Raw genomic sequence first — 230,686 nt, forward strand, 5'->3', positions numbered from 1 at the left:
ATAAAGGCTTCATCATCCCCGGCTTCTCTTTGTTTTACTTGTTCTTCAAATCTTTCTCTTTGGTCAAATGGATCGTTGAGCTCAGTGAATGCATTTCCAATCTCACGTCCTGCCACATAAGGTTCAAATCGTTCTACATATTTTGGGTCATCTTCTCTGGACTTGGCAAGGGGAGAGAGTTCTTTTGGAAAATCAGTGATAAAGATTGGTTGGATGAGATGGGGTTCCACAAGCGAACTAAAAACATCATCACAAACTTTCCAAATCGAAACGGAATCAGAAGAGTCCACACCTTTGGCTTTTGCCTGTGCGATGGCATCTTTTACATCAGTGATTTGGCTAAAATCAATTCCAGAATAATCTTTTATGATATCAATGTATTTCACTCGTTTCCATGGAGGTGTAAGGTCGATTTGATCTTTTCCATAGGCAAATTTTAATCCTTTGCCAATGGACTCAGCAACAGAGACAACCATCCTCTCAGTGAGTGATAACATCGCTTCCATATCACCAAACGCCATATAGGCTTCCATCATTGTAAATTCCGGATTGTGTTTGGTGGAAATTCCTTCGTTTCGAAAGTTTCTGTTTAGCTCAAAAACTCGGTCAAGGCCACCTACAATCAGTCGTTTTAAGTAAAGTTCAGGAGCAATGCGAAGGAAAAGTTCCATATCCAAAGTATTGTGATGAGTGACAAAAGGACGTGCCGCTGCACCACCTGCAATGGGTTGCATCATCGGAGTTTCTACTTCTAAAAATCCTTCGTTGGTTAAAAATTTTCGAATTTCAGAAATGATGCGAGAACGCATTTTAAAGGTTTCTCTTACGTTTTCATTGACAACAAGGTCTACATAACGCATCCGGTACCGTTGTTCTACATCCGAAAAAGCATCATACACTACACCGTCTTTTTCTTTGACAACAGGAAGAGGGCGGATACACTTCGCAAGGAGTTGAACGCTTGTTAAGTGAAGTGTGGTTTCGCCTTTTTGGGTTTGAAAGAGCCATCCTTCAATACCAATCCAATCTCCCAAATCTAAAGATTTAAATAGAGAATAGTTTTCTTCGCCTAAATCATCTCTTGTGGCATAGAGTTGGATAAGACCTTCTGCGTCTCTTAGGTGAGCAAAACTTGCTTTTCCCATCACTCGTTTCCCTTGCAAACGGCCACCGAGTTTGAAGGATTTTTTCTCTGTTTGGCTAGGATCAAAACCTGCAATCAGTGATTTAGAATTTGCATTGGGAAAAAAACGAAGTGGGTAGGGGTTGATTCCTTTTGCTTTTAAATCGTTAATTTTTTGAATGCGTTGCTCTATCAGTTCGTTGGAATCTTTAATTTCATCCATTTATAGGACACCTCTAATATAAGAATACAGATAACGTACAAATTCGCCGGTGATTTCCCGAACCCCATCATCTGACAAAAACCAGTTGGAACCAGAGATGTCAGATGGAAATCCATAAGCTGTCACCTTGATGGGTAAACTGGCCAAGGTTTTGCGATAAGTTCCTAAAACACGTTTGGTTTCATATTCCCGACAAAGAAGTAAAATACTTCCTAAATTATCGGAAACAGCTATTTTTAATAGGTTTTTGGATGCCTCGTCTGTGTCACCCATTTTGGTCCCTATGATTACTAAAGAAGATACAAGTCCCGGTCCCATTCCTAAGGAACTTAAAACTTCCTTGATTTTTGTTTCTTTTTCTTGCGGTGAATAGAGAAGATTTTGAGACTTATCTTCCCGTATAACAAGGATCAGTTTTTTAAAATCAGAGCGCTGTGATAAATTAGCCACAGCTTTTAATAACTTTTTCGTTGGCAAAGTGTTTGAGACTTCTAACACTGCCAGGTCTGATTTCTGGTAAGTTTCAGAGGATTTTAACCAATAAGGAGCAGATAGGATGAGACCAATCAGAATCAATAAAGGAGAAAGGAAGCCAATCAATAGGAGTTTGAGTCGGAACGTAAGATCGGATACTTGCATACTTGACCCCTACAACCTACCTAATGGTGAGTGCAAGTGACAAGAGAAAATTCATCTCCTTGACGAAAGAACCCGTTTTCCTAACCTGACCTACATATACACCCGCTCGGATGGTGGAATTGGTAGACACGCTACTTTGAGGTGGTAGTGCCGCAAGGTGTGGGGGTTCGAGTCCCCCTTCGAGCAAAATCTAACTTATCAGAACCAAATCAATTTAAATACTTTTGAAAGAATCCAACGGCTCTTGCCTCTGCTTCTTTCGGATCAAAATTCCAAAGGCGTTCATGTCTTTTGCATTCTGGTGACCAAAGAGATTTGGGTTCTCCGGCTTTCGCAAACAAATCGAGTGCATGGTGGTAATCCACATAATCGTCCATTTTACAATGGAAAAGAGCAATGGGCCTTGGACTAATGGAGGCAATTTTATCAATGGGCCTAACGGAATCAATGTCCATCTCTCCGCGTAAGTTCAGGGCAAGTTTTACTACTGGTATCAGTGGGTAATAGGGAATTCCAAAATCACGTTTGGCAGACTCAACAAGAACATCAATGGCACTTCTATAACCGCTACTAAAAAGACCGGCTTGGATTTCTGGATGGTCAGCCATGGCGATGATACTGGTTGCAGAACCCATAGAAAATCCAAAGATACCAATTTTCTCGAAACCTTTTGCCTTTAAATAGGATATAGCAGCTGTTACATCTTTTTGTTCGTGATATCCCATGGAGGCAAAACCACCATGATTTCTGCGTAAACTAAGGAGAAGTAAGTTGTATCCAGCTTTGTTTAGGCTTTTTGCAAACCGAATTCCTTCATTCCTTTGACCGCCATGTCCATGCACCAGGATGATCGTACCTTTCGATTGTTTTGCGGGTATCCAGTAACTAACAAGGTTAAGTTTGTCCTCAGTTGTAATAGTTACTTCTTCAAATGTTAGTCCTACTTCGGATGGGCCATTACAATATACGTGGTGGTCCAAGTTACAATTGACTTTTGGATAAAGAACCAAACTTGAAAAATAATAAGCAGCTATTACGAGAAAGATGATAATGATAATCATTCCAGAAATTGTGTATTTTTTGATTTGTTTCATGAGCCAACAAAAGACGAGAAATTTTGAAATTCTGCAAGTAAAAAACAGAGACTTTTGGTTTTTAGGAGATATGGAAGCTGCATTAGGTGTTTTCTTTATCTGTTGTATGAGTGTCTTAAGTCCACTCTCTGGTGTGAGTGATGGAGAATTAAGAGGTTGTCCGCCGTCGCCTAACTGTGTTTCGAGTCAAAGTATGCAATATAACATTGTTCATAAAGTGGATCCGATTGTTTATGCCACTTCTCGTCAGGTTGCATACGAAAGGATTGCCAAATACTTCCATGAATCGGAAAATATCTGGATCAGTGAAGAAAAAGAGAATGAATACATCCGTGTGATTTTTTTCACAAAAGTATTTCGATTTCCTGATCGCGTAGAGATTTATTTTCCCCCTGATAAACAGGAAGCACAAGTTCGTTCTCAATCAATTCTCGGTTTGTGGGATATTTTTGCAAACCGAAGGCGTGTGAATCAGTTTAGAGAATTACTCGCAAAAGAATAAACTCATAATAAATCGTTGTGAGAAAGAAAATAAATTCCTCCAACGATCCTCTCAATCTTTGGACCAAATAGCCAATCCCCAAGAACGGTGATCCCAGTTTCTTTGCAAAGATGTTTCCACTCTTCAAAGGCTTCGGAGTCAAGATCTAATGGGCCCTCCCTACCAAGTAGTGGCATTTGTGCTTGGGCATACTTCCATCGATGGTTCCAGATTAAGTTAGGTTCTGGGGCATTGAATATTTCTTTTAAACTCTGGATTAAGTAACCTTTATCGTTTGGGTTTGGATTTTTTTTTTCATCCATCCAATTATCAAAATGCGTTTCTGAAAACAAGGCACCAAATTGGACAAGTAGGGCAGAACCAGAATGAAATTCCCTAGGATACTTTAGACTTTCCCAACTTTGGTATTCCCAATCGGTTCCAGGCTCCAAATTTGTTGTGATTGGAATTTTTGCCTCAGGGTCTAAATAAAGTGCCTTCCAATCAGGTTTCCATTGGTCCCAGTAAAAATAACTAACAAGAGTTTTTCGGTAATCATTGTAGTTTTCTAAAAATTCGCTCCAGAGTTTGAGGTAATGATTTTCTGTTGATCGTTGGAATATTTCCAAAATTTGAGGGATTGGAAGAGTTAGAATAACCGAATGAGTACAAATTGTATCTGTTTGTTTGGTGGCAGAGTTGTGAAATTCCAAATTCCAAGTATTTCCATCTGTTCTTTCCATTCTTTTTAAAGTATGGCTTTGGATTGGTTTTACATTTCCTAACATGGCGGATACTAAATTTGCCATACCTAAAGGCGGATAAAAATGGGATTCGCTGTAGATTGGTTTTGTCTGCAAAGAGACTGACTGAGATTTCCATATTTCTACGATGGAATATTTGATTTCCCTGCCGAGCCAACGCACTTCCATCGGATCACGAAACATTGTGGCACCAAAGTCAAAGGTGGCTTGGTTTGTTCCTTGTTTACTAGAAACTCTGCCGCCGTAAGATCTTCCTTTATCATAGACAACCACATTTGGAGTCAGCATAGCAATGGCTGCACCAGAAATACCGGCACCAATGACCACAGGGACTTGGTAACAAAAAATTGGATCCATAATTTGCATCGCTTTACCGAAGCGAATTCAAATTATAATTGTTTGATGAGAGCTTTCAAATCATTAATGAGGGAAAAAGGAACTGGTTTGATTTCTTCGGCAAGTTGGATGGTATCTTGGATGGTGCGCGTGAGCACTTGTTTTTCGGCAGTATAAGCCGCTTGTGGTAATTTGGACTTGTTTTTCTTAAAAATGGTAACTTTGTTATCAATGATTTCGATCATTTGGTTCAAATACTGAATCTTTTGGTCCATAAACAAAAGGTGTAACATAGCGGGAAAAAATGAGAAACCAATTTTTCAGTAAAGGAAAGAAATTCAGCGTAGGGGATCCAATGACAGATGCCTTATGGGATTCCTTCCTTCCCCAAAATTTCCAAACACTTTCTCCTTTTCAATGGACTCCTATTTCTGTCATCGAAAGAACTTGGAACTTTCTTTCTCATGATGGAGTGACATCACTTGTAGATTTAGGTTCAGGTGTGGGCAAGTTTTGTATTTATCTTTCTCTTCTTTCCCATCATTCGATTGATATTTTAGGTTTGGAAGATAGAGAAGAGTTAGTAAATGTTTCTGAATCTTTGAAAGAACATTGGGAGGTAACTAAGGTGCAGTTTAGAAAAGTGAATTTTTTAAACCAATTTCCGAAAGGACACTCACATTATTATTGTTTTAATCCTTTGTATGAAACTATGAAGGGAAGTCATTCTATCGATTCAAATAAAATAAAATCAGCAAGCCAATTTCTAAAAGATTTACAAATCCTAAAACAAAATCTATTATTAATGAAACCAAAATCAAAACTAATCACCTTTCATGGATTCGGTGGAAATTTTTTGCCAGGGTTTCGGATCATATTAAAAGAGGAAATTTCTGGTGGTGAGTATTTGATTTGGGAAAGGGAATAACCCTTTTCCCAAATAAAGAATCAGATTACTGATTTTTTGAACCTAATTTGTTTCTACTTAGTTTTTCTTTCTTTGTAAGTGAGGTTTTGCTACCAAAAGGTAGAGAATTCCAGAAGATATGACAACAAGAGTAGTAAAAATCATTCCATAATTGATATACCAAGGTTCTTCGGGAGTTCTTGGCCAAACCATATTTGCTACTGCAGTAATTCCATAGAATAATGCAATGGAATTGATCCAAACACCTAGTTTTCCTAAAGTAAAAGATCCTTTTGGAATCCATCCGTGGTAACGTGCATACAAGGCAGCTAGGATTACCATTTGAAAAGCGATATAAATTCCCGCTGATGCAAAACTAATGATGGTTGTGACTGCATCTTGTAACCAATGTCCGATGCTTGCGATTCCTATAGGAATGAGACCAGTAATGATTAGTGCATTTACAGGAACTTTCCCTGACTTAGAAAGATGGTTTAAGTATTTGCTACCAAAGATCATTCCGTCGCGTGCAAAAGAAAATAAAAGGCGACTTGCTGCTGCTTGTAAACTCAGTAAACAAGATAAAAATGAAACCATTACAACGACGATGACCATGCGGTATCCTACGATACCCATCGCGGAAACTAGAGTTGTTGTGACAGGATCACTGTCTTCTCCTGAAATGGCTTTGTCTACATTGGGAAGTGCAAGTAATAGCGCCAAACATACAAAGGTAGCAGCTCCTCCTCCAATATAAACTGTCATACGCATGGATTTTGGTATCGCTGAACTTGCATTTGGTGTTTCTTCCGCTACATCCCCGCAGGCTTCAAATCCATAGTAACAAAACATAGCTGCCACTGAAGAGGCTAAAAATGCTGGGAAATAACTTGTCCCTTCTCCCAATGAAAAGGTATTCCACAAGATTGAGATAGAATTTACTTTTGCAAAGATAAGTAGATATCCTCCTACCACCACTGCACCGATGAGCTCACATAAAAATCCAAAAAAGGCAACTTGTGCTAGGAGTCTTGTTCCACTTAAATTGAGAATGGTAGAGATAAGGATCATAACGATGGCTATCCAAATGAAACCGGTGTTTCCAAATTCGACACCAAAGAGTTGGCTAAGAAAAGGAGCACCTCCCACAGCAACGGCTGCGACCGTAGTAAAAAGTGCCCAAGCATAAACCCAAGCTGACATCCAAGCCCAACGTTCTCCTACCAAACGAAGAGCCCAGGGATAAATACCACCAGAGATGGGATATTGGGAGACGATTTCCCCAAATACCAAACAAACTAAAAATTGTCCAAAACCCACCAAGAGATAATTCCAAATCATGGGAGGACCACCGGCTTGGATGGCTAGGGCAAATACGGAATACACTCCTACCACTGGAGAGAGGTAAGTAAAACCAAGGGAAAAATTTTCCCAAAAACTCATACTGCGTTCAAATTCGGATTTGAGTCCGAGAGCTTCTAATTGTGCTGAATCCTGATCCATAGATTTTTGATTCATGAAACGTCCTTGTGTATTACTTTTTTCTTTTTTTAAATCCAGGATTGTTTTTAGAACTGGGCTTGTTTTCTACAAACGATTTTGTTTTTCCATTGACGAATCGATTTTGTGAACCTATGTTTTTTCTGTTACGGAAACTAGATATGAAACAAACAATAATATTAGCAATGTTGCTTTCACTTACGCTTAGCTGTGCCAGTTCAGAATCCCGAGAGGGAGGTTCCGAGGAACCAGGCATTATGGATAAAATCATAGAAAAGGCCAATTCTGAAGAAGGCCAAAAAGCAATCCAAATGGGAAAGGAAAAACTCCAAGACCCTGCGACTCAAGAAAAACTAAAAGGATTACTCTCCAAGGAGAAAAAGAAAAAAGAAATTCCTGGTGTTCCCGCACAGTAATTTCAAAAACTTTTTAATTCACCCTATCTTTTCTAGGTTTAGATAGATAGGGTTTCCTTTTTTTAGAACTTCAAAATCTTCCCAAATCTTCACTCCTTCCCGATTGTTTCCCAATTTCTTTTTGAATCCAATTTCGCACTGGAACAAAATCATTAGTTTCACAAAAGAATTGTAAGGGAAAAGTTTTTGTAGAATGATCATTCACGAGATAAAGTGTATTCTGTTTTAATAAAATTTCTTCCCATTCTACAAATGGATAAGCCTTTCCGTTCCAATACAAGGTATCACTTGAAATTTGAATTTCTTTCTTTTTGATTTGGTTCCACCAAACATAAGCTAATGGTATAAATCCCAGTCCAATAGAAATAACCAAAAAAATCAATTGGAATGTTGTGGGAGGAAATGTTTCCCAAGAGTCAATGGATAACTCAAATGCAGAACCTATAAAAAAATGAATCATTAATGTAAAAGCAAAACTCACACTTACTGCAATCAGAAGATAAAACTTAGGTTTATAATTGGATTTGAGTAAACTCTCCTTTCCTATTTTCTCGACAGAAAGTTGGGACCTTGGGCTAAACGTAATTTCTGAATCCCAGATTTCTTTTGGAATTTTTCTCTTATGGATGGGGAGGTCAAGGTCTGTGTAAGGGATTAAAATACCAGATTCCTCTTGGATGGATAATTTGATCAATTTTGCAATTCTTTCCCCGATCAAACGTAGTTCGGGATAGTTTGTCGATTCTGCAATGGAAAATTTTTCTTTCTCCTGATGAGCAAGGACAGTAAAAACCGTAATTGTTTTGGATCCATTTTTGGTCTTCACTGTATAACGATACTCTGAGTAAGTTAGAAATTGTAGAGAAGCCCAGGGAATAGACTGTAAGATTTTATTATTCTCCATAAACCGAATGGATTTTGTTATTGGATCCACCTCAGTCCATTTGGGTTTCTGCATCACCTTCAAGAAAATGTGAGGCATGAGAAAGAAAATAAATGCCATTCCCGCAATCACGATTAGAGTCACGGGATCTCCATCAAAAATATCCGAACTGTAAAAAGTAGGGATGAGAATACTTAGAACTAGTAAGTCAATTCCCAAAAGAATCCAATGGATGGTTCTATTGTTTTTTGAACGGTGGTCTCTAAATCGAAGGGTTGGTTCCATCTTCGCTCCTTTGTGGAAATTTCTGTTGTCCGTATGGACTCTAAATGAACTCTTGTCTCAAAATCAAAATATTTATATGAAAATGAAACCTATTCTAAAAATAACTTTATCTCTTTTATTTGTTCTTAACCTTTTCGGAGGTGCTGCGTATGCAGTGGAACCTGAGCCAAAGGCAAATCCCGAAGATAGTTTGCAGACAAATCCAACGGGGGACAGTACAAGTTCAGAAGAGAATCCCGAAGATCCGAAATGGAAGAAAGCAGAAATTCGTGTGATCGGAGATAAAAAGGACTTAAAACGCATTCCTGGTTCTGCTACCATCATTACAAAGAAATTTTTAGAAGAAACTCGACCGACTGATAATATGGAAGTGCTTCGTCGTGTACCAGGAGCTAACATCCGTTATCAGGATCCAGCAGGTCTCACTATGAATTTAGGATTTCGAGGTGTGAGTGGAGAAGTATCGAGAAAAGTTCTTATTTTAGAAGATGGTCTTTTTACCTCTTTGAACCCCTATGGGGAACCGGAGATGTACTACACCCCTTCGATTGAACGAATGGAACGCATCGAGGTGGTCAAAGGTTCTGGTTCTATTCTTTTTGGTCCGTCTACGATTGGCGGAGTTGTGAATTTTATTACGAGACGCCCTCCGAAAGATCCCACTTTAAGTATCCAAACTGTTGGTGGAGAAAACGCATATTTTAGCCAGATGGTAAACTATGGAGGGACTTTTGGAAATACTGGATTTGATGTGAATGTCCTTCGGAAACAAGGAGATGGATTTCGCGCCAATCAAGGTTACTTTGTAAACGAAGCCAATGTAAAAACGATCCACCAATTAAATGATAACCATAATATTACGACAAAGGTAGGTTTCCACCAACAAGAATCCCAGGCTACTTATGTAGGACTTACCACAGGGATGTTTCAAAATAATCCCAAAGACAATCCAGCACAGAATGACAAAAGAACGATCGAACGATATAGTTTTTCGATCGGTCATGAATGGACTATTTCTGAAAAAACAAAACTCATCACAAGAGTGTATTCGGCATATACAGAACGAAACTGGGCAAGACAAAACTACTCACGAAATTCAAGAGGTAGTACAATTCCCACAGATGCCATTGCCACTTACGATGGGGAACCTTACACATCCAGAAATAGTGATACCATTTGGATGAGAGGGACAAATGCACATAGAGATAGAACTTATAAATTTGCTGGTATAGAAACAAAACTACAAACTGAAATAGAAACAGGTCCCATCAAACATGAAATCGATTTGGGAACTCGGTATCATATTGATATGGCAAAAGTACAACTTCTGAATGGTCCTACGACGCCAGACTTTGTAGTATATCCGAATGGAATTGGTACGACACCAGCTGTTCTTTTACAATCTCAGACAAGTTTAGCCAACAGTGGAGAATTAAGGGATGACGAAAGGCGTTCTGCAAAAGCAGTTTCTGTTTATTTGCAGGATAGAATTCGATTAACTGAAAAATTTTCAATTATCCCTGGAGTTCGTTATGAATCTTTTACACAGACAAGGTCCATCAACCGGGCAAGACGAGATTTTGATCCCGCCACCTTTGATTATTTTTCTGGAACCAATCCAACTATTCAATTAGATAAAACAGCATCTACAAGAAACCAAATTGTTCTGCCAGGTTTCGGAACTACTTTGGATTTTTCTAAAAATATGACTTGGTTTACTGGAGTTCATAGAGGTTTTTCACCTCCAAGATATGAATCTGCCATTTCTCCTACCGCTGAAGATCTAGTATTAAAGCCGGAACGATCTTGGAACTATGAAACAGGTGTTAGGGGTGATATAACGGAATATCTAAGTGGGCAATTGGTAGGATATTTATTAAACTTTGAAGACCAAATTATCAATAGTTCGGCTGCTGGTGGAAACTTCGGTTCAAGACCAGTGAATGCGGGACGGTCCATCCATAGAGGGGTAGAGTCGAATATGACATTTGACTTTGGTCAATTTTGGAAATTAAACTATTCTATTCCTTTCGATATTATCTATACCAGGACGGAAGCAAAATCAAACCAATACACTTATAACTTGGGAGCTTGGTCAAGAGGGGATTCGAATCCACTTGCTCATATAGACACCAATGGAAACAGGTTGCCCTATGTATCAAGAGATATCCTCACTCTTTCCTTGGGAATTTCCAGCAGAAGTACTGGATTTTATGCTAGGATTGAGTGGCAGTATTTCTCGAAACAATATCATGATTTAGAAAATTCTAAAACGGTTAGCTGGTATGATACAGCAGGAACTACAGCTGATTACAGAACCATTCTTAGTTATGCAGGGATTAAATCTGATGTATCGGGACTGGATGGAGAAATTCCCGCATATGAACTTTTGAATGCAAATATCGGCTATAAAAAAGACAATTGGTCGGTGTTTCTTTCTGGTAAAAACTTACAAGATCGAAAGTATATATCTTCTAGATTGCCTGAAGGAATCCAGCCAGGTCCATTTCGTCAAATCAACTTTGGAGTCACCTTACAATTGTAAATTGGCTTCAGCAGGAAGAGCAGGGGACGGTTTCATAAATAAATAACCTTGAGAGTATTCAATTCCCAAGGTTTCAATCATATCTTGAATGGCTGGGCGATCGACAAACTCAGCCACTACTTTGGCACCAATTCCACGTGCAAGTTCTACAATCCCTTGTACAAGTAGGTAAGCAGTTTTATTTTCTGGTAGGTTTTTGATGAACTGGCCATCAATTTTCAAATAATCAGGATTAAATTCTAATAACCTAGCTAAGTTAGAGTATTGGACGCCAAAATCATCGATAGCAATTTCACATCCAATCGTTTTTAAGTCACGAATAGTGGATAAACTATTTTTGTTTTCAGAAAAACTAATATCTTCTAAAATTTCAAATGTAACTCGGCTAGGTTCTATTTTGTAATGCGATAACCTTGCTTCTACCCATTTGCTGAAACTTTTATATTCTAATTCTGCTTCGGTTAGGTTGATGGAAAAATCAAAAGATTTATCTGAAAAATAATTCATGGATTCATCAATCATTTGCAAACCAATCATTCTGATACTTCCCGTTACTTTCGCAAGTTTCAAAAAGACATCTGGAGTAAGGATGGCATCTCTATCTTTGATTCGTGCTAAACATTCAAACTTTCTAATTTGTTTTGTTTGGTTGTCTAAAATTCCTTGAAAGTAGGGAACTATTTGTTTGTTGGTTATGGCTGTTTGAATTTTTTGACTAAGTTGGAAATTCTGAAGATGGTGGTCTGTAGAAAGATCATCTATATAGGAAACAAAATCGGATGATCCAATTGCTTCTGCCTGGAAGAGAGCAAGTTTTGCTTTATAATAACAATCTTCTTGACCAGAGGCAGAGGAATACCGACAATCCAAATGGAATCCGACTCCATCTAAAATAAGGTCATCTGATTTTAAGATCATTCGAAAACTTCTTATTTTTTCAACTAATTCCTGTTCGGAGAGGTTGGAAAGGACTGCAATTTCATCGGAATATATATGAAATACTTTTTCCTCGTTTTGTAAGTGAACAGAAAGTAATTGTAATAGTTTTTTAAATAATTTTCTATAAACTTCGATTCCATAGGTTTTAATGATGATGGGAAAACTCACGATCTTAATCAGCAAAATGGATTGGTTTGTTTTTGGATTACCCTCGCCTTTTAGTTGTTTCACTAAGGATTCAAAATTAGGGTATTTGGAATCTCTATGAAAGTAGAGATTGTCAGCCAGTTCCTTGTTTTTTTCCTCTAAGGATTTTTCTTGGAAATAGGCATCAATGGCTTGTTTGATGGTTAGTTCCAAATCATGTGCGTCCCAAGGTTTGGAAAGATAACGATACAAACAACCATGATTGAGTGCATTCCCTATGGCTTGTGCAGGCGCTTGCCCAGTTAACATGATTTTTTTTGTACGAGGGTGGGTTTCCTGCATTTCGATGAGGAATTCATCTCCTTTTTGACCCGGCATCACATGGTCACAGATCACAACAGCCAAGTCTCCAGAGGAAGCGGCAATTTCTTTCATGATTTCTTTCGCTGTTTCCGCACTTTCTGCAGTTTCGATGGTAAAACTAGAACCAAAGACTTTTTTTAATTGTTCCTTAAGATTCCATAAAATGAAGAATTCATCATCGATGCATAAGATATAGGGTTTTTCGTTCAAAGGGATACCTGGAGAGCGATTCAAATAAATTGTCATCTTTCAGAATATGCAAGAAATATTTGATGTTGACATTTTCTTTCGATTGTGTCTAATCGACCCGGCTCCCAGGACATTGGGACATGCATTGTGTTTTACGAGGACAGGAATGGTTTCTAACAAAATATATGTGGGAAATTTGAAATTTTCCCTTAAGGAAGAAAATATACGCCAGATTTTCTCCGTTTACGGAGTAATTCAAGATCTGAAAATGATTCATGACCGGGAAACTGGAAATTTTAGAGGGTTTGCTTTCATTACCTATGCTAATCCAGAAGAGGCAGAAGAGGCAGTCACCCAGATGAATGGACAACCTGTCGATGGCCGGAATCTAAAGGTTACCTTTGCCGAGGATAAAAGAAAAGAGAAACAGAACTAAAATTCACTTTTCCGGGATAGCCTATCCCATAAAGAAGGAGGATGACTCCATCCTCCTCTTCTCCTGTCCACAGACTAGAAGACTACAGACCAAGCCCCTGGCTAACACCATCCTTAGATTTACGATTCGATCTAGATTTACACCTGACAGTTGTGAGAGCCGACTATGAAGTTGTTCTCCATGCAGAAAAACAGGAACCCCTATTTTTAAATGGAGAATCTTTAGAGTTTTTATCCCTTCGCATCGATGGAGCCATTGTGGATCCCGAGGACTACCAAGTTACTCCCACTGGAATTCTTATTTCCAATCCACCTAAAGAATCTTTCCGACTCACAGTAGAAAATCGAATTTGTCCTGCTGAGAATACTTCACTGGAAGGATTGTACAAATCAGGATCCATGTTGTGTACTCAAAACGAACCGGAAGGATTTCGTAAGATTGTCTATTCGATTGATCGGCCGGATAATATGATGCGCTTTCGTGTGACCATTTCAGGTGAAGAGTCACTGTTTCCCATTATGTTGTCCAATGGGAATTTGGTAGGTGAAAAACAAATGGAAGGTGGAAAACGAGAAGTGGTTTGGGAAGATCCTTTTCCAAAACCGTCTTATCTTTTTGCTCTTGTTGCTGGGGAACTTTTAGAAACCAAGGATACTTTCCACACCAAATCGGGAAGAGAAATCACTCTTAAGATTTTTGTCGAAAAAGGTAATGAAGAAAAGGTTAGTTTTGCATTTGATTCCTTAAAAAAAGCAATGAAATGGGATGAAGACACCTTTGGTTTAGAATATGATTTAGATCTATTTATGATAGTTGCTGTGGAAGACTTCAATATGGGGGCCATGGAAAATAAGGGACTCAATCTTTTTAACGCAAAACTTGTGCTTGCTGATAAAAAATCAGCAACCGACGAAAGTTTTGAATCCATCCTTGCCGTCATTGCTCATGAATACTTTCATAACTGGACTGGAAATCGAGTGACCCTTCGCAATTGGTTTAACCTTACTTTAAAAGAAGGCCTTACTGTCTTTCGTGACCAATGGTTTACGGAAGATATGACAGATCCGGCCGTGAAAAGAATCAAAGATGTTTTGTTTCTTAAGGAATTCCAATTTCCAGAAGACCAAGGTCCCATGTCTCATCCCATCCTTCCTAAATCATACAGGGAGATGAATAATTTTTACACAGTCACTGTTTATGAAAAAGGTGCGGAAGTCATTCGTTTGGTTTCTGAACTGATAGGAAGAGAAACTTTTAAACGCGGTCTAAATCTTTATCTTTCTAAATATGACGGACAAGGTGTGACCTTTGAAGAATTTGTTTCTTCTATGGAAGAGGCTGCCGGTCATTCCATTCCTTACCTTCGAAATTGGTACCACCGAGCAGGAACTCCTTTAATTTCTGTAAAAGAAAGTTATGTGAGTGAATCGAATGAATGGGTTTTGGATTTATTGGATGCTGGTGCGAACGAATATCCTTTAGTGTATTCGAATTCCATTGCAGTTTTTGACCAAGAAGGAAAACTACTTAAGGAAGATAAACGAATCATGTCTGGGACCCGTGACCAAATTCGTATCTCGGCATTAAATACAAAAGGGACAAAACCCATTGTCTCTTTATTTCGTTCACTCTCAAGCCCTGTTCGGTTGGATTACAACCAATCAGAAGAAGAAAGCAAAGTTTTAGCAAAAGTAGAAACTGACGGAGTTTCCCGATTTTTTGCCTTCCAGAATTTAATCTTTGATTGGTTTCGTAAGTCGATCTCATCAGGTAGTGAAGAAAACTTTTCTCATATTTTGGAAACGATTGCTGATTCCTTTGGAAGAGGATGGGATAAAACCTATCATAGTTTTTATCTCTCTTTTCCTGGTTTAACCCAAATCAGTGAAAACATCAATTGTTATGAATTTACTAAAATTCAAAAATTTAGAGTATGGGCCATCCAAACAATCTCCACTACCTTTACTAAGAACTTTCAAATTCTATTGGAAGAAAACAGAAAAACCATTCCCGTCCAAACAAAAGAAGAAATTGGGAAACGAAAACTAAAGAACATTGCACTCTATTATCTGTTATATGATCCTTCTAAAAAGTTTGAACGATTGGCTGTGATGGAACAAAGGGAAGCAAAACATATGAGCGAAGAGGTATCTGCATTGAAATTTCTATTGGAAGTAGATTCTAAAGAAAAAGAAAATGCTGTGAATCTCTTTTTTGAAAAATGGAAAAAGGATAGTTTGGTACTTGATGTTTGGTTTGCCGCTCAGGTAGGAACAGGGGAGGATCGCTGTAAAATTGCCGAATCATTAGAAAAACATCCTCAGTTTAACATACGCAATCCAAATAAAGTTAGATCATTGTACTTTAGTTTAGCAAGAAATCCATTGACCTTTCATAAAGAAGATGGAAGTGGATATGTATTTCTTGCAGAACGGATCAAACGTTTGAATGAAATCAATCCACAAATGGCAGCTGCCTTAACTAAGTTGTTTTCCCCTGTTTCGAAACAAAAGGGTGAACTTCCTAAAATTGCAAAAAGGGAACTTGAAACATTGTCCACTCTCCCAAATCTTTCTAAGGAATTGAGAGAGGTTTTGGGAAAGATTTTAAATTCTCTTTAATTATACATGGATTTAATCAGGTCTTTGTATTTATCATGAATGACATTTCGTTTCATTTTGAATAGATTTGTCAGTTCATCTCCTACTTCCATGGCTTTTGGTAAAAAACGAAAGTCAGAAAGTTTTTCAAATGATTTGAATCCGTTTTCCGAGGAAATTTGTTTTTTGATGATATTTTGAAAGTAAAGTCGAATCTCTTTGTTTTGGTTTAGGTCTTCACCTTCTTTAACAGTCAGTCCCGCTTCTTTCATTCTGTCTTTATCGGGCCAAACTAGTGCCGTGAGAGACTTTTGATCCTGTCCTACTACTATCACTTGGTTGATGAGAGAATTTTCCAAAAGTAAGTTTTCAATTGGGACTGGTTCTACGTTTTCTCCACCTAAAAGAACAATGGTATCTTTCACACGCCCACGAACTGACAATGTATCGTTAAAAGAAATAAATCCTAAGTCACCGGTATTCATCCATCCGTCATGAATGGCTTTAGAAGTAGCCTCTTCATTTTTATAGTATCCCTTCATGACTTGTGGGCCTTTGATATGAATGATTCCCATCTTCCCTTTGGGAACTGATTCTCCTAGTTCATTGACTATTTTGACTGCTGTTCCTTCTGGCCATTTTCCTACCGAACCTTGAACCACATTGCCTACTGATCGTACCGAAATGATCGGTGCACATTCTGTCATCCCATAACCTTCATATACAGGAATCCCTATGACATTAAAAAATTCATCCACATGGGCGGGAAGGGCCCCACCACCTGAAATAGTTCCAGTTAGGTGGCCTCCTAAAACATCCCGAATTTTAGAGAAAACAAGACCATCTAAAACCTTGGCAAGTAAAAACAAATTCAATACATAACCTAGAGATACCGCTGTGTTCTTTGCTCTTTCGAATGGTGATTCCTCTTTGGTAAGTAGTTTGTTTCCTGCTAAATAATCCTGTCCATCTTTGAATTTTTTACAGATATCATAAGCAAAATCAAAAAGTTTACGTTTGTTTTCTGGTGCTTTCTCTAACTTTTGTTTGATGCCGAGGTAAAGGTTTTCCCATAACCTTGGGGCTGAAGCCATAAAACTTGGTTTGATTTTTTGGAAATCGTCTCGCAAGTCACGGATATTTGTATAAGCAATGGATGCACCTTCCGCAATGATTGCATAGTCTATGGCTCTTTCAAAAATATGCCATACAGGAAGGATAGAAAGTGTGCGATCTGAACTTTTTAAACCCACTCGTGGTGGAACTTTTACCACATTGTAGACCATATTTTGGTGGGTGAGCATCACACCTTTGGGCATACCAGTGGTTCCTGAAGTATAAATAATGGTAAAAAGATCATCAGGTTTGACTTGTTTGGATCGGAGTTCGAGAGAAGGGAGGTTTTTTCTTTGGGCTTCTCCCTCATGAATTAAAGTTTCCAAAGGGATAGCGAATGAATCGTTGGAACGAAATCCAGGATCTAAGATAATGACTTTTTCTACTTTGGTATTGGAAAGAATCGGTTTTAAAGAATCATATAATTTTTCATGTTCGACAAAGCAGTATTTACTTCCCGAGTGAGTTAAGATGTATTCGATTTCCTGAGGAGTAGAATCAGAACCACGAGGGACATTGACCGCACCGTTTAACAAGGTGGCGATGTCAGCTATGGCCCATTCTGTTCTATTATCAGCCATAAGACCGATTCGATCTCCCGGTTGAATCCCCATTTGTAAGAGGGACAGTGCTAAGTTTTCTGCTTTATGAAAGATATCTGAAAATGTACGACCTATAAAGTTTTTTCCAGCATCCTTTCCAAAGAACATTTCTTTGGAGCCATAGGCTCGATTGGCATAATAAAAAACATCATTCAGCGTCGTAAAATTTTTCATTGATCGTGTTAGTCTCCGTAGGAGCTGACTATCATTGTTTTTTTTGTTTATTCAAGTAATATTTTCTTTTGTGTGATTTCCCATTCGGAGATTCAAAAAATCTTTCATAGAGAGGATCTGAGTCCATTTTTTCGATTAAATCAAAATCATAGAGCAGGGCTTGGTGAGTCCAAAGATTTCCTTCTTGTTCTCTGTTTGTTGCAAAGGAGGCTCTTCCTAATTTGTAATAGACTACAGGAAGAAATTCGCGTTCCCCACCTAAAATTTGAGCTCGTTTTAAATTGGTATAAGCATCATCCCATCGACCAAGGCTTAGTTCACAAGAACCTCGGTAATAAAAGAGAAAAAACCGGGGATATGCTGTGAGCCTACGACTATTGAGTTTGTCTAAACTAGCCAAACAGGAAACGGGATCTTTGTCCATAAATTGTGCATACGCCAAATTCAGTAAAATTTCGGGACTAATTTCACCATTTGTTTTCCGGTAAATTTCTGAGGTTTTTTGGTAACTGTCTTTGGCGGTTTTGTAATCACCAAGGACATATAAATAATAATACGATTTATAAATGAGTACATCCAAAGAATCTGATTCACAAGCTCGGTAGGAAAAAAATTCATCTAAGGTTTTAGTAAATGAAACAAAGTCTCTTTCGTTGTATTCAATGTTTGCAATTTTCCTTAATAAGGAACATGTTCTGGAAGTGCCATTGGAAACTTCCTTTTTGTATTCTTTTAATGACTTTCGATAGGATTTTAGGGCTTCTTGGAATTTTTGGTTGGACTCAAGTTGGATCGCTTCTCTCTCTTCTTTTTCACCAACCCCTTCGCAATAGGATTCTTTCCCATTTTCATAATGACAAATTCGTTCTCGAAATCCATTTTCATTGGAATCGTATTCAACACGAACTAGTTGGCAGTTTTTAAAATACCACCATTCATCCATAGCACCAAAGTCATTTTTGTCCTTTGTGATTTCTTTAGGACAACCACTTTGTGAATAATACGTGAAACTATCTTTTTTTCCATTTTTAGTTTCATCTTCTTCGGTTAAAAATAGTTGGCCTTTGGTATCATAGTAGTCCCAACGGTAAGGAAAAAATTCCTCATCATTTAAAAAGAAAGATAACTTTAGAAGAGAACTTCCTTCTTTCCAACCTGAAAAACAAGAAAAGGAAAGTTTTCCGCTTAAAAAATTTTGTGCTGGATCTCCATAAAGATCCGTTAGGTGGGATCTGATATCTTCTTTATATCTGGGGTATGGGTAGTTCGTATGGTATTTGTCTATATACTTTTGGCAAAACCAAAAGATTTCATGGTTTAGTGATTCTTTATGTAATACTACGGGAACTTCTCCACCCAAACGAAAACTAAACCTTTTTGGGCTATGGTCTGCGATTTCAAATTTTTCTTTTGTGTTTTGGACTGCCTTCCAATAATCCTCCAAGAGACTTGCCCTCAGAGGTAAAGATAAAAGGAATAGGGAAGATAGAGATAAAAATAGAAATCTCAAGATTTACTTTTCAAATACAAATCGTAAAGAATCGGATTTTCGTATGGATTTCCTACTTTTCGAATGGAAAACAATTGGAGTAGTGGAGGACCATTTTCTAAGTAAAAGGCACCATGTTCATTGTTATAACGTATGACACCTGTATGTTGCGTCAGGTTTCCACCTTTGGCAACTGTATGTTCTATGATATCTTCTTCGAATAAATCTTTGTCGTATTTGTCTTTGAGTCCCGTAAAACTATTAACAATATAATTGTCTTCGTTTGGGATGGGTTGTCCAAACTTTAAGAGTTTCCCATCGAGGGTTAAACTAAAGCCTTTCTGAGTGAATTCTTTTTCTTGTTTGTCCCAAACACGGAACCGGATTGTGAATGCCATAACTGGAACCAAATTAAGCAATGCGAAGTCCTTTCCAAGGAAAATTCAAAAAAAAATCAGTGGTCAAGAGGTGAATTCCGGCAATTCTTTGCCCCATGAAGGTGATCTCTGTTTCCAATATTAAAGGAGGAAGTGGAAAATCCACTACTGCTGCCCATTTGGCTTGTGCCCTCGCCAGGCGAGGAAAAACTCTGGTGGTCGATATGGACATGCAAGGTGACTTAACAGACTATTGTTTACCCGATTTAGATCTCAACCAATTGGATGAATCCAATGTAATGAGTGTGCTTCTTGGGATGAAACGGATGACAGATTGTATCAGGGTTACCAAACAATTTGATGTTCTGCCATCGACTCTTAGTTTGGCAAAACTCACCAAATACAATCCTGATTCAACAAGCCTTTGTTTACAATTCAAACGAGCTCTGGATGAAGTTCGTAACCAGTATAAATTTGTCATCATTGACACTCCGGGTTCTGCCAAACACGAACTCACTACTGCCATCTATAATTCTGAACTGATTCTAATTCCAGTGACTCCCAGTAAATGGACCATTCGTGCAGTCAATTTACTCTTGGATGAAATCTCTCAAACCGAAACCATCTTTAGCCAAAAGAAAAAAATTGCCTTTGTTCCTTCTTGGTTTGGACCTTCCAAAAAACATAGAGAACTACTTGAAAAACTAAGACAAATCGAAGAAATTCCCTGTTTGGCAGAAATTCCTAAATTGGAATCCATAAAAACCAAAACCGAAAAACAAGAACCTTTAAAAAAGGACACCAATGCTTGGCATGCCTTTGATTTGTTAGCGGATGAATCGATTGCTTTAGTAGATCCTGAAAATTCGATCCTTTCTATGAAGCCTTAGAGTCCAACAAATCAAATTTCATTTTTTTACTTAAATCTGAAATCATTCGGTTTTTGTGGTTTTTGATGTTTGGTTTTTCTTTCGTTCTTCTGCTATGATTTGAATATGTTGTGCAAACTTGGGATGGTGTTTTAGAATTTCTGCAAACCGATCCTTTCCTAAAGTATATACGTCACAATAAGAGCCGGCTTTGATTGTTGCCGTTCGTAAGGAATCGTCAATCAAACTCATTTCCCCAAAAAAAGATCCTGAGTTTAAAGTCGCAAGTAACTCACTTGTATTTTCTTTGATCACTTCAACATGACCTTTGGATAAAAAATACATATTGTGAGGAACGTCACCTTCTCTAAAAATAATGTCACCTTTCATATAAAAAGCTGGTTTTAATTCTAGAACTACTTCTCTTTTTAATTCTTCAGGAGCATTTTTAAAAAAGGGAACTACCGAAATCAGGTGGTTGTGTAAAAACATGGACACATCAATTTTGATCCCTGAAGGCAATTGGTTCCAAATTTCAGTTTCATCAATTCCGTGTTTGTTTTCCCAAAGATTTACATAGTAAGACCGAATTCGATTGGCAAGTTGTGGAGGTAACTTTTTGTATTTGATAAAACTATCTATGGTGTTTAACTTTTCTTGAAAATGGACGCGAGATACATCTAAGTTAGAAAGTAAAGTGGCAATATTACCAATGACATACCCGTAAATACCGACTCCTAAGATCATCACACCCATAGTATAGATGGTTTGTTTATTGGTTACGGGCGTGATGTCTCCGTAACCAATCGTAGTCAGTGTAGTAACAGACCAATACAGCGAACGGATATAACGCGTTGTAATATCTTTGTCTGCTAAAAATTCAGGTCCGAGATAGATCCAACCGCAAGCCACCCAGTGTGCAAAGAGAGAGGTCCAATAGACAAAAAAGATCAAACGAAAAGTCATTGGATTGATCACCTCGACAAGTTTGAACCTATCATCGGAATCGGCACCGAGGGCAAGAAGGCGTAAAGATTTGAACAGTTCAAATACCCGTACAGATCTTAGAAGACGTAAAATCTTTAGGCTGTCTGTAACACCAAAGTATTGGAAAAAAAATCCGCCAAAAAGATCAAAAGGAAATGCGGATAAAAAATCGATAAGAAACCAGGAACGTAAATAGGTTTTAGTCACTATCTTTCTATTATGTATGAGAAGGCGGTCTTTCAAGATGGCCGTATTAAAATTGAGAATGACATCCAGTCCAAATACAATTTGGATCGCCCGTTCCAACCATGTAACTCCGGCAGAAAGTTTATAGTGAAAGACTAACCGGACAGGTACTTCAATGGCGAAGTAAGTAATACAAATAAAAACAAAAAGATCCCAGATTCGTTTGTATGGAGAATTTGGATGGATCATAATTACAGTATCGACATTTCGAAGTTTTATATTTGCCTTCTTTTAAAGAAAAATAATCCTGAATGGAAAAGAGGTGCATATGTTCGGTGGAGCAGGCGGAAACAAGTTTGATATGCTCAAACAAATGAAGAAAATGCGGTCGCAAGTGAAAACCATGGAAAAAGAACTTTCCGGTCTTAATTTTGTAGGAATTTCGAAAAACAAACTATTATCAGTGACATTGGATGGAAAATTCCAAATGAAATCCATCCAGATCGAAGATGAATTGATTGATAAAAAAGATAAAAACCTTCTAGAAAAGTCCATCCAAGAAGCCTATACTAAGGCCTTACAGGATGCACAAGCAGGGGCTGCAAAACAAATGCAAGCCATGGGTGGATTCCCTGGATTAGGAATGTGATCTAAATACTATCCGATTTGAAGCAATAAAAAAGCCTACAAATGGTTGTAGGCTTTTGGATGGAAAAGGGACAACGTGTTGTCCCTTTTTTATGTCCTTTGGTTTTTAGCTCGCAGGAACGATTTCCACTTCCACTCGTCGGTTAGAACCATCTTTTGGATCCACTCCTTGGATTGGAGTTGAGGAACCAAGTCCTTGCACTGTTCCAATTCGTTTTCCTTCCACACCGTTTTCAATGATCGCATTTTTTGCAGTCACAGCGCGGTCTTGCGATAAACGGAGGTTTAAATCTTCGGCACCAGTTTTATTGGCATGTCCAGAGATATTGATTTTGGTTTCTGGGTAAGCTGCAAGGGCTTCTGCCAATTTGTCAATGTTCTCTTTTCCTTTTCCTTTGAGGTCAGCTTTTCCATCTTCAAAAGCAATTCCACCATCCATAGTCGCAGTGAGACCAACTGTTTCACCACCTCTTTGATTTTTCTCAAGAGTGATCCCTTGTTTTTTCATCTCTTCGGCCATGTTGTCATACATAGTGTTTAGATAAAAACCAGTTCCAAGTCCTGCCAAACAACCTGCACCAAGACCAACAATCTTACCTTTGTTTTGTGGTTTCTTTTTTTCTCTTGTTAAAGATTCTTTGATTTGTCTTTGAAAATCGTTTTGTTTGTTTTTGGTATCTTTCTTTCGTTGTGCTTCGTCATAAACTGCACCGAGTGCTAGACCAACACCGCATCCAATGGATGTACTGAGAATTAATCTTTTTGTGTTTTCGGATAGTCCACAAGAGATTGTGGAAAGTAATGATAGGGAAAGAATTCCGGAGATGATTTGTTTCAACGTTAATGTCCTCGCTTACACTCTCTATAAGTATAAGGACAAAGTTTGAAGAAATCCTCCCTGTTTGCAAGGAGGATTTCCGTTTCTTTTTCGATCGGATTAGTATCTGTCCGTGAGGAGTTTTACTACGGATTCCGGTCGGAGGTTCGCTTGTGCAAGCATTGCCACACCTGATTTGGTAAGGATTTGGTTTTTTGAATATTCCACCATTTCCGTTGCCATATCGGCATCCCTTACTTGCGACTCGGCTGAAACAATGTTCACATAGTTGTTACTCAGTGATTTCAACGTTAAATCCAATCGGTTGTAATAGGCTCCTAGGTCAGACCGTAAGCGGTTGACTTTGGTGATGGCATCGTCCAAAACTTGGAGTGATTCGGAAGCTTTGTTTGAAGTTGAGAGAGTCAACTTGTTTCCAGCTTGTTTCAGTTTGAGTGAAGAACTAGTCATCGTATTGATGTATAGTTCTATTTTCTCTGTTCCGTTTGCACCCACTTGCAAAGTCATTGGATTTTTGGAAGAACGAGAAAACCTTCCATCCAATGGTTTGACTTTATTAAACTCTGCAGAAGTTCCGATCCTTTCTACTTCTTCCACTAACTGAGATACTTCTAACTGAACAAGTTTTCTGTCTTCGTTAGAATAAATCCCGTTAGAGGATTGGACGGAAAGTTCACGTAACCTCTGTAAGATAGAGTTTACTTGGTCTAAAGATCCTTCAGTGACTTGTAGGAACGACATACCATCCTGGGTATTTCGTTCCGCTTGGCCAAGGCCCCGAATTTGTGATCTTAATTTTTCGGACACGGCGAATCCCAAGGAATCATCCCCTGGTCTATTGATTCGCATACCCGTTGCTAGGTGCTCCATGGATTTATCCATGTCACGCCCGGTGTTTGTGAGCGCCCGTTTCGCAACTAGCGCGCTGATGTTGTGATTGATAATCATTGTCACACCCTCCTGTGTGTCCATGACCCGCCTGTTTCCCTACATGCGGAGAAAAGCAAAATTCACTTTCCGGGAAATCCGTTCCCGTCGGGAAGAGAAGGGGTTGCCTGCCCTTGGTTCTTCCGTGAATTTTTCCTTTCCAGATGATTCTATACCAAAAAACTAATGTCTGTAAAGAAAATTTAAGCACTAAAGGAGTGGGAAATTGAAAATCTACACCAAATTTGGCGATGGTGGTCAAACCTACCTTGCATCGGGTATCAAGGTATCCAAAACAGATCGTAGGGTGGATCTCTACGGAAGTTGTGATGAACTGAATAGTACCATTGGCCTTGCTCTTTCTTATACAAGAGATTTGAGTATAGAGCCTGCTTTCCTAAATTACTTAAAAAGCATTCAAAGTTTTCTTTTTGAAATTGGCTCGGAATTGGCAGGTTATGTGCCTAAAGAGTCAAAAGAAGGAACAGTTGTTTTGCGCTCCGATGTAGAAAGTTTGGAAAAAGAAATTGACCGGCTTATGGAAGTCCTACCTGAAATTAAGTTTTTTATTTTGCCTGGAGGGAGTTCCGTTGCAAGCACTCTGCACATTGCTCGTACAATTTGTAGGCGTTTGGAACGAGACCTACTTGTTTACATTGAGTCTGGTGGAGAAATTCATTCCGATTTAAGAATTTATATCAACCGCCTTTCCGATTATCTTTTTGTTGCAGCACGGTTTGCCAATTTTTCTACTGGAAACGAGGAAACCATTTGGAAAAGCCGAACGAAATAGAATTGGGACAACACCCGAAAGGAATCGCACCTCTCTTTCTCACCGAGATGTGGGAACGTCTCAGTTATTATGGGATGCGAGCCCTTCTTGTATTGTATTTGGTAAAGGCCTTAGGTTTTTCTGATGCAGATGCAGGTGCCGTCTATGCGTTTTATACCAGCTTTGTATACTTAACTCCTGTTATCGGAGGGTATTTAACCGACAGATTTTTTAGTTATCAGTTTTCCATTTATTTAGGTAGTTTTCTCATGCTCTGTGGGCATATTTCCCTTGCCTTTTCCAATTTATCTTTTTTTTATTCAGGCCTTGTACTTTTAGCAATTGGGAATGGTTTTTTTAAACCCAATATCTCTACCATCTTTGGCAGGTTATACGAAAAGAAACCTGGCCTTCGGGATAGTGGATTTACCATATTTTATATGGGAATCAATTTGGGTGGACTGATTGGTCCGATTGTTTGTGGAAGTTTGGGTGAAAGAGTGGATTGGCATTTGGGTTTTTTATTTGCGGGATTTGGAATGGCAATTGGAATGATTGTTTTCTATTTTGGAAGTAAACGTTTGCCTCACTTTATTTGGGAGAAAAAAAGAAACCAGGAAACTTCTATGACAGCTCCTGAAAGTGACCACCAAACCAAACCAAAAATACTACTCATTGTTTTACTCTCTTTTTTCAGTATTTTCTTTTGGATGGCTTTCGAACAAATGGGTTCTTCTTTAAACCTCTTTGCCTTACGAAATACAGACAGATTTTTGTTTGGTTTTGAGATTCCTGCTTCGGTTTTGCAATCCATCAATCCCTTATTTATTCTTCTCTTTGGTCCACTAGTTTCTCTTGTTTGGACAGGTCTTGCCAAACGAAACAAGAATCCCAATCCCGTTTTGAAATTTGTGCTTAGTTTGGTTCTTTTAGGAATTGGATTTTTTGTGATGGTGATCGCTGCAAAATATGCAGAAACAGGTGTGGCGGTATCCATTTTGTTTTTGGTTTTTGTTTATTTTTGGAATACACTAAGTGAACTTTGCCTTTCTCCTGTAGGACTTTCTTTTGTGAGTCATATGGCACCTGCAAAATATGCTTCCGTACTTATGGGGATTTGGTTTTTGTCCAATGCTTTTGGGCACTATGCGGCAGGAATTTTATCAGGGTACCAAAACCAATGGGGAAGTATGATAAACTTCTATGGATTTTTTGTCCTTTGTTCCTTTTTTGGAGCTAGTCTTTTGTATGGAATCTATTTGTTTAAAAAGAAATCCATTCTTGTTTTATTCAAAGGAATCTAAGATTACCCTTTGGTTTCCAATACTAAAGATTCAATTTCGTCAAATTTTTCTTCTCCTGCAAGAGCTATCACCTGTTCTGCGAGTAGTTTTGCTTTCCAAGAAGAAATCTCTTGTACCTTTTCTCCTACCTCTCTCATCAGTGGGAGAGCAGAACTCAAATCCCGAAACCCAAGTCCAATCAGGACTGCAGTAAACATAGGATCACTTCCAATTTCTCCACAAATGCTAATGGGTTTTTTCTGAGAATTGGCAACATCGGCAATGTTTTTGAGTAAAAGTAAAAAGACTACTTGCCATGGATTGTAAAGATCTCCCACCAAATGGTTGTTACGTTCTACTGCCAGAAGGTATTGTAAAAGGTCGTTTGTCCCAACACTATAAAAATCTACATGGTTACCGAGAAAGGGTAGGTTTAGTGCACAGGCCGGAGTTTCTACCATAATTCCTAAGGGAATTTTTTTAGTGATGATTAGTCCTGTGGTCTTTAGTTCTTCCAAACATTCTGTAAATAAGGCTTTGGTTTGTAAAATCTCTGAGCGAGTGGTGATCATAGGAAGCATGATGCGCATGGTTCCAAATTCACTAGCGCGAAGGAGAGCTCTCAATTGTTCTTTAAAAAAGTGGGGGTGGCGGAGAAGGTAACGAATCCCACGGTTTCCGAGAAAGGGATTTGCTTCTTCGTATCCATTCTCCATTTTATCAGCCCCGATGTCCCAAACCCGAAAAGTGACAGGGCGTCCCACCATCTTTAGTAAAATTCGTTTGTAAACAGCAAATTGTTCTTCTTCTGTTGGTTTGAATTCTACATACCGGATAAATAAAATTTCGGTTCTAACAAGTCCAATCCCATCAGCTCCTTGTTCAAAGGCTAGGTCTACTTCCTCTTCCGAATCAATATTGGCACGAAGAGAAAACTTTTTTCCATCTTTGGTTTTGATTTCTCTTGGGCCATCACTGATTTCTCGAAGTGGTTGTACTTTGTGTATTTCGCTTCGGATTCCTGCGAGTTTGATTTCATCAATTCCTGGGGAGCGGTTTAAGATCCCCTTAGTAGCATCTAACAAAATGTAGTCGTCGTCTTCCACATGGGAGGTGATATTTTTTAAACCAACGATTGTGGGGATTCCATAATTTCTTGCAATGATGGCGGTATGTCCTGTTTTTCCGCCAAAGTCTGTTGCGATACCACGAAGACGGCATTTTCCCAGTTGGATCATTTCGGAAGGAGTGATCTCCTTGGCGATCAGGATCACATCTTCTGGGATTTTGGTATGATCGGCTAATTTATCAGGATAAAGGTTGGCTTCAATTCGTTTTCCAATATCTAAAATATGATCAGCTCTTTCTCGAAAGAATTCATCGGGGATGGATTGGAATTCGTCGTACAAGGAGCTAACGGCTGTTTCTAGAGCTAATCCCGCCGATTCGTTGTTTTGCGCTATTCTTTCAAAGACTCGGGCCCGAAACAGGGGGTCATTTAAAAATACAATTTGGGATTCTAGGATTTCGGAAAGTTCGCGGTTTGCTTTTGATTTTTGGACTAAGTCAGCGAGATCATCTTCTGTTTTGAGAAGTCCCTTTTTTAGGAGTTCCACTTCGTCTCTGATTTCGTCTGGGGAGAGGTCCGTGCGGTCTTCGCGTTTCCGTTTGGTTTGTTTCCAACGAAACACTTTGCCATAAACTGTGCCTGGATAGGCAGAAATGCCTTTAAATGTGGTTTTTTCTTCCATCCGTCCCTTTGCCAAAAATACTTTCGGCTAGGCTCCGTTTGGAAAGTAAAAAACGCCGGATTCTAACGAGCGGCTTGTTTTTTAGAGAAAAGTGGGACTCGTTTGCTCTTGAACTGAGTGAGTTCGTTTCCCGTCACTTGGCTCATAATGCATTTGGCAAGAGAGATGTCCAGGGCGTGTCCCGCTTTCGAAGCAATCAAATGTCCCCGGAAAGGACGCCCCATCACAGCTAAGTCTCCAATGAGGTCGAGAATCTTGTGACGGACACATTCATTATCGTAACGTAAAGTTTCGTTCAAATACCCGTCATCTGTGAGAACTACAGCGTTGTCGAGAGACCCGCCCATAGCAAGGCCTCGCGCTTGGAGGGCTTCCACATCTTTCAAAAACCCAAAAGTTCGGGCAGGAAGGATGTCCGTTCCTAAAATGGATTCGTCTAGAGTGGTGGTGTAAGATTGTCCTCTGAGGAGAGGGTGGTTGAAATCGATACTATAAGTCACTTTGAGTTCGTCGGATGGTAACATCACAAGGTATTTGTCCCCGTCTACCACCCAAATGGGGTTAGCGATGGTAATGGGTTCGATGGTTTCTTCCAAAACCCGAATACCTGCAGAACGGATTCCTTCCCAAAATGGGAGAGAGGATCCATCCATAATCGGAACCTCAACAGAATCAATTTCGAAGATACAATCGGTAATCCCTAAGGTATGGACAGCGGCGAGGAGGTGTTCTATGGTTTGCACCCGGTTGGAACTTCCGTCTCCAATGGTAGTGGCGTTACTCGTGTCGACAACGTGGTCGAGAGAAACGGGAATTCGAATTTTTTGGGTACCTTTGTAGAGGTAAAAGATAAGTCCTGTATTTGCTTCTGCGGGATGGAGCCGTAAAGTTACCATTTTCCCGGAATGTACGCCAATTCCCCGAAGAGTGATGGAGTTTTGGATCGTTTTTCTATGTATCGCCGTTACCATATTCAGTTCCTACTAACAATTTTGTAGGAAAGGGGGGAGGGACAATTCCAAAACCTGGGCCTAAAGTCAAAAAAATGTCTCCTTTTTACAACAGTGTGGTGGGAATGTGACGGCTCACGTTTGTGCACCAAACCAAAAGATTTTGCTACAAAATGGACCGTATTTTACGTGTTAGTGCTTAGAATGCACTGAGTGCAGAACGAATGAAACTAGTCACAGGCGCCTGTTCCCTTGTGTCCTCTAGTCCTTCCCTCAGTTCTTTTAATACTACTTGGGCATCCCCAAGAGTGGTATTTACCGATTTATGCACATCACTTTCGTTGATGAGTTTTCCGAGGGTTCCTTGGCCCTCGTTGATTTTACCGGTAATTCCTGCAATGTTTTGGACGGTTTTACGGATATCAGAGCGGTTTTCGGCAATGAGTTCAGATAAAGAAACCAGAGGATCTTGGGTGACCTTTCCTTGGATCGGCATCAGTTTCCCGGACTTGGGGGAGATCTCCACTTTGGTCAGCGCCGGCTCCGACATCATGTATTCTTTGGTTTTGGGATCCACCGGAAACTTGGAACCAGGATCGAGAGCGACTACTCGGCCTGAAAGTAGGCTTTCGTTTTTGATTGTAATTTCGTAATTGGAGAAAAGCTGCACCTTTCCTTTCAAAAGGAGAGTGAGTTCGACTTTGGTTCCAATTCCCATTTCTCCCTCAGGAAGTAAATTTCCATACTCATCAATTTGCACCAAACGGATTTTGGATACATAGCCAAAGGGAACACCGTGGATGGTTACCTTGTTTCCAATTTTGATCCCTTCGGCATCAGGAAAGTATACAGGGAGTTGGTATCCCGATTTCTGGAAGGGACCACCTTCTGTTACGATGGTAAAATATCCCACAGCCACAAGGGAAAAGATAAATAAAAGTCCAACAATGAGAGCGCGACCTATGGTAGGCATTCCCTAAAGTTCTCCTAATGTTTGAGTCAAAGTCAATTGGATTTTCCTTTTTTTAATTCCGAATGATCGAGGATCATTGGACCCACTGTATTTCCATGAATGAACTGTTGGATGACGGGATTGGTTGATTTTTGGATCTCTTCAGAGGTTCCGCAAAACTGTACTTTTCCTTCATAGAGAAAACTAATTCTGTCTGCAATGCGATAGGCTGAATTCATATCATGAGTGACCACTATAGAGGTTAGACCTAATTCCTTTTGCAATCGGATGACAAGATCATTGATGACATTGGACATCACAGGGTCAAGGCCTGAAGTTGGTTCGTCGTATAACACGATTTTAGGTTGGGAAGTGAGGGCCCTTGCAAGACCTACACGTTTTTTCATCCCACCAGAAATATTACTAGGTAACGTATCTTTGGCGGGAACAAGGTCGAGCCATCTTAGTTTTTCCATGACAATACGATCTAGTTCTGCACCACTCGCTATTTTATGTTCTCGTAAGGGAAGTGCTACATTTTCATAAACTGTCAGCCAGTTGATGAGAGCCCCCGATTGGAACAAAACTCCGAGTTTGGAGCGAAGTTCTTCTCTTTTTTTCTCCTTGGCATCTACTATGGATTCACCAAAAATTTGGCAGTCTCCTTCATCTGGATCGAGAAGACCGGTGATGTGTTTGAGACTTACCGATTTTCCAGTTCCTGAAGGCCCAAGGATGACCATAGTCTCTCCTTGTTTGACTTGTAGGTTCATACCTGTGAGTATCTTTCGTTTGCCGAAAGTTTTATGAACGTTTTTCATTTCAATGGCAAAGGTTTCCATAGAGTCCTTCATTTATAAAATAAAGCGGTAAGCACATAACCAGAAAAAATGACCATTAGGAAGGAAGTGACAACTGCCTTTCTTGTCGTTTGACCCACACCAATCGCACCACCTTCTGTCCTAAGTCCTTGGCTACAGGAAATGGTGGAGATGGAAAGACCAAATACATAACCTTTGAGAAGTCCTACATACAAATCTTTGAGGCCAGGAACTGAGGAAATACGATAATACACATCTTGGAAGTAACTAATCATATCAATTCCCAGTTGAAAATGTCCCACGATCCCACCACCTAAGATTCCTAAGGCGGCTGAATACACACAAAGGACAGGAACCATAAGCGAAAATCCCACTATCCTTGGCATCACAAGGTAACGAACAGGATTGATTGACATCACTTCCAAAGCATCGATTTCTTCAGAAACTTTCATGGTTCCAATTTCTGCGGCCATGGCTGAACCTACGGAGGCAGCAAGAATAAGAGAAGTCATAAAGGGAGACATCTCCCGGGTGAGAGTGATGGTAAGTAAAAGTCCAATTTGACCTTCGGCTCCAAAGTCACGTAGACCAAGGCCGGTGTTTAGTCCAAGGATCATTCCTGTGAAAATGGAAACAATAGAGACAACAAAAAGGGAACCGACACCTGCGATAAACATCTGTTCTAGAATTTCTTTTCGTTTGAAATAGAGATGGTGGGACTGTCCAATCGATCGAAAAAGGAGGAGGACAGTATACCCGATGGCGTAAAGTAAAGGTTCCAAAGTTTTGGAGTAGAGACGTTTCATATTTCCCACCAAAGAAGTTTATATTTGTTTGTTGGTTCTCTTGTATCGATTCCAAAAAGACCATAAGCCAATTCGTATCGAAACCCATTCGGCGATTTGGAATATTCTACGAGAAGAGGAATATGGATATGGGTTTCTTCTTCTGTCCACCGATGTGTATAGAGTCTTGTGATTAAGTGCAAACGTTTTTCCCCGTTGGAAGACCTTTTGTATTCGATGAGTGAAAAGATTGGTTCCCAAACATCTTCCATCACTTCAAATCGCACCGGAATGATCGCAAGGGTATTCCATCCAAAATTTCCATCTGCATCTTTATGGTAACGAAATAATGGCCACAGTTTCCAATAATAATCTTCTCTACCTGTTTGGACATATTCACTTTTCATATGAGAATAAAAAGGCAATAAAAAATGAGAAGTCGCTTTTAAGTGAGAAGTGTTTTGCGACAAACGGATGTAAAATGGGGTAATAAACTCAGCTTCTTTGTTAGCAAAATAAGAATATCCATAAAAGGGGAAAAACACAAGTTTCTGCGTATCTTTTTTTTCTGAACTTGTGTATTGGAAAAAGATAAAAAGTGCCGTGTAATTGGTCTGTCCTGTTTTTTTGTCATATCCGTAAGAGAATAAGGAATTCAAAATCGGAAACCAAAGGAAGGCGCGACTTTTCATATTCCCATCTTTAGAATCTTTGCTGTTGTAGAGGGGAAAAAATATTTTGTAGGTTGTGGGTTCTTTTTTATCCAGACGTTCTTCCCCCCATTGAAAAAAGGGCCAAAGGAAGGACTGGCGTTTGTATTTTCCTTCGTGTTCCTTTTTGGAATAAAGAGGAAAGATGCGAAAATCACTTCTTGTTTCAGATCCTCCCCACATGACAAAGGGCCAGAGTATGGATTTCGCTTCATAGGTTTTATACTTCCATTCGGAATAAATGGGAAAGAGCACATAACTCAATTCTTGGTATGAAAGTTTGTTCCGAATTTTTCCATAGATTGGAAAGACACTAAAATAGTTTTCTCTTTGGGATTCACCTTTCCCCCAAATAAAAAGAGGGGTGAAAAGGATATCTTCATCGGCATCCCCTTCCTCATGTTTGAATCCAGTTCCACTGAAGAAAAATAACGAAGACCAAGTATACCAGTAATTGGTTTCTTCTTTATAATAAAATGGGGAAAGATAACTTTTAAAACGAAAGGCATAGGTTTTGTCTTGAAAACCAATATAGAATGGACGAAAGGCTAAATAACTTTGGCGTCCTCTGGTTTCCGATTCATATAAAAACCAAAATTGGTGGTATTTGGATTTGATGTCTTCGGTAAAGGAGTTAGGGAGTTTGGCAAATAGGCTTGTGCTCTGAAAGACGAGACAAAAAACAATTCCGAATTGAATTTTAAAGCGGGAATCCACGTAATTTCAATATCGTCAAGTTTCTAGAAAAGGAATCAAGTGATTTCATGATCCAAACCAAAATCGCACTGCTTTTCGGAGGTATCTCCGGAGAACATATCATCTCCATTCGATCTTCTTATTTCATTTTCAATACAATCGATCGGGACAAATTCCAAATTTGTCCTGTTTACATTGACCAAACGGGAAAATTTTGGATCCCCAAAGGAAAAGATCCAGTTTACCCAGACCCTACAGGGAAAACAGAAGCTGAATTTCTAAAAGAATTTTCTTCCCAAAATCAAATCTCAGAACCGCAGTCTGCGGCTGCACTTTTAGATTTTGGATTTTCTGCCGCCTTTCTCGGATTACACGGAGGTGCAGGTGAAGATGGAAGAATCCAAGGATTTTTAGATGTATTAGAAATTCCTCATACAGGATCAGGAGTTTTGGCTTCTGCTCTTGCCATGGATAAATATAGAGCCAATCTTCTATTCCAAACAATTGGGATTCCCGTGGCTCCCTTTGTGGATCTTGAAAAAGGAAAAACGGATGCTAGAAAAACAGTTTTAAACTTACCGTTTTCCTTTCCCGTATTCATTAAACCAACATTAGGTGGTTCTAGTGTCAATACGGGGATGGCAAAAACACCAGAAGAAGCTATGGTTCTTGTGGATAAAATTTTTGTCTCAGAAGATAGGGTGCTCATCCAAAAGTTAATTTCGGGAACAGAGGTTTCCATTGGGGTTTTGGAAAAAAAGGAAGGGGAAAAAAGAACTCCTTTTGCTCTGGTACCAACAGAGATCCGACCCAAGTCTGAGTTTTTTGATTTCGAAGCAAAGTATACAAAAGGGGGAAGTGAAGAAATTACTCCTGCACCGGTTGGGGAAGAGGTCACCAAAAAATTACAAGAATATACTTTAAAATGTCATGAAGTGCTTGGTTGCAAAGGTTATTCGCGCACTGATTTTATCATTAGTGATGGCGTGCCTTATGTTTTAGAAACTAACACTTTACCTGGAATGACAGGAACAAGTCTTATTCCCCAACAAGCAAAAGCATTGGGGATAGAAATGAAAGATGTGTTTACTTGGCTTTTATCGATTGCCCTTTCTTAGGAAAAAAATACATTCCTATCAGGATGGCGATCAGACTGGCAATAGTTCCATAGAAATGGCTTGTCATATCGTCGCCATACACTTCCAGGATGAGCCAAGTTCCAATTCCTACAAATAAAGAAAATAGCGCTGCCCTTTCGTCTGCTTTTTGACTCATCAGTCCAAACACCATGGGGATAAATAGTGTAACGAGTGAAATTCCTCCTGAGTCTTCCACAAGAGCGTAGATAGAAGGTTTTCCTACCGCGAGTAAAAAAGATACGCTGGCAATGATAAGAACAGAAGTTCTAGAAAGTAGTAGTAACTTTTTATCATTCATATCTTTGAATGCGTATTTCAGAATATTCTCAGATAGAATGGAAGATGGTGCAAGGATTGCCCCAGATGCAGTGGAAAGAATTGCTGAGATTAGAGCCGAAAAAAATAAAACCTGTATCCAAGGACTAGAAAACTTAGAGATCATCGTTGGTATCAAAAGTTGGCCAGTTTCTCCATGTAAATCAAAGTCAGGAAGTAAACTTTTTGCGTGGAGTCCTAAAAAGAGAGGGATCAGGGCAAATAGTAAATACAAAATAGAAGAGAGATAAGAGGCAGCAACGGCCACTTTTTCTGATTTTGCCGACATCACTCTTTGAAAGATATCTTGTTGGGGGAGGGATCCAAATCCCACCACCATCCAAGCAGAGATATACAATGTCCAAGCATGGTAATTGGATTCTGGAAAAAACCGAAAGAACCCATCTGGTTTTTCTTGGATAGAGGTCCAAATTGGTTTTACCTCGTTTAACTCAAATAATACGATGACAAGACCTACAATAATGGAGATTGATTGAAAAAAAGTCAGTGAGCGACACCGACCACATCCCTCCAAGATAAGTATAAAATACAACAAGGCAGGCACCGATGACTATGGCAGTGAATTGATTGATACCAAAAAGAATCTGTACCATAATTCCGAGGGCTACAAATTGTGCAGCCACCCATCCAAAATAAGAAAAGATCAAACAGATCCCGGCAATAAATTCCATTTTTTTTCCATACCTGTTTCGATAAAAATCACCAAAGGTAAGGATTTGCATGCGGTAGAGATACTTAGCAAATACGAGGCCAAGTAAAAAAAGACATAGCGCGCCACCAAACGGATCTTGGATGACGGATAAAAATCCGCCTTTTGCAAATTCGACAGAAGAACCTAGGATGGTTTCACTACCAAACCAGGTTGCAAAAAGAGCAGCCGTGGAGATGGGGAGGGGAAGGCTTCTTCCTGCTAAAATAAAGTCACGTGAGTTTTTTACTTTTTTTGCCGCATACACTCCAATGGCAATCGTTATGAGTAGGTAACCAATAATGAAGACTGCTTGGAAACTCATTCTTTAAAATAAATCTTCTTCCACTGGTTTTGACGGCACGTCGTCTTTCTTTTTTTTGACCGCCGATTTTACGATTTCTCCACTTGGTGCTTTTGATAAAAATTCAATTTTTGCTTCTGCATCCACAAGCCTTTCCGAACAAACCTTTTTTAACTCCATGCCTCTTTCATAAGCTTTGATGGAATCTTCTAAGGAAAGTGTTCCTCTTTCTAATTTTTCAGCGATGTCTTCTAATTCACGAAGTGCTTCTTCAAAACTAATCGATTTTTTCTCTACCATTTTCGATTCCTATATTTTTTCTTTTACTTCTACGAGTATTTTTCCATCAGAAAGAAATACTTCTAAACTTTCATTTTTTTGGATATTATGAATGGAAGATATGACTTGTTTGTTTTTGTTTCGTACCACAGAATACCCACGTTTTAATGTTCCAAGAGGAGAAAAGTGTTCTAATCGTTGTTCGGCGAGGGTAAATTTGTTATGTATTCTTTCTATGTATGATTTCCAGTTTTGCGATAAATTATCAAACCTTTGGAATTCACTTTGTTTGCGAACCAAATAGTTTTTTCCAAGGAGTGAAATCTTTGTCATAAGTTCATCTAGAACCGTAGATCTAATTTCTAAAATGGTTTTTGGATTTTGAAATACAGGTCTTGAAATAACGCCTGTCCACTTTTCTTTTCCAATGCGTATTACACTAGTGAGTGCTGACTTAATCCTATCTTCCATTTCGTCCAGACGTATGAGGGTGTCTGAAACATTGGGGATGGCTAGTTTTGCTGCAGCAGTCGGTGTGGGAGTTGTGGCATCCGCCGCAAGGTCTGTTAGCACCCGATCAATTTCATGACCAACAGCAGAAATAATGGGAATTCTCGAATTGTAATAAGCCATTACCACCGCTTCTTGGTTGAAGGCCATTAGGTCTTCGAAAGAACCACCACCACGCCCTGCAATGATAACATCGACTTCCCATTTGGGATCATTCAATTCTTTGATTGCTTCAATGATGGAAACTTCAGCACCGTCTCCTTGTACAAGACAGGGAGAAACTAAAATTTGAATCGAAGGATTTAGGTCGGTAGCAATCCGTATAATGTCTTCCACCGCCGCACCTTTGGGCGAAGTAACAATACCTAGGCGTTTTGGAAATTTGGGAAGCGGGCGTTTGTGTGTGGCATCAAAAATTCCCTTATCAAGTAAGGCTTTTTTTAATTTCTCAATTTTAAGAAGGATATCTCCTTCTCCAATTTCTTCTATTTTTTGAACTGTTAAACTATAATACCCACCAGGTTCATAAACAGAAACAGAACCATAAACCAAAATCTCCATTCCATTCCGTAGAGGAGTTCCCCGATAGTTTTTGGCTTGGAAAGAAAAGAAGGCACATTTGATGACACTAGCTGTATCTTTTAAAGAAAAATACATATGTCCGGAACTATTGGTTTGCGAATAGTTGGAAATCTCTCCTCGCACCCAAATGTTTTTAAATTCAGATGTATCTTGGAGTTTGGCTTTGATGAGGCGGTTGACCTCACTGACACTAAGAGATGAGTCCACAAGTTCCATTTAGATATTCTGAAAACGGGTCTCTCTAAATATTTTCCAAAAATCCCAAAGGATGATGACAAGTGTTAATGCCATAGGCCCTATGATGATCCCTGCGACACCAAACTCTTGTAATCCGCCAATCAGGGATAAAAAGATTAAAAACGGATGTGTTTTTAGTTTTTTGTCCAGAATTTTAGGTTTTACTAAGTTCTCTAAAATCAAATAACTTGCACCACCAGCAATCATAAAGAGAATACTTCCTGTCCAGTTTTCTTGGACAAGCCCCATATACAAACCAATGGGTAACCAAACAACGGAGGTTCCCACAACAGGGATCAATGAGAAAATGGTAGCGATACTAGAAAGTAAAAACTTATTAGAAACAGATGTAAAGAGTAACAAAAAATATATAAGCGCACCTTGGAGTAAGGAGATAAATAAGTTCCCCATCATCACTGTGCGAATGGCTTCTTCAATCCGCCGACCAAGTCTTTCCTCAATTTCTGTGGGAAAGGGAAGTAGAACAAAAAGTGCATGTTCCATTCGACTTCCTTCTTTGTATAAAAAGAAAAGTAAAATGAATGTAAAAAATGCATTGAAGATAATTGCACCCGGTACTTCAAACGAACCAAGTAAAAACCCAGATGAATTTTTGAGTAAACTATAAATGGAATCTAAGTTCAAGATATCCATATGTTGGCCAACATATTCGCGGTACATCAAAGGAAGTTTGATCCAAAAAAATTCATTTTCCGTAAAGAAGTCAGTGAGCATGGGGCTATTTAAAAGCAAAGAAACGATCGATTCTTCTGTGAGTTGGTTTCTAATATAGCTGACTAAGTTTAATGATTCTCGAATTAAAGTGGAAACAATCAGGTAGGAAGGGATAAACACTCCCGCAAGCATTAGAATGACCATGATGTAGGGTGAAAGCCCATGGAACTTGACACCCAATAGGTTTTTTAGTTTTTTGTGAATCTTCCTTGTCGTGAGATAAAACAAAAGGGCAAGAAAACTGGCCCAAAGAAATGGTTTGAATACAAAAAATAAAGTGAGGCAAGTCCCAATGAATATAGCACTGAGGAGGAGATAGACTATAATTTCGTTTTTGTTTTTAATCCAATTCATCATTAATAACTGGAATGTTTTCTAAAATAAAAACGAAGGTAATGGGAAGGACTTCCAGTTTCAGAAACAACAATCGAAAGAGATTTTTTGATAAAGCCTTCTAGTAAATAAGTCACTTCACCATTTTTTTCTGTTTTATCAATGAGTTTCCAATCCCCTTGCATTGACCTAGTCTCAATTCGTTTTAAAATAGAAGCCAAACTTTCCTCGGATTCAAGAAGTAGGTAGGCTTCCTTTGTATGGATATGGCTTGTTTTGAATTCACTTGATTCAAGGAACCTCAGTTTTTCCGGAAAAAAGGATTGAGGAAAGGCCGGCGGTGGACTTGTCGGATTTTTGGTAACGACAATTTGATCAAAACGATAGATTTCCGTTTGTGTGGTGGGGGTACAGGCCCCAAAAAATAGCAATAAAATAGGCAAAAAACGAAGCATTACGGAAAGCAAATGAGTAACACCCGTTTCCTTCCATTCATTTTTTTAAATCTTTGTTGCCACCTGTGGGGAAAGCTTATCTTTTCCTTGTGTTAGATTTTCTTCAGTTTGATGCCTTTTTGACTCGAATCCTCGAGTTACCTCCGCTCCTGCTTTGGGGCTTCTTCTGTTTTTCTAACTTTTTGGAGAATGTATTCCCTCCTTGGCCGGGAGATACCATTACAGTGTTTTCCGGATTCCTTTCTTCAAGTCCCGATTCGCCCCTATCTTTTCTTTCTGTAGTGATAGCCACCTACTTGGGAAACCTACTTGGTGCCTTAGTGATGTATTTTTTTGGAGATAGGTTCCTCCAATTCTTAAAACGATCACAGTTCCCTTTTCTTTCGGCACTCTATCAGGAAGAGAATTTACATAAGACACTCAGTTGGTTTCGAAAGAATGAGCTCATTGTGGTATTATTGTCCCGGTTTTCCGCAGGAATTCGATTCTTTGTTTCTATCGTAGCGGGAATGAGTAAAATGAACGTCATTAAATTTGTTCTTTTGTATACGATTGCCATTTTCCTTTGGTGTGGTCTCCTCCTTACGGGTGGGTCCGTGATGGGAACCCATTGGAACCAAATCGTTGTTATGCTGTCATACTACAACCGGACCATCGGATTCATCCTTATTTGTTTATTCTTGTTCTTTCTCTATCAAATTATGAAGAAAAGAAATACAAAGTTGACATGATTTTATTTTCTGTTAGGGTTTTCACCCATGAACTCTTGGGGAAATATAGCGTTTGATTTTTACACATTCGGCTCTCTCGTCGGTGTGATTTTTACTTTTTACAATGCACAATTTTTTTTAACGGTTAAAGAAAAGTCGGAAGCGACCTACCAATTGGGAATGGGAACACTTTGGCTTGGGCTTTTCCATTTTGCCTATATGATTAATTTTTCCTTTATGGGACCTGCTTCTGCCTATTTGCGTTGGCTTGTAATCATTGGGGCTATGGCAGGTGCTTCCTACCTCACTAGTTTCTTCTTAAGTTACCCCGAAGTATATTTCCCCCGATTCAAAAAATATCTTTTTTGGATAATGAATACAATTGTTGTGATTGTAACTGGTTATTTTGTTTATATAAGTTTAACAGCTGGTAGGTTGTTTTTCTTTAGTGGGCATTATTGGGATTTTCCTGTACCAGTTTTTTATAAAGTATATGCTTTGATTGTTCTTGGTTTTTTTGTTACTTTTTCTTTGGTTGCTTTGGTTCAAATCTTTAAAATGCCTAAAGAATCAAGGTTTGCTTCCGCAAGTATCCTAATCGCATTTATCCTTGTGACTATTCTTCCAGGGATTATGAATGCACAGTCAAGAGACGGTGCGATTGGCCGAGGTCTTTACCAAACCATTACTGATCTTGTTTTGGTGGTGGGACTATTTGTTGCCAATGTAGTTTATATCAATAATACAAAAGATAAAACGACTATTATTTCCCGGATCATAGGAATTTCTCTCGCATCATTTTTGTTAGTTTTACAGCTTGTGGCTTATTCTGTGATTCAACAGTCAGAAGCTAATTATGATATGGTTCATACTGCACGTGCGAAAAACTTTATAGCAGGTTTAGAGACTGACCAAGTCCCTAGTTTTCATTATACCTACGATACAAACCAAAAAGAGTTTATTCTGAAGAAAGGAATGGAAGATTCGGCCGTTGACCCAAAATCTTACGAATCGGAATATTGGAATTATTGGGCATTAGAAACCATCCTTTCCTACAAACAAAGTAAGAACTGGAAAGAAAAAACAAAGAGTTTACTTACTTTGCTCCCAGAAACAAGCAAAGGTTATGCTGCCGAAATCAAAAGACTATTGGCTCTTGAAACGATAACAAACCCAGAAACGTTAATCCATGAATTAGAATCTGAAAAAAGAAAAATTCTCTACACAAGAAACAAATTAAGAGAAATCCCAACTAAGAATTTTTCTGACAATGCGGAATCTTTCGTTTCTAAAAAAGAGGGACCACTTTCCGGTTTTTATGGAGAGGCACGTTCTGTTTTGGAATCCTCACTTTCTGAGGAGAAAAAATCTGAAGTTCTTGATCAGATGTTTTCCCCTATGCCAAACCATGGAGACCGAAACTACAGGGGGCGTGTAAAATTTGCAGAAAATAATCCAGAGTATTCTTTTTACGTAAGTTATCTGATCGTTGACAAACCAAATGGATTAGTCCACGAAGTGGGATACCCTTATCTGGATTATAGGGAATTCCAAGAAGAAGTTACTCTTCCTTGGATCATTGGTGTATTATCGCTTGCGGTACTTGTAATCTTTGGCTACCGACTTTTCTTTTTGATAGCCCTCTTAAGACCGATCGAACAAATCATTGAAGGATTGACAGAAGTAAATTCTGGAAACTTAGAATACCGGCTCACAGTTCATGTGGAAGATGATATAGGTTTTATGGCACGTTCCTTCAACCGAATGGTTCGCTCCATCCAGGCTGCTCGTAAAAAATTACAACAGTATGCGGAACAATTAGAAGTCAAAGTCCAGGAACGAACTAAGGAATTAGAAAATACCTTAAAGGAAGTCCAATCTTTAAAACACCAACAGGACGGTGATTATTTTTTAACATCACTTCTTTTGCAGCCATTTAACGCAAATCATGCGAAGCATGACAATGTTCATATAGATTTTTTATTGGAACAAAAGAAAAAGTTTACCTTCCGCCAGTATGAAAAGGAAATCGGTGGAGATTTAAATATCGCAAACCAGATTTTTTTGAACAATCGCTCTTATACTGTTTTTTTAAATGCAGATGCTATGGGAAAATCTATGCAAGGGGCAGGTGGGGCACTTGTACTTGGTTCTGTATTTGAGTCCATCATTACAAGGACTCAACTTTTAGGAGAAGCAAGAAATACATACCCTGAACGTTGGATTAAAAACACCTTTTTGGAACTTCATAAAATTTTTGAAGGTTTTGATGGGTCAATGCTTGTCTCTCTTGTTCTTGGACTAATTGATAACGAAACAGGTTTACTCTACTTTATCAATGCAGAACATCCATGGATGGTCCTCTACCGTGATGGGATCGCAAGCTTTATAGAAAACGAACTTATGTTTCGTAAACTAGGAACTTCTGGAGTACAAGGAAATCTTTATATCAAAACTTTCCAACTGGAACCAGGAGACATTCTGATTGCAGGATCCGATGGTCGGGATGATTTGCTAATTTCGCATACAGCAGATGGGAAACGAGTGATTAACGAAGACGAAAGGTTATTCTTAAAAGTTGTAGAGTCGGGGAAAGGTGAGCTCGATAAAATTTATAATGAATTGGCTAAGTATGGAAGTTTAACGGACGACTTATCGTTGTTACGTGTTTCTTATATTGAAGAAAAAGAACGCTATAAAATTGAAAAGGAACGATTAAAAGAAATTCAGGCGCTCCTACTTAAAGCAAAAGAAGCCAGCGAATCCTCTGATTTACAAGAGGCAGTTTCCTATTTAGAAGAGGCAAATTCTCTAGAAGAAAATATACCTGAGATCAAAAAGAAATTCATCCAACTCTATTTGAAACTAAAAGACTATGGGAATGCTAAAAAGATGGCAAAAGACTATAGTTTGCTAAAACCGATGGATACGGAAATTATGTACATCACTGCATTTTGCGCTCGTAAAGTAGCCGATGTCAAAACAGCCATTGATTTTGGGGAGCGCGTCCGCCTTCGTGATCCTGGCCACGTCAAAAACCTAATTAACTTGGGACAAACGTATCTGGCAGATAAGAATTTGGACCGGGCAGAGAATATTCTCAGTTCCGCTTTGGAATTAGATCCGGAAAATCCGAGTTTACAAAGGCTTCTTGACCACATTCGGAAAAAACAAAACAAACAAGATGCAGTAAGTTAGAGTCTAAGATTTACATTGAGTGAATCATTTGAGATCAGAATTTCCCAGAAATTTGGGGACTTTAAAAAGGAAGAATGGAATCTCCTCGTTTCCCCAGATTCGGTATTTCAGGAATATGAATTCCTTTCTGGTTTAGAGAAGACTGGTTGTATTGGTCAATCGGATTGGTCTCCAGTCCTTATCTCTGCTAGGCGAAACGGTTTTCTATCGGGAGTCCTTCCGGCTTATGTCCGAAGTGATTCTTATGGCGAATATATTTTTGATTTCCAGTGGGCCAATGCCTTTCACAGAGCAGGGATTCCTTACTATCCAAAGCTTACAGTAGCAGTTCCTTTTACACCTGTTACGGGAGACAGGATTTTACTCCATCCGGATTTAACAAACGAAGAAAGGGAATCTTTAAGTTCCGAACTATTGCAAAAGCTCCTCGAGTTTGGGAAAAAACAGGAAACTTCTTCAGTTCACATTTTATTTTGTAAGGAAAACGAACAAAAGTTAGGCATCGCAAATTCTTTTGCTCCCAGGCTTTCTCACCAATACCACTGGTTTAACAAAGGTTTTGCGAATTTTGAAGAGTTTTTAGCAACATTAGTAAAGGACAGAAGAAAAACCATTCGCCAAGAACGGCGTAAAATTTCAGAAACAGGACTTGTTTTCCAGACACTAACGGGGGATGAAATTACAGAAAATCATGCCCATATATTTTATGAATTTTATAAAGATACACATTCAAAAAAATGGGGGCAACCCTATCTCAACCGCCAATTTTTTTTGGAAATGTATGAAACCTTTCGCCATAGACTTTTGTTAGTTTTGGCTTCGGATCCATCGGGAAGGCCAATCGGTGGGAGTTGGAATGTTTTTCGTGAGGGTTTTTTATTTGGAAGGTATTGGGGAGCTTTGGAACATGTTCCCAACTTACATTTTGAGTGTTGTTATTACCGATTGATCGATTATGCTATCGAACATAAAATGGAACGAGTGGAAGCGGGAGCCCAAGGGGAACATAAATTCCTCCGAGGTTATGAAGCGGTTCCAATGTACAGTTTGCATCATATTTATAATGAACAAGGCAGAGCCGCCATCGAATCCTATTTGGAACGAGAGATAGCTATGGAAAGGGAAAATATTTCCGCCTACAATGCGCAGTCTCCCATCAAGGCTCTGCGGGAGGGATAATGTCAGATCCAAAACGAAAGTCCTATACGGAAATGAACGTAGAACTTCTCGAAAGAGAAAAACAAAAACAGAAATTAAAGAAACCAGACCGATATAAGGTGATCCTTATCAATGATGATTACACACCACAGGAGTTTGTTGTTTTTGTTTTAGCCAATGTTTTTCGGAAATCTATGGAAGAATCTCGTCAAATTATGTGGAAGGCGCATACTTCGGGATCTGCTGTTTGTGGGGTGTATTCACTCGACATTGCTAGAACCAAAGTGGCAGAAGTCCACAAACTGGCTGAAGACGCAGGACATCCATTACAATGCCAATTGGCAAAAGAGGAGGACGAATGAACCTTTCCACTGATTTAGAAAAAAGTCTGGAGCTTGCAGGAAAAGAAGCATCCAAATACCATCATGAATTTATCACTTTAGAACATTTGTTATATGGACTAACTTATAATGAAAAAACTAAGGAAGTTTTGGTAAGTGTCGGTTGTGACATCGATCTTCTTAGGAAAGAACTGACCGAATACTTCGAAGAGGACTTGGCGACAATTGCTGTTCCCAATTTAAAAATCCAACCGCGTTATACTGTGGGAGTCCAATTCGTAATCCAGTTTGCTGCCTTTCATGTGCAAAATTCCGGTAAAGACGAAGTGGATGGAAATAATGTACTTGTGGCACTATTTCGAGAAGAAGATAGCCAAGCCTATTATCTTCTCGCCAAACAAGAAGTAAGCAGACTCGATGTAATCAAATACATCTCTCATGGAATTAAAAAAGAAAAGGATTCCGAAGAGCCCGAATTTGCAGAGGAAACAGAATCGGGGGAAACCGAAGCTGGCTCCCGAAAATCGGCTCTAGAAAAATTCTGCGTAAATCTTACCGAAAGAGCCAAACAAGGAAAATTAGATCCTTGTATTGGACGAGATATAGAAATCGAAAGAACCATTCATATTTTATCTCGGCGACGAAAAAACAATCCTATCTTTGTAGGAGAAGCTGGAGTTGGAAAAACTTCCATTGTGGAAGGGATTGCCGAAAGAGTGGTTAAGGGACTTGTGCCGAAAAGCCTTCTGGATATGGAAATTTATTCTTTGGATATGGGACTTGTGATGGCGGGAACCAAATTCCGTGGGGAATTTGAGGAACGACTGAAAGCCATCTTACAGGAAGTAGTCGGAAAACCAGAACGAATTATCTTTGTAGATGAAATTCATACCGTCGTAGGAGCGGGTGCAGTGTCTGGAGGAAGTTTGGATGCCTCCAACTTAATGAAACCTGCACTTGCCAATGGGGAACTCAAATGCATTGGAACCACAACGTATAAAGAATATAAATCTATTTTTGAAAAAGACCATGCTCTTTCACGAAGATTCCAAAAAATTGAAGTTTCGGAACCATCTAGGGAAGATGCGATTGAGATCCTAAAAGGCCTAAAACCAAAATACGAATCCTTTCATGGGGTCACTTACAGTGTAAAGGCCATTGAGGCTTGTGTGGATCTTTCCAGTTTACATCTTAGGGACAGATTTCTGCCTGACAAAGCCATCGACTTAATGGATGAATCCGGCGCCTTTGTTAAGTTACGTGATGAGAAAAAAGAGAAACCAAAAAAACAAGTTGGAATTTTAGAAATTGAATCCCTCGTCGCAAAGATTGCCAAAATTCCAGAAAAAACTGTCAAAGCCGATGATAAAAAGAAATTAGAACATTTGGATTCTGAAATTAAGTCAGTTGTTTTCGGTCAAGACCATGCAATCGAACAAGTAGTCGATGCCATCCACTATTCACGTTCTGGGCTTAGTGATGAAGGAAAACCCATTGGAAGTTTCTTATTTGTTGGCCCTACAGGTGTCGGAAAAACAGAAGTAGCAAAAACTTTGGCCGATAAAATGGGAGTAGAGTTCCTTCGTTTTGATATGAGTGAGTATATGGAAAAACATTCCGTCTCTCGCCTGATTGGAAGCCCTCCAGGTTATGTAGGGTATGACCAAGGGGGCCAACTTACCGATGCCATTGCCAAAAATCCCCACTGTGTATTGTTATTCGATGAAATCGAAAAAGCACATGAAGATATCTATAATATTTTACTCCAAGTGATGGATCATGCCACACTCACAGATAGCACAGGAAAAAAGGCAGACTTTCGTAATGTCATCCTTATCCTAACGACAAATACGGGAGCGCAGGAAAGTTCCAAACCTCTTCTCGGTTTTGATACGGATAGGTATGATGATCGCTCTTTAAAAGCCATTGAGAGGACATTCACACCTGAATTTCGAAATCGTTTGACTGCTGTTGTAGAATTCAATGCTTTATCGATTTCTGTAGTGGAGCTTGTGGTAAAAAGAATGTTCCGCACCTTACAGGCCAAAGCCGAAGAAAAGGGAATTCATTTGGAATTGTCAGAAAAAGCGGTACGTCATTTAGCAGAGACTGGTTATGACAAAGCGATGGGCGCAAGGCCTATCCAAAGGATTCTTAATTCTGAAATTGGAAAACCTCTTTCCAAAAAAATTCTATTCCACAAAGACAAAGTGAACCGTTACCTTGTGGATGTAATGGAAAAAGAAGGGAAAAAAGTTTTGGAAATTTCGGAAGTAAAGTCGTAAAACTTTCCTTAGTTACAAAAAAGAATGAGAATTCTGAACCATTACCAATGGTTCAGAAAACAATTTTCAATTATGTTTGAAGTCTACTTAGTACCTCATCTTCTTTTTGAAAGGTGAGGTATCCAAATACGAATGCACCGAGAACCGATCCTAAAAACAGATAGAAAGGTAAATGGAGACCGACTTCTTCTGGTTTTACGAAGTCATAAAAATAACGTTTCGGATCTAAATAACCCCAGATGACAAAAACGACTGAAACCATTTGAGCCCCAAAAAACCATATCCTTGTCCATTGGGATTTCCAAAATCCAAGGAAGAAAAAATTAAGAAGAGCAAGAAGTATAAACACTGAGTTTAACTTGGGCCCAAGGGAAATGGATTCATTTATTTCAAAAAAACGAATTTCATAGGAAAACCAAGGAAGAATCGCAAAGAGAAGTTGTAAAAACAAAAAGATAAAGAATACTTTATCAAAAAAAAGTTTTGATTCCCAATATCGGTAGAGAGAAAGAAATATTCTTTTTGTTAAGAACCACCAAGCAACGATTAGCTCAGGAACAAATAGAAGAGAATCTTTAGTAAATTGAAAAAAAGCAAAACATTTGCTAAGAATTGAATTTGTCATTCGACTTCTGCTACCACTTCCAATTCTACACTCGCATTTAAAGGAAGGGAACTCACACCTAAGGCAAACCTTGCATGTTTTCCTTTTTCTCCAAAAATCGAGGCTACAAGTTCTGAGGCTCCATTGGCTACTAAATGGTGCTCTGTAAAATCGGGACTGGATGAGACAAAGACACCTAACTTCACAATCGATTTAATTTGGTCTAAGGATTGAATCTGAAGTAAGATGGCAGCTAGGGCATTCAGTAAACATTGTTTGGCTTCTTCTTGTGCTTCTGCGAGAGTTACCTCTTTTCCGACCTTTCCCGTTTTCCTTAATTTTCCGGCAACCAAAGGCAATTGACCGGAGGTGAAAACCAGGTTTCCCACTCGTTTCGAAGGGATATAAGCAGCTAGGGCCGCAGGAACAGGAGGGATCTCGAGTCCCAATTGTTTTAAAGTTTCTTGGATAGGCATTGGATTCCAGCCTAGGTGGGCCTTAGGATAGAGACAAAATTTTTTTTTAAAAATCTATGAATTTAGAAAACATTCTTGACGTTTGGCAGTCATATATGTAGAGTGCTAATGAAAATAGCAATCAGCTATCATGAGTGCTAAAGAGGAGAATGAGCATGTTGTTCCGAATTCTAGACCCACAAACCAAAGCAAATCAGTTCTGGAGAGACTTTGACCGGTTGAACGATGAGTTGACGCGTTCCATTTTGGACAGCCAATTCGGTTCGGCTTCCAATTTCCCACCTGTAAACGTTTATACAAAGGAAGAAGAAGCCCTTGTCACTTGTTTACTCCCAGGGATAGAAGCTGACCAAATTGATATCAATGTGAAAGACAATCTTCTTTCCATTCATGGAAAGAAAAAAGCAGAAGAGCTTGCGGAAGGAACAGAAGTGCACCGTCGCGAAATCTTCAATGGAGAGTTTCATAGAACTTTGGAACTACCGTTTCGCGTCGATCAGGACCATGTCCTTGCGAAATTTACAAATGGCGTATTAAACATCCACCTTCCTCGCAGAGAAGAAGATAAACCTAAGAAAGTATCCATCATTGCTGGTTAAGGAGAGAATTATGAATACACTCACAAAAGAAAACAAAGAAGAAGTTTTAAAACAATCGGCGGAGAAAGACGTAAAAACACCTGCTCGGATTTATTCACCTAACGTAGATGTTTTTGAAACGGAAGCAGAACTTCTCTTCCGTGTGGAAATGCCAGGGGTTGACCAATCTTCCGTGGAAATTTCGATAGAAAAAGACCAACTCATTTTAGAAGGTAAGTTTGTTCCACCTGCCGAGTCTCGCGGTCAAGTTCGTCTTGCTGAGTATAGAGAAGGAAATTACTTCCGTAAATTTACAATCGGAAAGGCAATTCATTCTGACAAAGCAACGGCGAAAATGAAGAATGGGATTTTGGAACTAACCATTCCTAAAATGGAACCGAAAAAAACAAAAATCGAAATTCAAAAATAGTAATCCCTCGTTAGGTGTTTGGTAATCCCTAATGGAATTTTTTTCATAAACCCGATTTGCCCTTTGAGGTTTTTCGGGTTTTCTTTTTATAAAAGGGTTTGAATGGTTTCTAATAATTTTTGGTTTTCTTCCGGAGTTCCAATGGTGATTCGTATGAAATCTTTCGAAATTCCTGTAGAGAAATAACGAATGAGAATGTTTTTTTCTTTTAATTTAAGGTACAAACTTTCAGGAGAAATTCCTTGTTTTGGTTTACAAAATAAAAAATTAGTAGAGGAGTTAGGAATATAAAACCCCAGGGATTCCAATTCAATTTTCAATTTGTTCCTTTCCAAAATGACTAGAGAACGTTTTTCTAAAAAATACTCTTTGTCTGCATACGAAGCTTCCGCAACCACTTGTTCTAAAATTCCCACATTATAAGAATCTTTCAATTTACGAATCCAAGTGATTACTTCTAAAGAACCAACTAAGTAGCCAACCCGAAGACCTGCCAATGCATAGGATTTGGAAAAAGTTCTGGATACCACAAGATTAGGATAGTTTTTAATTTCGGAAAGTAAGCTTGTGTTAGGTTCTGTGAAATCAATGTAGGCTTCATCAGAAAGTACAAGACCGGGAAAATTTTTTACTAAGTTTAAAAGATCTTTTTTTTCTTCCTCAACTCCTGTTGGTGCATTGGGATGAGCAAAACAAAGTAATTTTCCTTTTTCCTTAAGTAAAGATTCAAAATCAAAATGTAAATTGGGAAGAACGGGAACCGCTTTGTATATGGCTCCTACCATCATTTGTTCTGTAAGCACAGGATAATAGGAATAAGTTGGATCTGGTGCGACCACCACGTCCCCAGGTCCCACAAGTGTATGGAATAACATTCGTAAGGCTTCATCAGAACCATTGGTTACTAAAATTTGGTTGGGATCCAAATCATAATCCTTAGCGATTAATTCCTGCAATTTTCTTGCATGGTAGTTTGGATACTTTCGTAAAACACCTGTTTGTAAAACTTTTTCTACGGCTTCTTTGATTTTGGGAGAAGGTGGGTAGGGGTTTTCATTGGTATTGAGTTTGATAGTAGAGGTGGTAAGACCTGGTTGTTCGCCTGGTGTATAGGGCTTAAAAGCGAGCAATTCCTTTCTTACCAAAGATTCCATAGAAAATTTTGAAGTGGGACTGGTCATGGTTTATAACCGATTTAGGGCATTGATATAGGCTTTTGCACAGGCTTCAATGATATCTGTGGAATCCCCTTTGCCCACCACTCGGCGTTCCCCGTCTTCTAACGTAACTGAAGCTTCCGCCATAGCATCGGTTCCTTCTGTTACAGGAGAAATCACAAGTCGAGAAAGGAGGGGAGAAAGTCCCGTCACTTGGTTTATGGCTTTAAAGATACTATCAACCGGTCCATCTCCGTGGGCTTCTCCCAGTTTGGTTTCCCCTTTGATCGACAAAGAGATTTTTGAATCTGGAGTTTTATTCGTTCCTGTATTTTGTTCAAAGGAAATGAGGCGGTAGGTTTCATCGACTTGGGCACGACTAATTTCCCCTTGGAAAAGAGCGGCAATGTCTTCATCAAAAACTTCCTTTTTTTTATCTGCAATTTCAAGGAATCGGTTATACGCATTGTCAATCTCTTCTGGTTTGGGATCAAAGCCCATACGGATGATTCGATCTTTGAATCCCGCTCTTCCGGAGTGGCGACCAAGAACCATACGATTGGATTTAAGACCCACAGATTCGGGAGTCATAATTTCATAGGTTTGTCTGTTTTTGATCACACCGTCTTGGTGGATTCCTGATTCGTGAGCGAAGGCATTGGCTCCCACAATGGCTTTGTTAGGTTGGACCACCATACCCGTTGTGGTTTTTACCAAATGAGAGCCGCGTGTGATGAGAGTGGAATCAATTTTTGTTTCCACACCAAAGGCATCTTTTCTTGTTTTTAAAGCCATCACCACTTCTTCCATAGCTGTGTTTCCAGCACGTTCTCCGATCCCGTTGATCGTACATTCAATTTGACGACCACCCGCAAGCACCGTTGCGAGAGAGTTTGCCACAGCAAGACCTAGATCATTATGGCAGTGCGCTGAAAAAATTACTTTGTCAGCACCTTTCACTTCTTTTTTTAGGTAACGAAACAAATCCATATATTCTTGTGGAGTTGTATAACCAACAGTATCCGGAATGTTTATGGTGGTAGCCCCTTCTTCGATTACCGCTTCGACTAACTCGCGTAAGAAGTTCCATTCGGAACGAGTGGCATCTTCTGGTGAAAATTCTACGTCGGTAACAAAGTCTCTTGCCATCTTTACAGCGGCCCTTGCCATTTCCAAAACTTCTGTTGGAGACTTACCCAATTTGTGTTTCATATGGATGGGAGAGGAGGCAATGAAGGTATGAATTCGTTTGAGTTTAGCAGGTTTGAGTGCGTCGCGTGCTGCTTCTAAGTCGGGACGGAGTGCGCGAGAAAGTCCGCAGATGATGGGTCCTTCAATTTCACGAGCGATCCTTTCTACTGCTTTGAATTGTACGGGAGAAGAAACAGGGAATCCTGCTTCGATGATATCCACTTTCATACGAGCGAGGTGTTGGGCAATTTCAACCTTTTCATCTTCGCTCATGGCAGCCCCAGGGCACTGCTCCCCGTCTCTTAAAGTAGTATCAAATATGCGTACGTAATCTTCCATCTCCTTCCAGATCATAGGTTCCCCTGACTCTGTCAAGGAGTATGGAATGCACCTGTGATCCAATGGTAGGGTTTCCCGTCTTTGCGAATGGGGATGGGGGTTTGTTTGCCTTGGCTCCAAAATCGGATAGGTTTTTCCAAATCATAGGAAACTCGCTTTTCTGTTACAGACGATAACCGGGAATGAACCTCCGATCTGGAAAAAGGAAAGGAAAAAATTAGGAAGAGGATTGTAAGTAAGGATCCGATTAAAAACCAGGGAGGAGTCCTTTGGCCTAAGGAAGAGATTACCCAAGTGATTCCAAACAAACAAAAGAACCAGAGGGGAAATAAATACCGAATGGGATAAGGATGGAGGTAGGTGAACCTCCCGACAATGAGAAGGAGCCCCAGAAGGACAGGAAAAAACACTAGAATCAAATGGCGGATTAGATTGGGGAACCGGTGGAAACAAAAACCAAGACAAACGAATAAGAAGAGAATTGATTTTCCTTGGTAGTAGATATGTTTTCCAAAGTCCCAGAAATAGGAAAGAGAAAGGGGAATCAAACTTTCTAATGTTTGGTTTGACAAGTAATTCCCAAAAATTTGGAAACTTCCTGGAATTTGAAAGATCTGTTTCAAATAGAAAAATACGAGTTCGTTTATGAAAAGGAAAAGCAGAGTCAAAATCCAAAATCGTTTCGTTTGAAAGTAAGAGATTCGCATCGAAAATGGTAGCCGCGAGTCCCAAATTCGAACTACAAAAAACGAGAGAGCCCCCACGGAAAAGGAAAATCGATCTGAAAGATACAGAAGGGAAAAACTAAAGAAAAACAATAAAGTATAGGGGAGCGGGAGGAATTGGAATGAATTGATTTTGTTCTGCTCCTTCTCACGTTCGTTTAACAAAGAATATAGGTATAGAGCAAGTAGGAGTGAGAAAAAAAATCCTGTGCTATGGTGTGCTTGAGAAAGAAAATAAACGAAAGGAAGAGGATCATCCCCTAACCAATGTCCACATAGAGATAATAAGATAAATAGAAGTTCAAAACAGTAGAGAAATGGAAGTGCCGCTTTTTTGGAAACATACTTAGTAATCAAAACACCTATTCCCAAAAGCACCAAAAACATTTGTAAGGTTCCATAGAGGGAAGGAAGGTATAAAAAAGGAACAAAAGGATAGAGGATCAAATTTAAAAATAGGTCTGGAAAAAAATAGGGAGAGGGAGGTAAATACCAGTGAAAGATCCCCTGTTTCGAAACTAAATCCTTTATTAGTAAAGGAAGGTAGAGGTTGTCTGCCGCATAAATGGGTTCAAAATAGATCGTTTCGCATAACAGGAAGTTAATGAATCCTGAGAGCAAAAAAAATAGAAAAAAAGAAAATCTCGTTGGGGATTGGATCGACATATGATTCTAAAGAAGGAACCTAAACATTACGAAGTAAGATTTTTGTATGAGAAACGAAAACAAAAACATGGATTCAACCTTTCTTCAGTTTTTCTCTGTCAATTTAGACGGTGGAGAGAATACTACGATCCCTCTACGATTTTACCTATCGTTTTTAGGGGGGACTGTCCTAAAAGAAAGTTTTGGTCATTCTGAATTGAAATTGGAATCCGGGGAATGTTTGGTTTTTTCGAAAGCTACGGAACATTGTCCGGTGCGTCCAGGAACTATAACCTTACTATGTGACCCTTCTATCAAAAATCACCCCCTATTTTCTTCTCTAAGGGTTAACCAGTCTCATCCAGAAAAACCTTATTCTCTCTATGAAGATCTTTGGGGAAATTGGATCTGGATTTATTTTCGTGATTCTAAATAAGAAGCCAAACGGTCGGGGTAGTCTGTGATCAGACCTGCCACTCCCACCTCGAGTAAAGAGTTCCATTCTTCTTCTGTATTGGTAGTATAGGGAATGACAAGTAAGGACTTTTCCTTAAGTCCTTGGACAAATTCCTTTGTACAAGCAGATAAGTGAGGAAGGATTAAATCTGGTTCAAAATCTGTATAACTTTTGTTTAGCGAATCTCCTTTTTCAATCAAGAGACCACGTAACACTTCGGGTTCTTCTTTTCGGATGAGATCCACAAGATCCCAATCAAAACTACTCACCCAAATCCGATTGGTAAGTTTGTATTTTCGAATCAGTTTGACAAGGGCCGAGGCAAGTGCTTGCCTCTCTTCTTTTTTGCCCTCACTTTTCATTTCGATATCAAAAACAGTATTCTCGGGAAGGGTTTGGATGACTTGAGCAAGTGTGGGAATTTGTTCTCCTTCAAAAGCTTCTTCAAAAAAACTTCCTGCATCTAATTCGGCAAGAGCACGGTATTTGTAATCTGCCACTTTTCCTTTTCCGTCTGTAGTGCGGTCCACAGTGAAATCATGGATGACCACAAGTTCCCCTGAGCCGCAAAGCATGGTGTCCAATTCAAAATAGTTTGTGGATTCAGAACCGACAAGAAAGGAGACAAGTGTGTTTTCAGGAGCGAGTCCTCTCGCGCCCCTATGTCCAATATTGGCAGGAGATTTTCCTAAAATGGATTTTAGTCTTTCGATTCTTGGCTGGTTCATCTCAATTTTACCCTGGTTGGATTGTTGATTCCAAACCTTCTTCTTCCATTGCCGAACGGAACATCTGTTGTTTTAAATTTTCTCCCAAATAACGATCTATGTAGATATGGATGGCATAGAGAAGTGGAGTGATGAGAATGGCCACTCCCATTTTATAAAGAAAGTTAGTGTTGGCAATGGCAATGAGTTTTGATACGGGATGGTATTTTCCGAGGGCAATGAAGATTACCACATACGAATCAATGAGTTGGGAGATGATGGTGGAACCTGTGGCCCGAAGCCAAATGTGTTTTCCCGCTGTTTTTTTCCTTAGGAAATGGAAGGTATGAAGGTCAATCATCTGGCCAATCATGTAGGCGATGATGGAACCTAATATCACAAGCCCCGAGTTGGCAAACACTCGTTCAAAGGAGACATCATCAATCGGAGATTCGGGACTTGCTGGAATTTGAATGTCGACTACTATGAGTAAATAGGCAAACCCTATCATGATCATACCGAGAAAGGTTGTGGCTCTGACAACTTTTCTTCCATAGTATTCGTTTAGTAGGTCTGTGATGATAAAAGTCACAGGAAATGGGATCACCCCCATGGTCATCGTAAATCCGAAGGCAAAAAATAATTTACTACCAGTCAGTTCCGCAAGCAAAAGAAAGGTGAGAAAAAAACTGAGAAGAACCGTATACAGAATGACCGGTTTTTGTTTGAGAACATGCATAGATTTCTTTTTCCTTTCCTTTTAATTTAGACTAGGAGAGAATCCCTCCTAAAAAATCATGGGATGAGAAATAGGTTCTTGCGTGGTTTTATTATTCTCTACTCTTTTTTACTTCCGCGTTCGATAATCATACTAGAAGAAATATATGTCCGAATCCCAAATCCCTTCCTCTCCGAAACATCCGCTGTCTAATGCAGCTAAATATTCCTTATTATTTGCCTCTTGGGTCTTTTTATCCGCCATCTCCTTTTATTTAGGAATGAATTTAATTCAAACAAGTGGCACTGCCCTTGTTTTGAAAGACAGTCCCAAAACAGGAAATGCCAACCCGAGTGTGGTGGAAGCTTCCACTCCCTCTCTTGGCACTCCATCTGAAATGGAAACAAAAGAAAACACCGAGTCCCAAACGACTCAAACTGTGGAAGAATCGGCAGAATTACCAAACTTTGTTCCTGATGAAAACGTTACCTTCCGTTCTTCTGCTTGGTCTACTGATTGGACTGCGATGAAAAAAACAGTCCATCTCTACAATGAAATCCATCCCTTCATTTATACAATGAAAGGGGGGCTTTCTAATAATGGAGAATTGATTTCTAGTTGGTCTAGCACTTCTAAGAAAGAACGAGTCCAAGAACTCCGTGCCTTAAACCCAAAAGTAAAAATCATTCCTACCATCTTTCGTTGGGAAAATCCAAAAGAAAAAATCCAAGAAAATATTGGGATGGGTGGCAGAAACGACATTCGTGACCACCATATCCAAGTCATCGTCAATGAAATTATGACTTATGGTTACGATGGAATTGATATTGATTATGAAGGAATGTCCTGCGACAAAAAAGAAAAGTTCGAAGAGTTTTTTGCACTTCTTGCTCGGGAAGTTCATAAAAAAGGAAAACTCATTTCTGTTGCGGTTCATCCAAAAACTCCTGCTGAAAAAAGTAAAAAGAAAGAACTCAATTGTCGTGGTCTATCCAAACCCATTGTCCTCGATTTTCGTGAAAACTGGAGAGGTCCGACTACACATGATTATGCTTTCCTTGCAAAACATGCAGACCGTGTGAAAATTATGGCTTATGAACTCCACCCGCGGAAGTACCATAACCCAGGCCCTGGTCCCCAAGCTCCCAATGTTTGGTTAAAAGAAATCATTACCTATGCCAAAAAAAGAGTGCCTACACAGAAACTCTATATGGCCATTCCTACTTATGGATACGACTGGGCACTCAATTGTAAGTCTTCTGCAAAAGCAATTTATCATTCTGATGCGCAAAGGATCAAAGCAGGCGCTCATAAAAATCGCCAGCCTACAGACATCAATCGTATCTTAAATGAAGAAAACAAAGTGGCTAGTTGGAGAAACTTATCTAAGTTTTCTGACATCCATAAAAATCGTGCTTATGAAGATCCTTCTCTTTGGTATACCAGTGGGGGTTGTGACCGAGTGGCTTTTTATATGAACCGGAAAGCCTTTGAAGAAAAAATGACCTTACTTCGTAAATATGATTTGGGTGGATTTTCTTTTTGGCAACTGGTCACAGACAATGATCCAGAAATTAACGTTTACTTAAGTAAACTTGTACAAGGCCAACTTCCTGCAGTGGAAAAAGCAAAAGAGGAAGAAGAACCTAAAGAAGAAACGACTCTACCTTTGAGTGATTCGAAAGAATCTTTGAAAGTATCAGATTCAAAATCCAAAATCAAAACAAAAAAGTTTTAAAATGGAAACCTTAATCTCTTCGGATGTACGTTTGCTTGCGAACCTCATCCAAGAGGGAAAGGTCGTTATTTTTCCCACAGAAACGGTGTATGGAATTGGTGCCTCCACCAAGTCAGAAAAAGCCTGCCTTAGGGTTTATGAAATCAAAGGCCGACCGAAAGACAATCCTCTCATCGCACATTTTGATTCCATTGATTCCATTGCCGCCGTTTGTGAGTTAGGGGATATGGGTAGGGTGTTATTGGAAAGGTTTTCGCCGGGACCCCTCACTTTGATCCTTCCTAAAAAAGACAAATCGCTCTTTCCAAAAGAACTAGATACTCTTGCCGTCAGAATCCCCAAAAGTCCCGTGGTTCGGGAATGGATCAAACTTTCAGGGGGCCCTATTTCTGCCCCTTCGGCAAATCTATCGGGAAGACCTTCTTTAACCAAACTAACGGATGTGAAGCGTTATTTTGAAGGCGTTGTGGATGGTATCCTTCTGGCGGAAGAGCCAAGTTTTGGAATTGAATCCACGGTAGTCTCCCTTGTTTCCAAAACTCCAGTCCTCCTTAGGCCCGGATCCATTGAGTCAAAGGAACTTCTCACCATTCTCCCTGACCTAGTAGTTCCCGATCCTTATACAAGAAATGAATTGTTATCCGTTCCATTAAGCCCCGGAACCAAATACAAACACTATGCACCGACTGCCCGTGTGATTTTAGCTTCTACGGATGAGTTTATTTTTAGTTTAAATACTATGAGTGAATCCAAAACCACCGCTTGGATTGGATTCTCTTTTGACGGGAAGGAAGGTGAAAAAAAGAAACAAAAGATCGGAAAACAACCATTAAGCGAATTTGATCATTTCTGCAAAGTTACCTCTAACGAGGAGTATGCGTCTAAGCTCTATGCGTTTTTTGAATCTTGTGATTTATCCGGCATCCAAACCATCTTTTGCGAACTTCCCAAAGAAGGAATAGGTTCTGAAGGACTTCGCAACCGACTGGAAAAGGCATCCAGCGTTTAAAGATTGGAATTTAAATTTACCTTCTATTTTTCCAATCCAAACGAATGGGAGAAAGTAGGGAAACTTCGTTTAAAGATTCTAAAACCTTTAGCTCTGCAATCAGTCCACCAAGAATGGGTATTTTGTTTTTTAAATTGTAAGCAGGAAGTTCTTCGGTAAGAACAATGGGTATCCCACCTAACCTTTCTTTTACTTCATGGATTGCATCTAATAGTCCACCCAGAGAATCCACAATTCGATTTTCCACAGTTGGTAAATACACTCTCCCCATCCCAATTTTAGGAAGATTTTCTAGAGGAATTTTTCTTCCCTCGGCCACACGTCTGTAAAACAAACCTTCAATTTTTTTGATTTGAGATTCGAGATACTGAACACTTTGTTTGGAAAGAGGCTGGAATTCTGAATGGATGTCTCGGAAAGGATAAAAACCAACAGCTTCCTTATTCAATTGAAACTTTTTGTATAATTTTTGCAAATTGGCCCGAATGCTAACCGCTCCAATGGATCCTGTGATACAAACGGGAGAGGCTGTGATATGATCCACCGCAGAACCTAGGTAATACCCACCGCTCGCAACAGTATCTTTAAAATAAGCTGTGACTATTTTAGTTTTTTTTAATTCTAAAATCTCTTGGTGGATTTGTTCTGAATAAAAGGCAGAACCACCGGGGGATGAGATTTCTAAAATCACTGCTTTAATCTTTTTGTCTTCCGAAAGGGCCTTTAAGTTAGGAATGAGAGAGAAAGCTTCGATCTTTCCATTTTCTCTATGTTTATGTAAAAAATCACCGCCAGAAATTCCTCCTTCTAAAGGGAGGACAACGACTTCTGCTTTTCTTTTGGGTATGATTTTAAATTCTTTGATCGCATGATGAAGAGATGGGTAATTGCCTGAAAAAACTTTTCTATCTGCGGAAAAAAATTCTGTTTCCGATTTGATTCCATGGATTATCCCAGCTGACAGAAGTTCATCTGCAGAAAGCATGGGCCTATAAAAAATTGGTTCTAAAGATTTATTTCCATTCGTGAGTGCGGTAAGGATAACTTTTCGTAAGTCTAAAACTAAAGTTTCGAGATTTTTTCTAGCTTCTTTGGAAAACTCACCCCGGGTAAAACTTTCGGCAAAGGATTTGTATGGCCCGGAAGCAAAAGCCTGGACTTCAATTCCCCAGGTTTTTAAAAATTTCCCAAAAAACATTGGTTCGGCGCTCGGTAATAAAACCATAAATTCGGATTCAGGTGCTAAGTAACACTCGCTCGCTGCTGTGAGTAAAAGGAGGGTTCCCACACCACCTTCTTTGGCAAAAATTCTCAATTTTTTACCGGAGTTTCTTATGGCAATGAGTTGGTTTCTCACTTCATAAAATTCCGAAAGGGTCCATTCGAGGGGAGGCAGTGAAATATCGAGAGTTTTTATCTTTCCATTCTTTTGGATGAGTTTGAGTAGACAAAGAAGTTCGAGTCTAGTGACTGTTTCTTCCTTCCCTTGTAATTTTTTCACTAAGTAAGACTTGTAAGAATCTTCAAAAACTGCCGGAAATTCCAGTTCATAGACCTCTCGGCCTGATTGAAAAACAAGGCTTAGACGTAGGTATAACTGATACAGAAGGCGAAAGGGCAAAAAAAGTATCAAAAAAAGAATGCGAAACACGGGCGAACCTCTTCCGTCATTTCTTAAAATTCTTTCCAGAATGAAAGAGGAAAACAAGCTATCCGATGTGGATTCCTTTATTCGTATTCGCGGCGCTCGAGAACATAACCTCAAAAACGTAAACCTTGATATCCCAAGAGACAAACTTGTGGTCATCACCGGACTTTCTGGATCGGGGAAGTCCTCCCTAGCTTTTGATACCATTTATGCTGAGGGACAAAGGAGGTATGTGGAATCACTTTCCAGTTATGCTCGCCAATTCCTCGGGCAAATGGAAAAACCAGAAGTGGACCAAATTGAGGGACTGAGTCCTGCCATCTCCATAGAACAAAAAACAACCCACAGAAACCCGCGTTCAACGGTGGGAACAGTCACTGAAATTTATGATTATTTACGGCTGTTATATGCCAGAGTGGGGAAACCCCATTGCCCCAAATGTGGAACTGCCATTTCTAGCCTTTCTGTAGACCAAATCACAGATAGAATCAATTTATTTCCGGAAGGAACCAAACTCCAAATTATGGCCCCCGTCATTCAAGGGAAAAAAGGAGAACACCGAGAGGTTTTGGAGCGGTATAAAAAGGAAGGATACAATCGGGTTCGAGTGAACGGAGAAGTTTATTCTTTAGAGGATGAAATTCCCTTAAAGAAAAACTTCAAAGCAGATATTGATATTGTAGTGGATCGGATTGTGATGAAACCGGGAATCCAATCCAGGTTGTCGGATTCTGTGGAAACAGCGCTAAAAACAGCGGATGGAATTGTGGTTGTGGAAGATGGAGAAAAAGACCACCTGTATTCACAAAAACTTTCCTGTCCTAAATGCGATGATGTGAGTATCCCTGAACTCACACCAAGACTATTTTCCTTCAATTCGCCTTTTGGTGCTTGTTCTAATTGTGATGGCCTAGGTGCCCTTCTTGAGTTTGATGAATCACTTCTTGTGACTGATAGAGAAGCATCCCTTGCCGAAGGTTGTATTGAAGCCTGGGGAGGTTCCAAATCCAATTCCTATTGGTACATGGCCACCATACAAGCGTTATCCAAAAAACTGAAATTTAACTTAAATACTGCCTGGAAAGATTTACCGGATAAAGTGAGAAACACCATTTTGCATGGAGATTCATCTATCCATATTGATTATGATTTTCGTGGTGCCAATTCTCATTATGAATTTTCCAAAAACTATGAAGGTGTGATTCCAAACCTCAAACGTCGTTATAAAGAAACCAAATCAGATTCTATGCGCCAGTGGTTTGAATCCTTTATGACAAACCATGATTGTGATGAATGCCATGGAAGGCGTCTACGACCGGAAGCATTAGCAGTGAAAGTCCAAGGAATCGGAATTGATGCTTATACTGGTTATTCCATTGAAAAAGCTTTAGAGTTTACGAAATCTTCAGAATACAAAGGCGCAGAAGATACTATTTCCAAACCGATTTTGAAAGAAATCCTCCAACGTTTGCACTTCCTAAACGATGTTGGTGTTGGGTATTTAAACCTTAGCCGATCTGCGGGAACTTTGTCTGGTGGTGAGATGCAGAGGATACGACTCGCCACACAAATTGGTTCTCGCCTAATGGGCGTTTTATACATTTTGGATGAACCATCGATCGGACTCCACCAAAGAGACAATACCAAACTAGTCCAAACCTTAAAAGGACTGCGTAACCTTGGCAATACTGTGCTTGTGGTGGAACATGATAAAGAAACTATGGAAGAGGCCGATTTCATTGTGGATATGGGTCCTGGTGCTGGGGTGCATGGGGGAGAGATTGTTGCCTTTGGAACACCAGACCAAATCAAAAAAGACAAACATTCTGTTACAGGAAAATTCCTTTCGGGAGAAAGAAGGATTCCCATGCCGAAAACAAGGCGGGTGGGGAATGGAAAATTCTTAAAAATTACGGGAGCTACCCATAACAATTTAAAGAATATCGAAGTTTCGATCCCTCTTGGAACGCTAACTGTTGTTACTGGTGTCTCTGGCTCTGGAAAATCCACTCTCATCAATGAAATTCTTTATAAGGAACTCGCAAGTTCTGTAATGGGTATGAAACTCATTCCTGGAAAACATAAAAAGATTCTAGGCAAAGATCAAATTGATAAGGTGATAAACATTGACCAGTCGGCCATTGGTCGGACTCCTCGATCCAATCCAGCAACTTACACTGGTTTGTTTACCTTTGTTAGGGACTTGTATAGTGGACTGGAAGAGGCAAAAGTGAGAGGATATGGCCCCGGCAGATTTAGTTTTAATGTGGCTGGGGGTCGTTGCGAAAAATGTGAGGGAGATGGAATCTTAAAAATTGAGATGCATTTTCTTCCTGACATTTATGTGGAATGTGAAGTCTGTAAAGGGAAACGTTACAACCGAGAAACTTTAGAAGTCAAATACAAGGGAAAAAATATCGCAGACATCTTGGATATGACCATTGAAGAAGCCGTTGTTTTTTTCGAAAAAATTCCAAACCTAAAACGTAAGTTAGACACTTTAATGGATGTGGGTCTTGGTTATATCAAACTTGGACAAGCGGCTACCACCTTCTCTGGTGGAGAAGCACAAAGAATTAAACTTTCTACCGAACTTTCTAAAAGACCAACGGGAAAAACACTTTATATTTTGGACGAACCGACAACGGGACTTCATTTTGAAGACATCGAGAGGTTGCTTTCTGTTTTGCAAGTCCTTGTGGACAAAGGCAATTCTATGGTCATCATCGAACACAACTTAGATGTGATTAAAGCGGCAGACCATATCATCGATATTGGTCCTGAGGGTGGGGACGGTGGTGGTGAGGTCATTGCTACAGGAACTCCCGAAGAAGTGGTAACCGTAAAACGCTCGTTTACTGGCCAGTATCTAAAAAAAGTTCTAGAAGAAGAGAAAGAACTCGATTTGAAATATTCAAAAAAGAAAATTAAGTAGTTTGTTGTGGCGGAAAGTCCAGAGAATTTGATTTTAAAATATAGTTCCCCAGGTTCTTCTTATCCGAAGGATACGGGTGGGGAGGAAACAGGTTTTTACCGGAGTTGGAAACCAATTCTCATTAAAGAAGGGTTTTACGATTTTCTTTTTGGACTTTCGTCTTATTTAGATTTTCAAAAGAAACTTTCCATTTTAGCAGAAGAACCGGTAGGGGTATCTCTTGCCCTTTCCTGTATGGTGGAAGTGAATGTGGCGGGAGGAATCCTACTCCAAAAAAATTGCCTACTGAATGAAAATTTAGATTTTGCTTCTGAATGCTCGGAGAATCAATTCCAAACTCCGGCTTCTCTCTGGGAAGGCTTTCGTAATCCTAAACACACAATCATTTATGCAGTCGGGGTGAGTGAACCAGGATGGGAAGGGAAACTTCGAAAGTTAAGTTCGAATTTAGAAAATGGATTCTTATCGGGAACCAAATCCTTTATCACTAATGGGGGAGAGGCGGATGTGATTTTCTGGGTCACCAAGCAGGGGCTTACAAATCCCGTGTACCAAGTGAAAAGAGAAAGGGAAATAGCCCGTAGGACAAATTCTGTATGGAAAGAAGAAACTTTTTTTACTGAGTTTACCAAAGAAGTAAGTCATCTAAAACTATCGTTATGCGAATATTCCATTACGGACAAGGACTTGGTTTTGGAAAATTATGGAAACTTGGGAATGGAACTAAGACTAAAAGAACTTTTGTCTTTGGTTTCTTTACTCATCGGTAAAACGAAAAAGATATCATTCGAATACCAAACAGTGGCAAAGGAACGAGAGAAACTAATGGAATGGAGGGAATCCTTTCTTTCGGATTGCCAAGGGAATCCCAGTGGGGATTTTTTACTTTCTGGATTTCCTTATCCTACGGATGCCTTACTTCTTGCACTCACATCAGTCTGGAATCTCTCCACTCCCAAAGAACTTTCGTCTATAGATCCCGACTACCAACTCTTTGTTTGGGAAGATTCTTTTACTAATTACTTAGTCCAAAAGAAAAATAGAAATCTCTAGTGATGGTGGTCGTGGGCATGCCCATGACTATGACCGTGATGGCCGAACTCTCGTTCTGTTTCACGCAAAGTAATTTCTTCGAGTTTTCCTTTCAAGGAGGAGGATAGAATCTCAACCGATACAAAGGGAACACCAAATTCTGACTTTAAGACTTTATGAATTTCTAATACGATTGTATCTCTGTCTGCATCGGTTTTCACAAAAATTTGTAGTTCTATCGAAAACACACCAGATGTAAGTTTTCTAACTGTAATTTGGGAAACTGATTCGATTCCCTTTAAGGCTTGGATGTGTTCTAATAAATGGGCTTTGTCGAATTCACTTGTGTCTGCTTCGATGAGAATTTCAATTGATTCTTTTACGATCCCATAAGAGGTTTTTAAAATAAAAATTCCAAGGATGATGCTGAGTAAACTGTCAACTTCCCTGTATCCAGTGAACCGAATGATGAGAGCCCCAATGACCACCGCTAAAGTTCCTAATAAGTCACTAAGAACATGGAGGTAAGCTGATTTTAAATTGAGACTGGTTTTACTAACACCAACTAATAGTCCTGCAGAAACTAAATTGATCCCAAATCCGATTAAGGAATAGGCCAACATTGAATCAGCTTCTACATGGGGAGATCCTGAAAACCTGATGTAACTTTCATACAGGATAAACACTGCCATTCCGATAAGCAGAAGACCATTAAACAGGGCCGCCAGTACCTCAAACCTGTGAAACCCAAAGGGATATTTTTCAGTGGCTTTTTTGGAAGCAATGAGAAGGGCAAAAAGAGAGATGATATGAGCAAATACATCGGTGATGATATGGCCTGCATCGGCAAAAAGTGCTAGGCTTCCGCTTTCCTTAGAACCAACCCATTCAATAAAAAAAATACATAAAGAAAGAATTCCAGATAGGCTTAAGAATAAAACCAAGCGCGAACGTTTCGGTCTTGGTTTACTCATGATTTGTGTTAAGTGTGCCAGTGGCTCTTGGAACAACCACAATGTCCACTCGGCGGTTGAGTGCTTTGTTTTCCTTGGATGTATTGGGAACAATGGGCTGGAACTCACCATAACCAGCACTGGAAAAGTTTTTTGGATTTAAATTTTTATTCACTAACATATAATCCAAAACAGATAATGCACGTTCGCTGGAGAGATGCCAGTTGTTTCTAAATTTTGTTTTGATTGGGACATTGTCAGTATGACCTTCTACCACAATGTAATTTTCTGGATAAGCAGCTAAGATATCCCGAATTTTTTCAATGGCGGGAAGGATGGCTGGTTTTAGTTCGGAGGAACCACTATCAAAGGAAATTTTATCATCGATATTGATGATAAGTTTGTTATGAAAACGTTTGAGACGAATTTGACCGGAAGTGATTTCTTTGGCTAACTTTTCTTCAAACTCTTTTGTTTGTTCGGCAAGCCGTTCTAACTCTCTTTTTTGTTCTTTGGTTAGTTTACGGAGATTTGCGAGTTCCTCTTCTAAATTGTGAATCCTTTCTTTTAATTCATCCATTTTGGATTCATAATTTTCGCGAAGTTTTTGTTCTTTCTGAAGGCATTCCCGTTCTCTGTCTTCTAGTTTTTTCTTGAGTGCCTCCAAATCTGCCCTGTCTTTTTCTTCTCGTTTGCGATTTTCATCCGCAAGCAGGCGTTCTTTGTCTGTGCCTTTTTTTTCTAAACTACGAAGACGCATATCGTTATCGCGCATCCTATCGGAATACTCGTCTTGTTCTTTGGCTCGGTTTCTTTTTTCAAGTTCCAAATCTTCCGTAAGATTGCGGTTTTGGGTTTGAAGTTCTTTTTTTTCTTCTTCTAAACGGTTCAGTTCGTTTTGGTGCTGTTTACGGATGTCTGCGAGTTCCAATTCCAAAGCATATTTTTCTTTGTAAATTTGGTTGTATTCATATGGAAAATAAACCCAGTCTGCAGAAAGTCCAGAAACAAAAACAAGGGTTAGAAGTAGAAAGCTAAGGCAACTTTGTTTACTTCGCATCATCAAAACTATCCTCTAAATTGACCTTGGGTAAACTGGGAGCTTCCGTTTTGACCCTTTCCCAGTCGGAAACACGGCGGCGAGCGTCAGATTTTTTTTCCGCATACTGTGTTTCATAAATTTCTTTTTTGATGTATTCTGGATCAGCGGGAGTTTTTCCTTGCGATTCTTGGAATTTAACGGCAATTTCAGAGCGAACTAATTCGAGTTCGGCGATGAGTTCTCCAAGGGCTGCTTCTTTCATTTCCAAATAGGCTTTGTCTTCTTTTTCTTTTTGGACCCAAGTTTTGTATCTGGTTTCTTCTTTGGCGCGCTCTAATTCATGACCTTGGCTTTCTTCTAGATACCGTTTGGAGGAGTTTGCATCTTCTTTCAGAACAAAGTAGGTTTCTTTGGCACGAGCTAAATCTCTTTGGGAATTATGTTTTGTCACTTTGGCTTGTGAGATTTTGATGGCTTGGCCAGTGAGAGTGTTCACCTTTCTTTGGGCCGAGACTTCGTTGTTGAGTTTGATGATTTTATCTGTTAGGACTCTTGTGGCGTTTTTCTGCTCTGCATTCATGACCTCATCACGGACATAGGCATCTGGAACCTTGCTGATTTTGGGTTCGAAGAGAACACATTGGGAAAAAACAAGTAGAAGAAAAAGATTCGTTTTCAAAATTCGAACTCGTGCCGACATAGGATATAGCCTATGCTCCACGTGACATAACCGTCAATTGCAAATTTCAGGAAATCCGCTGATTTATGGAAGAAGAAAGAAAGAAAGAGTCCGAATTCCGTATCAAAATCGATAGAGACAGCGATTCCTATGATGAGTTTGTCAGCCAGATCAAAAACCTCATTACACTTGAGGACTCCAAACAACTAAAAGAAATGCTCGATGGGGCTCACCCTGCCGACATCGTTACTTTATTTCGTGACCTAGAAAGAGAAGAAGAATTATACCTATTTCGCCTCCTTCCGAAAGAAGACCAAGCATATTCCCTAATCAAAATGGAAGAAGAGACTCTCGAGTCTTTTTTAGAAGAACTTTCAGTCGATGAGATCTCGAACACTTTAGATCATATCGAAACCGATGAAACTACTTATTTACTTTCTTATTTACCAAGCGCCAAACGAGAGTTAGTTTTAGCAAATTTAAGCAAAGCAGACAGTTTCGAAATTCGTTCTCAGTTGGGGTTTCGTGAATACTCCGCAGGAAGGCTCATGTCCAAGGACTTTGCCACCGTTTCCATTACGGACAATGTTCGTAAAGGGATCATCAACGTTCGTAAAAAAGCCAAAGAAATCGAAGATATCTACCAAGTTTATGTAACCGATGAAGACGGAGTTTTGGAAGGATTCATTCCTCTAAAAGATTTATTCCTTACACCGATCAATACGAAGGTCGCAAAAATTACGAACTTCTCAGTCTTTGCGTTTCATTATGATGTCGATCAGGAAGAGGTTGCCAATACTTTCAAAAAGTATGACTTAGTTAGTGCCGCTGTGACCGATGATTTGGGGCGGATCATTGGCCGCATTACAGTCGACGATGTTTTAGAAATCGTTGAGGAAGAGGCTTCTGAAGATATCCTTCTCATGGCCGGGGTATCAGAGGATGAAAGGTTATCCACGCCCATTTTACAATCGGTAAAACGCCGGATCATTTGGCTCAATGTGAATTTACTTACTGCCTTTGTCAGCTCCACTGTGGTTGCTTTTTTTGAAGATACCATTTCTCAAATTGTGGTTCTGGCAACACTGATGCCGATTGTTGCAGGTTTAGGTGGGAATGCAGGAACTCAGTCGGTAACAGTTGTTATCCGAAATATTGCAACGGGAGATCTTTCTTTTTCTAATTGGTGGGAAGCCGTTCGAAAAGAGTGTACGATAGGTGTTCTTAATGGGCTTGTCCTTGGAACCGTTACAGGCTGTATGATTTTTTTTGTGAAAGGAAACCTAGTTTTAGGTTTAGTCGTCGGAACCGCTATGTTTGTGAATATGATTGTGGCTTCCCTCACTGGATCTCTTGTTCCGATTGTTTTAAAGGCCATGCGAGTGGATCCTGCGATTGCTTCTTCCATTTTTGTGACAGCAACCACTGACGTTTGTGGGTTTTTCTTTTTCCTCGGACTTGCCACAGTCTTTGCAAAATATTTAATTTAGGGATTGCCCCTTCGATTTTAAATTCTTGCCACTAGAGAGAAATCACCAAATACTGATGTCGAAATGAAATTCTTGCATTTGTTTTTATCCGCTCTTTCCTTTTTCCTTCTGATCCATTGCCAATCGGCACAACAAACGAGCACAACTACCAATGCAGAAACCACTCAGGAAATCCTTCCCATAAAAGATTTACTTCCACCACCAGGGGGAGAAGGAGAAATCATTTTAAACGAAAGAGGGGAAGAAATACAAAACCATACGGGAGAAATTCCTTTCTTTCAAAAGAAAAGTGACCTTCCTACTGAAATTTTTCGTGTTTATATTGCCTCAGATTCCTACCAGGTGCGCCAAATACGCCATACCGATAAAATTCGTAGAAAACCAGATGCAGGTGGGGATGAACTTTCAAAAGAAGAAATGAAGAAGTTTGACCTCCTCAGTTTTGTGGATGATGGAATGATCACCATTGGACTCAATACGATTACAGGAAAATTAGAATCTATTGCTTTCGACCGCCGTGTCCCTAGAATCAACGACATAGCAAAGATCATCCAAAATGATGCTTCTCGTTTCAATTACGAACATTCGAGTAAGGATGGAACACCAATCGTCACTAAGTTTTTGATTAGTTACCAAATTCGCCTCTATCCTGGCAAGACAAGAGACGAAATCAAACAGATGTTACAAAAGAAAAAATAGAGCTACCAAGTTACCACTTAAAGTTTCCATGTTTTTCATATTGGAATGGAATGGTTTCTGCGACCGCAGGGACTTTCAGTCCAGAATCTCCCTTTAAATCAAATTGTGCCGATTTTGATTGGATGGTTTTGTAAAGTGAGGAACTAATTGATGTGATGGGAAATTTTGTCGCCACCTTTACTGTGGAAGTTTTTCCAGAGTTCAAAATTTCTTTTGGGGTTCCATTTAAAAACTTTTCGCCCGCTAAATCTAAATCATAAGTAAGTCCGGTTAAATTTAAATTAGAAGCTGCTTGGTTAGAAAATATAAAATCAAACTCGGTATTCAAATCCAATTTTAAACCAGCTAATCCCGCTTTGGCGGCAGATGTCGCAGGTTGTTTTGTTCCACCCAAAAGACCTTTTAAAAATCCAGTCGCTGTATCAGCCAGTGCGTCTGTATTGGATGCACTTAAGATGTCCGCTTCTGTTGGCATAAGAATTTTGAAATTTTGAATTTCTACATTGGGAAGGATAGCAGGTATTTCTCTTTTTTTTACAAAAGGGAAAGAAAGAGAATCTTTGCCGAGTAGTTGCCATTGTTTTGGAATGGGAACTTTCATATTTCCCTCTGCACTGACTTCTAACAATGGTTTGTTTGGAAATTTTTTATAAAGATTAAGTAAGTCCGTATACTTAAGTTTGACTTCCAGGGGAAGTTGTTTTGTTTTTTTCCCTTCGATGGCACCTAGATCCGTTTTAATTTGGGAAAGTTTTAATCCTTCAATTTTAATATCCATATCGAGTAAGGAACTGGGGATAGAAACTGGATAAGGATTTTCTACCGATGTCACAACATTCAAAGTGATGTCAGTAAAGGTGATACTTTTGATGGATAAAGAATCGAATTCAAAAGCGGGCAAAGGAATTTTATCCTGAATCACACCGAGTACAGAACACTGAAGAGATAGAAGAGCTGTTAAAAAAGGAAGTGCCAATTTCATCTAAAAAATTCTTTCCTGAATGAAATACTTTGTCAAGTGAATTGGATTTTCATCACTACAGGAGCATGGTCAGAAAGAACAGGTTCTTTTGCGATATAAACCGATTCGATTTTGTATTTGGTAGATTTTGTAATAAAAAAGTAATCTATCCTCCAACCCTTGTTATTTTTCCTTGCTTGGAAGCGGTAGGTCCACCAGGAGTATTCATCTCGAATCTCCGGTTGCAAAATCCGAAAGCAATCGACAAAACCTAAATCCAAAAACTTAGAAACCCAAGCTCTTTCTTCCGGCAGAAACCCAGAGCTTTTTTGGTTTCCTTTGGGGTTGTGGATATCCAAATCAGTATGAGCAATATTCACATCTCCACAAACAACCAGAGGTTTTTTCTTCTTAATATAGGGTTTTGCTAGTTCGAAAAAGGTATCTAAAAACTGATATTTTACTTTTTGGCGTTCCTCACCGCTTGTTCCGGAGGGAAAGTAGAGATTCCAAAGATAAAAATCATTATATTCGAGAAGAATGGATCTACCTTCCGAGGAATAGATCCCATCTCCAAAACCGATCGCTACTGATTTTGGTTTCTGTTTGGTAAGAATGGCAGTTCCACTGTAACCAGGTTTGTCTGCCAAACAAGTATGCACTTCGTATCCCAGATCTCGAAATTCTTTTTTGTCAATTTCTGTCACAGGGGCCTTTGTTTCTTGGAAACAAATAATGTCAGGATTTTCCTGACAGATAAAATCGAGCAAACCTTTGCTCAAACTGGAACGAATTCCGTTGCAATTTAACGTAATGATTTTCATCTAGAATTGAGATCGATTGTATGGCGTAATAAGTCGATATTAAAAAAGGTATGATTGAAATTTCCGCAGAAATTCCGTTCCTCCGAACGTCCAAACTCTCGTTTTTACTCTGGGATGAATCTCCCGGTAGTTTAGAAACTTGGGATTGGAACGAGGGGATCACTATATTCTTCCAGACTCGGCGTGCCGGGGAATTGGAGTTCCGTTTTGGGCCTCCTCTCTGGGGAATTCCGACAGACACCAATCGAATCGAATTTCCTTTTGTTTCCATTCATAATATACCAACAAACAAGTATTTGGCTTCCGAATTATCTAAGTTAGGGGAAGGCAAAACAATATATGTTTTGCTTCCGAAAGGAATGGAGTTGGAAGCCCGTTCTGTATTCGCTCGTTTAGAATACCTATGGGATGACAAAGTTTCACCCGATCGCATCACTCATAAATTTGGTCTAACAGGAAAAACAAGTTCTGTTGCAGACTCTACTGTTTCCAGCCTACCTATTTCGAAAAAAGCAACTTTGAGCCATCCCCCTTTAGAATTTGTGGGAAAATCTGGTCGAAAAAAAGAAAGAGAAGCCGTGTTAGTTTCTGCTAATGATTCAGAAGTTCATTTTGAGGAAGTGAATTCGGAATTGGTCTATGAAGAAAGAGAAGAAATTTCTCCTGAAGAAGAATCTCCGAATCATCCTTATGATTTAATTGAATCCTCTTTTTCAGAATCAGAAGATCCGGTGACTGAGTCAGTAAAAACAGATTTGGCACCAGAATCAAAACCGGCCGATCCAAAGGATATTCCCGAAATACACTCGTTAGATAATACGGCAAATACAAAGTTTTCCCTTCAATTAAAAATGATGGGAGTGATTAGTTTTCTTTTTGCTTTATCTGTTTCTGTAATTATTTTCTTTGCTTCTTTCTATTTCAAAAGGTCTATAGAACTTCAGTTACGCGACAATAACATAAGGATAGCCGAAATTATTGGTTCTAAGGTAAAGTCAGATATTTTAGGAGTCGTGGAAAAAGGTCGCCAAATTGCCATTACACTGACAACTCAAGGACTTCCTGAAGCAGAAAGAAGACTTCTTATCAAAACTTTTTTTCAAAACGATAAGGAGTTTATTTACTTAGGAATTTTCGAAAAAAAAGAAAATACCTTAATCATGAAGCGCGAAGTATTTAATGAGGAAGAACTGAAAAAAAGTTCGGTTACCGAAGAAGACTTTCATGCAGTGGTAAACAGAAATCGAGATGCTCTCGCGGAAGCATTTAACGGACAAGCAGTATTATTAAATTCTAGTCCCGGATTCCAAGAACCGTCTTTTGCAATTGCCATTCCTACTTCTGAAAATGGGGAGCTTGACAATGCCCTTGTGATGATTGTTAAGCTAAACAAAATCATAGGTGCCTTTTCCAAAAAGGGAATTGAAACAACTTTTATGGTGAATGGAAATGGAACGGCTCTTGCCCATCCTAAAGAAGATTTGGTTCTTGCTGCGACAGACCTTGCTTCCATGCCAATCGTTAAATCTATGTTAACCAGTGCTCCGAATACAGGACAGATGAGTTATGTAGATGAGGAACTGGGCGGGTCTTATTTAGGTTCTTTTCAAAAGATTGGATTTGCCGATGCAGGTGTAATCACCATTGTATCGGAAGAAAAAGCTTTTGCTGATGTTTATAAAAGTCAAAAAACAAACCTTTATATTGCCGGAATTGGATTGTGTTCGGCCCTTATTTTTGTATTTTTCTTTTCCAAAACAATAACAAAACCCGTTTTACAACTTCTGACTGCTACTTTAGAGATCGCAAAAGGGAATTTTAAAATTGGGATCAAACCAACTACCCAAGACGAAGTGGGACTTCTTACCAAATACTTCATTGATATGGGTGCAGGTTTGGAAGAAAGGGAAAAGGTTAAAAACATTCTTGGGAGTATGATTGATCCTGTTGTGGTACAAGAAGCCATGGTGGATCTAGCTGCCTTAAAACGAGGATCAGAAACTCTCATTACAGCATTTTTTTCCGATGTCGCTAGTTTTTCTACTATCTCGGAACAATTAAAATCAGCAGATTTAGCAGCCCTTTTGAATGAATACTTATCTGCTATGACCCTTCTTCTTAAAAAACACGAAGGTGTTTTGGATAAATACATTGGGGATGCTATTGTCGGAATCTTTAATGCACCAGTTCCTGTTTTAGACCATGAATTAAAAGCTGCACGTGCCAGTGTAGACATGGTCATGAAACTCGGTGAGTTACGTGAATATTGGACAAAAAATAATCTATATTCCAAAGAAGCACAAGTGATGGATGCAAGGATAGGACTCAACTCAGGACCAGCTAAGGTTGGCTTTATGGGAACAGATGCACTCGCTTCATACACCATGATGGGAGATACAGTCAACCTTGCAGCAAGGCTTGAAGCAGCAGGTAAGGACTACGGGGTAAATATCCTCATTACAGATCCCATTCGTGATCCTATCCAAGGAGAAATGGTAACTAGGTATTTGGATCTGGTAAGAGTGAAGGGAAAAACGGAACCCGTAAAAATTCACGAACTGGTTGGATACCGATCGATGGTAACTGCAAATCAAATCGAAGCTGCTGAAATTTATGAATCAGGATTTAAGGCTTATTTAGAGCAAAATTGGAGTTTGGCGATCAAACTTTTTACGGATTCAGAAAATGCCAAAGGAAGTAAAGACAAGTCTAGTCATATGTTGATTGAACGCTGCGAAGAATACAAAATAAACCCTCCTGGTAATCATTGGGATGGTGTGTTTACAAGGACACATAAGTAAAGTTTATGAGATGGTTAAACGATACAAGATTTGTAGTTTCAGCACTGTTGTTGCTCATTCTTGTATTCTCATTTCTTCTTCATAGAAATTTAAACTATCGTTTTAATGATGCTGCCGGTCCTACGATCGGAGTCATTACTTTCAAAAATAAAACTGTTCTTCGGAAATACAACGACGGTCTGTACTAGTTTCATCCCTTACAAATTGATCTCACAACATCCTTTACAAACAAGAATTTAATTCTTCGATTCAGAACACGATGTACACACCAGGAGTGTGTCATGGCTTGGAAGGAGACAAACGTGTTTGAAGAAAGAATGAAATTTGTTGTCGCTTGGAAACGTGGTGGGTGGTCTCTCACTGACCTTTGTCATGAATTCAATATCAGTCGAGTGACAGGGTATAAATACTTAGAACAATATGAGCTTTATGGGATCGATGGGTTAAAAGACAAAAGCCGAAGACCGAAACACCATCCACACCAAACTCGAAAGAAAATCATTGAACTGATCTTACAAGAGAGAAAAGACCATCCCAGGTGGGGAGCAAGAAAACTCCTAGCATCACTTTCGGCTCGGTTTCATATGATTCAAAAATGGCCACATCCAAGTACAGTAGGTCGTATTCTCAAACAAAATAACCTCATTAATCCACCAAAAAGAAGGATCCGTAAGCAATGCAGCGAACAACCATTCTCCAATGCACTCGGCCCCAATGATATTTGGTGCGCTGATTTTAAAGGTCATTTCACCGTTGGGGATGGAAAAAGATGCACTCCTTTTACTGTCACAGATGCCTATAGCCGGTTTTTACTCTGTTGTGAGATTGTTCCTAAGGCAGATACAACCAATGTAATCAATGAATTTATGAAGTTATTTAAACTCTATGGGATGCCACTTGCCATCCGCACTGATAATGGAACACCATTTGCTTCGAATGCACTTGCAGGACTTAGTAAACTTTCTGTTTGGTGGATCAAACTGGGAATCAAGTTGGAGAGGATTGAACCAGGCAAACCACAACAAAATGGTAGGCATGAAAGAATGCATAAAACCTTAAAGGAAGAAACGGCTTTGCCTCCAAGGTCTAGCTTAGAGACACAACAAAAAGCATTTCGAGATTTTCAGAAAGAATTCAATTACCTAAGACCACATGAAGGAATTCAAAATTCTTTTCCTGCTAACCATTACCAAAAGTCGAAAAGGAAATTCCCAAAACGGATTGTAAAAGCTTCTTATCCAACAAACATCATGATTGGAGAAATCAATGACATAGGGAATCTTCATATTGAAGGCCATCGGATCTTTCTATCTTCCGCGTTAGCAGATGAAGAAGTTGGTTTAGAGGAAATCTCGGACAGGCATGTAAAGATTCATTTTTATGGAGTTAGCCTTGGTGTGATCGATTTGTATACGGGAAAGTTGTTGCATTTTAAAAATCCAATGCAATCCTCATTACCGTCTGAATCAGGATTTTAATGCATCTTTATGTAAAGTATGTATTGAGACAAAACTGTAAAGGATGTACGAGTACACTCACGACGCCGTTGTTTGGGATTTAATTGAATCCAAAACAGAAGTGAAAAATAGAGACACCATCCGTACAGAAGGTTTATCCGACGCAATCCTTACGTTAAATGATGGAACAAAGATTAATATTTCCGAAAATTCCATGATCCTTTTGGATATATCTGATAAAAACATCAATATCAACTTTGCTTACGGATCTTTTGAGGCCGCTAGGGAAGGAACGGTTTCTGGGGATATAAAAATGAATATCACCGCCGGTGATAAAACAGTTCAGGTGGCTAACGGTGATGTTAAATTGGATAAAACCAAATCTGAATTAAATATCAAAGTTGACCAAGGGGAAGCAAAACTCACATCCAATGGCAAAGAAGAGACCATTGCCAAAGACCAAATTGCAAATGTAACCGAATCAGGGGTAAAAGTAGGAAAACCTGTTTACCGTTTGGCGACGCCAGATGATAGGAAAAATATACTCTCTGAATCGGGACAAGAACGTATTTCTTTTTCCATTGCTGGATGGAAACCTGATTCTGCAAAACAAACGAACCCTCTAATAGAGATTTCTTTATTTCCTGATTTTTCCAAATCTCTGATCAAAGAAAAATTAACATCACCTAACCTGACTAAGAAGCTAGACCCTGGTTCCTATTATTGGCGAGTGTCTTATGAAAATCCGAGTACTAAGTCAAAACAAACAACTGAAGTTTATCAATTTCGAATTCTGAGTGATCCTGGCCTTCGTATTTTGAGTCCAAAATCAGGCGAAGTGTTTGCTTTTTCACAAGAAACACCTGTTGTTCGGTTTGTCTGGAATCCTTTAGATCTATACTCCTCTTATACTGTTCAAATAGCAAAGGATGCCAATTTCACTGAGGGTTTGATTTCAAAACAAACCCAAAGCCAATCCTTAGCCTTTGATTCCTTAAAAGAAGGAAATTACTTTGCCAAGATCCAAGCAAGGTCAAATCTCCCAGGGATTTCTGAAAAGTCGTCGACAGTGATTAATTTTCAAGTATCCAAAAAGACAAACACTTCCCCTCCAGAATTATTAGAGCCGGCAAAGGGAAAAACTTTTGCGGAAGAACAGACAAAATCCCAACTTTTCTTTTCTTGGAAGGATGATAAGGATTTTAACCAATACGAATGGGAACTCAGTTCTGATTCTAACTTCCAATCCAAATTAAGATCGGAATCCACTAAAAACAATTTTTTGAAACTTAGTAATGGACTCGGAGTTGGGACTTACTTTTGGAGAGTCAAAGGGATTGGTTCCAATGGAGTTTCTTTAGATTCTAAATCAAACACATTTAACGTGATTGCCAAAGAGGAAATGGAATTAATTGCACCAGCAAACGGAGCTGAGGTGGAAGTGGATGAACGTTCTCTTGTTGTTTTGAAATGGAAAAAATTAACCGGTAAGTCAAACTACGAAGTAGAAATTGCAAAACAATCTGACTTTCAGCCCCTGGTTTTGAAAGAGACGGTATCTGGAAATTATTTTGAATTTAAATCAAAAGATCTAGGAAGATTTTATTGGCGAGTTCGTCCAGTTGAGGGTGACCAGGAAGCAAGTGGGATACGTAGTTTCCAGATGGTTTCTGGTATGGATCCACCTAGTCTGGTGACACCGGTGCGAAATGAAACAATTGATTTATTTTCTAAAAATTCAATCCTTTTCACTTGGAAACCAGTGGATAAAGCTTCGGGATACCGAATTCATTTAATTGATATTTCTGGAATTAGGGAAAAACAAATTATTAATGAAAGAGTTGGATCCACCAAACTTCAGTTTACTGATATTCAAAAATTCAATGTCGGTAGGTTTCGATGGGAAGTTGCTGCATTATACAAACAATCGGATGGATCCGAAAAAGAATCTGCTTACAATAAACAGGACTTTTTTGTTTCAGTTCCCGAACTGAAGGTTCCTAAAATCCTTAGCCCAGGAAAAATCTATGTGGAATAAGTTTCGGCCTTATCTATTTTTGTTTTTCATTTTTATTTCTTCACTTTCTGCGCAAACAAGTGGAGAGGAACCAACCCAATACCAATTGCGTTGGATGGAAGTGGATGGAGCTACGGGTTATGTCTTAGAAATTAAGAACTCTAGTGGTTACCTTGTACTTTCCGAAAGAGTGAATGGGACCAGTTACGATTTAGTAAATTATACTTCTGGAATTTATGAACATAGAGTGGCAGTCATCAATAAATTAGGAAAGGTTGGCAGTTATTCGGAATGGGTTAAATTTGAGGTGGTTGTTTCAAAAGTTCCCACACTCACGAAAGATTCTGTTTTCTCTGTATCCAAAGAAGAAAAGGAAAAAGTTTTTCTACTCGAAGGTAAGGATTTTATTTATCCTATGAAGGTTTATATGGTGACTGGTGGGAAAAGAATCCTAGCAAAAAAAGTTACCATCGAATCTGATTCTGTAGCCAAGGCTACTTTCGCTGTAGATGCAGATTCGGATACAGGGATCTATGATTTAGTTTTAGAAAATCCTAGGAATAAAGTTCTTACCGCCAAACAAAGAGTTGTTTTATCAGATTCAAAAGAAAAAGCATCGCAGTTTGCTGCAAGGCAAGAAAGGATCATTCGAAAAGAAATTCCAGAAGATTATTATGAAACTCCTTATTGGTCAACACTTTGGCGTTCGACTTTAATGCCTGGTTGGGGACAAAAATATATCGATGGAAAAAATTGGAAACTTTTCGTTTTCCCAGTCGTTGCTGTTTCTGCTGCCGCAGTATATGCCAATTCTTATAATAAATTCTTAAATGCAAGATCAGACTACCAATCAGCAGTTCTTCTGGGGGTAGTTCTCGTGGAACGTCAGGACACGCAACTTCTATGGTTAGTGAATAGAACCAATGCAGAAGCTAAATTTAATTCCGCTAAAACTGAGTTAGGTGTGATCCAAGCAGGTGCTGGGATTTTGGGAGTGTTTTTACTCTATAATATTGTTGATTCTTATTTTTCAGCAAAAAGGAATGTGGCAAACGTAGAGCCTGGATTTCCTTTAGGTGAAACAACCAAACGCGTTCATGCAACGGTTACTACAGATGTTGGTTGGAACCAATCGAGATTTACGTATGAATACGGGTCGCGGTACCAAATCGAATTCTCTTCTCGTTTCTGACAAAAAGCTTGTTTAGGGAAGGACTTCCCCTCATGCTGATTTTATGCCGATTCCTATCCTACGCTGTGACAGAAATTCACGGAATCAATTGGATCGTTTTCTTTTGGATGCCAAAGAGGACCTAAGTTCTGCGACAGAAAAAATACTTCCGATTTTGGAAGCTGTACGAACTAGAGGAGACCAAGCACTCATTGAATACACAGAAAAGTTTGATGGAATCAAACTGAGTTCGGTAACTATCGATCCTAGTTCTATCCAAACGAATTTAGACCCAAAAATCAAAGAAGCCTTTCTTAGAGCCAAAGCCAATATTGAAGAATTCCATAATGCGCAGAAAAGAGAATCTTGGTCCAAAATAGTTGATGGAAATCGGTTAGGCGTTAAGTACACAGCGATTCCATCCCTCTCCGTTTACGCTCCCGGAGGTAAGGCCTTGTATCCTTCTAGTGTACTTATGGGGGTCATTCCTGCAAAAATCGCTGGGGTAGGAAATATCCAACTGGTTACACCACCCCAAAAAGATGGATTGCCAGAGATTTTGATATGGCTTTGCCAAATTCTTGGAGTCAACCGTATTGTCACTGTCGGAGGGGCACAAGGAATTGCCGCATGTGCCTACGGTACAGAATCAATTCCGAAATCGGAATTTATAGTTGGACCAGGGAACGCCTATGTCGCTGCCGCCAAATCCTACTTAGCTGGAAAGGGATTGATTGGAATTGATAGCCCTGCAGGGCCAAGTGAAGTATCGATCATTGCAGATTCTTCCGCCAATCCCAAATGGATCGCCTGTGATATGTTATCGCAAGCAGAACATGGAGAAGATTCCTCTGCCATTTTACTGACTACGGAAGAAAGTTTTGCAGAAAAGGTAAGTGCAGAATTGGAAAAGGCATTTTTGGAACGACCAAAACGTTTGGAAATGAAACAACATTCCATTTATAAAAATTCAGCGATCATTGTGTTTCCGTCCATTGAGGATTGTATTTGGTTTTCCAATGAACTGGCACCAGAACATTTGGAAATCCAAACAAGAGACAATGAAGCAGTGTTTTCAAAAATTGAACATGCAGGCAGTGTTTTCCTTGGACCATATTCCCCCGTTGCCATGGGTGATTATATCAGTGGAACTAATCATATCCTACCTACAGCGAGAGGCAGTCGGATCTATTCTTCCTTAGGCGTGGACACTTTTTTAAAACGAGTGACCTTTCAAGAAGTTACAAAAGAATCTTTAAAAACACTTTACCCCTTTGTCAAATTGATGTCTGAATTGGAAGGTTTGGATGAAGAACATGGAACCAGTGTTAAAGTTCGTACTGAGGAATCCCCGTGAAAGTGGTTTCTAAAATATCGGAACTAAAAAACCAAATTGGTGAGTGGAAAGCAGCAAAGTATTCCATAGGATTTTGCCCTACAATGGGTAGTCTTCATGCAGGCCATATGGATCTTGTAGAAGCTTCGAAAAAAGAAACAGATAAAACTATTCTATCCATATTTGTTAATCCAACTCAGTTCAACGATCCGAAAGACTTTCATCAGTATCCAGTAAATACTGAAATTGATCTAATGTTATGTGAATCAAAAGGAGTTGATTTAGTGTTTTTGCCCGAAGTAACAACTATGTATCCGGAAACAAAAACTCCAATTCAATTGAGTATTCCTGCGTTACAAAAGAACCTTTGTGGGCGGACTAGGCCCGGACATTTTGAAGGGGTTCTACAAATTGTCTCAAAATTATTTCATTTAACAGAACCGAACAAAACTTTTTTTGGTTTAAAAGACTACCAACAGTTTCGAGTGATATCTGCTATGGTAGAGAATTTAAATTTTCCATTAGAAGTGATCGGAGTTCCGACTCGTCGTGAAGAAGATGGACTTGCCATGAGTTCACGTAACGTCCGTTTGTCTAACAAGGAAAGGGAAACTGCAAGTTTAATTCCTCGGATGTTTGCCCTTGCCAAAAAAACAATTCATTCAGGAGAAAGAGATATAAATCTTTGGAAAGAAATTTTGAGAGATTTTCTACTAACTGGAGATTCTCTTCGTATTGACTACTTAGAAGTTGTAGACCCAATAGGATTAGAACCCAAAGATAAATTAGAGGGCGAGGTATTGCTAGCAATTGCTGTATTTGTTGGGGATGTCCGCCTCATTGACAATCAAATCATACAAATTCCGAATTAATCATTCATGTCAAAAGAAATCGAAGATCGTAAATTTAATCCTAAACAAGTATTCGCAGAATCGAAAAATTCATTAATCAATTTAAGTGGAATTCCGGAGTCGGCACATTCGTTTGTTACAAGTTCTCTCTATGAAACACTCCAAAGTGATTCGACTTTTCTTGTTGTCCTTCCTACAAACCAAGACGCAGAAAGTTTTTCTCGTGAACTTTTAAGTTTTCTTCCCCAAGATGAAATTTTCTATTTTCCCGGGCCTGAGAATATTCCTTATGAATATACCAAGTGGCAGATGGAATGGAAGAGGGACCGAATTCTTACAATCAATCGAATCCTTTCAGGAAATCGATCTTTAGTGGTTACATCCGTATCTGCACTTTTACGTAAACTCCCTGTTAAAGAAAGTTTAAAAGGAAAATCAATTACCTTAAAATTAGGTAAAGATTTTCCTCTGGACCAATTACTTTCTGAACTAGTGAATTTAGGATACCATAGAGAAGAGGTTTGTGAACAGTTTGGCCACTTTAGTTTAAAGGGTGGAATTTTAGATATTTACACTCCCTATTTGTCAAATCCAGTCAGGATCGATTTTTTTGGTGATACTGTGGATGAAATCCGAACCTTTGATCCCAACACTCAAAAATCCATTGCTAAAATTGGCGAAATTATCATTACTGCAGCTAATGAAACTATAGTTAGCCGAGAGGAAAAAGAAAAGTATCAAGAAACATTAGAAATTCATAACGAAAAACGTCTACCCATTGACTCTGAACTGGAAATCATCGAAGAACATTTACCACTAGTCCGAATACACGAAGGTTTTTTGAAATTTTTTACTAAAAAACCAATTCTTATCTTTCCCCGATTTTATGATACGAAGGAACGTTCCTATGGAATGGAGAGAGAATACAATACGCTCTATGAGAAAAAAAAGGAAGAATCTTTGTGTTTAAAGCCAGAGGAATTACTTTCCTTTGGGGAAGAATGGAATACCCTCACTTCCGAAGAAACACCGGGAATACGCTTTTCTCTTTTGCCCGACAACCAAAGAAATTTCTCTTACGAACCAATTACAGAGGTTAGGGGGTTTCGGGGAAAAATCAGGGAAGCTAAGGAACATTTTTTAGAATTACTTAGCGAAGATCCCAAAAATAAAATTTTTATCACTTCGTCATTCTCTGCCCAAATGCTGCGACTGAAAGGTTTGTTTTCAGATGGTGAGCTAGAAACAGTTCATTCTGATTCCGAAGAACCAACACCACTCCCACTGAACAACGTGAAGCCGGGAATTCATCTAGTAATTTCAGATCTAAAAAAGGGATTTCATATACTTGATGACCATGTTTATATTTTCACTGATAATGATTTGTTTGGTCGTCAATACAAACGTAAAACCCGGTATAAAAAACAAGCATCACAAATGATTGAATCTTTCATTGATTTGAAAGAAGGCGATTATGTGGTTCATGTCAATCATGGAGTGGGTCGGTTTGTCAAAATTGAAAGAACCAAGGCCGATGGAAAAGAAAGGGATTTTTTAAAATTAGAATATGCGGGTGGGGACAGTTTATTTGTTCCTCTTGACCAAATTTCTTTAGTTCAAAAATACATAGGTGGAACGGATTCTCCAAAACTAGATACGCTAGGAAAAAATTCTTGGAAAAAGGCAAAAGATAGAGTTCAAGAATCAGTAGACAAACTTGCCGAAGAACTGGTGTTACTCTATTCGAATCGCCTAAAATTAAATGGATTTGCTTTCCCACCAGATACTATCTGGCAGGAGGAATTTGAAGCAGCTTTTGAATTTGAAGAAACCCCAGACCAAATTTCTGCTATCGAAGCTGTAAAACAGGATTTGGAATCAATAAGACCCATGGACCGTTTGGTTTGCGGTGACGTAGGTTATGGAAAAACGGAAGTGGCCATTCGTGCTGCATTTAAAGTAATTATGGCGGGAAAACAGGTGATGCTTCTCACTCCCACCACCATCTTATCGTTACAACATTTTAATACATTTAAATCGAGATACGAAAACTACCCAATCAAAATCGCCTTTGTATCTAGGTTCCGAACTCCAGCAGAAATTAGAGAAGATTTAAAGAATTTTTCCGAAGGAAAAATTGATATGCTCATCGGAACACATGCCATTTTGTCCTCGAAGGTAAAACCAAAAAATTTGGGACTACTGATTATTGATGAAGAACAGAAGTTTGGTGTTACTCATAAGGAAGCGATTAAAAAGTTTAAAACCTTGGTAGATGTATTAACACTCACGGCAACTCCGATTCCCCGAACCTTGCACATGGCACTTACGGGAATTCGAGAACTTTCGATCATTTCCACAGCACCAAAAAATAGACAAAGTGTCGAAACTTATGTTTTAGAGGAAGACGATACTCTCATCCAGGAAGCCATTCGAAAGGAAATTGAAAGAGGGGGACAGGTTTTTTATCTTTACAACCGTGTGGAATCTATTGAAGAAGAGGCGGCTTACATCCGTTCCTTGGTTCCTGAAATTTCTGTGGGAATCCTTCATGGGCAATTGACGGAAGATGAAATTGAAGAAACTCTTGTGGATTTTTACGAACGAAAGTATGATATTTTGGTCACAACCACCATCATTGAATCGGGTATTGATATGCCTAATGTCAATACTCTCATTGTCAAACGAGCCGATATGTTTGGTCTTTCTCAATTGTACCAGATTCGAGGTCGTGTGGGTAGGTCGGATAGAAAGGCTTATGCCTATATGTTTTATCCTTCGAAAAAATTAATGACTGAACTTGCTGAAAAAAGGTTAAATACGATATTCGAATACCAAGAGTTAGGTTCTGGTTTTAAAGTTGCCATGCGAGATTTAGAGATTCGTGGAGCAGGGAACCTTCTCGGAAAAGAACAATCGGGCGATATTATGGAAGTTGGTTTTGACCTTTATGTAAAAATGTTAGAAGAGGCAATTTCGCGGATTAAAGGGGAAGAAGTGCGTGTCGAAGTAAGGACAGCAGTCAATTTAAAAACAAACTTCTATCTACCTGATGATTATATTCCCGATACAAAACAGAAAATTGAATTTTACAAACGGTTTGAAGGTTCGGCAAACTTGGACGAAATTGAGGAACTATCTTTGGAAATGGAAGACCGATTTGGAGAATTACCACAAATTGCGAAAACATTTGTGGAATTAGAAAAAATCCGAACCCTTGCCTCCAACTTAGGTTTCGAATTTGTTACGGAAAAACCAGAGGAAATCCTCTTCAAATGTGGAACTTATTTCCGCGGAAATCCAGACCGAGTGATCCAAGCAATGGCAAAATTTAAAGGCCTAATGATTTCCCCGCAAGAGCCATCTGTATTACGTTATACGATTCCGGAGCGAGAAGATCTGCAAAAAATCAAAAAATTGCTTTCTCTATTGGAATTTTTGGCCGCCTAATAATTAGGCAATAGAATCAAGTCCTAGTGCGTAAAAAAAGATAGACATTGCGGGAATTCACGAAACCATCATCACAAATCCTTTCAGGCACTAAAATAATATGACTAAAATCCTTCCTTTATTTGTTTTTTTGGCATCCCTTTTCCTCGTTCAGTGTTCGGACTCATCCCCGGTCATCGAAACTTTGGATAACCATAAAATTACCGTAAAAGACTTTGAAGCGGCTTACGATACGGCACTTGATTCCATCAGCCGATTGCAAAATATCGAAAAAAAGACCCTTCTTGAGTTTATAGAAAAAGATATCAACGAAGTTCCACAAAATTTCCAAGATTTGAACTACCAACTCCAAAAGAAAAATTTCTACCAAACATACCGTCAGATGATTATGACTCGTCTTGTAGCTGAGAAAAATGGTTATATTTCTCGTCCAGATGTTGCTGAAGTGATCAAACAAGTAGAAATGCAAACGATCGCTCAGATGTACGTTTCAGAACAAGTCGAAAAGAAAATTCAAATCACTGATGAACAAGCAAAAGCTGAATGTGAAAGACTTCGTGGAATGGACAGAAATATTGCAAACCTAACCATTGATAAATGTCTTACTTTCGCAAAGGCACAAATCAAACAATTGCAAACCAGAGAACAGCTTCCTTTAGTTGTTGAGAGAATTAAAGAAGAAGTGACGATCAAACGTAACGATAAATTCGACTTGGATGCATACCTTGCTCCAAAGAAAAAAGTGGAAGAACCTGCCAACCAACAAAAATAAGTCGGAATGGACAATACTTTAAATGCGTTTCTCCGTGGCATCATCGAAGCTGCCACGGAATTCCTACCAGTTTCCTCAACGGGACATCTTTTCCTCTTTAGTTACTTTTTCCCTTTTGAAAACCTAAAAGTTGATCATGAATCCTTTGAGGATTTATTTGATATTTTTATTCAGACAGGTGCAATTCTATCCGTAGTCGTTTTATACTTTCAACTTTTATGGAAACATACAAAGTCGGCAGTTCTCTTTATCACCAAAAAAGCAGATGATCAATCTGGGTTTTCATTTTACCGCAATTTGTTAGTCGGTATCCTACCCATTCTAATTTTAGGATTTGTATTTAAAAATAGTTTAGACCAAATCAAAATGCGAACTGACTTACTTCTAATTCTTGGATCTTCCTGGTTAGTGGGTGGTCTTGTTATGGTTTTTGTTGAGATGAAACACTATGATGAAAGTGAAGGAAAGTTGATTGGAATGAAAGAGTCAATTTTTGTTGGATTTTTCCAATGTTTTGCTTTGATTCCCGGTGTTTCGCGTTCCGCTGCTACCATCATTACGGCAAGGATTCTTGGTGTTTCCAAAAAAGATTCTGCTGAGTTTTCTTTTTTTCTAGCAATTCCCGTTTTGACTTTGGCTGGAATTTATAAATTATACAAACACCGCTCCATATTAAATTCAGAAACCATCGGTTTGTTGCTTTTTGGAAGTATTGTATCTTTTGTGATCTGTTATTTTATCATTCGATTATTTATGGCTTTTATCCGTCGTAGGAGTTTTCTATCTTTTGGAATCTATAGAATTCTACTCGGTATTTTAGTTATCCTATACTTTGTTCGTGGTTAAAGAATTCTAAATAGAATTCCTTTTTGTCTATATTTTTCGTTTTATCAAGCAGAGTCATGAGTAACTTTGTGTTCTGCTTGTAGAGTTTATTTCGTAGAAATAAACGTTCACACCAAATCACAGCTTCCTGAATTTGCCCATTTTTATACAAAGCTCTAGCAGTCATATAGAGATAGTCTTCTTGCATTGGATTTTCTTTTGATGCAAGTTTTAGATGTTCAATCGCTTCATTCCAATTCTTTAATTGATAATTTAACTTACCTGCAAGAGCTAAAAAAGACGGATGGGAAAATTGATTGAGAAGAGGAATTAACTGGGTTAAGGCTTCCGTGTATTTCCCTTGTTTTGACTTGGTTTTAATTTCAATATATTCCTTTCTCACAAATTCAGGAAGTGACATCCGAGGTTCTTTGGGAATGTATTCAATTTTTAGAAAAGAAAGGTCATCGGTAATTTCACCACTGAATTCAATTTCCTTGACTATATTTTTTAGATTTGCTTCTGCACGTTCCACAAACCGTAAAATTAATGTTTCATCTTCATTGATGGAACGATTATTACTATCATCTTGTACAAGACCAATATCATCCCTTCCATCAGATCCAATGAGTAAACTGTCGCCTGCTTCTAAAGGAAATGTTTTAATCTGAAAGTAGTGATCATTTTTTGGAAAACCTAATTTCCGCATAGAAAGTTCAGTTTCAATGAATGAGGCCACTCCATCGCGATACAGAATGCTCCAAGGATGTTCTGCATTGATATAATAAACAAATCCATCTTTTGAAACCATTCCTAATACCACGCTGGATAACATATAGCCGTCGAAACTAACAAATACAGATTGAAGTTCTACATAGAGATCTTTTAACCAAAGTTCTGGCGGCCTTGACTTTGTGTAACTGGATTTTGCTCTTGAGAGTACTGCTTGGAAGACTACACCAAGAACAAGGGCACCACCGGCTCCTTGAATCGATTTTCCCATTGCATCGCCATTTGCAAAAACTGTATAAGAACCGGAGTCTAAATGAATGGTTCCCACAATACAAATATCTCCACCGATCTCTCCGTCTTTTCCTCTAAATTGGAATTTTTTCTTCTGATCAACAAAAGTATCAATTTTGATTTCAGGAATTTGATTTTCTATTCGTGCAAGTGGTTGAATCAGAAGAGATGTTAAAAAGTAATCACCATCTTGTTTTTCTTTTAAAATTTGTAATTGGAGTAAGGACTCATTTAAGGCGTCAGTTCTTTCTTCTACCTTTCTTTCTAAATTTTTGTTTAAATCTTCTACTTCTTCATTTAGTTTTACAAAGGAATTTGCGAGTATGATAGCTAGTGAAATATTAAATACGAGAAAAGTATAACCCATAATTCTAGGAAAAACCCAATAGTTTCGATTGGTAGCTGTATCAATGATTGCCGCTATAAGAACAATTGTTAATCCGATGGTAATATAAATGGCCCTTCTTTCTTTTTTCTTTAGGTTTCTATATAAAATAATAAATATTAATACTACATAGGCAATCCATGTTGGTTGCACAAAATTTGTGAGTAAAAAGCTAAAAGATTCAATATTATGAGTGAAAGCAAAATAAAGGAAAAAACTTAATTGTAACCCATCTAAAATTTTACCCCAAAAATTATATCGTTCTTCAAATAGTGTTCTGAGAAAGTGATACATGAATGGAATCAGGAGGAGAATGACCATATATTCCATTTTTTTCATTTCTAAAAAAGGGAATCCAAATTCGTATTTAAGTTGGTTTCTTAGAAAATTATAAATTACGAATGAGTAGGAAAAGAGGGCAAAAAAAAGATTTTCTCTATCTTTTCTTCTGCGTATAAACAAAAAAAGAAAATATCCTCCAACGGTAGAATATATTGTTAAAAACAGTAGTTTTATGAATTCATCTTTATAGAATCTGGAATATATTTTATCTGATGGACCAAGTATTGTTTCATCTTGTTCGATCCCGCCAGAGTTCCCAAAGTATGGTTTCACTTGGATGAGTAAGAGATTTTTTTTTCCAAAATGAATCAGATGGGAGGGAATATGGTAAATTCTTAGTTTGTCGTAAGCTTGGGGATCAGACGAGTTCCATTCTCCAGTACTTCCGATTTTTTCTCCATTGAGATAGGTCCGGTCGCGGTCATTGATCACACCGAGTCGAAAGCTGAATTGAATGTTCTTTTCTTCTGGAAACTCAATCCATTTGGCAAGGAAAACTGTTTTTTTCTTCGCATAATCTGCCTTATTTTTGTATAAACTCCCTGGAATGGGAACTCGTTTCCAAGTCCAATTCCAAAAGTTAGATTCGGAAAGGGTTTCGATTGTAGATTCATTTAAATCTTCCTCAGTCATAAACCAAAAGGAATTTGGATCATTCGAATTTGAATCCAGTGTAAGCAATGGATCCGAATCGGTTTTTGTAGTGGAAACTGAGACTGTCTGGGAATGGAGAAGGGAAAAAGAAAAGACAAGAAAGATGAGTATCGGTTTGATCATAAATAGACGAACCCTTACGTTCATAACTCTGATACTATTCCAAATGGATGCAAAATGGTCATTCGATTAAAAAAGAATAAAGAAAAAGCTGTATTAAATTTTCATCCTTGGATTTTCTCCGGAGCTGTTGCTTCTGAAGAAAAGGATTTATCCTCAGGAGATACCGTGCGAGTGGAAACTTCTACTGGTGAATTTCTTGCTTGGGGTCATTATGATCCAAAAAGTCAAATTAGAATTCGATTGTTCTCTTTTGATCAAAATGAAGAGGGATCCACTGAGTCCTATTGGATTTCAAAATGGACTGGTATTTTAGAATCCAAACTTAAACTACTGCCTAAAGACACAACGGGATTTCGACTCTTTCATTCCGAAGGAGATGGAGTTCCTGGTATCATTGTTGACTGTTATCACAAAACAGCTGTAATGCAACTCAAAACTCCAGGAGCTTTGAGATTGCGGAACTGGCTTATCTCTTTCTTATCCTCAAAGGGTTTTGAAATCATTTTAGAAAAAAATGAAAAGCCAAATGAAAAACAAGGAGGGGACGCCACCTTCCATAAAGGAAAGGATACTGAAGCCATTTTTACAGAACATGGAATCCAGTTTATTGCAGATATTACCAAAGGGCAAAAGACGGGATTTTTTTTAGACCAAAGAGACAACAGGGCTCTTGTTTCACGGTATGCGAAAGGACGGACGGTTTTGAATACTTTTGCCTACTCAGGTGCATTTTCCGTATATGCATTATTAGCTGGTGCAAAAATGGTGCATAGTTTGGATATTTCCAAACAAGCGATAGAACTATGTGAAAGAAACTTGGTTTTGAATGGTTTTTCTTTTGAAAAAGAACCAATTACACATAAAAGTTTAGTTTTAGATAGTTTTGATTATCTAAAAAACATGGAATCTAGTTTTTATGATCTGATTATTTTGGATCCACCTGCTTTTACTAAGAGCATTGCTACTGTCAATCAAGCAAGCCGTGGATACAAAGACATTAACATGAGGTCTATGTCTAAAATTAAACCTGGGGGGGTGATATTTACCTTCTCTTGTTCCCAACATATTTCTTTTGATTTGTTTAAAAAAATTGTTTTCGGGGCAGCAAAAGATGCCAAAAAAAGAGTTAGAATTTTGCACCATCTAACCCAGAGCCCTGACCATGGATATTCAGTCTTCCATCCAGAAGGAGAATACCTAAAAGGACTTGTGATTCAGGTTGATGGAGATACCTGATCTTATACTTTGGTGAAATCTTAGAATGAAATTTACATCCCTTAGTTTTCTATTGTTTTTTCTTGTCGTATATTGTTTGCACTGGGTGTTTCGCGGCAAATACCGATTAGGTTTTTTGTTTCTGGCATCTTTTGTTTTTTATGCCGCCTGGTCGATTCCCTTTGCCTTTCACTTCCTAACTATAGTAGGATTAAACCATTTATTCAATAGACAAATCCTTAAGAATAAATCCTCATTTTGGTATCCGGTTTCCCTTTTTGTAAATTTTGGTAACCTGTTCCTATTTAAGTATTTTTATTTTCTTTGGGCACTGCTTTTCCAATTCACAGGAAGCATTTTTTTTGCACCGGAATCAATTCAAAGTTTTTTAAACACACAATTCGGTGCTGATTCAATTACTCTTCCACTTGCCATCAGTTTCTATACTTTCCAAATGGTTGCATATACGATTGATATCAAACGTGGAAATGCAGAAGAGAATCCCAATTTTTTGCAATTTGCTCTTTTTATCTTTTTCTTTCCGCAGCTAGTGGCAGGGCCTATTGTTCGTCATGGAGAATTTTTTTATCAGTTAGAAGTTTGGAATGCAAAGAAAGAACAACTTTTCGAAGGTTATTACTTAGTATTTCTTGGACTTTTTAAAAAGGTAGTCATTGCGGACAACTTATCTCCTGTCATTGAACCTGTTTTTCAAAACCCAGACCAATATGATGGATTCACAAATTTCATTGTTTGGTTTGGCTATGCTGCTAGAGTTTATTGTGACTTTAGTGGGTATACAGATCTTGCACGTGGACTTGGCAAACTTCTTGGTATCAATTTGCCTGAAAACTTTCATGCTCCTTACCTTTCCAAATCAGTTCGTGAATTATGGACTAGGTGGCATATGACTCTTGCCACATGGATCAAAGATTATATCTATTTTCCATTAGGTGGATCTAGGGTTTCCGAATACAGAGGTTACTTAAATTTAATTGTAACCTTTACTTTGGCAGGCTTCTGGCATGGCGCCAATTTTACTTTTATCATTTGGGGTTTTTGGCATGGGGTTATGTTAAGTTTTGAGCGTAAACTTGAGCTCATTCGAAAACCAAATAAAAATGCGATAATCCCTTTTTGGAAAAAATGTCTCGGTGTATTGTATGCATTTAGTTTTTTTGTTCTTACAATTCCATTTTTTAATGCTCCTTCCGTTCACAATGCAATATCTATGTATTTCAGAGCCTTTACAGGTGCCAGTGGGGAAAGGACAAATAAATTAGAATTAATCGTTTATAGTTTATTCATTACTTTTTTACTAAACTACCTACAAACCAAACCAAGTTTTCCAAGAGAAGGTTGGTCTACAGTAAAATCATTTGGATTTCTTTTGGTTTTTTCGCTTATCGTTACTATTTTGTTAGGTTATCTTGCTCCGGGAGGAACGGAATTTATCTATTTCCAATTTTAATATGAATTCTAAACTGAAATTTCCTGTAGTTTTATATCCGATTTTACTTGCATTTGCACTCTTCTTATTGGATAAAATTTTCTTTTTACCTGTGATCGTAGAAAACACATACAGTTGGAAAAAAATTGAAAGAAAGTTTTATGAATTAAAGGAAGACCTTTTTGAAGTTATGTTGGAGGAAAGGAAAAAAAATCCTTCTAAACAAATTGGCCTAATTTTAGGAAGTTCTCGGTCCGGAGAATTTGATTCGCAAATGTTAGAATCTTTTTTTCCGAATACAAATACTTTTAATTTTGCAGCTCCTTTTGGACCTCCTAGTTTCCAATCCTATTGGTTGGAGCGAAGTTTAGATGCCGATCTTCCCATTCGTTATGTTTTAATAGAAGTAGATCCTCTTTTGTTTTCCCAAGCTGCAATTGATTATTCTTTGAATGGATCCTATGACAATGAATACGTATTAAAAAATATTGATATTTATCGATTAAAAACAAAGGATCCTTGGAAAACTAATGCAAAAGGTTTTTCCATGGATGAAGTGGAAATTTATTTCCTAAAAAAACTCTTTGCATTGTATAAATATCCTTTAGATCCAACTGCAATTAAAGCTAATAATAAGGACATTGAAGTTGGTTTTTTTCCTGGTATGTCTGTCGGTATTACCGGTAAAGACCACAAACGAAATTATATTGATAAAATCAAAATGGTTAACCGAATAAAATTCGGTGCACTTCCCAATGAAATTAAATTTGCTAATATGGATGTATTTTTAGAAAGAGATGCTGAGGCAATGTACAACCAGTATTTACGTGGAACTAGTTTAGCACCGACTCAGATTTACTTCTTTAAGAGAATGTTAGACAAACTCAAAGGAACGGGAATTCCTGTAATCGTTTATTTTCCTGCTGTATCGGATGCACTGAGAAGAAGAATGTCTACCGACGGACTTTTAGAAAAGTTTAATAAAGAAATTAAAGCCGCCGTGGCATCTGCTTCACAAGTGCCTAATTCTAAGTTTACTGTGGTGGATCCCAATATGGATCCTCATTGGGTTTGTAAAGATTTTGTAGATTCCTTACATTTGAGTGGAGCTTGTTTTCCGAATCTATTACCGATACTTTTTCCAAAAGAAGTTCGTTAAGATCTTTTCTGTTTCCGTTTTTCTAATTCTTTATTTAGAAACCGGAAACGAAAGAAAAGATATCCTAAAGCACTGATTCCAAGGAAAATTCCAGATCCCCAATCAGAGGCATTTTGTCCCCAAACTTTTTCATTTTCCGTATTTTCGATCCAAAGAGAATGAATGAGTACTAGTGCAGAATATAAGAGTAAGTTCAGCACCATATAAATTGTTGTTTTTTTTAGAATCCAGAGGGTGTCTCCCATTTCCTCCCGGAAACGAGTAAAATCACTGATGATTTCTTGGTAGGTTTTCTGGTGGCTTAGCCTGTAATGATCATAGGCTTCTTCCATATCTGGATCTTTTGTTTTTCCATCCAAGAGAACAAATTCGAAATCCAATTGGGAATCATACTCCTTTCTTTTTTTGGGTTCGCTAAGAGTCAGATAAGCCCTAGTCAATTCCAGAATTTTGTCCTTTGCCTCCCCAATTCCAGCTTCTTGTAAATGTTCCCAAAATTCTAATTCCTTTAGATAAATGGCCTCGATTGTTTCTGACGTAGATTCTTTGGTTACACCTAAAATTTCGTAAAAAGTTTCCCGTTTCGTCCGAGCCATATACTCCTTTTAGTTCCCTTCTTCTTTGCTTTACAAGGAGATTTTCTGGAAAAACATATCATTATGAACCTATCCTTGACCGAAATTCCCACTGCAGAGAGCCCCATCCAACTCGGAAAGGTCTATGTGGAGACCTACGGGTGCCAAATGAACGAATACGATACGGGAATCGTCAAGGAACTCTTTCGCAAAGAGAAATACGAAACCACGGATTCGGTTGAGGAAAGCGATATTATCTTCCTCAATACTTGTGCTGTCAGAGAAAATGCTCATGCTAAGATCTATGGTAGATTACAATCCCTGGGATATTTAAAGAAAAAGAACCCCAATCTTGTCATTGGGGTTCTTGGTTGTATGGCTCAAAACTTGGGAGAGGATTTATTCCACCAAGAACTTCCCTTGGATCTCATTGTCGGACCTGATAATTACAGAACATTACCCGAACTCATTCAAAAAATTAGGGAAGGAGAAAGAGATGTTCAACTAACACGACTTTCTCGGACAGAAACTTATGATGAATTAGAACCAAAAGTTGTAAATGGAATCCAAGCTTTTGTTACCATTATGCGAGGATGCAATAATTTTTGTACCTTCTGTGTAGTGCCCTATACGAGAGGTAGAGAACGAAGCCGGGAACCAGGTTCCATCGTCAGTGAAATTCTACAATTAGAAGAGATGGGTGTAAAACAAATTACATTACTTGGCCAAAACGTAAATAGTTATTCATTTGAAAATACAGACTTTTGTGCACTAGTAGAAAAGATTTTAAAAGAGACCACAATCGAACGTGTTCGGTTTACAAGTCCACACCCGAAAGACTTTCCAGATCATCTAATTTCTCTTATGGCAAAGGAAGAAAGATTTTCTTCACAAATACATATGCCATTACAAGCGGGAAGTTCTAAAGTCCTTAGGGATATGAAACGAAGTTATTCAAAAGAAGAATATCTTGATTTGGTAGCAAGCATCCAGAGTCGAATTCCGGATATTGGAATAACTTCCGATATCATCGTGGGTTTTCCTGGAGAAACAGAAGAAGAGTTTCAGGAAACTCTCGAGGTTGTCAAAAAAGTTAAGTTTGATATGTCCTATATGTTTAAATATTCTGAAAGAGAAGGCACTATCGCGAAACGAAAGTTTGTTGATGATGTTCCAGAAGAAGTAAAAAGTAAACGTCTAATTGAACTTGTTGAGTTACAAACTAAAATTTCTCACGAAAAGAACCAGTCAAAAATTGGGAATGAATTTTCTGTGTTGATTGAAAACACTTCTAAAAAATCCAAACTAGAGTTATGTGGTCGTTCGCATTGTGGAAGGATGATTGTGTTCCCAATTCCTGAAGATGCTTCTAAGGATCCAAAAGATTGGATTGGTAAAACTGTCAAAGTAAAGGTAGAATCGGCAACAAGTGCGACTTTAAAAGGAACCCTCGTTGGCTAAACCAGTCGATTTACGAACCGTAAGAGTTTTCTCTAAAGATGACTTACCACCAGGTTTTATGGTGGATACGGATCGATTAGGCAAATGGAAACGGTTTAAACCTTCCATCCTTAGAATTTATATTCTAAAAGAAATTCTAAGCCCTTTTTTAGTGGCTCTTTCCTTTTTCACTATGATCTATATGGCAGTTGCTATCCAGAAAATGATTGGATTATTTGTGGGTAAGGGTGTTGATTTTTTTCGCTTATTGGACTATATGGGTTATGTATTTGGAAATACTCTACCTATGACAATTCCTATGGCTTGTTTGATGTCTGGAATTATGGCAGCAGGTCGGTTGTCAGGTGATTCAGAAATTACTGCCATGCGTGCTTCCGGTGTTTCATTCCCTTATATCTATTCCAATTTTCTTGTATTTGGATTTTTAATGACTCTCATCGTCGGGTATTTAAATTTTTATTTAGGGCCAGAGAATACGCGTAAGATGAAGGATTTTGATAATTGGATTGCCACCTACAATCCTTTACTTGCCATCCAACCTGGTCAGTTTTCGGGAGATAAAACCCAGGATTTTTTCTCTGAAAAGGGAAGGACCATGTATTCGGGTGGGATTGATGCGGATGGTAATCTTAGTAATGTACAAATCCGAGAATGGGCAATCTCAGCCGATGGGACTGACTTTATTATGGTGAATAATTTGGCTGTACCTATGGGCGGATCCAAGATGTTACAAATCATCAATGCCAAGGAAGGCCTGTTAGTTGAGAAAAAAAACTTAGCAGGCGAATATGAAAAATCAGTTCGATTAAGAAAAGGATATGTAATCGAATGGGATCCTGAAACTAATGCCATAGGCATCACTAACTTTATGGATGGAGAGATGGATTACAACACTCCAGCCAAAAAAGATACCAAGACATTGAGTATCAACGTCAAACCTGATACTTTTTCTTTACCTATGCTTATTGAAATTCGAAATGCGATTGAGTCGGAAGGTTTAGAAAATATTCCAGGATTAGAAATTTTGAAAGAATACGGTTTATCCATTAAAGGGGTAGGCGGTTTAAAACAAATGGTAGAGCAGTTTAAGTATGAACTGATTATGGGAGCGAGTTCTGGAAACCAAGAAGATATGGCTCAGAAATTTGCACTCTTTACCCAGCTTTCCGAATTACTGAATGAATCTAAAAAAACTCTAACAGGTTTTAATGTAGAAATTCACAAAAGGTTTGCGACTCCTCTCTCTTGCCAAATATTTTTCTTTCTCTCCTTTCCACTTGGACTTGTGGTAAAAAGATCTGGAAAAGGAATGAGTTTCACGCTTGCAGTTATTTTTTTACTGATTTATTATACATTTTTTATCTTCGGATCTGGGATTTCATACAAAGAAAATGTTCCCGATTGGGTTGGACCTTGGTCGGCAAATATTGTGATTGCCACTCTTTCGATCTACATTATGATTTCACGGACGGATGCCAAGTTACCTGAGTCCATTCGCAGTCGCTTAGGATTTTACTTTCGGTTTCGAGACCGGTTGGACGAGCAAATGGAACTGATAAAAAATCGCTTCCGAAAACGTAAATGAAGCAAAATTTGCTAGAAAATTCCTCTGACTGCAGTCCTATAGAATTAGTATTTGTAGAACAGGAGACCTGATTTGAAAACTTCTTACATTTGGAATATATCTAAAGGACGCCCCTTTCCGGTTGAACTTTGGAAACATTCAAAGATCAAAGTTCAAGTCAACCAAATGCAATTGGATGAATTGGATCGAATCACAATCAGTCCAAACGATATTCATATTTTGTTCCTACAGGTAACCTTTGCAGAATGGAAACAAATCCAAGCCACCATTACCTCTGCATTTGAAGCTAACCCTTTTGTTTCTTTAATTCTGATTTCCTCCGAAGATGGAGTCGACCAAATTCAAGAAGTTGTACAAGGTCATGCTAAATATTTAGTTTTAGAGAACCCACTCCATGTACGAGAGCTTAGGATGATTTTGGATCGAACTATCCAGTCGGAATCTTATAAGGCAGCTGCTTTGGACATTGGAAATTCTTGTTTAGAAAATGTTGGATTCTTTGAAGGTGTATTTACTCTTGCTCACCAAGAATATGAAGAATCTAAAAAAGAAAATGAAGCCCTCCGTTCGATTTTAAAGTATGAGGAACTTGTCAAACGTTCTCAGGCTGGAATCAACACCGCGTTAGACAAAGTCAATGATATGAAAAACCAGGAGTTGATTGAACTTCACGAGCGTGTGAAAGCAAGCCAACAATTGGATGAACTCCGAGAAAAAGAACTAAAACAAGCTTTGGAATTACAGAAGGCTACTGAACAGGTCTTAAACTATTCTCGAATCGAAGAAATGAATTTGGATAAAATTTTAAGAGCACAAGATAGGCTTTTTGAATATACCGAACAAGAGATTAAGGAACTCGTAGAAGAAAACAGGTCCTTAAAGAAGAAACTAGGGCTAATTTAAAAGTCCTTTCCTACCTTTTCCTCTATGGTAGCGAATTCTTTGGAATCGCGCCCATAGTGAATTTCAGCAAATCGTAACAGGTGTTTCTTCTTTAATTCTTTGAATTCGTAATAAAGCTCCTGGTTTTTAGAGCGTATTGCTGTTTGTTCCATTTTTTCATAGGATAAAGCTAGGAGTCGATGAGGCTCTGCTTCTTTTTCATTTTTTGAAGAAAGATCAATGTACCGATGAGTAAAATCAATAACTTGGAGATAGTTTTTAAATGCCTCTTGGTGTTTGATGTATTCTCTGTAAATTCCTGATTTTAAATCTAAGTAAGGTGCACTATCTTTTACCTTGGGATTTTCAATTTTATCCAAAAGAGTCATACCCTTAACAAGGCGAGTTACAGTTTGAGTTCGTAAGTCAAAAAGTTGTTTTTGAAATTCTTTCTCTTTGTTTTCCTTTCTAATTTGTTTTTGCCATTCGTATCTATCTTCGTAGTAGATTTCTTTTTTAGAATCCTCTTTTCGTTTTTCGATATTCTTTTTACCGGATTCAAAGTGATCAATGGCAAATGAGTATTCTTTATTTGCATCCTGCCAACGTTTTTCAGAATTTTTTTCATCAACTAAATTCAGAACCTGGATTGTATCCAATCTTTCTGAACTATCTCCCCAGGGTGAACCGGATTCCGGTCTGGAGGGAAGAATGGATTCTACTCGATTTTCTTTAGATGATGCTTGATTCGTATCCTTTGCACTGACAGGCAAGGTAACTAGGAAAATCAAAAAAATCCATAAAAATAGGATGGGAAATTTCATTTACAGGGAAACTTTCCTTGAATCCTAGATATTGGCAAGAACTATCATTCTATGGTACTAATTCAAAGAAAAATGGAGATCACTAAAAAGATCGTTCTCATTGCACATGATAATAGGAAAGAAGATTTATTAGATTGGGTAAAATACAATAAAGGAACCCTAAGTAAACACCACCTATCTGCTACAGGGACCACCGGAAAATTGATCCATGAACAAATTGGACTCCCCGTGTTCCGGTTCATTTCTGGACCACTCGGAGGAGACCAACAGATAGGGTCTAAAATTGTTGAGGATGGAATTGATTTTATGGTGTTTTTTTGGGATCCACTTTCAGCTCAACCCCACGATCCAGATGTTAAGGCATTACTCAGAATTGCCGTATTGTATAATATTCCAATGGCTTGTAATCGCTCCAGTGCTGATTTTTTAATCTCTTCCCCTTTAATGCAAACTGAATACAACCGCCAACTCATAGATTACGGTTCAAGAATACCGGCAAAAAATTAACTTTGGTTTTACGCCAAAATGTTTTGCCGTAAGTGCATGGCGTTTTCGAAACATAAAATAAAGGATGGGAAATAGAAAGAAACGAGAAATGGGCCATAAAAAGTAGTCTATTTGAATTTCATCGGAAAGAATACTAGAAGTAACTCCCTCGGGACTATCTAAAAAACAATGTGTGTGTAGGAATTTCCGAAATGGACCCTGTTCTTGGTTATCTTGGAAGAAGTTATTTTTTTCATAAGCTATGTGTTTAGCAATCCAGGTTTGTTTCCAAAAAGGAAGGATGGTGACCTTCAAAATGACTTCTTCTCCAACTTGTAAGGACTTAGGTGCTTTTATAATTTCTACTCCTTTTGTTCCACCGACTAGAGTTTTAAAACCGATTGGGTCTTCATGAAAATGAAACAAACTTTCCTTTTTGATGGGAAAACTGGATCTGTAAATGAATGTATGCATACTGATTAGAAGGAAATGAATTCCAAATGATATGGTTTCCATTTAAAAAAAAGAGATACTTAACAATTTCTGAAGATGCTAAAGATAGAATCGCAGAGGAATCAAAGAAATTAGGGAAACCTCAAGTTTTGATCCTTACTTTGAAACACGACGATTTTGGAGTAGGTTCGGTTTTGGTAGGATTTAGTGATAGAATTGAGTCCGATTCAGGTATGATCCGTTGGACAAATCCAAGTGATGCGATCCTTCTATCGTTCGGTGAATTAAAATTTGATTCAGGGCATTTCTATTTTTATCCCAATATAGATTTGGAATGGAAAAAAACTCCAAAACCAGAAATCCATAAAATCATTTCAAATTATCCATTTTCAAAAAAACCAATATATCTAGAACGAAACGAATTCTTTCAATTACGTCCGATTTTATCAAATTGTTTTCAACGAGAAGGTGTAACTTCTGTTTATTTAGAAAATAATATTTGCCAATTAGAAATCCAAAATCTTACAGCGGAAAAAGAAAAAAGTATTTCAGAAAATATTCTTACTTATCTTTCTTCTCTATTTGAGAGTCCATTGGTAAAATAACATCATCGCCAGTGGCAAGTTCTTTTTCCCAACCTCGCGCATTTGGTTTTACTGAGGAAATAGATTTCCCTAGTTCTGTAATTTCACCTTGAAACAAAGGTTTCCCTTTTCTTTGGAATTCTAATTTTAAACTCTTTTGTAATCCATCATCTTTTCCTAGAGAAACAATCACTTCGTCTTTTTTGACTTTCAAAATTTTTCCTTCTTTAGGGAGTAGAACTTTGATTTGTTCCGCAATTCGATGGATGATAGTGGGTAGACTATCCCGTCCTCTTTGGTTGGTAGACCAAGTGGCAATATCTCGTAGGCTGTTTCTGTCATATACAGATACATCAAGACGGATATCCCCATCTTTCATCTTATATTTTCCATGTACTACGTAACGAATTTTAGAAGCATTATTTCTTTTTCCATCTAATAGATGTAAGTTGTCGATAGTAAAAGGAAGAGTTTGAGAAAATGGATGAAAACTTGTTTCCTTTAGTAATCCTCGGATGTATTGAAACTCATCACCTTCCACAACCCGAACTGATTGCATATGTTTAAGATTATAACGTAAGGCTTCTGATAACAATCTTCCTGCTTGTAAATGATAAGGAAAAGCTAAACTAGATTCCATATCAAAAACAAAAACTTCTGGACTATAGCGGACTACATTTTCTTGAATGGCATTTGGATCAATTTGGATATATCCTTCTCGAAACTCCAATGAATCTTTTATATTTTTAATCGAAAACTCAAGTTTGTTTTGAAGTTTGAAAGAATTCGGGTCTTCTTCCCTCAGACGCAGCAATAAATTGGTATATTTAACTGCTTCTCCCGTTTGATTATAAAATTCCAATAATTCCTTTCGTATTACGGGCGTTTGCGGGCTTAAGTCTTTTGCTCTTTTTAAATGAAAAACAGAGCTTTTATGGTATAATGAATGTTTTTCGGAATAAAAACGATCTCTTCGGTAATCTCCAAGTTCTCTTCTTAATTTGGACTCTTCCTTCTCTTGGCTAATTGTATACTGTTCTGCTTCAAAACGCAAAATTTCGTCTAAATCATCTAATTGCAACGCTCTTCTATAATGGTATGTTGCAAACTTGGTTTCCCCTAACTCCCAAGCCAAGTTAGCCTCCAAACTATGGTAAAGTTGGTTATCAGGAAATTCTCTGGCAAGTTCGTAAATGGTTCGAAAAGCTTTTTTCTTAATTTCTTTATTCGAATTTATATTTGCTAAAATAATATCATGGTAGACGGAAAAAAATCGAGCTTGTTCGCCTTTAGGATCTAGATTTAAAGAATTTTGGAGAGCATCTTCTACTGAAGTGAGGACTGCTTGGAGTTGGTCTGGATGAAAATAATGTTGGTATAATAGGACTTTTGCTTTAAAAGCAAATCCTTCAGGGTCATTTGGCTCTTTTTTTGAATAAGAATCAATTGCGTTATAGGAATCAGTATAATTTTGTTTTGTGAAATATAGTTCAGCTAACATTCGTAAAAGATCAGATGGTTCTTCTAATCGAGTAGCCAATGTTTTGATTTTGTAGATTGCTGAATCTAGTTTACCTTGTTTTTGTAGAGATTTTGCTTCCGTGATTCGGAGTGAAGTATTGTTCGGAAATTCTGCAAGTAATGGATCAATTAACTTTGTTATAGCCGCAAAATCCGAATTCAAAAGATAAATTTCAGATAAACCTGCAACGGCAGAAATATGTTTGGGTTCTCGGTCCAAAATTTCTAAATAGAATTTTTTACTCTCTCGAAATGCACCCAATCGAAAGCTACAATCCGCTACTCCTAATTTTGCGTCGATTGAGTTGCGATTTTTCTGAAGTGCGGACTGAAACAGTTGTATCGCTTTTCTGCAATTGTTTTCTGATTGTAGTTTTTTTGCTTCCGCAATGTCTTCTAGAGTGGTTTGCGCATTTAAAAAGGCAACTGAGAATAAAAGGCTACCGGTAAATAGTGATAAAAATATAAGTTTAACGAGGTTCTGGAACAAAATATCCTCCTTCATCTCGACCCTTCACTCCTCTGTGTTCCACTCCAATTGCCAATTTAATATAGCGATTGATTAGTTCTGGATTGGTATCAGTTTTATAAGAGAGAATGTAACGATAATCTGTATGAGATTTCAGTTTTTTATATAAATCCCGTTCTTCTCCTTCTCCATCAAGAACAATATAATGACCATTTGTTGGTCCAGTGATATCGGACCAGGATTCTTCTAAAGTATGATTTGGATTCACAGTCAAAATATAGATTGGAATGGAATGTGCTTTTGCAAACGCAACAATTCTCGATTTTTGGTATTGTAAAAAACTATCTTCTTTGCTTTCTCCAGAAACCAAATAAATAAGTGCTTTTGGGCCTGTTTCTATTGATAATTTTTGTAAGGCGGCAATGCTTGCCTTGCCAAAATTGTATTTTTCTTCTGGTACACTATCTCTGATTTTTGCTAGTATATCTCGTAAAGAAACCGTTTCCGATAGAATTAAATTACTATCTTTTCCTGCACGATACAATGCAATTTTATCTGTTTCTCTAAGAGAACGGAAGAATGGAAATAAACCATCTTCCAGTGCTAGTTTTCCCTTTTTCAACATTTCACTATTTTCATAGACCATGGCAACACTCAGCTTATCGTTTAGTTTGTTTTTATTTGCTAAGCTAAAGAGAGGTGTCATATTATCATTTTCAAAAATGCGAAAGCTTAATCGATCGATTCCCACAATTTCTTTACCGGCACGATTACGTACGCGGGTATAAATATGTATGTCAGGGAAACCCGAAGTATCAATCGATTCAATTTTTAAATCCAAGTTAGAGAGTAGGTGGTTTTTCTGAGAAAATATATCGATACGATGTTTTCCAAAATCAACAAAATACAAACTTCCCGTAGAGTCCATATTCGTTGCAAAGGGTCGAAATAAAACCCGATACACTCCCTTTTTATCTCGAAATTTACTGAGTTGTCTCCACTCGCCATGTAACAAAGAATAGGTCCAAATTCCTGTTAGTTCATCGGTGAGAAAAATTTGATTTTCCAGAATTCGAATGCTTCTTGGTTTTTTCCATTCTGGTTTTTCGATCGTGTTTAGAGTATTTCCATCGCCATCAAAAATAACCACACGAAGATTTTCTTTATCCACCACATAGATTTTGCCATCATGAATGGTGATTCCAGAAGGATTGCCCAATTTGGAATTACCCGAACCTTGAAATTCTAATACAAATTTTCCATTTGCATTGAATTTTTGAATCCTTGCATTTCCGGAATCAGCTACAAAAAGATTTCCACTGGGATCAATAAAAATCGAGGAGGGTCCTCGGAATTGCCCTTGTCCCTTTCCCGGACCACCAAACGAGGATAAAAAGCTGCCGGATAAATCAAAAAGTAAAACTTCGTCACGGGCAAAATCTGCAACATAGATTTTTTGATTATAATAGGCTAAAGATACAGGACGATCTAGTTTTCTTGTAATACCACCTCGCCAATTAGAAAGCGGTGTGCCTGCAGCATTGAATTTTATAATATTGGATGTATCAAAACCAGCAACGTAAAAATTGCCATCTTCATCAAAGGTAATATCCACAGGATTACGGAACCGGTAACCACGAATGGAATCCCCCTCAATGGTTTTGAAATAGATTTTTTCTTTATCTGTCACTCCGCCCGCAATAGCAAGCCTCAGTGTTTCAATTTTATTGATAATTAATAAGTCATTTTTGGCTTTCGAGGCAAGAATTTCCAATTCATCTAATGCCTCTTCCCATTCACCTAACAAATAGTAGTTGTTCGCAAGTTCTAACCTCGCCAAATGGAAGTCTTTTTTTAAATTTACGGCTTTTTGAAAACGTTCCTTCGCTGCCGAATATTCTCTTAAATTTTTATAGGTGAGTCCTCGTTTGAATTCTTCCTTGGCATTCTCTTCCCCCAAGGAAAAGTTGGGAAAGTCCAGAGGGAAAATTTGTGTGCTCACCAATAGAAAGAAAAACGATAATAACTTTCTCAAAGACACTCCCTCCAGCCCCAATCTAATGGGACATAATCTGTAAGTCAACCCCTTCCTTAGGATTCGGAAAGTGGTTTTCTCTTTATTCTCGACAGAATCTTAAATTTAGACAGCATGGAAATGAAGTTATGTCTCCTGAACTTATAGAACGAGAAGTACGCCGGCGAAAGACCTTTGCCATCATTGCTCACCCTGATGCGGGAAAAACTACACTCACAGAAAAGCTCCTCCTTTACGGTGGTGCGATTCAACTTGCGGGAGCGGTAAAAGCCAAAAAGGAAGGGAAGTCGGCAACCTCTGACTGGATGGCAATGGAAAAGGAGAGAGGGATTTCGATTACATCGGCTGCCCTTCAATTCGAATACAAGAATAGTATCCTAAACCTTTTGGACACTCCCGGTCACGAAGACTTCTCTGAGGACACATATCGTACTCTTATGGCAGCAGATACTGCTGTAATGGTTCTCGATGCCGGAAAAGGGGTCGAACCCCAAACCATCAAATTATTCCGTGTTTGTCGGGATCGTGGGATTCCCATCATCACCTTTATCAATAAAATGGATAGACCCACAAAGGATCTATATGCACTTCTCGATGAAATTGAAAAAGTTCTCGGGATCAAAGCAGTACCGGACGTATGGCCGCTCGGAACTGGTTTTGATTTTAAGGGGGTGTATGACCTTCGGGACCAACAATTGTATTTGTTTGATCGAACTCCTGGCGGAAAACAAAAAGCAGTCTTTCGTATGGCAGGTCCGAATGACCCAAGTCTTGACGAACAGTTTGATGCAGAAATTGTCACTGCGTTTCGGGAACAAATTGACCTCGTAGAAAATGGAATTGGAAAAGTAGATAAAAATATGTTTTTACTGGGAAAGGAAACACCAGTTTACTTTGGTTCGGCGGTCAATAACTTCGGGATCGAACTTTTTTTAAATAAATTTTTGGAATTGGCTCCTGGACCTGACCACATTCCGCTCCGTGATGGTAATTATTTAGATCCAATCAATTCTCCTTTTAGTGCTTTTGTATTTAAAGTCCAAGCGAACATGAACAAGGCGCATAGAGACCGAATCGCCTTTCTTCGGATTTGTTCGGGTGTGTTTGAGAGGGGCTTAAACGTTAACCACAACCGCTTAGACAAACCAGTAAAACTTTCTTCCAGTTTTGCTTTTTTTGGTCAGGACAGAAACACTGTAGATACTGCTTATCCTGGAGATATCATTGGTCTAGTAAATCCAGGAACATACAAAATTGGAGACGTGTTGTCTACGGGAAATACACCTCCTTTACGTCCTCTTCCTAGTTTTGCTCCTGAACTTTTTGCTACAATTTCTTGTAAGGACACTTTACAATTAAAATCTTTTAAAAAGGGTCTCGACCAATTGGCAGAAGAAGGAATTTTGCATCTTTTTACATCAAGAACCATAGGTGGAGGTGTGCCGATTATTGGTGCTATGGGAAAACTCCAGTTTGAAGTATTCCAACGTAGGCTAAAGGATGAATATGGAGCCGAAACTTCCATTCATATTCTTCCTTATGGAATTTCTCGTTGGGTGAAAAAAGAAGATCGATCAAAAATTCCATCAAACGCTAATTTGGTGGAGGATTTATTCGGAAATATGGCGCTTCTTTTTGATACTGAATGGGATATGAATTATTTCCATAAAAACAACGAAGGAATTGAACTATTAGACAATCCTCCTTTAGAAGATTAGTTTAGATTACTTCTATCCCAATCCAGGTGATATCATCTAGGATTGGGGTTCCTTCACTATAGGAACTAATTTTAAGTTCTAATTCTTGTTTGATGAGGGACATATGGATTGTGCTTCTGGAAGAAAAAAACTGAATCAATTCCTTTTCCCATAACTTTTCATTTTTTGAATTCTCAACATCTTTTAACCCATCGGTAAAAAGATAAAACCTGTCTCCTTTTTCAATTGGAAATTCTAAAATCTTTGGATCTCTATTATGAATCATTCCGAACATTGGATTGAATTTTTCCAAACAAACCATCCCTCCAGGAGCCTGAAACAACATTCCGGGATGGCCAGCATTTCCGTATTGAACAGTCATTTGGTTAAAATCAAATAACAAAAATATAAACGGTACAAAAGCATAGGGATCAGGAAAGTTTGTCGAGACACCTTCGTTCATTTTTTGCAGAATTTTCTTAGGATCAAACTCTGTTTTTATAATCTGGTGAAATAATACACGAAGGACAGTCATCATCATGGCAGCCTTCACACCATGACCAATGACATCACCCACAGCAAAAATGGAACGATTGTTTCCTAAATCAATGTAGTCATAATAGTCCCCACCGACTTGGATGAGTGGTTTGTACAAAACTTCATAGTCTAAATGAGGTAAAATGATGATTCGATTAGGAAGGTATTTCTTTTGTAAATCCTTTGCATAATCCATTTCCTTTTCAAATTCCTGACGTTTTTTAGTTACGTTTTGAACAAGGACAAGGGCTCCACTAGCAAATCTATATTTCTGTTCTAAATACCAAAGTTGGTAAGTAATTTCAATTAAATATACCGAACCATCTTCCGAATAAAATTCCGATTCCTCTCGCCTAAGCTTAGTTTGGTTGTTTTGGCTTTCTGTTACAGACTTTAAGAAAAAACTGACTTCTTTTCCGATCCATTCCTTTACCGAAAGTTGGTCACGAAAGAGTTCCGATACGTGAAGTTTAGGTTCAATTTCCGTATTTTCTAATAAAATTTTTCCTTTTGGATCAAATAGGATCGCTGCATGGGGGAATTCTTGTAAAAGGAGCCTTAGTTTTTGTTTTGATTCAATTTCTCTAAGAGCAATCGCTAATGAAAATAGAAAAGATATGATAAATAAAGAGATTAAGATAAGAACATTTCTTTTTAAGGAATCCTTTATTGGGACTAGGACAAGGTCTTTGGGACTTACAATGAATAGATGGAGGGGAAGTCCATACATGGGAAAACTAACAACAAAATAGTCCATTTCCTCTTTTTTGGTTTCATGAAGATTCGGTAAGTTGGAACGGATTTGCAGCGAAGATTGGACATCCGTTTTCCAAAATTCAGAGACAAAAAAATCATCCTCAATAAATCCGGAAATGCCAAATTCCCCATCATGGTTGAGTATAAATAGTCCTTCATTAGGATCACTAAATGGTGAGTCCAAAAGAGCATCTTCTAGAAATTTTGCGGAATGAATTGTGACGAATTTACCATCAAAAACTAAAAGATAGGATGTTTTTTCTGACTCTAATTGGCAACTTGCAAGCGTAAGTTCTTGTAAGGCCTCCGAGTCGACATTTAAGGAGATGCAGTTTTTACTAATCTTTTTGAATTCAGAATAGGAAAGGGTACCAATTGATTTTTTTTCCAGTATATCTGAGTTAATTTGTTCTCTAATTTGATTTTCTAAATCTATAGCAAGGAGCTGGATACGTATCAACTGAAATCTTTGGTTCCAATCCAATGCTTCCTTGTATTGGGAATGTATCATAGAAGCGACTAAAAGGATATAGGGAATAATTAGAAAGCTAACAATGGAAAGAAATAACTTAAGAAATGATTTTGTTTGGATTACAAATAAAAAATTTCCATACAATTCTCGAAGCCAGTTAGCATTATGCACGTGTTAGTTTCCTTGACGCGCTTGAGTGAATTGTATTTTTTTTGGAATTTCCTCATTTCCTAATCGATCGGTGGCTGATATTTCCAATTCCCAATCTTTATTTTTTGAACATGATTGTAATAACGTAGGCCAAGAATTTTTCGGATCCCAAAGAAACCAATCAGTCTTTTGACCACCTTCACAATTGCTGCGATAACGAATGGTATCCAGTCCTGATCCTAAGTCAATAGATTGGAGTTTAAGACTTGAATTGGCAGAGATATATTTTTGCCCTTTGTTTTGATAAGTTTGTGGTTCCCAAAGGAATTCTGTGTTTGGGGGAGTATTGTCTACACTGAATTCCGAAACTTGCATCGAATCTGAGATTCCGAGTTCATTGGTCACTTGGTATTCCAATTTATAATCTCCATCTTTGGAAAATGTAAATTCAGGAACTTGGGTAATTTTCCAGACTCCACCATTCAAACGATACCGCACTGATGTTCTCAAAGTTTCCTTCGTAATCGGTTTTACTTGGATTTTACTTTCTGTTAAAAAGAAATGATTTCTTCCTTCTTTTGTTGCAATGGGAATAATTACATCCGTTTTTGTTTGGTTTTTCGCAACAAACTTAGCACTTTCTTTTTGTTTGGTTTTTCCAAAGGAATTTACTTCGTATAAATCGGTCCAGAATCCGCGGACTTGTCGTTTGGCAACGGCTCGAATCCGAAAGTATTCATATCCATTGGGAATATAAAGTTGGATTTTTCCAGGGTTTGAGAGCACTCGAAAAGGAATTTCTAAATCAAAAGATCTTCCTTTCCATAATTCAAATTCATATTGAATGATGTCTTCTCTTTCTGGTTCTAAAGTAAAACGAATGGTTTTTGTATCTGAATAGATAGGTAAAGATAGGCCAAATAAAAGGAAAAGAAAAATGTAATATTCGAAAGGAGATCTCATTCGTCTTTCGGTTTCGGTGGGTCTGGCAATGCAAAGGGTTTCAGAGGAGGTTTTCCCTTTTCAACAAAAGTAGCAAATCCGGAACCCACATTCACTGTAACATTTTGGGCACTGACTGCTACTATTCCTTCATAACAACTGAGCGTTGTGTTCCCTGATCCGTCTACTTCTGTAATGAAATCTGTACCTTTTACTTCCGATACAGCTGCTTCGGTTCGTAATAGAAACATACGTTGGTTAGATGATGGCTTTCTCTGGATGATCGAGCGAATTCTTCCTCGTCGTAAGTAGAGTTCATCTGGATCCGTATCTGATTTCCCTTTTTCCATAATAATATGGCTGTTTTCTGTGATTTCAAATCGTGACCCGGAAAGTAAAAGAAATTGAGCTTCTGATTCTTTGAAAGTTCTCACTTCATCCTTGGCATAAAGACCTTCACCTACACTAGCACCGGACCAGTCTGTTTGTTTCTGAGAAATTTTTAGAACTTCTGTTTTGCCAGTATACCTTTGGATATCAGCCAAAGGTTTTTTTCCTAAACTTTTAGGAATCCACAATTTCATACCAGGTATGATGAGATTCGGATTGTCAATTTGGTTCGATTTGAGGAGTTCCTTCCATTTTCTAGGATCATCCAAATAAGTTTTGGAGATGATACTGAGAGTTTGTCCTTTTTCCACAAGGATGGTAATTCCATCCCCTTCGGGTGGTTGGATTTTCTGGTGTTTGGATTCGGATAAAATGGGAGAAAGATAAAAGAAAAAGAATAGAAATACGTATAGAATATTCTGAAAGATCAAATGTGGAGTTAAAAGAAAAAAGGTGGAAGTATCTTCCCACCTTTTTGTTGGACAGACCGAATTCAGTTTGAGGAAATTCTGAAACTTCATTTTTTCCTCAAACTTTGTCTTGTTAGTCGATATTCTCGGCTACAAGTTCCGCAATGTCTTTTACTTTTACGGAATCGATTTTTTCTGCCGCTTTGACACCATCTGTAATCATTGTGATACAGAATGGGCAGGCTGTTGCGATGGTAGTAGCACCCGTATCTAGGAGTTGGCCTGTACGTTTGCTATTGACACGCATACTTTCTGGATTGGATTCATCTACATGTTCTTCCATCCAATACTGTGCTCCACCGGCACCACAACAAAGTCCTTTGGAGTGATGGTCGACTGCTTCTTCGATTTTTCCACCGGATACTTTTTTCACAACATCACGTGGGTTATCATAGTTGTTATTATAACGACCAATGTAACACGAATCGTGGTAAGTATACTTTCCAGTGTTTGCATCATCTGCCACTTTCACATCAATTTTACCATCTTTGGAAAGTTGATTGATGTATTCCGAGTGGTGGATGACTTCGAAGTTTCCGCCAAACTGAGGATATTCGTTTTTGATTGTGTTGTAACAGTGTGGACAAGCAGTTACAATTTTTTTGATTCCGTAACCATTGATGGTATCCACGTTTGTTTGAGCTAAAGTTTGGTAGAGATATTCGTTACCACCTCGGCGTGCCGAGTCTCCCGAACATCCTTCTTCCGTTCCAAGAATACCAAAGTTTACATCTGCTTTTTGCATGATTTTGACAAAGTCACGCGAAATCTTTTTGTTTCTTTCATCAAAAGCTCCCGCACAACCTACCCAATAGAGTACGTCTACGTTTTTGTCTTCTGCTTCTGAAAGAACTTTTACGTTTAGTCCCTCTGCCCAATCGGCTCTTGTATGAGCTCCCACACCCCATGGATTGGAATTGTTTTCCATGTTAGTGAAGGCTTTTTGAAGTTCTGGGCTCATTTTGGATTCAGCAAGAACTAAGTGACGGCGCATTTCAATGATGGCATTGACTTGGTTGTTTCCAACTGGACATGCTTCTACGCATGCATAACAAGTAGTACATCCCCAAAGTGCTTCTTCGCTTAAACCTTCATGGGAATTGATCACACCAGTTTCTAATGCAGCAACAGCTTCTGCACCTTCTTCAGGAGTTTTTCCTGCACGGGCAGCTGCCACTTCCGGCATCTTCTCTAACATTTGGTGTTTGAGTTCTACAATGATGGCTTTAGGGTTTAACACTTTTCCTGTTCTGTTTGCTGGGCATTCCACTTGGCAACGTCCACATTCAATACAAGACATACCATCCAGTAGGTTTGGCCATGGGAAATCTTCCACTCGGTTCGATCCCCAAACAGCATTTTCATCATCTAAGTTGAGTTTTGAAAGTTGGCCTTTTGGTGTGTCTGTTGCGAGGAAGTAGTTAAAAGGAGCAAAAATTAAGTGAGCGTGTTTTGATGTAGGAACATACAACATAAACGAGAACACAGTAAGGATATGGCCCCACCACATGATTTGGAAGACAGTGTCCGCACTGGAGTTGGCAACACCGATGGATTCCCATATTTTTCCAATGGCTCCATCAATCAGACCCGCATGAGTGAAATATGTAGCGGCAACTGTCTTTGCACCATTTCCAAGTAAGGTGGTAACCATAAGCGTTGCAATCATACTGATTACGATTGCTGAGGCTGGTGAATGAACATCCAAACCTTTTGCTTTTTTGATCCATCGTCTCCATGCGAAAAACCCGAGACCAGTTAAAACGAGAATCGATACATAGTTAACGGCTTGTTCGTAAATATGGTTTGCGGCTTCCCCAAAAAGGAAATTGGGAAGGGCAAATTGATAAGGGTCGTCCATTACATAACCAAAAATACCAGCCACCATTTGGCTTGTTGTATGGATGGTATAGACTAGGAATCCGTAGAAAACAAATGCGTGCATGATCCCGCGCACTGGTTCCCGGAAGTTTTTCTTTTGGAGGACGACGTTTACAAGAAAGCTCTTTAAGCGGAATCCGATGTTTAGGTTCTTTTTTGCATCCTCGTTGAAGAATGCAGGACGACCATTAAAGATCAATCCGAGCCTGTAAAGGATGGCGCGGACAAACACTACGTTTGCCACGACGAAAAAAGCTGTGAATAATAGGTGAAAGATGATTCTTCCGATATCCATTTATGTTTATGCCCTTAAGGTGTTTGGTATTTCCTAGGATTTGTATAGAAAAATGAATGTCCAGGAAAATTCGGTTTTTACAGGGATCTGTAAGAAGATTTCCTGTCCAAGTAGGTAGAGACCATGAATTTATCCTCTTTTTCCCTCAGCCCGTCCGACCCTGCCGATTCCATCCTGTTGGAAGTGATCCAAGGCAAACGAATTTCCCCAGCGGATGCTCTTGTCCTCTACAAAGATGGTGACTTTTTAAAAATCCAAATGGTCGCCAGATACTTACGGGAAAAGGTAAGGCCCCATACACAAGCCAGTTATACCATGTTCCGGGTCGTGAATTATACGAACTATTGCAATGTGGAATGTAGTTTTTGTTCCTTTATGGATGAGATTGGGAATGGAAAAGGATATGTTCTCACTAAAGAAGATATCTTACAAAAAATGGATTACGCTGTAGAAGAAGGAGCAGACCAAATGTTCCTCCAAGGAGGAGTGTATCCTGAACTTCCGTTTGATTATTATTTAGATGTAATTCGTACAGTGAAGGCCAAATACCCGAAGATGCACATCCGTGCCTTTTCGCCCGTGGAAGTCATCAACTTAGAAACCATCACTGGAAAACCACTTCGAGAAGTGCTTTTGATTTTAAAGGAAGCGGGTCTTGATTCCGTTCCAGGAGCCGGTGCAGAAATTCTTACGGAAAGGATGCGCCAAATCATCTCTCCTAAAAAAGCCACTGTTTCCGAATGGGTACGGGCCATGGAAACTTGCCACGAAGTGGGACTTCTCGGATCCGCCAATGTTGTGTTTGGTTCTGAAGAAACGGAAGAAGAAGTCATAGAACACTTAAGTGTGGTGCGTGACCTCCAAGACCGCACCGGTGGATTTTTATCTTTTATTCCTTGGACCTTCCAACCACAAACTAAACGCTTTAAAGTAAGGCCTGTTCCCACTCATGAATACCTAAAGGTTCTTGGAATCTCTCGGATCTTTCTAGATAATATCAAACATATAGAAACATCCGTGATGGTGCTTGGCAAAGGAGTGGGGCAACTTGCTCTCTATTCTGGTGCCGATGATATTTCCTCTGTTGTGATCGAAGAGAATGTACTTCGTTCCTTTGGACTTAAAACAGAAAAGGAAGCTAGAAAATTTCTCGCAGAAGGTGGATTCCAACCTATCCGAAGGAATTTACTCTATGAGGAAGACTACGATTGCAACCAAGTAGGAGTGGATTGATTTTTCAAAGCCATCCATTCCATAGACAAAAAAAAAGACGGGGTGTTCCCCCCATCTTTTGAAATTTTACACCTTATCCGTAATGGACATAAACTGAGAATCAGTCTCAATATCAACACTAGAAAACTTCCTGAAACCTGTCGATCTTTTTTTAAGATTCGATGAGGGTAATTCGGTTTCTTCCTTCGTTTTTAGAAGTATAGAGAGCGGTATCAATTTTGTGGTACAGTTCGTCAAAACTGGGATCGTCTTCAGCACGAAAGAGTGTAGCCCCAATGGATACTGTTAAAGTAAGAGATTCCCCTGGTTGGTTGTGGATTGGAATTTGCAATCGCTCCAATTTCTCCCGGATGGATTCGGCAAGCACCTGCAATCCTTCTTTATCAATCGGAGAGACCAGAAGACAAAATTCATCCCCACCAATCCGAGCGGCAATGTCCGTTATCCTTGTTCTCGACTTGACCGTTTTGGCAAAGGCTTGGATGGCAAGGTCTCCTTGTTTGTGACCATACTTATCATTAATCGCCTTTAGGCGGTCCAAATCCAAAATGACAAGCCCAATGATAAATCCTTCGCGATTGGATCTTTTTTTATAGAGATCAAACTGTTCTAATAAATGACGCCTGTTAAATAGTTCTGTCATCGAGTCCACGCGGGACAAATCTTCTATTTTTTGGTTGATACGGAGTAACTTTCCGACCGTGATGCGAAGTCTTGCTTTGACACGATATTCTTCAAATCGCCAATAGTTGATGAGAAGGTTGGCTACAAATCCAAATGCAAGTAAAAACGAAACGATTAGCACATCTTGGTAAAAAACAAACCGATCAAATCCTTGGATCCGAGAAAAGTTCAAATGCAAAGGGATAAAAACGGAAATGTATAAAATTGACAGTAACAGAATCCGAAACGGCTCAATCCATAATAGAATGGAAGCACTGGCGATGACTATGGCAGAACCAAATAGATAATATGCATGGTTTGGTTTGTCATAAACCATCATCGGAATATAAAGAAGGATAAGCCCAATGAGAACAAGACTAGTCATTCCATAAATATGCTTTTGGTATAACTTGACCCTTTTTTTTCCAAAGAGATACACGAAGAAACAGATCGCAAGTGAGGAGATCCTAAAGAATGCGATCCAAAAACTTGCTTCTTTGGTTCTCACAAGGGAATCTACAAAAAGTAGAGAGATGATTGAAGTAAAAGCAGTCATCACACTAAAAATTTGTAAAGAGGAACCTATATCAGAAATATTCGTGGAGGTGAAACTTGGATGGTAGGTTCGCAAAAACATTTTACGAAATACAAAAAAATATCTTTTGGATGTATGCCTACGCATGTTTGAACCAAAAATCAGAATACAGTAAATCTACTATCTGTAAACCATTTACTGGATTAAAAAATAATCACCTTTCGTTGGGATTTAGCAAGGACTTCGGGAATGGTCAAACCATCGCTACCCAAAGTGCGAATTCTTTCTCCATTGGAATAGAGAACCACAGCTTTAATCCCAAAATTGTCTACCATTGTAAAAATGATCTGATCCAATCGATCTTTTAAGATTTCCATACTCCCACCGTAACTGATGTCTTCAGAAACAGAGAGATGTAAAATTCCATTTTCTAATCGGTAATTGGGTTCCATTCGCATTTTTTTGGATAAGGCAGAAAGAACACCTTTCCCCTTTTCTTCTGGGTTAGGGCCTTTTGTGAGTTCTTGGAATAAAAAGGCAATTGGATCTCCGCCTGGAAATTCACGAGTAAGTTTTACGAGCTGTGATTGGCTGTTTTTTCCTGTTCCATAAAATTTCAAAAAATATATGGGAAGGTAACCTGCATCCACTTGCAGCCGTTTGCCGGCACCAGGAAATCTATCTTCCGGAAGTGTGATCTCAGGAATTGTATCATCAACCAATTTTTGGTGTGGTTTTGACTTAGCTTCGGAATCAGGAAAGGTTTGCGTAAGGACTTCTTCTTCCCAATTTAGGTCGTCTTCCCAGTTCTCTTTGGTAAAGGGATCTGCTGGTTCAGCAAATTTAGATTTTTCTTGGACCTTACCGATGTTTCGAAATCCCTGTTTGGGGAAAAAATTTCCGCCAGTCTTTGGATCAAAACCCATAGACTTTTCAATAAGAACCAGTACAAGAAATATCCCGCCAAGCAAATAGCGTAAAGATTTCCATTTGTCTTCTTGGATTTGGGGAAGTACCGCCACACTATAAATGTCGGAGGAAGAACAAAAAGAGGGTTTAAAAAAACTCTTTTAGAGTTGGTAAATCGTCGAATTTCCATTCAAAATCGGGAATTTCGCCGGGAAGACCGTGACCATAAGTACAAAATCCAAAAGGGCAACCCGTTTGTCTTGCGGCTTCCCAATCGCTATGCCTATCGCCAATCATGGCAATGGAGTTTGGTTCTAAATTGTATTTACGCACATATTCTGCTAAGATTTCGCCTTTTGTATGGATTGTGTCTTGGTTGATGACAACAATTGGCTCGAAGTATTGTAAAACACCTGCCGTGTCTAAAACCGTTTCAATATAGGCCTTTCTTCCATTCGAAGCACAGGTGATAGTGTATCCCTTTTCTTTTAGATAATGGATGGTAGAACCGACACCTGCATAAAAATCCCCACCACCGCTTCGGATGGCATCACAGAGAAGGTCTAGAACTCTTCCGGAAATTATATCGCGTTCTGATTCGGGAAGGTTAGGCAAGAGGTTGGCAAAAATAGTTCGCACCGGCTTACCAATTTCATTCATAATCTGGTCATGACTAGGTAAGGATGTGATTTTTCCCGTCTTGCTTGCAAACTCTTCGATTGCCTGCACATACGTCTTAAAGATTATGGATTCTGAGGAAAATAAGGTCCCGTCGACATCGAAGGCGACCATGCGGATTTCCCCCAGGCGGTTTTCTTGCATTACCACCAGAAAAGAATTTGGCGGTGTATTGGCAAGTAAGGAATTGGAAGTTATGCTCGTGCAAAGCAGTTTATCAGAAGTTCTTAAGGCACGCAGTGAGTTGTTTTCCCGGACAAATTGGACGGATCCAACCTCGCAGTTGCAAAACAGAGTCAAAGGTGAAGACTTATCTAAATACTTTGTACTAACTGAGTCAGAGGAAATTGGCATCCGCGAAACAATTCGCCTGCATGTTTCGACAACACCATACTACTTGTCTCTTTCAGACCCCATTGACCCAAATTGCCCCATTCGAAGGATGATCGTTCCTCGGTCGGAAGAAGCTGTCTTTTCGTCAGAAGAAAGTCCTGATCCATTGGATGAAGAACGACTAAGTCCTGTTCGTGGGCTTACTCATATGTATCCGAATCGGGTTCTTCTATTTTCCAATCACTCTTGTAGTGTGTATTGTCGGCATTGTATGCGAGGACGTAAGGTATCTTCCAGTGACGAAAGAATGGAAAAAAGTGATTTAGAAAATGCATTTGCATACATTCGAACCCACGAAGAAATAGAGGATGTTGTGATTAGCGGGGGAGATCCGCTCAATTTATCAGATTCCCGATTGGAGTGGATTTTATCCGAACTCCATTCTATCCCCCATGTAAAAATATGTAGGCTTGGGACAAGAAATCCTGTTACTTTACCTTTTCGCATAACAGAAGCACTTTGTAAGATCATTGAAACATACAATGATGACAAGTTGTCCATTTTTTGTAATACACAGTTCAACCATCCAAAAGAATGTACCAAAGAATCAAAGGAAGCGATTCTACGTTTATTAAAGGTCGGTGTTTCTGTCGGAAACCAATCGGTTCTCTTAAAGGGAATTAATGACGAAGAAGAAGTGATGCTAACTCTTCATAAAAAATTATTAGAAATGAGAGTTCGCGCTTATTATCTTTATGATCCAGAACTTATCCCCGGATCCAGAGGTTTTCGCACTCCACTCGCACGAGGAATTGAAATTGTTGAATACATGCGAGGGAAAATTGGAGGGATGGGGATTCCCCAATTTGTAAATGATTTACCTGGTGGTGGGGGAAAGATCACTATTGCTCCCAATTGGTATTTGGGTTACTATCCTAAAACGCGCCAACATGCCTTTCGTTCTGCAGTGACAAAAAAAATTCACCTTTCCTTTGAACCCGTTGGTTCCAATAAAGAATCTTATTATCCCACCATTAGTGATTCTGAATGGGAGAAATTTGGATTATGAAACGTACCGTTATTTTGGCATGTGATCTTTATGATAACAAAACACCGGAGCTTTGCCAAGAATGGGAATCGGAAGAAACCATTCGGCATATGGAAGAGACCATTCAAAAACTTGGATATGATGTCACAATTTTATCGCATCCAACAGAAATTACATCAGTCCTTTCTAACATTCCACCGCAAACAAGAAAAGATTGGATAGTGTGGAATCTAGTGGAAGGATACCATTCTCCCAGTAGGGAAGCCTATATACCGGCGTTATGCGAATATTTGGCAATTCCTCATACGGGAAGTTCTGCCGCAGTACAAACATTCACTCTTGATAAATACAAAACAAAATTATTTCTGAAATCCTTGGGAATTCCTACAGCAGATTCACAGCTCATCCTAAACCCAATGGATCTTCCAAAGATCAATTTTCCTATCTTTATCAAACCCAATGGAGAAGGTTCAAGCCTTGGAATTGGAGAAAATAACCGCATTGATCGAATCGAAGATTGGTCGAGTGTGGCAATACCTCTCTCAGAAACCTTCCCCAGTTTACTGGTAGAACCTTTTTTATCGGGAAGGGAATTAACAATTGCGGTCCTTGGTAACCAAGGAAATTACCAAACCACTCCCCCCGCTTTTGTGGACTATCCTGGTTCTGTTTATAGTAACCTAGTCAAATCCAAAGAAAGTTTTGTAGAATCTTTGGATTTTCAGGTTCCACATGCTTTGTCAAATTTACTTCATTCTTATTCTTTAAAAGTGGCAGAGCTATTAGGAAGTGCAGGTTACATTCGTTTGGATTTTAAATTAGAAAAGGAAGAAGTTTATCTTCTCGAAGTCAATGCCACTCCAGGATTTTCCTCGATATATTCCACCTTGCCCTTGTTATGGGAAAAAACAGGGAAAAGTTATTCTGAACTGTTGAACTTTTGTTTGGAATTAGGGTTTGAAGAATTCAATCATCATTTTCGTTATCAATATGCAAAGGATCGAAACTTATGAACGTAATAGAAACTTTAAAAAAGGATGTGGAAACTCATCCTGTACTTAGGTCACAGTGGTTATTAGAACGTAATATTGCTATGAGTTTTGATGACTTAATTTTATGGCTTAGCCAAGAATACTTCGTATCCATTGGTTTTGTGGATTGGTTTTTACAAGTAGCGGCAAAAACAAGAGACCAAAATGCGAAGATTGTTCTAGTCGAAAATATTTGGGGGGAACTTGGAGAAGGAAAGATTGCAGACACTCATGTCTCGATTCTTATAGATTTTTTAAAGAAACTCAATTTTGATTTTTCAAACCATATCATACTTCCTGAAACCAAAACTTATCTAGACAAAATGGAAACTATCATTGGAAAAGGATTTTTTTATGGACTCGGAGCATTGGGACCTGCGAATGAATACCTATTGAAATTGGAATATTCGCAAATTTCAAATGCATATCAGAAATTAAAATCTGAAATGTCTCTACCAGAAGGAAAGTTCTTTCAGGTAAATCTAGATGCGGATGAGGGTCATAGCCAAAGAATGTTTGAACTCATTGCAGAAACGGCAACATCAGAGGAATCTAAAAACCAGGTGCTTACCGGAAATTTACTCGCTCTTGTTGCAAGAGAAGATTTTTATAAAGGACTGTCTCGTTTGGACAAAGAAAAACTTACTAAAGTTTAGTTCGAAATCTTTTTAAAATAAACATCATTGCCATTCCAAGAAAAGGAATTAAAGGCAAATACAAAAGAAAGGCTAAGTATTTGTATTTTTCCATCTTCCAAAGGATTTGTCTGACAGCAAAAAAACCTGGATACCGATTTCCTTCTTCTATAAACTGAACTTCGCCTGCACAGAGTTTGGTTGTCAGTTGTTTGTGGATCGAAGTTAGTTCCACCTCTGTTATTTTATGGTAGGAGACAATGGCAATTTGATCCTTTGTTTTTTCCCGGATTGATTTTGCAAGGCGCGTACAAAATCTGCAGTTTCCATCATAAACTAGAATAGATTTTTTTGTTTGCATCAGATGGTTATTTAGAAAAAAAATCTTCCGGCTGTTTTTTTAACGTTTGTATGGTGGCAGGAATCAGGGATCTATCGAGCCCAAGCCAATAGTAATACCAACTTTCGTCTTTTTCAATTCCTTGGGCTACAGACATATACCATTTATTGATATTGTTGTCTGGTTTACTTCGCCAAAATAGAGGACGGCAATGGGTAAGAATTTGATCCCAAATATCTCTTCCCACTCCTGCACCTCTTGCCACACCATTCACAGCAAACTTAGAAAGTAAATATCCATGTTCTGTTTTTTGCATCCAAGCGCAGGCTCTATAAGATTCTTCTAAAAATAAAACATCAAATTTTGTTTTGTAAAATTCTGGTTTTAAGGGTTTGCCAAAGGACTCTTCGATCAGTTGGAACACCCGATTCATATCCACCTCTTCTGTGGTATGACATACTTTGATTTTGTTTTTTCGTTTCACGAGAGTTCCACTTCCCTTAACAGTAAAAAGTTCTGTAAGAAGTGTGAAAGGGGAAGTAAGTACAATACTAAATTTGGGATCTTCGATTTTTGATAATAAATCTTCCGAAAGGTTTACGAACTCTTCTTGTGATCTAGAGAGAGTCATTCCTTCTGGTAAAGGAAAACTAGATTCTCTTTGTAAAATGGATTTTACTTTTCCAGTAATGGGGTCTTTGAGTGGACCATCGATAGAAACATAAATCACTTTAGAGGAATGTAGAATGGACCTGCATCGATCCAAAAGTGCAGAAAGTTTTTCCGAATCATCATCCCAGAGAAGAATGGGAATTTTTTTTTGACGTATGCTTTCGGTTACTGCTTCTTTTAACGGTTGGTTTCGGTCCACCACTTGGTAGGTAAAACCTAAACTTCTTTCTCCTTCTGCATTCATTTGTTCTAAAGGAAAAAAAACTTTTAGATATTGGAAACTATCCACTTCTAAAACAACAAAAGGAAATAAATCAAGTTGGTAGAGTAACTTTAAGTCGGAGAAAAGTGCTTCCGAACTTTCAAATATAGTTTCTGAGTCTGCATATAAAATAGCAAAGGATTCAGGGGAAAGAGATTGAAATTCCTTTAAGAAAAGAAGTCCATCTCTTGGATCCCTTGTGATTTCAAAGACTCGACTCAGTACGTCTTTTGAATTCATTTCCCTCCACGGATTTCGTAATCCACAATTTTTGCTTTCAAATTTGCATGTTTCAAACTTAGGTGAGAATTTTCTTTGAGACCAAATTTTCCAAGTAGAGAAAAATCAGCCGAAAGAACGGTAAACTTCCAACCACCAAACTCGTTTTTGATGACCTTACCGAATTGAAAGTACATCTCTCGTAAATCTTCCATGGGTTTTCCAATTCGGTCCCCATAAGGAGGGTTTGTTATAACATGACCTTTGTTTCCAAAACTGTTTTTTAGTTCTAAACAATTGCCTACTTCAAATGTTACAAAGTCTTCGACACCCGCCTCATAAGCATTTTCTTTTGCGATGCGTATGGCTTCTGGATCTACATCAAATCCAAATAGGTGAGGTGATTCTGGTTTTTCTTTTTTTTTCTCGGAAAAAACATAAGTAGGAAATAAAATTTGGAATACGGGTGATTCAGCAAATAAAAACCGATTGATTTCGCCATACAGGCGCTCTCTAAGAGCTGCTTCAATGAGAATGGTCCCTGATCCACACATTGGATCCACTAGAGTATTTCCTTCTTTCCAACCAGAGATCTCCAACATCGCTTGTGCAATGGGTTCCCGTACTGGTGCATTGCCGGCAAACAACCGATAGCCGCGCCGACCCACAGGATCTCCCGAAAAGGAAAGTTCAATACTAAACCTGTCGGTGTGGGAACGAACAACGATGGTGATATCAGCCATACGTTTTTCAATTTCTGGAAGTGGGATTTTTTTACTACGAAGTCTATCGAGAACTGCATCTTTCATTCGATGCATTGTAAATTCAGAGTTTCTTAATTTATCTTTGGTTTCTGCATCAATGCGGAAACTAACTTCAGGTCCAATGTATTTTTCCCAAGGAAGTTCACTTGCTTTGGCATAAAATTCATCATAATCATCTGCATTGTCATGTAAAAGTTGTAAGTTAATTCTTGAGGCAAACTTTGTATGAATGGCAAAATCAATGACATCTTCTTTTTTTCCGGAAAAGAAAACTCCACCGCGGTTGGAACTGTCAATTTTAAGGCGATGCGATTTTAACTCGGATTCCAAAAGCGGAGAAAGACCCTCTCCGCAAATGGCGTGGTAGGTAGGGTGTGTAGGTTTTATTCCGAGTCTCCTAATTTTTGAGCCAAGTAATTTTGGATGCTGATGGACTCAATAATGGATTTTTGAGTTTCGATCCAATCAATGTGTTCTTCTTCAGAAACTAAGATTTTTTCTAGCAGTTCTCTGGTTCCATTGTCTTTTGCAGCGACACAAATATCGATGCCTCGGTTGAGTCTTTCTACAGCTCCATATTCCAACTGTAAATCGTGATCCAACATTTCTGGAACAGATTGACCTACGTTGATTTTTGAGTATTTTTGCAAGTCTGGAATTCCATCAAAGTACAAAATCCTTTCTATGATTTCGTCTGCATGTTTCATTTCTTCGATGGATTCTTTTCTGAGGTAGTCCGCAAGTTCCAAATATCCCCAGTTTTTACAGAGTTTTGCATGAATAAAATACTGATTGATGGCTGTTAGTTCTGCGGTAAGAACTTCCGCTAAAATGTCGATTACTTCTTTCTTTCCCTTCATATGGGTGGCCTCATTTTCTCTGTTCAAATGGAAAGATAATTGGTTTTCATAGAATAGGCAAGCGTAAACTCTATTCGTATGAAGAAAGTTTACATTCACAATCCCTCATTGAGTGTATTCGGAAAACACAAAGGATCCCAATTGGATTTATCCTTTGCGACCGCAAAACAATCTGTACATGAGTTTCAATCTCACAAAATTCAGTTTATCATTTATGCTAGTTTTTCTCCAGATTCTTATAACAAAGAATACCACTTATCTGCAAAACTTCCCAGTCGACTTGGACTGCGTGATTTGTATTCAGTTCGAATGGAAACAGCTTCATCCTCTGGTGCTGCTGCCTTTCAATTGGGAGTGAATTTGATTCTCAGTGGAAGATTCGATCATGGTCTGGTCGTGGCAACAGAGCTCATGTCCCAACTCAGTCGCGATGAAAGTAATCTTTTGTTAGGTTCTGTTCTTTCTGATGCACAAAGAGCACTGGGAATGTCCATGGCACAGGGTGGTGCAATGATCACCCGAAAGTATTTAACTGACTATGGATATAAAGAAGATGATCTGTTTGCGATTTCAAAAAAGCTCCATGACAACGGTTTACTCAATCCCAAGGCACATATCAAAAAGAACCTAACCTGGGAAGATTATAAATCCCAACCTATGATTACAAGTCCCTTAGGATTGTATGATATCTCACCACTTTCCGATGGTTCCGCAGCCTTAGTTCTTTCCAAAGATCCAAGTGCAATCTCTATCAAAGGGATGGGTTCAGGAACGGCTCCTTTTCTTTCTTCTGCAGAACCAAGTTTTCTTTCGAATCGTATTGCTTTTGCCAAGGCCTATGACGAAGCAGGTGTTTCGCCGGAAGACATCGATTTTGCCGAATTACATGATGCATTCACTCCTTTTGAGCTGGTCGGGGCAGAAGATGCAGGTTTTTTCAAACGAGGTGAGGCACTTTTTCAGGTGAAAGCAGGGCTCACCCATCCAAAAGGAAAAATCCCCATCAATTCTTCTGGGGGACTCAAATCCAGGGGCCATCCTGTAGGTGCTTCGGGACTTGCACAAATTGTCGAACTTTGCCGGTTCTTTGAGGAATGGCCGGAAAAGCGGTTGGCAATTGCACAAAGTATAGGTGGACTTGCTACTAACAACTTTGTGTCGATACTAGAAAGAGCGTGATGCCCGAAAAAATACTGATCATCCAAACAGCCTTCCTCGGAGACCTGATCCTATCTACTTCGTTTTTCCATGCGGTAAAAACAGAACATCCAGGAGCAGAAGTCCATGTACTCGTGAATGCAGGTACAGAGTCTGTATTGGACAATAATCCAGATTTAACAAGAGTTTGGTCTTTGGATAAAAAACGGATCAAAAAAAATCCTTTTGCCTTTTTGCATTTTGCTGGTTTGTTAAAAAAAGAAAATTTTAATAAGGTTTATTCGGCTCACTTTTCCTTTAGGTCCAGTTTACTTTCTTACCTTACCAAAGCACCAATCCGCATTGGGTACAAAGAATCTGGATTTTCTTTTTTACATACAAAGACAGTACAAAGACCAAAACAAGGACCTCACGAAGTTGAAAAACTTTTTTCCTTATTATTTGAATCCTATGATTTTCCAAGTGGAAGAGAAAGAAGGCCTTATTTGTTTCCTGGCCCAATCGAAGAAGAGTCCTTTTTAACAAAAAAGAAAGAGATCCTATCCAATGAAGAAGGTTTTATTTTAATTGCACCATCTTCTCTTTGGGAAACCAAAAGAATGCCAGAAGAAAAATTTGTGAGTGTCATTACCCAGATCCTTCGCAAAAGAAAAGAAACAGTCATTCTCATTGGAAGCAAAGCAGACTTAGAAATCGAAAATACAATCTTTAGGCTAATGAAAACCGAACCATTACAACTTAGGGAACGCAGTCGTTTGTTATCCCTTGTCGGTAAAACAAATCTAAAAGAATTAATGGTTTGGATAGAAAATTCCAAAGCGATCATTTCTAATGATTCCAGTCCGATACATTTTGCTTCTGCATTTAATACACCCACTGTGATGTTGTATGGAGCGACCATACCTGCTTTTGGTTACGGAAGTCTTTCGGATCGACATAAAATTATGGAAGTACAGGGTCTAAATTGTAGGCCCTGCGGAATCCATGGAGGTCGGATTTGTCCGGAAGGACATTTTCGTTGTATGATGGACCAAAACCCCGTCCGTATCTTTGAAGCCCTAGAGGAAGTCATCAAATCATGAAATTACCTGATAAAAAAACAAAAGAATATAATGCAAAGTTGTATCGCAGTCGGATCACAAACATCCAAAAGAAATTAAAAAAAGGTGAGATATTTTTACTCTTTGCTGCAAGCCATAAGATACGAAACAGAGATGTAGAATATAAATTCCGTCAAAACTCTGACTTCTATTATTTAACAGGAATTACAGAAGAAGACTCCATCCTAGTCATCACAAGTGAAGTGGTAGGAATGTTTTGTTTGCCAAAGGACAAAGAAAAAGAGATCTGGACTGGGATTCGACTTGGGAAAGAAAAAGTTAAATCTATGTTAGGTTTAGATTTTACTTATGACCTATCGGACTGGGAAAAAGAAAGACCAGCAATTCTAATAGGAAATCACACACTCTATTATTTTTTTGGTGAAAACCCAGATCGTGACCGGGAACTAATCACAGAATGTCGTAATCTATCCGAAAGGGCAAGAGAAGGAAAGTTTGGTCCTCACCGTATCGAACATCCAAATTTTTTACATGAAGAAAGGTTAACTAAATCTAAAGAAGAAATATCCCTTTTAAAAAATGCAGCCGAAATTACAAAACTTGGTCATATGCGCATTATGCGAGAAAGCAAACCGGGAATGTATGAATATGAACTGGAAGCACTTCTCGATCAGGAATATTTAAAGTATGGATCCATTGGAGGTGGCTATGGGCATATTGTGGCCGCAGGAAAAAATGCCTGCATCCTCCACTATGTAAGTAACGATGATATCTTAAAAGACGGGGATTTGGTTCTAGTGGATTCCGGAGCTGAATGGAATTATTATACTGCTGATGTAACTCGAGTTTTCCCTGTGGGAAAAAAATTTACCGAAGCCCAAAAGACAGTGTACGAAATTGTCCTTTATGCACAAAAAAATGCGATTCATAATTCCTTTGTTGGAATTCCTTTTAATGAAGTGCATGAAAAAACAGTTCGATTCCTCGCGGATTGTTTAAGAGAAATGGGTTTTTTAAAAGGAAGTTTAGACGAAATTATTCAAAAGGGAAGTTATCGAAAGTTCTATATGCATAGAACAGGTCATTACCTGGGAATGGATGTTCACGATGTGGGTAGGTATTTTTTAGAAGGGAAATCTAGACCACTTAAAGACGGTCAGGTGGTAACGGTGGAACCAGGTTTGTATTTTGATCCCGCAGATGATTCTATCCCGAAAGAATTTCGAGGAATTGGAATTCGTATCGAAGATGATATTTTAATTCATGGAAAATCACCCATCAACTTAACCGAATCAATACCGAAAGAAATTTCTGATATTGAAGCTCTTAAGGCTTAATTAAAAATGAATAGAAAAAACCAAAACTTCATTTTATGACGAGAGAATTACCAAAACGTTTTCGATCAGTTCGTTACTTTGACCGGATCAGTTCTGAAATTGCCGAAATTGTCCGTTTAGAAATGGAAAAGTTGGGATACCCAGGTCTTACAACATCGCATTTTGAAATTCTAACTTTTCTTTTGCGAAGTTCTGTTCCCATCAATATGACACAAGTAGCCAAAACCATTGAAAAAACGAAACCTACTTGCACTGTACTTGTAAATCGTTTGGTGAAGGAAGGTCTCGTGGAACGAAATCCTTCGCCGAGTGATGGAAGAGAATGGGCTCTTTTGTTATCAAAAGAGGGGAAAAAAATTAGGCAGAAGATTGTTACGATTTCTGCCAAACTTCTTTCCTTACAAACTTGGGGTATTTCAAAAGAAAACGAGGATATTTTATATCCTATCCTCGAAGAGATTTACAAACACATCCGAAATAAAAAAGAAAATTAAAATCTCCTTTTCTTTAAATTATTTAAGAAGTAAAGACAGGCCTTCTCACTTGTACGGAAGCGGAAATTCCTTCCTGTGCATCTTTGGATTGGATACTTTGGATTGTGGATTTGATGTCTGTTTCAATCAGTGCTAATAGATTTTTTTGTACATTCAAAATTCCAGATTTCGTATCTTTCATTGCAGAAAGAGAGTTTTTTTTGAGTTTAGTTTGCAATGACTTAGATTTTTTCTTTAAGTCTTCTTCGTTTGAAACAATTTCTTCAAACAAAGTGGGCATCTCTTTCGCTTTGAAAGCATCACCTAATAAAACATGCCTTTTGGCAGCATCGTATCCAACCGCTTCTCCCATCAAAGCATAAATAAAGGAAGGAACTTGGATTCCAATTTTCACTTCTGGTAATCCAAAACGAATGTCTTCTGTAGAAAATCTGTAGTCACATACAAGGGCCAACATCGCCCCGTAACCCAAAGCATGGCCCGATACTTCGGCAATCGTTGGAACAGGAAGGGTGTATAGAGCTTTTAAGTTTTCATAAAACAAATTTAGGAATGGCGCAAGATCTTTTGACATATCCATGGTGCTGACAGTAGTTAGGTCTAGTCCTAGAGAAAAACTACCAGGAGAATTACTTTTTAAAACAATGACTTTGGAATTAGAATCTTTTGCTTTTTGGATTGTCTGTTTCAATGCCAAAAACGATTCGTTAGAAAAACTGTTCTTGTCATTGATGCCTAATTGGATAAAACCGGTTCCGTCTACTTCTTCGAATGAAATCATTTGTTTCCTCAAAATATGGTTAGATGTCTAACTAATAAAACGGGTATTTAAAAGGACAAGAGTAATTTTCTTTATTTGGAATTTAAGAGGTAAGTTTTAATGACTTCTTTCATGACACAAAGTCCAATGGGAAGAGCATCTTCATCAAAATCAAAAAATGAACTGTGGTGCGGGTGCACAAGTCCCTTGGATTCGTTTCTGGAACCGATAAAAAAATAACAACCGGGACGCTCCATAAGAAAGGCGGAAAAATCTTCCCCACCCATAGTTCTGGTGTTTTCTTCTGTGAGAGAATCCTCTCCTAAAACATTCTTTGCCGCTGTCCGGACAATATCAGCCATAGTAGGGTCGTTGATTGTGGGTTTGTCGATCCGGTTGTATTCAAACTCAATTTTAGCACCAAATCCTGCGGCTACTTGAGAAACAAGAGCTTCCATCCGTTTGGGAATCATTTCATACACTGATTTCGAATAAGTTCTGACGGTTCCATGGAGGGTGGCAGTTTCTGGAATCACATTGAATGCATTGCCTGCATGGAAGGATCCCACAGTCACCACACAGGGCTCTAGGGGGTCTACATTACGCGGAACCAGTGTTTGTAAGGCAGTGACTAAGTGAGAACCCACAACAATAGGATCTACTGTATGTTGTGGCATAGCCCCGTGCCCAGAAGTTCCTTTCAAAGTGATTTTGAATTCGTCCACAGAAGCCATCATGGTTCCGTTCACAACTCCGACTTTTCCTAAATCAATATGGTTCCAAACATGTAGAGCAAAAACCGAATCCACTTTGTATCGATCTAAAATTCCCGAAGCAATCATTCGGTCGGCTCCAGACCCTCCTTCTTCTGCAGGTTGAAAGCAGAGGAGGACTCGCCCTTTCGGAACAAATTCAGAAAATGCGGTTTTTAGTTCAGAAGAAAGCGCCATAAGAATGCTCGTATGTCCATCGTGGCCACAGGCATGCATCTTTCCGGGGGTTTTACTTTTATATTCGTGAGTGTTTTCTTCATGGATAGGAAGGGCATCCATATCCGCACGGACAAGGACAGTTTTACCTGGAATGCCTGAATCAAAAAGTGCCACAAGCCCAGTTTCAGCTATTCCTGATTCCACTTGAAAACCAAGAGATTCCAAATGGCTCTTCACAAAAGAGGCAGTTTCCCTTTCTTCATATTTTAGCTCAGGGAATTGGTGGAAGGTCCGTCTGTAACGAACCATTTCCTCTTTTCGCACACTAGGATAGGCTTTCATAATTTGTCAGTTTCTTGTTTGGCTCTCTTTTCGACTTCTTCCAAAATGGAATAGAGATCGAGTCCATATTTCTCAAAAAGAGAATTTTTTGCCAACTCATAACGAACTAAATTGATATTAAAATTGATCTTAGCTTGTGTCACAGCTAGTTCCACATTTGCCAAACTATCTAGAGCATTTTTTACGTTAACAGCGGTATAACGACCTTGGCGAAACCTTTCCATAAGCCCATTATAAAAAATTTCAGTTTCTTTCCGAGTTTTCATTAAGTCTTTGAGTAGGGCATGACTTGCAATGAGGGCTTCATGACGATTGTCAATTTCTTGGGTAATTTCTTGTTCCAAGTTTTGGATTTTCATCTCATTTATCTTGAGATTGGTTTCTGCATCTCGGATTCCCGCTTTGATTCCTAAATCCCAAAGAGGATAAGACATCTTTAACTCAGCCAGAATTTGTGGATGATTGAAAGATGTGATTCCCCTTTGGCGAGCAATGAAATTGTCTTGAGGAGAATTGAAATTTTGTCCAATGGAGCTATAAGAAAACGTGGCAAGCAGGGAAGGATCATCTTCTGCTAGTGCAGTGTTTAGTGCAAGTTTCGCAATTTCTCTTTCTCTCTTTAGGATAAGGTAATCCGTTCTACGAGAAAGTGCATACTCTTTGTCAGCTTTCAAATTGATTTCTGTCGGTAGAGTTTCGCTTAAGTCTGTGACTCCTTCAATGGAAGAACCTGTATCCACATTGAGAATGCGAACTAAATTTCTTTCCGCTTCAATTCGGTCCACTTTTGCTTTTTCAAGTAGGGACTGAGTGCGTAAATATGCCTGGTTCCATTGGTTGACTTCAAATCCTTCGGAAAGTCCAAGACCCGTTTTACGTAAAGTCAAACGTCGGATTTCTTCCGTATTTTTTGAAACTTTTTCGTAAGTCGCAATTCGCGAATCCACAATGCTGAGTGACCAGTAATCAACGAGAATCTTCACTACCAGTTGTGTTAAGATATTGATATAGTTTTCTCGTACAAGTAAGGTTTGGTTTTTGAGAAGTTTTTCCTTGTCGGCTTCGTTTTTCCCAAATCCATATTTGAGTAGTTCTTGCGAAAGGATGGCTGAGAGAGCTCCCGTATACATTGGTGGAGCTGCCAGTAAACTTCCAAACCCAGCTGTTTGTGAATTTGGATTTTCAAAAGCATTTACGTCATAACGAATCGTACTGATTTCTGTTTTGAAATAAGTTCCGGTTTTAAATTGTTTTTCGATTCCTGCCGAGATTCGGTCTTGGGATCGAATTGTTCCCGCAAAGATGTTATTTCGGTTATCGGGAAACAACTGTTTGGAGGATTGGATACTTGCCAAAGCCTTCCAACTATATTTGGACTCGTTTTTCCATTCGGGACTGTCCGCTTTCACAATTTCTAATTTTGCATTTTGAACAATGGTATTGTTTTCTATAACTTGTTCGATTGCTTGTGTAATGCTTAGGCGAAGTTTTTTAGGACCATTCCCAGCTGACTGGAGAGAATCTGGGATTGTATTGCCGTTTTCCCACTGGGAAAGTTGCATCCTTTTCACATCGTCTTCAAAGTCTGACTCCGCAAAAACGGGGAAACCAAGGAGACTAAAAGATATTAACCAACTGGTCAACTTTCGAGAATTTATGAAAAAACCTGGGGTTGTTAAAATGTTATGATTCAATGGAAACTTCTTAAACCCCTTACTCAGACAAGATGAAAAAATCAATGTTGTCAATCAACCTAAAATGTAAAAAGCTACGTGGAGAAACGATCGTTTCTGGGAGAGCAATGTGGCAAATATGTCGAAAAAACCGAATCGTCTGGTTCATGAAAAAAGTCCTTATCTGTTACAACATGCACACAATCCCGTAGATTGGTTTCCTTGGGGAACGGAGGCCTTCGAAAAAGCCCAAAAAGAAGATAAAATCATCCTTTTGTCCATTGGATATTCCACTTGTCACTGGTGCCATGTGATGGAACGGGAATCATTTGAAGATGATTCCACAGCGGAAGTTTTAAACCGTGATTTCGTATGCATCAAGTTAGACAGAGAAGAACGCCCAGACATCGATAAAATTTATATGGATGCCTTACATGCGATGGGAACCCAAGGTGGTTGGCCACTCAATATGTTTCTTACTCCAAAGAAAGAACCCATCCTCGGAGGTACCTATTTTCCTCCTGAAAATCGCTACGGAAAACGTAGTTTCAAGGAAGTTCTCCGTTTGGTTTCGGATGCATGGAAAAACCAAAGGGGAGAACTTATCTCCGCTGCTGAAGATTTGACAAATTATTTACGGGATAACGAAACAAGAACTAATGAAGGCAAGGTTCCTGGAACCGAAATCATTGAACATAATTTTGAACGATACCTCCAAGTGTACGATAAAGAGTTTTTTGGATTCAAAACCAATACTGTGAATAAATTTCCACCGAGTATGGCTTTAAGTTTTCTTGTGGAATACAATTTAAGAAAAAATGAACCTCGAGCCTTAGAGATGGCCTTTAACACGGCTTATGCCATGAAGTTCGGAGGAATCTACGACCAAGTGGGGGGTGGAATTTGCCGTTATGCGACAGACCATGAATGGCTTGTACCGCATTTTGAAAAAATGTTGTATGATAATTCCTTATTTGTGGAAGCACTTTCTTCATTGTATAAAGCGACTGGGGATTCTTTCTTTTTAGATAGTATCCGAGAAATTGTGACCTATATTCGAAGAGATATGACTCTAGAATTTGGGGGCATCGCTAGTGCCGAAGATGCTGATTCGGAAGGAGAAGAAGGGAAATTTTATCTATGGAAACATGCGGAATTTATCTCTTTAGTTCCAGACGAAGAAATACAAGGATTCTGGAATGTTACGGAAGAAGGTAATTTTGAACACCAAAACATCCTAAATCTCTATTGGAAGGGAAAAAATCCTTTTGTTGAAGGAATTCTATTCAAACCAGAGTTTATAGAAAAATTGCAAAGAGCCAAGGTAAAATTACTCGCAGAACGCAGTCAAAGGATTCGACCTTTACGTGATGATAAAGTATTAACTTCCTGGAATTGCCTTTGGATCCGAGCTCTTCTTTCTGCGTATGAGGTTTCTGGAGAAAAGGAATATTTGGCAGATGCCAAAAAAGTATATGAATTCCTAACTAAGTATTTAGTTGCAGAAGACGGAGCAATCCTCAGACGTTACCGAGAAGGAGAGGCCAAATACTTTGGAACCCTTTCTGATTATGCAGAATTTCTTTGGGTTTCTTTCAAACTTTTTCAATTGGATGAAAATCTGGAGGCTTACCAAAAAGGGAAAAAATCATTGGAATATTTGTTTTCTCATTTTGCATCGGAAGCTGGTCCCTTTTACGAATCCTATCATGGAAATGAAGATTTAATTGTCAGAACGATAGAAGGTTATGATGGAGTGGAACCTTCTGGAAATTCTACCATCTTACATCTGTTCCATCTTTTACATTCACTCGGATATAAAGAAAAGGATTTGTTATCCAAGGCCAATTCGATTTTTGCGTACTTTCTGCCAGAACTCACTCAAAACTCTTTGAGTTATCCTTCTATGATTTCCGCGTTTCAAAAATTTCAATACCCTTCGAAAGAAGTGCTTGTGGTATACAAAGACAAAGATGTGAAAGAAGTAGAATCGATCCGAAATCAATTAGGAAAACTAAAAGATCCGAATCTCGTCTGGTTGGTTTTAGAAGAAACTAAGTCAAAAGTTTTAGCACCGGAATTAGATCTTCTTATGGAAAGGAGTGCAGGTTCCGGTATGGCATTTTATGTCTGTCGAAATTTTACTTGCGAATTGCCAAAAGACAATTGGAAAGATGCTCTCGCTCTTATACAGCAATAGGAGCCGCATCACCCCAAAGGCGATCTAACGAATAATAGGTTCTCATTTCGTCAGTCATAATATGTACACAAATTTCGCCGTAATCGAGAAGGATCCAACCTGTGGCATCTTTGGGAAGGTCCGCTAGGTTCTGGCGTTTTACCGCAAGTTTTAAAGGTTTCATGTACTTATCAATGTCTTTGGCGCATGACCTTCCTTGGGTTTCTGTTTTCACAGTCGCCAGAACAAATAAGGATAAATAACTATGTACATCTTTTAGATCCAAAAATTGGATATTTTCACATTTTTTATCAATTAATGTCTGTTTAATTTTTTTGAGGTGTTCTAATGTCTCAGCACTGATATTCGGCATTTTAGTCCTTGGAATTTTGAAAATCTTCCCCGAGTATGACGGTGGCATCAAGTCCCAGATCTTTCCTAAGAGCGAAGTAAACCCTTCGTCCTTGGAAGGTATCGGAGATAATATCCGTGTACTGTGTGTTTCCGGAGCGGTTTAAGATGATACTGGATTTAAAACTAGAATCCCAGGCATTGTCAACGGAGAGAACTTTCAGACCCTTATCATTCAGAAGCACCTTCCCGTATCTGGCAAGCCCATTTTTTGGGGTTCCATTCAGGACTTCGATCCGCGCCCTTTCTCCTTCGCTGAAGGAAAGAGAGCGAAGTTCGCTTGCAAATTTGTGAAAAGCAACTTTGACCGTTTCTTCATTGGCTTTTAAAACTTCATCTTTGTATTTGGGTCGTCCCATTGGTTCCCCTGGAACTTCAGAAACTCCAAAGTGGATCTTTTCTTTTTTTAGAAAGTCGACAAAAGTTTCCCATTCTTTTTGGGAGAGATTGGTGGACATTTGCGAATGGAGGTAGCTTACCCGTTGTTTTCCGAGTAGGTCCTTTTTTTCGTGAATTGCTTCAAGAATTGTCAAAAATACTGTTTCCTGGATTTCCAAACGACGGATATGGGATATCATTGATTCGTCTGCAAGGGAACTCATCCAATCAAAAGTATCTTCCCCATCTAAAATATAAGTTTGTTTGTTTCTTGCGTAATTCTTTGTTATGTGGAGAGACTTAGGTTCAAAAAAGAGGTTGAGTCCACCAAGTAAATTAATCCAATTTTGAAATTGTTGTTTGGTCCAAACAATTTTAAAAGGAATGCTAGAATCCAAAGTATCTTCTAATACAGATTCCACGTACGAAGGAGCAGAACTTCCTTTTTCTTTTAAAGATTTATCCCCGTCATCAAAACTAGTTTTGGGATTCACAAAAAAGAGGGCAGCTTTCTTTTCGTTGGGATAAAATTCTGCATAAAGAGAAAATAAATATTCATCTTTTTCCCCTAACACGGAGAAGAGAATGGGCAATCGTTTGCTTTGGGAAAACTTTTGGTCTAGTGAAAATCCAGCTTTAGAACGGAAGACCAAAAAGAGGAGTGCAATCAAAAAGAAAGAACCTGCAGCGATCAAAAGAGTTTTTGCAGGGATAGTTTGTTTTTTGGGAGCTTCACGTAACATCGATTTGGTTTCCTTTTAGATTTTTTGCAGATTGGTTGTACATGTTAATTGTATAAGGATGAATGATTTCTTTTTTTTCCATAAGAAAGGAAATGGTTTGGAAGGCTTTCATAAAAACACCATAGTCCAGATTTTCCTCTGTTTTCTCTACCCATTGGAGAAGATCCGGTTGCTTAAAGGCATAGTCGGAACCCAAAAAATCAGCAGCATAAAGAATTTTATCCAATAAGTTTGGCTCTGGATTTCCTAAAGTATGGGTAGAGATTGCTTTTGCAATTTCGGAATCTTCAAATCCGTATTCCCGAAAAAGCCAAAACGGTGCAGAAAAGGCATGAAGTGCTTGCGAAGGGATCTCTTCTACCTTTAGTGACGAACCTTGTAATAATTCGAGGTGAATTTCCATTTTTTTTTGTTTTGTGATGTCGTGACAAAGTCCAGCTAGGTATGCCTTCTTTGGATTTGGATAACTATGAGAATTTGATAGTTTTTCCGCATACTTTGCCACCCGAAGGATATGTTGGAAACGAGTATCTGTCACTTGTTTCGGAACTTCCTTGGTAAAGAACTGAATCCATTCTTCTTGCGTGGCTAAATGATTAGGTTTCAAAATGAGACATCCTCATTTTTTTCCTTTAAAAACTGCATGGCAAGTTTTCTAGTTTTTGGCAAAACTAATGTTTCGTCCCAGTCTCCGTTTTTGAGGATTCGAATTTCTGTACTACTCACAGGTAGGATCGGATTATTTAGTATGATGACTTTTGCACTGGGAAGAAAACTTGGGATCGAAATATCCTTTGGATAATTACTTTCCCTGCGAACGACAATTAGATGTTTGGTGGCATCCAGAATCTCTAGATAAGATTTCCACTTATCAAAAGAATTTAAATTGTCTTCTCCGATCACCAAAGAAAGTTCCGCTTGCGGATGGAGGGAACGAAGCACTTTTAGGCTATCGATGGTATAACTTATCTTTGGTTCTTTGATTTCTCTGTCCCAGAGTATAATTTTTTCGGAAAAAAATCCTTCAAATTCTGCCAAACAAAGTTCCCAAATCTCCTCTGCAGTCAATGATCTTTCTCCCAGTTTGAAGGGAGAAACGTAATTAGGACAAATATAGAGAAGGGCATTCGGGTATGTTTGAGAAATGGTTTCAATCACATGGCGATGTCCCCGGTGCGGGGGATTGAAACTTCCTCCAAACAAAAAAACATCCATTTTAGGCGCGCACTTGCCCACCACCAGTGACATAGGTAGTTGTCGTAGTTAGGTGGATGAGCCCCATAGGACCTCGGACATGGAGTTTTCCAGTGGAAATTCCTACTTCTGCTCCAAGACCATATTCTCCGCCATCATGAAATCTTGTGGAACAATTGACAAAGATAGCAGCACTATCTAGTTCTTGTTGGAACCTATGAATTTCGGAAACGTCTTCTGATAAAATACATTCTGTATGACCAGAACTGTACTTTCGAATGTTTTCCATGGCTTCACTTACGGAACTGACAAGTCGAATGCTAAGCCTAGTATCTAAAAATTCAGTATAAAAATCATCTTCCGATACTGGTTTGGTGGATGAGTTTAGTTTTTGAATGGATTCATCTCCTAGAATTTGGATTCCAGAAGCCTCTAACCCCGCAAGTAATCCTGTGAGATTGGGATAGTCTTTATGAATGAATAGATTTTCTAAGGCATTACAAACCCCAGGGCGTTGTACTTTAGAATTGATAAGAATCGGAAGAACAATCTCTGGGTTGGCATGGTTTGAAAGATAAAGATTGGTAACACCTTTGTCATGTTTGATGACAGGAATTTTGCTATTTTCTGAAACAAAACGAATGAGGGTTTCTCCACCGCGCGGTACAATGACATCGATCAAATCTTCCAATTGGAAAAAAGGAAGCATAGCTTCTCTTTTTGTATTTTCTACAAAGGTAACAACTTCCTTTGTCACTCCAGGGATTTTTGCTTCCTCAATGGCTTGGTGAAATAAAGAAGAGAGAATTAAATTGGAGTGAAATGCTTCTGATCCCCCTCTCAATATACAAGCATTGCCTGATTTAAAGGAAAGCGATGCAATATCTATAATCACATTGGGCCTTGATTCAAAGATAGTCATCACCACACCGATTGGCACTCGTTTGGTGAGTAGTTCTAGTCCATTAGGGAGGATGGTACCTCGAACAACTTCGCCAACTGGATCTGGAAGGTTACGAATTTCTTCGATACTTTTTGCCATTCCCTTGATCCGTTTGGAATCCAATAGAAGGCGGTCCATCATAGCAGAAGAGAGTCCCTTTTCCTTCCCGCTATTCATATCCAATTGGTTTTTTTCAATGATTACCGATTCATTGGCTAGCAGGAGTTTTCCCACGCGACCGAGCACATCATTTTTTTGAATAGTGGTAAGTCCTTTTAAAGCTCTACTTGCTTCTTTCGCTTTAGTGGCCAATGATTTTGCATAATTTGTAGATTCGTCTGCCATTGTTTACTCCGATGGGAATGAAAAGAAATGCGTCTGAATTTCCGAAGCATTCGGAATTCGATGAGGAAAGTTAGGATTGGCTACTAAAGTCCCAATACTTTCTGTTTTAAAAAACTGCGAGATGGCTTGTTTTTTTTCTCCATTGACTATACCCGTTTTGATTCCATAGGGTAACAAAAGTTTTGCTGCATTGATTTTGGTAAACATTCCACCCGTTCCAGGGCCTGAAGGACCGGTTGCTAGATTTTCGGTTTCTTTGGTGATTTCTGTGAATAAATCAATTTTTGAATTTTCTTTAAGGAATCCATCGACTCCAGTTAGAATGAGAAGAAGATCAGCACCTACGATGGATGCGACAATCGCAGAGAGAATATCATTATCACCCAGATTGATTTCTTCTGTAGATACAGAATCGTTTTCATTCACAATGGGAAGAATTCCCCAATCCAAAAGTTGACGAAATGTTTGTTTTAGGTTGGTGAAACTTTTTTCTTCGTTTAAATCTTTTCTTCCAAAAAGAATTTGAGCAATGGGAATATTGACACGACTAAAAAAACTTTCGTATAGATTTAGGAGTTTGTTTTGACCCATGGCAGCAAACGCCTGTTTTTCGGCTAGAGTGGTCTTTCCGTTAGGAACATTTCCTCTTTTTTCTTCCAAAAGTTTTTTCCCTTGGGCGATGGCTCCAGAAGAGACAAGAATGACTTCTTTTCCTTGGTCTCGCAAATTGCGAATGTCACCAACTAGGTCATATAAAAAGTCATTGATTTTGGATTCTTCGCCGGAAACGCGTGCACTTCCAATTTTGATAACAATGAGTTTGGAGTTTTGAATGGAGTTTAAAAATTCCTTACGTGTTTTCATAAACTAACTTTGATTTTTCGGTGAAAAACACTTTATCAATTCGCTCTAATAAATAATCCAGGTTTGACTCTTTGTCAGCGGAAATACAAATGATTTCTCCTAAATGGGAATAGTTCTTTTGAATCTCCACTGTGAATTCAGGATCATTATCCCATATATCCATTTTGTTTATGACAATTAGGAATTTTTTACCAAGAAGAGTTTGGTTGTAATTACCAAGTTCACTTCTTAACATTTCCAATTCCTCTTCTAATTGTAGATTGCCACCATCAAATAAAAACAAAATTCCTTGGACCCTTTCAATGTGTTTAAGAAAACTAATGCCAAGGCCCACACCTCGAGATGCCCCTTCGATGATCCCTGGAATGTCAGCCACAGTATAACGAAATAAATCTTCGTGCCTATGCACCACACCGAGGTTAGGGGAAAGGGTAGTAAAAGCATACCCGGCAATTTTAGGGTGAGCATGGGTGATTTTTGCGAGAAGGGTAGATTTACCTGCGTTAGGTAGTCCCACAATCCCAATATCTGCGAGTAACTTTAATTCAAGGATTAACGATAGTTCGCCGCCTTCCTCTCCCGGTTGGCTGTACCTCGGAGCTTGTTGGATGGAGGTTTTAAAAAAAGTATTTCCTTTTCCCCCACGTCCACCGGTGGCAATGGTGAAACTTTCTCCGTCATGATTAAAATCATAAAGAAGTTCCATAGTCACTGAATCAAGGATTTGTGTTCCTACAGGGACTTTTAAGATTAAGTCTTCCCCGTTTTTTCCATGACGGTTTTGTCCAAGTCCAGGTTCGCCGTCTTGGGCTGCATACAAACGATCGGGAAGGTAGTTTTCCAAAGTCATCATCCGCCCTTCAGCAAGTAGGATCACATCACCCCCTTTGCCGCCGTCACCCCCATCCGGGCCACCAAATTCTACAAACTTCTCTTTATGGAAATGGACAGAACCTGCCCCTCCGTGTCCGGCTCGAATTCGAATGGGTACTTCGTCGATAAATCCGCTCATAATATCCTTTAGTCAAAAAAAAACCCGTTTAAGGAGATCCTAAAACGGGTTTTGTCCTCTCATTTGTAGGAGAGGAACTATGCTTTCGGGTAAACGGAGATTTGCTGTCTTTCTTTCGTTACGTGTTCGAAAGTCACAACCCCGTCAACAAGTGCATAAAGGGTATGGTCACGCCCAATCCCTACGTTCTTTCCGGGTTTGTATTCAGTTCCTCTTTGGCGAACGATGATGTTCCCTGCAATGGCAAGTTGACCACCGTAAACTTTTACACCAAGTCTCTTTGATACCGAATCACGACCGTTCTTTGTGGATCCACCACCTTTCTTTGTAGCCATTGTTTACCCCTTTATGAATACTTCTTGGATGAAAATCGCTTGGGAATGAGAGGAAGCTAAATTTTTTAATCCGAATTCCACCATGGAAAGTAGGCTTTGGTAGCCGACCCTTTGGTTTTCTTTGACTAAAAACTCTAAATATCCGTCTCGTTTTGTTTCCGATTCCAAACTGTTTTGTGATGCCAAATACGAGTGCGCACTCTGAACGAGAGTGGAGACTCCAGCACACAAAAGATTTTCGCCTTTTGAACCTAAGTTCGTGGGAGAATGTCCTTCCAGTTGGATTCCTGCGATTATCCCTCCTGTTACTTTAAAAATCTTACTATAAATCAATTATCCGTTGATGGAAACTACTTGGAGTTTTTGGAGTTGTTGTCTGTGACCCCAAGACTTCTTGTAATTCTTTCTCTTTTTGTATTTGAAACCGTGGATTTTTTCACCCTTACAGTCTTCTAATACCTTTAAAGTCACTTTAGCACCGGAAAGCGCTGGCGATCCAATGTTAACTTTATTGTTATCGGAAAGGAGTAGGACTTTAGTTTCTACTGTACTTCCGACCGAGTTTCCTGTTTTTTCTGCGACGAATACCTGGTCAGGAGACACTTTAAATTGTTTGGCTCCAAGTTCAATGATGGCGAACATATAACTATCCTAATCTCTTTCTCGAATGTAGTTCTTACCAGGATTTCTGATAGGCACCTCTTGTCAAACGCAAATCCCCATTTACAGCCTAAGTGGATTGGAATTTCTGGTAAAAACAATGGAAATTCGCAACATCGCCATCATCGCACACGTCGACCACGGTAAGACGACACTCACAGATTGTATCCTTCGCCATACGGGCGCCGTAACCGCGAAAGAAGACCGAGAGAGAATCATGGACTCCAATGCATTGGAGCAAGAAAAAGGGATTACGATCCTTGCCAAGAACACATCGGTTAAGTATAAAGGAACCCGCATTAATATCGTAGACACTCCAGGCCACGCTGACTTCGGAGGAGAGGTGGAACGAGTTCTGTCCATGACAGACTGTACCCTTCTACTTGTGGACGCTTTTGACGGGCCAATGCCACAAACACGGTTCGTACTTGGTAAGTCACTCCAACTAGGCCACAAACCGATCGTAGTGGTGAATAAGGTGGATAGAGAAGGGGCAAGACCTGGTTTTTCAGTGGATAAGGTATTTGATCTATTTAGTGATCTTGGTGCCACAGAAGAACAATTAGACTTCCCTATCATTTATGCTTCTGCAAAACAAGGTTGGGCAGTAAACCATCTATCCGAAGTTCCAGGTTCTAACATTGAGCCACTTTTGGATAAAGTTTTAGAACATGTTCCTCCAGTAAAAAGAGACAGCGACAAGGCACTTCAATTCCAAGTAACCGCTCTTGACTATAACGAATATGTGGGTCGTATCGCCATTGGAAAAATCTACCAAGGTACGATGAAAAAGGGTGCTGATGTGACTCTTGCAAAAACCAACGGAACTACAGCTAATTATAAAATCACCAAACTCTACGGATACGAAGGACTCACTCGTTACGAAATTGATGAAGCAGGATCCGGAGATATCGTAGCTATGGCAGGAATTCCTGATGTATTCATTGGGGATACGGTTTGTGACTTAGGCAATCCACTTCCTCTTCCTGCAATCCAGGTGGAAGAACCAACGGTATCGATGTTCTTTATGGTAAACAACTCTCCGTTTGCGGGAAAAGAAGGAAAGTTCGTAACCACACGAAACCTTCGTGAACGCCTAGACAGGGAGTTAGAAACAAACGTAGCACTTCGTTTAGAAGAAACAGAAGATAAAGATCGTTTTAAAATTTTAGGACGTGGGGAACTCCACTTATCCATCCTCATTGAAAACATGCGCCGGGAAGGATACGAACTCCAAGTATCACGACCTGAAGTAATTATCAAATACAATGAAGCAGGGGAAAAGATTGAACCTTACGAAACCCTCGTGATGGATTTACCTGACCAATTCTCTGGAGCATGTATCCAAGAACTGAACCGCCGTAAAGGTGAGTTACAAGGAATGGATGCTCATACTTCTGGAATCACTCGAGTGGAATACATCATTCCTACAAGAGGACTCATCGGATTTAGAGGTCACTTTATTTCGGAAACTCGCGGGGAAGGTGTTATGTCTAGCCGATTCCTCAAGTTTGATAAATACAAAGGGGAAATTCCTGGTCGTAAAAACGGAGCTCTTATTTCTATGGACTCTGGGGATTCGACTGCCTATGCTCTTTGGAAAGTGCAGGAACGTGGGGACCTCTTTATTGAACCACAGGTCGCAGTTTATCCTGGAATGATTCTTGGAATGAATAGCCGCGACACTGACTTAGAAGTAAACCCAGTGCGTGAAAAGAAATTAACAAACGTTCGAGCCTCTGGTTCTGATGAAGCGATCCGCCTCATTCCCCCAAAGAAACTGACTTTGGAACAATCCATTGAATTTTTAGATGATGATGAACTTTTGGAAGTAACTCCACAAAGTTTGCGTCTACGCAAAAAAGTTTTGGATGCAAGTATGAGAAAAAGATCTGGTGGTGGTCGTTAGACTTTACTATTAGTATTTTTTTGAATGAGAAAAGGGACTAAATCTTTAGTCCCTTTTTTATGTACAAACCTGGGTTAAAAACCGAGTCCTTTGAGTGCGTCACCTGCACCTGGGATTTTTTTCAATGCATCAGCGGCTTTTCCTTTGATCACTTCTTTCACAGCTCCACCAATTAAATCGGTAAGTGTTCCAAGTCCCACGCCGAGTTCCACATTGGGATTACGAATGTCTCCATAGGTCCGAAATGGAATAAAAAGCCTTTCGTCTTTGATGAGGTTTCCCACAATTTTATTGCGGAGAGCTTTTGTATCTCCCTGTCCTTTAGTGGCTTGTTTGATTTTTTCATCCAAAGAAGCGAGAGACTTTTTTGATTCGTCTTCATCATATAACATTCCCATTTTCATTTCATGGTAGTTTGTTGTGGCCACAATATAAGAACCTTTTCTAATTTGTAAGTCATAGTTTTTTGTAGGAAAGGTGGGTTCATCCAAAAAAGTAACTTTTCCGTTACTGTATTCTACTTTAAAGGAAACATCTTTTTTTAGTTCAGCTTTTTCTTTCAGTTTATCGAGTTTGAGACCGGCTTGGTTCATCATTGGAAGTTCACCTGCGATGGCGTCAAAGGCTGCAAATCCAGAAACGAAGGAATCTTCCTTCATAGTAACTTCATACATGACTTTTGGATTGACTAAACCCGTTTTTACAACAAACGGAACCACGTTGCCATCCGTTTCCAGAATAAACTTGGCAGCTTCTTTTTTGTTTCTTCCAATGATAGTTACATCAGCATCGAAATTCACATCAATACTGTTATGCGACTCCAAATCACTTCCATCAATATCGATGTCCTTTAATTCTAAATCTAATTTTTGGATTTGGATTTGTTGGCCAGTTTTCCGCATATTGACTTGAATGTTTCCCTCTTGGATTCCCACGAGTCCCATCTTTAAGGCGATAGGAATGTCTTTGATAGAAAATGGTCCTGAAGGAGGGGAGCTTGCTTTTTCTTTAGCCTCTTCCTCAGCTTCCTTTTTCTTTTCAGCAATGGCTTCTGCAGAAAGAGCAGGATTTTTTTCGCCATCCACAATCTTAGGTGTTTTAAAAAGAGAAGTTAGATTGTTTCCCCCATCTTCATTCATGGTAAGAGATATGACAGGTTGTTTTAGAACAATTTTGTTTACTTTTAAGGTTTTGGTGAGAAGGGCTAAAAACGAAATTTTGACATCGGCTTTGCCGAGTTGGATAAGACCTTTCGGTTTCGATTTTCTTTCGTCAAGAGGAGTTCCTTTATTTGCAACTTCATCTCTTGGAGCAAGGATGATTCCTTCAATTTCAATTCCAGAGAGAACGTTGAAAAGGTTGATATTGACAGATTCTACATGGGCTCTGACATTTATGGCAGATTCGATTTGTTTTACAAGAAAACTGGGAGTGATGAAACTCCCGGCAAAAACTAACGCGATGATTACGATGAGTAGAATGGAGGCAATGACTGCGCCAATTCCGTAACCTATTTTTTTCATATGATCTCCTAATTTCAGCACTAAAGAGTGGAATTGAGATTAGGAGAAATTTAGTTTCTGTAAAGTAAAAAAGGGAAAGAAATTAATTCAGAAACCGTACCGAACTGATAATGTTGGTTAATTGTTGGAAAAGATCATCACCCACTTCTTCATCTGCGTTATAAGTGACAAGAATCATCCTCTTTTGGTTGGCTACCATATAAACCATCCAAACCCTATCTTCTTTTAAAAATTCACAGGCTCTGATCGATGAACCTTCATTGTTTTCGAAGACAGCTACATTATCTGCGTCATAATCAATTTCATGGATTTTTAAGTAGTTTTCTAATTCCTGGTCCACATCAAAATCTTCTAATTTAGATTCAAAGGCATAGACTTGTAATGCGCCACCGCCATCTGGATGGAAAAAGGCAGGAATTTCCTCGACTACCATATGTTCCCAATCGGCAGGAAAAAGAAAGGAATACCAACCTTGTGGGGATCGAAATTGTTTGTACATTGGCCTTGTCATAAGAAATCCCTTTTCTTTCCAATAAATCTTTGCAGTAATGGCAGTAAATGATTTTCAAAAGAAAATGGTATTTCTCCCTATTGGTTCTTATCGTTTCCGCCAGTTCTTCGGGAAGTCTTTTCGCTCAAGTCGCAGGTTATGAATCTGCTTATCCGTCGGCATATTTACTCGGACTTTCGTCTACAGGTGTGGTCACAACAAATCCTATGGGAAGTATTTACGGAAACACCGCTTTTTTATCGAACCAACCCAAACATATTTTGGATGCGGGAGTAAACGGAAGTTATGCGAATCCGAAAACCTCTCCTTTGTATCTATCGGGAGCCATGTATTTTTCATATTCGGAATCCTTAGGTTTTGGTTTTCGAGGAAAACCTGTTTTTTTAAGGTCCTTTCCCACAGATGAACGTTTTTCGAACTACGCCTTCCAGGGATTTGTGAATTGGAAGTGGAATGAACATCTTTCCTTTGCCTTACATCTTGGTCCTGGTGTTTCAGGAAGAATTGGTGGGTATAGTTCTTATTCTTGGAATCTATCTGCTTCCACTGCTCTCCAATATGGAAATTTTCGACTGGGTATGATTTTAGAATCTCCCGGAACTTACCGCTTTGATAAATACCTGGGTTCAGAAAAATTAAAAGAGCGACTCCCCGAACGTATATTAGTTGGTCTTGGGTATAAAATTACTGAATCTATCGATTTACAATTGGAAGGGAATCGAACTTTTTTTGAAAGATCACATACTTCTCTTAATGGCGGGAACCAATCATTCGAATATCCTGTTCGCACAATGTATGCAGGTAACATTGGTTTAGCGATTGGTAAAATAGAATCATTCCAATTGATTACTGGTTTCGGGAGAGAGTTCCGTGCAGACTCGGCTTTAAAAGGTTTTTATACGGCATCGCTAGGAATTGCCGGTTCCATTTTTCCTAAAGAACTGGGGGAAGGGTATTTGTATGCATTCTCTTTGCAAAGATCTGGCTTAAGTGTCCCCGAACGTGACGGAGCCGAAACGAGAGCCGCTTTACAAATCCAAATCCAGTTCCAATGAAGAACACCATTTGTCTAAAAATTAAGCAAATTGGATGGTTTCCATAATTGCTTTTTGTCGAATTCGCTGAAGTTGGGAACAGATTGTAGAGAAATATAGGATATTCTGACTTCTTTAGGCGAGATGCACTGTCGGTACGATACTTGCATCTAAATCAGAAAGGTATCCTATATGGTTGATTTCAAAGTTTCCAAACGAATGCTCGTCAACTTCCGCGGACAAAACAAAGTCGTGGGAGGATTAACAGACAAAGATAAAATTGCGATCCTTCTCTACATTTCCAAAGAATTTGCCAATTTAGATAGAGAGGACCAACTCTTTTCCAAGGTCATCCTGATTTGTCAGGAAATTTTCGAGTCGGACAATACAACCCTCCGACTTTGGGATGGAGAGTATCTCGTCCCTGTGAAGTTTGTCAAAGAGACAGAACCTCCTCGTCGTAATTTGGTAATAGGCGAAGGATATTCTGGAGCCGTCTTCGAAACCAAAGAACCAGTCCTCGTCAATGACTTAACACGATCCGCTCATTTCTTTGATGAGGGAGAAAAAACAAAATCGGTAATGTGTGTTCCCATCATGCAAAAGGAAGAAATCCTTGGAACTCTCGCGGTAGAAAGTGAAAGAGAAAACTTTTACATCATCGATGACTTAGAAATTTTAGAAGCCTTAACTTCTCAGCTAGCACTTGCTCTTTATGGGGTAAGACTAATCGAAGGTCTAGTAACTGCAAGAGCAAGAGAGGCTGCGGTTCTAAATCAATTAGAGTGGGATTTGAAAATGGGACGAAATGTCCAAAGCCAAATTCTTCCCCAAGACCTAAGTGCATGGAATGGAATCTACTTTGCCAGCCATTATGAACCGATGGCAGAAGTCAGTGGAGACTTAGTCGATATTGTGAGACAAGGTCACTCTCTCACAGCCATTAACATTGATGTGTCGGGACATGGAATACCCGCAGCCCTTGTCACTATGGCAATTCACCACCAGTTTCGAAGGTCAGTGATGGCTGGACTTGGCCTCACGGAAATTATGGAAGAACTTGGTGAAAAACTGAGAGAACAACTTCCAGAATCAACTTATTTCACTGCTTTTATGGTTCGTATCTTTAGTGATTATACTTTCGGATATGTGAATGCAGGCCACCAACGAATGTTACACTATAAGGCTGCTGATGATACATTCATCCAGTATGATACAAAAGGGGTTCCTCTAGGAATCCTTCCAGTAAGAAAAATCGACTATGAAGAAAAACAAGGAAAGTTGGAGCCGGGGGATTTTTTACTTCTTATCTCTGATGGATTTAGTGAACAAAGAAACCATCTCAAAGATGAAGTCGGAGTGGATCGAATCCTCACTTGGTTACAGGATGAAAGAGAACGCCTTGTGATGGAAGGTCGCGGAAAAGTTGATCTTAAAAAATTATCCAATGCCTTTGTAGAAAGATTTAGAGCTTACCAAGGGGATGTTCCCAATGGAGATGATTTGAGTTTTCTTTTCCTCTATTGTGGAGATTCAATACCAGAAGCTTCGCATTACATACAAATGGCGAAACAATCTAATTCCAAAATGAAAATGGAAGAAGCTTACGCTCAAGCTCTTAAAGCTTTCAGTATCGATTCTTCTCTCAAAGAAATCCTTGTTTTCTTAGGTAAAATGTATTACCGAGATGGGAAATATAAAGAAGCCATTCGATATTTAGAAGAGTATTTACGAACTTCCGGCGACAATACAGCTGCTTCGCATTTTATGATGGGACGTGCTTATTACAAAGCAGGAATGATTTCGGAAGCAAAACGTGCGTTAAAGATGGCACTTTCCAGTGACCATAGTTTTGCGAAAGCAAGTATCTTACTTGCACAATGTTATTTGAAAGAAAATGCGAAACCAAAAGCAATCAAAGTGTTGCAACAAGGCGTAAAGAACACACCACAAAGTTTGGAATTAAAAACCTCACTTTTAAGGTTAGAATCACATTCGCAGAAAGTTAGTTAAGGAAAGTTTATGAAACGATTTGGAATTTTATTTAGTTTATCGGTCCTTCTTATAGGTTCGGCACTCGGTGCCGAAGAAGCGACTAACAACACAGAGAGTCTAGAAACATTGGCAAAAGAAATGGCAAGTATCAAAACTTCCCTTGCGGAAACAAAACTTGCTCTGGAAACTACAAAACAAGAAGCCAATTGGGTTTGGACTTGTATTGCGGCCTTTCTTGTATTTTTTATGCAAGCAGGATTTGCTTATGTAGAAGCAGGATTCACGAGAGCCAAAAATGCGGTGAATATCCTTATGAAAAACTTCTCCGACTTAACTGTGGGAGCCATTGCTTATTGGGTGGTTGGTTTCTCCATTATGTTTGGTCCGCAAGTCCTCACTGGATTTGGAGTGGGAGTTCCTTCTTTTGCAGAAAGCCTTATCAATACGGAAGATGGAAATATGGATCCTGCCAAATACACTTTCTTCATCTTCCAAATTGTTTTTGCTGCCACGGCGGCTACGATCGTTTCAGGAGCCATGGCGGAGAGAACAAAGTTTTCTGCGTATTTAATTTTTTCCATTGTGATCACTGCCTTTATTTATCCGATCTTTGGATCTTTTGCCTGGGGAAGTCTTCTTGGAATCTCCACTGGATTTTTAGAGTCTCTAGGACTTGGGGGTGGAGAGGGAGTTGGTTTCCATGACTTTGCCGGTTCTACAGTGGTTCATAGTGTAGGTGCTTGGGCAGGTCTTGCAGGTGCCATTGTGGTAGGCCCACGGATGGGAAAATTCCAAACCGATGGAAGAGTTTATCCAATTTTAGGCCATAACATGTCTATGGCAGCTCTAGGTGTATTTATCCTTTGGTTCGGATGGTTTGGATTTAACCCTGGTTCTACGACCTCGATTGAAGGAGGTGGTTTTGCGCGGATTGCTGTAGTCACTCATATGGCAGCATGTGCTGGAGCGATATCGGCAATGGTACTCACTTGGTTACTTTTTAAAAAACCGGAAATTGGTCTTACCTTAAATGGGGGACTGGCAGGACTTGTGGCCATTACAGCTCCTTGCGATGTGGTGAGTATTACTGGAGCAGTTTGTATTGGAGCCATTGCCGGAGTACTCGTCATTATCTCCGTTCTCTTTTTAGACAAAATCAAAATTGACGACCCGGTAGGTGCCGTTTCTGTTCACGGAGTTTGCGGGGCTTGGGGGACACTATCGGTTGGTCTCTTCAGTTTGGATACAGGGCTATTTTCAGGAGCTGGATTTGGACAATTTGCAGCACAGGCCATTGGTGTGGTTACAGCCTTTTTATGGGCTTTTCCCACTAGCTTTGCGGTCTTCTATATCATCAAAAAGACAATTGGACTTAGGGTATCGGAAGATGAAGAATTGTTAGGTTTGGATATTTTAGAACATGGAAACGAGGCTTATCCCGTTTCCAAATAGTCCTTGACCCTAGGCTTTCTTTATGGGAAGCCTAGGATGTGTTTCGTTTTCCTTTATTACTCGTCCTTTTTTTTGTTGGTTGTTTTGAATACGAGGAGACCATCCTCTTCCGAAAGTTAAGTTCTGGTACAGTGGAAATTGCTTACACAGTTCCATTAAAAAAAGATTCCAACGACTCACTGATTAAATTTTTACCGACTTCCAAAGAAGAAATCATTTCTTCTGTCAAAAAAAAATCAAACAACAACTTACAGGTAAGAGACTTTACCTTTCGTGAATTAGAAAAATCTGAAACTACAGATATGTATTTCAAACGGAAAGGAAAGGTATCTTACAAACTTGACTTTGAAGATCCTTTGCACTTGGAAGGAGTTTTGATTGGAACCTTTTCTATCAAATCCAAACCAAGGTTGTTAACTGTAAAACGCGACTTCCCTAATTTAACGGATAATGCCATTTTAGATACTAGTGCAGGAGAAAAGAAAATCATATCAGAAACTTCCAGGCTTCTACGGGAAGGACGGATTCAATTTAAGGTTTTATTTCCCAAAGATTCTGAATGTAGTTCCAACCGAGGTTTTATCGGCCTTGGAAATTTAACCTACCAAATTCCATTGCAGGAAACTTTAGAAAATCCAGATTCAAAAACTTGGGAATATAAAATTCGATTTTTCTAAACAAGTTTTAGTTCTTTGGCAGTTTTGATAAACAAATCAAATCCATCTAAATTTTTTTGTTCCGGAATATAGTGTAACTCTTGTTTGAGATAGCGGTCAGTGACTGCTATCGGAAGTCTTTTTTCATCTTTAATGATGGAATCTAATTCCTTCAGTCCATATTCCAAAGCGGTTAGAAAAATTCTGTCATCCCAGACTTTTCCCTTTGGAAAGGCCCAAAAGGCAAAACAGAAATAAAGACCCGTTGATTGGTTCCACCATTCAGCAAGGTCCACCACTTGGTATCCTGGAACTGGTGTTTGTAATAAGGCATGATCACCAAACAAAAGATGGGATCCTTTTCCCTCTTTCATCATTTGTGAAATTTCGGAAGCTTGCGTGGGAATCACATCTACTAAAGTCCCAAACTCACGAAAGAGTAAACATTGCAAAAGTGCCACACTGGACCTAGACCCTTTGTCTGTATAAACTGCTTTAGGTAGACCAGGCTCTGAGTCGTGACGAAAGAAAAGAACGGACCGGACAACGTCTCTTGCACAGACTCCAACAATTTTTGTAAAATCTAAACTCATCTTGTTTCTTTCGCATTCAATAGATGAGACAAGGGCGCAGTCCAATTCGCCTTGTTTTAGGAGTTCAATGAGGACGCTGGGATTTTCATATACGGGTAAATACCCGGAAGTTCTCTCAAAATAGAGGGTTAGGGGGCGGGCATTCAGGTGTTTTACGATGCCTATTTTCATTATCTAATTTCCCTTCTAAAAAACAACTTGTCAGAACTGGAAAAGAGTGTCGAATCACTTACGAGGGCAAATTGGACTTTCGAACATCTTTAAACACAATCGGTGATGCCGAATTTGAATTCATTAAAAATTTAGTGTATAAACAAGCTGGTATTTTTTTAGCACCACATAAAAAAATCATGGTCCAGTCAAGACTCAATGCTCGGCTACGTACTTTGGGAATCACTAGTTTCGAAAACTATGTAGCTAAATTAAAACTCGACCCTAAGTTTGCTACTGACGAAATGCAGGAACTTATCAACCGCATAACAACAAACAAAACGGATTTTTTTCGAGAGAACCACCACTTTGAATTTTTAAAAAACCAATACTTTCCTGCCTTAGAACAAGCTGCCGCCAGTGGCGGGTCAAAAAACCTTCGCATTTGGTGTTCCGCTTCCTCCACAGGAGAGGAACCTTACTCAATTGCCATTACAGTTTATGACTACTTCAATGCAAAACCAGGTTGGAATTGTAAAATTTATGCTTCAGACATTGATACCCAAGTCATTGCTACCGCAAAAAAAGGGATTTACCGGGATGATCGACTTGAGCCCGTATCTGAAGCTATCAAAACCAAACACTTTATTAAAACTATGGAAAAAGACCATGTTTTCTATGAAGCAAAGCCACATTTGAAAGCATTGATCGATTTTAGACAAATCAACCTTTTGCACTTTCCTTTTCCGATTACTGATAAATTGGATTTAATCTTTTGTCGGAATGTGGTGATTTACTTTGACAAACAAACACAAAAAACTCTATTCCAGAATTTTGAAGTCAGTTTAAAACCAAAAGGGTATCTGATTCTTGGTCACTCGGAAACCATGTTTGGAATTTCCGATAGTTTTAAGTTTTTAGGACATACCATCTACCAAAAGAAAGAATAATGATCTTAATCTTCTATAGCCCAAAGTTTTTTTAAGTCATCCCACATTTGGTAGGGTTCATAGATCACAATCCTTGTATTGGAAATTACATCTAAAAAACCTGCCTCGTTTGGAAATCTTGGCACAATATGTTCATGGATGTGGGGGATGGAACCTCCACTATTCTTTCCTAAATTGTAACCTAGATTAAAACCTTGCACCTTCCATTGTTTCTCTAGAATCCTCATAGTTTTTTGGGTGAGCCGATGGATATCCAGTGCTTCTTCTTCGGTAAGTTCTAAGTAGTGGATGATATGACGTTTGGGGAAGATAATGATATGGCCCGGGTTGTAGGGGAATAGATTGACAGAGACAATAGAAAGTTCCGTTTCCGCAATCGTCAAATTGGGTACGATTTCGTTTTTATCACGAACCCCACAAAGGATGCAGTCCACATTGGGTCTATCCCCTTTGGCATAACCCAATTTCCCTATGCTGAACAGGTTTTTTCTAAAAGAATGTTCTTCATAGGAACTCATTGGTACTTTCAATCTCCCTAAAGGATTAAAGGATTGCAAGGATTTTGACAAGTATACAGTAAGAAAGTAACAGTGTCAGAATCTCCTCATATTCCCGTACTTCCAAGAGAAGTCATCGATTTGCTCCAAAAAACGGAAAGTCCCGAACCTCTATGGTTTCTAGATGGGACAGCTGGGGAAGGTGGGCATTCCAAACTCATTTTACAAACCTTTCCCAATGCAAATCTAATTCTCATTGATCGTGATGCAGTCATGTTAGAGCGAGCCAAAAAAGAAATTCTTTCTGTGATTGGATCTCTTGACCGAGTTCATCCTTTCCAAATGAACTTTTCTGAAGTAGATAAAGAACTTTTAGATTCAGTGGATTGTCCAGGACTTGATGGTGCCCTTGTGGATTTGGGAGTGTCTTTATTCCATTTTCTCCATTCGGGAAGAGGGTTTACTTTTAAAAACGAAGAACCTTTGGACATGCGTCTCGAACCCCAAGTGGGCCAAAAAACGGCTGCGGACGTCGTCAATTATAGTTCAGTGTTGCATTTAAAAAAAGTGTTTTGGGAATACGGAGAAGAACGTTGGGCTTTAAAAGTGGCCAATAACATCGTACAGGTGAGGCATAAGAAAAAATTTGAAACCAATACCGATCTTGTGAAACTTGTGGAAGCATCCATACCTAGGAAGTTTTGGCCTAAAGAATCCCACCCTGCGACAAAAATTTTCCAAGCACTCCGGATTGAAGTCAACGAAGAGCTGTTACATGCTGAAAAAGGAATACGAGCACTCAGCAATTTGCTGAGAGTAGGTGGAGTTCTTGCCTGTATCTCCTTTCATTCCTTAGAAGACCGTATCGTGAAATGGACTTTTCGAGATCTTAAAACCACAGAACATTTCGATATCTTAACCAAAAAACCCATCCTTCCCACAGACACCGAAATTCGGGAAAACCGAGCTTCTCGTTCGGCAAAATTGAGGGGGATCCAAAAGATTGATCCGATATTAAAACCAAGATGGGAACGATGAAAGGAAAAATAAAAAACATACCAGAACTCGTTCTCGATTTTTTTTCTCCGCTGAAACCATTAGTGGTTCTCTTTCCCTTTCTTATATTTTTTTACTCTATAGTTTGGCAGGGTCTTACCAAAGCAAGACTCACACGCCAAATCCATGAAAGAACCTCAGCCAAAGAAGAACTCAAACGAAAAAATGATGAGTTAAAAATAGGAATCGTTGCTTATACTTCTGCAGAAAGGATAGAAACTCTCTACCGCAGAACGTACCAATTCCTTCCCATAAGTTTAGGAAATCGCACAGTGACCATAGAGCTCCCGCCCATCCCTGAAGAAGGGCTAACAGATAAAAAATGAAATTATCAGAAATCATCAAACGGATTCCCGAAGTAAAACTCATCAAAGGAGAAAGTAATCTCGAAGTAGATTACATTTGGGGAGATAGTCGTAAACTAAAACCAAACGATATCTTTGTTCTCCCGGAAGATACAAATGAAAAACAAGAATCATTTCTTAAAATGGCTTTGGAACTAGGTTCCAAGGTAGTTCTTGTTTCTAAACGTCATCTGAAATTAAAAGGTTTAGAAGCTTTTGATGGGATCTTAGAAACTGAAGAGGCAGCAGGAGAAGCTCACGGTAAGATTGCATGTTTTCTTGCGGGAAACCCAGCCAAAAAAATGAAACTTGTGGCAATCACAGGGACCAACGGGAAAACTTCCTTAACTTTTATTCTTTTCCACCTAGCACGAAGAGTTGGTAAAAATGCAGCACTGATTGGTACTGTCCAAATTCAAATTATGGATCGCATCTTAGAATCTGGTTATACCACTCCCGATGCCTCTTCTCTTAACCTTCTTCTCAAACAGATGTTAGAAGAAGGAATCGAATATGTATTTATGGAAATGAGTAGCCATGGTTTGAAACTGGGACGAGTGGCAGGCCTTGAACTCACTTGTGCAGGATTTACAAACCTCACACAAGACCATTTGGACTTTCATCCATCAATGGATGATTATTTTGAAAGTAAGTTTAAAATTTTCCAACTTTTAGAACAATCGTCGGTAAAGAATAAATTTGGCCTGGTTGCCGGTGACGTATCCTATGGGAATGTTATGGTCAAACGTATCACCGAAGCTAAACTAAAATCTCCCATTTATATTTTGGGAAAATCTGGGGAATTCAATTATACAAATACAAAACTTTCCCTTTTAGGAAGTGAATACCGTTTTCACAAAAAAGCAAAAAACCTTCCCTTTGTGGAAGTACGTAGCATCAAAACAAACTTACTTGGGAATTTCAATGTATTCAATACTTCTTTTGCCTTAGCCATTGCCTATGAGTTAGGATTTCCATGGGAAGAAGTGATTTCTTGTTTGGAAAAAATTCCTACAGTTCCCGGACGTTTTCATGTGGTTCCTTTTCCTGACAGATCAAGGATTGCAGTTGTAGATTATGCTCACACACCCGATGCCTTAGAAAATATCTTAAAGAGTTGTGTGGAAATTGCTCCCAAACAAATCATTTGCCTTTTCGGTTGTGGTGGGGACAGAGACCGCACCAAACGCCCGCAAATGGCTCGCATTGCCGAAACTTTTGCAGATTTTGTCATTCTCACTTCTGACAATCCAAGAACCGAATCCCCCGAAACTATTTTGGATGAAATTGAATCAGGATTTTCACGCGGATTCCAACGGTATGAAAAAATCACAGACCGAAAAGTTGCGATTCAAAGAGCGGTTGGACTTCTTGACCGAGATGGGATTTTGGTGGTTGCCGGAAAAGGCCACGAAACCTACCAAATTATAGGAAAAGAAAAAACTAATTTTGTAGATTTCGAGGAAATCGAGAATGCTTTTCAAATTTTAGGAATGGGTCGATAGGGGAAGAAGAATGTTTCAGTGGATATATGAATCGTTTGGAAACGATTATGGTTTCCTTAGAGTTTTTAGTTATGTGACTCTCCGTGCAATGATGGCGGGGCTTACTTCTATGTTTATTACCTTTCTTTTTGGGAAAGCGTTGATTTCCTTTCTTCTTTCCTTGAAGTTTCGAGAGTCTGTCCGTAACGATGGGCCACAGTCGCACGCTGCAAAATCAGGAACTCCTACAATGGGAGGACTAATAATGATTCTATCACTTACCGTCTCCACTCTGTTATGGGGAAACCTTTCCAACTTAAATGTTTTGTTACTACTTGTATCAGCCATTCTTTTTGCAGGCCTTGGATTTACAGACGACTATATGAAGTCTGTGAAAAAAATCAAAGGAGGAATGAGAGCAAGAACCAAATTCCTTGTGACCATATTCTTTGCAGTATCGATTACTACCCTTTACTTTTACTTTACGGGAAAATCAAACGTAGTGGTAACCAAAGGGATTGTATTTACAATCACAGATTTGTTTTTGCCTTTTGTGAAAGGTCCAGTTTGGAATTTAGGATACCTCGCTGTTCCCTTCGCCATCATCGTGTTAATTGGTAGTTCTCATGCTGTCAATTTGACCGATGGTTTAGATGGCCTAGCTTCGGGAACCGTAGTGATTGCGACAGCAACTTTCGCCTTAATTTCTTATGTATCAGGAACTCCTTCTGCAGCAAACTACCTACACATTCCCTACCTGCCTGGATCTCATGAATATGCGGTTTTTCTTGCAGGACTATCGGGGGCCTTACTCGGATTTTTATGGTTCAATTGCCATCCAGCACAAGTATTTATGGGAGATACAGGTTCCTTATTTCTCGGATCCACATTGGGGCTTGTGGCCATTATGTTAAAAAAAGAAATCCTTCTTGTGATCCTTGGAGGAATTTTTGTAGCAGAAGCTGTTAGCGTCATTTTACAGGTTGGTTCCTTCAAACTTACTGGAAAAAGAATTTTTAAAATGGCACCACTGCACCACCATTTTGAATTGTCCGGTTGGTCAGAAGAGAAAGTTGTGATTCGTTTTTGGATCATAGGAATCATTCTTGCCATCATTACTTTGTCTACCCTAAAGATCCAATAGCGAATCGGAAAAGTTTTACACCAGTTATGGAAATCTACAGGTCAATAAAAAACCTCTTTCGATTTGGATACTCGAGGTTTGACGGGCCTGTACTGTATGGAATTTTCTTTTTATTTGGAATGGGTATTGTTATTATGTACAGTGCCTCCGTCATTCCCGCCGAACGAGAGTTTTCTGATCCCAATTATTATTTAAACAAACAATTAGTGTGGGGAACGCTAGGCATTCTTAGTTTTTTAATTTTTAGCCAAATTCCTTATCAATTTTTAGTACGTTGGTCTTTTCTATTTTCTGTTTTTAGTTTGTTATTACTCATTTCAGTTTTTATTCCAGGCCTTGGTAAATCGGTAGGGACAAGTTATGGACGGAGTTTCAATCGTTGGATCCAAATTGGGGGAGTCCAAATCCAACCTTCTGAATTTTCCAAAATCAGTATTTTACTTTTTTCCTCTTATTTCTTTTACAATTTTGATTTCAAAAAAGTAAAATGGGATCGAAAGAAGATTGTTTCGGTTTTACTCATTTTTGCTACTTTGGTTCTGATTGTAATTGAACCCGCCTTTGGAACTACGATTGAACTTCTCCTTGTTTTATTTTTCTTTGTTTTACTGGCTGGGTTTCCTATGAAACGGCTGTTGATTCTAGGAGCATCCATTCTTCCTCTTCTCGTGGTTCTTGTGACCCAAGTGGGATACAGAAAAAAACGTTTAGAGATTTGGCTCGATCCTTATAAATTTCGATTTGATGAGGGTCATCAATTGGTGACAAGTTTTCGCGCTTTCTTTGATGGAGGAAGTTTTGGTCGTCCCGTAGGTTCTGGTTATGCGCACAGGTATTTGGCATATAGCCACACTGACTTTGTGATGGCCTCCTTTGTAGAGGATTTTGGTTTTTTCGGATTTTTGTTATTTTTATCAGTGGTGATTTTTCTTTTTGTAAGAATTTATTTTTTACTGCAGCGTACCAAAGACAAATTGGGATTTTTTTTGGGTTCGGGGATTCTTTTTCTCTTTGGATTCCAAACAATTTTGAATCTTTTTGTTGTCACTGGGATTGTACCAGTCACTGGAATTTCCTTACCTTTTTTAAGTTATGGAGGATCTTCCCTCATTACAATTTTTATCCTATTCGGAATTCTTGCCAACATCACCAGTAAAGAGAATTTGGTATTATGAATGGATCCGTATTGATTGCAGCCGGAGGAACCGGTGGACATATATCTCCCGGTGTGGCACTTGCCGAAGTTTTGGCTGAAAAGATTACCACATTTGGATTTGATGCGGTTTATCTGCATTCTCTTGTGCGTAACAAAGACAATCCAGATCTTTTAAATCCACCTTGTACCGTTCTCTGGCATAATGTGCCTCAGTTAGGTGGATTCAGAACCATCTTATATCCATTTTTATTTTTATACCCCTTCCTTAAGACAATCTTACTGTTTCATAAACTAAAAGTAAGGGCTGTGGTCGGAATGGGTGGGTATTCTAGTTTACCCCGCCATTCTTTACGCGATACTTTTTCGAAAAAAATTATATCTTTGTGAACAAAACTGTGTTCCAGGAAAAATTACACGTATCTTTGCTCGGTTTTCCGAAAAACTCGCATTCAGTTTTCCCTTAGCCGAAGGATATTCTATTTCTGGAAAAACGATAGGTAATCCCATTCGTAAGCGGGTGATCCCAGAACAATTAAACATCAGACAAAACGAAAACTTACATGAAGGAAGAAAGAATACGGTCAATGTCCTCGTTCTTGGCGGATCCCAAGGGGCAAGACAACTCAACCAAATGATTTTAAAAGCAATGGAGAATCCGGAGATTGCAAACAAATATAAATTTCGTTTGTTAACGGGTACTTCTTTGTATGAAGAAACCAAACGTAAATCCGTGGGAGATGCAGAAATCATTTCTTATGCAAACGATATGAAACCCAATTATGAATGGGCAAACATTGTGGTTGCAAGGTCTGGTGCCGGAGTTCTTGCGGAATGTTTGGTTTTTGGTCTTCCGATGATTCTGATTCCTTACCCTTATGCTGCCGACAACCACCAAAAAGAAAATGCAAACTATATTGAATCACAAGGTGCAGCAGTTACCATTCATTCTACTTCGGAAGATCCGACAAGGCTTGTGCAGATTTTACTCGGATGGAAGGATCATTCAGAAATTCTCCGAGAAATGGGACATACCTCTCTCGCACTTTCTAATGTTAATGCGGCCTACCAAACAGTTTCCTATTTTTTTCACTAAACAAAATTGAAGTTTTAACAATGAAAGGTCCTATATTATTTTTGGGAATTGGGGGGAGTGGGATGTCAAGCCTTGCCCATATGGCACTCGACTTAAAACTTCCCGTCCTCGGTTATGACAAAAAAAAATCAGAAACAACTGAATACTTAGAAAAACGCGGAGCCATTATCAAAAATGATATCACAAAGATTCCATTAGAGGGAATTGAGATGGTAGTTTTTAGTTCAGCCATCAATGATAAACACAAACAAGTGTTTGATGAAATAAAAAACAAAAAGATTCCCTTAAAACATAGATCTGAATTTATGCATCTTTTGGTTTCCAACCAAAAATCCATTTCCGTTGCTGGTAGTCATGGTAAAACTTCAACAACAACTATGGTTTCTCAAATTCTTACAGAATTGGGAATGGATCCAACCATTATGATTGGTGGTGATACTAGTCTTTTGGAAAAACGAGGTGGGAAAATAGGAACAGGAAAGTATGCTGTTTACGAATCAGACGAATCAGACGGAACCTTTCTTGGTCACAAAGCCTCCATCCGTCTTTTGACCAATATTGATAATGACCACTTGGATTATTACAAAACCAGAGAACGTTTAGAAGCTGCCTTTTTTGAATATATCGCTTTTGGTACGGCAGGGGATTCTGTATTGTATGCCAATGATCCAGGGATACGGGATGTCCTTCTTCATAAAACTAAGAACCTACAAGTTTCGCAAGACTTTCGACTTTATCTTTGTATCGAAAAACAAGAGATAAAGTCGGATTGGTTTCTTTCGTTAGAAACAATACTTAGGAACCAACTCATTCCGGTAATTTATGAAATTAAAGAAGATATTCTGGAATTTGATTTTCCTGGATTCGTAACGCTTTCATTACAACTTCCTTATCCTGGGGTTCATTATCTTACGAATGGCCTGGTTGCTCTAGTCGGAGCCTTTGTGGCAGGTGTTTCCCCAGAGTTATCTGTTGAAATCCTATCACGTTATATTGGAGTCAAACGGAGGCAAGAAATCCTAGGAAATTGGAATGAAGTGACGGTAATGGATGATTACGGTCACCACCCCACAGAAATTGCGATGGTCATTCGGTCCTTAAAAAATAAACTCAAATCAGATGGAAAACTTGTGGTTCTATTCCAACCGCATCGTTACACCCGCACACAGCTGTTAGTCAAGGAATTAGCTGAATCTCTATCCCTTGCGGAAACTCTCATGATTCTTCCCATTTATTCTGCAGGTGAATCACCCATTCCTGGAATTACTCATAAATCATTTTTACCATTCCTGACTACGAAAAATGCAGAATTTTTAATAGGAGAAATGGATTTGGATTTAATTTCAATTAAATCCAAATTGAAACCAAGGGACATGTTACTTTGTTTAGGTGCAGGGAATGTGAGAGATTGGGGTCTTCAGTTATTGGAAGACAAATCGCAGTTATAAATCATGAAAGAGGGGATTTACCTCATCTAAATTTCCTTTAAAGTTCATATGGCCCATCTTTCTTCCTTTTTTTGCTTCTGCTTTTCCATAAAGATGCAATTGGTATCTGTCATCTTTCAACAGAGAACGAGCTCTCAGCAAACTTTCCTGATATTCATTCCCTAAAATATTTTTCATCAGTGTCGGCTTTGGCCTAACATCCGTTGGGGGAAGATTTCCAGTAATCGAAGCTACATGCAAATGAAACTGCGAAAAACTTTGGCAATCTTGAGTGAAATGTCCAGTGTTATGAGGTCTTGGAGCAAATTCATTTAAGTAGAGATGATTTTCTTTTAAAAAGAATTCCACACCCAAGGTTCCCACATAATCCAAGGATTCTGCAAGTTTAGAAGCCATCTCAATGGCCTCCAGATTTAGGCCTGCTGGAATTCGGGCAGGATAAATAGAAAGATCTAAAATATGATTTTTGTGTTCATTTTCAACTGCCCCATAACAGACGATATCCCCACTTTGAAAACGAGTGAGGATGATACTGATTTCCTTTTGAAACGGAATTACTTCTTCTATTAAATATTCTTCATCACCTACAGGAAATGCTTTCTCTAAAAAATCTTCATATTGACTTTTTTCCTGAACTTTAACCTGTCCTTTACCATCATAACCAAACCGTAAAGTTTTGATGATCCAAGGGTAGGGAATGGCAATTTCAAATTTAGTTGTTTCTTTTGTTAGGTGGAAAAACTCTGCTGTACGAAAACCTAACTTACGAAAGTGAGTTTTTTCTAAATACCGGTCTTGGGCAATGACAAGGGCCTTGGGAGGTGGAAATATTTTAATTTGTTTCGTTTGCGATTCTAAAAACTCTAAAGTGGATTTGGGAATATTTTCAAATTCGAAACTCAATACATCTAATTTTGAAAGAAATGTATTTAGATTAGTTAAATCTTCGTAGGCACCTATTGTTGCTTTTGCACCAGCCTTTTCAGAAGGAGAGTCGATGTCTGGGGAGTAACAGTAAGACTCATAACCCAAGGGAAGGGCCTCTAAACACATCATCTGACCCAGTTGACCCGAGCCCAAAACACCAATTTTAAAATTCCGATTTTCTTTAGAGGAGTTGGTCATTTTTAGAAAGTGCTAACTTGCGGTTATTATCTGCATAAGATTCTAATTTTTTATGAAGATCAAAATCAAGTAAAGAAAGAATCCGAACAGCAAGTAATCCTGCGTTGGCGGCACCACTGGTTCCAATGGCCAAAGTAGCAACAGGTACTCCTTTTGGCATCTGGACAATCGATAATAAACTATCCATTCCATTGAGTGCTTTAGATTGCACCGGAACACCTAAGACTGGTAAAGTGGTAAGTGATGCAGTCATACCAGGCAAATGAGCAGCTCCACCAGCACCAGCAATGATCACAGCAAATCCATTTTGTTTTGCCTGTTTTGCAAACTCAACCATCCGTTCTGGAGAACGATGTGCTGATACAATTTCCTTTTCAAAAGGAATTCCAAACTCTGTCAAAATTTCGCAGGCTTCCTTCATAGTTTCCCAATCGGAATGGGAACCCATAATGACAGCTACTTTTGGTTGATTTGTGGGCATACGTGTAATCTAGGAAAGGTCAAATCTTCATCAACCCTTAAATGTTTCTAAGGCGATTACAATTCTTTCCATTTTCATAGACCGAGATCCCTTAACGAGTAAAACTGAATTTTTGGGTACCGTTGTTTTTACAAATTGGATTAGGTCTTCCACTTCTGTAAAACATTTGGCCCCAGGAACTTTTTTTACCATTGGCTTCGTTTCTTCGCCAAATCCAAGTAAGATACCTTTCCCAATTCGTTGGATTTCTTTTCCGACCTCTTCATGGTAGTATTTAGAAAATTTGCCGAGTTCTTTCATCGATCCTAAAATCCAAACAATATTTCGATTCCCGGCAAACTGTTCGGCAGCACCTATACTAGACAACATGGATTCAGGATTGGCATTATAACAATCATCGATGATGGTAAAATAACCTTTGTTGATATTCAATCGTTTGTCAGGACTTTTGTAATTTTGAATTGTATTTACCATTTGATCTGGATCGATTTGGAAATAAGATCCAACAGCCAACATTCCCCTAACATTACTGAGAAGTTTTGTGCCAGGAAGTCTCCACTGGATTTCTTTTCCTTTCCACTCCAACAGAAATCCAGTGCTTTCTATTTTTTTTACTTTTAAATTTGGTTTTTCTTTGTGGTTCCAAACGATAAGTTTGATCTTTTGTTTTTTAGTTCTCAGTTTTGCCCGATATAAAAAATCAAGATCGTCAGGGACAAAGAGAACTGAGCTTTCTGCCATTCCGGAAATGATATCTATTTTTTCCTCAGCAATGGCCTCTCTTGATTTTAGATTTTCAATATGGGCGGAACCAATATTTGTGATAAGGGCATGGGTGGGCTTTGTTATCCGGGAGAGTCTAGCGATTTCTCCTCTGTGATTCATTCCCAATTCACAAATGACCACACGTGTTTCTTCCGTGATTCGAAATAAAGTAAAGGGAAGACCAATTTCATTGTTATAATTTTTTTCCGTTACAACTAGGGACTTTTGCTTAAGAAAACCAAATAAACCACCTAATAAATCTTTGGTGGTGGTTTTTCCAGAGGATCCGGTTACGGCAAGGATCATTGGTTTAAATCTCATTCTGTGATAAGAGGCAATAACTCCCAGGGCTAACAAACAATCGGAAACTACTATGGCTTTTGATTGATCCGCATTCGATAGGGTTTTCAAGATCGGGTGGTTTTTTTCACAAAGAAAGGCAGTGGCCCCTTTGGATAAGGCATCAGGGATAAACTCATGACCATCTCTTGTTCCTCGCAAAGGAACAAACAAAGAGCGAGCTTTGGTTTCGGAAGAAGAGGTTGTGATCCATCGAAAAGTAGGGTTGTCTGTTCGTTTCCAATCTTGGTCTTTGGAAAACAAACTTAGAATAGTTGACAGGGAATATTCAAATGGTGCGATCATAGCTTCTATGCCAGTTTCTTTCAGAAAGAAAGATTTGGAAGAAAAAGATAAATGAAACGATCCAAAATCAAGACCATTCTGATTGGCCTAGGACGGATTGGATCCCAATTGGAAACGGATCCATTGCGAAAAAAACCTTGCACGCATATGGGGGTGGTTTCCTCCGAATGGGGAAAAGAGCGGTTTGAGTTTGTTTTAGGGTTGGATTCAAATGTTGAAAAATGTGAATCCTTTCAATTGTATTGGAATGCAAAGGCAGAAAACGTAAATGCCAATCCTTCCCAAGTTGCCTTACCCAAATCCCTCCAATTAGCAATCATTTCTACACCTAGTGCTTCCCATGAAGACTGGGCCATACACTGCATCCGCCAAGGGATTCCCAACCTTCTCATCGAAAAGCCAGTAGCCCTCACAGAGACAGGCGCCAAACGAATTCAAAAACTTGCGAAGAAAAACAATACCCGAATTTGGATTAACCACGAAAGAAGATACCACCCAAGTTACCAATTTGTAAAAGACCAACTAACAAAGGGAAAATTTGGAATTTTAAAATCCATTCGGGCTTCGGTTTTTACCTCTGCCAAAAATCCTGGCCTTGCTTTTTCAAAACTCGGAGGAGGTCCTTTACTCCATGACGGCACTCATGCAGTGGATCTTATCCATTGGCTACTTGGAAAACCCCAGTTAATGGGTTCTAAATTAGAAAGACCTAAAAAAAATTCCATAGAATCAAGAGCCGTAGCCTGGTTTCAAACAAAAGCGGGTGTGGATGTTTTTATCGATGTATCAGGCGAAAGAGAATATTTTCAATTTGAACTCGACATCCATACTGACTCACACAGAATCATTTGTTCCAATGATGGGTTTCAGTTTTTCCAGTCCGAAACATCCAAGTTGTATAAAGGATTTCGGAGTTTAGTTCCCTTTCTTCCTCCCCAGTTTCCTAAACCAGAATCTGCCAACGCATTTCTTGGAATTTACAATGAAATTTACGAAGTGATTCGGGGAAAAAAACAAACGATGGAAGGGACTCTCTCTGACAATATTGAAATTCTAAATATGATAGAATCAATTTATAGGCGAAAATAATGAATTCAAAACAAAACAGGTCTGCTTCTATATATATTTTTGTAATCAAAACATGGGTGGAATATCTTGTCTTAACAAAAATCAGACGAAAATTAAGAAGTAAGTCCAAATATGAATCACTTCGGATTCGGTTTTTGAAACGAAAAGGGAAAGAAACAAAAATCCTTTTCTTTCAGTTAGGTGGAGTTTATATCAAAATTGGCCAATTTGTCAGTAATTTATTCCATGTTTTACCTGAAGAATTTTTATGGGAACTCCAAGACTTACAAGATAAAATCCCACCAAGAAAATTTGAAGATATAGACAAACGTTGGATCAGTGATTACGGAAAATCAATGAACGAAATTTTCACTGACCTGGACAAAACATCCTATGCCAGTGCCTCGACCGCCCAAGTTCATATCGGTTACTACAATGATAAAAAAGTAGCGATAAAAACTTTGTACCCTGGAATCGAAGAAGATGCCATCCGGGATTTAAAAACCATTGCAAGAGTTCTCTGGATCATTGATAGATTTGTATTTAAAATTTCTGCTAAAGAAGTAACTGAACAATTACAATCCATGATTCGAGCAGAACTTGACCTTCGTAGCGAATTAAAAAACTTAAAATACACCAAACAACTATTTGCTCTAGAAAAAGATTTTTATTTTCCAAATCCTATCGATGAACTTTGTAACAAACATACTTTAGTGACCGAGTTTGTGGAAGGAAAGAAAATTTATGAATTGGGAGTTTTAGAATCTCACACAAAAAAAAATCCCAATTTAGAAAAATTGGTTAGGGCTTATATCCTAATGATTTTTGAATACAGATTCTTTCATGCCGATCCTCATCCTGGAAATTTGATTTTTATGGAAACAGGGGAACTATGTTTTATCGATTTTGGTGCCGTTCAATCCATCTCAGAAGAAGAAACCCGCATTTTAGAAAGAATTCTCATTGGTGCTATGCGAAAAGACTACCACCTAATCACAGAGTCCTTATTTGAACTCGGAGCTGTGACAGAGTCATTATCGAAAGAAGAACTCATTCAAATTGTAAAGTATTCCCTGGAAAAACTGAATCGAATTTTGGATTCGACTGACCACTTTCGCAATATTGGATTTGATACACTTCGTCCCGCAGAAGACCTTCGGTTTCTAAAGGAAATCCAGGTAAGTCTGAAACGCCTCCTTTCTAGCCTAAAACTTCCACCAAATTTTCTTAGTCTTCACCGCGTACTTGCCCTGTTACTCGGAAACTCATCTTATTTAGACCCAACACGCTCTATGATCGATTATGCTGAAAAACCGTTTTCACAAATTGTTTTGAAAGGAAGTTCCTTAAAAAAACTTTGGAAGGATGAAGGGGAAGAATTCATTACAAGCCTGTTTTCATTACCGAAAGAACTAAATGAATTTTTATACAAATGGAACCGAGGAGAGTTCCAAACCCCTGATTCCACAAGAAAAGAGGAGTTACGACTAAAAGAGATTTTTACCTTTGGGGCACTTGGTTCGATATTTTTCTTTTTCGGAATGTATTATTCGGAAAAATTATGGAAAGAACCAAGCATATTATTTTATATACTATCAGGACTTTGTTTTTGGTCTTTAGCCAAGTCAAGTCTCAGTTATTGGAAACAAAAATAAACGGACCATTTTTAATTTATGAATCTACCTAAAACCCCATTTTTTTCGGTCTTTAAACCAGGTTATCTTGCTTTTGTTGCATTGGGACTATTCTTAGATTTAACATCTAAATATATCATCATTACTAAAATGTTGGCTCACGAAAGTATTCCCGTGTTAGGTGATTTTTTCCGATTGTCATTAACTTTCAATACAGGGTTTGTGTTTGGACTTTTTCAAGACAATGCCTTACCGTCACTATTTGCCACTGGATTTGCAATTGTATTTCTTATCTTCTACCGCTGGCAAAATGCTGATTTAGGAAATGCTTGGGGCTGGAATTTTGTTATGGCAGGAGCTTTTGGTAACTTTTTAGATAAGTTTTTTGTAAAAATTCCTGGTGTTGGTTTTCGATTTGGGTTCACTCCCGAAAAACCAGGAATCGAATACATCGGTGTGGTGGATTTTTTAGACTTTGAATGGCCTGATTTTTTACTTTTTGATCGATGGCCTGCATTCAACGTTGCAGATTCTTGTGTGTCAATTGGAATCGTAATTCTCCTTCTCACTATGGATTGGAAAGAATTAGATAAAAAATAGAAAACTTAAATATTATTATTTTTACTTAGAAAAAATACAATCGGAATCATTCTAAAGGAAAGATTCCGATTGTTTGTATTTACAATAAATAACTTCTCATTACATTTACAGACAAAGTTTTAAACACATCTTTATCTTCTTCCACTTTTCCCACTTTCCAATTGATCCCAGAAGGCGAGGCATAGAGACTGCGAGCAGGTTTTCCTTCAGATGGTCCGCAAACACGGATTAAATGGATGGATTTTTCTTTAGCAAGAGATTCAAAGTAGGTAAGATCTTCTTCATAAGAACGTTTTTCATCAGCATAGGATAAATAAAATATAATTTCTATGTCTTCTTTTTTGAATTCTTTCCAAATGGCTTCATTTTCTAAGTCTTCACCGACAAGAAGTCCAAACCGAAGTCCACCCATAATAAAGATAGATTCTGTTTTTCCAGGAACCACACCAGGTTCTTTAGAGGCTGAGGGTGATTTTTTCTCATAAAAATCAACTAAAACCAAAGATTGAACAATGGGAAGAGCCGAAACCAAATGTCCTTCCTCATTTTTTCTATAGTGGCTTCCTCCCAGTATGACACCAGGAAATGTTTCTGAAATTTCTAATAAATGGTCTTGGTATTCTTTTTCGTGTTTGGCGGCGTTTTCTGGTGATTCACTTTGAAAGAAATGTGGGAAACCTTCTGGTAAAATTAAAAAATGTGCCTTACTTTGTTGGATTTTTGAAATTTCCTCAGGGCTAATGCGTTTGTGTAAGTTCTTTTGGTAAATTGCGATTTTGATGACTGCCATTAAAATGGATTCCCCGATGGTAATATGTCATCATCAGAAAGATCATCCAAACTGTCATTTTCTTCATCAGAAGAATCATCTGCCGAACCCTTAGTTTCTGAATCATTATTTGTTTTTGCTGTTGGATTGGGTTGGTCTGTTGTATCTTTATCTAAATCAGCAAACTCTGTATCCGTGGATTCTCCACTGGCATTTCCCAATTCGACACCAAAAGAAGATTTCATTTGTTCTGGTGTGAGTTCCACAAGCCCACCGAATAAATCTCCTGTTTCCAAGCGATCATACAAAGCCATTAAGTAACAATACGCTTCCATTATGCATTGTTTCACTGGTTTTTTATTCAGTCGTTTCCGAGATTCCATCGAATCCAAAGTCAAAACGTCATTCATGTTAGCGACGATTTCCTTTTTACTTTTCATGTCCTTAATGAGAACAAGTAGCGAGTCTCTAGATTTTAAACTAAATTCCTTGATCGCCATTCTGACAGTTCTGGATTGGCCCGTACGTTTTTGTTCGATTCCAGTGAGTTTTTTGGAAGCTTCAATGTAGTTAGCTCCCGGATTGGCTTTGTGTTTTTCTAATTCCCGAATGATATCGCTGTAGATTCGGAATTGATCAATGATGGTCCTTGTTCCTTCATAAATATCCAACATTTTTTGACGATAATCTACCTTCACTCCATTAACCGAGCCAGGTTTAATATCGATTTTCTTTGTAGTCATTACAAAGGAATATTCATCATCAAATTCATAAAAATAAAATAGAGAAAGTAGTGCTTTATCTGAATCAGGTATGTTAGAGTATTCATTTTTAGGATCGAACTTTTTTCGAAGTTTTGGCAGAGAGTACATCTGCATGAGACGCATTCCATACGCCTGTTCTTTGGATAAAGGTATTTCTTCTTCTTTTTTATCCTCTTCCTTAGAATCTTCTCCCTTCTGGTCATCCTTTGTTTCTAGCTGTTTTCCTCCAGGTACGTTTTCACCAGATTTTCTTTGCCCTGGTCTATCTTCTGGCAGAATTCCCAAAAGATTTTCCATATAACGAGAGATTAGTGGAATGTTTTTGTTTTCCGCTCGTAAAATGACTAGATAAAGTCGATCAAAAAATCCTTCAAACAAAGTATCAATTTCTTGAGTTACTTTCCTTTTTTTGTTCGCATAAATTAGCGAAGGTTTCCCTTCTAATTTTTGTAATTCATCATATGCTTGGACAAAAGATTTTTTTAATGTTTCTTGGTAAGGATATAAAATGTACATCCTTTTAAAGAGTGCGTAAATTGGATTTTTTACCCTTTCAATAGCAACTGGGGATTCCGGCGCTACCATAATTGGATCGGTAATGTCTGTCAGTTCAGGTCCATTGTAAAGTTTTTGTCCCATGGCTAATAATTCCACGAGAAGAGGGTTGATTTTATCTAAAGCTTTACTGAGTTGTGGGGAATATTGTTGATTTGCTAAAAGTTCATTCCCACTGTATTGAAGCTCAATTAATGCTTGTTTGGCGCGAATACTAAAATCGTGCATAAACTTCGGAGTGAGGTCACTCGATCCAAAGGGAGTGACACGTGCGAGCCAACATTTGAGTTTGATTCCAAATCTTGCGGAAAAACTACTGATTTCTTTTTCATATTGGGCTTTTGAATCTGCTTGGGATCTTGCACTTCCAGAATCTGATTTATTTTGGTTTCCCCCCCGGCTCCCTGATCGGCTATCTTCACCACCACGAGAAACTGTGCTTTGTCGAACCTTTGGCTCCGGGCGACCCTTCTTTGTGTCGTCTTCTTTTTGCGGTTGTTTTTCTTTTACTATCTCCCCGCCAGCACTGACAAACTTATTGAACATATCCTTTCTTGCAGAATCATCCAGTTTCCCAACGCCAATTGCCCGTTTCGTATTATCAAAATCGCCCATAATTTACTATCGTTCCAAATCCTTAATATGGGAATTCAATTTCTTACAAAAAGCAATTTTTAGTGGATTCCCCCGTTTTTCTGAAAAGATTGGAGTCCAAAAGGTAGATACACCATGGCTGATTACATCCTGTCCGAAGATCTGAAAGAAGCGGTCCAAGTGGCGGAAATTACAAAAAGACCTCTCCTGTTGAAAGGAGAACCGGGGACAGGGAAAACTCTCCTGGCCAGTTTCCTTGCGGAGACAAAGAACCTTCCATTCTACAGATGGCATATTAAATCCACAAGCTTAGCCAAAGAAGGACTGTACTTTTACGACGCTGTTTCCCGTTTGAATGACTCTCGGTTTCCAGAAGAAGAAGCCATGCTTCGGGTGCGCGATGTGAAAAACTACATCCGCCTGGGTGCACTTGGGGAAGCATTTTCCCAATCCAATAAAGCTGTTGTCCTTATTGACGAAATTGACAAAGCAGACATTGAATTCCCAAATGATTTACTTTTAGAATTAGACAAAATGGAATTTTTCATTCCAGAAACCAAAGAACATATCATCGCCAAAGAAAGACCCATTGTCATTATCACCTCGAACAATGAAAAAGAACTTCCTGATGCTTTCCTCAGACGTTGTATCTTTCATTACATTGAATTTCCAAAACGAGAAGCAATGAAAGAAATCATAAAAGCCCATTACCCCTCCATCCAAACAGAGTTTATGGAAAAGGCATTGGCGATGTTTTATTCCATTCGTAAGATAGAAAGTCTAAGAAAAAAACCCTCTACCAGCGAACTATTAGATTGGATTCAGGTACTTCTGGTTTCAGGAGAAACTTTAGAATCTAGTAAAATTCCTTTTGCAGGAACTCTTTTCAAGTCCGAAGACGACTACCGAGTTTATTTGAACTAATATGTTTTTGGATTTTTTTTACAATCTGCGGGGAGAGTCTGTTCCTTGTTCTACGGGCGAACTGATTGCCTTTCTCGCAAGTCTCCAAAAACTCACCGATCCATCTGGTTATATGAATTTGGATCAACTCTACCGGGTGGGTAGGCTTAACTTTGCAAAAGATCTAAAATACTATGATAGTTATGACCTTGCCTTTTCAAAAACCTTTGGAAGTTGGAAGGAACAAAGAATACAATTTAGAGATACACTCTTCGAATGGTTGGAAGAAAACATACCCAAACACTTAAGTGATTCTGAGAAATTAAATGCTCCTAATTTGAGTATGGAAGAAGTCATCGAAGAATTAAAAAAACGTTTAGCAGAACAAAAGGAACGTCATGACGGTGGAAACAAGTGGGTAGGAACTTCGGGTACCTCACCCTTCGGAAATTCTGGATTTAATCCCAACGGTATCTCCATCGGTGGTAACACGGAAGGGGAAGGAAACCGTTCTGGTGTGAGTTTGTGGAACGAAAGAAAATACAAAGCATACAGGGAAGATGAAATTCTAGACACTAGGTCCATCCAACTCGCCTTAAAGGAACTTAGGTTTTTAAAAAAAGAAGGAAGAAGAGAACTCCATGTAGACAAAACCATCGATAGAACCTGTGAAAATGGGGGGGAAATCGAACTAGTTGAAGAAAGGGAACGTAAAAACTCACTAAGGCTTGTACTCATCATGGACATCGGAGGAAGTATGACTCCCCATTCCGATAGGGTGAGCAAACTATTTAGTGCAAGTCGTGGATTGTATCATTTCAAAGAAGTTCATAATTATTTTTTTCATAATATCTTTCATGAGTACCTTTATGCTAACCACGAGTTCCAAACGAGAATTTCTCTTAAACAATTTGAGGAAAAATTTCGCAAAAATACAAAACTCATTTTTGTGGGAGATGCTTATATGGCCCCTTATGAACTGATGGGAACACCTTACAATCCTTATGCGTATCATGGCTCAAGTTCTGAAGAAAAACAACGAAAGGCCAAAAGTGGACTAGAATCTTTAAAGGAACTCGTAGGATATTTTCCAGAATCAGTTTGGCTAAATCCCGAACCCAAACGATTTTGGGGGGCACCGACAATCGAAGCCATCGAAGAGGTTGTTCCTATGTTTCCCCTAACCATTGAAGGATTAAGAAAGGCAGTAAAAAGATTGGTTTAACACTAAGATCCAAACAATTCTCATTTATTTTTAGTGTTTTTTTGCCGTTAATAAACCATATGATCACACAAATTTCTATTCCTAGTTTGGTCATATTTTTTATCAATCTCCTCACACTCGCATTTTATTATTCCTTCTATCGTTTTCATTTTTACCGTTTTACGGAATCGTTTTTACAATATACAGCTCTTGCTTTTTCAATATCCAGTGCCGGGATTGCTATCGGATTACAATCTTTGCTTTTGAATTGGCTTCCGAACGGTGGGCCTTACTGGAATGCTTTTATACTTTCAGCCTTTGTGGAAGAATTTGCAAAGTTAGTTGGCATTTACATGTTTTTTCGAAAAAATCAGGATGAATTTACAGTTACCGACGGGATCTTTTATGGTCTGGTATTAGGTGGAGGATTTGGCTTAGTCGAAAATATTCTATACTTTATCAATACTGGCCTTTGGTCGCAAGTACTTCGTTCCATTACAGCTCTCCCTATACACATGATGAATGGGGGACTTGTGGGTGCTTATCTTATGATGTTCCTATTTCATAAAAATCCAATATTCAAATGGGGCAAATTGGCTTATGGTTTTATTATCTGTGTTGGAATTCACGGTTTTTATAATTTATCCATTTTTCAGGAAATTGATTTACTGATTGTTTTACCAGCGTGCATCCTTTCTCTATTCTTTTTACTAGAACTAACAATTGCTAAGTCGAGGATCCTCTTACCCGGTCATATCCTTAAACTAATGAATATGAGTATGGAAGAGTATGAAATTTTGAGTCGTCACAACCGGCACGAAGGTTGGATTCAAAATATCCAAAAACATATTTCCACATCGGGAATTAAACTTTTACAATATCCAAATCTGCGCCATTTGTTCCTGACAGTTTTCTTTTTAATTCCTGGTATTTTATCTATTTATTTATTATTTGATTCTCCCGAGTGGATTAGCCAGAAATTTCCTGATTTAGCACTCCAAGACTATTTTGCATTGTTTGTGATGTATCCAATTGTTCTTTCTCTTATGTTTTTCTTTGCTGGAATATTAAATCCATATTTCTTTCGAGATCGAATGCTTGCGGTTCCACTCTTCAGTTCTGTTGATTTACATGTAGATAGTATTGAAGAAAATTCTGCTATCTTTCATATCCAAGCCAATATGTTTTATCTTCCGACTTCTCAAATGTTTCCTGACAATACCCAAGTCAAATTTGATCTTTGGATTGGACTCGATTGTTTTGTAGGACTAGCTGGAACCATACTTTGGTGCAGAGAAAATGAAGAAGGCAATTGCGGAGCTATGTGCCAATTGGATACAATTCCATATCCTTTCCTTATCAAGTGGCACTTTTTACGGTTCAAACAAAACTTTAAAAATTTATTTTTACGAAAGGCAATGGTTTAATCCAAAAAGATTAAAACCTAGATTCGAAACTAAATCCATAAAAAAGACTATCATTTGGTTTTTGAAATTGGTTCACAGATCCTAAGGCATAGGAATTTGGTTTCATATCCAAAATAGGTTTCAAATAAACCCCATTTGCGTTTTCCTTTTGGCTTTCCATTTTACCCAAATAAAAACTATCAATCAAACTATAAGTAATGATGGAAGTAAACACCGCAGAATAAATTAAAAAACGCTGCCTATGAAAATCGTAATTTTCTGTACTGAAGGTATTTGCAAATATAAATACTCTTCCATCAGAAGTAGGAATGTATTCAATGTCGTTGTTGATAGCATTTACTGAGGCATTATATTCATATAACATACCTAAGCCGGAAAGCAATGCTCCGCCAAAAATAAATGCAGCTTTTCCGTACCTTTTTTCTGTAATCGGTGTATAACCTGGAATTACTTTTGGAGTTTCTTCTTTTATTACTTTTACAATCACAGATTTGTTTTGAATCTCAAAAGATTCAAATTCCAAAATATCGACCGATTCCAAAGCTTTAGTTTCTGTCTCAATGGTGATTTTACCTCGTTCTAGAGTTTTGAAATTTCCAAAAATCTCTTTTCCAGCAAAGACCCATTTGCCTTTTACCCCAGGATCAATGTACCGTTCCATGGGAAATCCCGATTCAGAATTGACTCGAAGAGACGCTATTTTTTTTAAAGGGATGGTCTCAAGTTCGAGAGGGCTACTTTTTTTAGAAAAACTAGCATTTGTTTTCGTCAGTTTGGTGAGAATTAGATCACAATCTTCTACACCAAAAGTTTTATAATCGGCGCAGGCTGGAAGTCCATCATATCCTACATCGATTCCTAAAACCTCGGAATTTAAAAATTTATATCGTTTTCCTTGGTCCTGCCATTCCACATGGGACGCCGTTACGCTGACCACTTTACCGTTCAGTACTTCCCCTGATTTCAACCGAATCTTGTCCGCAGAAAGGGAAAAGAAAGCAAACACCATTAGCAAGAGAAGTACAATAGCTCTCAGAGAGCGAAGGAAGGATATGTGGATGCCTAAAACCAATGGGAAAATCTCAATTTTGTGATAGATTTCTATCACTTAATTATCGACAATACTAGTAATTGCCGTGAACAAAAGCAAAATCAAAACGACGAATTCCTTACGCTTTAAGATTGGACTCTTTTATTCCCTTCTTGCCTTACTAAATATCATCTTTTTTACGGTGATGATCTTCGAAAATCAATCGGATTTGCTACTTAAGAACTTTCAATTCCAGTCAGAAAACCTTGCCAATACAATTTTAGCCGATATTCAGTCCATTGGGCTCTCTGGGTCGCGAGATGATAGTTTTGAAGTTTTTCGAAAAACGTTAAAACTTTATGAAATCAACAAATTCTCGATCTTTGATCCTGATGGCAAAACCATACTTTCGGAACCAGAATCGGGGCCTGGTGTAAAAGAAATTACAGAGGCTGTTTTAAAAAAGACCAAAGAAGTCTCTTCCGATAAGGAAGGAAATTTATTCAAAGCAAGATACAGTTTGGATTTAAACGAATCAGATTTTACTGTCGATTTTTTGTTACCCATTCGTCTTTCTGATAACCGCGAAGTATTTTTATTCACTCATTTCAATATCTCTTCTATCCAAGACAGATTGAAACAACTCTACATCCAAGTGGGTTATGCAGTTCTTTGGGGAGTTGTTTTTCATATTATTTTCGCAATTTTAGTGTATCGTGCTATATTCAAACGAGTGGGATCCTTGGAAGTGGCATCAAAAGAAATGGCAACGGGCAATTTGCAATCTAGAGTAGATTGGGGATTTAAAAGTAATGATGAGTTGGATAGTTTGGGTAAGTCATTTAATTTAATGGCTGAAGAAATCCAAAACAAGGTAACAACCATTACTCGATTGAATGAAGAGATCAATCAAGAACTACAAATTGGGAAAGAAGTACAAGAATTATTTTTGCCTTCTGTAAAAAAATATAAAAAATTCAATATTGGAAAATTGTACCGTCCTATGCGCGAAGTATCAGGAGATTTATACCAATACTTCCAATTTCCCGAAAAAAATTATTATGGATTCTTTCTGGCAGATGCTTCTGGACATGGTGTATCTGCAGCACTTGTAACAGTAGTTATGGCTATGTCTTTACAGGCGATTATGAAAGAAAACCACTCAGCCATTCAGGCAATCAACCAATTGGGTGAAGTAATTGCAAACAGACTCCAGGCATCGTTTTTTGCAACTGGAGTCTTTGTTGTATTTGAAGAACCCGGAGTTGTTAAATTTGTAAATGCAGGTCACAATGCACCATTTATCATTCGACCTTCCACTAAAGAAATCACTTATGTAGATAGTTCTGGTCCACCACTTGGAATGGGTGATGATATTCAATACAATTTAGAATCATTTCCAGTTCTTCCCGGAGACAAAATCATTCTTTATACAGATGGTGTTGTCGAAACTCCAATCAAAGAAGGGGGACTGTTTGGTTTAGAACGATTCACTGAAGTAGTTTTAGAAAACATCCACTTATCTAATGCAGAGATAGTAGAAAAGGCTATGGCATTACTCGAAGAAAAACATGAGGAATATAAGGACGATGTCACAATGATTGTCCTTGATGTACCGGAATGAAAAAGTTTTTCTTTTTCTCTCTTTTCTTTATTCTATTTTTCTTTTTTGCTTTGGCCTCTCAGTCAATCGTAAGTGTAAAATTACAAGAACTACGATTTGGAATTTTAAGAGACCAACTGATGAATTATGAACTCTCTTCCCAAACATTACGTGAAAGATTGAAACAAATGTTTCTTTCGAAAGATGATTATATGTCGGAAGTAAAAGTAAACATTCTGGAATCAGGAATCATGAACTCTGAAACAGAAGGATTGGATTTAAAAATGAGTTGGCAAGACCGTTTTGGTCTTTATGTCATAAACTCAGTTCGGTTCCTCAATTTTAAACCTGCCTTGGAATTAGAAGAACAACAAAAAACAATCATTCGGTTGCAATTTGCCTTTTATATGGAAAGGACAAGAAAGTATCCAATCGCTTCCAAAAAATACCAAGAATTGGAAGATTCGATCACTTCCTCGCTTTCAGATGAAATGGCATTCACTCTCCTCCACCATGGGTATTGTTTGGTGATGATGGGAGAAAGAGAAAAGGCTTTTCTAAAACTCACTAAAGCAATCGATTTATTTCCAGGAACTCATTATGCTGAGAACGCAAGCCTTCTCATTAGCTTTTTAGAAGACGGTGAAAAAAAGAAGGAAGAATTAAAAAGCAAAAAAAAGTCACCGGAAGAATTGGCTTATTCTTTATTTCAAAGTGGCGATTATGAAGAAACATTAAAAACTTTGGAAAGTTTACCCAATTTAACCAAAGATCAATCTTATATCAAAGCACGTGCCATGGAAGAGTTGGGTAAAACTTCCAATGCAGTAAAAGAATATATTCAACTTGTTAAACAAAAACAAAACAAAGAAGTCGCGATACGTGCCAACAGACGTTTACTTCTCATTGGAAATTTTTATCAAGAAAACAAATCTCTTGTCGCATTCTCCAAAGAAGAAGCAAACAAACTCGGTGATTCCAAAGCCGCAGAAAACATCGAAGAAGGAAAAAGCCTGGTTTTAAAACCAGTCATCATCGAAAAAGTTCTGAAAGCTGAAACTACTTCCAATCTTTCCGAAGAAGATACAAAAGAACTCAACCAAATCAAAGAAAACATTCGCGAATCTCTTGAAGATTCCAAACTAGAAACGACCAAACTTGCTGCCGTAGTCTCAGAAGAAAAAATTCCCCTGGTGATAGAATCGAAAGAAGTCACTTCCCCGGTTCTAGAGAAATCTAATCCCTTGGTTGTGAAAAAAACAATACCGCAAGATCCTTTAAAACTAAAAGTAAAGTTAAGAGATGGAAGGGAAGTGGTCTGTGATGAGGTTAAAATTGAAGGAAATTTAGCAACATTACAATTGGGTTCCTTTGGACTCAACCTCCCGTATGATTTAGTGGTTTCAGTTCAAGTATCAGCCGAACGTGGGACAGCAGTAAAACTTCTGACAAGTTCTGGAGAAAAATCGGAATCGAATCGATGGATCCAAAATAGTTCTGGAGATTGGACTAAGCCGAAATCCAAAGAAGAGCCGGTGGTTAGGGGAGAAGTAAAGTCTTTCCGGCTCTAAGAGAGTGAAGTAAAGAGTAAGTCTTAGGGAAGTTCTGATTCCCCACCAAGAATGGTAAAAAATTTATCCAAACTGGAAAGTTTCAATATCACCATAACGTCTTGGCTAACATTGAGAAGGAAAAACTGTCCTTCTTCTGACTTGAGCTTCTTTTGAAGGTTCGCAAGTAAAGCAATTCCGGAAGAATCCAATAGTTTGATATTCACCATATCAATTGCTACTGACTCAGCCCCGTCATCTATGATTTTATGGAGTTCTTTTTTAAGTGCGGGTGCAGAATAAATATCGAGGGAACCCTCTAGAGTAACAACTGTATGATTTTTAACTTGTTTTGTTGTGAAATTCATTGAACTTCCTACTGGCACGTATACTATCTGTTTACTTGCCAAATTTGTAAAGAATTTTTGTGGAAACATGTTTCCTTTGTCTTCTAGCCATTTTGATTAGAAAAAACCCTAGGTTTGAAGCCTTTTTAAAACCAAAGTGATCGCTTGGTTGAAACCATCGAAACCACCCTTGTCATAATCGTTGAGTCCTTTGTAATCCAAATCACTCATGTCCAAGAGTAATTTCCGAAGTTCATGCTCTAAATATTCTTTTTTGATATAATTAGTTTCAAATGTTTTCGGATGCACTAGACTCTATCAGACGAGATTTACTAGTTTTTTCGAATCATTTTTAGGTTGAGATTTTAGGAAAAATACGAATTCTTAGTGGGAGAGATAGCCGGCTTCGGCAAATACAATGGGCATTCCAATCAGCGTTCTAATACTCGAAAACGATTCTAATAGTGTATTTGATCTTGTGCGAGAGATGAAGGCCAATGGTCTCAGTCCTCTTTACAAAGTGGTCGAAACATTCCAATCATGGGAGGCTACAGTCCACGAAGAGGATTGGGATGCTATTATCTGTAGCACAAGGGAACCTTTTCATTCAGAAATTCCCGTATACTTACAATACCTAAATGACAAAAAGATTGATATTCCAGTCATATTACTGAGTGACCCGGAAGATTTTTCGAAAAACCTAAGTTATATGAAATCTGGGGTAAATGATCTCATTGATCGGAAAAACCTCCTTCGATTAACAGAAGTTTTAGAAAGAGAAAGAAGGGAACTTGTCTATAGAAAAGAAAAAAACACTACAGAAACGTTTTTATACCAATCTTTAAAAGAAATCCAGCTCCAAAAGTTTGCTTTAGACCAAGCAAATATTGTTTCCATCACAGATGCCAACGGAATCATCACCTATGTCAATGAAGCATTTTCTAAAGCAACAGGTTATACTGTTTCTGAACTCATAGGTCAAAATCATAGAATCCTTAAGTCCGCAGACAAAACCAAAGAGGACTGGACAAAAATTTGGGAATCCATTCAGAAAGGAAAAGTATGGCGCGGTGAAATTAGAAATATTAAAAAAGACGGAAGTGATTACTGGGCTGACACAACTATAGTTCCCTTTACAGGACAAGATGGATCTGTATTTCAATACATTGCCATCCACCATGATATCACCGACAGAAAACTAGCAGAACAACAATTAACCCATGATGCTTTCTATGATAATCTCACAGGACTTCCAAACCGTGCTTTATTTCTTGCAAGAATAGAACAAAAAATCTTTGCTTATAACTCAAAAAATACAGGATATCCTATTTTATTTTGTATAAATATCGATAACTTCAAACGGATCAATCATTCCTTAGGTAATGAAGCTGGGGACCAAATATTGGTTATCTTTGCAGAAAGATTAAAACAGTTTTCTGATTCTGATGCCATCATCACAAGACTTGGTGCTGATAATTTTTCTATTTTACTCACTCATCTACTTGCAATTGATGAAGGTGTAAATTATGCATTACGTCTTTTGGAACGATTAGGGGATCCTATTCCTCTAGGTGGATACGAAATTTACTTAACAGCTTCCTGTGGGATTTCAGCCTTTGGACTTGGTGGTAAGGATGCTGACGTACTTTTGCGGAATGCAGAAATTGCTATGTTTCATGCAAAATCACAAAAGGTAGGAACAGTATCTGTATTCAACCAAGCCATGCAGGAAAAAATCCATTTCCAATTGGAAATTCAAAATGATTTAAAAAAAGCATTAAATCATAACGAAATTTTTGTTTATTACCAACCCATATTAGATATCAAAGAAAACAAAATTGGACATTGGGAAGCACTGGTTCGGTGGCGCCATCCGCAACGAGGAATGGTTTCTCCTGCTGAATTCATTCCTCTAGCTGAAGATTCAGGTTTGATTGTGCCAATCACACGGTTTGTTTTGGAACAAGCAGCCAATGTGATTGAGGAAGTACAAATCAAACAAGGTCTTCCCATTTCCATCGCAGTTAATTTAAGTCCTCAAGTTTTCTTTGACCAAAATATCTTTCATTGGATTGTAGACCTTCATAATCGCAGAGGGATTCCCTATACCTCCTTGCAAGTGGAAATTACAGAAAGTTTGGCGATGAAAAACCTCACAGAAACGGTACCGATTCTTTCGAATCTAATTGATATTGGTGTAAAGGTGGCTCTTGATGATTTTGGTACAGGGTTTTCTTCCCTTTCTTACTTAGAAAAATTGCCACTTTCGATTGTAAAAATTGATAAATCATTCTTAAGTAACGTAGAAGAAGGATCCAAAGAAAGTTTTCTATTAATTTCTATCATCAATATGGCACATGATCTTGGTTATTCGGTAGTGGCAGAAGGAGTAGAGGAAGTAGAACAACTGGAACTACTCAAATCTTACGAATGTGATAAAATCCAAGGGTATTGGTTGTCAAAACCAATTGCAAGCGAAGAAGTTATACCATTCATACACCAATTCTATTCAAAACAGGAAAAACAATGATTCGAATTTTTACTTTAGTTTTACTTGTCCCACTTCTCATTCATTGCAGTACTTCACCTACGGGTAGAAGACAAATCTTAATTGTAAAAGATGCAGAAATGAATGAAATGGGAACATTAGCATTTTCAGAAATGAAAACAAAAACCCCAATCGATACTAGCGCAGTTGCAAACTCTTATGTTAACTGTATTGTATCAGCTGAACTAGCTGTAACCTCAGATACTACAGGAGTAGAATCTTGGGAAGTAGTAGTATTTAAAGACAATACTCCCAATGCATTTGCACTTCCTGGTGGAAAAATTGGTGTCCATACTGGAATGTTTCCAATCGCAAAAAACAAAGACCAACTAGCAGCCGTCATTGGCCACGAAATAGGGCATGTAATTGCTCGTCATGGTAATGAACGTGTATCACAAAACCAACTTGCGGGTGGGTCTGTGAAATTATTAGAAAACCTAGGAAAACCCATGGTTGCCGGTGCACTGGGAATGGGTGCTAAATTTGGAATTTTACTACCATTTTCAAGAGAACATGAATCGGAAGCTGATTTGATTGGTTTAGAACTAATGGCGAAGTCAGGATTTGATCCGAGACAAAGTGTTGAACTTTGGAAAAATATGAGCGCACTTGGTGGTAATAAACCCAATGAGTTATTATCAACTCACCCTTCGGATGCCACTAGAATGAAACATTTAAATGCTGCGATGCCAAATGCTTTGGCTTTATGGGAGAAAGCAAAGGCAGAAGGAAAACGTCCCAACTGCCAATTGTAAGGTGGTCATTCGCAGAGAAGTTTTCTTCCTGCGATTTTACAATTCCTGGCCTTACCTTCATCGGTAAGGACTCCTATCCCTTCCTGACCATCGGAAGTAAAATCTCCTGAAACCGATTTTCCATCTTTGAAACTATAAGTTCCTTTTCCGTTGATTTGTCCGTTTTGAAATTCACCGACATATTTATCCCCGTTTTTAAAGTTATATTCGCCAGGTCCTTGTTTTTTATCTTCTAAATAAGTGCCGCTAAACTTCTCGCCATCAGAATAAACAAAACTTCCACTCCCTTCTCGAAGGTCATTTTTAAATGATCCTGTATACACATCGCCATTATCATATACATACTTGCCAATTCCATTGACACAGTTTCCTTCAATACATCCGAATTTTTTTCCGCCTTTTTCAGGGTCGTCTAAACTAACATTTCGTGAATTGGATTTTGAATCTTGGTTCGATGGGTCAGAAGCATCTTTTGTATCTTGCGAAGCGCAAGCAAGCAACATAGGCAAAAGTAAAACTCCACAAACCAAACTGCGAAAAGATAATTTCATACATCCCCCAAATCTGAACCCATCGTAGAGGATGATTTTTCAGAAATCAATTCAAAAAGTATTTTTGGATGTCCTGGAATCGGTCAGTTTCTGACTTAGAATCCACACTCTCCTTAGGACTTTCGATTTTTTTTGGTTTCACTTCTTCAACTAAATCACCTAAATTGGGCAAATCCACCAAGAAACGACTGATGGTTGTTAATCGATTTTTTTCAGAAAAAACAGGAGAGGTTAAATACAACCCCTGTTTTGCACGAGTGATTGCCACATAAAACAATCGCCTTTCTTCTTCCAAATCTTGGGTTGTTTTGATTCTAGAACTAGGCAAACTTCCTTCTACTACTTGCATAGTAAACACATACTTCCACTCCAAACCTTTTGCAGAATGAATGGTAGAAAGAGTTAAAAATTCATCTTCTTTGTTTACCGAACTGCTCTCTAATTTCTCTGTGGGATCAAGAGTTAAATTGGCTAAATAATCAGAAAGATTAGGAGAGGATTTAGTGAGAATTTTTAAAGAATCAAAATCCAGTTTTCTTTTTTCAAAATCATCATATTCCTGTTCTAAAATTGGTAAGTAGTGGGTGAGAACCGATTCCACAATTGACATACTGTTTGTTAAATGAGAAGATTGTGATTGAAAAATACTCATCAATTGTTGAAACGATAATTTTGCACCCTCGGGAATTCCCAAAAAAAATGTAGGTGACTCTTTGATTTCTATCCATTGAAAATTATGATTTTCTAAATTTCTATACAAAACCTGGGCATATTTTTTCCCGATGTTTTTTTCTAATAATAATATTCGATTCCATGAAAGTAAATCTTTAGGATTGTCAATGATGCGAAGGTAGGCAAGAAAATCTTTAACGTGCGCTAAATCCAAAAATCGTTTTCCACCGTACTTACGAAATGGAATTTGTTTAGCACTGAGTTTTACTTCCAATAAATTGGATATATAACCTGCACGAAAGAGAACAGCGATTTCTGACAATGGCGTGTTTTCTTCATATAATTCCAAGATTTTGTCAGAAATCCACTCGGCTTCCTCTTCTGATGATTCAAACTTTGTATGCTGCGGTTTATGAGAAGAAACTTGATTATGAGCGGTTAAATTCTTTTTATAATTTTCTTTGCTCTGGTCTAAAACAGCATTTGCTAAATCTAATACTGATTGGGTGCTTCGGTAATTCTCTGTTAGATGGATTATTTTCGTACTAGGAAATATTTTGGGAAAATCCAACATGTTATTCACATTGGCTCCGCGAAATCCATAAATACACTGAGCATCATCACCAACGACTAGTATATTTTGGTGTTTACTGGCGAGTAAACAAGCGATATGTGCCTGGATGCGGTTAGTATCTTGGTATTCATCTACCAAAATATATTTGTATTGTAATGCAATCCTTTCTCGAATTGATTCTTCTTCCATTAAAATCTTTCGTGTAAAATCTAATAAATCATCAAAATCGAGGGAATTATGTTTTAGTTTGAGTTCCGCAAACTTAGATTTCACTTCTTGAATTTCTTTGGTGAGGCCAAGAAAAATAGGATAATCCTTTTGCAGAACCTTTTCCAATGAAATCTGTAAGTTAAAACAGGAAGAAAAAATTTCTGACAAAGTTTCTTTTTTAGGAAATCTAACTTTGGATTGTTGGGAAACTACTTGGTCGCGAGCCATTCCCACAAGGCTTGTGGCATCGTCTTCATCCAAAATAGTAAAATTTGCATTGAGGGAAACAGCTAATGAATACTTACGAAGGAAGTGGTGGCAAAATGAATGAAATGTACCACCATGTACAGACATCATTCGTGAATCAAGTTTGGTGGTTGCACGATTTAACATCTCTTTGGCTGCTCTTCTGGTAAAGGTTAAAAGCAGAAGAGAACTTGGATCCAATCCATTCTGGACTAAAGAAGCCAATTTATTGACAAGAGTGTTCGTTTTCCCTGTACCGGCTCCTGCAACCACTAGGATGGGTCCTGGAGGGGATAAAATGACTGAATTTTGGGCCTCGTTTAAATCCTCATTCACAATACAGAGATTTGTTGTATGGATTCTGTTGACAAACTCTAATTATTGTATTTGATAGATGAAACCGGCTTTAAAGAATATGACAGCAGTTGTGGGAACAGATAAAGAAACAGACGTTAAGAGAATCCTCGTTGTAGAGGACGAAAGGATCATTGCTATCAATATTTGTTCCACTTTGAAACAATACGGGTACAATGCTACTTACGTTTCCGATGCAAATGATGCCATTGAACATATTGAAAACGAACATTTTGATTTAGTGTTAATGGATATTATGCTGAACGGTCCAATGGACGGGATTGAAATTGCAACGATCATAAAAAAAACCAAAGAAATTCCAGTGATCTATCTGACTGCATATTCTGATGAAGCAACCATCAACCGAGCAAAAGCTACAGAACCTTTTGGTTACTTAATCAAACCATTTAACAGTCGTGATTTGTACATTTCAGTTGAAATGGCGATTTATAAGTCACAAGTTCAAAAACACATTCGCAATGTAGAAAGTAGGCTTGCTGAAAATCAAAAATGGGAAACCATCGCTCTCGTTGCCTCGGGTATTTCACACGAAGTCAATAACCCGCTCACTTCGATTTTAAATTTGGCTGACCTTATAACATTAGAAGCCAAAAAAACAAGCAATCCTTCTTTGGGAGAAAAGGCTGCAAAAATCGCCGAAGAATCAGAAAGAATTGCGAAAATCATTAAAAACCTTGTCTCCTATTCTCAGTCCACATCTTCTCAATGGAACTATTCCAATTTGGGAAGCATCATAAATGATACTCGTTCCTTTCTTCACCAATATTTTTTAAAAGAAGGAATCCAATGTGAAGTTGAACTGGGGGATGTTCCTCTTGTTTATTGCCAACCACAAAAGATAAAACAAGTACTTCTTAATCTTATGCAGGATGCTAGAGTTCGAGTCAATACAAGAGAAGATACAATTGGTAGAAAAATGACGGTTGCATTGAAACAAGTAGAAGAAGGTGGATCCAGTCATATCCTCATTCAAATTAAAGACAATGGAGCAGAAGACCTGGTGAAGGGAATCTCACAAATGAACTCTCTTGAAGTGACTAAAACGATCATCACCGAACATAAAGGAAAAATGTACCGGGATGAAAATTCATCCTCTTGGTTTTTTACCTTACCTATCATTAAGCCCTTATAACAGTCGTTTAACGTTTTCCGGAGACTAAAGGTTTTGCCATTCGAGGTCTTTCTTCTAACAACTTCATAAACAGTTCGATACGACTGGAATGTAACATCCAATTGTCTTCCAAAAATAAACCACTCAAGAAGAAATTAAAGTCCTTATAATATAAAAACGAGGTTTGAGGGTTTTTTGTGAAATCAAGCAGGATGGCTAAAGCTAAGCGATTGGCACTTTCATCCGGGCCAAAACCTTCCATGGGAATTTGGATGGATGGCTCTGGAACCATAAAACAATGTTCCGTACTTCCTTCTCTGACTTTGAGATTGTACCGTAAAGTACCAGGAATACGCTCTCCAGAGTAGGTTTTTGCCATTCAAAACTCCCGGATGCCCAAGGATTGAGCCATTTGATTATGTCCATTACACGAATAGTTTCGCAACCTCTTTTTCCGATAAAATACGGGATTCGAGTCCGAAATTCTGCCTGGTTTTCCATTGATTTTTTCGACCGGTGTAAAACTCTCGTTCTATACTTTCAAAGCCCGCTGTGCAAAAATCCATTCGTTTTCTCATATTATTTTATGGTTTTCTCTTCGGAATGGAAATTCTGGCGCAGGATATCAACGGGTTAAAACTCCTATTTCCGGACCAAGCGGGAGCAACTAAAAATGCTCAAGATGAAGAAAGAAAACTAACCACAGCCCAAGTCCAACGAGGTCTCGTCCGAAAGTCAGTAGACTCCATGACTGATAGAGAAGTGGAAGACAACCTTCGTAATTTAGGACTAAGTCCAGCAGGAACCATCTATTCGAAAAGAGAAAGACTCAGAGAAGCTCTCGTTCCCGAAGAAGAACAGACGTTAACTCCTGAGTCCTTACTGAGTTCGCAATCCAAAAAAGGACCCCCCATCCAAATCCAAAATGCTGCCGAAGGTCAACTTTTGAATATTGATAAAACAAAAGGTGGAGTTCTTGTTCTTCGTGGAAAAGTTCGACTCAAAATACGGTCTGGAGAATTAGTCGCTGATTCTGTTTCCATAGATGCCAATCGCCAAGAAATTTATGCAGAAGGTGGAGTGGAATACAAAGATGGAAATGCAAAAGTAAATGGCGACCGGATGATCTATGATTTAAAGATCAATCAAGGTGTTGTTTATAATTCCAAACTCAGTATGTTTCCCTCGCACTTTATTGGCCAAAAACTCAAACGTTTAGATGAAAAACGTTATCTTTTGGAAATGGGATACTTTACCGCTTGTAATGCGGAACTACCTCACGAATCGTTTCAAGCTCGAAAAATATTTATACACGATGATAGGTCGGTAGTTGCTTATAGCGTTTCCTATAAAGTAGGTGGGACTTCCTTGTTTTGGATTCCTGTTCTATATAATTCCGAATCAGGAAACGGAGTCACAACACAATTCGGTAAAAACAATACCCAAGGTTGGTTTTGGCAAAACTCTTATCAATGGTCCGATTCTTATCCAAATAGTATCTTCCTTGCCAATGGATATAAATTCAGATTTGATGCTTATGAAAAAACGGGTCAAGCCGCCCAATTAGAGATGTGGAAAGTTTCTCCATTTTTGAATTACAATATCAATCTGGGTTATGCAAATTATAAAAACAATGCCATTACTCCTGTTTATGAAGATCGGTTTCGAAATTTAGGGGTTGGAAACGTAGCTGTAACGAATAATGTTGATCGCGGAGAGTTGTTTCCAAACACTGGGTTACCTTATCGCAATACAGGTGTTAATTACGATCCATGGTGGAAAACTGATCTCCGTTTAAATGCAAAATTTAATGATTTTTCTCGTGACTACACAAGAAACGTACAAATTCAATACGAAAATTATAGTAACCGACAATTTGATTATGAATTTGGGAACAGATACCAACCATCAAATTCATTACAATCTTTATATACATATAGAGATGTTCGGTTTGGTCTAATTCGTAACTTACTTAACTGGAACTTAAATTATACAGAGAACCGCGGTGATCTCAGCGTTGGGATTTCGATGAGTCGAACCCTTGTTTACCAAATCCAAGCAAACCAATACTTTGCAGCTCAAGATACTTTACCCGCCGTAACGATAAGGAATTCAAGTAACATAGGAACGATTCCTGGAACAACAAGTCCCATTTACTGGGACTTACTTTTCCAAACAAATATCAACCGTATCTATGGTGTTCCTCAACAAAGAACAAACCCAACAACTGGAGTTGTGGATCCAAGAAGTCAGTATCAAGATTTTGTTTTAAGATCACAAACCAATGTCATAGGAGAAACGGGAATACGTTCACCCATTGCAATGGGTGCTTATATGTCTTTTACTCCATCTGTTTATATGGGCGCAACAAAACAAACAGTAGAATTTCCTGGATCAGGGAATGACTTAAACAGTCCAGATCGAGATGTAAACAAAGCATACGCTACACTTTTGAAACAACAATCCTATCAGTATGTAAGACAATCTCATACAGTCAGATTGGGAATTCCTGAATTATTTTTATCCTCAACCTATCGACGTTTGGATGCGGACAAAGCGGAAGCAAAAGATCCAATTCTAGGAAATTTAAGACAACATGAAGCAGAGTTTGCATTAGAAAGTTATGCACTGAACGATTGGGATATTTCTGTTAGAACCGTCCGAGACCTACGACAATTTTCCTCAGCTTACAATCCTGGCCTTACCAATATGCAAAGATGGTATTATACAGTAGTGAGAGTAGGTGGTTTCTTTGACTTTGTGGATGGATTTACAACTCGGAGACCAAGTTTACTCGAAAGAAAACGTAATTTTTATTCAGGTGTTTTTATTAACAATGATTATGTACATCATACACCTCAAAATCGATCATTATCAAATAACTTAACAGTCTCCTATAAAATGGGTGGGTTCTCATGGCCCATCATCCGAGCTTTTCGAAGTTTGGAAGTTGGATCAACTTGGTATCATGTATATAAAGATAGTTACCTAGATAGTTACAGATTTTTCTTTAAAACAGATGTGAAAGTTACAAGATATTCTGGTGTAGAATTAGAACTTGATTCACGTGTCACTGAACCTTGGCGGCTCACAGCACTCGCCCAAGGTCAATTTTATGCAATGAATACAAGCCCCGAATTGTATACTTCCCAAACAGGAACCAATTATGACCAAACTACCATATGGGAAGACTTGGCTGCGGGAACTGGCGCACAAGGCCAAACAGAAAGACAGAAAACCGTTTTCAACATCAATCGGTTTATGATGACTTTAAAACTCGATTTACACAATTGGGAATACCGTTTAGGATATAGTATGAATTTACGAGCACTTCCTGGAGGATTGACTATGAACAACCAATTGACTTTTTATGACCAATCCGTCTATTTCTCTGTAAACTTAACCAATTTCAGTTTTGGAGATTCTGCATCTGCGCAAGCAACAAGAGTGCGATTGTATAGATTTCGAAAACGTCCCCTTGACGGAACCTCAACAGACTTAACGGACTAAACTTGAGTTAAAAATGTTAAAAGAAAGAAGCCAATCCTTCAAACTCCTATTCCTCGTAACAGATTTCTTTATAGCTCTAACGAGTTTTATATTTGCTTACGTCATCCGTTATTATCTTTTACCTGATTCCGCTTTTCAAATCCAAACCATTGATCCAGTAAATTATTTGATTTTGGGTGTTGTGCTCGGTTTTTCACAAGTCTTATCATTCCTTTCCATCGACTTGTACCATCCAAGAAGAGGATTGTCTTTTTCTGATGAATTATTTGCCATCATAACGGGAGTAATCCTCAATTTACTTGTGGTTCTTTCTCTTTTATTTTTCTTTCGAGGAGAAAGTTTTTCCCGATTGGTAATTGGCTATTTTGCTATTTGTACGGTTATCCTCACTTCGTTTTCCCATTTTATCTTACGTTCCTTTATGCAGTACTTACGTAGCAAAGGGTTTAATTTAAAGTCAGTTCTCATCATTGGAACAGGAAAATCAGCGATTAACTTTTCCGAAACCATCAAAAAACATTCTATCTATGGTTATATGGTTCAGGGATTTGTTGCAGGAAAAAAGAATCTTTCTACTAAAAAAATACAAACTGTCACGACGACACAAAAGTTAGAATCTTATGTGGAAAACAACAATATTGATTTAATTGTATATGCCTTGTCTCATGAAGAAGGTGATTCACTTAAAGAAGTCATTGATATTGCAGATTTTCATGGGATTGATTTAAAAGTTATTCCCAGTTATGAAGAAATTGTCACCGCAAAAGGAAGAGTTGAAGTTCTAGATGGAATTCCTATTATTTCGATTCGCAATATTCCTCTAAGACTCGGTTATAATTTAGTTTTAAAGCGAACTTTTGATATTTTGTTTTCCTTGTTTTTTATTTTGTTATTTAGTCCATTTTACTTACTCATTGCATTTCTGATTAAATTAACAAGTAAAGGTCCAATATTTTACAAACAAGAAAGAGTAGGATTAGACAATAAAGTTTTTGGAATGATCAAATTTCGATCTATGGTAGTCCAAGCAAAGGAAAAGTCTGATACATTATGGACAGTGAAAGATGACCCGCGAGTGACTGCAGTAGGTGCAGTTCTTCGAAAGTTATCTTTAGATGAAACTCCCCAATTTTTTAATGTATTGCTCGGTGATATGTCAGTTGTCGGGCCAAGACCAGAACGTCCCTTTTATGTAGAGAAATTTAGAAACGAACACCAACAATATATGAGACGCCATGCGGCAAAAGCAGGGATTACTGGTTGGGCACAAGTGCAAGGGTTTCGTGGTGACACTTCGATCGAAAAACGAATCGAGGCAGATATCTTTTATATTGAGAATTGGTCAGTCCTCCTCGATATCAAAATCATTTTACTCACTCCCTTGAAAGCAATTATAGATAGGAATGCATACTGAGGAAACATTATGGATGAAAAAGAATTAAAGAACATTGCCAACTTGGCAAAATTGAACATTGAGGATTCGGAAGTATCGTCTATGTTAAATGACTTTTCTCGGATTGTACAATATGTTGACGAAATCAAAAACCTAGACACAACCAGTGTAGGTGATGATGAAATTTATGAACAGATATTTTATGAACTGAGAAAGGACTTGGCTGAAAACGGCTTAAAGAGAGATGATTTAGCAAAAATTGCTCCCTCCTACGAAAATGGATACGTTGTAGTACCTAAGGTAATTGAAACATGAAAGATTTAATTTTTCTCACCTATTCCGAAATCAAAACCAAATTAAATGATGGGTCTTTAAAATCAACAGACTTAGTTTCTGCCTATATCAATCGAATTGAAGGAACCGATTCCAAAGTAAAAGCTTTTCTTGAATTGAACAAGGATCGAATTTTAAAACAAGCAGAGGAAAGTGACGGAAGAAGAAAGTCAGGAAAATTACTTTCTGAATTTGATGGAATTCCTATTGGAATCAAAGACAATATTTGTATTACAGGTGAGATCACATCCTGTTCTTCGAAAATTCTAGAAAACTTTCGTTCTCCTTATGACGCCACTGTCATCCAAAGACTAAAAGACAAAGGATTTGTTTTTTTCCCTCGTTTGAATATGGATGAGTTTGCAATGGGTTCCTCTACAGAAAATAGCGCCTACCAAACCACAAGAAATCCTTTTGATACAAACAGAATTCCAGGTGGGTCTAGCGGTGGTTCGGCGGCAGCAGTTGCCGCCTCCATGTTACCTGTTTCTCTTGGTTCCGACACAGGTGGTTCCATCCGCCAACCGGCAGCACTCTGTGGAATTTGGGGATTAAAACCAACCTACGGACGAGTCTCTCGTTACGGACTTGTAGCTTATGCTTCCAGTCTTGATCAAATTGGTCCATTTTCCAATGACTTACAAGGGATCTCCGACCTTTTAGAGATTATCTCTGGGCTCGATCATAAAGACCAAACTACTGCGAAAGTAAATCCATTTGAAGCCAATTCTATATCTTCCATCGATTGGAAAGGCAAACGAATTGGAGTCATGAAAGCAGAGGAATTTAATTTTTCACCCGATGTAAACAAACGTTATGCGGATATATTAAATGAATTAAAATCCAAAGGAGCAACACTAGTTCCACTCGATTTTTCATTGTTAAAGTATGCGATTCCCGTTTACTATTTGATTGCCACTGCAGAATGTTCTTCTAACTTAAGCCGCTTTGACGGAATCCGTTACGGACTACGAAAAGAAGGGGCTGGAAAATTGGAAGATTTGTATTCTGAATCTAGAACCGCAGGGTTTGGACCTGAAGTCAAACGTCGAATTCTATTGGGAACATTTTCCCTTAGTTCTGGTTATTATGATGCTTATTATGGCAAAGCACAAAAAGCAAGAGTTCTCATCCGAAAACAATATGCAGAATTTTTTAAATCGGTAGATATCATTTTCCAACCAACATCTCCTACAACAGCATTCAAAGTTGGTGAAAAAACAAAAGATCCAATTCAGATGTACCAAGCAGATATTTTGACAACATCTGTAAACTTAAGCGGAGTTCCTGCCATCAGTTGTCCGGCAGGACTTGATTCTTCTGGTCTTCCGATTGGTCTACAAATCACATCATCTCATTTTGATGAAACAAAACTACTAAGTTATGCAAAATCAGTTTCAGAATTAGAAATCTGCAAATTGGCACTTCCCACTGAGATCACCTAACATGGATGAACTAACCAAAAGAGTGATCCCTTGTTTAGATATCAAAGGGGGAAGGGTAGTCAAAGGAGTACAGTTTGTAAACTTAATTGATGCCGGTGATCCCGTATCTTGTGCGGTTGCCTATGAAGAAAACAAAGCAGATGAACTCTGCTTTTTAGATATCACAGCTTCTTCTGATAAACGAGATATCCTTTTGCATTTAGTAGAACAAGTGGCCAATCGACTCTTCATTCCTTTCACAGTGGGTGGAGGAATTCGCACCATTGAGGACGTAAAGGCAGTATTAAATAAAGGAGCTGATAAAGTTTCAATCAATACCAGTGCTTTCCAAAATCCCAAACTACTCAAAGATTCTAGTGAAATTTACGGTTCCCAGTGCATCGTTTGCGCAATCGATGTCAAATTTCATCCAGAACGAAAACGATACGAAGTTTACTTAAATGGTGGACGATTAGAAACAGGAAGAGAGGCACTTGATTGGGGAAGGGAAGCTTTTGAAATGGGAGCAGGTGAAATCCTTCTCACTTCAATGGACAAAGATGGAACCAAAGATGGATTTGATATAACACTAATGAAATCTTTCACGTCCAATCTTTCCATTCCTATCATTGCTTCTGGTGGTGCAGGTAATCCTGAACATATGGCTGAAGTGATTCTACGCGGTGGTGCTGATGCAGTTCTTGCTGCCTCAATTTTTCACTTTGGAGAATTTTCTATTCAAGAAACTAAACAAACAATGAAAGAGATGGGAATCAAAGTGAGACTATGATTGCTTTTCATTTTCTAGATTTTTTATTTTTTATTTTTCCATTTATTGTCATTATCCTCATCCTACATCGCTTTCGTTCCAAACAAAAATCCACAAAAGAATACTTCCAAGCAGAAGGTAGTTTGTCTTGGTTTGTGGCAGGAACCGCTATGGTGGCAACCACGTTCGCTGCGGATACTCCTCTTGCTGTAACAGAGATCATCCGAGGACAAGGAATAGCTGGGAATTGGATTTGGTGGTATATGTCTGTCGGTGGATTTGTTACCGTATTTTTCTTTTCAAAACTTTGGAAAAGATCTGGTGCCACGACCGATTTGGAGTTAATCCAACTACGTTATAGTGGCAAGGAAGCAAATTTTTTAAGAGGATTTAAAGCCGTTGTCATTGGCTTTTTACTGAACCTAGTCATCCTTGGTTGGGTCAATCTAGCAATGTTAAAAATCATTCCTGTTTTTTTTCCACTATGGACCTCATCTCATATTCTCATTTATTTACTGTTATTTGGTGTTTTCTATACATCCATTGCTGGTCTTAAAGGTATATCCTATATTGATGTTTTCCAATTCTTTTTAGCTTGGATGGGTTGTATTCTGTTTGCCTATTTTGCAATCAACTTACCAGCAATTGGTGGTCTCGAAGGTCTCAAATCCAAACTAGATGGCAGTAAAATTTTATTTTTTCCCAATGGAACTTCTGGTACCCTTCCTTGGGATCATTTTATAATTCTTCTAACTGTCCTTTGGTGGTCCAGTTGGTATCCTGGTTCCGAACCTGGGGGAGGTGGATACATTGCCCAACGCATTCTTGCGACCAAAAACGAAGATGCTGCGCTGAAAGGCTCCCTATGGTTTGTCATTGCCCATTATTTTGTTCGTCCATGGCCATGGATTCTTGTGGCACTGGTATCTCTTTTCCTTTATCCAAACCTTTCGGAAGTAGAAAGTGGAAAGGGCTTTCTTATGGTACTACAAGAAGGAATGCCGAACGGAATGTTGGGGCTTATGCTTAGTGCTTTCCTTGCTGCTTACCTTTCTACATTAGCTACACATTTAAACTGGGGAGCCTCTTATTTAGTCAATGACCTTTGGAAACCTATGATTGAAAAGGGAAGGACCGATTCTTACTATTTAAAAGTATCTTATGGAATTCAAATTCTAACAGCTATTAGCTCTTACTTTCTAGCAGTCTATGGGATGGAGACCATCAAAGGGGCATGGGTATTTTTACTTGAGGCATCTTCTGGTATAGGTTTTATCTTAATTGCTCGATGGTTTTTTTGGCGGATCTCGGCTTGGACAGAAATTTTAGCATTGATCCTATCTCCAATTTTGTATTTACTATTTTCGGTTTACCTGAAGGTAGAATTCCCTTATTCCATTCTATACACATCAATCACTGCAAGTGTATTATTGATTTTATCTACATATATAGTACCGATTACGGATCGAAAAGTTTTAATCCAGTTCTATGAGACTACCAAGCCGCCTTTTTTCTTTTGGAAGGGTCTTTTTCAAGAGGAGCCAAACCGAACCCAAACTATTTACCATAATCGATTAGGTATTTCTTTACTAGGAACTCTATCCGGTCTTTGTTTTGTATTTGGTGGTTTGTATACAGTCCAATGTATTCTTTGGAAGGAAGGGTTTTTATTTATAGGAATTCCCGTTTTTCTATTAGGGCTCGTTGGATTGTATTTATCGATCAAGTCCTTACAAGAACGATCCAACCATTAAACCAAAAAATTTTAATAAGGTGAATTGCGAATTTCCGTAATCACTTGCGTAAATAGATTCAAACTTTTGGCGTTGTCTGGATTTGTAGTTTGGAAAGCCATCATGGAATGATCACAATCCGCTATATCAATTTGTTTATATGATAAATTTCCAAGCCTTGCGCTATTGCGAGGAACAATGCCATCTGACTGAGTAAATCCAGCATTAGTTAAAATATTACAACCGGTGTTATAGTAAAATGTCTCACCGACTGTACAATTTGACATAACGCCTGCAAAACTAATAAATTTTCCATTTAAGTTAAAGTTTAGATAAGATTGATTCAATACATCTAAAACTAAGTTTTCTGCCCCAGAAATTACAGTTTGTCCAGAACCCTGATTGGTATAACCCAACTCAGATCCCCCTTGGGTTCCAACAAGATAACTACCTAAATCATTTAAAAATGGATTACTTCCGATAAAACTAGGAGTAGCAAAAGGAGATCCAAATTGTGGACTTGCCAAAGTCACTACCAACTTTACAAAAGGAAGAGATCCTGTTTCTGAAGCCAGGGCCACTCTAGTGACAAGCCCACCCATAGAATGTGCAACAATATACACTTGGTCAGAATCGGTAAAATTAGAACGAAGTGTTCCGTAAAATTGTCTACCATTCACTAAAATACTATTGGATGTGCGGTAAGTATATAAATAGAGATCAAACTCAGCATTTGCCGAAGCTCTTCCTTCTTGAAAATGAACCATTCCATTAGAAAAAGTATTTTTTATGTTTTGAATTTTTTTCTCATCATTTGTGATCGGATCGGAATCTCTCTCTGCTGGGTTCCATCCATGAATAAAAACTATTTTCTTTTTAGATGATTTTGGAAAAAACTCAGATGTAACAAATTGAGAATCAGATAGGCTTCTAGAAAAACCGGGATAAAAACCATATAGTTTTTGGTTAGGATTTGGAAGTAATCCAAATAACGAAAGTAACAACGCCTCATCGTTTTTTTTGTCTTCGGATACAAATTCTTTTCTATAAAAATCGTAAATACAAGATTGGAATGCAACAATTCCAATCAAAATAGAGAAAATAAAAGATACGAACTTTCGCCTAACGCGAAACATTTTGAATCCGATCCAACGTGATTCCACAAGCAACAACCACATTAAGTGAAGTCACTGAACCAAAAAGCGGGATCCGAGCCACATAATCTGCTTCTTCTAACAGTAGACGTTTCACTCCTTCCCCTTCATTCCCCATAATCACAGCCATCTGCGTTGCCTCTGGTAAAGTTTCCCAAATGTTTTCTTCTCCTTCTTCGTCAGTTGCTAGAATCCAGTATTCATTTTTTTTGAGGTATTCCATCCCATGCATCAGGTTTGCCACTCGGTAAATTTGCAAATGATGTACCGCTCCTGCAGATACTTTTTCCACAACAGGAGTGATTGGTGACGTATCACGATCAGACATTAATACGTGTTTTACGCCCATACATTCAGCCGTTCTTAGTATATTTCCAAGATTTCCTGGATCTTGAATCCGGTCTAATATCAAAATTGGTCCTTCACCCACCTTGACATTCTGTTTGAACTGTTCAAATCCGAGTGACAAAAACGATTTTTGTTTGGTGCGTATGATCACATAACCTTGGTGATTTTTATCAGAAGCGATTCGGTCTAGTTCCCGAGTGGAAACAGTTGTAAATTTGATAGAGTTTGGGATGTACTGACGTATCCTTTGTTTTTCTTCATTTCCAAGGGAATCCTTTATAATCACTTCCCGGATGGTTTTGATACCACGTTCGGGAGCGACTTGGTCCAAAGACTCTAAAAATTCAAAAAAATTGCGTTTCCCAAAAAGTATTTCTACTGGGCTTTTTTCCATGTGGTTATTCCTTCTTTTGTATCAGCGAGAAGGATTCCTTTTTCTTCCAACTCTTTACGAATTTTGTCGGCGCTTAAGAAATCTTTGTTTTGTTTGGCGGTTTTTCTTTTTTCGATTTGTTCCAAAATCCAATCTTCTGAAATTCCAACTAAAGATTGAATTTGTTTTTTAAATTGAAACACAGCAAAGAGTTCATTGATTTTATAAAAAAGCTGAATGGACTCTAACAAAAAACTATCTTCTGCTTCATTTCCCTTTGTGTCTAGATACTGGTTCACAATACGAACTAGTTCAAAAACAGTTGCAAGAGCTTTCGGAACATTCAAATCATCCGCAAGTGAATAAATAAAATCCAAGTCCAAATTCTGTAATTCAGGAATTGTAAAATTCCCCATTTCAACACCTTTCGGAACCTTGTCCCACAATTGACCAGCTTCTAAAACACGATAAATTGTATTTTGAATCCGATCCATTGCAACTTTTGATTCTTCCAGTTTATTTAAAGAAAAATTCAACTTACTTCTGTAATGTGAAGAAATTAAATGATAACGAATGGAATTCGGATCATAACCCTTTTCTAAAATATCTCGTAAGGTATAAAAATTTCCCTTACTTTTCGACATCTTTTCCCCATCAACTAACAGATGTTCACAATGAAGCCAGGTTCCTACAAACTCTTCATTGGGATAGGCTCCCATACTTTGCGCTGCTTCATTTTCATGATGGGGAAATAAAAGGTCAATCCCACCGGTATGGATATCCACTCCAGATCCGTATACTTTTCGAATCATAGCAGAACATTCTAAATGCCAACCTGGCCGTCCTGTTCCAATTCTAGTATGCCAACATTTTTCCTGTTCTGTCTTTTGATTTTTCCAAAGGACAAAGTCTCTTACATCATCTTTTGTATATTCATCGGCATCATATCTCGCACCGGATTTCATTCCCGAAACATCAATTTTCGAAAGTTCCCCATACCGACTAAATTTTTGAATCGAAAAGTATAAATTTCCATCTTTTTCATACACGAGGCCATTGGTCTTTAGTTTTTCCACAAGACCTACCATATCCTCAATCGATTCCGTTGCCTTCGGATAATGTTCTAACTTTTGAACATGTAATGATTCCAAATCTTTAAAAAAAGCTTCGGTCCAAGGTTTCGTAAATTCTTCAATACTCACTTTTTGTTTGATCGATTCATTGATAATTTTATCATCAATATCAGTGATATTCATCGATTGGTTTAGCTTGTAGCCACCTAACAATAGAGCACGGCGAAGGACATCCACAAATAAAAATGATCGGATGTTCCCAATGTGTGCAAAATTATAAACGGTGGGTCCACAAGAATAGATCGTAACGTTGGAATTATCCTTTGGTAAAAAAGTTTCTTTTTTCCCAGACTTAGAATTTTGAAAAACGAAAGGAATAGGAGTCATAGGGCAAAGATTTCTTTTACAAATTCTAAATTTGCTTGGGGTTGTTTGTCTTTTCCCGCTTCATTTCCTTCGGTTGGATATAACTGCATTCGTTTGTCACAATTCATATGATTAAACAAGGCAAAGGTGGATTTAGGATGAGAGATTACATCTTCCATTCCACAGGAAACAAGGGCTGGAATTTTAATTTTTTTTGCAAAGTTCAATGCATCAAAATAAGATAATTCTTTTTTATAATCAATTTTCTTAGTAGCTCTCTTTTCTAAAAAGGGTGTCAGTTCTCGAACCCAAGGATTTCCTTTTAAAGAAATTTGATCTTTATCTATATAACAAAAAGATGGAGTTTCTAAAATCAATCCTTTGATCCGATCAGAGTAAGCCGCGCCAAACACGGAAAGTGCTGAACCAATTGACTTTCCATGTAAAATAATTTGGTCTCCATCAATTCCATCGGTTAATCGTAAAAACTCAATGGTTCGAATCACATCCAAATAAAGTTTACGCATATAGAACTCTTCCTTTTGGTCAAGTCCATGTGCAAAATAATTCGGAGTCCAACCGATAGGAGCTTTTCCTGTCGTAGGATCTATCGGTGCATGGATCATTTCTTCCCCATGTCCCCTTAAGGTGATATGAAGTTGGGCGACTCCTAAATCAGAATATCCTTTTTGAATTTCTTCTGGAATGGCCAAATAGTCATGGAAATAAACAACCACTGGCCTGTTTCCTCTTTTTCTAGGAATCGCCAATTTTCCATGTAACACATGATTGTCGATGCTTTGAAAACTCACATCATTGAGAGATTCCCAAATAAAGGATCCTTTCAAAACGGTTTTATAAGTTGCCTTGATTGGAATTTTTTTTAACTCTGCGATCCCATCCTTCCAAAAACTATCCAAATCCGTAGGAGGATCTAGTTTTGGTACGGTTTGGAAACATTCATCAAAACTAACGGTTTGAGGCATGGGAATCCAACTTAGGAGAAAATTGATTTAAAAAACTATACATTGTTTGCAGTAAAAGTACAGAAATTGTCATAGGGCCAACACCTCCAGGAACGGGAGTGTAGTAGGATGATTTGTCTTTTGCTTTCGAAATTTCAATATCTCCCACATTACCAACGTTATAACCAGCATCTAAAAGGACCGCTCCTTCTTTGATCCAATCGGCTTGAATGAATTCAGGTTTTCCCACAGCCCCAACCACAATGTCGGCTTGTTTTATAAGCTCTGGGAGGTTTTTGGTTTTTGAATGGCAAAGAGTCACAGTGGCATTTAGGTTTGTGAGCATAATTGCCATTGGTTTACCAAGGATAGGAGACCTTCCAACTACTACTGCATGTTTTCCTGAAACATCGATTCCATATTCCTGAAGAAGGAGAACCATACCGTACGGAGTGCACGGATAGTATGCTTCGCTATTCATTGATAACTTCCCAAAGGAGATGGTTGTGACACCATCCACATCCTTTTCCAAGGCAATTTCATCAAAACACAACCGTTCATCAATTTGGTGGGGAACTGGATGTTGCAAAAGAATTCCGTTTACGGAACTGTCGGAATTCAATTTTCTAATTTCGGCTAATAACTCTTCGGTGGTTGTCTCTTCTTTCAGGCGCACGTAACGTGAACCCATTCCCACTTTTTCACATGCCTTTACCTTCATATTTACATAGGTTTCGGAAGCGGGATTATTACCGACAAGGATAGTGGCAAGAGTAGGAATTCCCTTACCCTCGGATTTAGCTTTCGCTAATGTTTCTGCGATTCGATTTCGAATTTTTTCGGAAATCGCTTTACCGTCTAATAGGATGCTAGATTTCATTCTGTAAGTTCAAAATTTCAGAGAAAATTGAACTGGCAAACAGAAAAAACCATCCATGACTCCAAGTTTAGATCCATCACAATCCAATTCTCCTCATCCCACTTCTACACATAGTTTTCAAGGTTGGGTCCAAGGCCTCCGAGGAAACAACCATGTCCAGTTCCTGCAACTTCGTACCGATGGACAAATTTACCAAGTCGTAGCAGAAAAAGAATTTTTAGGGGAGGAGATCTTTAAACAGGTCAAAACCTTACCGCAGGAAACTTCCCTAATCGTTTCGGGAGTTTTACAAGAAAATGCAAAGGCGCCAGGTGGACAGGAATTATTTCTCCATTCACTCTCCATCGTAGGGGAATCGAATCAGTATCCCATCACTCCGAAAGAACATGGACCTGATTTTTTGCACAACCATAGACATTTATGGTTACGATCCAAACGCCAACTCGCCATCCAGAGAGTTCGCTCCGAATTGTCCTTTGCCATCCGTGAATTCTTTCGAAATGATGGATACACCCTTATCGATACTCCCATTCTGACAGGCTCAATCGGGGAATCAGCAGGCACCTTATTTTCCACAGAATACTTTGACTTAGGGCAAGCCTATCTAGCCCAAACGGGACAACTGTATTTGGAAACAGCTGCCTTCGCTCATTCCAAGGTCTATTGTTTTGGTCCTACATTTCGTGCGGAAAAAAGTAAAACGAGAAGGCACTTAACCGAATTTTGGATGTTGGAAGCAGAAACCGCCTTTCTTGGCCAAGAAGGAAATTTAGACTTACAAGAACGATTTGTAAAGACAGTCCTTCGCACCACCATCGAACGTACCCTAGATGACCTAAAGGCTTTGGACAGGGATCCAGCACCACTATTAGAACAACTATCTAAACCTTTCCCACGAGTCGATTACGGAGAAGCGATTCAAATCCTACAAACTGCAGGAGAAGAAATCACTTGGGGAGAAGACATCAATTCCGACAGAGAACAAATCCTCACCACACATTTTGGAACAGCCATTTTCATTCAAAATTTTCCTAGGGCCATCAAAGCCTTCTATATGAAACAAAATCCAGAGAATGCCAATACCGTTCTTTCAGCAGACCTAATTGCTCCGGATGGAATTGGGGAAATTATTGGCGGCTCGGAAAGGGAAGAATCCTATGAAAAAATTGTCGAACGATTGAAAGAAGAAGGCCTTCCTCCAGAGGACTATTCTTGGTATTTGGACCTTCGTAAATATGGTTCGGTTCCGCATGCTGGGTTTGGTATGGGTCTCGAACGAGTGATTGCTTGGATTTGTGGTTTGTCCCATATTCGGGAGTGCATTCCTTTTCCTCGGATGATTTACAGGCTCAGTCCTTAATTTTTCTTAGGGGAAATTTTGCTCTAAGGCCGATCTTTTTAGGGAAAGAGAGGTACCTTATGGCACAACAAGCAACCCAAGTTTTAAACACATCCGTCGAACAAGAAGCTTGGGATCTATATGAGGTAGGATCAAACGAAGACGTCGTGGTCCTTGCCAAACGCCATCCCGAGAACTTTTATATCCAACATCTTGGTTATTTAGCATTGTATGAACTTACGGGAAGAGCGACGATCTCGGCACCAAAAGGCATTTCAAGCCTTGCACCATTAGTAGATGCAATTCAAAACTATGAGATTGGAAAAACATCGGATGCTTGCAATAGCCTAAACCTATATTTTAAGACCCAAACCAATCCTCTCTGTTTTTCCATCATTCAAACTGCGATCAAAATCTATTTTCGCGCAGAAGCCTACGAAGATGCAAAATCCATTATCACACGTTTTAAAAAACAATGGAATGATAACTCTTTTGTCAAAGAAGAACTGATTTGTATCTATTACCTAAAACGTTATGATGAAGTGATCAAAGTATTCCGTGACAATATGAAATTGTTAAATGATTCCGATATTCATAAACTTGTGGGTATGGCACTTCTCTTTTTGGATCGTCATAAAGAGGCCAATTTGATTTTCGAAAATATTCCGAACAAATTGAATCTTCCAAGTTTTGAAGAAAAAAGAAAGATGTATGATTCAGTTTACAAAAAGATTTCTGAACTAGAAGCTAAATCAAACTCTCTAAACCACAAAGATTTAGAGGATATGGGTTTTGCTTATCTATTTCATGGTGATTATTCTAAAGCAGAAAAGATGTTTTTATCTCTTACCGAGAAACTAAAATCAAAACTCTGCAGCGTGTAAGATTCTTTCTAGTTTCGGGGTGGCTAAGAAGTTTAGCTGCCTCGTCTGTAGGAATGACAAGATCGGTTTGGTTTTTCCCCGCAGTTCCTAATGCCAAAACAAAGTAAGGATTTTTTCCAACTTTAGCTTCCGTTCCCTTTCCTGTTTGGTCTTCTCTGTATACGATATAACCTGTTTCCATCGCATACGCTTCTTTTACATAGAGGGGAGAATAAATATCAAGTCCACGATCGGTTTGTATTTTTGGAAATAAGGCTCGTTTTACATTGAGATGGCGGGCATCCACAACTAGGCCCGAAAACTCCACCGGCACCACTTCTTCACTAAACTCAGGGACAGACTCAATACCATATTCTACTGGAAGGTGAGCCAAAATTCCTTCTTTTCCTTTGATATGTAAACTTGCCTTTGCTTCCAAAACATTTTTCACAAATTGAAAATCATACTCTTCTTTTTCTGATCCAATGTAAGAATTTAAACGTAACCTTGCTTGTTGGTTCACTTGGGTGTATTCATACACAGTATAATCTGCGTTAAATAGTATGGATTCTAACCTTTGGCTAAGACGCACTCGTAGTTTTTCACGGGCTTTTTTCCGTGCCATGGAATGAGCTTTGCCCTGGCTTGTGGCAGTATTTTTTCCCGAAAACTCGGGATCTTCTTCATCAAAAACAATTTTGGGTATGGTCTCTTTTACAGAAGAAGAAATGAATAGGTCTGTCCAGTTGACAACGGATGCATAAATATCCTTATCTTCAATGGGTTTTGACCCAAGAGAAACGGAGAGTAACAAAATAAGGAGAAGGTAAATTCGTTTCATATTTAAGATTTCGGCAAAAGATTGAATTTTCTTTCCAATTCGTTAAATTCCGTTATGAGGGGAACTCCTTTTGGAAGACTTTGCAAGACGTTTTTTCCATAAGACTTTGTGTGTACCCTTGGATCCAAGATACTCACCATCCCTGTATCGGATTGCGATCGGATAAGACGCCCAAACCCTTGTCTCAGTAACAAACATGTTTTAGGAACCTGCATTTCCCAAAAGGGACTTTTCCCCTTTCTTTCCATATCTTCCATCTTAGCTTGCAATACAGGCTCAGTAGGAACTTGGAAGGGAAGTTTGGTGACAATCACATTTCTCAGTTTGTCACCTTTAATGTCTACACCCTGCCAAAAACTTGAAACTCCAAATAGGACACTTTTTTCATTGGCAAGAAACTCTCGTTTGGCGGCGATTGGCCCCATTTCTGTTTGCGAAAAAATAGGAAAGGGAACTTGATTTTTGAGTTCTTCATATAACTCAGAAAGAAGTTTATTGGAAGTAAATAGAACAAATGCATCCCCTTCCGATAGTTTCAGTAACCTTGTGATCCAATAAGACAAATCCGTTTTATTTCGTTTGGGATCCTGAACTGGGTCTGCTACTTGTTTGGGAACAAATAAAAGCGAATGAGTGTTATACGAAAAAGGAGAAGCCAAGGTTTTGGTTTTCACTTCGGTTGTTCCAACTTCTTTTAAAAAATACTGAAAATTTCCAGCTGTTGGGGAAAGGGTAGCCGAAGTCATTACCACAGAGTCCATATTCGGAAATAGAGTGTTCGCAAGTATCTCGTCTGTATTTTTTGGTTGGGAGAATAAATAATAAAAGGGATCTTTTGAAGACTGGGGAGGAGGTTCAATCCAAAATACCAAATTGGGATTGGTTTTCAATCGGAAGTCATTTAAAAAAGAAGAGGCTTTCTTTAAGTTCCCAGAAACCATCTCAAGACCCAAAGCCATTTCCTTCTCTTCCATATCCTCACTATCTTTTTTATATTTAGTAAGCAGGCTTTCTAATTGAGAAGCTAGGTCGGCTAAAGTATCTTCTAAGGCTCCATTATCTAATTTAAGTCTTTCGGTATGGCGAGTCGAAAACTGATTGAATTGTAAGGGAATGGCGGAAAGTAACATCCGAAAAAGATCATTCGCATAACCAATAGAAGCCTCTACAGACTTCATAATTTTTTCACTGTTTTTCAGCTTTAATACAAGGCCTGTTCTTTTTTCTGGAAAATAGAGATAGTGGAGTAGGTTCATTAGAAGTTCATAACGAATTTCTGAACCAAAAGCCCGACCCACAATCTCAGGAAAAGCATGAGCTTCATCGATCACAAGTTGGGAAAATGGAGGAAGGATTTTAAAATCACCAGCAAGGTGGCTTGCCAGTAAATGGTGATTCACAATCAGGATATTCGCTTTTTTCCATTTTTCTTTTTCTAAAAAATAATACGAAGAACTAAAGTTGGGGCAATTTCTCCCCAAACAGTTGTCAGACTCTCTAGATACCGAGTTCCAAAAGGAATTGGATAAAAAACCATCATATTCCGCGCGAATTCCCGCAGTGGTTTGTTTCTCCCAGTTCACAAAGTATTGGAGAGTAGATTCCATTTCGGGTCCAAAATCTCCCCGTTCCATCACTCGATTGTATTTACGTTTACAAAGATAGTTACTAGCACCAAGAGCAACCATCGCATTCACAGAGACACCTAAGGCTTCTGAAACAAGAGGGATATCTTTATAGAGTAGTTGGTCTTGTAATGATTTAGTCTCAGTGGATACAACCACCGTACAATCATTTTCTATTGAGAATAGGGCACTCGGGATCAAATAAGCTAAAGACTTCCCGACTCCTGTCCCAGCTTCAATCACCCAATTAGAGCCGGTATTAAAAGCAGACTCAATGGAAGTTGCCATTTCCATTTGTTCTTTTCTAACTTCATAATCCTTCCAAAGTTTTGGAAGTTTGTTTGTAAAAACGGATTGTACGTCCAAACGTTAATGCCTATTACGAAACAGAAGAACAACACAAACTAATGTCAGACTGATCACAGAAACAAGTGACACAGTCATGATGAGGATCCCTTGCCAATTGAGTTCTCCGGATGGAATCATAGAATCACTTTTTCCTTTTTCACTTCTAGTGCTTTCGAAACTAAAAGATAAATAAATCCGTAGATCAAAAATAGTCCTATTACCACTGATCTTGCCACTACTGCTTTTGTTTTGGCATCTTCTACATTTTCGCCTTTATTTTCAGCAAGAAGTCCCATCACCTCAGGATTCATTTTATCCAAATATTCAGGTAGGTTCATATAACAAAAAGAAACGAAGATAAACAGCAAAAACCATGGAGTAATGTATTTTAATACAAAACGAATCGATTTGGGAAAAGGGATTAGACTTCCTTGATTTGCATCTTCCACACCCTTATCCACTCCAATTTTAAAAACAAAAATAAAGATTTGGATGGAAGCCAAAATATAAATCATAATGGTTCCAATATAGAAGTCAGCAATGTCCAAGGCAGCAAAGTCTTTGTTAAAATAAATAATAGGAAGACACAAAAAGAAGGTAAACAGAAACAAAAGTAATGAAGACTTGCGGCGACTCACATGGAATCCTTCCTCTAAAAATAAAATCCCAGGCTGTAACATAGTTACGGAAGAGGTAATCGCAGCAAGGAATAGAACAAGAAACCACAATCCACCAAAAAAACTCCCTCCAGGCATCATTCCAAAAACAGACGGAAGTGCAATAAAACCCATCCCAAAAGTGCCAAAAGAAGTAGCTTGCATTCCTAAAAACAAAAAGGCAACAGGGATGGTAATCATACCACCAAACACCACTTCTGCGAATTCGTTCAAGGAAGCAGAGGATAGACTAGAGAGTACCACGTCGTCTTTTTTCTTCAAAAAACTAGAGAACACAAGAGCGATCCCAAATCCCGTTGATAAAGAAAAGAAAATTTGACCTGCGGCACTGATCCATACTTTAGGTTGGGTAAGTTTTGACCAGTCTGGGTTCCACATAACCGCAAGACCAGACTCAATTCCTGGAATCGTAAGTACTCGAATGAGGATGATGGTTGCGCAAATGCCCATAAGTGGCATTGCAATTTTTGCGAAAGCTTCGAGTCCTTTGGAAAGACCACGGTATACAAGAAAAAAATTAAACAAAACACAAAGGAGAAAGAAAACGATAATGGGAGATTGAAAACTGGATCCGTTGGCATCGGCTCCAGTAAGTTGTAAAAAAAATGTAGAGGACTGTTTTGTCATCTCGTCTTGGGTAGAGCCATTCAGAGACATTTGTCCTGTAAGAAAGTAATACGCATAAGCCAAACACCAAGATTCTATAAATACATAGTACACATAGATCATCACAGGAATCATCACACCGATCGTACCTGAAAGTTTCAGTGGAAACCCTTTCAAATACTCTCGAAAAATAAAAGGAGTACTGTGCCCGTGTTTGCCACCCATACGACCCATGGTCCATTCTGCTAAACAGACAGGAATTCCGAGAATCAGGAAGCTAATGATGTAGGGTACCATAAAGGCACCACCACCATTTTGTGCCGCTTGTCCTGGAAATCGTAAAAAATTCCCAAGCCCAATCGCACCACTCGCAACGGCTAATATCAAACCTATACGACTGGCCCAGCCATCGTGGTGTTCCACTTGTCTCTCTTTCATCAGGGACTATTGAATGCAGTAGGAATTATGTGACAAAATCTTTTTGTCTAGAGATAAGAAAAAGCAAGGCTTGGTAGCCTTGCTTTGGTATTTTTCAAATTAGCCGAGAAATAGCTCGTTTTTTTCCATTTTTAGAACTTTGGAGACCAGATTCTTAAAATCTTCCGGTGGTTCCAAAAGTCCAAGTTCCACTTTTGACAGAAATGGAGTAGAAACCTTCAATTTCTTTGCGAAATCGTATTGTTTGATTCCTAATTCGCGTCTGACTGCCCAAAGTTTGTTTTTCAATCCATTGGAAAACTCAGGGTAGATGTCTTCCACAGCGCTTTCGTTGAAAAGTTTATCAACAGAGGTTTTGAGATACTTTGCACAAGATGACTTGAATTTTTCAGTCGGATCTTGGGCTCCAGTCTCAATTTTGGATAGGTAACTCGGAGAAACTCCCAGTGCCCTTGCCATATCGTACTGTTTGATACCTCTCTTCTTTCGAAGCATGTAAATGTGATTGTTCATTTATCCCCCCTAACAGTCAGAATATGTCAAATATGGCAAAATTCAATAAAAAAATTTTGCCATACTCTAAAACTTGAAAGAGAAAGTTATAATGTAACTTCTTTTAGACGATCAGCCGCAACGACTAAGTTGTAAGTAGTTTTTAGTCCTGATACTTTCTGTTCAATAAATGAATTCCTTTGTGCACCTTCCATTTCCGATTTGATTCGTTCACGAACTGCAGAATAAGGCTTAGGAATGCGATTCTGTGGGTTTTTTGGATCTGGATCAGCATAAGCGTACAATTTTCCTGCTTCGTAGGCATCTCTCATTTGTGTTTCAGTCACAGTGACGGGAATTGCTTTGATCTCATCTTGTAGCGATTTTAATGCCAAAGAAACTTTCATTTTATCCATTTGCATTAAATATCCAATTTCCGATCCTACATCTTGGACACGGTCTGAAGTCTCTGCAATTTTTCCTTGGAGAATGGTGGATTGAAACAGATTGAGCATATCCCAAGTTTTGGATTTTTCATCTTTATATTCTTGTTTTAGAACCGTCGGAATGGCTTCAAATTCAGCAGTCAATTCCTTCCAAGTGTAGTTCTTTCCATCCCGAGTGGAATACAATGCGTAATCAGGAGTAAAGATTTTTGGATCAATATCTGTTGGGCCAGAAAAACGCGGTAGATTTGCGACAGTGATTCCACTTTCTTCTGTAATTTTTTTCAGTTCTTTTTGGTAGAGTCCTTGTTCATACTCTTTCATTGTATGAGAAGCAAATTGGTTTGCTTTGTCTGCGGATTCTCCATCAGTGAAGTAAGCAACGGATGCTTTTGAATCTGCATCATCATGAGTTTTTGCATATTCAGTAGCCTCTTTTTTAAAATCGTCAAAAATGGATGTGAAGTATTTTTTAAGTCTTTCTGGATGAACCTTTTCCGTTCCAGTAGATCGAACTACATATGCAATTCTTCCTTCTCCTGCTTTCGCATAAGAAATAAAAGTTCCTCTTTTTGCTTTCTTTACTTCGGTAAGAATATCTTCCAATGGTGTTTCAGCGCAGTTCGTACAAAAAGGTTCCAATTTTCCAGCAATAGGTCTTCTTGTGATATCTTCTGTTACTTTCGAAATTTCTTCTGCAATTTCTTTGTTAGACAAAGAATTCAATTTGTTTGCCAATTCTTCTGCTTTTTTTAAATTCGCAGCTTCGTCTTCACCACGAACGAGTGCTAGTTGAAGATTTACAAATTCTAACGGTTTTTCTTTTAAACCATTTTTTACATACTCACGCATATAAACGTTAAGTTTCAAAAATTGATTTACAAGAGTCTCAATTTTTTGAACATCCGCTTCCGAAACTTTTTTGGAAGAGATTGCATCTTTTAATAGAATTTTTTCCAAAGCGATACTTTCTAAAATTTTTGCTTGGATATCAGCACTGATAGGTTGTGGTTCTGTATTTCCTCGTTTCGAAGCCTCAATCACAAAGTTCATTTCTTTGCGAGTTACAGTTCCACCATCAAAGGTCGCTAGGATTTCAGAATCCTTGGAGCAATTGAGAAGTGATACGAACGTCAAACCGAGCATAACACCCAGAGTGAAAAATTTGTTTAGATTCATTGGATTTCCTTGTCTATTTTCTTAAGTATTCTTTAATATTTGCGAACTGGTTTTTCCGGCTTTTTTGGTTCCGAAACTTGTGTGGGGGTTGGAATGGTTTTTTCTGGTGCCACTGCTTGTTTTTTAGCCAAAGGCAGTGCACTCGCCACATTCAATTTGAGAATCTCCGATTTTTGATCCTCTAATTTATGCATCTCAGATAAAAACGTTTCTTTGAGAATGGGGGAATATTCCCGATCAGAAGCTAGCCGATCCGTCAATTTTTTCAATTCAATGACGTCTCTGTCCAGTTCTTCCAGCTTTTTGTATAAATGGGCAACAGTTACCTTCAAAGACCACTCCTTCCAAAAGTTTTATTTACTTGCAATAGAGTGCAAGAATGAAATAAGAAAAATAGCAAATTTTATGAGCCTAGATGATTTAGTAGTTTCCACTGAAAAAATTGATACTGTTTATGTTACTAAATTGCAGGGAAATCTAAATAACTTCACTGCCGAGAAATGCATCAAATCGGTAATCAATTCCCTAAAACATGGATCTGTCATTTTGGATCTAGAAGAATTGAATATGGTGACAACCCAAGGAATCATCGCTTTCAAAACCCTAAGCGAAGAAGCTTTTCTTCACAAACACAAAATCATCTTAATCAATCTGCCGTTAAGCGTTAGACAAGCATTTTTAATGGCAGGAGTTCGTAATTTATTTCCCATCGCTAATAATGAAGAGGCAGCTTTCAAAATGGCCTCAAGACCCAGTAGGTAAACCGTGAATTCAGGATTTAATTTTTTCCGTAAAATTTGGCATGTGCTCGGGCTCATCATTCCCGTGACTCTTTTTTTTGATCCCTTCCGCGATGCGTTCGGTCTAGTATATGCTACGCGTGCCATTCTTGTCACTTTACTTGCAGTACTCCTTCTTGCACTCTTTGTATTAGAACTGATTCGCCTTAACCATTCCGGTTTTGAAAACTTCTTTTACAAATACTTTGGATTTCTAATGAAAGAATCCGAAAGGCAAAGATTCAACGGAACTGTTCCTTATTTTTTTGCTAATTTTCTCGTTGTATTGTTCTTTCCCGCAGAGATTGCGATACTTGCGATTTTATTTTTAGTAATAGGAGATCCTTTTGCCGCTTACGTAGGGAGTCGGTATGGCAAACATAGATTCTATAATGGGAAATCTCTAGAAGGGATTGTTGGATTTTTAATTCCGGCATTTTTATTTTCTGTTCTCGCATTATTTCTTATTACAAAGTCCCAACCAGGTAGTTTTCTTGCGATCTTCGACCCACAAACAGAGCTTTTATGGACACCAATTTACTTAGTTTTCTTTTCTGTAGTGGCAGCTTGCGTAACTGAGTTTTTTGCCAGCACAACTGCGAAAGGACTGATTGACGACAACCTTCTCATTCCCGTCGTAGGAGCTATTGTCCTTTCTGTGCTTTCTTTATTGTATTTGGATTACACACCCATGGATTTTTTCTTCGATCCGCAGGCACTCTACATTCAAAAGTAACTAACGGTAAAACCTAATCTGGTTATTTCCAGCGTAGTTCGACAGTTCTTTGTTTGGTGATTGGTTCCATCCCCGGAACAATCACCTTATATTCCAAAAGAATGGGTCCCAGTGCCGAAAGCACAAAACTAGACTTATCGATTCCTTTATGACGAAACTCTTCTTTCAGAAGTGCTCCTAAATAATGAAACGATACTACAAGATTGTTTTGAAATAAATTCCCTTCCATTCTTTCGGAAGTACTTCCATATTTCAAATAGGCAACATATTCAGAACGAAATGTTTGTTTATCTAAACCATTGTATGGCTTTGAAAGCACTAAACGAAAACCTGGAGTTTCTCTGGCTGTAAAATAAAGAAAATTTCCAAAATCTTCATAGTTAGGATTTTCTTTTTTAAACAACTTTTGGTCTAAAAATACAATATCTTTTTCAGTTTTGGGTTCCGTACAATCTAAAGGTTCATTAAAATTATCACAGAACTGAAAGATTTGCGCAGGTTTGGATTCACATCCTATCAAAAGAGAAGTTATACTAAACAAGAATAAAACAAATATTGAAATCGTATGATTTAGATTGCGAAAAGAAAAAATACGATGGTTTCTGATGATGACAAATTCCATTCCATGAAAGCAATTTTGACTATTTATGATTCGTTTCGAATTTTTTAAGATGTTAGGATTTGAACTTATTGAATTCATAGGATTCTCTTAATGTATTAAAAAAATAGCTAACCTCTTTTTCCCGAAAGTAATTTTGTGCCGTGTTTGGTACAACTAGTTGGCCTCTGGAAAAATGATACACAGTTTCCCCAAAAACCCCTTGGAACAAATACATCCTATGAAAATCATCCTTAGATTTCGCAATCACTATATTATGCGAAGTAACATATCCAGGAATTAAAAGCACACTTTGATCTTTTTTTTGTAAAAGAGTTTGAAATTCCAAACATTCTCTTTTTTTCTCAACAAGTTCTTCTCTATGGATCCTTTGTTTGAAGGAAAGAACTTTGGTCCATCGTCCCGGATAAGCAAATTCCCTTTCCGTTTCATCAGGAGTCCATTTGGGGAGAAGGACAGACTCATAAAGAATTTTAGAAAAACGTTTTTCGCCCATTGCCTTTAACTCAAAAAGAATGTCCTCTTGTTCGTAGGAGAGGATGAGAAAAAAAGCAGCACCGGGAGGTCTTTCTAAAAACTCTTGTGGCATACCTTAGTTTTCCGTAACCCCTGTGATTGTAAAACCATCTAATAACATATAAGGAACAAAAGAAGACTCACCCAAAAGTTCCCCTTCCTTAGAGATGGCTTCGATTTGGTTTAGGGTATCAAATGCATTTCCTACGATTTGCACTTCTCGCACTGGAATTTTTTCCCCATTCTCAAGAACATAACCACCTTTAATCACTCCAGAGAAATCTCCAGAAGCACCGTCTTTGGTTCCAGAAATTCGGTTCACAAATAAAGTTTTACCGGGTAGTTTAAAAAACTCCTCCTTGGAAGAAGATCCAGGGGCAATCTGCAATTGTTTGGGTCCGCAACCTGGTAGGCTTTGGGCTCCACCAGTAGCACAACCATTGGATTTGATTAGGCCAGCTTTTTTGGCTTCATAAGTATTGTAAAAATAAGTATGCAAAACTCCCTCTGTGAGGATTGGTTTTTTAGAAGTAGGGAGACCTTCTCTATCAAATCCAGTAGATCCCATAAAACGTTCGTTTGTTGGGTCGTCCCAAATCGAAAGTAAGGAAGAGGCTACCTTTTCTTCCAGTTTCCCTGCCATTTTCGATTTTCCTTTTCTAAGGCTTGTTCCATTTAAAGAACCAATAAAAAGTCCCAGAAAAAAAGAATACACGGCTTCTGGCGGAAGTAAAACTTTACCCTGAAATCCAGAGATTGGTTTTGCATAAAGGGCACCCATACACTTATCACCAAAGTTTGTAAAAGCCTTTTTCCAAAGGGTATGGAATTGGTCTTTGTTAAAACCACTGGCAGAATCATAATCAAAACTTCCGACTAAATCCCCATCCACACCCATTCCCATCACCGAAGCAGAAAGTTCCGCTCCTAGCTCATGTGCCATGACACCCTTTGAAGATACAATGAGTTTATAACCTTTGCTAAGCGAAAAATCTCCCGAATCAATATTGACCTTTGAATATAAGTCGTTACGCCAACCAAGCGCTTCCTTTGCAGTCGCCACTAAGTCTTCAATTCCCATCGTATCCAAAGATAGATCATACTGATTGAAATGATTGGGAATGGATTCGGGTTCAGGAAGGCCCAAATCAAAATCAGGAGTGGATTGGCTTTTGGCTAAACTATACGCTTCTTCAATGGACTGGTATAGGCTTGGAATATGGTTGGATATGATAAAACCTTGGTTACCCTCCGCAATTACACGGATTCCAAACATATTTTCTTCTGTCGCCGTACAGTTGTTTAAGTCATTTTTTTCTAAACTGACATCTTCCGAATAACCATAACTGGAATAAATTTCCACTTGGTCGATTCCATTGGATTTTGCCTTTTTTACAAGTCCGGAAAGTAGTTCCTTTTGGCCGTCTAACCGTTTTTCAATCGATAAACGATCCATTATTTACCACCTAATAATACTTTGGTTCTCACGTAAGGCCCACCGGCATCTACTTTCGCAGGTTGTCCTTTGCCACAGTGCCCAGAACCCAAATCCCATTTGAATTCTTTTGAAACCATATCTACATTTTGTAATACATCAAAAGCCAGTCCAGAAACAGTGACTCCCTTTAAAAGATCTGTGATCTTTCCATTTTGGATGCGGTAAGCTTTTTGAACGGCAAACATAAATTCACCAGTAGCATCTGCCTGTCCGTTTTTAGCTCCATCCAAATAGTATCCATCCTTTGTGTTTGCGATCATTTCTTCTAAACTAGAATCGCCAGGAACAAGAAAGGTATTTCGCATGCGGATGAGGGGTACATCTCCATATTCCCAAGCCCTTGCCGAGCCAGTGGGTGCCACACCAAACCGTTCTGCTGTTTCTCTATTGTGTAAATAGGAAGTTAAAATTCCGTTTTTTATGATCACGGTGTTTGTAGGAAGGAGGCCCTCATCATCCACAGGTATGGATCCACCAGCACCTTCATAGTATTCAGAAAATCCGGAGTCACATAACGTGACGAGGTCAGATCCAACTCGTTGTCCAATTTTACCTTGGGCAACGGAACCAGAGAGAACAAAATCGGCCTCCACAGTGTGACCGATGGCTTCATGCACAAGTAGGCCTACAATCGAAGGAGAAAGGATGACAGTGGAAAGTCCACCATCAGGCAATACGCTGGAGAGTAAATCCACTGCGGTTTTACAAGCTTCTTCGGAAATCTCTGTGGCTGACTGTGAGCGAAACAAACAGTCCCAACCCCCAGTCACACCAATAGAATGCGATCCCGATTCCATCTTTCCATCTTCTTTGGCAACAGCTGAGACTCGAAATTCAGGTCGTACCATACTAAAAAAACTATCTGCACCATCGGTTGTCACAATGGCTTTTTCTTCATAAATTTCAGAATACCCACAACCAACGGATTGGAGTTTTGCCGATTGTTTGGCCGCTGCATTTTGGATGTCGAGGACCAGTTTCAATTTTTCTTCTACAGTTCGAGTGCGAAAGTCTTCAATTCCTTTCCCAATAAAATCTCCGATGGCAAAGTTTGCTTTGGGGAGGTTAGGGATTTTGTCTTTTCTGAGAGCAGAGGATAGGCGAGCAGCTTTTTTGGCTACTTGGATGGCATTCTGAATGGATGATTTTGTAATTTCGCTGGTCGAAGCAAAACCCCAGGTTCCTGCTTCTAATACACGAACTCCAATCCCCGTCCGTTTCCGAAGGGCAGTGGACTCAACTCGTCCTCTTTCCGCATGAAAGGAACGACTTTCTTTATGATGGTATCGTAATTCTACAAATCCAGACTCTTCCGCCAAACATTCTTTTAATAAGTTGCGCATTAGCCCTTACCTTCTATTCTAATTATTGTTATACTATTTGATTTGAGAATCAAAAAAATCGAGTAAAATGCGAGGAAGCCATCTTCCCTCAGGATTGTCAGGAGATGGGTCACTGATAAATCCAACATGTCCCCCTTTTTCCGTAAGCACTGTCTGCAACAAAGGGAAAGACTTCCAACGAATTTCATGCCAAACTTCCGAAGGAACCACAGGATCATCGTCTGCATGAACGAGTAGGCCCGGGATTTTAATCCCACCTAAATATTTCACCCCAGAACAAATGTTGTAATATTCTAAAACATTCGCATAACCAGCAATTGGTGCCGTAAAAAAATCATCAAAATCAAAAAAGGACTTACTACGAAGAACTCTTTCTTTGATTTTATCAGGGATATCGTAAACACCTGAAGTTACTTTTTCTTTCATGGTATCTAAAAAATGATCCCGATAAAAATTCCCAGCACGGGAATCAATAAAGTCACAACTTCGTTTTAAATCCAAAGGGGGAGAAGTAGCAGAAAATGCTTTTGCATAATGTTGTCTTTTTTCCCCAAAAAACTTCACTACCATATTGGCAGATAAGGAAAACCCAGAAACAAAAATGGATTTGGTAAAATGTTTATATATATATTCTAATACAGCTTCTATATCTTCGGACTGGCCCGCATTATATGGTTTTTTGGCAAGTCCAAGTCCTCGTCCACAGTTACGTAAATTCATCCGTATGACACCATAACCACGGTTTAATGCTTCTTTGCCAGCACTCACCATATAATGAGATTCAGAACTTCCTTCCATTCCGTGAATGAGAAGTAAGTAATATCCATTCCATTTGGATGCTTTTTTACGGACTTGTGATAAAGGGGGATTGTGTTCTAACCAAAGAATGTCCCCAGACCGGTCATTGGTAGGAATGAGGATACTCTCTGAATAATACTCATCCTCCAGCGAATTATCTGGAGGAAAAAGTACATTGTAGACAGTTTGTAAATGCCTACCTTCTAAAAATCTTCTTGGTTTAAACTCTCTGTTAGACGACGTCAATTGTGTTTACGATTTTATCCACAATTCCGTAAGCAAGAGCTTGTTCGGCATCCATGTAATAATCGCGATCGGTGTCTTCCACCAATTGTTCGTAGGATTTGCCACAAGCATCCGCTAACATTTGATTGAGTTTTTCTTTAGTTTTAACTATGTCCTGCGCATGGATAAGTAAATCCGTTGCCGGAGCCTGGATTTGTCCTCCAATGGAAGGTTGGTGGATCATCACTCGACCATTAGGCCAAATGTAACGATTTCCTTTTTTCCCACCAATGAGTAGAATCGAGCCCATAGAAGCCGCCATTCCCATACACACAGTATGCACTGGAGAGGAAATCATTTGCATGGTATCATAGACAACAAGTCCTGAGGTGACAACACCACCGGGGCTATTGATATAAAACGTAATTGGTTTTCCAGGATCTGCCATTTCCAAATACATCAATTTGGCAGTCAGTTCCTTAGAGGATTCGTCAGTGACTGGTCCCCAGAGAAAGATTTTCCTTTTTTCGAGGAACTTCTTTCCCATGTTTTTGTCACTGATGAGATCTTGAATGGTTTCTGAGATTTCTTTATCTGGTGTTTCTTCTTCTGGCATATTAATTCAGTCTTTCCTGTTTAGACGTATGAGGCAAGCGTTTCAGCTTGAAGTAAACGCCTAGAATCAGGAAAACACTGAAAGAAATAAAAAAGAAACGTAACAAAAAGAGGGGTGGTTCTTTCCATTCTCCACCAAGCCCTGCGGTGCGAATGGGGGAAGGTAAAGCCTTTGATTTTTGTGTAGATAACGATGGCATTTCTTCGAATTTCAATACATGAGCAGTTTCAGAAAGTAAATAGTACTTCCTAGCTTCCTGTTCTAAGGCATAAGCATCATTTTTTAGTCGGCGTTCTTTTTCTTCCAACCCTTGGTTTTCCACCACAAGCCTCTCCACTTCGGCATTGAGACTTTGTAATTCCTTCTCAAGGCGCATACGTTCGGCGATCCCAGACTCGGACAAAAGACCGAGGTAGAGACCAGCACAAATATAAGTTACGAGTAGGGAGGCTTTCGTTGGTGTCATATTACCTTAAGTTATAAAAAGTGTTTACTCCGCTAAAGCTTGCATTTTTACCAAGTTCTTCTTCGATCCGAAGGAGTTCGTTGTATTTTGCGATCCTGTCTGTTCGGCTGAGAGATCCTGTTTTGATCTGGCCACAGTTCGTAGCCACGGCAATATGAGAAATGGTGGCATCTTCTGTTTCTCCCGATCTATGGGATACAACAGCCGTATACTGGGCTTTTTTGGCCATTTCGATGGCACTGAGAGTTTCTGTCAGAGTCCCGATTTGGTTCACTTTGATGAGAATGGAGTTACCAATCCCTTTACTTATCCCTTGAGAGAGTTTTTTGATGTTGGTTACGAACAAATCATCCCCCACAAGTTGGATCTTTTTTCCCAGTTTTTCGGAAAGTTTTTTCCAGCCAGTCCAATCGTTTTCATCCAGGCCGTCTTCCATAGTAATGATCGGATACTTGGACACTAAATTTGAGTAGTATTCTACTAGTTCTTCGGCAGTCTTCTCTGGTTTTTTCTCTGCTTTTAGAACATATTTCTTTTTCTTCTCATCATAGAACTCAGATGCTGCACAATCCAATCCAATTTTGATGTCGAGGTCTGGTTTATAACCTGCCTTTTCAATCGCAGTGAGGATCACTTCAATGGCTTCACTGTTGCTAGTTAGGTTAGGAGCAAATCCACCTTCGTCACCCACAGCAGTATTTAGTCCTTTTCCTTTCAAAACTGTCTTTAGGCTATGGAAAACTTCAGCACCCATACGAAGAGCTTCACGAAAGTTAGGAGCAGAAACAGGAAGGATCATAAATTCTTGAAAGTCAATATTGTTATCTGCGTGAGCACCGCCATTGATGATATTCATCATGGGAACCGGAAGTTCACGAGCAAAGGTTCCACCAATATAACGATAGAGGGGAAGTCCCGCATGAACTGCTGCAGCTTTCGCTACTGCCATTGAAACTCCCAAAAGGGCATTGGCACCTAACTTCGATTTATTGGCAGTTCCATCGAGTGAGATCATAGTTCCATCAATTAAAAGCTGGTTAGTTGCCGAAAGGCCTAAGATGGATTTAGAAATTTTAGAATTTACATTTTCTACGGCTTTTAGTACACCTTTTCCGGAGTATCTTTTTTTATCACCGTCACGAAGTTCTACTGCTTCGTGTTCGCCTGTAGACGCACCGGAGGGAACCGCCGCTCGACCAAAGGAACCGTCTTCCAAAGTGACATCCACTTCAACGGTTGGATTTCCTCTGGAATCCATGATTTCACGGGCTTGGACGGTACGAATGCTATCTTTTTGGGACATCGGGAATTGTTTCTCCTAAGGGATAATTTCCTCCCAGTCTTAGGAAATTTAAGCCTCTGACAATAAACTTTTTCGACAAAGAGCCGAGTTCCAGGAAAATGACTTAAAAAGAAGAGGGAACCGTGAACGAACGCCAAAAATTCACCCGCAATTTTTCCATTATCGCCCATGTCGACCATGGAAAATCCACTCTGGCGGATCGTTTGCTTGAGATTGGTCTTGTCACGGACCAAAGGACAAAAAAAGACCAAATTCTCGATTCCATGGACATCGAAAGAGAACGTGGGATCACAATCAAAGCCAATAATGCTTCTTTTGATTATCATGCCAAAGATGGGAATGTGTATCACCTGAATTTAATTGATACTCCTGGCCACGTGGATTTTACGTATGAAGTGTCCCGCTCCCTTGCAGCCTGCGAAGGGGTTTTACTCATTGTGGATGCAAGTCAAGGTGTAGAAGCACAAACTCTAGCAAATTTATACTTAGCGATGGATCTCAACCTTCGCATAATCCCCGTTATTAATAAAATAGATCTTCCTTCTGCGGACGTAGACAAATGTAAATTGATGATTGAAGAGTCTTTGGGACTCAATCCCGAAGAAGCCATTCCCATTTCTGCAAAAACAGGTCTGAACGTTCAGGAAGTACTGGAAGCAATTTGTTATTTACTACCTCCACCAGTGGGCGATGTAGAGGCTCCTCTTAAGGCTCTCATTTATGATTCCTTCTTTGATACCTATATGGGTGTAGTTGCCAAAGTTCGATTGTATGACGGCAAACTTCGCAAAGGGGAAATGATCCATATGATGAACATTGGCCGTCAGTTTACAGTCACTGAAGTCGGAATCAACCGTCTCTCCATGGTATCTTGCGAAGAACTCCAAGCTGGGGATGTAGGTTATGTAGTAGCGGGTATGAAAAAGATGGGGGATGCCAAAACGGGAGATACCATCACTCATGCGAATCGTCAAACCGCAGAAGATGTCAAAGGATTTAAAGATGCAAAACCTATGGTTTTTGCTGGTCTTTTCCCGATTAACGGGGAAGACTTTGATGCTCTCGTTGATGCAATCGAAAAACTAAAGTTAAACGACTCAGCTCTCACTTTCGAAAGAGAAAATTCAGCTGCCCTTGGTTTTGGTTTCCGTGTAGGATATTTGGGCCTTTTGCATATGGAAATTGTCCAGGAAAGATTAGAGAGGGAATTTAACTTAGCTCTCATTACGACAGCTCCTTCGGTGAAATTTCGAATCACCACAACGAAAGATGAGGTCATTGAAGTCGATAACCCGAGTAAATGGCCTGAACCAATTCTTATTGGAAAGTCAGAAGAACCCTTTGTGAAAGCAACCATCATTGCACCAGAGTCTTATGTTGGGAATATCATGTCCCTTGTGATTGATAAACGCGGAATCCATATGGATACAGTTTATCTTTCCAAAGACAAACTCCAACTCACGTATGAACTTCCCCTGGCAGAACTTATTTTTGAATTCTATGACAAACTCAAATCCTATACAAAAGGATATGCTTCTTTGGATTACGAAGAAATAGGATACCGGGACTCGAAACTCGTTCGTATGGATATTCTTGTGAATGGGGAACCAGTCGATGCTCTTTCCTCCATTGTCCATAAATCGAAAGCCGAAGACAGGGGACGTGTGATCATAGAAAAATTAAAAGACCTAATTCCTCGTCACCAGTTTATGATTCCTTTGCAAGCAGCGATTGGAGCAAAAGTGGTAGCACGGGAAAGTATATCTGCCCTTCGTAAAAACGTGACAGCAAAATGTTACGGTGGCGATATTTCTCGTAAAAAGAAACTTCTCGAAAAACAGAAAGAAGGTAAAAAACGAATGAAACAAATTGGAAACGTGGAGATTCCTCAGGAAGCCTTCCTTTCCATTTTGAAAACCGGGGACTAAAGTCGAACTTTCGTTAGATTTCCCCCTCCATATTTCAGAAGTGCCTCTTGCGGCACTTTCCACCTTCGAAGGTTTAAAATTCCCATCTTCGAAGGAATTGTCTTTTGGATCCGGACTCGGTTCCATTCCCCATCTCTATTTCTTTCGTGATGACAAACTTCCTTTGGGATTTGGAACTAAGTGGCGAAAGCTGCAGGGCATTCTAGAAATTCTGAAAACGGTCAATACTTCCAAAGTTCTACTTTGGGGTTCGATTCATGGAAATTATTTGGCCAGTTTCACTTTTATCCTTCGGTGTCATGGAATCAAAGTAGACACAATCGCTTATACAAGAGACCCAAATTTAAGAACCTACAATGAAAGACTCGTTAGAAGTCATTCGCAATCTATCGATTGTTATGCGAATAGAAAAATCGCTTATCAAGTTTGGCTCGAAAGACAAAACAACTATCCAGGACTTGTACTTCCTGAATTTGGAATCCATCCAGGCCAGATCCTTGGACTCCAATCCTTTTGGAAAAAATCCGAAGATGCGATCCAATCTCTAAACTATAAAAAGGCAATCCTAGTTTTAGAGATTGGTTCCGGTGCAAGTTTTCTTTCTGCCTTTGATTATTTCGATGGAAGTTCTATTTTGGTTCTGGGTGTGATGGTGGGAGAATCGAAACAAAAGTGGCTAGAAAAAGTGAAAGATTTACAAATCCAGTTGGGGCTTAAAAACATTCCCATTCCCAAGGAACAGATTTTGGAACTTCCAACAGAAAATGCTTTCCCCATTCCAAACAAAAAACCAGCTAAATTTGGAAAGAAAAACCAAGAGCGGAAAGATTGGATTGGCTGGTTTTTCCGCAACACGGATATCCTACTGGAACCGGTCTATAGTGGTATCACAGTGAATTCTATGCTACGAGAAATATACGAATTGCCATTAGGATATTTAGATAGAAAAAACGGGCAGGGAATCAATCTTCCTGTAGAGGGGAAAGAAGATTTAGGAAAGAAATTTCCGACAGGAGAAAATCCAGAATTTAATCTTAATGATAACCAATTTCTAAAACGATCCCCCTCGGGCGAAATGATTCCGATTTTCTACCTCCACCAAGGGGGCCAAATCCAACATTTAGATTTGGTATTCAATCGGAATTAAAATGGATCGACCGCTCATTTCCATCATTCTACCCACATTCAACCGCCGTTTGGTGGTAGAACGTGCTATCGAATCGGTTATAAACCAAACCTATCCGCACTGGGAACTCCATATCATCGATGATGGATCCAGAGACGGAACTTGGATGCATCTATTGTCAAAATTGCCTGGTTGGAAAGGGAAACTTACCTCTTTTGGAAGAAACCAAAAATCCATCCAAGTCCACCAAACAGAACATAGGGGAGTGAGTGAGGCAAGAAACTTTGGAATCAAAAAAGCAGAAGGGGAATGGATCGCATTTTTAGATTCGGATGACACTTGGTCTCCAGAAAAACTAAACAAACAAATGGAATTCCATAAGAATTATCCTGAGTTTCTTTTCTCCCAAACCAAAGAAGTTTGGAATAAAAAAGGAAATCTATTAGAACCCAAAGGAAAGTATCAAAAAATCTCAGGGAATTTTTTAAAAGAATCATTGGATCTTTGTATGGTAACCTGTTCTAGTTTTTTTTCTAATAAACAGGCTTTGGATCAAATGGGACAGTTTCGCACAGAACTTCCGGTATGCGAAGATTATGATTTATGGAATCGAATTCTACTCACAGGCCACTCGATAGGACTCCTTTCTGAAAATTTAATGGTTCGCTATGGTGGACACGACGACCAACTTTCAAACCAGTATCAGGCGTTAGAAAGATTTCGTTTGTATTCACTTTTACTAACTAGGGAAGAATTCGTTCAGAAGGGAAAATGGGAAGAGTTACCTGCTGAATCCAAAACTCTGGTTCAAAAAGCGATTTTATCTCGGGGAGAAACCATTATACTGGGGAGAACCAAAAGAGGAAAAGAAACGAAATGGATCGAGAACCTAATGGAAGATTTCCAATCAGAAAAGACCATAGCAAAAACAGACCTACTTTTTTTGTTAGATGATTTATCTTTTTAAAAAAAACCTTCGAGAATCACATAAAAAATAACAAAACCCGGTAATTTCCAACCGGGTTCCCGAAAACACCACAAAACATTTGTTCAGTGACATTCATTACATTAGAGAAAGAATTAACTAGAAATATACTCTCTGTTCAAACGAGTAATGAAGTTTACCGAAATTTCTTTCGGACATGCGGCTTCACATTCGTATTGGTTTGTACAATTTCCGAATCCTTCTTTATCCATAGCTTTTACCATCTTACGTACTCGCTCTTTTTTCTCGACAACCCCTTGCGGAAGGAGTGCCAAGTGAGAAACTTTTGCGGATACAAATAACATCGCAGAAGCATTTTTACATGCTGCTACGCAAGCACCGCATCCGATACAAGTAGCCGCATCCATTGCAAGGTCAGCATCCACTTTGGGAATGGGCAGTGCGTTTCCGTCTGGTGCTCCACCAGTGTTGATGGATACGTATCCACCCGCTTGGATAATACGATCAAAAGCCGAACGGTCAACAATTAGGTCTTTTGCGACAGGGAAAGCTTTCGCTCTCCATGGTTCGATATAAACAGTGTCACCGTCTTTGAACTTACGCATATGCAATTGGCAAGTGGTTGTTCCTTTTTCTGGACCATGAGGAACCCCGTTGATTACCATAGAACAAGCCCCACAAATCCCCTCGCGACAGTCATGGTCAAAAGCGATCGGGTCATCGCCTTTTTTGATTAAGTCGTCGTTGACAACATCCAACATCTCAAGGAAAGACATGTGTTCGCTGATGTTGTTTGCTTCATAACTAACCATACGACCTTTATCGTTTTTATCTTTTTGTCGCCAAACTTTAAGGTGTAACTTCATAGAATCCATTATTTGTAGCTCCTTACGGCCAGGTGGATGTTTTCATACTCGAGTTTTTCGCGGTGTTCTTCAGGAGCCTTTCCTTCTCCCTTATATTCCCAAGCTGTTACGTGGCAGAATTTTTCATCGTTACGTTTTGCTTCTCCATCTTCTGTTTGGTGTTCCTCACGGAAGTGACCTCCACAAGATTCTTCTCGTTTGAGTGCATCTAAACAAAGTAGCTCACCAAACTCTAAATAGTCGGCAACGCGACCCGCTTTTTCCAATTCTTGGTTGAGTTCAGATCCAGATCCGGCAACTTTTACGTTTTTCCAGAATTCATCCCGAAGTTCAGGAATTCTTTGGAGAGCGTCTTTTAGGCCTTTTTCGTTACGAGCCATTCCGCACTGATCCCACATGATTTTACCGAGTGCTCTGTGGAAATCGTCAGGTGTTTTTTTACCGTTGATTGCTAGGAGTTTATTTGTCATCTCACGAACACGGGCTTCTGCTTCTTTGAATTCCGGTCTGTCAGTAGAGATATTTTTATGACCTTCTCTTGCAAAATAATCACCAATGGTATAAGGAATTACAAAGTAACCATCCGCAAGTCCTTGCATAAGGGCAGATGCTCCAAGTCGGTTGGCACCATGGTCGGAGAAGTTTGCTTCCCCAAGAACATGTAGACCCGGAACATTTGACATAAGGTTGTAATCCACCCAAAGCCCACCCATTGTATAGTGAACCGCAGGGTAAATACGCATTGGAACTTTGTATGGGTTTTCCCCAGTAATGCGTTCATACATCTGGAAGAGGTTGTCGTAACGGTCAGCTACGACTGGTTCCCCTAATCTTTTGATGGAATCAGAAAAATCCAAATACACACCAAGACGTTTGTCTCCAACTTTGGGACCCACACCAAGACCATTATCACAAGCTTCTTTTGCAGAACGAGAAGAGATGTCTCGAGGTGCTAAGTTCCCGTAAGAAGGATATTTTCTCTCAAGATAATAGTCTCTTTCCTCTTCTGGAATTTCGTGTGGTGCACGAAGGTCATCCTTTTTCTTTGGAACCCAAACCCGTCCGTCGTTACGGAGAGATTCTGACATAAGAGTTAATTTTGATTGGTAATCGCCTGCTTGGGGAATACAAGTCGGGTGGATTTGCGTATAACAAGGGTTTGCAAATCCAGCACCTTTTTTGTAAGCTCTGTAAGTTGCCGTTACGTTAGAACCTTTTGCGTTGGTCGATAGGTAAAATACGTTTCCGTATCCACCAGAGGCAAGGATCACTGCGTCGCCCGCATGAGAAGAAATCTCACCGGTAACTAAATCGCGAACCACGATTCCTTTGGCATGACCATCAATGAGAACTAGTTCCAACATCTCTGTTCTTGGGTACATTTTTACCGCACCACGAGAAATTTGTTTTTCTAGTGCAGAATAGGCACCGAGTAACAACTGTTGCCCAGTTTGACCTTTGGCATAAAAAGTACGAGAAACTTGAGCTCCACCGAAAGAGCGGTTAGAAAGAGTTCCACCATACTCACGAGCAAAAGGAACACCTTGCGCAACACACTGGTCGATGATGTTCGTGGATTCATGAGCCAAACGATAGACGTTTGCTTCTCTTGCACGAAAATCACCACCTTTTACAGTGTCGTAGAACAATCGGTAAACAGAGTCACCGTCATTTTGGTAATTCTTTGCTGCATTGATACCACCTTGGGCAGCAATGGAGTGAGCACGCCTAGGACTGTCTTGGAAACAAAAAACAGATACTTGGTAACCAAGTTCTGATAGTGTTGCAGCAGCAGAAGCACCGGCAAGACCAGTTCCCACAATGATGACTTTATACTTACGTTTGTTTGCCGGGTTTACAAGTTTGATGTCTTGTTTATGTTTGTCCCATTTCTGTTCTAAAGGACCCGACGGAATTTTTGCATCTAATTTCATAACTTCTCCTAAAAACCCTTAACGGACATACCCGAGTAAAATCGAGATCGGCATGGAACAATTTCCCAAGAAAATGATAAGACCAAGTCCTGTGGATAGTTTCTGAATGGTGGGGTTGTGTTTTGGTGCAAGGATTCCCAATGTCTGAAACATTGATCCTAAAGCATGAGAAAAATGAAGAGCAAGGAAAACCATAAAAACGATATAGGATCCTGCAATGATTGGATTTTGAAATCCAAGGATGACCATTGCATACACATCATGAACCACATCGCCATTTTTGAGAATGTATTCGTGTGAGTAATGGTCTGGGTTAGTGAATCCTAAAGTAAAATGTGCAAGGTGGTACACAAGAAACGTAAGAAGAAGGAGTCCACTATAAGCCATGGTGCGCGAAGCAACAGAGGCTTGGATGGTTGATCCTTTTGCATAGGAAACAGGTCTTGCCGTTGTATTCTCAAATTTTAGGCGAATGGCTGTGAAGACATGTCCAAAAAAGGCCACGATCAAACCAATTCTTGCCACCCATAATAGGGGACCTAAATCCTTAAGAAACTTTGCGTAGGTGTTTAATTTTTCTGGTCCTTGGAAAACTTGTAAGTTTCCGACCATATGAACGATCACGAATCCAAACCAGATAAATCCAGTTATGGCCATTATGATCTTCTTTCCAATTGAGGACCGAAAGAAGTCTAGACTCAACGTCATTGAAAAGCTCCTGTAGAGTATAGGTGTAAATTTTTTCTCTTACGTCCAGTTTTAGACGGATTCCACTTCCCGTAAATTCATAAATCTGACCATAGATAAACTTACGAAATTGAGTTTGTTTCTCAATAGAAACAGGAAAGGATAGAAGCCACGAAAAGGAGTTGAGTCCGAGTCTGAAGCCCTCCATAGTTGCTAAATCTTGCAAAGAATTCGCAAAAGGAATATCCGAGGTCTATGGGGATGGAGTAGGGTTCCGGTTTTGGTTCTTTTTTGGATTCCCTTCCTTCTCTGTTCAAAACCAAGTGAAAATTTTCCGGAAAGTCGTAAGGCCTATTTAAAGGAAGTGGGATTGCCCATTCTGGTTACAATCCGTCCCCGCCATAAAATCAATGCGAAGGAATTGCAACTTTACATAAAAACAGAAAACCTAACGAATATTAGCATATCGAAATTTCAAATTCTGTTTTTTGCCGTAGACCAACAAAAACAAATTTTAATTCCTGAAGAGAAAAAGACTCCAGAACTAATTTGTTCGATCGACAAAACGATCCAACCAAATGTCATCATCAAATGCCATGTAGGTCCTTTTGTGTATGCGAATCTTTGGTCCTCCATTCAAATCCAATCCATTTCCTTTACTACTGAAGACCAAATTCGACACGTGATCAGTGAATCAGACTTAGACGACGTGACTGTTTGGTTATGAATTTAGGCAATCTTTTTCAGACTATTATTTTCTGAGACAATCAAAGAAAACAATTTAGAATCATTCCATTCGGGTTGACATCTTTTGCTTACATTTTAAAATCTCCAGACATTTATGTTTTCTAAATTAAAACAAGACATTCCTTCAGGCCTTGTCGTATTCTTAGTCGCTCTTCCTTTATGTTTGGGAGTGGCGTTGGCCAGTGGTGCTCCATTATTATCCGGTGTGATCTCTGGAGTGATTGGAGGCATTGTTGTTGGAATCCTTAGTCATTCCAATACTAGTGTCAGTGGACCCGCAGCAGGCCTTGTCACTTTGGTGTTAGCTGCCATTGCAGGTCTTGGTGATTATCGCACCTTTCTTCTTGCTGTTTTATTAGCAGGTTGTATTCAAATTTTGATTGGACTTTTACGCGGTGGGTTTATTGCAAACTATATCCCATCTAACGTGATCCAAGGATTACTCGCATCCATAGGAATCATCCTCATCTTAAAACAAATTCCGCATGCTGTTGGGTTTGATGTGGATCCAGAAGAAGATTTTATTTTCTTCCAAAAAGATGGTGAAAATACATTTTCTGAACTATTGAATCTATTCAAATACTTCTCTTGGGGAGCAGTGTGGATTGCAGTCTCGTCTTTAGCTTTGCTAGTTGGTTATGACAAAACCAAATGGAAACTTTTGAAATTTTTACCTTCTCCAGTCCTTGTGATTCTTTTGGGAATCTTTCTGAATGGCCTATTTCAAAACTATATACCTGAGTGGTATCTTTCTCAAAAACATTTAGTTTCCATCCCCAATATCAAAAATTGGGAATCGGTGTTTTTCTTTCCCAATTTTTCGGCGATCACAGAAACTAAGGTTTGGTATTTTGCCATCACGATTGCTGCCTTTGCTACCTTGGAAACCCTCCTAAATCTGGATGCCGTAGAAAGGATTGATCCGCACAAACGACTTGCTTCCCCTAACAGGGAACTAGTGGCCCAAGGGATAGGAAACTCTCTTTCTGGTTTGATTGGAGGTCTTCCCATTACCTCTGTCATTGTTCGAAGTTCTGTAAATATATATGCAGGTGCAGAATCTAAATTTTCCACAATCTTTCACGGAATTTTACTTTCCCTTAGTGTTCTTTTTTTTGGATCCTTCTTAAATTTAATTCCCTTATCTTCTTTAGCTGTGATTTTGATTGTCACTGGTTTTAAACTCACAAACTTAAACCTCTACCTAACCATTTATAAAAAAGGGATTTACCAATTCCTACCTTTCATCGCAACTATCTTCGCCATTATATTTACCGACCTTTTAACAGGTGTATTAATTGGTCTTTCGATCAGTTTTATTTTTATCCTAAAAAATAATTACAAAAATCCATTCTCCGTTGAAACGGAAACCTTAAATATTGGAGAAACTGTCCGAATCGAATTGCCAAATCAGGTTTCTTTTTTAAACAAAGCTTCTATCAAGGACACACTATGGGCAATTCCTGAAAATTCAAAACTCATCGTGGATGCATCCAATTGTAATTTCATTGACCATGATATCTTGGAAGTCTTGGAAGAATTCAAAACAGTAATTTCTGTTGAAAAAAAAATCCAATTGAATTTGATCGGACTGAAAGACTCATATGAACTCAGTGATCAGGTTCAGTTTGTAAATATTTTAGATAAGGAAGCTCAACAAAAACTGACTCCAGACGAAATCTTGGATTTCCTAAAACGAGGAAATGAACGGTTTGTCAAAGGGAAATGGTCGGAAAAATATTTCAAACACCAAGTCAATGCAACGGCTTTTGGTCAAAATCCCATTGCGGTAGTTCTATCTTGTATTGATTCAAGGACAAGTCCTGAAATCATTTTTGATGCAGGTCTTGGAGATATCATCTCAATACGTATTGCGGGAAATATTGTGAATGAAGAAATCCTTGGTAGTTTGGAGTTGTCTTGTGCAAAAATTGGAACAAAACTAATCGTTGTTTTAGGACATTCCAATTGTGGTGCAGTATCGAGTGCACTGTATGCACTTCGGGAAGGAAATATTGCTAGCATTACTAACAAAATTCAAAAAGCAATCGATGAATCTGAAAAAATCATCCATCCCATCCAAAAAGAAAATGAACATATTTTCAATCATGTTGTAAAAGCAAATGTGAAAAATTCTATCCAAGAGATACTATCGCACAGTCCCTTTCTTTCAGAAAAAGTAGGCTCAGAAGAAATTAAAATTGTCTCTGGTTTCTATGATACTTCGTCTGGAGAGGTTCAGTTTTTCGAATCGGTTTGAAACAAGTTTGAGGAAAAAAGAGGGGAGTTTTGATAAAAAAATCGGACTCCCCTTCCATGTTTATTTATTTACAGGAACAAACAATGGTTTGTATACGTTCCAATTGACGTAAGCAAGAAATGCATTCGCTACAACCACAAAAATACCCACAGGGATTCCTTCTGGTGCAATCGTTAGGTGGACCAGAAAAATATTTATAGCGATTGGTGCGATAACGATGGAAGCCAAAGGAACAAATCTACCAGTAAGGAAGGCAATTGCAACTACAAGCTCTGTCACTTTAATTAAAGTCATCAAATAACCTGAAGCCTTGATTCCATCGTTAAATATCTTTAAATTTCCAGTCGTTTCTGGTTGTTCAACCAAATTGAAGAGGATTACGACGGAAGAAAACAAGAACAATGCTCCAAGCAATATCCTAACAATTGTATACGCAATTTTCATACCATTTTCCTTTAGATGAGTTTATTTCTATACTAAGACTTTCCAAGGATCACCCTAGTTTTATGAATCATGAACGGAAACATTAAAAAGTCATCTAGTTTTCAAAGGATTCTAAATTTAACAAAGCGTGGACACTTTCTTAAATATTAGGGATTTTTACAATTCGCGATGCAATAAACTCGTTGTTTGGTGGAATTAATGATTAGGTCTCACTTATGAAATTTGGAATTCCATTTGTATTTATTTTGATTTTTTTACTGGTCCATTGTGTCACTTCCTCCCAAACGGAATCTCCCGAGCAGGGAAGATCAGGAAAATCACTACGACTTCAATATGCTCAAGAACTCGAAACAAAAGTATTGAAAGTGGGTCCAGCCCAAGAAATTTCTATAGGACAATTTGCACTCCAATCCTTCTCCAACACCAGTTCTCGTTTTTTCACAGTGAGTACTTTATCTCCTCTCAAATCAAATGAGCCTCTCGAACCGGGCGCCATTGTTTTGCGTAAGGTACAAGTAGACAGATCATTAGAATTTGAAGAAGGAACCACAAAATTCCACCATGCCACTTTTGCTTCCATCGTAGAATTTCTGGTGATAAGCTCCTCTGGGGAACCGCAACGCATTTTGGGACATTCGGAACAAATCACCTCGAGAACCATTCCTTTCAGTTTAGAAGATACAGAGTCAAAAGAAAAAATTGCCAATAGCATCCAATCCGCAGTGGAGGAAGGTTTACAACAGATTGTTTCTCTGAAAGATTTTCCCTCTATCTATAAAAGTCAGAATATGTTTCAGAGGTAATCCACCAAATGCCGATTTGTTTTTAAACCATGTGAGTGATCTAAAGTGTTACCGATGTGCCTTTCTATACAACACGGTCTGTACTAGTTTCATCCCTTACAAATTGATCTCACAACATCCTTTACAAACAAGAATTTAATTCTTCGATTCAGAACACGATGTACACACCAGGAGTGTGTCATGGCTTGGAAGGAGACAAACGTGTTTGAAGAAAGAATGAAATTTGTTGTCGCTTGGAAACGTGGTGGGTGGTCTCTCACTGACCTTTGTCATGAATTCAATATCAGTAGAGTGACGGGGTATAATGTATGCATAGGGAATCTTCATATTGAAGGCCATCGGATCTTTCTATCTTCCGCGTTAGCAGATGAAGAAGTTGGTTTAGAGGAAATCTCGGACAGGCATGTAAAGATTCATTTTTATGGAGTTAGCCTTGGTGTGATCGATTTGTATACGGGAAAGTTGTTGCATTTTAAAAATCCAATGCAATCCTCATTACCGTCTGAATCAGGATTTTAATGCATCTTTATGTAAAGTATGTATTGAGACAAAACTGTAAAGGATGTACGAGTACACTCAACACTCAATCACCTGTAATGTGACATAATACTAATTATGGGAAGTAACATGTTGCTTCATAATAGGAGGTATCCGAAAAAATAGAACTTTGAAGTCCGAACTTATTTTCCCTTGAAGATGAGAATACGGTTATTATCAAAATCGCTTACGAACAATAGTTTACCGACCATATAGACGCCATATGGATAAAAAAGTGTTCTGGCAGTTGGGGTCACTCCAGCAACTCCGGTCTGTCCATCGTCATTGGGAGTATTGTTTGTAAAATTACTTTGACCCAAAACTGTGTCCGCCGGTTGCCCGTTAGTCGTAGGAATCGTATTCCAGATTAATACCCGATGGTTATAACCATCACCTATAACCAACTGTGCTCCATTAGAAAATACATTATAAACACCACCTACAAAAAAGCCTCCTTCAGTTGCAGTAGAGACCGCACTTTCCATAGAAGACTGCCCCAAAACTAGATCCGCTGGTTGCCCGTTGGTCGTAGGAATCGAATTCCAAATCAATACTCTTCCGTTATATGAATCCGCAACAAATAATCTTGTCCCATCGCTCCAAACCCCTCCGGGAGTTGATAGAGAATTCGCAGTTGGCGTGGGTCCTCCCCGGTTGGGACTGCATGTAGTGAAATCAGCCTGGCCCAGAACAATATCTGCAGGAGTATTATTTGAAGTTGGAATTGTATTCCAAATCAAAACACGATGATGGCCTTCATCAGCGACAAACAATTTACCATTAGCAGTGGAAACCCCCTCACTCCCGGACAAATCAGTACTGGAGCAGGTACCAGCGCCGACCGTTGTAAAATTGGAAACACCTAATACAAGATCAGCCGCTACGTTTACAGTAGGTAAAGAATTGTAGATCAAATGCCTGTTGTTAGAGGTATCAGCAACAAATAACCGATCATTCGAGGAAGCAACATTCCATTGGTATCTAAAGGAGGTAGCCGTTGGAGGAATTGCCACTAAGGAAGAAACAAAATCCGTTTGTCCGATCACAAAATCGGCAGTGGCCCCATTCAATGTAGGAATCTGATGATAACCCAAAATTCGATGATTTCTGGAATCGGAAATATATAATTGATTACCACTGACAGTAACCGGTCCCGGTTGGTTCAAACTTGCACTTGACAAAGGGGTAGAAGAATTAGTCTCAAAATCAGGCTGACCAATTACTATGTCAGCGCGCTGGAAATTAGAGAATCTAGCTATATTTTTTGTCGTTGGGCCAACGCAATACGGAGCACTGTCACCAAGTAATTCCTTTAAAAATAATAATTCCAGATATTTTGAACTAGCAGGGTCACAAGGATTCCCCCATTCAATAGAAGAACAATCGATCAAACTGAGAAAAAGGAAAAGAGGCAGAAACTTTGGTTTGGCGAAATTCATTTTGATTTCAATCTTTGCTCAATCTTTTTTACCAAAACGGCGGATCTTCTTAGTAGTTTCCCGGAAAACGTAATTTCAATTCCTAGGGTTTTCCCTGTTTTTTAGACATTTCAGGCAATTTAGAATTTTGGCCAACGAATGTCGACCAATAAATAAGGTTCAGAAATTACAAGAAGGAGGCATAGTCCTTTCCATTTTCTCCAGGTCGGGGTCGGGTCATTCGCATTTGATGAAACATAACTGGATTAAGAAATTTCAGAAATTCCTCCTCTTATTTCAAAGAAATAGGAATCGATTTCTACTTTTTTCAGATTCAGTTTGATTTTGAAATTTTATCCAAATACCTAGCAAGATTTCCCACATGTTGTTTTCCACCTTCGATTGCTCCGTACTTTTCGTTCACTCGTTCTAGTTCAGCTTTACTTGAAAATAATTGTTCCATGATAAGATTAGTTCCTTCCCCTGCACTTTCAAAAACGATTTTTGAGTGAAAGTCCACATCCGCATCACCTTCTCCATCGCCGATATGTTTGTAAGTAATAGAATATGGTTGATTGATATCTAAAAATTGGATTTTATTTTTGTAATTATGTCCATCAGGACCATGCATTACAAAATCCCAGATACCACCGTTTGAAAAATCCAAACTATTGATGGTTAATGTAAAACCATCTGGTCCCCACCATTCCGTAAGGTGTTCACCTCTCGACCAAACCTCAAAAAGTAAATCCGCTGGTACATCAAAATAACGTTTATAAGTAACCTTGTTATTTTCGATTACTGTTTCTGTATTATTTTTTAACATTGGTTCTCTCCATTTTTAATTTAAGAACATATCGATCTAATTTATCTAAACGTTTGATCCATAGACTTCTGATTTCAATCATCCAATCTTCCAATTCCTTCATTCCAGTTTGGTCCAAACTGTAGATACGTTTCTGAGCCTCTTTTTTCATATGAAGTACCTTGGCTTCTTTTAGAACTTTCAGGTGTTGCGATATCGCCGGTGGACTCATTTGAAAATTTTGGCTAATTTCCGTGGAGGTTAGTTCCCCATTTTTTGCCACGAGCTTTACAATATCTCTTCTCGTTTCATCTGCGATGGCAGCAAAAGCATTCATGAAATACTTATAAAGATACCACTTAATTAAGTCAATACTTAATTAACAGTTTTCTAATGTTTTATACAAATACAAAGGTTGTTTGTTTTTCCAAACCAACTTAGGTGGAAAACATTCACCCAAAGAAAACAAAACATAACTTATCCAGGTTGGTTGGATTCTCTCTGAACAGAGGTTCTCCTTGTTCAAAATATATTTTTTAGAATCACTATGATTCTAATTTTAAAAATCAAATTTCCTTTTTTATCACACATATGTTTTTTTTATTGCAAACAAATCCCAAAGCGATGTCATTCTCTGTCAGTTGCGAATTACGGAACAATGTTCTCATAACAAGGTTCGGACAAAATACTAAATGAGGAAACAGATGACAACATCACTTCTTAGAAATCCTTCTGTTGTGGTCATAGGCGCTGGGATGACTGGCATCCTACTTGCGATTGAATTAGAAAAAGCGGGAATCACAGACATTACCATTTTAGAGAAAAAAAGTGACTTAGGCGGAACTTGGAGAGAAAATACCTATCCCGGTGTTGCTTGCGACATTCCTGCCCATATGTACACTTATAGTTTTGAGCCAAATCCCGAATGGAGCCACCGTTTTGCTCATGGAGATGAAATCCAAACTTACTTCAAAATGGTTAGCGATAAATACAAAGTGACTCCAAAAATTCACTTCAATGAGGCAGTGAGCGAAGCATCGTATCAGAATGGAAAGTGGACGACTAAAACCAACTTAGGTAAAACATACATTTCTGATTTTCTAATTTCTGCTACAGGAATTTTGCACCACCCTGCAAGGCCCAATATACCGGGGCTTGATTCCTTCCAAGGCAAATGCTTTCATACAGCGGAATGGGATCATACTGTAGAATTAAAAGGAAAACGAATTGGTATCATAGGCACAGGATCAACGGCAGCACAGGTCATTCCGGAAATGATAAAATTAGGGGAAAAAGTTTCCGTATTCCAAAGAACTCCCCAGTGGATCGTTCGCATCCCCGACACCAATTACACCGAAAAGGAAAAAGAACGTTGGAGAAAGGATGCAAATATCTTAAAACGATTTCACAAATGGTATACCTTTGCGGTAGAACAAACTTTTTCTAAAGCAGTGATCGGTAAAAAAATTCCGCATTTGCTTATGAGTTTTCTTTGCAAACGGAATCTACGAAATTCGATAAAGGATCCAGTGTTACGGGCAAAACTAACACCGAACTACCGGGTGGGTTGCAAACGTGTGATTGTAAATTCAACATTCTATGAGGCCATCCAAAAGCCTAATGCAGATTTAGTTACCGATGGTATTGAAAAAATTACGGAAAAGGGAGTTCTTACGAAGGATGGAACCCTTCATGAATTGGATGTTTTAATCCTTGCGACTGGATTTCATCCATTTAATTTCATGAGACCAATGAACCTAACAGGAAAAAATGGAGTTTCTATTGATACCGTTTGGAAAAAGAAAGTCCAAGCCTACCGATCGCTATTCATTCCACACTTTCCAAATTTTATTCTAATGCTCGGTCCCAACACTCCCATTGGAAATTTCTCTGTCATTGCCATGAGTGAAGTGCAAACTAAATACGTAATGAAAGTGATAAACGATTGGAGAAAAAAGAAATTTGACGAAATTGAAACCACAGAAGAGGCATTAAGACAATTTGCAGCTTACCTCAAAGCCGGTATGAGTCACACGGTATGGCTTGGTGGTTGTCAAAGTTGGTATTTGGATCCCGATGGCGATCCTGCGATGTGGCCTTATACTTGGAGTCGTTGGGAAAAGGAAATGAAAACACCCGATTACAAGGACTTTGCAATAAAAACTTTTTGATTCAAGTTTACAACCCTATACAACATCACTTCGGTCTCTAACTATAGAGACCGTTTTTTTTACCTGATACTATTTCTGTGAATTCTGTAATTTGGATTCGATGTCTTTCAATTTTTAATTTATGTCAAAGGTGTTAGTAGTTTCAATTTTCTTTGTTTTCCTTGCAGTTCTATAAAAACTGAATCAATTGACAAAATCCAAAATAATATATGGCTTTTTATCTCCATCTAACAAAGGAAGGATTGTTTCCAATACACCTTTAGAAACACCCACACAACCAGAGGTTGGTTTATCTTCAGTCCAAGGATGGATGAAAATCATACTTCCGAATCCTGGGTTTGCTGGCTTTGTATTGTGTTCGATCACAATAAATAAGTCATATATGTAAGATTCCCAAAGAGGAACTGCTCCTTTTTCGGAACGACTAATCAATTGATTGTAATTTTTGGAAGAAGGAGAATCACTCCAATGGTGATTTTTTCGAATTTGAGTGTATTCTAAATTTCGAATCTCTTTTTTTTGTTTGCCAACGATCCTTTTGAGCGGAAAAATTCCTGCCGGACTGAATCCATCCCCTTCTCGTTTATCGTTTCCAGAAATAAGACCATTTCGACCCAAACGCACGGGGATTTTTTCAAGAATCGCGACCCATTCGCCTTGGCGCATTGTATAAAAATCCAAATAACCAAAATTATCTTTGGAAGAGGCTGTGATGAAGAGAATTTGTTCTGAATTCCAATGTAGGTTTTGTGGCCCTTTTATTTCCTCCGTTCGGAGGGAAAAAAAGGGCAAAAGGAAGAAAAAATAGACGATGACCGCAGGAAAACGGTAGGAGAATGGGGAAAACAACTTGAATTTAAGGGAGAATCCTAGGAAAATGGAAGAAACTGCAGAGAAATTTTTAGAGTTTAGGTGCTTCAAAACTCGTGGAGACACGACCTGCTCCCCCTGCTGGGCTCGAACCAGCGACCCAATGATTAACAGTCATTTGCTCTACCGACTGAGCTAAAGGGGAATCTCGAATCTGTGACCATGCTACGTAGGAAGGTCGCTAGGTCAATGAAAAAAAATATTCAGAGCCAACAGAAATATTGAAAAAATTCTAAAAAATCAGGGAAGCGTGGCTTAAAAAATAGATGTTTCCAACTAAAGATTCCCTCATTGTGACATAATCCTCTCCGCTCCTGGTAGGGGAAAAAATAGAAATTGTATATGTTGTTGTAGATGGGGTCTGCATGAAAATTGAGAGGCATTTTACCAAAGGGAATAAGGGTCTATACCCGAATTTAACTTGGGTCCGTAAGGATTCTAAAATTACGAATACTGACGGGTCCGTTGTATTTGAGGCTAACGGAGTAGAAGTTCCAGATTTTTGGTCGCAAGTAGCAACAGATATCCTCGCGCAGAAATACTTTCGTAGGAAAGGTGTTCCCAAATATCTGAAGAAAGTTGCAGAAAAAGGAATTCCTGAATGGTTACAACGTTCGGTTCCGGACGATGAAAAACTTTCCGCACTCAATCCAGAAGACCGATTTGTCGGAGAATCTGATTCCAAACAAGTTTTCCACCGCCTTGCGGGATGTTGGACTTATTGGGGTTATAAATACGGTTATTTTACAGATGAAGATAGCGCTCGAGTCTTCTATGAAGAAGTTATTTTTATGCTCGCAAGCCAAATGGCTGCACCAAATTCCCCACAGTGGTTCAATACAGGACTCCACTGGGCTTATGGAATTGATGGGAAATCACAAGGACATTATTATGTGGATCCAAAATCGGGAAAATTGGTAAGATCTGCCTCTTCTTACGAACACCCACAACCCCATGCATGTTTTATCCAATCTGTGGATGATGACTTAGTCAATGAAGGGGGAATCATGGACCTTTGGGTTCGTGAAGCTCGCCTTTTCAAATACGGATCAGGAACAGGAACCAATTTCTCAAACTTGCGAGCTGCCAATGAATCGCTTTCTGGCGGTGGTAAAAGTTCTGGTCTTATGTCTTTCCTTAAAATTGGGGACAGAGCTGCTGGTGCGATTAAATCCGGTGGAACTACTCGTCGTGCAGCGAAGATGGTTTGTCTTGATATGGACCATCCAGACATCGAAGAGTTCATTGATTGGAAAGTTCAAGAAGAGAAAAAAGTGGCGTCTCTTGTTACGGGATCGATCCTTAACAACCGCCTCTTAAACGATATAATGAATGCTTGTTCTTCCGCCAAACAAACACTTGGCGAAGATGCATATGACCCAACTGCCAATTTAGATCTCAAAAAAGCGATCCAAAAAGCTAGAAAAGCATTTGTTCCTGACAACTACATCAAACGAGTGATCGATTTATCCAGACAAGGATACAAGGACCTACTCTTTGAAGAGTTAACTACAGACTGGCAGTCTGAAGCATACAATACAGTTTCTGGACAAAACTCCAATAACTCAGTAAGAATCACGAATGAGTTTATGGAAGCCGTCGAAAAAGACATCCCTTTTAATCTCTATTTTCGAACAGAAAAAGAGAGAGCTCGTGCCGCGGGACGTGAAGCAAAACCTTCTAAAACTCTACGTGCTCGTGACCTTTGGGAAAAAATTGCGAATGCCGCTTGGAACTCCGCGGATCCAGGAACACAATACCATAGTACAATCAATGAATGGCATACTTGTCCAGAAGACGGTACGATCAATGCTTCGAACCCATGTTCAGAGTATATGTTCCTTGACAATACAGCATGTAACTTGGCTTCCGCGAACCTTGTTAAATTCTTAAAAGAAGACGGAACCTTTGATGTCGAAGGATACCGTTACTTAAACAAAGTTTGGACCATTATCTTAGAAGTATCTGTGCTTATGGCGCAGTTCCCTTCCAAAGAAATTGCGGAACTATCTTACAAGTTCAGAACTTTAGGTTTAGGTTATGCCAACCTTGGTTCTCTTTTAATGATCATGGGAATTCCTTATGATTCACAAGAAGCAATGGCTGTCACTGGTGCGATTTCCTCTATCATGCATATGTCCTCCTATGCAACTTCTGCAGAAATGGCAAAAGAACTCGGACCTTTCGCTGGATACGAAAAAAACAGAGACCATATGCTCCGAGTGATTCGTAACCATAGACGTGCCGCTTACAATGCACCAAAAGAGGAATACGAAGGTCTGACCATCACTCCGGTGGGAATCAACCCATCGTTTCTTCCATCTTACTTACTCGAAGCAG

The 230,686-nt window shown here is 38.7% G+C and carries 202 protein-coding genes, 2 tRNA genes and 3 pseudogenes (2 of these 207 cut by a window edge); 96 read left to right on the forward strand and 111 right to left on the reverse strand.

What is annotated here, in order from left to right; all coding sequences use genetic code 11:
• Both lysS and LEP1GSC203_RS09795 read right to left on the reverse strand, forming a co-directional pair.
• On the reverse strand, window positions 1-1,337 hold the 5' portion of the coding sequence (gene lysS / locus LEP1GSC203_RS09790) for a lysine--tRNA ligase (RefSeq protein ID WP_198008575.1). 148 nt of this gene lie to the left of the window's left edge; the window shows 1,337 of its 1,485 coding nt (coding positions 1-1,337); the start codon lies at window positions 1,335-1,337; its stop codon lies off the left edge, out of view.
• Window positions 1,338-1,346: 9 nt separating this feature from the next.
• Window positions 1,347-1,985, reverse strand: a complete 639-nt coding sequence (locus tag LEP1GSC203_RS09795; RefSeq protein ID WP_002974036.1) for a hypothetical protein — start codon at window positions 1,983-1,985, stop codon at window positions 1,347-1,349.
• Between the two features lie 104 nt (window positions 1,986-2,089).
• On the opposite strand from LEP1GSC203_RS09795, the gene LEP1GSC203_RS09800 reads away from it, so the two are divergent.
• Window positions 2,090-2,171, forward strand: a tRNA-Leu gene (locus tag LEP1GSC203_RS09800).
• Window positions 2,172-2,194: 23 nt separating this feature from the next.
• On the opposite strand, the gene LEP1GSC203_RS09805 is transcribed toward LEP1GSC203_RS09800, so the two are convergent.
• The gene (locus tag LEP1GSC203_RS09805) at window positions 2,195-3,079 is read right to left on the reverse strand and encodes an alpha/beta hydrolase (RefSeq protein ID WP_002974135.1); all 885 of its coding nucleotides are present in this window, start codon (window positions 3,077-3,079) and stop codon (window positions 2,195-2,197) included.
• Window positions 3,080-3,149: 70 nt separating this feature from the next.
• Here LEP1GSC203_RS09805 and LEP1GSC203_RS09810 point away from each other — a divergent pair, with 70 nt between their 5' ends.
• The gene (locus tag LEP1GSC203_RS09810; RefSeq protein WP_039937880.1) at window positions 3,150-3,581 is read left to right on the forward strand and encodes a DUF1499 domain-containing protein; all 432 of its coding nucleotides are present in this window, start codon (window positions 3,150-3,152) and stop codon (window positions 3,579-3,581) included.
• Window positions 3,582-3,583: 2 nt separating this feature from the next.
• On the opposite strand, the gene LEP1GSC203_RS09815 is transcribed toward LEP1GSC203_RS09810, so the two are convergent.
• Together LEP1GSC203_RS09815 and LEP1GSC203_RS09820 are read right to left on the reverse strand one after the other, a co-directional pair.
• Window positions 3,584-4,681: an NAD(P)-binding protein gene (locus LEP1GSC203_RS09815; RefSeq protein WP_039937704.1), complete on the reverse strand. Its 1,098-nt coding sequence runs from the start codon at window positions 4,679-4,681 to the stop codon at window positions 3,584-3,586.
• A gap of 32 nt (window positions 4,682-4,713) precedes the next feature.
• Window positions 4,714-4,953 (reverse strand): hypothetical protein, encoded by a 240-nt coding sequence (locus LEP1GSC203_RS09820; protein ID WP_002974331.1) that lies wholly within the window; start codon window positions 4,951-4,953, stop codon window positions 4,714-4,716.
• A gap of 11 nt (window positions 4,954-4,964) precedes the next feature.
• On the opposite strand from LEP1GSC203_RS09820, the gene LEP1GSC203_RS09825 reads away from it, so the two are divergent.
• On the forward strand, window positions 4,965-5,588 hold the full coding sequence (locus LEP1GSC203_RS09825; RefSeq protein ID WP_002973654.1) for a hypothetical protein: 624 nt from the start codon (window positions 4,965-4,967) through the stop codon (window positions 5,586-5,588).
• Window positions 5,589-5,645: 57 nt separating this feature from the next.
• Here the strand turns inward: LEP1GSC203_RS09825 and LEP1GSC203_RS09830 are convergent, their stop codons facing one another.
• Window positions 5,646-7,085 (reverse strand): APC family permease, encoded by a 1,440-nt coding sequence (locus LEP1GSC203_RS09830; RefSeq protein WP_002973656.1) that lies wholly within the window; start codon window positions 7,083-7,085, stop codon window positions 5,646-5,648.
• Window positions 7,086-7,228: 143 nt separating this feature from the next.
• Here LEP1GSC203_RS09830 and LEP1GSC203_RS09835 point away from each other — a divergent pair, with 143 nt between their 5' ends.
• Entirely contained in the window at window positions 7,229-7,483 is a 255-nt protein-coding gene (locus LEP1GSC203_RS09835) for a hypothetical protein (protein ID WP_039937882.1), read from the forward strand.
• Window positions 7,484-7,553: 70 nt separating this feature from the next.
• On the opposite strand, the gene LEP1GSC203_RS09840 is transcribed toward LEP1GSC203_RS09835, so the two are convergent.
• Complete coding sequence (locus tag LEP1GSC203_RS09840; protein ID WP_002974166.1) at window positions 7,554-8,651, reverse strand: hypothetical protein; 1,098 nt, start codon at window positions 8,649-8,651, stop codon at window positions 7,554-7,556.
• Between the two features lie 76 nt (window positions 8,652-8,727).
• Between LEP1GSC203_RS09840 and LEP1GSC203_RS09845 the strand changes: the two genes are divergently transcribed.
• Entirely contained in the window at window positions 8,728-11,196 is a 2,469-nt protein-coding gene (locus LEP1GSC203_RS09845) for a TonB-dependent receptor family protein (protein WP_039937886.1), read from the forward strand.
• On the opposite strand, the gene LEP1GSC203_RS09850 is transcribed toward LEP1GSC203_RS09845, so the two are convergent.
• Window positions 11,185-12,855 carry an EAL domain-containing response regulator gene (locus LEP1GSC203_RS09850; protein WP_002973738.1) on the reverse strand — a complete coding sequence of 557 codons (1,671 nt, stop codon included), beginning with the start codon at window positions 12,853-12,855 and terminating at the stop codon, window positions 11,185-11,187. The genes LEP1GSC203_RS09845 and LEP1GSC203_RS09850 overlap by 12 nt on opposite strands.
• Window positions 12,856-13,021: 166 nt before the next feature.
• On the opposite strand from LEP1GSC203_RS09850, the gene LEP1GSC203_RS09855 reads away from it, so the two are divergent.
• Both LEP1GSC203_RS09855 and pepN read left to right on the forward strand, forming a co-directional pair.
• Entirely contained in the window at window positions 13,022-13,270 is a 249-nt protein-coding gene (locus LEP1GSC203_RS09855) for an RNA recognition motif domain-containing protein (RefSeq protein WP_232225862.1), read from the forward strand.
• Between the two features lie 41 nt (window positions 13,271-13,311).
• Window positions 13,312-15,891 (forward strand): aminopeptidase N, encoded by a 2,580-nt coding sequence (pepN, locus tag LEP1GSC203_RS09860; protein WP_002973861.1) that lies wholly within the window; start codon window positions 13,312-13,314, stop codon window positions 15,889-15,891.
• Here the strand turns inward: pepN and LEP1GSC203_RS09865 are convergent.
• The 3 genes from LEP1GSC203_RS09865 to LEP1GSC203_RS09875 all read right to left on the reverse strand — a co-directional run bounded on the left by LEP1GSC203_RS09865 (window position 15,888) and on the right by LEP1GSC203_RS09875 (window position 19,649).
• The gene (locus LEP1GSC203_RS09865; RefSeq protein ID WP_002974357.1) at window positions 15,888-17,762 is read right to left on the reverse strand and encodes an AMP-dependent synthetase/ligase; all 1,875 of its coding nucleotides are present in this window, start codon (window positions 17,760-17,762) and stop codon (window positions 15,888-15,890) included. The two genes, pepN and LEP1GSC203_RS09865, sit on opposite strands and share 4 nt — an antisense overlap.
• 31 nt (window positions 17,763-17,793) lie before the next feature.
• On the reverse strand, window positions 17,794-19,206 hold the full coding sequence (locus LEP1GSC203_RS09870; protein WP_002974209.1) for a hypothetical protein: 1,413 nt from the start codon (window positions 19,204-19,206) through the stop codon (window positions 17,794-17,796).
• A 62-nt stretch (window positions 19,207-19,268) separates the two neighbouring features.
• The gene (locus LEP1GSC203_RS09875) at window positions 19,269-19,649 is read right to left on the reverse strand and encodes a YopX family protein (protein WP_002982550.1); all 381 of its coding nucleotides are present in this window, start codon (window positions 19,647-19,649) and stop codon (window positions 19,269-19,271) included.
• Between the two features lie 95 nt (window positions 19,650-19,744).
• Between LEP1GSC203_RS09875 and LEP1GSC203_RS09880 the strand changes: the two genes are divergently transcribed.
• Window positions 19,745-20,518 carry a ParA family protein gene (locus LEP1GSC203_RS09880; RefSeq protein ID WP_002973560.1) on the forward strand — a complete coding sequence of 258 codons (774 nt, stop codon included), beginning with the start codon at window positions 19,745-19,747 and terminating at the stop codon, window positions 20,516-20,518.
• Between the two features lie 42 nt (window positions 20,519-20,560).
• Here LEP1GSC203_RS09880 and LEP1GSC203_RS09885 read toward each other — a convergent pair whose 3' ends face one another.
• Window positions 20,561-21,919, reverse strand: coding sequence for a cyclic nucleotide-binding domain-containing protein (locus LEP1GSC203_RS09885; RefSeq protein WP_002974465.1), 1,359 nt, complete (start codon window positions 21,917-21,919; stop codon window positions 20,561-20,563).
• A gap of 79 nt (window positions 21,920-21,998) precedes the next feature.
• On the opposite strand from LEP1GSC203_RS09885, the gene LEP1GSC203_RS09890 reads away from it, so the two are divergent.
• Window positions 21,999-22,319 carry a YbaB/EbfC family nucleoid-associated protein gene (locus LEP1GSC203_RS09890; RefSeq protein ID WP_002974359.1) on the forward strand — a complete coding sequence of 107 codons (321 nt, stop codon included), beginning with the start codon at window positions 21,999-22,001 and terminating at the stop codon, window positions 22,317-22,319.
• A 105-nt stretch (window positions 22,320-22,424) separates the two neighbouring features.
• On the opposite strand, the gene LEP1GSC203_RS09895 is transcribed toward LEP1GSC203_RS09890, so the two are convergent.
• A complete protein-coding gene (locus LEP1GSC203_RS09895) occupies window positions 22,425-23,156 on the reverse strand; it encodes an OmpA family protein (RefSeq protein ID WP_002973622.1) in 732 nt (243 codons plus the stop codon).
• A 99-nt stretch (window positions 23,157-23,255) separates the two neighbouring features.
• Window positions 23,256-24,104: a flagellin N-terminal helical domain-containing protein gene (locus tag LEP1GSC203_RS09900; protein WP_039937888.1), complete on the reverse strand. Its 849-nt coding sequence runs from the start codon at window positions 24,102-24,104 to the stop codon at window positions 23,256-23,258.
• A 205-nt stretch (window positions 24,105-24,309) separates the two neighbouring features.
• Between LEP1GSC203_RS09900 and LEP1GSC203_RS09905 the strand changes: the two genes are divergently transcribed.
• Both LEP1GSC203_RS09905 and LEP1GSC203_RS09910 read left to right on the forward strand, forming a co-directional pair.
• A complete protein-coding gene (locus LEP1GSC203_RS09905) occupies window positions 24,310-24,876 on the forward strand; it encodes a cob(I)yrinic acid a,c-diamide adenosyltransferase (RefSeq protein WP_002973591.1) in 567 nt (188 codons plus the stop codon).
• On the forward strand, window positions 24,855-26,159 hold the full coding sequence (locus tag LEP1GSC203_RS09910; RefSeq protein ID WP_002974161.1) for a peptide MFS transporter: 1,305 nt from the start codon (window positions 24,855-24,857) through the stop codon (window positions 26,157-26,159). Before LEP1GSC203_RS09905 ends, LEP1GSC203_RS09910 begins: the two co-directional genes overlap by 22 nt.
• A 2-nt stretch (window positions 26,160-26,161) precedes the next feature.
• Here LEP1GSC203_RS09910 and ptsP read toward each other — a convergent pair whose 3' ends face one another.
• The 6 genes from ptsP to LEP1GSC203_RS09940 form a co-directional block, all read right to left on the reverse strand.
• The gene (ptsP, locus tag LEP1GSC203_RS09915) at window positions 26,162-27,889 is read right to left on the reverse strand and encodes a phosphoenolpyruvate--protein phosphotransferase (RefSeq protein ID WP_002974399.1); all 1,728 of its coding nucleotides are present in this window, start codon (window positions 27,887-27,889) and stop codon (window positions 26,162-26,164) included.
• A gap of 62 nt (window positions 27,890-27,951) precedes the next feature.
• Complete coding sequence (gene lpxC / locus LEP1GSC203_RS09920; RefSeq protein WP_002974227.1) at window positions 27,952-28,860, reverse strand: UDP-3-O-acyl-N-acetylglucosamine deacetylase; 909 nt, start codon at window positions 28,858-28,860, stop codon at window positions 27,952-27,954.
• 178 nt (window positions 28,861-29,038) lie between these two features.
• Entirely contained in the window at window positions 29,039-29,812 is a 774-nt protein-coding gene (gene mce / locus LEP1GSC203_RS09925; RefSeq protein ID WP_002974088.1) for a mammalian cell entry protein Mce, read from the reverse strand.
• A gap of 32 nt (window positions 29,813-29,844) precedes the next feature.
• Window positions 29,845-30,633 (reverse strand): ABC transporter ATP-binding protein, encoded by a 789-nt coding sequence (locus LEP1GSC203_RS09930; protein ID WP_002973947.1) that lies wholly within the window; start codon window positions 30,631-30,633, stop codon window positions 29,845-29,847.
• An 8-nt stretch (window positions 30,634-30,641) separates the two neighbouring features.
• Window positions 30,642-31,418: an MlaE family ABC transporter permease gene (locus tag LEP1GSC203_RS09935; RefSeq protein ID WP_002974043.1), complete on the reverse strand. Its 777-nt coding sequence runs from the start codon at window positions 31,416-31,418 to the stop codon at window positions 30,642-30,644.
• Window positions 31,415-32,824, reverse strand: a complete 1,410-nt coding sequence (locus LEP1GSC203_RS09940) for a hypothetical protein (protein ID WP_002974458.1) — start codon at window positions 32,822-32,824, stop codon at window positions 31,415-31,417. Before LEP1GSC203_RS09940 ends, LEP1GSC203_RS09935 begins: the two co-directional genes overlap by 4 nt.
• A gap of 47 nt (window positions 32,825-32,871) precedes the next feature.
• Between LEP1GSC203_RS09940 and LEP1GSC203_RS09945 the strand changes: the two genes are divergently transcribed.
• Window positions 32,872-33,921, forward strand: coding sequence for a D-alanine--D-alanine ligase (locus LEP1GSC203_RS09945; protein WP_002973766.1), 1,050 nt, complete (start codon window positions 32,872-32,874; stop codon window positions 33,919-33,921).
• Here LEP1GSC203_RS09945 and LEP1GSC203_RS09950 read toward each other — a convergent pair.
• From LEP1GSC203_RS09950 to LEP1GSC203_RS09970, 5 genes and pseudogenes are all read right to left on the reverse strand, one after another.
• Window positions 33,890-35,291 (reverse strand): annotated as a pseudogene (locus LEP1GSC203_RS09950) (sodium:solute symporter family protein). The gene LEP1GSC203_RS09945 and the pseudogene LEP1GSC203_RS09950 overlap by 32 nt on opposite strands.
• A gap of 3 nt (window positions 35,292-35,294) precedes the next feature.
• Window positions 35,295-35,570: an exodeoxyribonuclease VII small subunit gene (locus LEP1GSC203_RS09955; protein WP_002973674.1), complete on the reverse strand. Its 276-nt coding sequence runs from the start codon at window positions 35,568-35,570 to the stop codon at window positions 35,295-35,297.
• Window positions 35,571-35,579: 9 nt separating this feature from the next.
• The gene (xseA, locus tag LEP1GSC203_RS09960) at window positions 35,580-36,857 is read right to left on the reverse strand and encodes an exodeoxyribonuclease VII large subunit (protein ID WP_002973739.1); all 1,278 of its coding nucleotides are present in this window, start codon (window positions 36,855-36,857) and stop codon (window positions 35,580-35,582) included.
• Entirely contained in the window at window positions 36,858-37,967 is a 1,110-nt protein-coding gene (locus tag LEP1GSC203_RS09965; protein WP_039937892.1) for an AI-2E family transporter, read from the reverse strand. It lies immediately after the preceding gene.
• Between the two features lie 2 nt (window positions 37,968-37,969).
• On the reverse strand, window positions 37,970-38,401 hold the full coding sequence (locus LEP1GSC203_RS09970; RefSeq protein WP_039937710.1) for a hypothetical protein: 432 nt from the start codon (window positions 38,399-38,401) through the stop codon (window positions 37,970-37,972).
• An 89-nt stretch (window positions 38,402-38,490) separates the two neighbouring features.
• Here LEP1GSC203_RS09970 and LEP1GSC203_RS09975 point away from each other — a divergent pair, with 89 nt between their 5' ends.
• From LEP1GSC203_RS09975 to clpA, 5 genes are read left to right on the forward strand one after another with little or no spacing between them, the layout of a single operon-like run.
• Window positions 38,491-39,132 carry a DedA family protein gene (locus LEP1GSC203_RS09975; protein ID WP_039937894.1) on the forward strand — a complete coding sequence of 214 codons (642 nt, stop codon included), beginning with the start codon at window positions 38,491-38,493 and terminating at the stop codon, window positions 39,130-39,132.
• 27 nt (window positions 39,133-39,159) lie between these two features.
• Window positions 39,160-42,309, forward strand: a complete 3,150-nt coding sequence (locus LEP1GSC203_RS09980; protein ID WP_002974425.1) for a SpoIIE family protein phosphatase — start codon at window positions 39,160-39,162, stop codon at window positions 42,307-42,309.
• A 15-nt stretch (window positions 42,310-42,324) separates the two neighbouring features.
• Window positions 42,325-43,488 (forward strand): GNAT family N-acetyltransferase, encoded by a 1,164-nt coding sequence (locus tag LEP1GSC203_RS09985; RefSeq protein ID WP_002974160.1) that lies wholly within the window; start codon window positions 42,325-42,327, stop codon window positions 43,486-43,488.
• Window positions 43,488-43,829 carry an ATP-dependent Clp protease adapter ClpS gene (gene clpS / locus LEP1GSC203_RS09990; protein ID WP_002974073.1) on the forward strand — a complete coding sequence of 114 codons (342 nt, stop codon included), beginning with the start codon at window positions 43,488-43,490 and terminating at the stop codon, window positions 43,827-43,829. The genes LEP1GSC203_RS09985 and clpS overlap by 1 nt, the downstream gene beginning before the upstream one ends.
• On the forward strand, window positions 43,826-46,093 hold the full coding sequence (gene clpA / locus LEP1GSC203_RS09995) for an ATP-dependent Clp protease ATP-binding subunit ClpA (RefSeq protein WP_002974240.1): 2,268 nt from the start codon (window positions 43,826-43,828) through the stop codon (window positions 46,091-46,093). The genes clpS and clpA overlap by 4 nt, the downstream gene beginning before the upstream one ends.
• 70 nt (window positions 46,094-46,163) lie before the next feature.
• On the opposite strand, the gene LEP1GSC203_RS10000 is transcribed toward clpA, so the two are convergent.
• Window positions 46,164-46,718, reverse strand: coding sequence for a hypothetical protein (locus tag LEP1GSC203_RS10000; protein WP_002974466.1), 555 nt, complete (start codon window positions 46,716-46,718; stop codon window positions 46,164-46,166).
• Window positions 46,715-47,173, reverse strand: coding sequence for a RidA family protein (locus LEP1GSC203_RS10005; protein WP_002974326.1), 459 nt, complete (start codon window positions 47,171-47,173; stop codon window positions 46,715-46,717). The genes LEP1GSC203_RS10000 and LEP1GSC203_RS10005 overlap by 4 nt, the downstream gene beginning before the upstream one ends.
• A 155-nt stretch (window positions 47,174-47,328) precedes the next feature.
• Here LEP1GSC203_RS10005 and LEP1GSC203_RS10010 point away from each other — a divergent pair, with 155 nt between their 5' ends.
• Both LEP1GSC203_RS10010 and LEP1GSC203_RS10015 read left to right on the forward strand, forming a co-directional pair.
• Complete coding sequence (locus LEP1GSC203_RS10010) at window positions 47,329-47,772, forward strand: Hsp20/alpha crystallin family protein (RefSeq protein ID WP_002973695.1); 444 nt, start codon at window positions 47,329-47,331, stop codon at window positions 47,770-47,772.
• A 10-nt stretch (window positions 47,773-47,782) separates the two neighbouring features.
• On the forward strand, window positions 47,783-48,181 hold the full coding sequence (locus LEP1GSC203_RS10015) for an Hsp20/alpha crystallin family protein (RefSeq protein ID WP_002973584.1): 399 nt from the start codon (window positions 47,783-47,785) through the stop codon (window positions 48,179-48,181).
• A gap of 86 nt (window positions 48,182-48,267) precedes the next feature.
• Here LEP1GSC203_RS10015 and hisC read toward each other — a convergent pair whose 3' ends face one another.
• Genes hisC through LEP1GSC203_RS10030 form a run of 3 tightly spaced genes read right to left on the reverse strand, consistent with a single transcriptional unit; the run spans window position 48,268 to window position 52,259 of the window.
• Window positions 48,268-49,335, reverse strand: coding sequence for a histidinol-phosphate transaminase (gene hisC / locus LEP1GSC203_RS10020; protein ID WP_232225864.1), 1,068 nt, complete (start codon window positions 49,333-49,335; stop codon window positions 48,268-48,270).
• Window positions 49,336-49,365: 30 nt separating this feature from the next.
• The gene (locus LEP1GSC203_RS10025; protein ID WP_002973891.1) at window positions 49,366-50,883 is read right to left on the reverse strand and encodes a 2-isopropylmalate synthase; all 1,518 of its coding nucleotides are present in this window, start codon (window positions 50,881-50,883) and stop codon (window positions 49,366-49,368) included.
• 17 nt (window positions 50,884-50,900) lie between these two features.
• Window positions 50,901-52,259, reverse strand: coding sequence for a hypothetical protein (locus LEP1GSC203_RS10030; protein ID WP_002974268.1), 1,359 nt, complete (start codon window positions 52,257-52,259; stop codon window positions 50,901-50,903).
• Between the two features lie 46 nt (window positions 52,260-52,305).
• Between LEP1GSC203_RS10030 and LEP1GSC203_RS10035 the strand changes: the two genes are divergently transcribed.
• Entirely contained in the window at window positions 52,306-52,674 is a 369-nt protein-coding gene (locus tag LEP1GSC203_RS10035) for a hypothetical protein (protein WP_002974212.1), read from the forward strand.
• Here LEP1GSC203_RS10035 and LEP1GSC203_RS10040 read toward each other — a convergent pair.
• On the reverse strand, window positions 52,653-53,423 hold the full coding sequence (locus LEP1GSC203_RS10040; RefSeq protein WP_002974528.1) for a glycerophosphodiester phosphodiesterase: 771 nt from the start codon (window positions 53,421-53,423) through the stop codon (window positions 52,653-52,655). The genes LEP1GSC203_RS10035 and LEP1GSC203_RS10040 overlap by 22 nt on opposite strands.
• 7 nt (window positions 53,424-53,430) lie before the next feature.
• Window positions 53,431-54,141, reverse strand: a complete 711-nt coding sequence (locus LEP1GSC203_RS10045) for a queuosine precursor transporter (protein ID WP_002974083.1) — start codon at window positions 54,139-54,141, stop codon at window positions 53,431-53,433.
• Between the two features lie 145 nt (window positions 54,142-54,286).
• Here LEP1GSC203_RS10045 and LEP1GSC203_RS10050 point away from each other — a divergent pair, with 145 nt between their 5' ends.
• Both LEP1GSC203_RS10050 and LEP1GSC203_RS10055 read left to right on the forward strand, forming a co-directional pair.
• Window positions 54,287-55,858 carry a glycosyl hydrolase family 18 protein gene (locus LEP1GSC203_RS10050; RefSeq protein ID WP_002974203.1) on the forward strand — a complete coding sequence of 524 codons (1,572 nt, stop codon included), beginning with the start codon at window positions 54,287-54,289 and terminating at the stop codon, window positions 55,856-55,858.
• Window position 55,859: 1 nt separating this feature from the next.
• A complete protein-coding gene (locus tag LEP1GSC203_RS10055) occupies window positions 55,860-56,867 on the forward strand; it encodes an L-threonylcarbamoyladenylate synthase (protein ID WP_002974174.1) in 1,008 nt (335 codons plus the stop codon).
• Between the two features lie 16 nt (window positions 56,868-56,883).
• Here LEP1GSC203_RS10055 and LEP1GSC203_RS10060 read toward each other — a convergent pair whose 3' ends face one another.
• Window positions 56,884-58,518, reverse strand: coding sequence for a S49 family peptidase (locus LEP1GSC203_RS10060; RefSeq protein ID WP_002973979.1), 1,635 nt, complete (start codon window positions 58,516-58,518; stop codon window positions 56,884-56,886).
• Window positions 58,519-58,558: 40 nt separating this feature from the next.
• Here LEP1GSC203_RS10060 and uvrA point away from each other — a divergent pair, with 40 nt between their 5' ends.
• Together uvrA and LEP1GSC203_RS10070 are read left to right on the forward strand one after the other, a co-directional pair.
• Window positions 58,559-61,450, forward strand: a complete 2,892-nt coding sequence (uvrA, locus tag LEP1GSC203_RS10065; protein ID WP_039937714.1) for an excinuclease ABC subunit UvrA — start codon at window positions 58,559-58,561, stop codon at window positions 61,448-61,450.
• 6 nt (window positions 61,451-61,456) lie between these two features.
• Complete coding sequence (locus tag LEP1GSC203_RS10070) at window positions 61,457-62,503, forward strand: hypothetical protein (protein ID WP_002974547.1); 1,047 nt, start codon at window positions 61,457-61,459, stop codon at window positions 62,501-62,503.
• On the opposite strand, the gene LEP1GSC203_RS10075 is transcribed toward LEP1GSC203_RS10070, so the two are convergent.
• The 3 genes from LEP1GSC203_RS10075 to LEP1GSC203_RS10085 are packed head-to-tail and all read right to left on the reverse strand — an operon-like array spanning window position 62,500 to window position 65,177.
• Window positions 62,500-63,456: a cation diffusion facilitator family transporter gene (locus tag LEP1GSC203_RS10075; RefSeq protein ID WP_039937716.1), complete on the reverse strand. Its 957-nt coding sequence runs from the start codon at window positions 63,454-63,456 to the stop codon at window positions 62,500-62,502. The genes LEP1GSC203_RS10070 and LEP1GSC203_RS10075 overlap by 4 nt on opposite strands.
• Window positions 63,449-64,495 (reverse strand): OmpA/MotB family protein, encoded by a 1,047-nt coding sequence (locus tag LEP1GSC203_RS10080; protein WP_002974316.1) that lies wholly within the window; start codon window positions 64,493-64,495, stop codon window positions 63,449-63,451. Before LEP1GSC203_RS10080 ends, LEP1GSC203_RS10075 begins: the two co-directional genes overlap by 8 nt.
• Window positions 64,485-65,177, reverse strand: coding sequence for a hypothetical protein (locus tag LEP1GSC203_RS10085; protein WP_002973956.1), 693 nt, complete (start codon window positions 65,175-65,177; stop codon window positions 64,485-64,487). The genes LEP1GSC203_RS10080 and LEP1GSC203_RS10085 overlap by 11 nt, the downstream gene beginning before the upstream one ends.
• A 65-nt stretch (window positions 65,178-65,242) precedes the next feature.
• On the opposite strand from LEP1GSC203_RS10085, the gene mgtE reads away from it, so the two are divergent.
• Both mgtE and LEP1GSC203_RS10095 read left to right on the forward strand, forming a co-directional pair.
• Complete coding sequence (gene mgtE / locus LEP1GSC203_RS10090) at window positions 65,243-66,646, forward strand: magnesium transporter (RefSeq protein WP_002973839.1); 1,404 nt, start codon at window positions 65,243-65,245, stop codon at window positions 66,644-66,646.
• 63 nt (window positions 66,647-66,709) lie between these two features.
• Window positions 66,710-67,345, forward strand: coding sequence for an LA_2219 family laminin/E-cadherin/plasminogen-binding protein (locus LEP1GSC203_RS10095; RefSeq protein WP_039937719.1), 636 nt, complete (start codon window positions 66,710-66,712; stop codon window positions 67,343-67,345).
• A 10-nt stretch (window positions 67,346-67,355) separates the two neighbouring features.
• Here LEP1GSC203_RS10095 and LEP1GSC203_RS10100 read toward each other — a convergent pair whose 3' ends face one another.
• On the reverse strand, window positions 67,356-68,327 hold the full coding sequence (locus LEP1GSC203_RS10100; RefSeq protein WP_002974132.1) for an NDR1/HIN1-like protein: 972 nt from the start codon (window positions 68,325-68,327) through the stop codon (window positions 67,356-67,358).
• A 32-nt stretch (window positions 68,328-68,359) separates the two neighbouring features.
• Entirely contained in the window at window positions 68,360-69,130 is a 771-nt protein-coding gene (locus tag LEP1GSC203_RS10105) for an exodeoxyribonuclease III (protein WP_002974274.1), read from the reverse strand.
• A gap of 50 nt (window positions 69,131-69,180) precedes the next feature.
• Between LEP1GSC203_RS10105 and LEP1GSC203_RS10110 the strand changes: the two genes are divergently transcribed.
• The 9 genes from LEP1GSC203_RS10110 to LEP1GSC203_RS10150 all read left to right on the forward strand — a co-directional run bounded on the left by LEP1GSC203_RS10110 (window position 69,181) and on the right by LEP1GSC203_RS10150 (window position 83,831).
• A complete protein-coding gene (locus LEP1GSC203_RS10110; RefSeq protein ID WP_002974469.1) occupies window positions 69,181-71,931 on the forward strand; it encodes an adenylate/guanylate cyclase domain-containing protein in 2,751 nt (916 codons plus the stop codon).
• 281 nt (window positions 71,932-72,212) lie between these two features.
• Window positions 72,213-73,409, forward strand: a complete 1,197-nt coding sequence (locus LEP1GSC203_RS10115) for an IS481 family transposase (RefSeq protein WP_002973727.1) — start codon at window positions 72,213-72,215, stop codon at window positions 73,407-73,409.
• A gap of 43 nt (window positions 73,410-73,452) precedes the next feature.
• The gene (locus LEP1GSC203_RS10120) at window positions 73,453-75,426 is read left to right on the forward strand and encodes a FecR domain-containing protein (protein WP_002973838.1); all 1,974 of its coding nucleotides are present in this window, start codon (window positions 73,453-73,455) and stop codon (window positions 75,424-75,426) included.
• Entirely contained in the window at window positions 75,416-76,597 is a 1,182-nt protein-coding gene (locus LEP1GSC203_RS10125) for an LIC11435 family protein (RefSeq protein WP_002973572.1), read from the forward strand. The genes LEP1GSC203_RS10120 and LEP1GSC203_RS10125 overlap by 11 nt, the downstream gene beginning before the upstream one ends.
• 43 nt (window positions 76,598-76,640) lie before the next feature.
• A complete protein-coding gene (gene hisD, locus LEP1GSC203_RS10130) occupies window positions 76,641-77,933 on the forward strand; it encodes a histidinol dehydrogenase (RefSeq protein ID WP_039937722.1) in 1,293 nt (430 codons plus the stop codon).
• Window positions 77,930-78,784, forward strand: a complete 855-nt coding sequence (gene panC, locus LEP1GSC203_RS10135) for a pantoate--beta-alanine ligase (protein ID WP_002973713.1) — start codon at window positions 77,930-77,932, stop codon at window positions 78,782-78,784. The genes hisD and panC overlap by 4 nt, the downstream gene beginning before the upstream one ends.
• A gap of 6 nt (window positions 78,785-78,790) precedes the next feature.
• Window positions 78,791-82,213: a transcription-repair coupling factor gene (mfd, locus tag LEP1GSC203_RS10140; protein WP_002974325.1), complete on the forward strand. Its 3,423-nt coding sequence runs from the start codon at window positions 78,791-78,793 to the stop codon at window positions 82,211-82,213.
• 100 nt (window positions 82,214-82,313) lie between these two features.
• The gene (locus tag LEP1GSC203_RS10145) at window positions 82,314-82,985 is read left to right on the forward strand and encodes a lipoprotein LipL31 (protein ID WP_002974054.1); all 672 of its coding nucleotides are present in this window, start codon (window positions 82,314-82,316) and stop codon (window positions 82,983-82,985) included.
• Between the two features lie 6 nt (window positions 82,986-82,991).
• On the forward strand, window positions 82,992-83,831 hold the full coding sequence (locus tag LEP1GSC203_RS10150) for an undecaprenyl-diphosphate phosphatase (protein ID WP_002974245.1): 840 nt from the start codon (window positions 82,992-82,994) through the stop codon (window positions 83,829-83,831).
• Here the strand turns inward: LEP1GSC203_RS10150 and LEP1GSC203_RS10155 are convergent.
• Window positions 83,806-86,337, reverse strand: coding sequence for a SpoIIE family protein phosphatase (locus LEP1GSC203_RS10155; RefSeq protein ID WP_002973663.1), 2,532 nt, complete (start codon window positions 86,335-86,337; stop codon window positions 83,806-83,808). The genes LEP1GSC203_RS10150 and LEP1GSC203_RS10155 overlap by 26 nt on opposite strands.
• A 54-nt stretch (window positions 86,338-86,391) precedes the next feature.
• On the opposite strand from LEP1GSC203_RS10155, the gene LEP1GSC203_RS10160 reads away from it, so the two are divergent.
• From LEP1GSC203_RS10160 to LEP1GSC203_RS10170, 3 genes are read left to right on the forward strand one after another with little or no spacing between them, the layout of a single operon-like run.
• Window positions 86,392-87,573, forward strand: a complete 1,182-nt coding sequence (locus tag LEP1GSC203_RS10160; RefSeq protein WP_002974148.1) for a class I SAM-dependent rRNA methyltransferase — start codon at window positions 86,392-86,394, stop codon at window positions 87,571-87,573.
• 25 nt (window positions 87,574-87,598) lie between these two features.
• Window positions 87,599-89,023 (forward strand): MBOAT family O-acyltransferase, encoded by a 1,425-nt coding sequence (locus LEP1GSC203_RS10165; protein ID WP_002974374.1) that lies wholly within the window; start codon window positions 87,599-87,601, stop codon window positions 89,021-89,023.
• Window position 89,024: 1 nt separating this feature from the next.
• A complete protein-coding gene (locus tag LEP1GSC203_RS10170; RefSeq protein ID WP_002973599.1) occupies window positions 89,025-90,161 on the forward strand; it encodes a DUF1574 domain-containing protein in 1,137 nt (378 codons plus the stop codon).
• On the opposite strand, the gene LEP1GSC203_RS10175 is transcribed toward LEP1GSC203_RS10170, so the two are convergent.
• Entirely contained in the window at window positions 90,158-90,757 is a 600-nt protein-coding gene (locus LEP1GSC203_RS10175) for a J domain-containing protein (protein ID WP_002974307.1), read from the reverse strand. The genes LEP1GSC203_RS10170 and LEP1GSC203_RS10175 overlap by 4 nt on opposite strands.
• 63 nt (window positions 90,758-90,820) lie before the next feature.
• Here LEP1GSC203_RS10175 and miaB point away from each other — a divergent pair, with 63 nt between their 5' ends.
• The 3 genes from miaB to LEP1GSC203_RS10190 all read left to right on the forward strand — a co-directional run bounded on the left by miaB (window position 90,821) and on the right by LEP1GSC203_RS10190 (window position 94,685).
• Window positions 90,821-92,197 carry a tRNA (N6-isopentenyl adenosine(37)-C2)-methylthiotransferase MiaB gene (gene miaB, locus LEP1GSC203_RS10180; protein ID WP_002973916.1) on the forward strand — a complete coding sequence of 459 codons (1,377 nt, stop codon included), beginning with the start codon at window positions 90,821-90,823 and terminating at the stop codon, window positions 92,195-92,197.
• The gene (locus LEP1GSC203_RS10185; RefSeq protein ID WP_002973858.1) at window positions 92,190-93,782 is read left to right on the forward strand and encodes an LptF/LptG family permease; all 1,593 of its coding nucleotides are present in this window, start codon (window positions 92,190-92,192) and stop codon (window positions 93,780-93,782) included. The genes miaB and LEP1GSC203_RS10185 overlap by 8 nt, the downstream gene beginning before the upstream one ends.
• Window positions 93,783-93,854: 72 nt before the next feature.
• Window positions 93,855-94,685 (forward strand): hypothetical protein, encoded by an 831-nt coding sequence (locus tag LEP1GSC203_RS10190; RefSeq protein WP_002974456.1) that lies wholly within the window; start codon window positions 93,855-93,857, stop codon window positions 94,683-94,685.
• Here the strand turns inward: LEP1GSC203_RS10190 and LEP1GSC203_RS10195 are convergent.
• Window positions 94,682-95,488: an FcpA-related putative periplasmic flagellar protein gene (locus LEP1GSC203_RS10195; protein WP_002973833.1), complete on the reverse strand. Its 807-nt coding sequence runs from the start codon at window positions 95,486-95,488 to the stop codon at window positions 94,682-94,684. The genes LEP1GSC203_RS10190 and LEP1GSC203_RS10195 overlap by 4 nt on opposite strands.
• Window positions 95,489-95,539: 51 nt before the next feature.
• Here LEP1GSC203_RS10195 and LEP1GSC203_RS10200 point away from each other — a divergent pair, with 51 nt between their 5' ends.
• Complete coding sequence (locus tag LEP1GSC203_RS10200; protein ID WP_002974225.1) at window positions 95,540-95,995, forward strand: methylglyoxal synthase; 456 nt, start codon at window positions 95,540-95,542, stop codon at window positions 95,993-95,995.
• On the opposite strand, the gene LEP1GSC203_RS10205 is transcribed toward LEP1GSC203_RS10200, so the two are convergent.
• Complete coding sequence (locus tag LEP1GSC203_RS10205; RefSeq protein ID WP_039937902.1) at window positions 95,972-96,448, reverse strand: SRPBCC family protein; 477 nt, start codon at window positions 96,446-96,448, stop codon at window positions 95,972-95,974. The two genes, LEP1GSC203_RS10200 and LEP1GSC203_RS10205, sit on opposite strands and share 24 nt — an antisense overlap.
• A gap of 26 nt (window positions 96,449-96,474) precedes the next feature.
• Here LEP1GSC203_RS10205 and LEP1GSC203_RS10210 point away from each other — a divergent pair, with 26 nt between their 5' ends.
• On the forward strand, window positions 96,475-97,032 hold the full coding sequence (locus LEP1GSC203_RS10210; protein ID WP_002974035.1) for a hypothetical protein: 558 nt from the start codon (window positions 96,475-96,477) through the stop codon (window positions 97,030-97,032).
• Here the strand turns inward: LEP1GSC203_RS10210 and LEP1GSC203_RS10215 are convergent.
• Window positions 96,989-99,022, reverse strand: coding sequence for a tetratricopeptide repeat protein (locus tag LEP1GSC203_RS10215; RefSeq protein ID WP_039937904.1), 2,034 nt, complete (start codon window positions 99,020-99,022; stop codon window positions 96,989-96,991). The two genes, LEP1GSC203_RS10210 and LEP1GSC203_RS10215, sit on opposite strands and share 44 nt — an antisense overlap.
• Complete coding sequence (locus LEP1GSC203_RS10220; protein ID WP_002974139.1) at window positions 99,003-101,036, reverse strand: 6-bladed beta-propeller; 2,034 nt, start codon at window positions 101,034-101,036, stop codon at window positions 99,003-99,005. The genes LEP1GSC203_RS10215 and LEP1GSC203_RS10220 overlap by 20 nt, the downstream gene beginning before the upstream one ends.
• A gap of 128 nt (window positions 101,037-101,164) precedes the next feature.
• On the opposite strand from LEP1GSC203_RS10220, the gene LEP1GSC203_RS10225 reads away from it, so the two are divergent.
• The gene (locus LEP1GSC203_RS10225) at window positions 101,165-102,754 is read left to right on the forward strand and encodes a peptide chain release factor 3 (RefSeq protein ID WP_002974450.1); all 1,590 of its coding nucleotides are present in this window, start codon (window positions 101,165-101,167) and stop codon (window positions 102,752-102,754) included.
• 1 nt (window position 102,755) lies between these two features.
• Here LEP1GSC203_RS10225 and LEP1GSC203_RS10230 read toward each other — a convergent pair whose 3' ends face one another.
• The 4 genes from LEP1GSC203_RS10230 to LEP1GSC203_RS10245 are packed head-to-tail and all read right to left on the reverse strand — an operon-like array spanning window position 102,756 to window position 108,626.
• Entirely contained in the window at window positions 102,756-104,669 is a 1,914-nt protein-coding gene (locus LEP1GSC203_RS10230; protein WP_002974477.1) for a PP2C family protein-serine/threonine phosphatase, read from the reverse strand.
• Between the two features lie 3 nt (window positions 104,670-104,672).
• A complete protein-coding gene (locus tag LEP1GSC203_RS10235) occupies window positions 104,673-105,611 on the reverse strand; it encodes an LBF_2017 N-terminal domain-containing protein (RefSeq protein ID WP_002973664.1) in 939 nt (312 codons plus the stop codon).
• Entirely contained in the window at window positions 105,608-106,501 is an 894-nt protein-coding gene (locus tag LEP1GSC203_RS10240; RefSeq protein ID WP_002973802.1) for a FecR domain-containing protein, read from the reverse strand. The genes LEP1GSC203_RS10235 and LEP1GSC203_RS10240 overlap by 4 nt, the downstream gene beginning before the upstream one ends.
• Window positions 106,502-106,523: 22 nt before the next feature.
• Window positions 106,524-108,626 carry a (Fe-S)-binding protein gene (locus LEP1GSC203_RS10245; protein WP_002973581.1) on the reverse strand — a complete coding sequence of 701 codons (2,103 nt, stop codon included), beginning with the start codon at window positions 108,624-108,626 and terminating at the stop codon, window positions 106,524-106,526.
• Between the two features lie 123 nt (window positions 108,627-108,749).
• On the opposite strand from LEP1GSC203_RS10245, the gene mqnC reads away from it, so the two are divergent.
• Complete coding sequence (gene mqnC, locus LEP1GSC203_RS10250) at window positions 108,750-109,859, forward strand: cyclic dehypoxanthinyl futalosine synthase (protein WP_002973939.1); 1,110 nt, start codon at window positions 108,750-108,752, stop codon at window positions 109,857-109,859.
• Between the two features lie 151 nt (window positions 109,860-110,010).
• Here mqnC and LEP1GSC203_RS10255 read toward each other — a convergent pair whose 3' ends face one another.
• Genes LEP1GSC203_RS10255 through LEP1GSC203_RS10265 form a run of 3 tightly spaced genes read right to left on the reverse strand, consistent with a single transcriptional unit; the run spans window position 110,011 to window position 112,758 of the window.
• The gene (locus LEP1GSC203_RS10255) at window positions 110,011-111,204 is read right to left on the reverse strand and encodes a GGDEF domain-containing protein (protein WP_002973899.1); all 1,194 of its coding nucleotides are present in this window, start codon (window positions 111,202-111,204) and stop codon (window positions 110,011-110,013) included.
• Between the two features lie 56 nt (window positions 111,205-111,260).
• Complete coding sequence (locus tag LEP1GSC203_RS10260) at window positions 111,261-112,079, reverse strand: GerMN domain-containing protein (protein WP_002974290.1); 819 nt, start codon at window positions 112,077-112,079, stop codon at window positions 111,261-111,263.
• A 34-nt stretch (window positions 112,080-112,113) separates the two neighbouring features.
• Window positions 112,114-112,758, reverse strand: coding sequence for an HAD family hydrolase (locus LEP1GSC203_RS10265; RefSeq protein WP_002974292.1), 645 nt, complete (start codon window positions 112,756-112,758; stop codon window positions 112,114-112,116).
• Window positions 112,759-112,840: 82 nt separating this feature from the next.
• Between LEP1GSC203_RS10265 and LEP1GSC203_RS10270 the strand changes: the two genes are divergently transcribed.
• Genes LEP1GSC203_RS10270 through LEP1GSC203_RS10280 form a run of 3 tightly spaced genes read left to right on the forward strand, consistent with a single transcriptional unit; the run spans window position 112,841 to window position 115,712 of the window.
• A complete protein-coding gene (locus LEP1GSC203_RS10270) occupies window positions 112,841-114,046 on the forward strand; it encodes a KamA family radical SAM protein (protein WP_002974142.1) in 1,206 nt (401 codons plus the stop codon).
• Complete coding sequence (locus LEP1GSC203_RS10275) at window positions 114,043-115,038, forward strand: D-alanine--D-alanine ligase family protein (RefSeq protein WP_039937907.1); 996 nt, start codon at window positions 114,043-114,045, stop codon at window positions 115,036-115,038. The genes LEP1GSC203_RS10270 and LEP1GSC203_RS10275 overlap by 4 nt, the downstream gene beginning before the upstream one ends.
• Window positions 115,035-115,712 (forward strand): iron-containing redox enzyme family protein, encoded by a 678-nt coding sequence (locus tag LEP1GSC203_RS10280; RefSeq protein WP_002973723.1) that lies wholly within the window; start codon window positions 115,035-115,037, stop codon window positions 115,710-115,712. Before LEP1GSC203_RS10275 ends, LEP1GSC203_RS10280 begins: the two co-directional genes overlap by 4 nt.
• On the opposite strand, the gene LEP1GSC203_RS10285 is transcribed toward LEP1GSC203_RS10280, so the two are convergent.
• Genes LEP1GSC203_RS10285 through bfr form a run of 4 tightly spaced genes read right to left on the reverse strand, consistent with a single transcriptional unit; the run spans window position 115,702 to window position 118,808 of the window.
• On the reverse strand, window positions 115,702-116,052 hold the full coding sequence (locus tag LEP1GSC203_RS10285) for a DCC1-like thiol-disulfide oxidoreductase family protein (RefSeq protein ID WP_002974478.1): 351 nt from the start codon (window positions 116,050-116,052) through the stop codon (window positions 115,702-115,704). The two genes, LEP1GSC203_RS10280 and LEP1GSC203_RS10285, sit on opposite strands and share 11 nt — an antisense overlap.
• Before the next feature lie 7 nt (window positions 116,053-116,059).
• Entirely contained in the window at window positions 116,060-117,205 is a 1,146-nt protein-coding gene (locus LEP1GSC203_RS10290; RefSeq protein ID WP_002974024.1) for a hypothetical protein, read from the reverse strand.
• Window positions 117,202-118,350: a THUMP domain-containing class I SAM-dependent RNA methyltransferase gene (locus LEP1GSC203_RS10295; RefSeq protein ID WP_408605601.1), complete on the reverse strand. Its 1,149-nt coding sequence runs from the start codon at window positions 118,348-118,350 to the stop codon at window positions 117,202-117,204. Before LEP1GSC203_RS10295 ends, LEP1GSC203_RS10290 begins: the two co-directional genes overlap by 4 nt.
• The gene (bfr, locus tag LEP1GSC203_RS10300) at window positions 118,332-118,808 is read right to left on the reverse strand and encodes a bacterioferritin (protein WP_002974241.1); all 477 of its coding nucleotides are present in this window, start codon (window positions 118,806-118,808) and stop codon (window positions 118,332-118,334) included. Before bfr ends, LEP1GSC203_RS10295 begins: the two co-directional genes overlap by 19 nt.
• A gap of 78 nt (window positions 118,809-118,886) precedes the next feature.
• On the opposite strand from bfr, the gene LEP1GSC203_RS10305 reads away from it, so the two are divergent.
• Genes LEP1GSC203_RS10305 through LEP1GSC203_RS10320 form a run of 4 tightly spaced genes read left to right on the forward strand, consistent with a single transcriptional unit; the run spans window position 118,887 to window position 122,858 of the window.
• Window positions 118,887-119,987, forward strand: coding sequence for a thiolase family protein (locus LEP1GSC203_RS10305; protein ID WP_002974234.1), 1,101 nt, complete (start codon window positions 118,887-118,889; stop codon window positions 119,985-119,987).
• Window positions 119,987-121,048: a lipopolysaccharide heptosyltransferase II gene (gene waaF / locus LEP1GSC203_RS10310; RefSeq protein ID WP_002974317.1), complete on the forward strand. Its 1,062-nt coding sequence runs from the start codon at window positions 119,987-119,989 to the stop codon at window positions 121,046-121,048. Before LEP1GSC203_RS10305 ends, waaF begins: the two co-directional genes overlap by 1 nt.
• Window positions 121,045-122,364, forward strand: coding sequence for an aminopeptidase P N-terminal domain-containing protein (locus tag LEP1GSC203_RS10315; RefSeq protein ID WP_002974448.1), 1,320 nt, complete (start codon window positions 121,045-121,047; stop codon window positions 122,362-122,364). Before waaF ends, LEP1GSC203_RS10315 begins: the two co-directional genes overlap by 4 nt.
• Before the next feature lie 35 nt (window positions 122,365-122,399).
• Window positions 122,400-122,858, forward strand: a complete 459-nt coding sequence (locus LEP1GSC203_RS10320) for a MarR family winged helix-turn-helix transcriptional regulator (protein ID WP_002973823.1) — start codon at window positions 122,400-122,402, stop codon at window positions 122,856-122,858.
• Between the two features lie 22 nt (window positions 122,859-122,880).
• On the opposite strand, the gene LEP1GSC203_RS10325 is transcribed toward LEP1GSC203_RS10320, so the two are convergent.
• From LEP1GSC203_RS10325 to LEP1GSC203_RS10335, 3 genes are all read right to left on the reverse strand, one after another.
• Window positions 122,881-123,639 (reverse strand): enoyl-CoA hydratase/isomerase family protein, encoded by a 759-nt coding sequence (locus LEP1GSC203_RS10325; RefSeq protein WP_002974146.1) that lies wholly within the window; start codon window positions 123,637-123,639, stop codon window positions 122,881-122,883.
• Window positions 123,640-123,710: 71 nt separating this feature from the next.
• Window positions 123,711-124,892, reverse strand: a complete 1,182-nt coding sequence (locus LEP1GSC203_RS10330; protein ID WP_002974031.1) for a M20 metallopeptidase family protein — start codon at window positions 124,890-124,892, stop codon at window positions 123,711-123,713.
• The gene (locus LEP1GSC203_RS10335; RefSeq protein WP_002974438.1) at window positions 124,889-126,454 is read right to left on the reverse strand and encodes a TolC family protein; all 1,566 of its coding nucleotides are present in this window, start codon (window positions 126,452-126,454) and stop codon (window positions 124,889-124,891) included. The genes LEP1GSC203_RS10330 and LEP1GSC203_RS10335 overlap by 4 nt, the downstream gene beginning before the upstream one ends.
• 250 nt (window positions 126,455-126,704) lie before the next feature.
• Here LEP1GSC203_RS10335 and LEP1GSC203_RS10340 point away from each other — a divergent pair, with 250 nt between their 5' ends.
• A complete protein-coding gene (locus LEP1GSC203_RS10340; protein WP_002973687.1) occupies window positions 126,705-128,765 on the forward strand; it encodes a thioredoxin domain-containing protein in 2,061 nt (686 codons plus the stop codon).
• Here the strand turns inward: LEP1GSC203_RS10340 and rsfS are convergent.
• From rsfS to rplU, 10 genes are all read right to left on the reverse strand, one after another.
• The gene (gene rsfS, locus LEP1GSC203_RS10345; RefSeq protein WP_002974064.1) at window positions 128,752-129,117 is read right to left on the reverse strand and encodes a ribosome silencing factor; all 366 of its coding nucleotides are present in this window, start codon (window positions 129,115-129,117) and stop codon (window positions 128,752-128,754) included. The genes LEP1GSC203_RS10340 and rsfS overlap by 14 nt on opposite strands.
• 1 nt (window position 129,118) lies before the next feature.
• Window positions 129,119-130,276 carry a LytR C-terminal domain-containing protein gene (locus LEP1GSC203_RS10350; RefSeq protein ID WP_002974340.1) on the reverse strand — a complete coding sequence of 386 codons (1,158 nt, stop codon included), beginning with the start codon at window positions 130,274-130,276 and terminating at the stop codon, window positions 129,119-129,121.
• Entirely contained in the window at window positions 130,266-130,883 is a 618-nt protein-coding gene (gene yqeK, locus LEP1GSC203_RS10355; protein ID WP_002974007.1) for a bis(5'-nucleosyl)-tetraphosphatase (symmetrical) YqeK, read from the reverse strand. The genes LEP1GSC203_RS10350 and yqeK overlap by 11 nt, the downstream gene beginning before the upstream one ends.
• Window positions 130,880-131,491 carry a nicotinate-nicotinamide nucleotide adenylyltransferase gene (locus tag LEP1GSC203_RS10360; protein ID WP_002973637.1) on the reverse strand — a complete coding sequence of 204 codons (612 nt, stop codon included), beginning with the start codon at window positions 131,489-131,491 and terminating at the stop codon, window positions 130,880-130,882. Before LEP1GSC203_RS10360 ends, yqeK begins: the two co-directional genes overlap by 4 nt.
• A 1-nt stretch (window position 131,492) precedes the next feature.
• Window positions 131,493-132,758 (reverse strand): glutamate-5-semialdehyde dehydrogenase, encoded by a 1,266-nt coding sequence (locus tag LEP1GSC203_RS10365; RefSeq protein WP_002974127.1) that lies wholly within the window; start codon window positions 132,756-132,758, stop codon window positions 131,493-131,495.
• 3 nt (window positions 132,759-132,761) lie between these two features.
• Window positions 132,762-133,622, reverse strand: coding sequence for a glutamate 5-kinase (gene proB, locus LEP1GSC203_RS10370; protein WP_002974232.1), 861 nt, complete (start codon window positions 133,620-133,622; stop codon window positions 132,762-132,764).
• A complete protein-coding gene (gene obgE, locus LEP1GSC203_RS10375) occupies window positions 133,609-134,634 on the reverse strand; it encodes a GTPase ObgE (protein ID WP_002974518.1) in 1,026 nt (341 codons plus the stop codon). The genes proB and obgE overlap by 14 nt, the downstream gene beginning before the upstream one ends.
• Window positions 134,635-134,711: 77 nt before the next feature.
• On the reverse strand, window positions 134,712-134,969 hold the full coding sequence (rpmA, locus tag LEP1GSC203_RS10380; protein ID WP_002973822.1) for a 50S ribosomal protein L27: 258 nt from the start codon (window positions 134,967-134,969) through the stop codon (window positions 134,712-134,714).
• Between the two features lie 3 nt (window positions 134,970-134,972).
• A complete protein-coding gene (locus LEP1GSC203_RS10385; RefSeq protein WP_002974523.1) occupies window positions 134,973-135,302 on the reverse strand; it encodes a ribosomal-processing cysteine protease Prp in 330 nt (109 codons plus the stop codon).
• Complete coding sequence (gene rplU, locus LEP1GSC203_RS10390) at window positions 135,303-135,611, reverse strand: 50S ribosomal protein L21 (RefSeq protein WP_002974492.1); 309 nt, start codon at window positions 135,609-135,611, stop codon at window positions 135,303-135,305. It abuts the gene before it with no gap.
• 118 nt (window positions 135,612-135,729) lie between these two features.
• Here rplU and typA point away from each other — a divergent pair, with 118 nt between their 5' ends.
• On the forward strand, window positions 135,730-137,538 hold the full coding sequence (gene typA / locus LEP1GSC203_RS10395; RefSeq protein WP_002974204.1) for a translational GTPase TypA: 1,809 nt from the start codon (window positions 135,730-135,732) through the stop codon (window positions 137,536-137,538).
• Between the two features lie 74 nt (window positions 137,539-137,612).
• Here the strand turns inward: typA and LEP1GSC203_RS10400 are convergent, their stop codons facing one another.
• Both LEP1GSC203_RS10400 and LEP1GSC203_RS10405 read right to left on the reverse strand, forming a co-directional pair.
• Window positions 137,613-139,061 carry an AsmA family protein gene (locus LEP1GSC203_RS10400; protein WP_002974354.1) on the reverse strand — a complete coding sequence of 483 codons (1,449 nt, stop codon included), beginning with the start codon at window positions 139,059-139,061 and terminating at the stop codon, window positions 137,613-137,615.
• Window positions 139,062-139,143: 82 nt separating this feature from the next.
• Window positions 139,144-139,572 (reverse strand): hypothetical protein, encoded by a 429-nt coding sequence (locus LEP1GSC203_RS10405; protein ID WP_002974038.1) that lies wholly within the window; start codon window positions 139,570-139,572, stop codon window positions 139,144-139,146.
• A 47-nt stretch (window positions 139,573-139,619) separates the two neighbouring features.
• Here LEP1GSC203_RS10405 and LEP1GSC203_RS10410 point away from each other — a divergent pair, with 47 nt between their 5' ends.
• From LEP1GSC203_RS10410 to LEP1GSC203_RS10425, 4 genes are all read left to right on the forward strand, one after another.
• Window positions 139,620-140,627 (forward strand): hypothetical protein, encoded by a 1,008-nt coding sequence (locus LEP1GSC203_RS10410; RefSeq protein ID WP_002974279.1) that lies wholly within the window; start codon window positions 139,620-139,622, stop codon window positions 140,625-140,627.
• A gap of 171 nt (window positions 140,628-140,798) precedes the next feature.
• On the forward strand, window positions 140,799-142,619 hold the full coding sequence (locus tag LEP1GSC203_RS10415; RefSeq protein WP_002973817.1) for a GAF domain-containing SpoIIE family protein phosphatase: 1,821 nt from the start codon (window positions 140,799-140,801) through the stop codon (window positions 142,617-142,619).
• 9 nt (window positions 142,620-142,628) lie between these two features.
• Window positions 142,629-144,053 carry an ammonium transporter gene (locus tag LEP1GSC203_RS10420; protein WP_002973949.1) on the forward strand — a complete coding sequence of 475 codons (1,425 nt, stop codon included), beginning with the start codon at window positions 142,629-142,631 and terminating at the stop codon, window positions 144,051-144,053.
• Window positions 144,054-144,091: 38 nt separating this feature from the next.
• Window positions 144,092-144,730, forward strand: coding sequence for an LIC11874 family lipoprotein (locus LEP1GSC203_RS10425; RefSeq protein ID WP_002974105.1), 639 nt, complete (start codon window positions 144,092-144,094; stop codon window positions 144,728-144,730).
• Here the strand turns inward: LEP1GSC203_RS10425 and LEP1GSC203_RS10430 are convergent.
• On the reverse strand, window positions 144,727-145,473 hold the full coding sequence (locus tag LEP1GSC203_RS10430; RefSeq protein WP_002974162.1) for a menaquinone biosynthetic enzyme MqnA/MqnD family protein: 747 nt from the start codon (window positions 145,471-145,473) through the stop codon (window positions 144,727-144,729). The genes LEP1GSC203_RS10425 and LEP1GSC203_RS10430 overlap by 4 nt on opposite strands.
• A 71-nt stretch (window positions 145,474-145,544) precedes the next feature.
• Here LEP1GSC203_RS10430 and LEP1GSC203_RS10435 point away from each other — a divergent pair, with 71 nt between their 5' ends.
• Complete coding sequence (locus LEP1GSC203_RS10435; protein WP_002974258.1) at window positions 145,545-146,402, forward strand: CheR family methyltransferase; 858 nt, start codon at window positions 145,545-145,547, stop codon at window positions 146,400-146,402.
• Between the two features lie 5 nt (window positions 146,403-146,407).
• Here LEP1GSC203_RS10435 and LEP1GSC203_RS10440 read toward each other — a convergent pair whose 3' ends face one another.
• On the reverse strand, window positions 146,408-146,920 hold the full coding sequence (locus LEP1GSC203_RS10440; protein ID WP_002974358.1) for an HIT family protein: 513 nt from the start codon (window positions 146,918-146,920) through the stop codon (window positions 146,408-146,410).
• A gap of 72 nt (window positions 146,921-146,992) precedes the next feature.
• On the opposite strand from LEP1GSC203_RS10440, the gene rsmH reads away from it, so the two are divergent.
• From rsmH to murC, 7 genes and pseudogenes are all read left to right on the forward strand, one after another.
• Window positions 146,993-147,937 (forward strand): 16S rRNA (cytosine(1402)-N(4))-methyltransferase RsmH, encoded by a 945-nt coding sequence (gene rsmH, locus LEP1GSC203_RS10445; protein WP_002974372.1) that lies wholly within the window; start codon window positions 146,993-146,995, stop codon window positions 147,935-147,937.
• The gene (locus LEP1GSC203_RS10450; protein ID WP_039937734.1) at window positions 147,925-148,281 is read left to right on the forward strand and encodes a hypothetical protein; all 357 of its coding nucleotides are present in this window, start codon (window positions 147,925-147,927) and stop codon (window positions 148,279-148,281) included. Before rsmH ends, LEP1GSC203_RS10450 begins: the two co-directional genes overlap by 13 nt.
• Window positions 148,278-149,804, forward strand: a complete 1,527-nt coding sequence (locus LEP1GSC203_RS10455; protein ID WP_002974018.1) for a UDP-N-acetylmuramoyl-L-alanyl-D-glutamate--2,6-diaminopimelate ligase — start codon at window positions 148,278-148,280, stop codon at window positions 149,802-149,804. The genes LEP1GSC203_RS10450 and LEP1GSC203_RS10455 overlap by 4 nt, the downstream gene beginning before the upstream one ends.
• A gap of 10 nt (window positions 149,805-149,814) precedes the next feature.
• Window positions 149,815-150,927: a phospho-N-acetylmuramoyl-pentapeptide-transferase gene (gene mraY / locus LEP1GSC203_RS10460; RefSeq protein WP_002973619.1), complete on the forward strand. Its 1,113-nt coding sequence runs from the start codon at window positions 149,815-149,817 to the stop codon at window positions 150,925-150,927.
• Between the two features lie 26 nt (window positions 150,928-150,953).
• Window positions 150,954-152,102: an FtsW/RodA/SpoVE family cell cycle protein gene (locus LEP1GSC203_RS10465; protein ID WP_039937736.1), complete on the forward strand. Its 1,149-nt coding sequence runs from the start codon at window positions 150,954-150,956 to the stop codon at window positions 152,100-152,102.
• A pseudogene (locus LEP1GSC203_RS10470) lies at window positions 152,099-153,176 on the forward strand (UDP-N-acetylglucosamine--N-acetylmuramyl-(pentapeptide) pyrophosphoryl-undecaprenol N-acetylglucosamine transferase). The gene LEP1GSC203_RS10465 and the pseudogene LEP1GSC203_RS10470 overlap by 4 nt, the downstream one beginning before the upstream one ends.
• A 20-nt stretch (window positions 153,177-153,196) precedes the next feature.
• On the forward strand, window positions 153,197-154,624 hold the full coding sequence (murC, locus tag LEP1GSC203_RS10475; RefSeq protein WP_002974414.1) for a UDP-N-acetylmuramate--L-alanine ligase: 1,428 nt from the start codon (window positions 153,197-153,199) through the stop codon (window positions 154,622-154,624).
• On the opposite strand, the gene LEP1GSC203_RS10480 is transcribed toward murC, so the two are convergent.
• From LEP1GSC203_RS10480 to LEP1GSC203_RS10490, 3 genes are read right to left on the reverse strand one after another with little or no spacing between them, the layout of a single operon-like run.
• A complete protein-coding gene (locus LEP1GSC203_RS10480; RefSeq protein WP_039937738.1) occupies window positions 154,619-155,749 on the reverse strand; it encodes a 5-(carboxyamino)imidazole ribonucleotide synthase in 1,131 nt (376 codons plus the stop codon). The two genes, murC and LEP1GSC203_RS10480, sit on opposite strands and share 6 nt — an antisense overlap.
• A complete protein-coding gene (gene purE / locus LEP1GSC203_RS10485) occupies window positions 155,733-156,230 on the reverse strand; it encodes a 5-(carboxyamino)imidazole ribonucleotide mutase (RefSeq protein WP_002974259.1) in 498 nt (165 codons plus the stop codon). Before purE ends, LEP1GSC203_RS10480 begins: the two co-directional genes overlap by 17 nt.
• A 30-nt stretch (window positions 156,231-156,260) precedes the next feature.
• Complete coding sequence (locus LEP1GSC203_RS10490; RefSeq protein WP_002974001.1) at window positions 156,261-157,640, reverse strand: UDP-N-acetylmuramoyl-tripeptide--D-alanyl-D-alanine ligase; 1,380 nt, start codon at window positions 157,638-157,640, stop codon at window positions 156,261-156,263.
• Window positions 157,641-157,691: 51 nt separating this feature from the next.
• Here LEP1GSC203_RS10490 and LEP1GSC203_RS10495 point away from each other — a divergent pair, with 51 nt between their 5' ends.
• From LEP1GSC203_RS10495 to LEP1GSC203_RS10505, 3 genes are read left to right on the forward strand one after another with little or no spacing between them, the layout of a single operon-like run.
• Window positions 157,692-158,729, forward strand: coding sequence for a Gfo/Idh/MocA family protein (locus LEP1GSC203_RS10495; protein WP_002974473.1), 1,038 nt, complete (start codon window positions 157,692-157,694; stop codon window positions 158,727-158,729).
• Window positions 158,729-160,363: an ABC1 kinase family protein gene (locus LEP1GSC203_RS10500; RefSeq protein WP_002973804.1), complete on the forward strand. Its 1,635-nt coding sequence runs from the start codon at window positions 158,729-158,731 to the stop codon at window positions 160,361-160,363. Before LEP1GSC203_RS10495 ends, LEP1GSC203_RS10500 begins: the two co-directional genes overlap by 1 nt.
• 18 nt (window positions 160,364-160,381) lie before the next feature.
• Window positions 160,382-160,942 carry a lipoprotein signal peptidase gene (locus LEP1GSC203_RS10505; protein WP_002973946.1) on the forward strand — a complete coding sequence of 187 codons (561 nt, stop codon included), beginning with the start codon at window positions 160,382-160,384 and terminating at the stop codon, window positions 160,940-160,942.
• Between the two features lie 79 nt (window positions 160,943-161,021).
• Here the strand turns inward: LEP1GSC203_RS10505 and LEP1GSC203_RS10510 are convergent, their stop codons facing one another.
• Together LEP1GSC203_RS10510 and LEP1GSC203_RS10515 are read right to left on the reverse strand one after the other, a co-directional pair.
• Complete coding sequence (locus LEP1GSC203_RS10510) at window positions 161,022-161,732, reverse strand: carbon-nitrogen hydrolase family protein (RefSeq protein ID WP_002974086.1); 711 nt, start codon at window positions 161,730-161,732, stop codon at window positions 161,022-161,024.
• Window positions 161,732-163,645 (reverse strand): hypothetical protein, encoded by a 1,914-nt coding sequence (locus tag LEP1GSC203_RS10515; protein WP_039937740.1) that lies wholly within the window; start codon window positions 163,643-163,645, stop codon window positions 161,732-161,734. Before LEP1GSC203_RS10515 ends, LEP1GSC203_RS10510 begins: the two co-directional genes overlap by 1 nt.
• A 114-nt stretch (window positions 163,646-163,759) precedes the next feature.
• Between LEP1GSC203_RS10515 and LEP1GSC203_RS10520 the strand changes: the two genes are divergently transcribed.
• Genes LEP1GSC203_RS10520 through LEP1GSC203_RS10530 form a run of 3 tightly spaced genes read left to right on the forward strand, consistent with a single transcriptional unit; the run spans window position 163,760 to window position 167,158 of the window.
• Complete coding sequence (locus LEP1GSC203_RS10520) at window positions 163,760-164,548, forward strand: AAA family ATPase (protein ID WP_002973707.1); 789 nt, start codon at window positions 163,760-163,762, stop codon at window positions 164,546-164,548.
• Window position 164,549: 1 nt separating this feature from the next.
• Window positions 164,550-165,752 carry a VWA domain-containing protein gene (locus LEP1GSC203_RS10525; protein ID WP_002973873.1) on the forward strand — a complete coding sequence of 401 codons (1,203 nt, stop codon included), beginning with the start codon at window positions 164,550-164,552 and terminating at the stop codon, window positions 165,750-165,752.
• Window positions 165,753-165,811: 59 nt separating this feature from the next.
• Window positions 165,812-167,158 carry a PrsW family glutamic-type intramembrane protease gene (locus tag LEP1GSC203_RS10530; RefSeq protein ID WP_002973958.1) on the forward strand — a complete coding sequence of 449 codons (1,347 nt, stop codon included), beginning with the start codon at window positions 165,812-165,814 and terminating at the stop codon, window positions 167,156-167,158.
• Window positions 167,159-167,168: 10 nt separating this feature from the next.
• Here LEP1GSC203_RS10530 and LEP1GSC203_RS10535 read toward each other — a convergent pair whose 3' ends face one another.
• Complete coding sequence (locus LEP1GSC203_RS10535; protein WP_232225867.1) at window positions 167,169-168,266, reverse strand: LB_137 family protein; 1,098 nt, start codon at window positions 168,264-168,266, stop codon at window positions 167,169-167,171.
• Window positions 168,267-168,294: 28 nt separating this feature from the next.
• Here LEP1GSC203_RS10535 and LEP1GSC203_RS10540 point away from each other — a divergent pair, with 28 nt between their 5' ends.
• Together LEP1GSC203_RS10540 and LEP1GSC203_RS10545 are read left to right on the forward strand one after the other, a co-directional pair.
• On the forward strand, window positions 168,295-169,812 hold the full coding sequence (locus tag LEP1GSC203_RS10540) for a PP2C family protein-serine/threonine phosphatase (protein ID WP_002973849.1): 1,518 nt from the start codon (window positions 168,295-168,297) through the stop codon (window positions 169,810-169,812).
• Window positions 169,809-171,362, forward strand: a complete 1,554-nt coding sequence (locus tag LEP1GSC203_RS10545; RefSeq protein ID WP_002974418.1) for a tetratricopeptide repeat protein — start codon at window positions 169,809-169,811, stop codon at window positions 171,360-171,362. Before LEP1GSC203_RS10540 ends, LEP1GSC203_RS10545 begins: the two co-directional genes overlap by 4 nt.
• 23 nt (window positions 171,363-171,385) lie before the next feature.
• Here the strand turns inward: LEP1GSC203_RS10545 and LEP1GSC203_RS10550 are convergent, their stop codons facing one another.
• A complete protein-coding gene (locus LEP1GSC203_RS10550; RefSeq protein WP_002974097.1) occupies window positions 171,386-171,709 on the reverse strand; it encodes an STAS domain-containing protein in 324 nt (107 codons plus the stop codon).
• A gap of 108 nt (window positions 171,710-171,817) precedes the next feature.
• Window positions 171,818-171,997, reverse strand: a complete 180-nt coding sequence (locus LEP1GSC203_RS10555) for a hypothetical protein (RefSeq protein WP_002973679.1) — start codon at window positions 171,995-171,997, stop codon at window positions 171,818-171,820.
• Between the two features lie 109 nt (window positions 171,998-172,106).
• Here LEP1GSC203_RS10555 and LEP1GSC203_RS10560 point away from each other — a divergent pair, with 109 nt between their 5' ends.
• A complete protein-coding gene (locus LEP1GSC203_RS10560; RefSeq protein WP_002974540.1) occupies window positions 172,107-174,218 on the forward strand; it encodes an EAL domain-containing protein in 2,112 nt (703 codons plus the stop codon).
• Window positions 174,215-174,991: a M48 family metallopeptidase gene (locus LEP1GSC203_RS10565; protein ID WP_002973967.1), complete on the forward strand. Its 777-nt coding sequence runs from the start codon at window positions 174,215-174,217 to the stop codon at window positions 174,989-174,991. The genes LEP1GSC203_RS10560 and LEP1GSC203_RS10565 overlap by 4 nt, the downstream gene beginning before the upstream one ends.
• A 5-nt stretch (window positions 174,992-174,996) precedes the next feature.
• On the opposite strand, the gene LEP1GSC203_RS10570 is transcribed toward LEP1GSC203_RS10565, so the two are convergent.
• Together LEP1GSC203_RS10570 and LEP1GSC203_RS10575 are read right to left on the reverse strand one after the other, a co-directional pair.
• Window positions 174,997-175,542, reverse strand: coding sequence for an MORN repeat-containing protein (locus tag LEP1GSC203_RS10570; RefSeq protein ID WP_002974027.1), 546 nt, complete (start codon window positions 175,540-175,542; stop codon window positions 174,997-174,999).
• A 46-nt stretch (window positions 175,543-175,588) separates the two neighbouring features.
• Window positions 175,589-177,580, reverse strand: coding sequence for an ATP-dependent helicase (locus LEP1GSC203_RS10575; RefSeq protein WP_002974532.1), 1,992 nt, complete (start codon window positions 177,578-177,580; stop codon window positions 175,589-175,591).
• A 79-nt stretch (window positions 177,581-177,659) separates the two neighbouring features.
• Between LEP1GSC203_RS10575 and LEP1GSC203_RS10580 the strand changes: the two genes are divergently transcribed.
• Entirely contained in the window at window positions 177,660-178,751 is a 1,092-nt protein-coding gene (locus LEP1GSC203_RS10580) for a response regulator (protein WP_039937745.1), read from the forward strand.
• A gap of 7 nt (window positions 178,752-178,758) precedes the next feature.
• On the opposite strand, the gene LEP1GSC203_RS10585 is transcribed toward LEP1GSC203_RS10580, so the two are convergent.
• Window positions 178,759-179,109, reverse strand: coding sequence for a hypothetical protein (locus LEP1GSC203_RS10585; RefSeq protein WP_002973970.1), 351 nt, complete (start codon window positions 179,107-179,109; stop codon window positions 178,759-178,761).
• Window positions 179,110-179,333: 224 nt separating this feature from the next.
• Here LEP1GSC203_RS10585 and LEP1GSC203_RS10590 point away from each other — a divergent pair, with 224 nt between their 5' ends.
• Genes LEP1GSC203_RS10590 through LEP1GSC203_RS10615 form a run of 6 tightly spaced genes read left to right on the forward strand, consistent with a single transcriptional unit; the run spans window position 179,334 to window position 187,913 of the window.
• The gene (locus LEP1GSC203_RS10590; protein ID WP_002973791.1) at window positions 179,334-182,240 is read left to right on the forward strand and encodes an LPS-assembly protein LptD; all 2,907 of its coding nucleotides are present in this window, start codon (window positions 179,334-179,336) and stop codon (window positions 182,238-182,240) included.
• A gap of 13 nt (window positions 182,241-182,253) precedes the next feature.
• Entirely contained in the window at window positions 182,254-183,654 is a 1,401-nt protein-coding gene (locus LEP1GSC203_RS10595) for an undecaprenyl-phosphate glucose phosphotransferase (protein ID WP_002973568.1), read from the forward strand.
• A 9-nt stretch (window positions 183,655-183,663) separates the two neighbouring features.
• Window positions 183,664-183,948, forward strand: a complete 285-nt coding sequence (gatC, locus tag LEP1GSC203_RS10600; RefSeq protein ID WP_002974391.1) for an Asp-tRNA(Asn)/Glu-tRNA(Gln) amidotransferase subunit GatC — start codon at window positions 183,664-183,666, stop codon at window positions 183,946-183,948.
• On the forward strand, window positions 183,945-185,411 hold the full coding sequence (gene gatA / locus LEP1GSC203_RS10605) for an Asp-tRNA(Asn)/Glu-tRNA(Gln) amidotransferase subunit GatA (protein WP_002973800.1): 1,467 nt from the start codon (window positions 183,945-183,947) through the stop codon (window positions 185,409-185,411). Before gatC ends, gatA begins: the two co-directional genes overlap by 4 nt.
• A 1-nt stretch (window position 185,412) precedes the next feature.
• Window positions 185,413-186,180: an imidazole glycerol phosphate synthase subunit HisF gene (gene hisF, locus LEP1GSC203_RS10610; protein WP_002974178.1), complete on the forward strand. Its 768-nt coding sequence runs from the start codon at window positions 185,413-185,415 to the stop codon at window positions 186,178-186,180.
• On the forward strand, window positions 186,177-187,913 hold the full coding sequence (locus LEP1GSC203_RS10615) for a sodium:solute symporter family protein (RefSeq protein ID WP_002974173.1): 1,737 nt from the start codon (window positions 186,177-186,179) through the stop codon (window positions 187,911-187,913). Before hisF ends, LEP1GSC203_RS10615 begins: the two co-directional genes overlap by 4 nt.
• Window positions 187,914-187,924: 11 nt before the next feature.
• Here LEP1GSC203_RS10615 and LEP1GSC203_RS10620 read toward each other — a convergent pair whose 3' ends face one another.
• Genes LEP1GSC203_RS10620 through folD form a run of 5 tightly spaced genes read right to left on the reverse strand, consistent with a single transcriptional unit; the run spans window position 187,925 to window position 193,051 of the window.
• Entirely contained in the window at window positions 187,925-189,028 is a 1,104-nt protein-coding gene (locus LEP1GSC203_RS10620; RefSeq protein WP_002974300.1) for an esterase/lipase family protein, read from the reverse strand.
• Window positions 189,015-189,788 (reverse strand): 23S rRNA (guanosine(2251)-2'-O)-methyltransferase RlmB, encoded by a 774-nt coding sequence (rlmB, locus tag LEP1GSC203_RS10625; protein WP_002974480.1) that lies wholly within the window; start codon window positions 189,786-189,788, stop codon window positions 189,015-189,017. The genes LEP1GSC203_RS10620 and rlmB overlap by 14 nt, the downstream gene beginning before the upstream one ends.
• On the reverse strand, window positions 189,770-191,227 hold the full coding sequence (gene cysS, locus LEP1GSC203_RS10630; RefSeq protein WP_002974392.1) for a cysteine--tRNA ligase: 1,458 nt from the start codon (window positions 191,225-191,227) through the stop codon (window positions 189,770-189,772). Before cysS ends, rlmB begins: the two co-directional genes overlap by 19 nt.
• Window positions 191,224-192,192, reverse strand: coding sequence for an acetylxylan esterase (locus LEP1GSC203_RS10635; protein WP_002974444.1), 969 nt, complete (start codon window positions 192,190-192,192; stop codon window positions 191,224-191,226). Before LEP1GSC203_RS10635 ends, cysS begins: the two co-directional genes overlap by 4 nt.
• A complete protein-coding gene (folD, locus tag LEP1GSC203_RS10640) occupies window positions 192,176-193,051 on the reverse strand; it encodes a bifunctional methylenetetrahydrofolate dehydrogenase/methenyltetrahydrofolate cyclohydrolase FolD (RefSeq protein ID WP_002973580.1) in 876 nt (291 codons plus the stop codon). Before folD ends, LEP1GSC203_RS10635 begins: the two co-directional genes overlap by 17 nt.
• A gap of 55 nt (window positions 193,052-193,106) precedes the next feature.
• Here folD and asnS point away from each other — a divergent pair, with 55 nt between their 5' ends.
• Window positions 193,107-194,411 carry an asparagine--tRNA ligase gene (asnS, locus tag LEP1GSC203_RS10645; RefSeq protein ID WP_002973919.1) on the forward strand — a complete coding sequence of 435 codons (1,305 nt, stop codon included), beginning with the start codon at window positions 193,107-193,109 and terminating at the stop codon, window positions 194,409-194,411.
• 59 nt (window positions 194,412-194,470) lie between these two features.
• Entirely contained in the window at window positions 194,471-195,274 is an 804-nt protein-coding gene (locus LEP1GSC203_RS10650) for a hypothetical protein (protein ID WP_002974133.1), read from the forward strand.
• Here the strand turns inward: LEP1GSC203_RS10650 and LEP1GSC203_RS10655 are convergent.
• The 6 genes from LEP1GSC203_RS10655 to LEP1GSC203_RS10680 form a co-directional block, all read right to left on the reverse strand.
• Window positions 195,237-196,094 carry a hypothetical protein gene (locus tag LEP1GSC203_RS10655; protein ID WP_002974236.1) on the reverse strand — a complete coding sequence of 286 codons (858 nt, stop codon included), beginning with the start codon at window positions 196,092-196,094 and terminating at the stop codon, window positions 195,237-195,239. The two genes, LEP1GSC203_RS10650 and LEP1GSC203_RS10655, sit on opposite strands and share 38 nt — an antisense overlap.
• Window positions 196,095-196,096: 2 nt before the next feature.
• Window positions 196,097-198,085, reverse strand: coding sequence for an ATP-dependent DNA helicase (locus tag LEP1GSC203_RS10660; protein WP_002974542.1), 1,989 nt, complete (start codon window positions 198,083-198,085; stop codon window positions 196,097-196,099).
• Window positions 198,086-198,201: 116 nt separating this feature from the next.
• Window positions 198,202-199,788 (reverse strand): sodium-dependent transporter, encoded by a 1,587-nt coding sequence (locus tag LEP1GSC203_RS10665; protein ID WP_002974226.1) that lies wholly within the window; start codon window positions 199,786-199,788, stop codon window positions 198,202-198,204.
• A 99-nt stretch (window positions 199,789-199,887) separates the two neighbouring features.
• The gene (locus tag LEP1GSC203_RS10670; RefSeq protein WP_015678327.1) at window positions 199,888-200,283 is read right to left on the reverse strand and encodes a helix-turn-helix domain-containing protein; all 396 of its coding nucleotides are present in this window, start codon (window positions 200,281-200,283) and stop codon (window positions 199,888-199,890) included.
• A gap of 104 nt (window positions 200,284-200,387) precedes the next feature.
• Window positions 200,388-201,905 carry an LIC12015 family putative lipoprotein gene (locus tag LEP1GSC203_RS10675; RefSeq protein WP_002974095.1) on the reverse strand — a complete coding sequence of 506 codons (1,518 nt, stop codon included), beginning with the start codon at window positions 201,903-201,905 and terminating at the stop codon, window positions 200,388-200,390.
• A gap of 32 nt (window positions 201,906-201,937) precedes the next feature.
• Window positions 201,938-202,237 carry a hypothetical protein gene (locus LEP1GSC203_RS10680; RefSeq protein WP_002974017.1) on the reverse strand — a complete coding sequence of 100 codons (300 nt, stop codon included), beginning with the start codon at window positions 202,235-202,237 and terminating at the stop codon, window positions 201,938-201,940.
• Between the two features lie 73 nt (window positions 202,238-202,310).
• On the opposite strand from LEP1GSC203_RS10680, the gene LEP1GSC203_RS10685 reads away from it, so the two are divergent.
• The gene (locus tag LEP1GSC203_RS10685) at window positions 202,311-202,667 is read left to right on the forward strand and encodes an STAS domain-containing protein (RefSeq protein WP_002973885.1); all 357 of its coding nucleotides are present in this window, start codon (window positions 202,311-202,313) and stop codon (window positions 202,665-202,667) included.
• Window positions 202,668-202,670: 3 nt separating this feature from the next.
• Complete coding sequence (locus LEP1GSC203_RS10690; RefSeq protein ID WP_002973761.1) at window positions 202,671-203,420, forward strand: diacylglycerol/polyprenol kinase family protein; 750 nt, start codon at window positions 202,671-202,673, stop codon at window positions 203,418-203,420.
• A gap of 22 nt (window positions 203,421-203,442) precedes the next feature.
• Here the strand turns inward: LEP1GSC203_RS10690 and LEP1GSC203_RS10695 are convergent, their stop codons facing one another.
• Genes LEP1GSC203_RS10695 through eno form a run of 8 tightly spaced genes read right to left on the reverse strand, consistent with a single transcriptional unit; the run spans window position 203,443 to window position 210,804 of the window.
• Window positions 203,443-204,120, reverse strand: coding sequence for a hypothetical protein (locus LEP1GSC203_RS10695; protein ID WP_002973610.1), 678 nt, complete (start codon window positions 204,118-204,120; stop codon window positions 203,443-203,445).
• The gene (locus LEP1GSC203_RS10700) at window positions 204,095-204,628 is read right to left on the reverse strand and encodes a DUF4416 family protein (protein WP_002973676.1); all 534 of its coding nucleotides are present in this window, start codon (window positions 204,626-204,628) and stop codon (window positions 204,095-204,097) included. The genes LEP1GSC203_RS10695 and LEP1GSC203_RS10700 overlap by 26 nt, the downstream gene beginning before the upstream one ends.
• A gap of 3 nt (window positions 204,629-204,631) precedes the next feature.
• Window positions 204,632-206,011 carry a TldD/PmbA family protein gene (locus tag LEP1GSC203_RS10705; RefSeq protein ID WP_002974361.1) on the reverse strand — a complete coding sequence of 460 codons (1,380 nt, stop codon included), beginning with the start codon at window positions 206,009-206,011 and terminating at the stop codon, window positions 204,632-204,634.
• A complete protein-coding gene (locus tag LEP1GSC203_RS10710; RefSeq protein ID WP_002974467.1) occupies window positions 206,011-207,396 on the reverse strand; it encodes a TldD/PmbA family protein in 1,386 nt (461 codons plus the stop codon). Before LEP1GSC203_RS10710 ends, LEP1GSC203_RS10705 begins: the two co-directional genes overlap by 1 nt.
• Before the next feature lie 33 nt (window positions 207,397-207,429).
• Window positions 207,430-208,440, reverse strand: coding sequence for a YheT family hydrolase (locus LEP1GSC203_RS10715; protein ID WP_002973812.1), 1,011 nt, complete (start codon window positions 208,438-208,440; stop codon window positions 207,430-207,432).
• Window positions 208,427-209,035 carry a ClpP family protease gene (locus LEP1GSC203_RS10720; RefSeq protein ID WP_002974223.1) on the reverse strand — a complete coding sequence of 203 codons (609 nt, stop codon included), beginning with the start codon at window positions 209,033-209,035 and terminating at the stop codon, window positions 208,427-208,429. Before LEP1GSC203_RS10720 ends, LEP1GSC203_RS10715 begins: the two co-directional genes overlap by 14 nt.
• 1 nt (window position 209,036) lies before the next feature.
• Window positions 209,037-209,501, reverse strand: coding sequence for an FtsB family cell division protein (locus tag LEP1GSC203_RS10725; protein WP_002973615.1), 465 nt, complete (start codon window positions 209,499-209,501; stop codon window positions 209,037-209,039).
• A gap of 1 nt (window position 209,502) precedes the next feature.
• Window positions 209,503-210,804, reverse strand: coding sequence for a phosphopyruvate hydratase (gene eno, locus LEP1GSC203_RS10730; RefSeq protein ID WP_002973840.1), 1,302 nt, complete (start codon window positions 210,802-210,804; stop codon window positions 209,503-209,505).
• 122 nt (window positions 210,805-210,926) lie between these two features.
• Here eno and lepA point away from each other — a divergent pair, with 122 nt between their 5' ends.
• The 3 genes from lepA to LEP1GSC203_RS10745 all read left to right on the forward strand — a co-directional run bounded on the left by lepA (window position 210,927) and on the right by LEP1GSC203_RS10745 (window position 214,825).
• The gene (lepA, locus tag LEP1GSC203_RS10735) at window positions 210,927-212,732 is read left to right on the forward strand and encodes a translation elongation factor 4 (RefSeq protein ID WP_002974348.1); all 1,806 of its coding nucleotides are present in this window, start codon (window positions 210,927-210,929) and stop codon (window positions 212,730-212,732) included.
• Window positions 212,733-212,829: 97 nt separating this feature from the next.
• On the forward strand, window positions 212,830-213,879 hold the full coding sequence (locus tag LEP1GSC203_RS10740; protein WP_156808586.1) for a hypothetical protein: 1,050 nt from the start codon (window positions 212,830-212,832) through the stop codon (window positions 213,877-213,879).
• 1 nt (window position 213,880) lies between these two features.
• A complete protein-coding gene (locus LEP1GSC203_RS10745; RefSeq protein ID WP_002974543.1) occupies window positions 213,881-214,825 on the forward strand; it encodes a glycosyltransferase family 2 protein in 945 nt (314 codons plus the stop codon).
• Between the two features lie 113 nt (window positions 214,826-214,938).
• Here LEP1GSC203_RS10745 and LEP1GSC203_RS10750 read toward each other — a convergent pair whose 3' ends face one another.
• Genes LEP1GSC203_RS10750 through LEP1GSC203_RS10760 form a run of 3 tightly spaced genes read right to left on the reverse strand, consistent with a single transcriptional unit; the run spans window position 214,939 to window position 218,312 of the window.
• The gene (locus LEP1GSC203_RS10750) at window positions 214,939-215,670 is read right to left on the reverse strand and encodes a succinate dehydrogenase/fumarate reductase iron-sulfur subunit (RefSeq protein WP_039937910.1); all 732 of its coding nucleotides are present in this window, start codon (window positions 215,668-215,670) and stop codon (window positions 214,939-214,941) included.
• Window positions 215,671-215,678: 8 nt separating this feature from the next.
• A complete protein-coding gene (locus LEP1GSC203_RS10755; protein ID WP_002974313.1) occupies window positions 215,679-217,604 on the reverse strand; it encodes a fumarate reductase/succinate dehydrogenase flavoprotein subunit in 1,926 nt (641 codons plus the stop codon).
• An 18-nt stretch (window positions 217,605-217,622) separates the two neighbouring features.
• The gene (locus LEP1GSC203_RS10760) at window positions 217,623-218,312 is read right to left on the reverse strand and encodes a succinate dehydrogenase cytochrome b subunit (protein WP_039937754.1); all 690 of its coding nucleotides are present in this window, start codon (window positions 218,310-218,312) and stop codon (window positions 217,623-217,625) included.
• A 259-nt stretch (window positions 218,313-218,571) separates the two neighbouring features.
• Between LEP1GSC203_RS10760 and LEP1GSC203_RS10765 the strand changes: the two genes are divergently transcribed.
• A complete protein-coding gene (locus LEP1GSC203_RS10765; protein ID WP_002974010.1) occupies window positions 218,572-219,018 on the forward strand; it encodes a hypothetical protein in 447 nt (148 codons plus the stop codon).
• A gap of 114 nt (window positions 219,019-219,132) precedes the next feature.
• On the forward strand, window positions 219,133-221,298 hold the full coding sequence (locus LEP1GSC203_RS10770; protein ID WP_002974106.1) for a SulP family inorganic anion transporter: 2,166 nt from the start codon (window positions 219,133-219,135) through the stop codon (window positions 221,296-221,298).
• Between the two features lie 60 nt (window positions 221,299-221,358).
• Here LEP1GSC203_RS10770 and LEP1GSC203_RS10775 read toward each other — a convergent pair whose 3' ends face one another.
• Window positions 221,359-221,742, reverse strand: a complete 384-nt coding sequence (locus LEP1GSC203_RS10775; protein ID WP_002973737.1) for a DoxX family membrane protein — start codon at window positions 221,740-221,742, stop codon at window positions 221,359-221,361.
• 215 nt (window positions 221,743-221,957) lie between these two features.
• Here LEP1GSC203_RS10775 and LEP1GSC203_RS10780 point away from each other — a divergent pair, with 215 nt between their 5' ends.
• Window positions 221,958-222,545 (forward strand): hypothetical protein, encoded by a 588-nt coding sequence (locus LEP1GSC203_RS10780; protein WP_002973866.1) that lies wholly within the window; start codon window positions 221,958-221,960, stop codon window positions 222,543-222,545.
• Between the two features lie 312 nt (window positions 222,546-222,857).
• A pseudogene (locus LEP1GSC203_RS20145) lies at window positions 222,858-223,064 on the forward strand (IS481 family transposase); the annotation flags it as partial.
• A 161-nt stretch (window positions 223,065-223,225) separates the two neighbouring features.
• On the opposite strand, the gene LEP1GSC203_RS10790 reads toward LEP1GSC203_RS20145, so the two are convergent.
• From LEP1GSC203_RS10790 to LEP1GSC203_RS10800, 3 genes are all read right to left on the reverse strand, one after another.
• Entirely contained in the window at window positions 223,226-224,521 is a 1,296-nt protein-coding gene (locus LEP1GSC203_RS10790; RefSeq protein WP_002974482.1) for an NHL repeat-containing protein, read from the reverse strand.
• Between the two features lie 313 nt (window positions 224,522-224,834).
• Complete coding sequence (locus LEP1GSC203_RS10795; protein WP_002974079.1) at window positions 224,835-225,326, reverse strand: SRPBCC domain-containing protein; 492 nt, start codon at window positions 225,324-225,326, stop codon at window positions 224,835-224,837.
• A complete protein-coding gene (locus LEP1GSC203_RS10800) occupies window positions 225,313-225,642 on the reverse strand; it encodes an ArsR/SmtB family transcription factor (RefSeq protein ID WP_002974301.1) in 330 nt (109 codons plus the stop codon). The genes LEP1GSC203_RS10795 and LEP1GSC203_RS10800 overlap by 14 nt, the downstream gene beginning before the upstream one ends.
• Window positions 225,643-226,009: 367 nt before the next feature.
• Between LEP1GSC203_RS10800 and LEP1GSC203_RS10805 the strand changes: the two genes are divergently transcribed.
• The gene (locus LEP1GSC203_RS10805; protein ID WP_002973868.1) at window positions 226,010-227,476 is read left to right on the forward strand and encodes a flavin-containing monooxygenase; all 1,467 of its coding nucleotides are present in this window, start codon (window positions 226,010-226,012) and stop codon (window positions 227,474-227,476) included.
• Window positions 227,477-227,659: 183 nt separating this feature from the next.
• Here the strand turns inward: LEP1GSC203_RS10805 and LEP1GSC203_RS19985 are convergent, their stop codons facing one another.
• Complete coding sequence (locus LEP1GSC203_RS19985) at window positions 227,660-228,412, reverse strand: L,D-transpeptidase family protein (RefSeq protein WP_002974272.1); 753 nt, start codon at window positions 228,410-228,412, stop codon at window positions 227,660-227,662.
• Between the two features lie 6 nt (window positions 228,413-228,418).
• Window positions 228,419-228,491 (reverse strand) — tRNA-Asn (locus tag LEP1GSC203_RS10815).
• 220 nt (window positions 228,492-228,711) lie between these two features.
• On the opposite strand from LEP1GSC203_RS10815, the gene LEP1GSC203_RS10820 reads away from it, so the two are divergent.
• Window positions 228,712-230,686, forward strand: partial view of a vitamin B12-dependent ribonucleotide reductase gene (locus LEP1GSC203_RS10820; protein WP_002974475.1) — the 5' portion only. The gene runs 1,646 nt beyond the window's last position; 1,975 of the gene's 3,621 nt are visible here — the first part of the coding sequence; the start codon lies at window positions 228,712-228,714; its stop codon lies off the right edge, out of view.

The organism is Leptospira terpstrae serovar Hualin str. LT 11-33 = ATCC 700639 (assembly GCF_000332495.1).
Taxonomy (GTDB): domain Bacteria; phylum Spirochaetota; class Leptospiria; order Leptospirales; family Leptospiraceae; genus Leptospira_A; species Leptospira_A terpstrae.

Bases quoted from the DNA above. Each gene is read 5' to 3' on its own strand.
- LEP1GSC203_RS10520 (WP_002973707.1), top strand. From the start codon at position 163,760: ATGGCTGATTACATCCTGTCCGAAGATCTGAAAGAAGCGGTCCAAGTG.
- rpmA (WP_002973822.1), bottom strand. From the start codon at position 134,969: ATGGCTACAAAGAAAGGTGGTGGATCCACAAAGAACGGTCGTGATTCG.
- LEP1GSC203_RS10115 (WP_002973727.1), top strand. From the start codon at position 72,213: ATGGCTTGGAAGGAGACAAACGTGTTTGAAGAAAGAATGAAATTTGTT.
- LEP1GSC203_RS10550 (WP_002974097.1), bottom strand. From the start codon at position 171,709: ATGAATTTCACAACAAAACAAGTTAAAAATCATACAGTTGTTACTCTA.
- LEP1GSC203_RS09820 (WP_002974331.1), bottom strand. From the start codon at position 4,953: ATGTTACACCTTTTGTTTATGGACCAAAAGATTCAGTATTTGAACCAA.
- asnS (WP_002973919.1), top strand. From the start codon at position 193,107: ATGACTCCAAGTTTAGATCCATCACAATCCAATTCTCCTCATCCCACT.
- hisD (WP_039937722.1), top strand. From the start codon at position 76,641: ATGCCGATTCCTATCCTACGCTGTGACAGAAATTCACGGAATCAATTG.
- LEP1GSC203_RS10145 (WP_002974054.1), top strand. From the start codon at position 82,314: ATGACTAAAATCCTTCCTTTATTTGTTTTTTTGGCATCCCTTTTCCTC.
- hisC (WP_232225864.1), bottom strand. From the start codon at position 49,335: ATGGAATCTTTGGTAAGAAAGGAATTGCTCGCTTTTAAGCCCTATACA.
- LEP1GSC203_RS10685 (WP_002973885.1), top strand. From the start codon at position 202,311: ATGAGCCTAGATGATTTAGTAGTTTCCACTGAAAAAATTGATACTGTT.
- LEP1GSC203_RS09885 (WP_002974465.1), bottom strand. From the start codon at position 21,919: ATGATCCATCCAAATTCTCCATACAAACGAATCTGGGATCTTTTTGTT.
- LEP1GSC203_RS09930 (WP_002973947.1), bottom strand. From the start codon at position 30,633: ATGGAAACCTTTGCCATTGAAATGAAAAACGTTCATAAAACTTTCGGC.
- LEP1GSC203_RS10710 (WP_002974467.1), bottom strand. From the start codon at position 207,396: ATGCGCAACTTATTAAAAGAATGTTTGGCGGAAGAGTCTGGATTTGTA.
- LEP1GSC203_RS10440 (WP_002974358.1), bottom strand. From the start codon at position 146,920: ATGAGTTCCTATGAAGAACATTCTTTTAGAAAAAACCTGTTCAGCATA.
- LEP1GSC203_RS10705 (WP_002974361.1), bottom strand. From the start codon at position 206,011: ATGGATCGTTTATCGATTGAAAAACGGTTAGACGGCCAAAAGGAACTA.
- LEP1GSC203_RS09880 (WP_002973560.1), top strand. From the start codon at position 19,745: ATGAAGGTGATCTCTGTTTCCAATATTAAAGGAGGAAGTGGAAAATCC.
- miaB (WP_002973916.1), top strand. From the start codon at position 90,821: ATGAACCTATCCTTGACCGAAATTCCCACTGCAGAGAGCCCCATCCAA.
- LEP1GSC203_RS09805 (WP_002974135.1), bottom strand. From the start codon at position 3,079: ATGAAACAAATCAAAAAATACACAATTTCTGGAATGATTATCATTATC.
- xseA (WP_002973739.1), bottom strand. From the start codon at position 36,857: ATGGAACTTGTGGACTCATCTCTTAGTGTCAGTGAGGTCAACCGCCTC.
- LEP1GSC203_RS10495 (WP_002974473.1), top strand. From the start codon at position 157,692: ATGAAACGATCCAAAATCAAGACCATTCTGATTGGCCTAGGACGGATT.
- LEP1GSC203_RS10325 (WP_002974146.1), bottom strand. From the start codon at position 123,639: ATGATTTCATTCGAAGAAGTAGACGGAACCGGTTTTATCCAATTAGGC.
- gatA (WP_002973800.1), top strand. From the start codon at position 183,945: ATGAAAGATTTAATTTTTCTCACCTATTCCGAAATCAAAACCAAATTA.
- LEP1GSC203_RS10195 (WP_002973833.1), bottom strand. From the start codon at position 95,488: ATGAAATTTCCCATCCTATTTTTATGGATTTTTTTGATTTTCCTAGTT.
- LEP1GSC203_RS09970 (WP_039937710.1), bottom strand. From the start codon at position 38,401: ATGCTTCGTTTTTTGCCTATTTTATTGCTATTTTTTGGGGCCTGTACC.
- LEP1GSC203_RS10320 (WP_002973823.1), top strand. From the start codon at position 122,400: ATGACGAGAGAATTACCAAAACGTTTTCGATCAGTTCGTTACTTTGAC.
- LEP1GSC203_RS10795 (WP_002974079.1), bottom strand. From the start codon at position 225,326: ATGTTAAAAAATAATACAGAAACAGTAATCGAAAATAACAAGGTTACT.
- LEP1GSC203_RS09825 (WP_002973654.1), top strand. From the start codon at position 4,965: ATGAGAAACCAATTTTTCAGTAAAGGAAAGAAATTCAGCGTAGGGGAT.
- LEP1GSC203_RS10210 (WP_002974035.1), top strand. From the start codon at position 96,475: ATGATATGGTTTCCATTTAAAAAAAAGAGATACTTAACAATTTCTGAA.
- cysS (WP_002974392.1), bottom strand. From the start codon at position 191,227: ATGACTCCTATTCCTTTCGTTTTTCAAAATTCTAAGTCTGGGAAAAAA.
- LEP1GSC203_RS10465 (WP_039937736.1), top strand. From the start codon at position 150,954: ATGGAAATCTACAGGTCAATAAAAAACCTCTTTCGATTTGGATACTCG.
- LEP1GSC203_RS10620 (WP_002974300.1), bottom strand. From the start codon at position 189,028: ATGTTTCGCGTTAGGCGAAAGTTCGTATCTTTTATTTTCTCTATTTTG.
- LEP1GSC203_RS10160 (WP_002974148.1), top strand. From the start codon at position 86,392: ATGGTCATTCGATTAAAAAAGAATAAAGAAAAAGCTGTATTAAATTTT.
- LEP1GSC203_RS09865 (WP_002974357.1), bottom strand. From the start codon at position 17,762: ATGAAAAATTTTACGACGCTGAATGATGTTTTTTATTATGCCAATCGA.
- LEP1GSC203_RS10225 (WP_002974450.1), top strand. From the start codon at position 101,165: ATGTCTCCTGAACTTATAGAACGAGAAGTACGCCGGCGAAAGACCTTT.
- LEP1GSC203_RS10500 (WP_002973804.1), top strand. From the start codon at position 158,729: ATGAATTCAAAACAAAACAGGTCTGCTTCTATATATATTTTTGTAATC.
- LEP1GSC203_RS10775 (WP_002973737.1), bottom strand. From the start codon at position 221,742: ATGAAAATTGCGTATACAATTGTTAGGATATTGCTTGGAGCATTGTTC.
- LEP1GSC203_RS09815 (WP_039937704.1), bottom strand. From the start codon at position 4,681: ATGGATCCAATTTTTTGTTACCAAGTCCCTGTGGTCATTGGTGCCGGT.
- folD (WP_002973580.1), bottom strand. From the start codon at position 193,051: ATGAAATCTAGCATCCTATTAGACGGTAAAGCGATTTCCGAAAAAATT.
- LEP1GSC203_RS10350 (WP_002974340.1), bottom strand. From the start codon at position 130,276: ATGTTACGTGAAGCTCCCAAAAAACAAACTATCCCTGCAAAAACTCTT.
- LEP1GSC203_RS10670 (WP_015678327.1), bottom strand. From the start codon at position 200,283: ATGCTTCGAAAGAAGAGAGGTATCAAACAGTACGATATGGCAAGGGCA.
- LEP1GSC203_RS10505 (WP_002973946.1), top strand. From the start codon at position 160,382: ATGAATCTACCTAAAACCCCATTTTTTTCGGTCTTTAAACCAGGTTAT.
- murC (WP_002974414.1), top strand. From the start codon at position 153,197: ATGAAAGGTCCTATATTATTTTTGGGAATTGGGGGGAGTGGGATGTCA.
- LEP1GSC203_RS10565 (WP_002973967.1), top strand. From the start codon at position 174,215: ATGATTCGAATTTTTACTTTAGTTTTACTTGTCCCACTTCTCATTCAT.
- LEP1GSC203_RS09945 (WP_002973766.1), top strand. From the start codon at position 32,872: ATGATCCAAACCAAAATCGCACTGCTTTTCGGAGGTATCTCCGGAGAA.
- LEP1GSC203_RS10725 (WP_002973615.1), bottom strand. From the start codon at position 209,501: ATGACACCAACGAAAGCCTCCCTACTCGTAACTTATATTTGTGCTGGT.
- clpA (WP_002974240.1), top strand. From the start codon at position 43,826: ATGAACCTTTCCACTGATTTAGAAAAAAGTCTGGAGCTTGCAGGAAAA.
- LEP1GSC203_RS10100 (WP_002974132.1), bottom strand. From the start codon at position 68,327: ATGAAATTGGCACTTCCTTTTTTAACAGCTCTTCTATCTCTTCAGTGT.
- LEP1GSC203_RS10045 (WP_002974083.1), bottom strand. From the start codon at position 54,141: ATGCATGTTCTCAAACAAAAACCGGTCATTCTGTATACGGTTCTTCTC.
- LEP1GSC203_RS10285 (WP_002974478.1), bottom strand. From the start codon at position 116,052: ATGCAAACAAAAAAATCTATTCTAGTTTATGATGGAAACTGCAGATTT.
- LEP1GSC203_RS10050 (WP_002974203.1), top strand. From the start codon at position 54,287: ATGTCCGAATCCCAAATCCCTTCCTCTCCGAAACATCCGCTGTCTAAT.
- LEP1GSC203_RS10305 (WP_002974234.1), top strand. From the start codon at position 118,887: ATGAAGAAAGTTTACATTCACAATCCCTCATTGAGTGTATTCGGAAAA.
- LEP1GSC203_RS10420 (WP_002973949.1), top strand. From the start codon at position 142,629: ATGAAACGATTTGGAATTTTATTTAGTTTATCGGTCCTTCTTATAGGT.
- LEP1GSC203_RS10405 (WP_002974038.1), bottom strand. From the start codon at position 139,572: ATGACAAGGCCAATGTACAAACAATTTCGATCCCCACAAGGTTGGTAT.
- LEP1GSC203_RS10400 (WP_002974354.1), bottom strand. From the start codon at position 139,061: ATGAAAAAAATAGGTTACGGAATTGGCGCAGTCATTGCCTCCATTCTA.
- mgtE (WP_002973839.1), top strand. From the start codon at position 65,243: ATGGAAGAAGAAAGAAAGAAAGAGTCCGAATTCCGTATCAAAATCGAT.
- LEP1GSC203_RS10280 (WP_002973723.1), top strand. From the start codon at position 115,035: ATGAACGTAATAGAAACTTTAAAAAAGGATGTGGAAACTCATCCTGTA.
- LEP1GSC203_RS10560 (WP_002974540.1), top strand. From the start codon at position 172,107: ATGGGCATTCCAATCAGCGTTCTAATACTCGAAAACGATTCTAATAGT.
- LEP1GSC203_RS10175 (WP_002974307.1), bottom strand. From the start codon at position 90,757: ATGGCTCGGACGAAACGGGAAACTTTTTACGAAATTTTAGGTGTAACC.
- LEP1GSC203_RS10490 (WP_002974001.1), bottom strand. From the start codon at position 157,640: ATGATCGCACCATTTGAATATTCCCTGTCAACTATTCTAAGTTTGTTT.
- mce (WP_002974088.1), bottom strand. From the start codon at position 29,812: ATGCCTACCATAGGTCGCGCTCTCATTGTTGGACTTTTATTTATCTTT.
- LEP1GSC203_RS10330 (WP_002974031.1), bottom strand. From the start codon at position 124,892: ATGAAAGCCTATCCTAGTGTGCGAAAAGAGGAAATGGTTCGTTACAGA.
- LEP1GSC203_RS10150 (WP_002974245.1), top strand. From the start codon at position 82,992: ATGGACAATACTTTAAATGCGTTTCTCCGTGGCATCATCGAAGCTGCC.
- LEP1GSC203_RS10265 (WP_002974292.1), bottom strand. From the start codon at position 112,758: ATGGTCGCCTTCGATGTCGACGGGACCTTATTTTCCTCAGAATCCATA.
- LEP1GSC203_RS09875 (WP_002982550.1), bottom strand. From the start codon at position 19,649: ATGGCATTCACAATCCGGTTCCGTGTTTGGGACAAACAAGAAAAAGAA.
- LEP1GSC203_RS10655 (WP_002974236.1), bottom strand. From the start codon at position 196,094: ATGAAACGAATTTACCTTCTCCTTATTTTGTTACTCTCCGTTTCTCTT.
- LEP1GSC203_RS10800 (WP_002974301.1), bottom strand. From the start codon at position 225,642: ATGAATGCTTTTGCTGCCATCGCAGATGAAACGAGAAGAGATATTGTA.
- uvrA (WP_039937714.1), top strand. From the start codon at position 58,559: ATGAAAGAGGAAAACAAGCTATCCGATGTGGATTCCTTTATTCGTATT.
- LEP1GSC203_RS10790 (WP_002974482.1), bottom strand. From the start codon at position 224,521: ATGAATTTCGCCAAACCAAAGTTTCTGCCTCTTTTCCTTTTTCTCAGT.
- LEP1GSC203_RS10450 (WP_039937734.1), top strand. From the start codon at position 147,925: ATGGGAACGATGAAAGGAAAAATAAAAAACATACCAGAACTCGTTCTC.
- LEP1GSC203_RS10595 (WP_002973568.1), top strand. From the start codon at position 182,254: ATGTTAAAAGAAAGAAGCCAATCCTTCAAACTCCTATTCCTCGTAACA.
- purE (WP_002974259.1), bottom strand. From the start codon at position 156,230: ATGCCCACAAATCAACCAAAAGTAGCTGTCATTATGGGTTCCCATTCC.
- LEP1GSC203_RS09955 (WP_002973674.1), bottom strand. From the start codon at position 35,570: ATGGTAGAGAAAAAATCGATTAGTTTTGAAGAAGCACTTCGTGAATTA.
- lpxC (WP_002974227.1), bottom strand. From the start codon at position 28,860: ATGGTAACGGCGATACATAGAAAAACGATCCAAAACTCCATCACTCTT.
- rplU (WP_002974492.1), bottom strand. From the start codon at position 135,611: ATGTTCGCCATCATTGAACTTGGAGCCAAACAATTTAAAGTGTCTCCT.
- LEP1GSC203_RS09835 (WP_039937882.1), top strand. From the start codon at position 7,229: ATGAAACAAACAATAATATTAGCAATGTTGCTTTCACTTACGCTTAGC.
- LEP1GSC203_RS10030 (WP_002974268.1), bottom strand. From the start codon at position 52,259: ATGTCGATCCAATCCCCAACGAGATTTTCTTTTTTTCTATTTTTTTTG.
- LEP1GSC203_RS10635 (WP_002974444.1), bottom strand. From the start codon at position 192,192: ATGCCTCAAACCGTTAGTTTTGATGAATGTTTCCAAACCGTACCAAAA.
- LEP1GSC203_RS10290 (WP_002974024.1), bottom strand. From the start codon at position 117,205: ATGAATTCAAAAGACGTACTGAGTCGAGTCTTTGAAATCACAAGGGAT.
- LEP1GSC203_RS10580 (WP_039937745.1), top strand. From the start codon at position 177,660: ATGACAGCAGTTGTGGGAACAGATAAAGAAACAGACGTTAAGAGAATC.
- LEP1GSC203_RS10005 (WP_002974326.1), bottom strand. From the start codon at position 47,173: ATGCCTATCCAAGAAACTTTAAAACAATTGGGACTCGAGATCCCTCCT.
- LEP1GSC203_RS10125 (WP_002973572.1), top strand. From the start codon at position 75,416: ATGTGGAATAAGTTTCGGCCTTATCTATTTTTGTTTTTCATTTTTATT.
- LEP1GSC203_RS10075 (WP_039937716.1), bottom strand. From the start codon at position 63,456: ATGAGTAAACCAAGACCGAAACGTTCGCGCTTGGTTTTATTCTTAAGC.
- LEP1GSC203_RS10080 (WP_002974316.1), bottom strand. From the start codon at position 64,495: ATGCGAAGTAAACAAAGTTGCCTTAGCTTTCTACTTCTAACCCTTGTT.
- LEP1GSC203_RS10105 (WP_002974274.1), bottom strand. From the start codon at position 69,130: ATGAAAATCATTACGTTAAATTGCAACGGAATTCGTTCCAGTTTGAGC.
- LEP1GSC203_RS10200 (WP_002974225.1), top strand. From the start codon at position 95,540: ATGGTACTAATTCAAAGAAAAATGGAGATCACTAAAAAGATCGTTCTC.
- LEP1GSC203_RS10275 (WP_039937907.1), top strand. From the start codon at position 114,043: ATGAAACGTACCGTTATTTTGGCATGTGATCTTTATGATAACAAAACA.
- gatC (WP_002974391.1), top strand. From the start codon at position 183,664: ATGGATGAAAAAGAATTAAAGAACATTGCCAACTTGGCAAAATTGAAC.
- typA (WP_002974204.1), top strand. From the start codon at position 135,730: ATGGAAATTCGCAACATCGCCATCATCGCACACGTCGACCACGGTAAG.
- LEP1GSC203_RS09965 (WP_039937892.1), bottom strand. From the start codon at position 37,967: ATGAATTGGATTAAAAACAAAAACGAAATTATAGTCTATCTCCTCCTC.
- mraY (WP_002973619.1), top strand. From the start codon at position 149,815: ATGTTTCAGTGGATATATGAATCGTTTGGAAACGATTATGGTTTCCTT.
- LEP1GSC203_RS10720 (WP_002974223.1), bottom strand. From the start codon at position 209,035: ATGCCAGAAGAAGAAACACCAGATAAAGAAATCTCAGAAACCATTCAA.
- LEP1GSC203_RS10650 (WP_002974133.1), top strand. From the start codon at position 194,471: ATGGCACAACAAGCAACCCAAGTTTTAAACACATCCGTCGAACAAGAA.
- LEP1GSC203_RS10590 (WP_002973791.1), top strand. From the start codon at position 179,334: ATGGAAATTCTGGCGCAGGATATCAACGGGTTAAAACTCCTATTTCCG.
- LEP1GSC203_RS10770 (WP_002974106.1), top strand. From the start codon at position 219,133: ATGTTTTCTAAATTAAAACAAGACATTCCTTCAGGCCTTGTCGTATTC.
- LEP1GSC203_RS10360 (WP_002973637.1), bottom strand. From the start codon at position 131,491: ATGGATGTTTTTTTGTTTGGAGGAAGTTTCAATCCCCCGCACCGGGGA.
- LEP1GSC203_RS10040 (WP_002974528.1), bottom strand. From the start codon at position 53,423: ATGAACCAGCCAAGAATCGAAAGACTAAAATCCATTTTAGGAAAATCT.
- LEP1GSC203_RS10515 (WP_039937740.1), bottom strand. From the start codon at position 163,645: ATGGGCGATTTTGATAATACGAAACGGGCAATTGGCGTTGGGAAACTG.
- waaF (WP_002974317.1), top strand. From the start codon at position 119,987: ATGCCCGAAAAAATACTGATCATCCAAACAGCCTTCCTCGGAGACCTG.
- rlmB (WP_002974480.1), bottom strand. From the start codon at position 189,788: ATGGAAAAAAGCCCAGTAGAAATACTTTTTGGGAAACGCAATTTTTTT.
- LEP1GSC203_RS10700 (WP_002973676.1), bottom strand. From the start codon at position 204,628: ATGCCACAAGAGTTTTTAGAAAGACCTCCCGGTGCTGCTTTTTTTCTC.
- LEP1GSC203_RS10750 (WP_039937910.1), bottom strand. From the start codon at position 215,670: ATGAAGTTACACCTTAAAGTTTGGCGACAAAAAGATAAAAACGATAAA.
- LEP1GSC203_RS10240 (WP_002973802.1), bottom strand. From the start codon at position 106,501: ATGAAGTTTCAGAATTTCCTCAAACTGAATTCGGTCTGTCCAACAAAA.
- LEP1GSC203_RS10755 (WP_002974313.1), bottom strand. From the start codon at position 217,604: ATGAAATTAGATGCAAAAATTCCGTCGGGTCCTTTAGAACAGAAATGG.
- LEP1GSC203_RS10410 (WP_002974279.1), top strand. From the start codon at position 139,620: ATGATTTTCAAAAGAAAATGGTATTTCTCCCTATTGGTTCTTATCGTT.
- LEP1GSC203_RS10415 (WP_002973817.1), top strand. From the start codon at position 140,799: ATGGTTGATTTCAAAGTTTCCAAACGAATGCTCGTCAACTTCCGCGGA.
- LEP1GSC203_RS10000 (WP_002974466.1), bottom strand. From the start codon at position 46,718: ATGACAAATTCAATTCTTAGCAAATGTTTTGCTTTTTTTCAATTTACT.
- LEP1GSC203_RS09935 (WP_002974043.1), bottom strand. From the start codon at position 31,418: ATGAAACGTCTCTACTCCAAAACTTTGGAACCTTTACTTTACGCCATC.
- LEP1GSC203_RS09890 (WP_002974359.1), top strand. From the start codon at position 21,999: ATGTTCGGTGGAGCAGGCGGAAACAAGTTTGATATGCTCAAACAAATG.
- LEP1GSC203_RS10110 (WP_002974469.1), top strand. From the start codon at position 69,181: ATGATTGAAATTTCCGCAGAAATTCCGTTCCTCCGAACGTCCAAACTC.
- LEP1GSC203_RS10430 (WP_002974162.1), bottom strand. From the start codon at position 145,473: ATGAAAATAGGCATCGTAAAACACCTGAATGCCCGCCCCCTAACCCTC.
- LEP1GSC203_RS10805 (WP_002973868.1), top strand. From the start codon at position 226,010: ATGACAACATCACTTCTTAGAAATCCTTCTGTTGTGGTCATAGGCGCT.
- LEP1GSC203_RS10545 (WP_002974418.1), top strand. From the start codon at position 169,809: ATGAAAAAGTTTTTCTTTTTCTCTCTTTTCTTTATTCTATTTTTCTTT.
- hisF (WP_002974178.1), top strand. From the start codon at position 185,413: ATGGATGAACTAACCAAAAGAGTGATCCCTTGTTTAGATATCAAAGGG.
- obgE (WP_002974518.1), bottom strand. From the start codon at position 134,634: ATGAGCGGATTTATCGACGAAGTACCCATTCGAATTCGAGCCGGACAC.
- LEP1GSC203_RS10675 (WP_002974095.1), bottom strand. From the start codon at position 201,905: ATGAATCTAAACAAATTTTTCACTCTGGGTGTTATGCTCGGTTTGACG.
- LEP1GSC203_RS10455 (WP_002974018.1), top strand. From the start codon at position 148,278: ATGAAATTATCAGAAATCATCAAACGGATTCCCGAAGTAAAACTCATC.
- LEP1GSC203_RS09840 (WP_002974166.1), bottom strand. From the start codon at position 8,651: ATGGAACCAACCCTTCGATTTAGAGACCACCGTTCAAAAAACAATAGA.
- LEP1GSC203_RS10665 (WP_002974226.1), bottom strand. From the start codon at position 199,788: ATGAAAGAGAGACAAGTGGAACACCACGATGGCTGGGCCAGTCGTATA.
- mqnC (WP_002973939.1), top strand. From the start codon at position 108,750: ATGAATTTATCCTCTTTTTCCCTCAGCCCGTCCGACCCTGCCGATTCC.
- mfd (WP_002974325.1), top strand. From the start codon at position 78,791: ATGTCAAAAGAAATCGAAGATCGTAAATTTAATCCTAAACAAGTATTC.
- LEP1GSC203_RS10010 (WP_002973695.1), top strand. From the start codon at position 47,329: ATGTTGTTCCGAATTCTAGACCCACAAACCAAAGCAAATCAGTTCTGG.
- LEP1GSC203_RS10055 (WP_002974174.1), top strand. From the start codon at position 55,860: ATGGAAACCTTAATCTCTTCGGATGTACGTTTGCTTGCGAACCTCATC.
- LEP1GSC203_RS10695 (WP_002973610.1), bottom strand. From the start codon at position 204,120: ATGAATTCAATAAGTTCAAATCCTAACATCTTAAAAAATTCGAAACGA.
- LEP1GSC203_RS09980 (WP_002974425.1), top strand. From the start codon at position 39,160: ATGAACTCTTGGGGAAATATAGCGTTTGATTTTTACACATTCGGCTCT.
- LEP1GSC203_RS10095 (WP_039937719.1), top strand. From the start codon at position 66,710: ATGAAATTCTTGCATTTGTTTTTATCCGCTCTTTCCTTTTTCCTTCTG.
- proB (WP_002974232.1), bottom strand. From the start codon at position 133,622: ATGAAAACACGTAAGGAATTTTTAAACTCCATTCAAAACTCCAAACTC.
- LEP1GSC203_RS10165 (WP_002974374.1), top strand. From the start codon at position 87,599: ATGAAATTTACATCCCTTAGTTTTCTATTGTTTTTTCTTGTCGTATAT.
- LEP1GSC203_RS10235 (WP_002973664.1), bottom strand. From the start codon at position 105,611: ATGAGATCTCCTTTCGAATATTACATTTTTCTTTTCCTTTTATTTGGC.
- clpS (WP_002974073.1), top strand. From the start codon at position 43,488: ATGTCAGATCCAAAACGAAAGTCCTATACGGAAATGAACGTAGAACTT.
- LEP1GSC203_RS10570 (WP_002974027.1), bottom strand. From the start codon at position 175,542: ATGAAATTATCTTTTCGCAGTTTGGTTTGTGGAGTTTTACTTTTGCCT.
- LEP1GSC203_RS10530 (WP_002973958.1), top strand. From the start codon at position 165,812: ATGATCACACAAATTTCTATTCCTAGTTTGGTCATATTTTTTATCAAT.
- LEP1GSC203_RS10085 (WP_002973956.1), bottom strand. From the start codon at position 65,177: ATGTCGGCACGAGTTCGAATTTTGAAAACGAATCTTTTTCTTCTACTT.
- LEP1GSC203_RS10365 (WP_002974127.1), bottom strand. From the start codon at position 132,758: ATGGCAGACGAATCTACAAATTATGCAAAATCATTGGCCACTAAAGCG.
- LEP1GSC203_RS10120 (WP_002973838.1), top strand. From the start codon at position 73,453: ATGTACGAGTACACTCACGACGCCGTTGTTTGGGATTTAATTGAATCC.
- LEP1GSC203_RS10155 (WP_002973663.1), bottom strand. From the start codon at position 86,337: ATGATCAAACCGATACTCATCTTTCTTGTCTTTTCTTTTTCCCTTCTC.
- LEP1GSC203_RS10525 (WP_002973873.1), top strand. From the start codon at position 164,550: ATGTTTTTGGATTTTTTTTACAATCTGCGGGGAGAGTCTGTTCCTTGT.
- LEP1GSC203_RS09830 (WP_002973656.1), bottom strand. From the start codon at position 7,085: ATGAATCAAAAATCTATGGATCAGGATTCAGCACAATTAGAAGCTCTC.
- LEP1GSC203_RS10480 (WP_039937738.1), bottom strand. From the start codon at position 155,749: ATGACCAACTCCTCTAAAGAAAATCGGAATTTTAAAATTGGTGTTTTG.
- LEP1GSC203_RS09900 (WP_039937888.1), bottom strand. From the start codon at position 24,104: ATGATTATCAATCACAACATCAGCGCGCTAGTTGCGAAACGGGCGCTC.
- LEP1GSC203_RS10245 (WP_002973581.1), bottom strand. From the start codon at position 108,626: ATGGATATCGGAAGAATCATCTTTCACCTATTATTCACAGCTTTTTTC.
- LEP1GSC203_RS09795 (WP_002974036.1), bottom strand. From the start codon at position 1,985: ATGCAAGTATCCGATCTTACGTTCCGACTCAAACTCCTATTGATTGGC.
- LEP1GSC203_RS10340 (WP_002973687.1), top strand. From the start codon at position 126,705: ATGTCGAAAAAACCGAATCGTCTGGTTCATGAAAAAAGTCCTTATCTG.
- LEP1GSC203_RS10510 (WP_002974086.1), bottom strand. From the start codon at position 161,732: ATGGCAGTCATCAAAATCGCAATTTACCAAAAGAACTTACACAAACGC.
- LEP1GSC203_RS10205 (WP_039937902.1), bottom strand. From the start codon at position 96,448: ATGCATACATTCATTTACAGATCCAGTTTTCCCATCAAAAAGGAAAGT.
- ptsP (WP_002974399.1), bottom strand. From the start codon at position 27,889: ATGGAAGAAAAAACCACATTTAAAGGCATTTCTGCCTATCCAGGCACA.
- eno (WP_002973840.1), bottom strand. From the start codon at position 210,804: ATGTCCCAAAAAGATAGCATTCGTACCGTCCAAGCCCGTGAAATCATG.
- LEP1GSC203_RS10255 (WP_002973899.1), bottom strand. From the start codon at position 111,204: ATGCGTAGGCATACATCCAAAAGATATTTTTTTGTATTTCGTAAAATG.
- LEP1GSC203_RS10035 (WP_002974212.1), top strand. From the start codon at position 52,306: ATGAGAAACGAAAACAAAAACATGGATTCAACCTTTCTTCAGTTTTTC.
- LEP1GSC203_RS10170 (WP_002973599.1), top strand. From the start codon at position 89,025: ATGAATTCTAAACTGAAATTTCCTGTAGTTTTATATCCGATTTTACTT.
- LEP1GSC203_RS10585 (WP_002973970.1), bottom strand. From the start codon at position 179,109: ATGGCAAAAACCTACTCTGGAGAGCGTATTCCTGGTACTTTACGGTAC.
- LEP1GSC203_RS10780 (WP_002973866.1), top strand. From the start codon at position 221,958: ATGAAATTTGGAATTCCATTTGTATTTATTTTGATTTTTTTACTGGTC.
- LEP1GSC203_RS10760 (WP_039937754.1), bottom strand. From the start codon at position 218,312: ATGACGTTGAGTCTAGACTTCTTTCGGTCCTCAATTGGAAAGAAGATC.
- pepN (WP_002973861.1), top strand. From the start codon at position 13,312: ATGACTCCATCCTCCTCTTCTCCTGTCCACAGACTAGAAGACTACAGA.
- LEP1GSC203_RS10015 (WP_002973584.1), top strand. From the start codon at position 47,783: ATGAATACACTCACAAAAGAAAACAAAGAAGAAGTTTTAAAACAATCG.
- LEP1GSC203_RS09845 (WP_039937886.1), top strand. From the start codon at position 8,728: ATGAAAATGAAACCTATTCTAAAAATAACTTTATCTCTTTTATTTGTT.
- LEP1GSC203_RS10335 (WP_002974438.1), bottom strand. From the start codon at position 126,454: ATGCAACTTTCCCAGTGGGAAAACGGCAATACAATCCCAGATTCTCTC.
- LEP1GSC203_RS10745 (WP_002974543.1), top strand. From the start codon at position 213,881: ATGGATCGACCGCTCATTTCCATCATTCTACCCACATTCAACCGCCGT.
- LEP1GSC203_RS10270 (WP_002974142.1), top strand. From the start codon at position 112,841: ATGCTCGTGCAAAGCAGTTTATCAGAAGTTCTTAAGGCACGCAGTGAG.
- LEP1GSC203_RS09810 (WP_039937880.1), top strand. From the start codon at position 3,150: ATGGAAGCTGCATTAGGTGTTTTCTTTATCTGTTGTATGAGTGTCTTA.
- LEP1GSC203_RS10615 (WP_002974173.1), top strand. From the start codon at position 186,177: ATGATTGCTTTTCATTTTCTAGATTTTTTATTTTTTATTTTTCCATTT.
- bfr (WP_002974241.1), bottom strand. From the start codon at position 118,808: ATGAAGGGAAAGAAAGAAGTAATCGACATTTTAGCGGAAGTTCTTACC.
- LEP1GSC203_RS10025 (WP_002973891.1), bottom strand. From the start codon at position 50,883: ATGATCTGGAAGGAGATGGAAGATTACGTACGCATATTTGATACTACT.
- rsfS (WP_002974064.1), bottom strand. From the start codon at position 129,117: ATGCCGAATATCAGTGCTGAGACATTAGAACACCTCAAAAAAATTAAA.
- LEP1GSC203_RS10315 (WP_002974448.1), top strand. From the start codon at position 121,045: ATGAAATTACCTGATAAAAAAACAAAAGAATATAATGCAAAGTTGTAT.